At 45.1% G+C, this 230,686-nt stretch carries 190 protein-coding genes, 1 pseudogene and 1 riboswitch (2 of these 192 cut by a window edge); of the genes and pseudogenes, 150 read left to right on the top strand and 41 right to left on the bottom strand.

Annotation, left to right across the window (positions count from 1 at the left end; translation table 11 throughout):
* From ACR8BL_RS04515 to msrB, 7 genes are all read left to right on the top strand, one after another.
* On the top strand, window positions 1-384 hold the 3' end of the coding sequence (locus tag ACR8BL_RS04515; RefSeq protein WP_434751513.1) for a beta-mannosidase. Its footprint begins 2,166 nt before the window's first position; the window shows 384 of its 2,550 coding nt (coding positions 2,167-2,550); its start codon lies off the left edge, out of view; the stop codon is at window positions 382-384.
* A 202-nt stretch (window positions 385-586) separates the two neighbouring features.
* Window positions 587-1,120, top strand: a complete 534-nt coding sequence (locus ACR8BL_RS04510; RefSeq protein WP_434751512.1) for a stalk domain-containing protein — start codon at window positions 587-589, stop codon at window positions 1,118-1,120.
* 99 nt (window positions 1,121-1,219) lie between these two features.
* Window positions 1,220-1,924: a response regulator transcription factor gene (locus ACR8BL_RS04505; RefSeq protein ID WP_434751511.1), complete on the top strand. Its 705-nt coding sequence runs from the start codon at window positions 1,220-1,222 to the stop codon at window positions 1,922-1,924.
* Complete coding sequence (locus ACR8BL_RS04500; protein WP_434751510.1) at window positions 1,921-2,961, top strand: sensor histidine kinase; 1,041 nt, start codon at window positions 1,921-1,923, stop codon at window positions 2,959-2,961. The genes ACR8BL_RS04505 and ACR8BL_RS04500 overlap by 4 nt, the downstream gene beginning before the upstream one ends.
* A gap of 44 nt (window positions 2,962-3,005) precedes the next feature.
* Complete coding sequence (locus tag ACR8BL_RS04495) at window positions 3,006-3,722, top strand: cytochrome c biogenesis CcdA family protein (RefSeq protein WP_434751509.1); 717 nt, start codon at window positions 3,006-3,008, stop codon at window positions 3,720-3,722.
* 18 nt (window positions 3,723-3,740) lie between these two features.
* Window positions 3,741-4,307 carry a redoxin family protein gene (locus tag ACR8BL_RS04490; RefSeq protein ID WP_434751508.1) on the top strand — a complete coding sequence of 189 codons (567 nt, stop codon included), beginning with the start codon at window positions 3,741-3,743 and terminating at the stop codon, window positions 4,305-4,307.
* Window positions 4,308-4,323: 16 nt separating this feature from the next.
* Entirely contained in the window at window positions 4,324-5,406 is a 1,083-nt protein-coding gene (msrB, locus tag ACR8BL_RS04485; protein WP_434751507.1) for a peptide-methionine (R)-S-oxide reductase MsrB, read from the top strand.
* Window positions 5,407-5,558: 152 nt separating this feature from the next.
* Here the strand turns inward: msrB and ACR8BL_RS04480 are convergent, their stop codons facing one another.
* Together ACR8BL_RS04480 and ACR8BL_RS04475 are read right to left on the bottom strand one after the other, a co-directional pair.
* On the bottom strand, window positions 5,559-6,224 hold the full coding sequence (locus ACR8BL_RS04480; RefSeq protein WP_434751506.1) for a hypothetical protein: 666 nt from the start codon (window positions 6,222-6,224) through the stop codon (window positions 5,559-5,561).
* Between the two features lie 56 nt (window positions 6,225-6,280).
* On the bottom strand, window positions 6,281-6,802 hold the full coding sequence (locus ACR8BL_RS04475; RefSeq protein ID WP_434751505.1) for a hypothetical protein: 522 nt from the start codon (window positions 6,800-6,802) through the stop codon (window positions 6,281-6,283).
* Between the two features lie 226 nt (window positions 6,803-7,028).
* Here ACR8BL_RS04475 and ACR8BL_RS04470 point away from each other — a divergent pair, with 226 nt between their 5' ends.
* The 5 genes from ACR8BL_RS04470 (at window position 7,029) to ACR8BL_RS04450 (ending at window position 11,428) form a co-directional block, all read left to right on the top strand.
* The gene (locus ACR8BL_RS04470; RefSeq protein WP_434753013.1) at window positions 7,029-7,706 is read left to right on the top strand and encodes an SOS response-associated peptidase; all 678 of its coding nucleotides are present in this window, start codon (window positions 7,029-7,031) and stop codon (window positions 7,704-7,706) included.
* Window positions 7,707-7,970: 264 nt separating this feature from the next.
* Window positions 7,971-9,101 carry an NADH-dependent flavin oxidoreductase gene (locus ACR8BL_RS04465; protein WP_434751504.1) on the top strand — a complete coding sequence of 377 codons (1,131 nt, stop codon included), beginning with the start codon at window positions 7,971-7,973 and terminating at the stop codon, window positions 9,099-9,101.
* Between the two features lie 171 nt (window positions 9,102-9,272).
* Window positions 9,273-10,040: a DeoR/GlpR family DNA-binding transcription regulator gene (locus ACR8BL_RS04460; RefSeq protein ID WP_434751503.1), complete on the top strand. Its 768-nt coding sequence runs from the start codon at window positions 9,273-9,275 to the stop codon at window positions 10,038-10,040.
* Window positions 10,041-10,313: 273 nt separating this feature from the next.
* Entirely contained in the window at window positions 10,314-10,772 is a 459-nt protein-coding gene (locus ACR8BL_RS04455) for an OsmC family protein (RefSeq protein ID WP_434751502.1), read from the top strand.
* A 59-nt stretch (window positions 10,773-10,831) separates the two neighbouring features.
* On the top strand, window positions 10,832-11,428 hold the full coding sequence (locus ACR8BL_RS04450; RefSeq protein WP_434751501.1) for a DUF2062 domain-containing protein: 597 nt from the start codon (window positions 10,832-10,834) through the stop codon (window positions 11,426-11,428).
* Here ACR8BL_RS04450 and ACR8BL_RS04445 read toward each other — a convergent pair.
* On the bottom strand, window positions 11,406-12,317 hold the full coding sequence (locus tag ACR8BL_RS04445) for an AEC family transporter (protein ID WP_434751500.1): 912 nt from the start codon (window positions 12,315-12,317) through the stop codon (window positions 11,406-11,408). The two genes, ACR8BL_RS04450 and ACR8BL_RS04445, sit on opposite strands and share 23 nt — an antisense overlap.
* A 242-nt stretch (window positions 12,318-12,559) precedes the next feature.
* Between ACR8BL_RS04445 and ACR8BL_RS04440 the strand changes: the two genes are divergently transcribed.
* From ACR8BL_RS04440 to ACR8BL_RS04385, 12 genes are all read left to right on the top strand, one after another.
* Complete coding sequence (locus ACR8BL_RS04440; protein WP_434751499.1) at window positions 12,560-13,642, top strand: lactonase family protein; 1,083 nt, start codon at window positions 12,560-12,562, stop codon at window positions 13,640-13,642.
* Between the two features lie 348 nt (window positions 13,643-13,990).
* A complete protein-coding gene (gene hxlA, locus ACR8BL_RS04435) occupies window positions 13,991-14,623 on the top strand; it encodes a 3-hexulose-6-phosphate synthase (RefSeq protein ID WP_434751498.1) in 633 nt (210 codons plus the stop codon).
* Window positions 14,624-14,627: 4 nt separating this feature from the next.
* Window positions 14,628-15,191, top strand: coding sequence for a 6-phospho-3-hexuloisomerase (hxlB, locus tag ACR8BL_RS04430; protein ID WP_434751497.1), 564 nt, complete (start codon window positions 14,628-14,630; stop codon window positions 15,189-15,191).
* Window positions 15,192-15,488: 297 nt separating this feature from the next.
* The gene (locus tag ACR8BL_RS04425) at window positions 15,489-15,848 is read left to right on the top strand and encodes a winged helix-turn-helix transcriptional regulator (protein ID WP_434751496.1); all 360 of its coding nucleotides are present in this window, start codon (window positions 15,489-15,491) and stop codon (window positions 15,846-15,848) included.
* Between the two features lie 258 nt (window positions 15,849-16,106).
* Window positions 16,107-17,909, top strand: a complete 1,803-nt coding sequence (gene pepF, locus ACR8BL_RS04420; protein ID WP_434751495.1) for an oligoendopeptidase F — start codon at window positions 16,107-16,109, stop codon at window positions 17,907-17,909.
* Window positions 17,910-17,927: 18 nt separating this feature from the next.
* On the top strand, window positions 17,928-18,545 hold the full coding sequence (locus ACR8BL_RS04415; protein ID WP_434751494.1) for a DUF2500 domain-containing protein: 618 nt from the start codon (window positions 17,928-17,930) through the stop codon (window positions 18,543-18,545).
* Between the two features lie 305 nt (window positions 18,546-18,850).
* Window positions 18,851-20,350, top strand: coding sequence for a rhamnulokinase (locus ACR8BL_RS04410; protein WP_434753012.1), 1,500 nt, complete (start codon window positions 18,851-18,853; stop codon window positions 20,348-20,350).
* 2 nt (window positions 20,351-20,352) lie between these two features.
* The gene (locus tag ACR8BL_RS04405) at window positions 20,353-21,114 is read left to right on the top strand and encodes a DeoR/GlpR family DNA-binding transcription regulator (RefSeq protein WP_434751493.1); all 762 of its coding nucleotides are present in this window, start codon (window positions 20,353-20,355) and stop codon (window positions 21,112-21,114) included.
* Between the two features lie 51 nt (window positions 21,115-21,165).
* A complete protein-coding gene (locus ACR8BL_RS04400; RefSeq protein ID WP_434753011.1) occupies window positions 21,166-21,894 on the top strand; it encodes a (Fe-S)-binding protein in 729 nt (242 codons plus the stop codon).
* On the top strand, window positions 21,891-23,408 hold the full coding sequence (locus tag ACR8BL_RS04395) for a LutB/LldF family L-lactate oxidation iron-sulfur protein (protein ID WP_434751492.1): 1,518 nt from the start codon (window positions 21,891-21,893) through the stop codon (window positions 23,406-23,408). The genes ACR8BL_RS04400 and ACR8BL_RS04395 overlap by 4 nt, the downstream gene beginning before the upstream one ends.
* Window positions 23,398-24,123: a LutC/YkgG family protein gene (locus ACR8BL_RS04390; protein ID WP_434751491.1), complete on the top strand. Its 726-nt coding sequence runs from the start codon at window positions 23,398-23,400 to the stop codon at window positions 24,121-24,123. Before ACR8BL_RS04395 ends, ACR8BL_RS04390 begins: the two co-directional genes overlap by 11 nt.
* 351 nt (window positions 24,124-24,474) lie before the next feature.
* A complete protein-coding gene (locus tag ACR8BL_RS04385; RefSeq protein ID WP_434756575.1) occupies window positions 24,475-27,648 on the top strand; it encodes a bifunctional cytochrome P450/NADPH--P450 reductase in 3,174 nt (1,057 codons plus the stop codon).
* A gap of 163 nt (window positions 27,649-27,811) precedes the next feature.
* On the opposite strand, the gene ACR8BL_RS04380 is transcribed toward ACR8BL_RS04385, so the two are convergent.
* Both ACR8BL_RS04380 and ACR8BL_RS04375 read right to left on the bottom strand, forming a co-directional pair.
* A complete protein-coding gene (locus ACR8BL_RS04380; protein WP_434751490.1) occupies window positions 27,812-28,237 on the bottom strand; it encodes a hypothetical protein in 426 nt (141 codons plus the stop codon).
* Between the two features lie 195 nt (window positions 28,238-28,432).
* Entirely contained in the window at window positions 28,433-29,722 is a 1,290-nt protein-coding gene (locus ACR8BL_RS04375; RefSeq protein ID WP_434751489.1) for a Gfo/Idh/MocA family oxidoreductase, read from the bottom strand.
* 124 nt (window positions 29,723-29,846) lie between these two features.
* Here ACR8BL_RS04375 and ACR8BL_RS04370 point away from each other — a divergent pair, with 124 nt between their 5' ends.
* The 12 genes from ACR8BL_RS04370 to infC all read left to right on the top strand — a co-directional run bounded on the left by ACR8BL_RS04370 (window position 29,847) and on the right by infC (window position 46,135).
* Entirely contained in the window at window positions 29,847-30,728 is an 882-nt protein-coding gene (locus ACR8BL_RS04370; RefSeq protein ID WP_434751488.1) for a helix-turn-helix domain-containing protein, read from the top strand.
* 67 nt (window positions 30,729-30,795) lie between these two features.
* Window positions 30,796-31,248: a RidA family protein gene (locus ACR8BL_RS04365; protein ID WP_434751487.1), complete on the top strand. Its 453-nt coding sequence runs from the start codon at window positions 30,796-30,798 to the stop codon at window positions 31,246-31,248.
* Window positions 31,249-31,252: 4 nt separating this feature from the next.
* Window positions 31,253-32,086 carry a phosphotransferase family protein gene (locus tag ACR8BL_RS04360; protein ID WP_434751486.1) on the top strand — a complete coding sequence of 278 codons (834 nt, stop codon included), beginning with the start codon at window positions 31,253-31,255 and terminating at the stop codon, window positions 32,084-32,086.
* Window positions 32,087-32,106: 20 nt separating this feature from the next.
* A complete protein-coding gene (locus ACR8BL_RS04355) occupies window positions 32,107-34,269 on the top strand; it encodes a class I SAM-dependent methyltransferase (RefSeq protein ID WP_434751485.1) in 2,163 nt (720 codons plus the stop codon).
* Window positions 34,244-34,933 (top strand): 3'-5' exonuclease, encoded by a 690-nt coding sequence (locus tag ACR8BL_RS04350; RefSeq protein WP_434751484.1) that lies wholly within the window; start codon window positions 34,244-34,246, stop codon window positions 34,931-34,933. The genes ACR8BL_RS04355 and ACR8BL_RS04350 overlap by 26 nt, the downstream gene beginning before the upstream one ends.
* A gap of 100 nt (window positions 34,934-35,033) precedes the next feature.
* Window positions 35,034-35,315 carry a hypothetical protein gene (locus ACR8BL_RS04345; protein ID WP_434751483.1) on the top strand — a complete coding sequence of 94 codons (282 nt, stop codon included), beginning with the start codon at window positions 35,034-35,036 and terminating at the stop codon, window positions 35,313-35,315.
* Between the two features lie 321 nt (window positions 35,316-35,636).
* Window positions 35,637-38,672, top strand: a complete 3,036-nt coding sequence (locus ACR8BL_RS04340; protein WP_434751482.1) for an HD domain-containing protein — start codon at window positions 35,637-35,639, stop codon at window positions 38,670-38,672.
* 284 nt (window positions 38,673-38,956) lie between these two features.
* Complete coding sequence (locus ACR8BL_RS04335) at window positions 38,957-41,089, top strand: putative PEP-binding protein (protein ID WP_434751481.1); 2,133 nt, start codon at window positions 38,957-38,959, stop codon at window positions 41,087-41,089.
* Window positions 41,090-41,248: 159 nt separating this feature from the next.
* Window positions 41,249-43,180 (top strand): LTA synthase family protein, encoded by a 1,932-nt coding sequence (locus ACR8BL_RS04330; protein WP_434751480.1) that lies wholly within the window; start codon window positions 41,249-41,251, stop codon window positions 43,178-43,180.
* 229 nt (window positions 43,181-43,409) lie between these two features.
* Window positions 43,410-44,429 carry an LLM class flavin-dependent oxidoreductase gene (locus ACR8BL_RS04325; protein WP_434751479.1) on the top strand — a complete coding sequence of 340 codons (1,020 nt, stop codon included), beginning with the start codon at window positions 43,410-43,412 and terminating at the stop codon, window positions 44,427-44,429.
* 100 nt (window positions 44,430-44,529) lie between these two features.
* Window positions 44,530-45,462 (top strand): manganese-dependent inorganic pyrophosphatase, encoded by a 933-nt coding sequence (locus tag ACR8BL_RS04320; RefSeq protein WP_434751478.1) that lies wholly within the window; start codon window positions 44,530-44,532, stop codon window positions 45,460-45,462.
* Window positions 45,463-45,640: 178 nt separating this feature from the next.
* Window positions 45,641-46,135: a translation initiation factor IF-3 gene (gene infC / locus ACR8BL_RS04315; protein WP_434753009.1), complete on the top strand. Its 495-nt coding sequence runs from the start codon at window positions 45,641-45,643 to the stop codon at window positions 46,133-46,135.
* Between the two features lie 202 nt (window positions 46,136-46,337).
* Here infC and ACR8BL_RS04310 read toward each other — a convergent pair whose 3' ends face one another.
* On the bottom strand, window positions 46,338-47,162 hold the full coding sequence (locus ACR8BL_RS04310; protein WP_434751477.1) for a protein-glutamine gamma-glutamyltransferase: 825 nt from the start codon (window positions 47,160-47,162) through the stop codon (window positions 46,338-46,340).
* Window positions 47,163-47,408: 246 nt separating this feature from the next.
* Here ACR8BL_RS04310 and ACR8BL_RS04305 point away from each other — a divergent pair, with 246 nt between their 5' ends.
* Window positions 47,409-50,156: a PAS domain S-box protein gene (locus ACR8BL_RS04305; protein WP_434756574.1), complete on the top strand. Its 2,748-nt coding sequence runs from the start codon at window positions 47,409-47,411 to the stop codon at window positions 50,154-50,156.
* A 142-nt stretch (window positions 50,157-50,298) separates the two neighbouring features.
* Here the strand turns inward: ACR8BL_RS04305 and ACR8BL_RS04300 are convergent, their stop codons facing one another.
* Window positions 50,299-50,511 (bottom strand): hypothetical protein, encoded by a 213-nt coding sequence (locus ACR8BL_RS04300; protein WP_434751474.1) that lies wholly within the window; start codon window positions 50,509-50,511, stop codon window positions 50,299-50,301.
* A 121-nt stretch (window positions 50,512-50,632) separates the two neighbouring features.
* Entirely contained in the window at window positions 50,633-51,388 is a 756-nt protein-coding gene (locus tag ACR8BL_RS04295; RefSeq protein WP_434751473.1) for a hypothetical protein, read from the bottom strand.
* Window positions 51,389-52,056: 668 nt separating this feature from the next.
* On the opposite strand from ACR8BL_RS04295, the gene ACR8BL_RS04290 reads away from it, so the two are divergent.
* From ACR8BL_RS04290 to ACR8BL_RS04270, 5 genes are all read left to right on the top strand, one after another.
* A complete protein-coding gene (locus ACR8BL_RS04290) occupies window positions 52,057-53,751 on the top strand; it encodes a M3 family oligoendopeptidase (RefSeq protein ID WP_434756573.1) in 1,695 nt (564 codons plus the stop codon).
* Window positions 53,752-54,233: 482 nt separating this feature from the next.
* The gene (locus ACR8BL_RS04285; protein WP_434751471.1) at window positions 54,234-55,385 is read left to right on the top strand and encodes an iron-containing alcohol dehydrogenase; all 1,152 of its coding nucleotides are present in this window, start codon (window positions 54,234-54,236) and stop codon (window positions 55,383-55,385) included.
* Between the two features lie 219 nt (window positions 55,386-55,604).
* Window positions 55,605-56,948, top strand: a complete 1,344-nt coding sequence (locus ACR8BL_RS04280) for a glycoside hydrolase family 32 protein (protein WP_434756572.1) — start codon at window positions 55,605-55,607, stop codon at window positions 56,946-56,948.
* Window positions 56,949-57,081: 133 nt separating this feature from the next.
* Window positions 57,082-58,020: a tyrosine-type recombinase/integrase gene (locus tag ACR8BL_RS04275; protein ID WP_434751469.1), complete on the top strand. Its 939-nt coding sequence runs from the start codon at window positions 57,082-57,084 to the stop codon at window positions 58,018-58,020.
* Window positions 58,021-58,061: 41 nt separating this feature from the next.
* Window positions 58,062-60,404: a tetratricopeptide repeat protein gene (locus ACR8BL_RS04270; RefSeq protein ID WP_434751467.1), complete on the top strand. Its 2,343-nt coding sequence runs from the start codon at window positions 58,062-58,064 to the stop codon at window positions 60,402-60,404.
* A gap of 90 nt (window positions 60,405-60,494) precedes the next feature.
* Here the strand turns inward: ACR8BL_RS04270 and ACR8BL_RS04265 are convergent, their stop codons facing one another.
* Window positions 60,495-61,718 (bottom strand): hypothetical protein, encoded by a 1,224-nt coding sequence (locus ACR8BL_RS04265; protein WP_434751468.1) that lies wholly within the window; start codon window positions 61,716-61,718, stop codon window positions 60,495-60,497.
* A gap of 682 nt (window positions 61,719-62,400) precedes the next feature.
* Here ACR8BL_RS04265 and ACR8BL_RS04260 point away from each other — a divergent pair.
* A complete protein-coding gene (locus ACR8BL_RS04260; protein WP_434753008.1) occupies window positions 62,401-63,564 on the top strand; it encodes a glucose-1-phosphate adenylyltransferase in 1,164 nt (387 codons plus the stop codon).
* A gap of 63 nt (window positions 63,565-63,627) precedes the next feature.
* Window positions 63,628-64,731: a glucose-1-phosphate adenylyltransferase subunit GlgD gene (gene glgD, locus ACR8BL_RS04255; protein WP_434751466.1), complete on the top strand. Its 1,104-nt coding sequence runs from the start codon at window positions 63,628-63,630 to the stop codon at window positions 64,729-64,731.
* Between the two features lie 28 nt (window positions 64,732-64,759).
* Here the strand turns inward: glgD and ACR8BL_RS04250 are convergent, their stop codons facing one another.
* Window positions 64,760-65,014 (bottom strand): hypothetical protein, encoded by a 255-nt coding sequence (locus ACR8BL_RS04250; RefSeq protein ID WP_434751465.1) that lies wholly within the window; start codon window positions 65,012-65,014, stop codon window positions 64,760-64,762.
* Between the two features lie 79 nt (window positions 65,015-65,093).
* Here ACR8BL_RS04250 and ACR8BL_RS04245 point away from each other — a divergent pair, with 79 nt between their 5' ends.
* From ACR8BL_RS04245 to ACR8BL_RS04190, 12 genes are all read left to right on the top strand, one after another.
* Complete coding sequence (locus ACR8BL_RS04245; RefSeq protein ID WP_434751464.1) at window positions 65,094-67,526, top strand: glycogen/starch/alpha-glucan phosphorylase; 2,433 nt, start codon at window positions 65,094-65,096, stop codon at window positions 67,524-67,526.
* A 258-nt stretch (window positions 67,527-67,784) separates the two neighbouring features.
* Window positions 67,785-68,654: an AraC family transcriptional regulator gene (locus ACR8BL_RS04240; protein ID WP_434751463.1), complete on the top strand. Its 870-nt coding sequence runs from the start codon at window positions 67,785-67,787 to the stop codon at window positions 68,652-68,654.
* Window positions 68,600-69,157: a VanZ family protein gene (locus tag ACR8BL_RS04235; RefSeq protein WP_434751462.1), complete on the top strand. Its 558-nt coding sequence runs from the start codon at window positions 68,600-68,602 to the stop codon at window positions 69,155-69,157. The genes ACR8BL_RS04240 and ACR8BL_RS04235 overlap by 55 nt, the downstream gene beginning before the upstream one ends.
* Before the next feature lie 131 nt (window positions 69,158-69,288).
* Window positions 69,289-70,992 (top strand): glycoside hydrolase family 13 protein, encoded by a 1,704-nt coding sequence (locus tag ACR8BL_RS04230; protein ID WP_434751461.1) that lies wholly within the window; start codon window positions 69,289-69,291, stop codon window positions 70,990-70,992.
* Window positions 70,993-71,371: 379 nt separating this feature from the next.
* Window positions 71,372-72,064, top strand: a complete 693-nt coding sequence (locus ACR8BL_RS04225; protein ID WP_434751460.1) for a metal-dependent hydrolase — start codon at window positions 71,372-71,374, stop codon at window positions 72,062-72,064.
* A gap of 240 nt (window positions 72,065-72,304) precedes the next feature.
* The gene (gene dctA / locus ACR8BL_RS04220) at window positions 72,305-73,660 is read left to right on the top strand and encodes a C4-dicarboxylate transporter DctA (RefSeq protein WP_434751459.1); all 1,356 of its coding nucleotides are present in this window, start codon (window positions 72,305-72,307) and stop codon (window positions 73,658-73,660) included.
* Window positions 73,661-74,022: 362 nt separating this feature from the next.
* Window positions 74,023-75,201, top strand: coding sequence for an IS110 family transposase (locus tag ACR8BL_RS04215; protein ID WP_434751063.1), 1,179 nt, complete (start codon window positions 74,023-74,025; stop codon window positions 75,199-75,201).
* A 326-nt stretch (window positions 75,202-75,527) separates the two neighbouring features.
* On the top strand, window positions 75,528-77,243 hold the full coding sequence (gene treC / locus ACR8BL_RS04210; protein ID WP_434751458.1) for an alpha,alpha-phosphotrehalase: 1,716 nt from the start codon (window positions 75,528-75,530) through the stop codon (window positions 77,241-77,243).
* A 39-nt stretch (window positions 77,244-77,282) separates the two neighbouring features.
* A complete protein-coding gene (treP, locus tag ACR8BL_RS04205) occupies window positions 77,283-79,277 on the top strand; it encodes a PTS system trehalose-specific EIIBC component (RefSeq protein WP_434751457.1) in 1,995 nt (664 codons plus the stop codon).
* A 241-nt stretch (window positions 79,278-79,518) separates the two neighbouring features.
* A complete protein-coding gene (locus ACR8BL_RS04200) occupies window positions 79,519-80,373 on the top strand; it encodes a chemotaxis protein (RefSeq protein ID WP_434751456.1) in 855 nt (284 codons plus the stop codon).
* Complete coding sequence (locus tag ACR8BL_RS04195) at window positions 80,352-80,591, top strand: hypothetical protein (protein WP_434751455.1); 240 nt, start codon at window positions 80,352-80,354, stop codon at window positions 80,589-80,591. Before ACR8BL_RS04200 ends, ACR8BL_RS04195 begins: the two co-directional genes overlap by 22 nt.
* Before the next feature lie 17 nt (window positions 80,592-80,608).
* The gene (locus tag ACR8BL_RS04190; protein ID WP_434751454.1) at window positions 80,609-80,812 is read left to right on the top strand and encodes a hypothetical protein; all 204 of its coding nucleotides are present in this window, start codon (window positions 80,609-80,611) and stop codon (window positions 80,810-80,812) included.
* An 81-nt stretch (window positions 80,813-80,893) separates the two neighbouring features.
* On the opposite strand, the gene ACR8BL_RS04185 is transcribed toward ACR8BL_RS04190, so the two are convergent.
* A complete protein-coding gene (locus ACR8BL_RS04185; RefSeq protein WP_434751453.1) occupies window positions 80,894-82,228 on the bottom strand; it encodes an MFS transporter in 1,335 nt (444 codons plus the stop codon).
* A gap of 77 nt (window positions 82,229-82,305) precedes the next feature.
* Window positions 82,306-83,022, bottom strand: a complete 717-nt coding sequence (locus tag ACR8BL_RS04180; RefSeq protein ID WP_434751452.1) for an O-methyltransferase — start codon at window positions 83,020-83,022, stop codon at window positions 82,306-82,308.
* A 174-nt stretch (window positions 83,023-83,196) separates the two neighbouring features.
* Between ACR8BL_RS04180 and ACR8BL_RS04175 the strand changes: the two genes are divergently transcribed.
* Window positions 83,197-84,096 (top strand): LysR family transcriptional regulator, encoded by a 900-nt coding sequence (locus tag ACR8BL_RS04175; protein ID WP_434751451.1) that lies wholly within the window; start codon window positions 83,197-83,199, stop codon window positions 84,094-84,096.
* A 56-nt stretch (window positions 84,097-84,152) separates the two neighbouring features.
* On the opposite strand, the gene ACR8BL_RS04170 is transcribed toward ACR8BL_RS04175, so the two are convergent.
* Complete coding sequence (locus ACR8BL_RS04170) at window positions 84,153-84,878, bottom strand: YoaK family protein (RefSeq protein ID WP_434751450.1); 726 nt, start codon at window positions 84,876-84,878, stop codon at window positions 84,153-84,155.
* A gap of 231 nt (window positions 84,879-85,109) precedes the next feature.
* Between ACR8BL_RS04170 and ACR8BL_RS04165 the strand changes: the two genes are divergently transcribed.
* On the top strand, window positions 85,110-85,856 hold the full coding sequence (locus tag ACR8BL_RS04165) for a GTP pyrophosphokinase (RefSeq protein ID WP_434753007.1): 747 nt from the start codon (window positions 85,110-85,112) through the stop codon (window positions 85,854-85,856).
* A gap of 45 nt (window positions 85,857-85,901) precedes the next feature.
* Entirely contained in the window at window positions 85,902-87,137 is a 1,236-nt protein-coding gene (locus tag ACR8BL_RS04160; protein ID WP_434751449.1) for a multidrug effflux MFS transporter, read from the top strand.
* A 102-nt stretch (window positions 87,138-87,239) separates the two neighbouring features.
* On the opposite strand, the gene ACR8BL_RS04155 is transcribed toward ACR8BL_RS04160, so the two are convergent.
* Complete coding sequence (locus tag ACR8BL_RS04155) at window positions 87,240-87,872, bottom strand: hypothetical protein (protein ID WP_434751448.1); 633 nt, start codon at window positions 87,870-87,872, stop codon at window positions 87,240-87,242.
* Window positions 87,873-88,129: 257 nt separating this feature from the next.
* Here ACR8BL_RS04155 and ACR8BL_RS04150 point away from each other — a divergent pair, with 257 nt between their 5' ends.
* The 4 genes from ACR8BL_RS04150 (at window position 88,130) to ACR8BL_RS04135 (ending at window position 93,632) form a co-directional block, all read left to right on the top strand.
* On the top strand, window positions 88,130-88,750 hold the full coding sequence (locus tag ACR8BL_RS04150) for a flavin reductase family protein (protein ID WP_434751447.1): 621 nt from the start codon (window positions 88,130-88,132) through the stop codon (window positions 88,748-88,750).
* A gap of 182 nt (window positions 88,751-88,932) precedes the next feature.
* Complete coding sequence (locus ACR8BL_RS04145) at window positions 88,933-91,092, top strand: MMPL family transporter (protein ID WP_434751446.1); 2,160 nt, start codon at window positions 88,933-88,935, stop codon at window positions 91,090-91,092.
* Window positions 91,093-91,353: 261 nt separating this feature from the next.
* Window positions 91,354-92,373 carry a dienelactone hydrolase family protein gene (locus ACR8BL_RS04140; protein WP_434751445.1) on the top strand — a complete coding sequence of 340 codons (1,020 nt, stop codon included), beginning with the start codon at window positions 91,354-91,356 and terminating at the stop codon, window positions 92,371-92,373.
* A gap of 83 nt (window positions 92,374-92,456) precedes the next feature.
* Window positions 92,457-93,632: a rhamnogalacturonan acetylesterase gene (locus ACR8BL_RS04135; RefSeq protein WP_434751444.1), complete on the top strand. Its 1,176-nt coding sequence runs from the start codon at window positions 92,457-92,459 to the stop codon at window positions 93,630-93,632.
* Window positions 93,633-94,003: 371 nt separating this feature from the next.
* On the opposite strand, the gene mnhG is transcribed toward ACR8BL_RS04135, so the two are convergent.
* From mnhG to ACR8BL_RS04105, 6 genes are read right to left on the bottom strand one after another with little or no spacing between them, the layout of a single operon-like run.
* The gene (gene mnhG / locus ACR8BL_RS04130; RefSeq protein ID WP_434751443.1) at window positions 94,004-94,396 is read right to left on the bottom strand and encodes a monovalent cation/H(+) antiporter subunit G; all 393 of its coding nucleotides are present in this window, start codon (window positions 94,394-94,396) and stop codon (window positions 94,004-94,006) included.
* Window positions 94,380-94,664, bottom strand: a complete 285-nt coding sequence (locus tag ACR8BL_RS04125) for a Na(+)/H(+) antiporter subunit F1 (RefSeq protein WP_434751442.1) — start codon at window positions 94,662-94,664, stop codon at window positions 94,380-94,382. The genes mnhG and ACR8BL_RS04125 overlap by 17 nt, the downstream gene beginning before the upstream one ends.
* A complete protein-coding gene (locus ACR8BL_RS04120) occupies window positions 94,664-95,140 on the bottom strand; it encodes a Na+/H+ antiporter subunit E (RefSeq protein ID WP_434751441.1) in 477 nt (158 codons plus the stop codon). Before ACR8BL_RS04120 ends, ACR8BL_RS04125 begins: the two co-directional genes overlap by 1 nt.
* Before the next feature lie 6 nt (window positions 95,141-95,146).
* Window positions 95,147-96,625 (bottom strand): Na+/H+ antiporter subunit D, encoded by a 1,479-nt coding sequence (locus tag ACR8BL_RS04115; protein WP_434751440.1) that lies wholly within the window; start codon window positions 96,623-96,625, stop codon window positions 95,147-95,149.
* Window positions 96,618-96,956, bottom strand: a complete 339-nt coding sequence (locus ACR8BL_RS04110) for a Na(+)/H(+) antiporter subunit C (RefSeq protein ID WP_342555763.1) — start codon at window positions 96,954-96,956, stop codon at window positions 96,618-96,620. Before ACR8BL_RS04110 ends, ACR8BL_RS04115 begins: the two co-directional genes overlap by 8 nt.
* A 1-nt stretch (window position 96,957) precedes the next feature.
* Window positions 96,958-99,912 carry a Na+/H+ antiporter subunit A gene (locus ACR8BL_RS04105; RefSeq protein WP_434751439.1) on the bottom strand — a complete coding sequence of 985 codons (2,955 nt, stop codon included), beginning with the start codon at window positions 99,910-99,912 and terminating at the stop codon, window positions 96,958-96,960.
* Between the two features lie 308 nt (window positions 99,913-100,220).
* Between ACR8BL_RS04105 and ACR8BL_RS04100 the strand changes: the two genes are divergently transcribed.
* Window positions 100,221-101,864, top strand: coding sequence for a diguanylate cyclase domain-containing protein (locus ACR8BL_RS04100; RefSeq protein WP_434751438.1), 1,644 nt, complete (start codon window positions 100,221-100,223; stop codon window positions 101,862-101,864).
* An 84-nt stretch (window positions 101,865-101,948) separates the two neighbouring features.
* On the top strand, window positions 101,949-102,473 hold the full coding sequence (locus ACR8BL_RS04095) for a hypothetical protein (protein ID WP_434751437.1): 525 nt from the start codon (window positions 101,949-101,951) through the stop codon (window positions 102,471-102,473).
* A 116-nt stretch (window positions 102,474-102,589) separates the two neighbouring features.
* On the opposite strand, the gene ACR8BL_RS04090 is transcribed toward ACR8BL_RS04095, so the two are convergent.
* The gene (locus ACR8BL_RS04090) at window positions 102,590-103,474 is read right to left on the bottom strand and encodes a GGDEF domain-containing protein (RefSeq protein ID WP_434756563.1); all 885 of its coding nucleotides are present in this window, start codon (window positions 103,472-103,474) and stop codon (window positions 102,590-102,592) included.
* 464 nt (window positions 103,475-103,938) lie between these two features.
* On the opposite strand from ACR8BL_RS04090, the gene ACR8BL_RS04085 reads away from it, so the two are divergent.
* From ACR8BL_RS04085 to ACR8BL_RS04050, 8 genes are all read left to right on the top strand, one after another.
* Entirely contained in the window at window positions 103,939-110,652 is a 6,714-nt protein-coding gene (locus ACR8BL_RS04085) for a DUF7507 domain-containing protein (RefSeq protein ID WP_434751435.1), read from the top strand.
* The gene (locus tag ACR8BL_RS04080; protein WP_434751434.1) at window positions 110,649-112,352 is read left to right on the top strand and encodes a hypothetical protein; all 1,704 of its coding nucleotides are present in this window, start codon (window positions 110,649-110,651) and stop codon (window positions 112,350-112,352) included. Before ACR8BL_RS04085 ends, ACR8BL_RS04080 begins: the two co-directional genes overlap by 4 nt.
* Before the next feature lie 166 nt (window positions 112,353-112,518).
* The gene (locus tag ACR8BL_RS04075; protein ID WP_434753006.1) at window positions 112,519-112,776 is read left to right on the top strand and encodes a YolD-like family protein; all 258 of its coding nucleotides are present in this window, start codon (window positions 112,519-112,521) and stop codon (window positions 112,774-112,776) included.
* 104 nt (window positions 112,777-112,880) lie between these two features.
* The gene (locus ACR8BL_RS04070; protein ID WP_017688846.1) at window positions 112,881-113,000 is read left to right on the top strand and encodes a hypothetical protein; all 120 of its coding nucleotides are present in this window, start codon (window positions 112,881-112,883) and stop codon (window positions 112,998-113,000) included.
* Window positions 113,001-113,165: 165 nt separating this feature from the next.
* Complete coding sequence (locus tag ACR8BL_RS04065) at window positions 113,166-113,669, top strand: ferritin (protein ID WP_434751433.1); 504 nt, start codon at window positions 113,166-113,168, stop codon at window positions 113,667-113,669.
* A 439-nt stretch (window positions 113,670-114,108) separates the two neighbouring features.
* Window positions 114,109-114,852 carry a polysaccharide deacetylase family protein gene (locus ACR8BL_RS04060; protein ID WP_434751432.1) on the top strand — a complete coding sequence of 248 codons (744 nt, stop codon included), beginning with the start codon at window positions 114,109-114,111 and terminating at the stop codon, window positions 114,850-114,852.
* A 49-nt stretch (window positions 114,853-114,901) separates the two neighbouring features.
* Complete coding sequence (locus ACR8BL_RS04055) at window positions 114,902-115,324, top strand: hypothetical protein (protein WP_434751431.1); 423 nt, start codon at window positions 114,902-114,904, stop codon at window positions 115,322-115,324.
* On the top strand, window positions 115,317-115,802 hold the full coding sequence (locus ACR8BL_RS04050) for a hypothetical protein (protein ID WP_434756562.1): 486 nt from the start codon (window positions 115,317-115,319) through the stop codon (window positions 115,800-115,802). Before ACR8BL_RS04055 ends, ACR8BL_RS04050 begins: the two co-directional genes overlap by 8 nt.
* A 169-nt stretch (window positions 115,803-115,971) precedes the next feature.
* Here the strand turns inward: ACR8BL_RS04050 and ACR8BL_RS04045 are convergent, their stop codons facing one another.
* From ACR8BL_RS04045 to ACR8BL_RS04035, 3 genes are all read right to left on the bottom strand, one after another.
* Complete coding sequence (locus tag ACR8BL_RS04045) at window positions 115,972-116,571, bottom strand: response regulator (protein WP_434751429.1); 600 nt, start codon at window positions 116,569-116,571, stop codon at window positions 115,972-115,974.
* Window positions 116,568-117,716 carry a histidine kinase gene (locus ACR8BL_RS04040; RefSeq protein WP_434753005.1) on the bottom strand — a complete coding sequence of 383 codons (1,149 nt, stop codon included), beginning with the start codon at window positions 117,714-117,716 and terminating at the stop codon, window positions 116,568-116,570. The genes ACR8BL_RS04045 and ACR8BL_RS04040 overlap by 4 nt, the downstream gene beginning before the upstream one ends.
* A 91-nt stretch (window positions 117,717-117,807) precedes the next feature.
* Window positions 117,808-118,866: a fatty acid desaturase gene (locus ACR8BL_RS04035; protein ID WP_434751428.1), complete on the bottom strand. Its 1,059-nt coding sequence runs from the start codon at window positions 118,864-118,866 to the stop codon at window positions 117,808-117,810.
* 369 nt (window positions 118,867-119,235) lie between these two features.
* Here ACR8BL_RS04035 and ACR8BL_RS04030 point away from each other — a divergent pair, with 369 nt between their 5' ends.
* The 10 genes from ACR8BL_RS04030 to ACR8BL_RS03985 all read left to right on the top strand — a co-directional run bounded on the left by ACR8BL_RS04030 (window position 119,236) and on the right by ACR8BL_RS03985 (window position 132,992).
* The gene (locus ACR8BL_RS04030) at window positions 119,236-120,075 is read left to right on the top strand and encodes a YitT family protein (RefSeq protein WP_434751427.1); all 840 of its coding nucleotides are present in this window, start codon (window positions 119,236-119,238) and stop codon (window positions 120,073-120,075) included.
* A gap of 260 nt (window positions 120,076-120,335) precedes the next feature.
* Entirely contained in the window at window positions 120,336-121,610 is a 1,275-nt protein-coding gene (locus ACR8BL_RS04025; RefSeq protein WP_434751426.1) for an ROK family transcriptional regulator, read from the top strand.
* A gap of 79 nt (window positions 121,611-121,689) precedes the next feature.
* A complete protein-coding gene (locus ACR8BL_RS04020; RefSeq protein ID WP_434751425.1) occupies window positions 121,690-122,691 on the top strand; it encodes an ROK family protein in 1,002 nt (333 codons plus the stop codon).
* A 76-nt stretch (window positions 122,692-122,767) separates the two neighbouring features.
* The gene (locus ACR8BL_RS04015) at window positions 122,768-123,976 is read left to right on the top strand and encodes an MFS transporter (RefSeq protein WP_434758324.1); all 1,209 of its coding nucleotides are present in this window, start codon (window positions 122,768-122,770) and stop codon (window positions 123,974-123,976) included.
* A gap of 22 nt (window positions 123,977-123,998) precedes the next feature.
* Window positions 123,999-126,239: a helix-turn-helix domain-containing protein gene (locus ACR8BL_RS04010; protein ID WP_434756561.1), complete on the top strand. Its 2,241-nt coding sequence runs from the start codon at window positions 123,999-124,001 to the stop codon at window positions 126,237-126,239.
* A gap of 405 nt (window positions 126,240-126,644) precedes the next feature.
* Entirely contained in the window at window positions 126,645-128,249 is a 1,605-nt protein-coding gene (locus ACR8BL_RS04005) for an extracellular solute-binding protein (protein ID WP_434751422.1), read from the top strand.
* A 112-nt stretch (window positions 128,250-128,361) separates the two neighbouring features.
* Window positions 128,362-129,264, top strand: coding sequence for an ABC transporter permease (locus ACR8BL_RS04000; protein WP_434751421.1), 903 nt, complete (start codon window positions 128,362-128,364; stop codon window positions 129,262-129,264).
* A 62-nt stretch (window positions 129,265-129,326) separates the two neighbouring features.
* Window positions 129,327-130,199, top strand: a complete 873-nt coding sequence (locus tag ACR8BL_RS03995; protein ID WP_434751420.1) for a carbohydrate ABC transporter permease — start codon at window positions 129,327-129,329, stop codon at window positions 130,197-130,199.
* 21 nt (window positions 130,200-130,220) lie between these two features.
* Complete coding sequence (locus tag ACR8BL_RS03990) at window positions 130,221-131,915, top strand: hypothetical protein (protein ID WP_434751419.1); 1,695 nt, start codon at window positions 130,221-130,223, stop codon at window positions 131,913-131,915.
* Window positions 131,916-132,014: 99 nt separating this feature from the next.
* On the top strand, window positions 132,015-132,992 hold the full coding sequence (locus ACR8BL_RS03985; protein WP_434751418.1) for a sugar phosphate isomerase/epimerase family protein: 978 nt from the start codon (window positions 132,015-132,017) through the stop codon (window positions 132,990-132,992).
* Between the two features lie 497 nt (window positions 132,993-133,489).
* On the opposite strand, the gene ACR8BL_RS03980 is transcribed toward ACR8BL_RS03985, so the two are convergent.
* Window positions 133,490-134,080, bottom strand: a complete 591-nt coding sequence (locus ACR8BL_RS03980; protein WP_434751417.1) for an AAA family ATPase — start codon at window positions 134,078-134,080, stop codon at window positions 133,490-133,492.
* 217 nt (window positions 134,081-134,297) lie between these two features.
* Here ACR8BL_RS03980 and ACR8BL_RS03975 point away from each other — a divergent pair, with 217 nt between their 5' ends.
* From ACR8BL_RS03975 to yidC, 4 genes are all read left to right on the top strand, one after another.
* On the top strand, window positions 134,298-134,633 hold the full coding sequence (locus ACR8BL_RS03975) for a PadR family transcriptional regulator (RefSeq protein WP_434751416.1): 336 nt from the start codon (window positions 134,298-134,300) through the stop codon (window positions 134,631-134,633).
* Complete coding sequence (locus ACR8BL_RS03970; RefSeq protein ID WP_434751415.1) at window positions 134,633-135,727, top strand: permease prefix domain 1-containing protein; 1,095 nt, start codon at window positions 134,633-134,635, stop codon at window positions 135,725-135,727. Before ACR8BL_RS03975 ends, ACR8BL_RS03970 begins: the two co-directional genes overlap by 1 nt.
* A 192-nt stretch (window positions 135,728-135,919) precedes the next feature.
* Complete coding sequence (locus ACR8BL_RS03965) at window positions 135,920-136,270, top strand: hypothetical protein (protein WP_434751414.1); 351 nt, start codon at window positions 135,920-135,922, stop codon at window positions 136,268-136,270.
* Window positions 136,207-137,139, top strand: coding sequence for a membrane protein insertase YidC (gene yidC / locus ACR8BL_RS03960; protein WP_434751413.1), 933 nt, complete (start codon window positions 136,207-136,209; stop codon window positions 137,137-137,139). The genes ACR8BL_RS03965 and yidC overlap by 64 nt, the downstream gene beginning before the upstream one ends.
* A gap of 156 nt (window positions 137,140-137,295) precedes the next feature.
* Here the strand turns inward: yidC and ACR8BL_RS03955 are convergent, their stop codons facing one another.
* Entirely contained in the window at window positions 137,296-138,450 is a 1,155-nt protein-coding gene (locus ACR8BL_RS03955; protein ID WP_434751412.1) for a helix-turn-helix transcriptional regulator, read from the bottom strand.
* A 132-nt stretch (window positions 138,451-138,582) separates the two neighbouring features.
* Between ACR8BL_RS03955 and ACR8BL_RS03950 the strand changes: the two genes are divergently transcribed.
* The 8 genes from ACR8BL_RS03950 (at window position 138,583) to ACR8BL_RS03915 (ending at window position 149,895) form a co-directional block, all read left to right on the top strand.
* Window positions 138,583-139,350, top strand: coding sequence for a class I SAM-dependent methyltransferase (locus ACR8BL_RS03950; RefSeq protein WP_434758323.1), 768 nt, complete (start codon window positions 138,583-138,585; stop codon window positions 139,348-139,350).
* Window positions 139,334-140,437: a saccharopine dehydrogenase family protein gene (locus ACR8BL_RS03945; RefSeq protein WP_434751410.1), complete on the top strand. Its 1,104-nt coding sequence runs from the start codon at window positions 139,334-139,336 to the stop codon at window positions 140,435-140,437. Before ACR8BL_RS03950 ends, ACR8BL_RS03945 begins: the two co-directional genes overlap by 17 nt.
* Window positions 140,438-140,518: 81 nt before the next feature.
* Entirely contained in the window at window positions 140,519-140,815 is a 297-nt protein-coding gene (locus tag ACR8BL_RS03940; protein ID WP_434751409.1) for a hypothetical protein, read from the top strand.
* Window positions 140,816-140,887: 72 nt separating this feature from the next.
* Window positions 140,888-142,180, top strand: a complete 1,293-nt coding sequence (locus ACR8BL_RS03935; RefSeq protein ID WP_434751408.1) for an amidohydrolase — start codon at window positions 140,888-140,890, stop codon at window positions 142,178-142,180.
* Window positions 142,181-143,243: 1,063 nt separating this feature from the next.
* A complete protein-coding gene (locus ACR8BL_RS03930; RefSeq protein ID WP_434751407.1) occupies window positions 143,244-144,293 on the top strand; it encodes a dockerin type I domain-containing protein in 1,050 nt (349 codons plus the stop codon).
* A 74-nt stretch (window positions 144,294-144,367) separates the two neighbouring features.
* The gene (locus ACR8BL_RS03925) at window positions 144,368-146,332 is read left to right on the top strand and encodes an S-layer homology domain-containing protein (protein WP_434751406.1); all 1,965 of its coding nucleotides are present in this window, start codon (window positions 144,368-144,370) and stop codon (window positions 146,330-146,332) included.
* Window positions 146,333-146,653: 321 nt separating this feature from the next.
* A complete protein-coding gene (locus ACR8BL_RS03920; protein ID WP_434751405.1) occupies window positions 146,654-148,489 on the top strand; it encodes a UbiD family decarboxylase in 1,836 nt (611 codons plus the stop codon).
* A 302-nt stretch (window positions 148,490-148,791) separates the two neighbouring features.
* The gene (locus tag ACR8BL_RS03915) at window positions 148,792-149,895 is read left to right on the top strand and encodes an HD-GYP domain-containing protein (protein ID WP_434751404.1); all 1,104 of its coding nucleotides are present in this window, start codon (window positions 148,792-148,794) and stop codon (window positions 149,893-149,895) included.
* A gap of 83 nt (window positions 149,896-149,978) precedes the next feature.
* Here ACR8BL_RS03915 and ACR8BL_RS03910 read toward each other — a convergent pair whose 3' ends face one another.
* Window positions 149,979-151,211 (bottom strand): MFS transporter, encoded by a 1,233-nt coding sequence (locus ACR8BL_RS03910; protein WP_434751403.1) that lies wholly within the window; start codon window positions 151,209-151,211, stop codon window positions 149,979-149,981.
* Between the two features lie 92 nt (window positions 151,212-151,303).
* Here ACR8BL_RS03910 and ACR8BL_RS03905 point away from each other — a divergent pair, with 92 nt between their 5' ends.
* The 4 genes from ACR8BL_RS03905 to ACR8BL_RS03890 all read left to right on the top strand — a co-directional run bounded on the left by ACR8BL_RS03905 (window position 151,304) and on the right by ACR8BL_RS03890 (window position 152,927).
* On the top strand, window positions 151,304-151,450 hold the full coding sequence (locus tag ACR8BL_RS03905; protein WP_434758322.1) for a hypothetical protein: 147 nt from the start codon (window positions 151,304-151,306) through the stop codon (window positions 151,448-151,450).
* A gap of 44 nt (window positions 151,451-151,494) precedes the next feature.
* On the top strand, window positions 151,495-152,076 hold the full coding sequence (locus ACR8BL_RS03900; RefSeq protein WP_434751401.1) for a TetR/AcrR family transcriptional regulator: 582 nt from the start codon (window positions 151,495-151,497) through the stop codon (window positions 152,074-152,076).
* A 25-nt stretch (window positions 152,077-152,101) separates the two neighbouring features.
* Window positions 152,102-152,566 carry an SRPBCC family protein gene (locus ACR8BL_RS03895; protein ID WP_434751400.1) on the top strand — a complete coding sequence of 155 codons (465 nt, stop codon included), beginning with the start codon at window positions 152,102-152,104 and terminating at the stop codon, window positions 152,564-152,566.
* Window positions 152,567-152,660: 94 nt separating this feature from the next.
* A complete protein-coding gene (locus ACR8BL_RS03890) occupies window positions 152,661-152,927 on the top strand; it encodes a hypothetical protein (RefSeq protein ID WP_434751399.1) in 267 nt (88 codons plus the stop codon).
* A gap of 197 nt (window positions 152,928-153,124) precedes the next feature.
* Here the strand turns inward: ACR8BL_RS03890 and ACR8BL_RS03885 are convergent, their stop codons facing one another.
* Entirely contained in the window at window positions 153,125-154,150 is a 1,026-nt protein-coding gene (locus ACR8BL_RS03885) for a LacI family DNA-binding transcriptional regulator (protein ID WP_434756560.1), read from the bottom strand.
* 371 nt (window positions 154,151-154,521) lie between these two features.
* On the opposite strand from ACR8BL_RS03885, the gene ACR8BL_RS03880 reads away from it, so the two are divergent.
* The 9 genes from ACR8BL_RS03880 (at window position 154,522) to ACR8BL_RS03840 (ending at window position 165,718) form a co-directional block, all read left to right on the top strand.
* Window positions 154,522-155,571 (top strand): 2,3-butanediol dehydrogenase, encoded by a 1,050-nt coding sequence (locus tag ACR8BL_RS03880; protein ID WP_434756559.1) that lies wholly within the window; start codon window positions 154,522-154,524, stop codon window positions 155,569-155,571.
* A gap of 171 nt (window positions 155,572-155,742) precedes the next feature.
* The gene (locus ACR8BL_RS03875) at window positions 155,743-157,056 is read left to right on the top strand and encodes a hypothetical protein (protein WP_434751398.1); all 1,314 of its coding nucleotides are present in this window, start codon (window positions 155,743-155,745) and stop codon (window positions 157,054-157,056) included.
* A 324-nt stretch (window positions 157,057-157,380) separates the two neighbouring features.
* On the top strand, window positions 157,381-158,484 hold the full coding sequence (locus ACR8BL_RS03870; RefSeq protein ID WP_434751397.1) for an NADH:flavin oxidoreductase: 1,104 nt from the start codon (window positions 157,381-157,383) through the stop codon (window positions 158,482-158,484).
* Between the two features lie 479 nt (window positions 158,485-158,963).
* Window positions 158,964-160,286, top strand: coding sequence for a beta-N-acetylhexosaminidase (gene nagZ / locus ACR8BL_RS03865; protein ID WP_434758321.1), 1,323 nt, complete (start codon window positions 158,964-158,966; stop codon window positions 160,284-160,286).
* Window positions 160,287-160,360: 74 nt separating this feature from the next.
* Complete coding sequence (locus ACR8BL_RS03860) at window positions 160,361-161,065, top strand: response regulator (RefSeq protein WP_434751395.1); 705 nt, start codon at window positions 160,361-160,363, stop codon at window positions 161,063-161,065.
* Window positions 161,062-162,045, top strand: a complete 984-nt coding sequence (locus tag ACR8BL_RS03855; protein ID WP_434751394.1) for a sensor histidine kinase — start codon at window positions 161,062-161,064, stop codon at window positions 162,043-162,045. The genes ACR8BL_RS03860 and ACR8BL_RS03855 overlap by 4 nt, the downstream gene beginning before the upstream one ends.
* Window positions 162,046-162,316: 271 nt before the next feature.
* Window positions 162,317-163,087, top strand: a complete 771-nt coding sequence (locus ACR8BL_RS03850) for an ABC transporter ATP-binding protein (RefSeq protein ID WP_434751393.1) — start codon at window positions 162,317-162,319, stop codon at window positions 163,085-163,087.
* Window positions 163,062-165,026: an FtsX-like permease family protein gene (locus ACR8BL_RS03845; protein WP_434758320.1), complete on the top strand. Its 1,965-nt coding sequence runs from the start codon at window positions 163,062-163,064 to the stop codon at window positions 165,024-165,026. The genes ACR8BL_RS03850 and ACR8BL_RS03845 overlap by 26 nt, the downstream gene beginning before the upstream one ends.
* 287 nt (window positions 165,027-165,313) lie before the next feature.
* Window positions 165,314-165,718, top strand: a complete 405-nt coding sequence (locus ACR8BL_RS03840) for an Asp23/Gls24 family envelope stress response protein (protein WP_434751391.1) — start codon at window positions 165,314-165,316, stop codon at window positions 165,716-165,718.
* Between the two features lie 87 nt (window positions 165,719-165,805).
* On the opposite strand, the gene ACR8BL_RS03835 is transcribed toward ACR8BL_RS03840, so the two are convergent.
* Window positions 165,806-166,642, bottom strand: a complete 837-nt coding sequence (locus tag ACR8BL_RS03835; RefSeq protein ID WP_434751390.1) for an AraC family transcriptional regulator — start codon at window positions 166,640-166,642, stop codon at window positions 165,806-165,808.
* Between the two features lie 209 nt (window positions 166,643-166,851).
* Between ACR8BL_RS03835 and ACR8BL_RS03830 the strand changes: the two genes are divergently transcribed.
* The 5 genes from ACR8BL_RS03830 to ACR8BL_RS03810 all read left to right on the top strand — a co-directional run bounded on the left by ACR8BL_RS03830 (window position 166,852) and on the right by ACR8BL_RS03810 (window position 172,889).
* Window positions 166,852-167,856, top strand: coding sequence for an aldo/keto reductase (locus tag ACR8BL_RS03830; protein WP_434751389.1), 1,005 nt, complete (start codon window positions 166,852-166,854; stop codon window positions 167,854-167,856).
* Window positions 167,857-168,195: 339 nt separating this feature from the next.
* A complete protein-coding gene (locus ACR8BL_RS03825; RefSeq protein ID WP_434753004.1) occupies window positions 168,196-169,737 on the top strand; it encodes an acyl-CoA synthetase in 1,542 nt (513 codons plus the stop codon).
* 113 nt (window positions 169,738-169,850) lie between these two features.
* Window positions 169,851-171,095: an aminopeptidase gene (locus ACR8BL_RS03820; protein ID WP_434758319.1), complete on the top strand. Its 1,245-nt coding sequence runs from the start codon at window positions 169,851-169,853 to the stop codon at window positions 171,093-171,095.
* Between the two features lie 239 nt (window positions 171,096-171,334).
* Window positions 171,335-171,793, top strand: a complete 459-nt coding sequence (locus ACR8BL_RS03815; RefSeq protein ID WP_434751388.1) for a phosphotransferase — start codon at window positions 171,335-171,337, stop codon at window positions 171,791-171,793.
* A gap of 196 nt (window positions 171,794-171,989) precedes the next feature.
* On the top strand, window positions 171,990-172,889 hold the full coding sequence (locus ACR8BL_RS03810; protein WP_434751387.1) for a leucine-rich repeat domain-containing protein: 900 nt from the start codon (window positions 171,990-171,992) through the stop codon (window positions 172,887-172,889).
* A 213-nt stretch (window positions 172,890-173,102) separates the two neighbouring features.
* Here ACR8BL_RS03810 and ACR8BL_RS03805 read toward each other — a convergent pair whose 3' ends face one another.
* On the bottom strand, window positions 173,103-173,735 hold the full coding sequence (locus tag ACR8BL_RS03805; protein WP_434751386.1) for a nitroreductase family protein: 633 nt from the start codon (window positions 173,733-173,735) through the stop codon (window positions 173,103-173,105).
* Between the two features lie 137 nt (window positions 173,736-173,872).
* Between ACR8BL_RS03805 and ACR8BL_RS03800 the strand changes: the two genes are divergently transcribed.
* On the top strand, window positions 173,873-174,115 hold the full coding sequence (locus tag ACR8BL_RS03800) for a hypothetical protein (RefSeq protein WP_434751385.1): 243 nt from the start codon (window positions 173,873-173,875) through the stop codon (window positions 174,113-174,115).
* 73 nt (window positions 174,116-174,188) lie between these two features.
* Here ACR8BL_RS03800 and ACR8BL_RS03795 read toward each other — a convergent pair whose 3' ends face one another.
* Complete coding sequence (locus tag ACR8BL_RS03795) at window positions 174,189-174,965, bottom strand: M15 family metallopeptidase (protein WP_434751384.1); 777 nt, start codon at window positions 174,963-174,965, stop codon at window positions 174,189-174,191.
* A 639-nt stretch (window positions 174,966-175,604) separates the two neighbouring features.
* Window positions 175,605-175,967 (bottom strand): iron-sulfur cluster biosynthesis family protein, encoded by a 363-nt coding sequence (locus ACR8BL_RS03790; protein ID WP_434751383.1) that lies wholly within the window; start codon window positions 175,965-175,967, stop codon window positions 175,605-175,607.
* 177 nt (window positions 175,968-176,144) lie between these two features.
* On the opposite strand from ACR8BL_RS03790, the gene ACR8BL_RS03785 reads away from it, so the two are divergent.
* On the top strand, window positions 176,145-176,753 hold the full coding sequence (locus ACR8BL_RS03785; protein ID WP_434751382.1) for a DUF1349 domain-containing protein: 609 nt from the start codon (window positions 176,145-176,147) through the stop codon (window positions 176,751-176,753).
* Window positions 176,754-177,045: 292 nt separating this feature from the next.
* Here the strand turns inward: ACR8BL_RS03785 and ACR8BL_RS03780 are convergent, their stop codons facing one another.
* Window positions 177,046-177,501, bottom strand: a complete 456-nt coding sequence (locus tag ACR8BL_RS03780; RefSeq protein WP_434751381.1) for an SET domain-containing protein — start codon at window positions 177,499-177,501, stop codon at window positions 177,046-177,048.
* A gap of 202 nt (window positions 177,502-177,703) precedes the next feature.
* Between ACR8BL_RS03780 and ACR8BL_RS03775 the strand changes: the two genes are divergently transcribed.
* From ACR8BL_RS03775 to ACR8BL_RS03745, 7 genes are all read left to right on the top strand, one after another.
* Window positions 177,704-179,260: an ABC-F family ATP-binding cassette domain-containing protein gene (locus tag ACR8BL_RS03775; RefSeq protein ID WP_434751380.1), complete on the top strand. Its 1,557-nt coding sequence runs from the start codon at window positions 177,704-177,706 to the stop codon at window positions 179,258-179,260.
* Window positions 179,261-179,615: 355 nt separating this feature from the next.
* Window positions 179,616-184,322, top strand: coding sequence for an S-layer homology domain-containing protein (locus ACR8BL_RS03770; RefSeq protein WP_434751379.1), 4,707 nt, complete (start codon window positions 179,616-179,618; stop codon window positions 184,320-184,322).
* A 333-nt stretch (window positions 184,323-184,655) separates the two neighbouring features.
* Window positions 184,656-186,491, top strand: a complete 1,836-nt coding sequence (locus ACR8BL_RS03765; RefSeq protein WP_434753003.1) for an assimilatory sulfite reductase (NADPH) flavoprotein subunit — start codon at window positions 184,656-184,658, stop codon at window positions 186,489-186,491.
* A 53-nt stretch (window positions 186,492-186,544) separates the two neighbouring features.
* The gene (gene cysI / locus ACR8BL_RS03760; RefSeq protein WP_434751378.1) at window positions 186,545-188,266 is read left to right on the top strand and encodes an assimilatory sulfite reductase (NADPH) hemoprotein subunit; all 1,722 of its coding nucleotides are present in this window, start codon (window positions 186,545-186,547) and stop codon (window positions 188,264-188,266) included.
* Between the two features lie 153 nt (window positions 188,267-188,419).
* Window positions 188,420-189,136 (top strand): YebC/PmpR family DNA-binding transcriptional regulator, encoded by a 717-nt coding sequence (locus ACR8BL_RS03755; RefSeq protein ID WP_434753002.1) that lies wholly within the window; start codon window positions 188,420-188,422, stop codon window positions 189,134-189,136.
* A gap of 250 nt (window positions 189,137-189,386) precedes the next feature.
* On the top strand, window positions 189,387-189,722 hold the full coding sequence (locus ACR8BL_RS03750; RefSeq protein ID WP_434751377.1) for a DUF6979 family protein: 336 nt from the start codon (window positions 189,387-189,389) through the stop codon (window positions 189,720-189,722).
* Window positions 189,712-189,825, top strand: coding sequence for a DUF6979 family protein (locus ACR8BL_RS03745; protein ID WP_434751376.1), 114 nt, complete (start codon window positions 189,712-189,714; stop codon window positions 189,823-189,825). Before ACR8BL_RS03750 ends, ACR8BL_RS03745 begins: the two co-directional genes overlap by 11 nt.
* Window positions 189,826-190,049: 224 nt before the next feature.
* Here the strand turns inward: ACR8BL_RS03745 and ACR8BL_RS03740 are convergent, their stop codons facing one another.
* Window positions 190,050-190,220, bottom strand: coding sequence for a hypothetical protein (locus ACR8BL_RS03740; protein ID WP_434751375.1), 171 nt, complete (start codon window positions 190,218-190,220; stop codon window positions 190,050-190,052).
* Window positions 190,221-190,458: 238 nt separating this feature from the next.
* On the opposite strand from ACR8BL_RS03740, the gene ACR8BL_RS03735 reads away from it, so the two are divergent.
* The 6 genes and pseudogenes from ACR8BL_RS03735 to ACR8BL_RS03710 form a co-directional block, all read left to right on the top strand.
* Window positions 190,459-190,905: a helix-turn-helix domain-containing protein gene (locus ACR8BL_RS03735; RefSeq protein WP_434751374.1), complete on the top strand. Its 447-nt coding sequence runs from the start codon at window positions 190,459-190,461 to the stop codon at window positions 190,903-190,905.
* Between the two features lie 99 nt (window positions 190,906-191,004).
* The gene (locus tag ACR8BL_RS03730; RefSeq protein WP_434751373.1) at window positions 191,005-191,232 is read left to right on the top strand and encodes a DUF1643 domain-containing protein; all 228 of its coding nucleotides are present in this window, start codon (window positions 191,005-191,007) and stop codon (window positions 191,230-191,232) included.
* 44 nt (window positions 191,233-191,276) lie between these two features.
* Window positions 191,277-191,624, top strand: a complete 348-nt coding sequence (locus ACR8BL_RS03725; protein ID WP_434756556.1) for a hypothetical protein — start codon at window positions 191,277-191,279, stop codon at window positions 191,622-191,624.
* A gap of 701 nt (window positions 191,625-192,325) precedes the next feature.
* Entirely contained in the window at window positions 192,326-193,279 is a 954-nt protein-coding gene (locus ACR8BL_RS03720; protein ID WP_434751371.1) for a hypothetical protein, read from the top strand.
* A gap of 64 nt (window positions 193,280-193,343) precedes the next feature.
* Complete coding sequence (locus tag ACR8BL_RS03715) at window positions 193,344-193,841, top strand: SMI1/KNR4 family protein (RefSeq protein ID WP_434751370.1); 498 nt, start codon at window positions 193,344-193,346, stop codon at window positions 193,839-193,841.
* A 731-nt stretch (window positions 193,842-194,572) separates the two neighbouring features.
* Window positions 194,573-194,785: pseudogene (locus tag ACR8BL_RS03710) on the top strand (YebC/PmpR family DNA-binding transcriptional regulator); the annotation flags it as partial.
* A gap of 162 nt (window positions 194,786-194,947) precedes the next feature.
* Here the strand turns inward: ACR8BL_RS03710 and ACR8BL_RS03705 are convergent.
* The 4 genes from ACR8BL_RS03705 to ACR8BL_RS03690 form a co-directional block, all read right to left on the bottom strand.
* The gene (locus tag ACR8BL_RS03705; RefSeq protein ID WP_434753001.1) at window positions 194,948-195,442 is read right to left on the bottom strand and encodes a DMT family transporter; all 495 of its coding nucleotides are present in this window, start codon (window positions 195,440-195,442) and stop codon (window positions 194,948-194,950) included.
* 18 nt (window positions 195,443-195,460) lie between these two features.
* Window positions 195,461-196,159, bottom strand: coding sequence for a Crp/Fnr family transcriptional regulator (locus tag ACR8BL_RS03700; protein WP_434751368.1), 699 nt, complete (start codon window positions 196,157-196,159; stop codon window positions 195,461-195,463).
* A 92-nt stretch (window positions 196,160-196,251) separates the two neighbouring features.
* The gene (locus ACR8BL_RS03695) at window positions 196,252-196,677 is read right to left on the bottom strand and encodes a DMT family transporter (RefSeq protein ID WP_434751367.1); all 426 of its coding nucleotides are present in this window, start codon (window positions 196,675-196,677) and stop codon (window positions 196,252-196,254) included.
* A 399-nt stretch (window positions 196,678-197,076) separates the two neighbouring features.
* Complete coding sequence (locus ACR8BL_RS03690; protein ID WP_434751366.1) at window positions 197,077-197,901, bottom strand: Nif3-like dinuclear metal center hexameric protein; 825 nt, start codon at window positions 197,899-197,901, stop codon at window positions 197,077-197,079.
* 391 nt (window positions 197,902-198,292) lie between these two features.
* Between ACR8BL_RS03690 and ACR8BL_RS03685 the strand changes: the two genes are divergently transcribed.
* The 16 genes from ACR8BL_RS03685 to ACR8BL_RS03610 all read left to right on the top strand — a co-directional run bounded on the left by ACR8BL_RS03685 (window position 198,293) and on the right by ACR8BL_RS03610 (window position 219,719).
* Window positions 198,293-198,889 carry a biliverdin-producing heme oxygenase gene (locus ACR8BL_RS03685; protein ID WP_434751365.1) on the top strand — a complete coding sequence of 199 codons (597 nt, stop codon included), beginning with the start codon at window positions 198,293-198,295 and terminating at the stop codon, window positions 198,887-198,889.
* Window positions 198,890-199,210: 321 nt separating this feature from the next.
* A complete protein-coding gene (locus tag ACR8BL_RS03680) occupies window positions 199,211-200,806 on the top strand; it encodes a TerB N-terminal domain-containing protein (RefSeq protein WP_434756708.1) in 1,596 nt (531 codons plus the stop codon).
* A gap of 5 nt (window positions 200,807-200,811) precedes the next feature.
* A complete protein-coding gene (locus tag ACR8BL_RS03675) occupies window positions 200,812-202,188 on the top strand; it encodes an ATP-binding protein (RefSeq protein ID WP_434751362.1) in 1,377 nt (458 codons plus the stop codon).
* Entirely contained in the window at window positions 202,185-204,392 is a 2,208-nt protein-coding gene (locus tag ACR8BL_RS03670) for a DEAD/DEAH box helicase (RefSeq protein WP_434751361.1), read from the top strand. The genes ACR8BL_RS03675 and ACR8BL_RS03670 overlap by 4 nt, the downstream gene beginning before the upstream one ends.
* A gap of 134 nt (window positions 204,393-204,526) precedes the next feature.
* Window positions 204,527-204,637: riboswitch (purine riboswitch) on the top strand.
* A gap of 102 nt (window positions 204,638-204,739) precedes the next feature.
* Window positions 204,740-205,705 carry an EamA family transporter gene (locus tag ACR8BL_RS03665; RefSeq protein WP_434751360.1) on the top strand — a complete coding sequence of 322 codons (966 nt, stop codon included), beginning with the start codon at window positions 204,740-204,742 and terminating at the stop codon, window positions 205,703-205,705.
* Window positions 205,706-205,807: 102 nt separating this feature from the next.
* Window positions 205,808-206,233, top strand: a complete 426-nt coding sequence (locus tag ACR8BL_RS03660; RefSeq protein WP_434751359.1) for a cupredoxin domain-containing protein — start codon at window positions 205,808-205,810, stop codon at window positions 206,231-206,233.
* A 137-nt stretch (window positions 206,234-206,370) separates the two neighbouring features.
* A complete protein-coding gene (locus tag ACR8BL_RS03655) occupies window positions 206,371-207,393 on the top strand; it encodes an SDR family oxidoreductase (protein ID WP_434751358.1) in 1,023 nt (340 codons plus the stop codon).
* Between the two features lie 164 nt (window positions 207,394-207,557).
* Complete coding sequence (locus ACR8BL_RS03650) at window positions 207,558-207,989, top strand: hypothetical protein (protein WP_434756555.1); 432 nt, start codon at window positions 207,558-207,560, stop codon at window positions 207,987-207,989.
* Window positions 207,953-208,261: an S-layer homology domain-containing protein gene (locus ACR8BL_RS03645; protein WP_434758318.1), complete on the top strand. Its 309-nt coding sequence runs from the start codon at window positions 207,953-207,955 to the stop codon at window positions 208,259-208,261. Before ACR8BL_RS03650 ends, ACR8BL_RS03645 begins: the two co-directional genes overlap by 37 nt.
* Before the next feature lie 67 nt (window positions 208,262-208,328).
* Entirely contained in the window at window positions 208,329-209,039 is a 711-nt protein-coding gene (gene treR / locus ACR8BL_RS03640) for a trehalose operon repressor (RefSeq protein WP_434751355.1), read from the top strand.
* Between the two features lie 348 nt (window positions 209,040-209,387).
* Complete coding sequence (locus ACR8BL_RS03635) at window positions 209,388-211,457, top strand: bifunctional aldolase/short-chain dehydrogenase (protein WP_434751354.1); 2,070 nt, start codon at window positions 209,388-209,390, stop codon at window positions 211,455-211,457.
* A gap of 14 nt (window positions 211,458-211,471) precedes the next feature.
* Window positions 211,472-212,728, top strand: coding sequence for an L-rhamnose isomerase (gene rhaA / locus ACR8BL_RS03630; RefSeq protein WP_434751353.1), 1,257 nt, complete (start codon window positions 211,472-211,474; stop codon window positions 212,726-212,728).
* A 435-nt stretch (window positions 212,729-213,163) separates the two neighbouring features.
* Window positions 213,164-214,837: a ribonuclease J gene (locus ACR8BL_RS03625; protein ID WP_434751352.1), complete on the top strand. Its 1,674-nt coding sequence runs from the start codon at window positions 213,164-213,166 to the stop codon at window positions 214,835-214,837.
* A 224-nt stretch (window positions 214,838-215,061) separates the two neighbouring features.
* Window positions 215,062-216,045, top strand: coding sequence for a LacI family DNA-binding transcriptional regulator (locus ACR8BL_RS03620; protein ID WP_434751351.1), 984 nt, complete (start codon window positions 215,062-215,064; stop codon window positions 216,043-216,045).
* A gap of 177 nt (window positions 216,046-216,222) precedes the next feature.
* Window positions 216,223-217,722 carry a glycoside hydrolase family 32 protein gene (locus ACR8BL_RS03615; RefSeq protein WP_434751350.1) on the top strand — a complete coding sequence of 500 codons (1,500 nt, stop codon included), beginning with the start codon at window positions 216,223-216,225 and terminating at the stop codon, window positions 217,720-217,722.
* 17 nt (window positions 217,723-217,739) lie between these two features.
* Window positions 217,740-219,719 carry a sucrose-specific PTS transporter subunit IIBC gene (locus tag ACR8BL_RS03610; RefSeq protein ID WP_434751349.1) on the top strand — a complete coding sequence of 660 codons (1,980 nt, stop codon included), beginning with the start codon at window positions 217,740-217,742 and terminating at the stop codon, window positions 219,717-219,719.
* Between the two features lie 171 nt (window positions 219,720-219,890).
* On the opposite strand, the gene ACR8BL_RS03605 is transcribed toward ACR8BL_RS03610, so the two are convergent.
* The gene (locus ACR8BL_RS03605; protein ID WP_434751348.1) at window positions 219,891-220,787 is read right to left on the bottom strand and encodes a manganese catalase family protein; all 897 of its coding nucleotides are present in this window, start codon (window positions 220,785-220,787) and stop codon (window positions 219,891-219,893) included.
* Between the two features lie 160 nt (window positions 220,788-220,947).
* Complete coding sequence (locus ACR8BL_RS03600) at window positions 220,948-222,675, bottom strand: cellulase family glycosylhydrolase (RefSeq protein WP_434751347.1); 1,728 nt, start codon at window positions 222,673-222,675, stop codon at window positions 220,948-220,950.
* A 210-nt stretch (window positions 222,676-222,885) separates the two neighbouring features.
* Here ACR8BL_RS03600 and ACR8BL_RS03595 point away from each other — a divergent pair, with 210 nt between their 5' ends.
* From ACR8BL_RS03595 to ACR8BL_RS03580, 4 genes are all read left to right on the top strand, one after another.
* The gene (locus tag ACR8BL_RS03595) at window positions 222,886-223,713 is read left to right on the top strand and encodes an amidohydrolase family protein (RefSeq protein ID WP_434751346.1); all 828 of its coding nucleotides are present in this window, start codon (window positions 222,886-222,888) and stop codon (window positions 223,711-223,713) included.
* 304 nt (window positions 223,714-224,017) lie between these two features.
* Complete coding sequence (locus ACR8BL_RS03590; protein WP_434751345.1) at window positions 224,018-225,460, top strand: 6-phospho-beta-glucosidase; 1,443 nt, start codon at window positions 224,018-224,020, stop codon at window positions 225,458-225,460.
* A gap of 293 nt (window positions 225,461-225,753) precedes the next feature.
* Window positions 225,754-226,584, top strand: a complete 831-nt coding sequence (gene licT / locus ACR8BL_RS03585) for a BglG family transcription antiterminator LicT (RefSeq protein WP_434751344.1) — start codon at window positions 225,754-225,756, stop codon at window positions 226,582-226,584.
* Between the two features lie 210 nt (window positions 226,585-226,794).
* Window positions 226,795-228,714, top strand: a complete 1,920-nt coding sequence (locus ACR8BL_RS03580; protein ID WP_434751343.1) for a beta-glucoside-specific PTS transporter subunit IIABC — start codon at window positions 226,795-226,797, stop codon at window positions 228,712-228,714.
* A gap of 158 nt (window positions 228,715-228,872) precedes the next feature.
* Here ACR8BL_RS03580 and ACR8BL_RS03575 read toward each other — a convergent pair whose 3' ends face one another.
* Window positions 228,873-229,460 (bottom strand): biotin transporter BioY, encoded by a 588-nt coding sequence (locus ACR8BL_RS03575; RefSeq protein WP_434751342.1) that lies wholly within the window; start codon window positions 229,458-229,460, stop codon window positions 228,873-228,875.
* A gap of 113 nt (window positions 229,461-229,573) precedes the next feature.
* On the opposite strand from ACR8BL_RS03575, the gene ACR8BL_RS03570 reads away from it, so the two are divergent.
* The gene (locus tag ACR8BL_RS03570; protein WP_434751341.1) at window positions 229,574-230,428 is read left to right on the top strand and encodes an energy-coupling factor ABC transporter ATP-binding protein; all 855 of its coding nucleotides are present in this window, start codon (window positions 229,574-229,576) and stop codon (window positions 230,426-230,428) included.
* Window positions 230,428-230,686 carry the 5' portion of an ATP-binding cassette domain-containing protein gene (locus ACR8BL_RS03565; RefSeq protein ID WP_434751340.1) on the top strand. The gene runs 1,526 nt beyond the window's last position, so 259 of the gene's 1,785 nt are visible here — the first part of the coding sequence; it begins with the start codon at window positions 230,428-230,430; its stop codon lies off the right edge, out of view. The genes ACR8BL_RS03570 and ACR8BL_RS03565 overlap by 1 nt, the downstream gene beginning before the upstream one ends.

The following is a 230,686-nucleotide window of genomic DNA, read 5'->3' as shown; positions in this document are numbered from 1 at the left end:
AATGCAGAGTGGCTCGCAGGGCATGATGCTGCCAAGACCTTGCTGCGGTTGGAGCTGCATCAAGAGGGCGTAACGGATATTGTGCAGGAGCACTATTTTGTGCCTGCCAAAGAACTTGCATTACAGCCTGCGAACATCAAAGTCAGCGGAGGAACCGATGAGGACGGTGTTCATTTGGTACTGGAAAGTGACGTGCTTGCCAAGCAAGTATGGTTATCTTCGGAAGCCGAAGGTGTATTTTCGGATAACTTCTTTGATCTGATTCCTGGCCTTCCGGTTAAGTTGAAGTTCACCTCCAGACAAGGGTTGCAGCAAGCAGATGTCATCTCTAATCCGGGATCGGTTGAAGTTCGATCTATGGCTGATTTTATTCGTGTGAACTAAATGTAGGCAAGCGGAAAATAAGACGTAGCAAACGAACGACACGGTTGAAGTCTCTCGCGAAGAGGGATTTCAACCGTTTTTTATTACAGGGGGATACAAATATTTACATCGTAATGCTTTCGTAATATTTTGCTTAGAGAATCGTAAGTTATTTTCTTTATTGTAGTCCATGCAAGCAACTAAACCATGGAGAGTGATAACAATGATGAAAACAAGAAAAAGCAAAAAAGCGATGGTAGCAGCAGTTTTGATGATGTCTTTAACTTTTTCAGGATTAGCAAGTGCAGGCGCTGCAGAGATGAAGATGATTAAAAAGGACGGCATGGAACTTGTTCAATTGAGACAGGCGGCCAAAATGTATGGTTACAGCATTATGTGGGACAGCAAAGACCGCTCGGTAACTCTGATGCATATGGACAACATGCACGATAAGATGATGAAAGATGACATGGCGATGGACGACATGATGATGGATGATGAAAAGATGATGAAGGACGGCACAATGGTGGACGATGACATGATGATGAAGGATGACAAGATGAAGGACGATATGATGATGGAAGAAACGATGATGCCTGCGGCTAAAACTATAAAATTGTGGGTTGGTTCTAAAAAAATAATGGTAGACGGCATGCAGGTTAGTCTGAAGTCGATGCCTTCTATACATGAAGGAAATACGTATGTGAGTGATATGGTCGTTTCCAAGTATATGATGCCTATGAAGGCGATGAAGTAACAAAGCTCGGGATAATAAAGAAGAAAACATAATGAAGCGTGACCATCGCCCTGTGATATGATTATGCCAATGAGTGTTTTGGAGTAGGGGGTGGGTTGATTGAACGAACGTATATTGGTTGCCGATGATGATAGCAATATTACAGACGTTTGCCGCAGGTATCTGGAACGGGAAGGTTATACGGTTGTGACAGCTAAGGATGGCGCGGAGGCGATTGAGCAGTGGCGCAATCAGACTCCAGATCTGATTGTGCTGGACCTGATGATGCCATATAAAAATGGCTTGGAAGTCTGTAATGAAATTCGGCAAACCGAGGATGTGCCGATTGTGATGCTGACCGCTCGCGGGGAGGAGCAGGACCGATTGATGGGGCTAACCATGGGAGCGGATGATTATCTGACCAAACCCTTCAGTCCGAGAGAACTGGTTCTGCGTGTCAAAGCCATAATGCGTAGAATGCGAACAGTACAGGTATCAACGGCTAATGACTCCTCACATACAATTAGTTATGAAGGGCTGACCATTAATTTTGTGAAACGAGAGGTAGAGATTGACGGAAAGCTGATTGAGTTAACGGTTACAGAGTTTGAGATGTTATATTTGCTCGCAAGTCATCCGGGGCAAGTGTTTTCACGCAGCCAGATGTTGAGCAAAATTTGGGATTTGAGCTACGAAGGAGATACGACCACGGTAACCGTGCATATTCGGAGATTACGAGAGAAGATCGAGCAAAATGCTTCCGATCCGAAATATATTAAAACCGTTTGGGGCATAGGTTATAAGTTTGCAGGTGGATCATCATGAAATTACGCACGTATTTGGTATTGTCCAGTCTATTGGGTATTGGTGTATTGTTGATCTGTTTGTTCGTCAGTTATTCTAAAATGCTGCTTACTATCGAACAGTTTTATTGGTTGTCGGGGATAACGACAGGCGTGGGTTTACTTTCGTTTGTTCTTCAGTATGTATTGACCAAGCCGTTGGAAAAATCGATATCACGTATTACCGAACACACAATACGAGTGGCCGAAGGGGATTTCCGCACGGAAGTCCCTCTCATCGGTCCGCGGGAATTCAAACTGCTGGCACAGCAATTTAATGAGATGAGCTGTAGGCTGCAGCAAAGCTTTGACCATCTGCACCACTCGGAATCGGCCAGACGAGAACTGATTGCGAATGTGTCTCATGACTTGCGTACACCACTGGCCTCCATTCAGGCCTTTGTCGAAGCGCTGGAGGACGATGTGATCAAGGATGAAGCTACGTTTCAACGTTATCTGAATACGATTCGCCTTGAAACGAAAAGGCTGGGAGGGCTTATACAGGACTTGTTTGATCTATCCAGTCTGGAGGCTCAGGGGGAGCCATTTGATCCGCAGCCCAGCCATGTTGATGAGTTGCTGCTTGGCACGCTCGAAAGTTTTTCGTTCCATCTTGCCGAGAAACAGCTGAACGTTGAGATTGAGCTGCCTGATCGATTGCCAGCTGCCATGATGGTACCTGCACAGATGAAGCGGGTTCTCTCCAATTTACTGCAAAATGCCATTCAATACTCTTCTATAGAAGGCACAATTACCCTTACTGCAACTGAGCAGGGAGCGTTTTTGCGAATTGCGGTAAGGGATGAAGGTGAGGGGATTGAAGCGGAAGAGACCACACGTATATTTGAACGTTTTTATCGTATTGACAAATCTCGCAGTAAAAATAATGGAGGAGCGGGACTCGGGCTGGCTATAGCTCAATCCATTGTGGAACGACATGGAGGTGAAATCGGGGTGAAGAGCACAAAGGGAGCAGGAAGCTGCTTCTGGTTTACACTTCCGATTTATGTCAGTCGTTAGCCTTTGGGATTGAATCGGCAGTATGAATTCAGGTGGTGAACGACATGGTGGGTGAGTGGGTATTTCTTTTCGGAGTTTTTGGTGCGGGGGTGTTATCGTTTTTTTCACCGTGCATCCTTCCGTTGCTTCCGGTATATGTGTCTTATCTGTCAGGTAGCATGGTGGGCGGAAGGAATCAGGGGCATGAAGGCACTCGCTCCGTTCAACCGCGATCTGCGTTTGTGGTAAGAACACTTTTGTTTGTATTTGGACTGTCGGTTGTCTTTGTTTTACTCGGTTTTGGTTCCGGTATTCTAGGCAATGTCATCTCAAGTCCTGGTTTTATCGTAGTATGTGGGGCGATTGTTGTGCTGTTCGGCATATACCAGACCGGGCTAATCCGATTATCCTGGCTGGAGCGAGAGCGAAAGTTATCAAGTAATCATGCCAGACGGGGCGGGTATATTGGAGCGTTCTTGCTTGGCTTGACGTTTAGCTTCGGCTGGACACCCTGTATTGGTCCTGTATTGGCCGCCATTCTAGGTATTGCTGCGGGAGAAGGTTCTCCGGCATATGGCGGTTTTCTGATGTTGTTATATACACTGGGCCTTGCGATTCCATTTCTGCTCTTATCCGTTTTCTCGGATTTTGCTATAAAGCGAATACGTCGTGTAAACAAATACATGGGCGTAATCAAAATAGGGTCCGGCTGTATCTTGATTGTGATGGGACTATTACTCATGACAGATCGGCTAAACAACTTGGTAAGCTGGTTTCAATAAGGTTTGGAGGAGTTGGACATGAAGAACGTACGAAAATACATGATGTATGTATTCCTGTTAGGTGCAGTCCTGTCAATCATGACGGCATGCGGGTCACAGGAACAGGGATCTGTAGCAACTCCAGTGTCTTCATCGGGCATGGATTCGTCCGCCAAGATGAACAAAGGGGAAGCGGCACCGCAATTTGCGCTGCATGATCTGGCAGGTAACTCGGTTGGACTCGCGGATGTTCAGGGCAAGAAGGTATATATAAAATATTGGGCTTCATGGTGTTCCATCTGTCTTGCAGGTTTGGAGGATTTGAATACGTTAGCAGGTCAAAATAATGATTTTCAAGTGATTACAATTGTAACACCGGATTATAAAGGAGAGAAATCTTCTGAAGCGTTTACCGAATGGTTTAACAGGCAGCCCTATAAAAATGTAATGGTTCTTTTGGATGAAAAGGGAGTATGGGCTAAAGAGTTCGGCGTGCGTGCATATCCTAGCTCGTTCTATATTAATTCAGAAGGCATGTTAGTGAAATCTGTGCCTGGCCACGCTTCCAATGAACAGATTACAGAGACGGTACAGGAGATGATGTGAGAAAGGAGGAACCATCATGAAAGGTCCATTATTAGGCCTGTGTCTCCTTACGATAGCTTTGATCGTGTCAGCTTGCGGTTCCAAGATGGAGTCACGTTCAGCATCTGCACCAGCTCAAGCTGTTCAAATATCCAATATTCCAGAAGAAGAGCTGCACGACCTGTATCTGGCTGGTGGCTGTTTCTGGGGTGTCGAGGCTTATATGGCCCGTATCCTGGGAGTTCAGGACGTAACTTCCGGTTATGCCAACGGTGAAGGAGAGAATCCAACGTATGAAGATGTGATCCGCGGTGATGGGGGGTTTGCAGAGACGGTGCATGTGAAGTATGATCCACGGCAGGTTTCTTTGCAGAAGCTGCTTGAAGCTTATTTTCGCGTCATCGACCCAACGAGCTTGAATAAACAGGGCAACGATCAGGGCATTCAATATCGTACAGGAATATATTATTCGGCACCTGGGGATAAGGCAGTTATTCAGCAGGCTGTGACTAAGGAGCAGACCCATTATAAGCAGCCTATCGTAACTGAAGTAATACCACTTCAGAACTATTACTTGGCAGAAGAGTATCATCAGGATTATCTGGAAAAAAACCCAAATGGCTACTGCCACATTGACATGAGTGTGCTTGATGAGCAAGAGATTGTTATAGATCCCGATCAATATCCGCGTCCAACAGACGAACAGCTCCAGAGGCAGCTAACAGATGAACAGTATGCGGTTGCGGTTAACAACGATACAGAGCATGCATTCAGCAACGAATATTGGGACAACGAGCAGCCAGGTCTGTATGTGGATATCGCAACAGGAGAACCGCTGTTTAGCAGCGGGGATAAATATGATTCAGGCTGTGGGTGGCCGAGTTTTACGAAGCCCCTTTTACCTGAGGTCGTGAACTACATGAGTGATACGAGTTACGGGATGGAACGTACAGAAGTACGAAGCCGGGCGGGAGACATTCATCTTGGTCATGTATTTGAAGATGGCCCTTCAGACCGTGGTGGAAAGCGTTATTGTATTAATAGTGCCTCCATCCGTTTCATTCCGTTGGATCGTATGGAAGGGGAGAGATACGGTTATCTGTTATCGTTAATCGAATAAACAGTATTTAGATACAATCAGAGCAATAATAAAAAAACGTGCTACCCGGTTTTCCGAGCGGCACGTTCTTTTATTATATGTAGAGTAACATGTTGGAACGGAACATGAAGCAAGAAAATCAGTTAGTGAATAAACAAGGATGTAAGTCAGCGTTATGGATGTGACTGTTCGTTTTTAATTTGTTGCAGTTCGCTCAGGCTGGGCGTCAGATTATTCTCTGGATTTGCACTGACAATCACCTCAGACTGGCTCTGCTCACTTGCCTGATTTGCTTTCGGAGTGGGTTTGACCACGTAGAGACTCTGAACGCTGTTCAGCAGGCTTGCAGGTGTATCCACATACGTTTCAAGAAAAAGCACGTAGTCTTTGGCTGGCATAAGCTTGAGGCGATCATCATTGATAATCTCAGTGTTACCCAACTGGCCGCCAAGCTGTTTGACTTCAAGCTGATCCCCGGCTGTGTAAACGCCCTTGTAGGATTCAGTCACCTGAATCGTATAGATCGTATAAATTTTGTCAAAAGAAGCCTGTTCATTTGCCGTGCTTCCGGCTGTATTAATAGTATTCTGATCTTGGGAGTCCGCCTGGGTCAAATCATTCAGAGCTTCGACGCGGGTCTGAATAACATTACCTTTCACGATCGTATCAGCCCGATCAGACAAGGCGTCCACACTGCCATAACTGGGATAATCCTCGGAAGCGATGATGGTGACTGGTGCATTGGAGGGTGCAGCTGCAGGTGTTACAGAAGAGCAGCCAATGGCAGACAGGATAAAGATAGACGAGACGAGCAGTGTGATTACTCGATTCTTTTTCATAGATTGGAATCCTCCTTGAAAATAGGCTGTAGAACATATGAACTCATTACAGGAAATTAATATCGGGATTTCACATTATTGATATCGAAAGTTTGCGGTTTGGTCATGGAATTACGATTGCGCGTGTAGGACATAATGGAAGGGCTGCTTGTTGTCGGGTTGTCACCAAGCCAGACGGAGTGACCCAGTTCATGGACAAACACGCTTTGAATAAAGTTGGATAAGTTGGATGCATCAGCAGTAATCGTGGAGACGTTGAGTTCGATGCGGAAGTTGACAACCTGATTGCCGGAGACGGAGGCGTAGTTGACACCATAAGCGGTATTGTTGAAGTTGCCAGCGGTAATCGTGTTCGGAGCATTATTTGTTTTGACGAATTTCACTTTAGCTCCGGCATTGTTCCAGTTGGCAAGAGAAGTATCCATCGGACTCTGCCATGCAGAAGCGTAGTTGTAGGTGCGGATCGGGATGGTGGAGCTCGGGTAGCCGTAATTCAAAAAGGTTGCTGCGTAGATCGTGCTGCCAAACATCGCAAGCGCTGAGAACAACATCAGGCTCATCAAAATCTTCCTTTTCATACTTAAAACCTCCAATAAATGTATATTTTCTCTATTATAGTAACAAGGAAAAGCGAACCTGAAATGAGTCTCAAGTCATTGTTTTTGTCGTGGGAAAAAGGAAAAAGCTTGTGCCACAGGAGAATGATTGTCACAACAAGTCGCTTTCTGTCCGGGGAGTATGCATAAATTTCCTTGACTTACAAACAATACACTCAACCTTACCCGAAAAAAGGAGTGTATGATGATGTGCGAACGTTTTTCACTCGCGGCCGATCTGGACGAAGTTCGAGATCATTTCAAGGTACAACGTGTCATGTATTACTACAAAAATCGGTATAACATTAGCCCAACTCAGCATACACCCATAATTCTTCATCAGGATGGAGAGCGTGTAATGGATGAGTTCCGATGGGGTTTCATACCATTCTGGGGACGAGATGCAGTGAACGCCAATTTGATGACTGTTCATGAAAATCCTGCGTATTACAAACTGGTGGAAACCAAACGCTGTGTTATTCCTTGCAATGGGCTGTATTACTGGAGGCAGGAAGGTAAGAAGCGGTATGCGGTGCGTGTTGTGATGCCGGATCGCGGTCTCTTTGGCATTGCGGGACTGTACGAGATCTGGAAAGACACACGGAAGCAGCCACTCCGCACCTGTACAATGCTCATGGCTGGCGCGAATCTGGCAACTCGTGAGTTTGGCAGCAAGATGCCGGCGATTCTGATGGATGAAGAGATTAACAGCTGGCTTGATCCGGCGAATACAAGAGTGACACAACTGCTGCCGCTGCTTAAAACATACAATCGCACAGAGATGAACCTGTACCCGGTTACGCCAATGGTGGCGAATGATGAACATGATTGTTATGAATGTGTGGAAGAGATGGAACAGAAGCTTGCTTACGTTCGGAGTTACTGAGCATTCAAGAAGGATTTCAGAGTCTGAAAGTGGATCTGTACTTCTGGGTTTCTGAACTCTCGGAATGGTTAAAAGAACAGGATGGGGCGTCCGAGGACACTCTGTCCTTTTATACAATTTTCATCGTTTTCATACAGGTTGACAAGGATTGGAAAAAGGAAAGGTTGCAATTGAAAACAAACGTAACTATAATAATTACAGTAATAAGGAATTATATATCCATATATCTATTTAAAGAGATATAATATCAGGAGGGAACCACGAATGAATCCAAAGTATTCGAAAATGTTTGAACAAGTTTCACTGCCAAGCGGCATTACACTGAAAAACCGGATCGTGCTTGCTCCTATGACTCATATGTCCTCTAATTCAGATGGCACAGTATCTGATGCTGAGCTTGCATACTATGCACGTCGTACAGGCGGAGCGGGTATGTCCGTTACGGCGGTTACGCATGTTACACCAAACGGTATTGGATTCCCAGCCCAATTTGGTTCGTACGATGACAGTTTTGTCCCAGGACTGAAACGTTTGGCTGAAACGATTAAACAGCAAGGCTCTGTTGCTGTACTGCAAATGTTCCATGCGGGCCGTCTAACCCCGGAACAAGCGGTTCCTGCTGGCCAAGTTGTCGCACCTAGTGCAGTCGCAAGTGAACGTCCAGGTTCACCGGAGCCGAGAGAAATGACAGACGAAGAGATCACATCGGTCATCCGTGATTTTGGTGAAGCGACTCGTCGTGCGATAGAAGCTGGTTTTGACGGTATTGAGATTCATGGCGCTAATGGTTATCTTATCCAGCAATTTTTCTCCCCACATTCCAATCGCCGTGAAGACCGTTGGGGTGGCAGTGTAGAGAAACGGTTGGCGTTCCCGCTCGCTGTGGTAGACGAAGTGCAGCGTGTCGTTGCCGAGCATACGAAGCTTCCATTCATTGTGGGTTACCGATTCTCGCCGGAAGAGCCGGAAACACCGGGACTGACGATGGAGGATACGTATGCACTGATTGATGCTTTGAAAGACAAAAATCTCGACTATCTGCATGTTTCCTTGAGTGAGTTCTGGTCGAAGCCAAGACGTGGTGAAGAGGATACACGTGCCAGAATCGAATATATTCTGGATCGTGTCGGTGGTAAAGTGCCTGTGATCGGTGTAGGAGCAATCCATACCGCAGATGAGGCCGCGGAAGCGCTGGAATCTGGTGTTCCACTGCTGGCGATTGGACGTGAACTGATTATCGAGCCGGATTGGGTCGAAAAGATCGAAAGCGGACGGGAAGAGGACATTGAGACCATTCTGACGAAATCGGATCAGGAACGTCTGGTGATCCCTGACGGATTGTGGAGTGCGATTATCCACACACCGGGCTGGTTCCCTATGGCAGACGATAAATAATTCATCGGAATGACTGGACAGAGGGGGCGAAAGCCTCCTTTTTGCATATAAGCCTGAATGTTTATTGAGAGTCATTTCTTGCCAAGGCCTGAAATTCTCCTTCTGACCGCTCTATGATATGATGGGATGACAGGATTCATTGGTATAATAACGGTTTGGAGTGGATGAAGGATGCTCGTTGCAGAACGATATGAGAAAATTGTGGAATGGGTAGATGCGCAGGGAAGCATGCGTGTTACCGAGCTTAGTGAGCGCTGCGGGGTGACAGAGGAGACGATTCGCCGTGACCTGGACAAGCTGGAGCAGGCGGGCAGGCTCAGACGCTCACATGGCGGAGCGGTAAGTGTGAAATACAAGGATGAACTGCAATCCGAGATTCCTTATCCTGAGCGAGCTGTTGCTCATGCAGATGAGAAACGCCGTATTGCTGGTGAAGCGGTGAAGCTGGTGGAACCGGGCGACCGGATTGCTCTGGATGCGAGTACGACGGCGTGGTATATGGCAGCTGGACTGCCCAATATTCCACTTACGGTGCTAACCAACTCGATCAAGGTCGCGGCGGAGCTCAGCACGAAGGAACAGATTCGTGTTATTGCCACAGGTGGGCAGCTTGCTTCCAAATCCTTGTCTTTTGTCGGGCCGCTCGCAGAGCGCTCGCTGGATGCGTATCATGTGGATAAGGTGTTTTTGTCCTGCAAAGGTGTACATCTGACTAAGGGCATCAGCGAGTCGAATGAATTACAAGCTTTGGTGAAGCAGAAGATGATCCAGATTGCGGACGAAGTTATTTTGCTCGCCGATTCGAGCAAGTTTAATATTCAGGCTTTTACAAGAGTGGCCGGCATGGAGGGTGTCGGGAAGGTGATTACGGATCAGGGTGTGCAGGACGAACATGTTGACGCACTGAACGAGCTACAAATTACGTGTATACGTGTGTAACTCCAAATTAAGGTTATGAATTTAGATAAGCAGAATGGGTCTTTTACACGTTAACGGAGAGGATAGAAAAAACCTGGAAAAGCGAAGCCAATAGCTTTCTGAAAGAAAGCTAACATCGGAAGCATATGCTTCGCCTTTATCACCGGATGTTTCCCTTTGGAAAAAGGAATCCAAAAAAATCTGGGGATAACCGCTACTCTCCAGGTTATTCTGTCATCGGAGTGTCTGTGTAAATGTATTTAGTTCAACTTATCATAGAAAGGATCGATGGCAATGAAACATCCGTTTCACTTAAAAGCGGTTTGGAATGGCGGACGTAACAGTGAGGGTACGATTGATGCAGGCGGTTTAAAAACAGTGATTTCGATTCCGCAGGAGATGGGCGGACCGGGAACAGGAACTAACCCGGATGAGATGCTGCTGGGGGCAGCAGCAACCTGTTACCTGATCACTCTGGCCGCGATGTTGGAGCGTTCAGATATCACACCGGATGAGTTGACGCTGGAATCGGAGGCAACGGTAGATGTGACAAATAACGTCTTTACGTATGAACGAATCGTGCATCGACCACGAATTGTGCTTCCACACGATGCGTCCGAGTCCGATCTGAGCAAAGCCGAGAAGCTCGCACATAAAGCGGAAGCTTCCTGTATGATATCTCGTGCGGTAGCAGGAAACGTGGTGATGGAAACCCGTCCCGTAATTGTAACCACTGGAGCTGACGCAGTGTGATATAATCGGACAATAGACGACTTTATCCGTCATTTGTGCAAAATAAGGAGAAATTCAGGATGAACAACCGGAAGCGCAAATCTAATCGAATGGCACGTTTGACTCGTGCGATGAAACTGAATTTTCTCAAACTTTTACGTGCTCCGGGTGGTGCTCATAAGGTATCTACCGGATTTGCCATAGGGTTCGGACTTGAAATGATCGTAATCTCGACCGCATCCCTGATTTATCTTGTATTTTATCCGATTGTACGTCTGGCTGGAGGTTCCATGCCAGCAGCCATTGTAGGTAATGTCGTCGGCAAGCTTACGTTTCTGCCCATTATTCTGATGCCACTTGCGAAGCAGATTGGTTCATGGATTTTGCCATCTCATAGTATGGGGCAGGGACCTATGCATGAGAGTGCATGGAGGGAACTGTTTCATGGAAACTGGTCGGCGGTAAGTGAATTGCTGCTTGGCGGTCTTGATATTTTGGCAGGGATGAGTGTGCTTGGTTTAATTCTGGGCTTCATTTCGTATTTTGTTGTGAAATATTTCTATGTCAGAGCCCTTCATCGGCGGCATGAACGCCGGCAGGAGAAGCGTCGCCAAGCGGCAAACGCCTCTGGTGCCAGTACAGCATCTGTGCTAATCAGGAAGACATCACAATCATAATCGGGAGGATGACCATCGATGCAGCCGTGGTCCACAGAATGCAACGGGATACAAATTGCGGAGATGCACCGAACTGTTCAGCCAAAATAACGGCGTTCACTGCGGTTGGCATCGATGCAAGGATGAACAACACCGGGAATAACGTTCCCTCGACTTGCAGTGCTTTCAGAATGAGCCAAGCCAAGACGGGGGCTGCAGCAAGTCGCACGATAAGCCCTGCCCAGAATGCCTTGCGGACATTAGACTGCCAAGGTGCCTTATCTCCTTTGGATCTGAGCATCTGTGCGCCCAGGATCGCCAGAACTATGGGAGAGTAACCGGCAGCCATCATGGAGATGCCTCCATCCAGTGCTTCAGGCAGATCTATGCCGGAGCTCCGCAAGATGATAGCGATAACAGCTGCATAGATGGTGGGCATGCGGAAAACGGAAAGTAGCGCGTTTTTTACAGTGAATTCTGATCTTGCTGCAAAGAAAATACCCACTGTATTGACAATAATCATCTGTCCAATAACATAAACCGAAGCCTTGTCCAGTCCCAGCTGACCGAAGGCAAGCAGTACAAGCGGGAGCCCGTAGTTCACACAGTTCGTGAATGTGGAGACGAGGGTTAGACCTGCTTTTTCCGGTGCACCCAGACCAAAAATCCGGCTCAGTAACTCGGCAAGGGCCCAGAGGGCAACCAGATTGAGGATGGAGAACCAAAAGGTGCTTGTGACATCAGTCCAGGTAATCTCTGCATGCAGCAAGGTATGGAAGATGAGCGCAGGACTTAAAATATAGAGTGAGAACGTTGATAGTGGCCGAGTATCCCAGTCTCTGAAATGTTTTAACAACACTCCGCCAATTACTGGCAGGGATATGGGCAGAAACACATGGTAGAGCGTCATGAAAAACGAGGTAAACAATCTGTTCAGTCCTTTCTGGATGAAAAACCTATCTTATCATAGCAGGAAATGCTCGACAGTTGAATGTATAAAGACATCATTGTTGTTCGGATGCGCATTACTTTGCGTTAAACATGGCAGGGCTCTCTCGGGAGTGAGCAGGGGCCAGATTGCTATTTTGATATGGCAGATTTATTATAGAAGAGGTGCAACAAGATTACATACACATAGAGGAGGAAACTGTAATGAGTGAATCAAAACGCTTGCTCGTACTAGTCGGCTCTTATGCCGAAGCGGAAAATGAGGGCATTTATGCATACGAATTAAATGAGGATACAGGCAGTCTGGCCAAGCTGGACGGCATTGCGGGTGTGAAAAATCCAACGTTTGTTAATGTGGATGCACAAGCTAACAAACTGTATGCCATTGGTGAAACGGCATCTGCCGAAGGCAATAAAATGTCGGAAGCAGTGGCGCTGAGTGTAGATCCTTCCACAGGTAAATTGACTTTGCTGAATCGCGAGGACTCCATCTCTGCTCCGCCATGTCATATCCAACGTGACTCTTCTGGTAAATATTTGATCTTGTCCAGCTATCACGGTGGATTGGTGGGACTTCAGGCTCTCACAGATCATGGTGAGGTTGGAGCGCTTCTGGACGAGAAGAAACATGAAGGTCACGGGGCACATCCTGAACGTCAGGACAAGCCACATGTGCACTCGGCATTCTTCAGCCCAGATGGTAAATATATGATGGTACAGGATTTGGGCGCAGATAAAATTGCGATCTATTCCATTAACGCAGACACCAATGAACTGGTGCTTCACAGTGAAACGAAAACACATCCGGGCGCTGGCCCACGCCACTTGACGTTCCATCCGAATGGTCAGTTTGCATATGTGATCAATGAAGTGGATTCTTCCATCACCTCTTACAAATATGATGCAGCTGCGGGCACGCTGACTGAAATCTCCAATATTTCAACGCTGCCTGATGGTTATGACGGTGCTGAGAATACCACTGCCGAGATTACGGTTTCCAGCGATGGCCGTTTTGTGTATGGTTCCAACCGTGGACATGACAGTATCGTCGTATACGCTGTAGATGCAGACAAAGGTCATCTGACACTTGTAGAGCATGTCTCCGCAGAAGGACAGCACCCACGTCATTTCGCATTGACACCGAACGGTAAAATGCTGATTGCAGCTAACCGTGATACCAACAACATGGTTACTTTTACAGTTGATCAGGAGAGCGGCCGTTTGAAATACACAGGTCACAGCACAGGTGTATCCAAGCCGGTATGTGTGAAACCTGTATATCTGTAACAGGACTATATAAAAGAAGACAGCAACATACAGCTTACGCTGGTATGAAGATGGAAAGGACCCTGCCTGGGAAGGCGGGGTTTTTCTATTTATAAAGCCAGAAAAGGTATTAAAAAGTATAATTCAAAATTGGGTTCGGATAACAACCATATAGTATCATTAGTTTCTCCGAAGTAACTACCTCACTTGAAAGTGCGTACTTCCTGAATGGACAGTCAGGATCTACAATGAACTAGCAGCCACCGTAAGAGATACTGACAACAGCAACATGAATCGTTGGTGGTAGAAATCATAGCATGTTGATCTAAAACACTTACTTATCTTTCAATAACAAAGGAGACATATAAGATGAAATTACAACTCGCACTTGATTTGGTTAACATCCCGGAAGGTATCGCACTGGTTAAAGAGGTTGAACAATATATTGATATCGTAGAGATCGGCACACCGATTATCATTAACGAAGGTTTGCATGCTGTAAAAGCAATGAAAGAAGCTTACCCTAACCTGCAAGTACTCGCTGACTTGAAAATTATGGACGCTGGCGGTTATGAAATTATGAAAGCGGCAGAAGCTGGCGCGGATCTTATTACCGTTCTGGGTGCAAGCAACGATATGACGATCAAAGGCGCAGTAGAAGAAGCGAAAAAACAAAACAAAGAAGTTCTCGTGGACATGATCAACGTACCTAACCTGGAACAACGTGCGCGTGAAGTGGACGCTTTGGGCGTAGACTACATCTGTGTTCACACTGGTTATGATCTGCAAGCCGTTGGACAAAGTCCGTTCGAAGACCTGCAAACGATCAAAGGTGCAGTGAAAAATGCCAAAACTGCAGTCGCTGGTGGGATCAAGTTGGACACATTGCCAGAAGTAATCAAAGCACAACCTGACCTGGTTATTGTTGGCGGCGGAATCACAGGACAAGCGGATAAAGCAGCTGTGGCATCCGAGATGCAACGTCTTGTAAAACAAGGGTAAGCTCATGAGTAGCAGACAATACACCGCAGAAATCCTGAAGGAATTGGAGCGCACGTTAAGTCAGATTAACGATGCCGAGATGCAGGCGATGGCAGAGAAACTGCTGGCTGCAGAGCATATTTTTGTAGCCGGGGCAGGTCGTTCGGGTCTGATGGGAAAAGCTTTTGCGATGCGATTGATGCAGATGGGACTTACCGTTTACGTGGTGGGTGAGACCGTGACACCAGGGATTAGCTCAGCAGATTTCCTGCTGTTATGTTCTGGTTCTGGAGAGACAGGCAGTCTGGCCACGATGGCACGGAAAGCGAATCAAGCGGGCGCACCTGTAGGCTTAATCACGATTAAGCCGGAGTCCACGATTGCGCAGATGGCCCAAGCGGTTGTGCGTCTGCCTGCCTCTGCGAAAGAGGATACAGCAACAGCTGGAGTGGATGTCACCATCCAGCCTATGGGCTCATTGTTTGAACAAAGTCTGTTGTTGAGTATGGATGCGCTGATCCTCACCATGATGGAGATGAAAGGCATGACCGGTTCAGATATGTTTAGCCGACATGCGAACTTGGAGTAGCTCCATCGAAGTGCATTCGTTCGAATAGGTAAAAAAAGAAGTAGACCGGAGTCCTGTGCTGTTGCATGGATTTCGGTCTTTTCTGCGAAGAAGATGATCGAACTTTGCATTCCTTCTATGCTGTAGTAGAATGAGGCATTAGGGTTGGACCACGTACACGCGTAGGCCAATGTGGAAGCAGGTTTAATATAAAGATGAACTATATAAGTTGAACTGTTTTTACACTTTAACGGAGTGGACTGTGTAAAATCTTTTTGTTCAACTTATATAGTTACGAGATAAAGGGGGCTTGGAGCCATGGCGTCTGAAGTCAAGGAACGTATTAATCTGAAAGAAATTAACTGCGAAAAAGAATTAACGCTGGCGGTGATCGGGGGCAAGTGGAAGCTTATTATATTGTGGCATCTGGGTCTGGAGGGCACCAAACGTTTCAGTGAGTTGAAACGTTTGATCCCGCACATTACGCAAAAGATGCTGACGAACCAGTTGCGTGAGTTGGAGGAAGACAAACTGGTGGAGCGCAAGGTGTATGCCGAGGTTCCGCCCCGAGTTGAATACTCGATGACGGATCATGGTCAGAGTTTAATGCCAGTACTGCATGCGATGTATAACTGGGGTAAAAACTACGGTGAAAATGTTATCTGGAAAGCGGACTGAACGCTGTCTAAATGGACTATTTTATAAGTAACAGAAATGAACATTTGTAACAAACATAAAACTTTAATAAACATAAATAAGATAAAGAAACGTCAAGGGAACTGGATACGTCCGGAGCTTGGCGTTTTTTACTTTTCAAGCCGGATTGATTTTTGCGGAGTTAAACCAAAAGTCTCATAAATAGGACATGTCATGTATGCATTGGCAGATTATGATACGATGAGAGATATTGGAAATGCAAGGAGGAGGACAAACCAGATGGAAAAGATACGTACACGCGCCGAGGTCATGGTGGAAGCGACCTGGGATCTGAGTGATCTGTTTGCAACCGATGCGGAATGGGAACAGGAGCTTACATCCCTGCCAGACGCCGCTGCTGATATCGAAAATTTTAGAGGTACACTGGGTCAACATGCAGAGCAATTGCTCGCTTGTCTGGATGCCCGGGAAGTTTTGCAGGAACGGATTGGCAAGGCGGCGGCTTATGCGCGTTTAAAACAGTCGGAAGACAGCACAAACCCGGTAAATATGGAGAACGCAGCGAAAGCTGGTGATATTCTATCCAACCTGTCGTCAAGCCTCTCCTTTGTTAACTCCGAAATTGTTTCCCTGCCGGAAGGTACGATTGAGCAGTATTTGAATAAGCTTCCGGGTCTGGCACCATACAAGCGTAGCCTGGAAAGGCTGATGGAGGAAAAAGCTCATCGGCTCTCGCCTGAGACGGAGAAAGTACTGGCCTCACTCGGCGAAGTGTTGGATTCACCCTATCGAATCTACCAGCGTGGCAAGCTGACGGATATGACTTTTAATGAAGCATGGGATGGTGATGAACAATCCCGTCCATTATCATGGTCTTTTTACGAAAATAATTACGAGATGTCACCCGATACTGAGCTGCGCCGCTCCGCTTATGCCTCCTTTAATGCAACGTTGAATAATTACAAAAATACGTTTGCTGAAGGATATGCTGCCGAGGTGAAGAAACAGGTGGTGTTATCCCGTCTGCGCGGATATGATGATGTGACGGACATGCTGCTGGCGCCGCAGCAAGTGAGCAAGGAGATGTACACTAACGTCCTGGATATTATTCAAATGGAACTTGCTCCGCACATGCGCAGACTGGCTGCGCTGAAAAAACGGGAGCTTGGACTCGACAAACTGATGTTCTGTGATCTTAAGGCTCCGCTTGATCCGGAATTCAGTCCAGCTATTACATATGATGAAGCTTGTACGCTGATTCGTGAGGCGCTGGATGTACTGGGGCCTGAATACGGGGAGATTGTTGAACGAGCCTTTAATGACCGCTGGGTTGATTATGCGGATAATGCAGGTAAATCCACGGGAGCATTCTGTTCCCCCATCTATGGCGCGCACTCTTATATCTTAATCTCGTGGGCGAATAACATGCGTGGGGCGTTTACGCTGGCTCATGAGGTGGGACATGCAGGTCACTTTATGTTGGCTGGCAAATATCAGCGGATTACCAATACGAAGCCTTCTCTCTATTTTATTGAAGCGCCCTCTACAATGAACGAAATGTTGCTGGCAGATCATCTGCTGAACCGTTCTGAAAATCCGAGAATGCGGCGTTGGGTCATTTTGCAATTACTTAATACGTATTATCACAACTTCGTTACTCATCTGCTGGAGGGAGAATTACAGCGCAGGGTATATACGCTCGGAGCGAACGACAAGCCGATCACCGCAAAAACGTTAAGTGAGCTGAAAGGCGCGATTCTTTCCGAGTTCTGGGGACCTGAGCTGGTGGTGGACGAAGGCGCCAAGCTGACGTGGATGAGACAGCCGCATTATTATATGGGCTTATATCCGTACACGTATGCAGCAGGTTTAACAGCGTCAACAGCAGCTGCGCAGCAGATCAGGGAGGAAGGACGGCCTGCAGTGGATCGCTGGCTTGAAGCGCTTAAATCCGGCGGAAGTCTCCCGCCACAGGAACTGATGAAACTTGCAGGTGTAGACATGTCTGGCCCTGAGCCGATTCGCACGGCAGTTGCTTATGTCGGCAGTCTTGTTGATGAACTTGAACGTCTGTATTCCTAATCTCGCTCATATAGTAGTATGGACAAGGCAGAAGGGGTGTCTGCCAATACACCATTTCCTGAACAGGAAGCGGTGAGGTGTTATTTTGCTTGGGGAAAGGAACGATGTGTTATGGCGGTTACGGGCATATTCTCGTCAGTGGGCCAGTTAAGTGTAGATGGCTTCGGGGGATTCGATGATATGAGCGGCGTGCCGGGGTTTGAGGGCAATCAGAGTGGTTTTTTTTCCGGGTTCAATGAGCTTGGAGTGATGGGTACAATTGTCCCTATTCTAATCGGTATCGTGTTTCTGGTTGTGGCAGGCGGCATCGTATATGCTATCTTCTCAGGTGTACGAACATGGTCTTCCAACAATGCTGCAGCTGTACTCACCTTACATTCCAGAGTCGTTACAAAACGAACGGAGGTTAGTGGTGGAAGTGGGGACAGCAGTGCTACAACGAGTTATTACGCAACCTTTGAGTTTGACAATGGAGAACGCCTGGAACTGAATGTGGGCGGTCAAATGTACGGTATGCTGGTGGAGCAGGATCGAGGCATGTTGACCTATCAGGGTACACGCTTTAAACATTTTGAACGAGATATCCAACCTCAGTCAGGGCAATCTGGCACGAAGAATGAACCTTTTTATATGTAAAAAGGAAGCAGCGGCTCCTCCCGAAAGGGAGTGAGTCGTTTTTGTTGTGGGGTGAGGAAAGCGGATTCATGGGTATTCAAACGCTTACAATGATGATATACTCGTTAAATAAAACTAAACAGTATAAAACAAAAACAAACAAAGAGTGTTCGGGCAGAAAGTAAAGATGAAAGCGCAGCAGAGGGAAAAGAGTTAAGTGAAGATTACGGTATAAGTCATGGTGGTCGGCCAGTGTGATTTGACTTCAGGTTCCAAGATAGATATGAAGGTTGGAAGACGATAACTTGCTGGAAGGTGGGAAAGCAGTGGGTGTACTGGCTTATGATTTGGGTGCGGGAAGCGGCAGAGCTATACTTGGGCAGCTGAATGATCGAGGGATCGAAACCCGGGAAATTCATCGCTTCAAAAATGAACCTGTGAAAGCCGGAGAACGGATGCACTGGGACATTCTAAGACTGCATCATGAAGTGCTTCAGGGGTTAACGCTTGTAAAACAACAAGCTGAAGTACCGGAGAGTCTGGGGATTGACTCCTGGGGTGTGGATTTTGGTTTGCTGGGCAGCAACGGTGAACTGCTCGGTAATCCCTATCATTATCGTGACACACAGTTCAACGGCTTGATGGATATGGTCTGTCAGGAGTTAACGGCAAAGCAGGTTTTCGAACGGACAGGCATCCAGTTTCTTCCGTTTAACACATTGTACCAGCTTGCAGCACTTAAGCGCAGTGCTTCTCCATTGCTGCGTGAAGCTGAGCGTTTTCTGATGATTCCTGATCTGTTACGTTATTTCCTCACTGGAGAAGCGGTGAATGAGTTCACGAATGCGACGACGACACAGTTATACAATCCGGTTCTGAGACAATGGGATCGGGAATTGCTCGCCCATATCGGTGTTTCAGATCAATGGTTCGGAGATGTGGTGTTGCCGGGGACCCCTGTTGGGCAGCTGCGCAATAGCATACGTAATGATATCGGCCTTGCATCCATTCCCGTTCTGGCTGTAGCAGAGCATGATACCGGATCTGCTGTGGTGGCGGTTCCAGCGACGGAACGAAGCTTTGTTTATCTAAGCTGCGGGACATGGTCCCTGATGGGCACCGAGCTGGACCAGCCGGTCATCAGTGCCGAGAGTCTGGCGTTGAACTTTACGAATGAAGGGGGCGCAGGCGGCACATATCGTCTCCTCAAAAACATTATGGGTCTCTGGATTTTGCAAGAATGCATGCGACAGTGGGAACGCGAAGGGCAAGGAATTAGTTATGCATCCTTGCTGGCGAAGGCAGAGACGGCTCCGGCGTTTACCAGCCTGTTCGACCCGGATGATGAACTGTTTCTGCCTGCGGGCAATATGACAGAGCGGATTCGCCAATACTGCCGCAAGACAGGACAGCTTGTTCCAGAGGATCAGGGAAGCATAGCTCGGGCCATTCTGGAGAGTCTTGCTTTGAAATATCGCAGAGTTCTGCAGTGGACAGAGCAGCTGTCAGGTCAGTCATTCGGCGGATTGCATATGGTGGGCGGTGGCATTCAGAATGAGTTGTTGTGCCAGTGGACAGCGAATTCCATCGGCAAGCCCGTCTGGGCGGGGCCAGCGGAGGGAAGTGCGATTGGAAATATGGCTGTGCAATGGATAGCGAGCGGAGCGTTTAAGGATATCTGGGAAGCACGCCGTGTCATTCGAGATTCATTCCCGGTAAAAGAATATGAGCCGGAGGATAACAGGAAGGCATGGGAAGAAGCGTATGAGCTGTTTGTACGAATAACGGCTATAACACCAGAGACAGAAACCGGGAGTGAGGTGTAGACATGCTCGCTGCAGAACGGTACGACCGGATTGTGGAGTTAGTGAACATCAAGGGCAGCATGCGAGTATCCGAGCTTAGTGAACGATGCCGAGTAACCGAAGAAACAATTCGCCGTGATCTGGATCGGCTGGAACAGGCCGGCCGGTTGCGCAGATCACACGGCGGAGCGGTTAGTGTGAAGGAAGATCAGCCGGAGATACCTTACCGAATTCGGGAAACGACACAGACGATAGAGAAAAAACGGATTGCCGATGCGGCTTTGGCTCTGATTCAAGCTGGAGATCGTATTTTGCTGGATGCCAGTACCACTGCTGGGTATATGGCGGCGAATATGCCAGATATGCCCCTGACGGTGTTAACCAACTCGATTCAAGTTGCTACTGAGCTGAGCAATCGAGACAAAATCGAGGTAATCTCCACGGGAGGACAGCTGGCTGCTCGTTCCTTATCCTTTGTTGGACCCCTTGCAGAGCGTTCGCTCGAAACTTATCATGTGGACAAACTTTTTTTATCCTGCAAAGGTGTACATCTGGAAAGCGGCAGCATCAGTGAATCGAATGAACTTCAAGCCAGATTAAAACAGAAGATGGTGGGGATCGCGGATCAGGTGATCCTGCTGGCTGATGCGAGCAAGTTTGGCATTCGGGCTTTTGCTCGTGTGACCGAATTGGATACTGTACACACCATCATTACGGATCAACCCTTGAGTGAAGAGCAGACTTCCCTGTGCAGTGCGTATCATTTACGGGTGCTTACAGTATAACGATGCCTGAATGCTGGCCTTGAAATAAATTGTTAATTGGAGCGTGTAATGATGAAGGTCTCCTTGTTTATAACCTGCCTCAGTGATGCCATCTATCCCCGAGTGGGGGAGGCAATGGTCCGATTGCTTGCCGCTCATGGCATTCGTCTTGAATTTCCGCAAGTGCAGACGTGTTGTGGTCAGCCCTCTTATAACAGCGGATACTGGGATGAGACTCGGGTTGCTGCCAAAACAATATTAGAAGCGTTTGATGACAGCGACTTTGTCGTGTGTCCATCAGGCTCATGTACCTATATGATTCATCATTACCCTGAGCTATTTGCAGATGAGCCGGAATGGTTGGAAAAAGCGAAAAGACTTGAGGCCAAGGCTTACGAGTTCACGCAATTTCTCGTACAGGTGCTGGGTGTGACGGATGTTGGCGCACATTTCCCACATAAGGTAACGTACCACCCTTCCTGTCACGGTAGTCGCCTGCTTGGGGTGAAGGATGAACCGCTGGCTTTACTTTCCAAAGTCAAAGGACTTGAACTGGTTCCACTGCCTCATGCAGAAGATTGCTGCGGGTTCGGGGGTACATTTGCCATTAAAATGTCGGATATCTCCGGGGCGATGGTGAGCGAGAAGGTGGACCATGTGAAAGAAACACAAGCCGAAGTACTTGTTGGGCTGGACATGGCTTGTCTGATGAATATTGCGGGCAACCTTCGGTACAGAAACGAACCTGTACGTGTGATGCATCTGGCAGAACTGTTATATGAGGGGGTGCAGACCGGATGAGCCAACCTGGTGTTATGAATGAAACGGTCAAATCCCGTGCGGGTTTGGCACTGAATGATGATTTTCTTCGCAAAGCCGTGAAGTTTACGACAGAACGTTTGCGTAATGGCAAGAAGGCAGCCTCGGAAGAGCATGGTAACTGGGAAGAATGGCGAGAGCGTGGACGTCAGATCCGTCTGCATACGATTGCGCATCTCGATTATTACTTGAATGAATTCGTGAACAACGCTCGTGCGAACGGTGTGCATATCCATTTTGCAGACACTTCTGCGGAAGCAGCGTCAATCGCACTGGACATTGCGGTTCATAAACAAGCTGTAAGTGTAGTGAAATCCAAATCCATGGTGTCGGAAGAAGTGCATCTGAATCATGTGCTGGAAACGGCAGGGATTGAAGCCATTGAAACCGATCTTGGCGAATACATCATACAGCTTGCGGGTGAGGCGCCATCTCATATCGTCATTCCGGCGATTCACAAAAACAGATACCAAATTGCCGAGCTGCTGTCCAAGGAAGCAGGAGAGGTGCTGGAGCCCGATACGACAGTGCTAGCAGGGTTTGTGCGCAAGAAGCTGCGTGAAAAATTTCTGGAAGCCGACATTGGTTTGACAGGCTGCAATTTTGCTATTGCCGAGACAGGTTCGATGGTGTTATTTGAAAATGAAGGCAATGCTCGCATGGTATCTACCGTTCCAAAAACACAGATTACACTGATGGGTATGGAACGCATCATACCATCTTGGGAAGACCTGGAGGTTATGGCGACCTTGCTGCCTCGTTCTGCCACTGGGCAGAAACTCACGATGTACATGTCGGGTATTACAGGCCCGCGTCGCTCGGCAGATGCTGATGGCCCGGATGAAATGCACATCATTATTGTGGATAATGGCCGATCTCTGCAACTTGGTGATCCTGAGTTCCAGGAATTGCTCAACTGTATTCGCTGCGGAGCATGTCTCAATGCTTGTCCGGTATATCGGCACATTGGCGGTCATGCTTATGGCGGAACCTACAGTGGCCCGATTGGAGCGGTGCTGACTCCTGCATTAAACGGTAACATTGAGGAGTGGAACGATATTGCAAGTGCATCGAGTCTGTGCGGTGCTTGTTATGAAGCTTGCCCCGTCAAGATTCCATTGCATGATATGCTCGTTTATTTACGGAGACGTAAGGTTGAAAACGGACATGGAGATAAGCTGGAGAGCATGGGAATGAGAGGGTTTGCAGCTGTTGTAGCGAATTCCAAACGTTTTGCTGTCGCTATTCGGCTTGGGCAGATCGGGCAGAAGGCTGTTGTTCGTAATGATGGCATCTCGTTAAAGCTTGGTCCGCTTAAAGGTTGGAACTCCTATAGAGTGGCTCCCAGTCTAGCGAAAAAATCCTTCCGGCAGCAATGGGACAATCTGGAGCAAGAGTTGGATCAGCAGCATACTGTTATGGATTCGTCTGTACATGAGCGTATGCAGCAGCTTATTCGTGATCGCGGGGAGGGAGGGTTGAAGCATGGGAAGTGAACATCAGCAATGGCTTGCAGCTATGGAGGAAAAGTCGCGGCGCAGACAGGAGAAATTCATGGACGATATCGCGGCCAAGTTAAAAAGGCCTAGACAGCGCCATGCTCCGACCCATGCTTTTCGAGGTGCCCCGGACTTTTGGAATGAGCTGGAATGGGATGAGGAGCAGCGAATTCAGGCGTTTACGGATAACTTTGTCAGTGTCGGTGCTCATATCGCCCGAATGCAGAATATGGAAGAAGCTGCGGTGTTTATTACCAATAAAGCTCATGAATTAAATGCTAAATATCTCATTCGTCAGAATGAGCAGGCGCTTACGGATCTGGGACTGGAGGAACAGCTTCCAGATAGACAAGTTTCCGTGTGGAACAGTGCTCCGGATGTGGATTGGAAAGCCCGAGCAGCCGAAGCGGATATCGGTGTCGTGATGGCGGATTATGCGACTGCTTATACAGGTTCGGTTACCGTGCTGTCTTCCCCGGAGAAGGGACGCTCCGTCAGTCTTCTGCCAACCGTGCTGATCCTGATTATTCCGGTTGAGCGACTGTATACAAGACTTGGTGAGACACTGAACCGTTTCGACGAAGCAGGAAGAGAGCAGCTGCCGGCAGGCATTCATTTTATTTCGGGTCCCAGCCGTTCATCCGATATTGAGAATGATTTGACCATCGGAGTTCATGGCCCAGGAATTGTATATGGTTTAATTGTTGGTTAGCTCGTTTCCGCGCTTGTCCGTATGAAACTGGGGAGCGACTGTGAATATAACTGTCCTGCTGGTGGGATTTTCTGCCGAGGGCAGTTTTTGTTTTTTTTAGAGATATGAGAATACGGATGTGAGAAACTAAGACTTTAGGACAGTTGAAGATTAGAACTGGAAATGATATGGTAAAGATAGACAAAGAGAAACACCCATTTTTTTTACTTCGAATTGACCATATTACGATTGTGGTCAGTTAGTTTTGGGTATGACATATTCACACACACATGGTCGAAACAGGGGTTCAATTGAAGCCTGATTCAACAGAATTCATCATTTACATTTTAAGAAAAAGAAGGAGTGAGAGCTATGCCACCCATTTCAGTGCCTCAGCCCAAAACGTACGGCCCATTAGGTAACCTGCCGCAGTTGAATTTTGACGAGCCAACACAGTCTTTGGTTAAGCTGGCAGATTCGTACGGCCCTATTTTTCGCATGGATTACCCTGGAAGAAGTGAGCTTTATATTTCGAGTGAGAAATACGTAGCCGAGGTTACGGATGAATCCAAATTTGATAAAAGAGTATGGGCTCCGCTCGCCAAGGTGCGTGCTTTTGCCGGGGATGGACTCTTTACAAGCTGGACGGACGAGCCTAACTGGAAAAAGGCACATAATGTGCTGCTCCCAAGCTTCAGCCAGCGTGCGATGCAAGGGTACCATAACAAAATGGTGGATCTCGCCGTACAGCTGGTTCAGAAATGGTCGAGGCTTAATCCCGATGAAACGGTGAATGTACCGGATGATATGACTCGTCTGACGCTAGACACCATAGGCCTGTGCGGATTTAACTACCGTTTTAACAGCTTCTATCGAGAAGAACCACATCCATTCATTACAAGCATGGTACGTGCATTGGATGAATCTATGAGTTCGTTGCAGCGTCTGCGTTTGCAGGATAAATTGATGATTACCAAAAAGAAACAATTCGAACAGGACATCCGTTCCATGTTCTCGCTGGTGGATCACATCATTGCAGAGCGCAAGGCACAGCCGCAGGAAGGGGCAGATGATCTGCTGTCTCACATGCTTAGCGGTAAAGACCCGGAGACAGGCGAAACACTGGATGATGAGAATATCCGTTATCAGATTATCACATTCCTGATTGCTGGACATGAGACAACAAGCGGTTTGTTATCTTTTGCGGTGTATTATTTGATGAAAAATCCAGATAAACTTGCGAAAGCTCAGGCAGAAGCAGATGAAATTCTGAAAGATCCGGTGCCGACGTATAATCAGGTTCGTCAATTGAAATATATACGTATGGTGCTGAGTGAAGCATTGCGCTTGTGGCCAACCGCGCCAGCATTTTCTTTGTATGCAAAAGAAGATACAGTGCTTGGCGGACGATATCCGCTGCAAAAAGGAGACAGTGTCAGCGTGCTCATACCCAAGTTGCATCGGGACCGTGAGGCGTGGGGAGACGACGTAGAAGAGTTTCGGCCTGAGCGGTTCGAAGATCCAAGCAAAGTGCCTCATAACGCGTACAAACCGTTTGGTAACGGTCAACGCGCCTGTATCGGTCAGCAGTTTGCTCTTCAGGAAGCCACACTCGTGCTCAGCATGGTTTTGAAGCATTTTGACTTCATCGATCATACGAATTATCAGTTAAAGGTCAAGGAAACCCTGACACTTAAACCCGATCATCTCATCATTCGAGTACGTCCACGCGGAGGTCAACCTGTGATGGCGATACCTGGTTTGACTGTGCAAGAGCCTGCTACTGCTGTGAAAAAGAATGAGCAAGATGTCGTGGATGCACATGATACCCCTATGCTTGTCCTGTACGGCTCCAACCTGGGGACGGCGGAAGGCATCGCGCGTGAAATCGCGGATACTGCCAGACACCAAGGTTTTCGCAGTGAAGTCGCTGCGCTGGATGATCGCGTCGGCAATCTCCCTAAAGAAGGAGCTGTCATTATTGTCAGTGCATCCTATAATGGTCAGCCGCCAAGCAACGCCAAAAAGTTCATAGAGTGGATTGAGCAGGCAGATGCAGACGAGTTCAAGGGTGTGAACTATACTGTGCTAGGCTGTGGTGATCACAACTGGACTAGCACATATCAACGCATTCCACGTTTGATTGATGAGCAGTTGTGCTCACGCGGTGCAAAGCGTCTGTCATCTCTTGGTGAGTCGGATGCCAGTGGTGATTTTGAGAAACAGGTGGAGGATTGGACAGAACAACTATGGCCTGACTTGGCGCGGACACTGGAATTGAAGCTGAATACGGACTCCAAGAGTGAGCGAAGCTCACTGTCTGTACAGTTTGTCAGTGGAATGGCGGTTACTCCGCTGGTGGAAACTTATGACGCACATGCTGCTGCCGTACTCGAGAATCGGGAACTTCATGATGCAGGTAGTGAGCGGAGTACAAGACATCTGGAGATTAAACTGCCCGAGGGAATCGCATATAAGGAAGGCGATCATCTGGGCATTCTGCCACAAAATCCGCCGGAGCTGGTAGAGCGAGTTCTTCGTCGCTATGGATTTACCGGAGCCGAGCATCTGGTACTGGATGCATCGGGTCGAAGCGCAGCTCATCTTCCGTTGCAACAGCCAGTGAACTTGTACGACTTGCTCCGCCATAGTGTGGAACTGCAGGAGGCTGCAACACGTGCACAGCTGAGAGAGCTTGCTGCACATACGGTCTGCCCGCCACATAAGAAGGAGCTTGAGGCGTTACTTGATGAGTCGTTATATATGAAGGAAGTGCGTGGCAAACGAGTATCGATGCTGGACTATCTGGAGAAATATGAAGCATGTGAACTGCCGTTTGACCGTTTCCTTGAGTTGCTGCCTTCGTTAAAGGCCAGATATTATTCCATCTCCAGCTCGCCGCGAGTGCAAGCAGCTCAAGCGAGCATTACGGTAAGTGTGGTGGAGGCACCCGCTTGGAGTGGACAAGGGGTATACAAAGGTATTGCTTCCAATTATCTGGCTGGGCTTAAGCCTGGGGATGAGGTTGTGATGTTTGTCCGTACCCCGGAATCTGGATTCCAGCTGCCTGAGCGTCCAGAGGTGCCTGTCATTATGGTTGGGCCGGGAACGGGTGTAGCACCATTCCGTGGTTTCTTGCAGGCGAGACATGTGATGAAGCAGCAAGGTGAGCAAGTTGGTGAAGCCCATCTGTACTTTGGCTGCCGCAATCCCGAGCAAGATTATCTGTATAAAAACGAACTTGAAACCGCACAGCAAGAGGGGCTGGTGCAGCTTCATACGGCATTCTCCCGGATTCAGGGGGAAGCGAAGTGTTATGTTCAGCACCGGATGAAAGAGGATGCACATCTGTTGATTCCTTTGCTGGAAAATGGTGCACATCTGTACATTTGCGGAGATGGCAGTAAAATGGCTCCGGATGTGGAGGCGACGCTGAAACAGGCTTATGTAGACATTCTGGATAAAACGGAACAAGAGGCAGAAACCTGGCTTAATCAGCTTGAAGAGCAAGGCCGTTATGCCAAGGATGTCTGGACAGGCATTTGATTGAATTCGGCTAGAGCGTTTCAGAGATAAAAGGATGCACAGATCATCTGTGTCGTCGATAGGTATCAAACCTCGCGGTGAGAAGCGGAGATAACCGATTCTCACCGCTTTTTCGTTTAAGGAGCTGCTACACAGGGATATAGAATGGGCAGCTCCTTCCGGTTTACCTGCGGCGGATACAGCCACGTTTCCGTTTATAGGTTCGTTTGTGAGGCCGATAGATCGACTCCACGCTGGAAAGCGGAAACAGAATACGCGAAGGGACTCTGCCCCTACCTTGCAGTTCAATATAATTGAGTCCAACGCCAACCAGTCTGATGTTCCTGAATGCGTTGCGCGAAGGAAATGTTGTACGAATGCCAACCCGGATTCCTCGCTGTGTCCGAGGAATGTTGAATACACGAATGGAATTCAGGCTGAGCGGAATAAATAATTGATGATTTATTTTGACAAAATTACGAGGGAATACCCGGCGGATGCGTCCGGGTTCTAAACCGGTACGCGGGGTGTTAAGCTCAGCAAGATGTCCCTGGAATTGGGCCAACCGCTGCTGGAGTGTTTTACCTGTGCGAAGATGCTGCCAGCTCATAAGTCATCCTCCGTTCATTGTTTATACCTAGTATATGAACGGAGCAAGGAGGATGGTGAATACTTGGCAGCCCATGTTCATGCCGGGTGATACGTACTGAGATGTGATGTGCTTGTGGAATGAAAAACAGAAAGGCAAAAGATCAGAGATTCCAGGTCTCTGATCTTTTGCCTTTTCAAGAACAATAGGCCGAATTTAGAATTGAACCAAGGTATCAACCTTAACAGGCAGGCCAGTTGCAATAGCACGATTGGCTGCAATACCTGTCAGAATTGAGCGGGCGCCATCTACATGATTAGCTGCACGGTGGAAAGGATCTTCTGACGGCGCGCCGAACAGATCGTTCAACAGCACAGGGTCGCCGCCACCGTGACCGCCTTCTTTTTCTTCCACTTCCACTTCATAAGGTGCGTCGAACAATGGAACCACACGTAGCGTTTTGCCAATCAAAGCGCCTTCCTTGCTCTTATCGCCCAGTGAATTGACATAGGATTGCTCTGTAATATTCATCTCAATACGACCTTTTGTACCATTGATGGCGATACGATAACCTTCCCACGGTTGATAAGCAACCAGGGAATAGGTCAGAATTGCTTTGTTCCGATATTGGACAAGCACACCCATCGTATCCTCGATATTGATCCCTTCACCAAACACACTTTGGTCGCGTTGGTATCCATCCTCAGTCTCGGCATCGAGATACATTGATTTTAGGTGATCGTCCGAATCCAGATGCAGGGCAAATGGATCATCCTGAGCGAGCGGATTGCCAGTAGCACGGTTGTAAAATTGAGTAACCCCGCGATCCTCGGCATTTTCCCTGCCGTAAAACATCAGATCTCCAAATGCAAATACGGTATCTGGCTGTGAGCCAATCCAGAAGTTCACCAGATCGAAGTGATGCGTCGATTTGTGTACCAGCAATCCGCCGCTATTGCGCTTGTCCCGGTGCCAACGACGGAAATAATCTGCGCCGTGACGGGTATTCAGCAGCCATTCGAAGTGAACGGAAGTCACTTTGCCAATGACATCGTCCAGAATAAGCTCCCGTATTTTCGTATGATGCGGTGCATAACGATAATTGAATGTTACACGTACGTTCTGTCCGGTACGTTTTACAGCATCCAGAATATCCTGACATTTCTCTTCATTGATCGTCATCGGTTTCTCGGTAACGACATCACAGCCAAGCTCCATGGCCCGAATGATGTATTTATCGTGAGTCCGATCCACGCTGGTGACAATAACGTAGTCTGGCTTCTCATTCTCAATCATCTGGTCAAACTGATCTGCCAGGTAAGTGGGCACCTCAGCATAGTTATATTTTTCTCGCAGCAGCTTATTTGCATAATTTAAACGAACCTGATTGATATCACAAAAACCAACAAGCTCGGAAGTTTCACTGAAATCCCGGGTCAAGGCACCATAGAAAAATTCGGCACGACCGCCGGTCCCGACCAATACATAACGTTTTTTGTTGCCCATGCATATCGCCTCCTTGAATGTAAGTTTAGCCTATAACAAAGGAGCACTTCTTTCGCCGCATTTTATGCGTAACCGCTTTCAAACGCCGCGTATTTTGCTATAATTGTGAAAAGGGGAGAACGCTATGACCGAAGCCAATCGTGCGGATTACCATGATGCAACGAATTTACTACATATGGAATATGATCGTCGTATTGGGTATTACTCTATGCCAGACGATCATTTTCACGACCATTATGAGCTGTATTATTTACTTTCTGGTGAGCGTATTTATTTTATCAAGGATCGGTCGTATCGAATCAAAGCAGGGGACTTGGTATTTGTGAACCGCAACACGGTGCATAAAACACTGGAAAGCGGAATGCAAGGCCATGAGCGAATTGTGTTATACCTGCAGCCGGAACTTTTTGCCGCTATGGCGGTCTCAAGTGAGCTTGAAGAGGGGTTAACCGAGCCCTTTCGCTGGGACATACCCATTGTGAGATTCCCTGCTCCTATCGCCAAGGTGACGGAGGGAATCGCGGCAGAGATGGTGAAGGAAATGCGTAAGTCCGACGAGGGAAGTGGAATATTGCTGCGTCACCGGACGCTGGAACTGCTGCTGCATACGTACCGTCACCGTGAGCTAGGACGTATACAAGCGGATGATCATGACCCTGTTCTTCACCCCAAGATTCAAGTGGTTGTTCGTTATCTGAATGAAAATTATCAGAATCCACTGATGCTGCCTGAGGTGGCAGGCAAGTTTCGGATCAGTCCACATTACCTAAGCCGGCTATTCAAACAAACGACGGGTTTTGCCTTTAGCGATTATCTGAATTTATTGCGGGTGAAGGAGGCACAGCGTCTGTTGCGTGAAAGTGAAGAGTCAGTAACGGATATTGCCCTACTGGCGGGATTTGGTAATTTTTCGCATTTTGGCAAGATGTTTAAGCGCGCGGTACAGATGTCGCCAAGAACATACAGGCAGGAGTACAATGGACGGGATGGGATTAAGAAAGCATAAAACACAAAAACATAATCACATTCAGAAGCATTTCATTTTATTATAAAATGAGAGAGGTGTCCTGGTTATGAGCATGATCGAAGCCAGACTGCAAGAAATGGGAATCAAGCTTCCACAATCCAGTGCGCCTGCTGGGAAATATGCAAACGCCGTAATTGTAAATGGCATCATGTATGTATCAGGAAAAGGCCCGGCTACGTATAAGCGCGGCAAGCTTGGTGTGGAATTCACGACCGAACAGGGGTATGACTTTGCCCGTAACGCCGGACTAGAGGTACTTGCTGTTGTTCGGGATGTGCTCGGATCGCTGGATCGCGTCAAACAAGTCGTGAAGGTGCAAGGTTTTATCAATGCCTCGGCTTCCTATCAAGAACATCACAAAGTGCTGAATGGATTTTCGGATCTGATGGTAGAGGTTTTTGAAGAACAGGGAGTGCACGCAAGATCCGTCTTCGGAGCCGTTTCCGTCAGAGATAATCTGCCACTGATTATTGATTCCATTTTTCAAGTGGAGGGATAAGTGCATGAAGCTGATGGGACAAGGAAGAACATCGGAAATCTACCATTATACAGATGGTCTTATTTTAAAATTATACCGGACAGGGTTCTCAGGGGAAGCGGTACAGAATGAATATCATATCAGTCAGTTGGTGTACGATAAGGGGCTGCCGGTTCCTCGTGCTGTAAAACAAATGGATCACGCGACGCGCACGGGCATCGTATTTGAACGCTTCGAGGGTACAACGCTGTTATCGCTGATGATTCAGCAGCCGGAATTGCTGGAACAGCTATCATCCACAATGGCAGAAATTCAGTATAAACTGCATCAGGTACATGATGAGGGCAATACAATGCCTTTTCAAAAAAAGATTCTGGAGCATGCGATTCAGCGAGTATCCAGCTTTTCAGCTATTGAACAGAAGGGCCTGCTGGAGTATTTGTTCGCATTGCCTGAACAGCGGGCGCTCTGCCACGGTGACTATCATCCCGATAATGTAATGTTAGGCAAGGACGAGGGACAACATTGTGTCATCGACTGGATGACAGGAATGACGGGAGATCCTGCGGGTGATGTGGCTCGGACGTGGGTAATATTAATGAGCGGCAAACTGCCAGATGATGCAGAGCCTGCGATTCGGGAAGGATTTGAGCAGGCTCGAAGTTTGATTTTGCAGCGGTATATAGAGCATTATATAGCTTTGTCGGGGATCACTCGTGAACAGATTGAAGCCTGGATGCTGCCTGTAGCTGCAGCACGTCTGGATGAAAGTTTGCCACCCTCGGAGGCGGAATATTTGCTTCAATTTGTGCGGGACAGACTCCGCTTGGTAGATGAAACAGTTCATACAACATCATGAGATAAAGAGGGTGAAGGATCATGCTGCACGCGCTGGAAGCGATCCAACGTTATAAATCAGGAAAGTCACAACAACAACATTTGCAACATGAGCCGGAATGGCTGCAATGGTTAGTAGCAGCGGAGAAGCCGCGTATTAATCTGGAGCGTATTCACTCGATTGCTGAGCTTCAGAAGATCAATGCGGTATTGGATTACACGGAGCATACACTTCAGGTGCTGGACAGACTCCAGCTTTCGTTCTGGATGAAGGAGCTGCTGGAGGAAGTGCTGGCCTGGTCGGAGACGGCAAAAGGAGGTTCGCTGGATCAACGCAGAACGTGGCAGCAGCAGGGGATTAACCTGTTTGTACATAATATTGGCTCAGCTCAGCTCTATAGTTTATATGCAACCGACGGATCGAATGGGCTGGAGCCGGCAACTTCTCCGAAACAGGAGATCATTCGCATTTTAATATCCACGCACGGATTGATTGGGCAATACACAAGGGGTGAAATTCCGTTTGCGGAGAATATACCGTTGCGTTCTTTGATGACCGAAGGCTGGGTTACCGACAGTGAACTGCGTACCCTGCTGATGGCTTTGAACCAATGTATTATTGCAGCCGTTGATCCCGATCTTTGGAATCAGGTTCAGGGTGAAGTAGAGCAGATCGTGAACTGGATCGTAACAGGCACGGAACATACGGACTGGAGCGTGAAAGAACGATTATCCCGCCTGAGAAGTAACTCCATCCGGCAAGGTGAAGCCATCGATGAAACATATGCCAAGCTTGAACAGCAGTTTCCTGTGGAGCAGCAACTGGCTCCGATGGCTTCACGTACATTGTGGTATGTGGAGTCAGCTATGCGGGATTTTTCGCTGGAAGAGATGGTGAAAGTATTTTTGCTGGCGCTCCACAGCGAAGAATGGAACCAGGAAAAAACGAGTCCTTCTAACGCTTCTTCTGTGACCTCTATTCGTCATATCAGCTTTGAACCGTTAATGAACACGATGTATTACGACTACAAAGGTGCCAAAAAGCTGAATATCTACAAGAAACGTATGATTGAAAAATATCTGGAGCAGTATTCATGGGAGCAGATCATTGCTGGAGAGCAATTACCTTATCCGCATCTTGGACATCGGGTCGAACGATATCCTGATCTGCCAGATACGCTATTCGTGACCTTTGAATTCTCGCCTGCGGCCGAGAAACTGATTGCATTTTGCATTGAAGCAGAGAAATCTCCATTGTACGAACAGGCGGTGCTGTTATTATTTGATTTGTTTGGGCTGCGCCGGGATGCGTATGATCGGTTTCACAATGAAGAGACGTACCTTTCGGACATGAACAGTTCGGGGGATTACAAAAAAGTGCTGCTGGACTACATGGTTGGCAAGCGTGTGCTTGACATCGGTCCGGGCGGCGGCGTTCTGCTCGATCTGATTGAGCAGGAGAAGCCGGAGATTGAGGCGATTGGCATTGATATTTCGGCCAACGTGATCGAAGCGCTGGAGCATAAAAAGCAGCGAGAGTCCCGTCACTGGCATGTGATGAAAGGGGATGCATTGCAGCTTGCTCAGTATGTGGAGTCTGGCACAGTGGATACGGTTATCTTTTCCTCCATTCTGCATGAGTTGTATTCCTATATTGAGCGTGACGGACGCAGATTCAATACAGATACGGTGGCGGCGGCGCTGCAAAGTGCTTTTCAGGTGCTCTCCGCAGGCGGAAGAATCCTTATCCGAGACGGTATTATGAGCGAGCCTGAGTCGCAGAAACGACGAATTCGATTCCTGGAGCCAGACGGGTTGCGCTGGCTGGAGCGTTATGCAGCAGATTTCAAGGGGCGCGAGATCATTTTTGAACGTATATCGGATGATGAAGTAATGATGCCGATTAATGATGCGATGGAGTTCCTGTACACCTATACTTGGGGCGAGGAAGCTTATGTACACGAAATTCAGGAGCAGTTTGGCGTATTTACACCCCAAGCCTATGAGAAATGCATACGTGAAACGTTGGGTGAGCAGGCGGAGATCATCAAGCTGCATCATTTCCTGCAAGAGGGTTATACCGAAGCGCTGGCAGAACGAATTGTTTTTATGGATGAAAAGGGGAACCCTGCATCTTTGCCTGACAGCACTTGTCTGATTGTGATCGAGAAGAAGGGGAGTGAACATTGCGAAAATTACATTTGAGCCAGGTATGTACACGGTGGAGGAATTAAACGTGACGTCGCTGCTGGATAGAACATATTGCATATCTGATCTGGAAGGAACAGGCATTGATACGACTGTGGAGAGTATCACTCAGTTTGGCGCAGTGCCTTATAAAAGGGGAGAGGGCCTTGGCGAACCTAGTTTCTCTTCTCTAGTTCAGGCATCCAAACCGATTCCAGCAGCGGTAGAGAAACTTACCGGTATTACAAATGAAGAAATGTTAAAGGCTTCGCGTTTTAATGAGGTATATGAGCAATTCTGTAGCTTTATCGGGAACCAGGTACTTGTCACCCATGCAGGATATGAATATGATCTGCCTATGTTAGAGCGTCATTGTCAAGAATTCGGGTTATCCATTTTTACCAATAAGGTGCTGGATACCAAGGCGATGTTCACATATATTCATCCCGAGGTAACGGACGTTGTCTCTACGGACTTTCTTATCCGGTACTACGACCTGAATACAGAAGGCATTCACAGACATGATGCACTGGCAGATTGCGGTATCATTGCCCGGATCTTCGAATGTGTGCTCGATGAGTACGAGAAACGGGGATTGGATCATTTTACAGCAGATGTTAGCAAGCACATGAAACGTTTTGTTATACCTGAGATGTATTTGAAGAAGGAGAAGAAGGAGTGACAGAATGAGCAAAGGCGATGTAAACACATTGTTGCACGATTTGAAAGAAGGACGCTTGCTAAACGAACGAAATTTCGAAGGGCTTGATGTAGAGGCGTAATTGGATGAACGGGACGAAGCCCCATTTGCAGATGAGTGGATGCAGGCCTATGAACGCTATGCCGGGGACTCCGCCGTTGCCGAAGATGAAGTGCTGCGACAGATCAGGGAGATTGCCTTTAAACGAACGATAAGCTTAACGGGTGAACCGGAGTTAGCCGGTTATGTCAGCGATGATTTTGGGTTGATCGGCAGTTATTGGCTACAGGATGGCGAGCAGGATGCGTTTGTGAATCGGTTGTATGAGGGTTACGCCCAAGAAAAATTGCCCCTGCGCTCTTAGCAGGGTATCCATTTTTAAAAAGAGTTTCCCAATACAAGCGGAAGCTTAAGATCCAAATTATTTTAAGGCTAATTTATATGGTTCTGAACACATTAGATAAAAATTCATCTGTCCTATTAGTGTAGAATTTTGGAAATTTGCATGCTATATTTATCCTAATATTATGTAACTAGATCGAAAGAATCATAGATAATTTATTTAAGGTCAAATTTTCATCCCAATCAAAGAAATAGCGAAAATTAACTGGTAATTTAGTACAAGAGATATTACTTATTTATTCTATAAATCTAATTAATACATACTAAAAAGGGGAAATTTACTTTGAAGGGTTTGAATGTAGAAAATGCAGTGTTATTTAAGCAGCTCTTGTTGGTCGAAGATAGTTCACAAAAATTATCACAATCAGTTTTGAAAATTGTTAGTCATGTAACACCGCTATTGGCTCGTATCCCTGAGAATATGCGTGAATATACACTTCACGATGAGACACATAGTTTAAAAATAATTCGTATAATGGGACGTATTATTCCTCCTGAGACTTTAGTACAACTAAATGATATTGAACTTACTTTTTTAATTTTAGCAGCTTTCTTACATGATATAGGAATGACGTGTTCATTATCAGAAAAAGAGAGAATTATTTTAGGCTCGTCTGAATACCAAAATTTAATGAAAATTGATCCTATATACGAAGATTATTTAGAATTTAAAAAAACTAATAACCATAGAGCAGTTACGAGAATTGAAGATAAGATTTTTACAGAGTATTTAAGAAGAAATCATGTGAAGAGGTCAGCAGAATTTATTGAAACTACGTTGTTGGAAGGTGAATTTAAGCTTGCTATTAACGATATTTTGCTTTTTAAGTACTTAATAAACATATGCGATAGTCATGGAGAACCTGTATCTTGCTTGAAAGATAATCGTAGATACCCCAGAAATACTCTGATTGGAGAAAAATATGTAAATATTCAATATGTATCTTTAATTCTTCGTATGGCTGATATATTGGATCTAGACCCTGAAAGAACTCCTAAAGTTATTTATGATTTTGTTTCTCCTGAAGATCCAACAAGTGTAATAGAGTGGAAAAAGCACAGGTCGATCATCGGTTGGGACATCTCTTCTAATAGAGTGGTATTTGAGGCTGAGTGTACCTCCCCAGAGGTAGAGAGAGCTTTGAGAATTTTTATGGAATGGATTGAGATAGAAAGAAAAGAGAGTATTGATTTGTTGAAAAACTATCACGATGAAATTTCTTCTAAATATCTACTTTTGTTACAAGAACCCATTAATATGGAACGTATAGGATCTGATGGATCTTACATCTATAGTGATGTTAAATTTCATCTACATTACGAGAAAATAATAGAATTATTAATGGGACAACGTCTTTATCGTAGTCCAATTACAGCTCTTAGGGAGCTCCTGCAAAATGCAATTGATGCTATAAAGGCAAGGATGTTTCTTGGTAGTGACAAATTAGAAAGATTCGAACCTAAAGTAACTATCGAGTATAAGAATGATACTCTTATCATTGAAGATAATGGAATTGGTATGGATGATGATGTATTTAATGAATTTTTTTTACAAGTCGGAACGAGTTATTATAAACACCCAAGATTTTTTGATACTGATCTTGATGTAGTAAGTGAATTTGGTATAGGTGTGCTTTCTGCATTTATGGTGGCTGATTCTATGGTAATTGAAAGTAGAATGGAACCTGAAAATCCATTAGTACCTCCTTTACCTATTTATTATGAAATTCCAACAGCTCATAGTTATTGTGTAAAAAGACATTCGGAACGAGTACATGTAGGAACGAAGATATCTCTTAAATTAAAGAAAGGCCATCCTTTTTCTGAATATTCAATTGTACAAGTTATTGAGGAAATAATTCCACATCCAGATTTTCCGATTTTTATCAAAACAACAGATCAAGAGTTTAAACATAGTGGAGTATCAATAGTGGAGAACTCTTTATTCAATGAGCATTTAGATAAAGAGAGTTTTAGTATAGATAGACGCAGAAATTTGGAGTTAACGGATGAATCATTTACGCATTATTTATTTGATGTTGATTTAGGTAATCTGGGCGATATTGAGATTGAAGGTAAATTGCAAGTTGTAAATGGATCAAACGTACGATTAGATGGTGAAGTATCTGGTTGTATAACGCAGAGGTCTTTTAATCTTGGAATTCCACATACATCTGAAGGGAACTTTAAGTTAGAGATTTCAAAATCTTTAACTCAAATGTTTCCTTATTGGTTGAATATATTTGCTGATATTAACATTGTCGGACGTGGGAGTCTAGCCATAACTCCAGACAGAACAGAGGTTATCCAAGACGAAAGGTTTAAAAAAATTAAAATGGCCCTGGAACATGCAATTATATCTGGTTTTCAGAAACATCTTGATGAGTATAAGGAGAATCATTCATTAAACGAGTATCATAACTATGTAGATCTATTATTTGAAGCGGGTTTTATAGAAGTGCGTTCTCATTATAATGAAGCTATTACAGAAGAAGCACAAATTTTCTTTCAAAAATATTTATCATTCCCAGTTATTACTGAGAAAGGTACTTTAGTCAGAAAGTTTGGTGCGGAGTTACTTTCTTATGAGAGGTTGGGTATAATTGAAAGTTATAATGTGGAAGAATTCACTAACGAAATGAATGATTTTGTTACTAAACATAAGGAAATACCAATAATAATCTTAAACGGATTCAATATAAGGCAGTTCTACAATATGGATAATCTAGTATATTCAGTGTTTCTCGATTCTCAAATCAATAATAAACTTAGCATGTGCAGATATTTATTGTCTCCTATACCTGGTATAGAAATTGAAATATTGTGTAAATATGACTTGAAAAAGAAAGATTCTGGAGGGCCAAACAGATTTGAAGTTGCAGAAGAAATACTATTTGATATTGAAAATAAATCTTCACAAGTAATTTGTATTCCTGTTGATTCAGGAGCGTACGAACATATTTTTAACAAATCGCATCCAATTATAACGCCTCTGCTTCAGGGATCTCGTTATAAAAATATTATAGCTGAGCGGATTTTCCATAAACTTAAAAATAGTTTTAAAAATATAATGGTTGAATATATAGATTCAATTGATGATCCTGAAAACGCAAAGCTTCAGTACGCTTTGAGGAATTCATCTCATGCTCTATTATCGACAGGACTGTTTAGTAAGGATTCTGGGGTTTATACAAAAATGAAAGAGGCTATCGATTTACATTGGACAGAAATGACTATGCAAGGTTTTGTTAAGGAACTTGATTATCCAGAAATAGGGTTTTCAGACTTTCCGTGGTATTGGGGTGCTGAGAAATTTTAAGTTTATTTTAACTCACTATACAAAACTATAAAGAGAAGTTATTTCATTTCACCAAATTTTACAGAATGATAGATTTATTACAAAAGCTCCTTCAGCTCATGCTGAGGGGGCTTTTGCTTTGAAAGTGATTCGAATTTAACCAAAAAACAGAATAACGTTTACAAAATGCTGAACGTGTAGTCTTTGATGATGCTCTTGCAACATAACATTAGAGTGAAGGCAGCACGGATTAAGAACGCTGCTCATTCGATCACAGCCATGGACGGCAGATGGGAGTGTTGCAAATGACAAAACGGGTATTGCTATTGGAGGAAGGTACTGCACAGATGAAGGGGCTGACGCATAGTATCGGTGCTGCCCTTGCAGAACTGATGCAAGCTGGATGGTCTGTTCCAGTGGGAATGATCGTCACGACGGAAGGCAGCCGCGCATGTTGTACCCGTCTAGGTCATCTTTCCGATGAGATAAAGGAAGAGTTGGACGGTGCCGTCTGGTGTCTGGAGCAACAAACGGGTGCAGCTTTTGGTGACCCCATCCGTCCACTTCTGCTTAACGTGCAGCCAGATCAGGCTGTTGCATCTTCGTCGGTTGAACAATGCATCATACCATACGTGGGCCTGAATGATCGTACCGTCGAAGGTTTTGCTCGCCAGACTGGTAATCGTTTATATGCACTTCAATGTTATCTGGTAAGCCTGCAGCATTATGGGCGTATGGTGCATGGTATCCCTAATATCACTACTGCACAGCCAGTGGATTCAGAGTCTTATTTTTCGGGAGAGGCGGAGCTTGAAGCGTTAATTGCGGAATGCAAAGCCTCGATTCAGGCGATCGACGGAAGTCCTTTTCCACAGGATGTGTATCTCGAGCTTCAAGCAGCGGTGCGAGCGGTGTTCTGTTCTGCTGAGCAGATGAATAATAGAGATGATGTGCCAGAAGATAGCATAAAAGAACAATCAAAAGTGGAAGAGCCTGTGCTTATACAGGCCGTGGTACAAGGTAATTGTGCTGATTACAAAGGGACAGGGAAAGTATACACCCGTAACCCGGTAACAGGGGAAAAAGGTCTTATGGGGGATTATCTTCCGGCGAGAAGCAAGTCTGGCATGGTGCATGCGCTCTCATATTTAAAAAGAAATAATCCTGTACGCTATACAGAGCTTGAGATGATGTGTACGGAGTTAGAGAAGCGCACAGGAGTTGTGCAGAAACTCACCTATGTGGTGAACCCGTCTTCCATCTGTATACAATTTGTGCAGCCTGCGAGATTAAGTTCAATTGCTGCCATCAGGAGCGCAGTAGATTACGTACATGAGGGGTTGATTTCAAAAGAGGAAGCCATTCTTCGATTGAGATCAGAAGATTTAACGGCGTGTATGCAACAGGAGTCGCCAGAGCTGAAACGTTTGCTGGAATGGGCTGATGAAATAAAAGAGTTATCTATTCTGGCAAAGGTGGAACAGACGGCTGAGGTTAGGCAGGCACGAGCTTGGGGTGCAGAAGGAATTGGGTTATGTAAAACCGAGACCATGTTGTTGGTTCCGTCCAGAAAACCTTATGTGCAGAAGATGGTTATGGCGGGTACGGAAGCAGAGCGCAGGCGTGGATTGGAACGATTGTTGCCGATGCAGCAGTCTGATATCGAATATCTGTTTGAAGTGATGGACGGACGTCCAGTGACCATTCAATTATTTGATTTTCCACTACAGGAGCTATGGCCGGATTCAAATACGGTGGAGCAGCAGGGCATTCATCTGGCTATCGTTTTATCCGAGATCCATGAAATGCAGCTGGAGGCTATCTTTCGGGCAGCGGTCAAGAGTATTCGAGAGGGGTTGTGGGTGCGTCCTGAAATTATGATCCCGCATGTAGAGCATGTTCAAGAAATGCAACAGATGAGGGACTTGGCAGATCATGTGGCAGAACAGGTGCTCGGTGAAGAGCGCCGCCATTGTGTTTATAAGGTGGGAGCCTCGATTACAACACCAAAAGCTGCAATGACCGCGGTACAGCTTGCGAGTTATGCGGACTTTGTCTCGTTTGATGCGGATGAGCTGACACAATCCACATTTGGTTGTACGCGTGAGGAAGTAGCGGAGCGAGAACGGGTGGTTGGTCATGCTTTTCAGCTTGGAAATAATCCTGTTCACATCCGTGATATAGAAAACGTAGGGTGCTTAATAGGGACGGCTGCTGCTCAAGGGCAAATTCGAAAACCATATCTGAAAACGTCGATAACCAGTGAATACATCCAAGATACAGCATCGATTGCGTTTATTCATGATATTAAAATAGGGGCTGTATGTTGCAGACCTGAGCAGATTCCATGGGTTCGGGTTGCGGCAGCACAGGCAGTCATTCGAGCATCACGTGACAAGCAGAGTGTCCAAAATGAAGATATCTCGACTATTGCCTGAGTTATGTCTTTGGAGTGCCCGTGTAAATCATTTTAGTTCTGCTTATATAGCATATCCTCAATGGAACAGTAACACGAAAACTGTTATACTGAAATATGCGTTTTGTAAAACGAACGTAAAAATTTCAGATAAGGGTTGAAAAAGACCATGTTTAGATCAATGAATAGAAGCAGGCAGACATCATCACGGGCCTTATTTGTTGTCTTGTTTATTTTAATGTTGCTGAAGTTGTCCCTTCTACGATATTTCTTTTTCAATGGGTTGTCGGGTGTTGGGCTGTTAACCGATGCACTCGCTGCGCTCACCATAGTGTGCGTGCTGGATCTCATTGTGCCGCTGAGCTGGAAGCGAACGGTATACGGGGCATTTAATGTCCTGTTCTCACTTGTTCTGTTTGCGGCTACGCTGTATAACGCACACTTTAGTTCGGTTCCTACCTACACCGCGTTAAGCGAGCTAGGGCAGGTTGCCCAAGTGAGAGGAAGTATAGGGCCACTGGTTAAGCCACAGCACTTTTTGTTTTTTGCCGATATTATTCTGGGTGTGCCAATCAGGTTTATAGGGCGCAGACGCAGCAGGGGGGCATATCACAGCAATTACCAGGAGAGTAGCCTGACATTTGGCAGAAATCGTAGACGCTATTGGGGCAAACTTGGCGTGGCACTTACAGCGGCGTTCTGCATTGTTTTGTCCGGCAGTTTTATTGTCAAAGGGGAAACGATTGATAACGAACTGGTGCGGGCCGAAAATCTCGGTTTCCTGAACTATCAAGTGTCCTCTGCAATTCTGACGAGCAAGGAGAATGAAGCGATTGCCAATGGCAACATTAATGAAACGATTGCCAAGATCAATGCTTTGGTTAGCCAGTATCCGTACCAGAACAAAGGGGCAGACGGTACGGCGGTGAAGGCAAAATATTTTGGTCAGGCAAAAGGCAGCAACTTGATTGTGCTTCAACTGGAATCCTTTCAAAATTTCCCGATTAACGCTTCGTTGAACGGGCAAGAATTAACACCGGTTTTGAATAATCTTGCAAAAGAAAGCTATTATTTCTCTCATTTCTTCCAACAGATCGGTCAAGGAAATACGTCGGATGCGGAGTTTATGTCGAATACATCCATATATCCTACAGGGGTAGTGCCGATGTCAGCCGGGTATAGTGACCGTGACCTTCCGAGTCTACCCAAACTACTGTCCCAAAATGGATATGAGTCGGAGACATATCACGTTAACGACGTAACGTTCTGGAACCGCAACAAGATGTATCCTGCCCTCGGGTTCACGCGATACTTTGATAAACCGAGCTTCACGAATGACAAATTCAACGATTTTGGGCCATCGGACGAAGAATTGTATCGGGTGGGTGTGGAAAAAATGACTGCGCATCAGGCTGCGAATCAGCCGTTCTATGCTCAGTTCATCACAGCATCGAGCCATTCGCCGTTTACTGTCCCGGCTGATCGTGCACGAATTGAAATTCCCGCAACGATCACAAATAAATTGCTGCATGATTATTTGCAGGCGATCAATTATACCGATTACGCGGTAGGTCAGCTGATTAACGAGTTGAAGGCAAATGGTTTATGGGATAACACCACGCTTGTGCTCTATGGAGATCATTTCGGATTACCAGAGGAAGAGGAAATTACGGAGCAGATTCAGGCAAACCTCGGTATTCCTTACGATGGAAAAGTGAGCCGATTCAATATCCCGCTGATGATTCATACGCCGAAACAAACGAGAGGGCAAGTGGTTGAGCAGCCTGGAGGTCAACTGGACATCCTGCCTACCGTCATGAACCTCATGGGCGTATCGCTGCAGCAGGAGAAGTTCACGGCATTCGGGCATGACTTGCTGAACATGGATCGCAACGCGTTTGGCATTCGTTATTACTTGCCAACAGGTTCATTTGTAAACAATGACATCATGTTCATTCCGGGCGCAGGCTTTGACGACGGAACGGCATACTCGCTCAAAACCTATGAACCGGTGACAAATCTGGAACCGTATCGTTCCGATTATGAACATGTGCTCAGTCTGATGAAATTGTCTGATGAGTACGTGAAGTTATTACCGAAAAGAGCACCTTAATTTAATCGTGTACTGTAATGTTACGTAGTGATATATAAGGTAAGGTTCTGTAACGCAGCCGGCATAGAAGCCGGCTGCGTTTTTTAATATTCTTTTTCCAATGTCAGAAGTAAAAAAGGAAGAAGTAAGGATAAAGTTTAAAACTGTAATTTTTAATGTTACAATGTACAAGTAAGCCAGATAAAATAAAGACAGATCATTACTTCATTAATGAGAGGAATGAACATATATGAAACTGAGTGTACTGGAGCATGGACACATTAGTGAGGGTCGTAATGTCAATAATGCCCTGCAGGAGGCTGTAATATTAGCGAAGCATGCCGAGCAATTAGGGTATTCCCGGTTTTGGATGTCCGAACATCACGGCGGGGGTGCACTGTCCTTTTCAAGCCCAGAGATCATGATTGGCCATGTGGCTGCTCATACGGAACGTATTCGGGTAGGATCGGGAGGGGTTATGTTACCGCATTACAGCGCGTACAAAGTGGCAGAGAACTTCCGACTACTGGAGGCCTTACACCCTGGACGAATCGATCTCGGTATCGGACGTGCGCCAGGAGGCATGCCGATTGCGAGTAGAGCGCTCAACGAGGGCAAATCATCGAATGTACAGTTTTTTCCGCAGCAGATTGCCGATCTTGGGGGATACTTCCACGAGCAGTTGCCCGAAGACCATCGTTTTGCTTCACTTGTAGCTGGCCCCTCCGTTCCAACGGTTCCTGAAGTGTGGTTGCTGGGTTCTAGCTCGGAAGGGGCAAGAATTGCCGCAGCGCAAGGTACAGCGTATGCATTTGCCCAGTTTTTCGGTACGCCAGGCGGTGAGGAAGCGATGAAACATTACCGCCACCACTTCAAACCTTCGATTCTGAACGACAAGCCCCATTCCATGATAGCGGTATCCGCTTTCTGTGCAGATACGGAAGAAGAAGCAGCTGAACTGGCTCGCAGTAACGAATTATTTTTCCTGCGGCTCGGTCGTGGACTCGAACAGAAGTCCTTCCCTTCTCTTGAAACGGTGAATAACTATCCGTATACAGCGATGGAGTTGGAACAGATTCGTCAGCGCCGCTCCTTCTCGATCATCGGCACGCCAGATCAGGTGAAAGACAAAATTATCGCGATGGCTGAACGTCATGAAGCTGATGAAGTGATCATTGCGTCTGCCATCCATTCGTTCGAGGCACGCCTGCGCTCTTTCTCTCTGATTGCAGAAGCTTTTGGCCTGCATCAGGACATTAATTCGCTGTAAAGGGATTGGAATTAAGACGTATAAGCGCTATAATCAGTAGGTATGATTCAAACAAGGCTAGGAATCAACTTAAAACTCGAATTGACGGAGGGCTATGAATATGGAAAAAGCACTAATTTTCGGCCACAAAAACCCGGATACAGACACAATCTGTTCAGCAATCGCTTATGCAGACCTGAAAAGCAAATTAGGCCATGAAGTTGAAGCGGTACGCTTGGGCGAAGTGAATGGCGAAACACAGTTTGCACTGGACCAATTCAAGGTTGCAGCACCACGTTTGATCAAAACAGCGGCGAACGAAGTAAACAAAGTCATACTGGTCGATCACAACGAGCGTCAGCAAAGCGTAAGCGATATTGAAGACGTAACGGTTATTGAAGTTATTGATCATCACCGTATTGCTAATTTTGAGACAAGCCAGCCTTTATATTTCCGTGCGGAGCCTGTTGGCTGTACGGCAACAATTTTGAATAAAATGTACAAAGAAAACGGTATTGAAATCAGCGCACCAATCGCGGGTCTGATGTTATCAGCTATTATCTCGGATTCCTTGTTGTTCAAATCTCCAACTTGCACAGAGCAGGATGTCGCTGCAGCACGTGAGCTGGCTGCCATTGCTGGTGTGGATGCAGACAGCTACGGCCTGGACATGCTGAAAGCTGGTGCGGATTTGAGTCAGAAAACTATTGCTGAGTTGATCTCCCTCGATGCGAAGGAATTTGCAATGGGTACAGCAAAAGTTGAAATCGCACAAGTGAATGCGGTTGACGTGAATGATGTGCTGGTGAAACAGCCTGAGCTTGAAGCGGCGATCGAAGCGATTATTTCCAGCAAAGGCCTCGACCTGTTCTTGTTTGTCGTAACAGACATCCTGAACAATGACTCCGTCGGACTGGCTTATGGTGCATCTACCAAAGCGGTTGAAAAAGCATACAACGTCGCGCTGGTAGACAACAAAGCGCTGCTTAAAGGCGTAGTATCCCGTAAATCACAGATTGTACCCGTACTTACAGAAGCGTTTAACACATTGTAATTTGAGGACACGACTCGATATTGTGAGAACTCATCTGCAATGACAAGTCGTTAATCTTAACGCAACGTATGAATCGTTTGTACCGCCACACATAATGTAATCCATTATTCAAGCCTGCTCTGATCTTCTAGTGATCAGGACAGGCTTTTCATGTCAAGGAGGAAGATAAATGGCTCAGATGATTAAAAATGAAAAAATCAAAGCAGCCGAAGTACAACTCACGGGTCTGAATGGAGAAGATCTAGGGATTATGTCTACACGCGAAGCACTGGCGCTGGCCAAACAGCATAAAGTAGACCTGGTATGTTTGTCCCTGATGACCAGCCCGCCCCCATGCAAATTGATCGGTGCGGGTGCAGTACGCGAGGAAGTACAGCAGACAAAGAAAAAAGCAGGCAAATCCCCGGAGAAACGTAAAGTGAAGGAAATTCGGCTTCACCTGCAAATGGAGGATCATGACCGGGATGTGAAAAAGTCGCAAGCCGAGCGGATACTGAAAAAAGGTGATTCCGTGAAGTTTGTTATCCAGGTACATGGTGCCAAAGAGGGAGACGCGGGTAAAGTGTGGGCAGAAGAACTGTGCAAAGCGTTGAAAGAACACGGTAACAAAACGACGGGAGTACAGGTTAGCGGTAAGCAGGTCGTTGTTCAACTTGATCCGTTAAACGGATGATTGAAAGATTATAAATAGTCACTGTATGCTTAATGAATGATAGCTGGGGTATTGCTAGTTGGAAGACACAAGCGATGATGTTTACAACGAATAACGAAGATAGCCCAAAGTAAAGACAGCCTGACGGCTGCTTTCTATTGGGCTTTTTCAGCGTGTAAAATCCATTTTTCCAAAGACCCGTTAATGACTGTAAGACCGGTATTCAAGTACGCAGATAACGGCTTCCTCCCACTCGAACATACATTTGACCAGGCAATACAGGTGTGGATGCGTCCGGGTTACCATTGGAAGCATTCTTGGCATAACGGGATAAGTAAAGAAAGTCTGGATAAATGACCATATCCATTAAATAGGCTGAGGTTCGGCTGCCGGGAAACCGAAACTGGTTTAAGGTCTGGATAATCTCCGGGCCGCTTGCAATGCCAATGCCGTGTCCGTAGTACCAGTTTTCCCGCAACATAATGGTGTTTTCGCCTTGCCATTCAGGGGTTTTGGGAGAGACATCCGGATTTTTGAAATAGAGCACGTCTCCCGGAAGTGCGGTTTCCTTGCCGTTTTTTTCTGTCAAACGCAGATCGCTGTCATAATGCCAGTCAAATAACAGCAGATTACGAAATAACGAATTAAAGGCATCTTCACGTATGCTCCCAAGCACACCTCCATAAAGCACGATGACGGTAGCGGTTGCGCACTCGAATGCGTATAAACGCCCGTTTCTCCATATATCTCTGATGCCGTCAGCTGGTGTAACATCCGGTCTTAGCTCAAACCCGCCTTGTGCATTCCGATTCCAGAAGGCGGGGTTACACCTTGAATCTTCAAATGAGGCAAAGCTGACCCCACTTCGATTCAATCCTTCGGCTGCGTCCACGAGAGATTCTCTTAAGTTCCATTCAAAGTGCAGATGGTCCATGGATTGATACACATATCGGATTGGGCGGTTCTGAAGCTGCTGTAACCAGTACCATTCAAAAGCAGACCACTCGGAGGGAAATAGTTGAACCGGTTGATTCGCAACAATAATCATGGGGCAATAACCTCCGTTCTTCAATAACGTTGAATATGCTGAGACGCCGAAAATTTGATCATGTCGATTTTTGTCTGAGATTTTTCTTGTGTTTCGTTTAACAATCGTGTCATTTGGGGTACAACACTATAAGATAAAGTTATGTTCAGGTTCATGTGTTCATACGAAGAACATTACATTCTCATTAAAACAACATTCAATTTAGATTAAAGCAACATTTACATTTAAGGTAAGGGAGGATATGTAGTGTCGAACTCCATCACACAGAGCCGGTCTCTGTTCGAACAATTATACACACACGCGCCAATCGGAATTGCGGTCGCTTCTCATGTTAATGGACTATGGGTGCAATTAAATCCCGCTTTTTGCGAGATGCTTGGATCAACGGAGGAAGAACTATTACATACTTCCGTTGTACATATGATTTATGAAGAAGACCTCAGGTACGAAGAGTTTCGGAAAAATTTCTGGGAAATGACCAACGGTGAACAGCCGATGTACGAAACGGAGGTGCGTTTGAAACGAAAAGATGGTACGTTGCTGTGGGCAACGATTAGAGCATGCATTGTCCGGGACGAGGAAACGGAAGAGTCATTGTATTTACTGGTACAAGCTGCAGATATTACGAACCAAAAAGAGGCGGAAGAACGACTCCTTGAACAGCGCAAACAGCTGGAAGAGAGTAGTCGTATTTCACGTATACTGGCTGAATCCTCATTGGATTTGATTGCAATTCATGAGGCGGACGCTGAGCGTACATTTAAATATGTATCTGATGCGAGCAGAAGCATGCTCGGTTACGAGCCCGAGGAAATGATCGGACGATCCGGAATGTTCTGCATTCACCCGGACGATATTCCGGGCGTACAGGCCTATATCCGTGGTCAGATGAATGGACTTGCACCGGAGCGCATTAGTTATCGGCTGCAGCACAAGGACGGATCCATTATATGGGCAGATACACTGACCCATTATGTGTGCGATGAGTCAGGCAAGCTGCAGGAGATGGTGGCAGTCACTCGAGACATTACAGAAAGTAAACAGCAGCAGTTGAATTTACAAGAGTATACGTCTTTGTTTGACTGTAATCCGCTTGGAGTAGCTTCTCTGGATCTGGATGGGAATTTGCTGAAAGCCAACGCGGGGCAGGAGCAATTGACAGGCCATACAAGAGAGGAACTGTTAAGCCGACCTTTCGATCATCTGATTGATCCGGTAGATCTGGATAAGACACGTTATCACTTTGAAGAATCGGTGAAGGGCATAGCGCAGAGCTACGAGATTGGCTTGATTCACAAGAACGGGCAGCGAATTGAGACAAGTGTCATCAATGTTCCTATTTTACTGGAAGACAAAGTCGTTGGTGTCTATGGCATTACGAGTGATGTTACATCTGCCAAACGTTACGTCGAAGAGATTGAAAATTTAAGTTACGAAAGAGCACTGATCTTGAATGGAATGTCCGAAGGGGTCATTGGGCTGGATCTGGATGGGAATGTGAATTTTGCCAATCCTGCAGCGGCGGAGATGATGAGCATCTGTCCAAATGAGATGAATGGCAAACCTCTGGAGAAAATGATGATACAGATGCAGAGTGAAGGCATTCCTTATCCAGCGAAAGGTACGCCTATTTTGCAGGCTGTACGTGAAGGAAGGGCATTGCCGCGGACAGAATCGGTATTCTGGCGACAGGACGGATCGAGCTTTCTCGCGGAGTTCCAACTCAAGCCGATTATGGATCAAGGGAAAACACGTGGTGCCGTGCTGGTGTTCCGTGATATGACATCGGTGAAAGAAATCATTCGTGCGAAGGAAGCGGCAGAGCACGCCGATCGTGCCAAATCCGAGTTTCTCGCTATTATGAGCCACGAGCTTCGTACGCCGCTCAACGGGATTATGGGAATGGCACATCTGTTGATGGAAACAGAGCTGGACGAAGAGCAGCGAGGATTTGCGGAGATTATGATTGATAGCGGGAAGTCGCTGCTGTACATTTTGAATGAAATATTGGACTTCAGTAAAATTGAAGCAGGTAAAATGGATCTGGAACAAGGGCCAGTAGATATTCGGGATATGCTGAACAGTGTAATGGAGCTTTTTTCCATCAAAGCCGCTGAGAAGAAGATTGAACTATATAGTGAGATCTCTTCACAGATTCCTGAACGTGTAAGAGGAGATGAGACAAGGATTCGCCAGATTCTTATTAATTTGGTGGGCAATGCGGTTAAATTTACCGAAAAGGGAAGTGTTACGGTTATTGCGGAGATGGATCACTCGCCAGAATATGGCCCGCATCATCTGCTGCTTTCGTTCAAGATAAAGGATACGGGCATCGGCATTGCACTGGATAAGCAGCATCAATTATTTCAATCCTTCTCCCAACTGGATCCGGCGATTAATCGCAAATTTGGAGGAACGGGCTTGGGCCTTGCGATTAGCAAGAAACTGGTGGAACTCATGGGCGGAGCCATTGGTGTGCAAAGTGAGATTGGTCAGGGGGCAGAATTCCAGTTCACCATTGTATTAGAGAAGTGGAGAGAAGAAATTGTATATGTAGAAGATCACCTTGCAGCAAGGCTGGAACTGCCGGATCGAAACAGTCTTGCCAGCGGTATTCGCATATTAATCGCCGAGGATCAGGCCGTGAACAGCCATCTGCTTGAAGAGATGTTGCGCAAATTCGGCGGTGTATGCGATGTGGTGGGCAATGGAGCGCAGGCTGTGGATCTACTTGCGAAAACGCAGTATGATCTGATCTTCATGGATATTCAAATGCCAGTGATGGATGGAATTGAAGCGACTTGTGAAATTAGGAAAACTCATCCGGGAATCCCCGTGATCGCGGCGATTACAGCCTTTGCAGGAGAACGTGACCGGGAAGCTTGTTTGCAATGCGGAATGCAGGACTTTATAAGCAAGCCTTTCCACTCGGCAGAAATTATCCGGGTTCTCAACACATGGGTGCCCTATATTCATTCACAGAAGGTAAATTGATGGGCAATTGGTGAGCGAGACAAGAGAGGTTCAACCCATGATGAATATAACACACGATGAATACAAAAAAACCTGTATCTCCAATGGAGTGCAGGTTTTTTCATGTTTAAAGTTACATTTTTTTGATGTTTGGAGTTGGTACTCAGGACCATCCGCCGATCAATCCTGAGAGGGTTACACATTCATCATCTTCCAATTCTGCAATCAGCGTGAGTTCTTCATCATCTTGTGGATTTACCGAAAATAATTCACGGCGTCCGTCCTCATGCTTGATGATGACTAACTGATTACCGCCTTTTGTATGAAACTGGTACTTCACCCCGATACCAGGCAGGGCGCATTCCCGGATATTCATGAAACTTGTTCACCTCTTTAGTTTTGCTTAAATCATCTTGTTAACCATTCGTACAGTACGGATGTATTCTACTATCCATAACACCGTTTGGCAAGTCACAAATCCAATAGCCGGGTGAGTGTCATGAATTTCCACGATGTTCCGTCGGATTTTGCTGCAGTCTTACCCGTCTGCGCCGGATAAAGAACCAGATAAGCAGTGACAGGATCAGCACAAGGCCAGTGATGGAGACGAAAAGGATATTCCGAATGTTCGGAATTTGTACGGTCAGATCCAGCGTATTCTTTTGCAGGGGGGAAATGTTCCAGATCAGCGTTTTACCACCATCCTGCACCTGATCTGCATTGGAATCCTCGGCTTGGATCGGGAGAGACAGTTTGAAATCAAATTTCACATCTTTTAACAAAAGTCGTTTGAGAAAACCTGGAACGTTGTTGATCTTGTCTTTAATATCCCCATCTGGCATAGATTCCATAAGGTCAGCTTCGGCAGTAATATGCATTTTTGAAGTAAAGAAACCTGGGGTCGTTGATTTTTCGATCTGAATACCTGGTGGCAGCTTGGAGGAATCGAACCCGGTCATATTACTTTTTTCATAATGGGTCGTTGCTTTTAACACACTTTGATCTGCCTGTTTGGTCACTTCTGCCTTAAAGTTATTACGTTCCAATGCTTCGGCTAGCAAGGGCATCATATTGTCTTGTCCAATTTTGCCAAGAGCTGAGTCCGACACACTTAGATTCAGATCCAGATCTGCCGTTCCGTTTGTATTTACAGTCACATGGGCTTCTCCATCCGCACAGGCGGATAACATGATCAGCATGAAAGCGAGCATAAAAGCAAGTGATAATGAATGTAAAGAAATGCGAGTTGACATGAAGCTCCTGCCTTTCTGTGAAAATAAATTGAGGTTATGTCCATATCCATCCAATCCAGAAGTATAGTATACAACGGAACGTTTGCAGATGCTAACAAGTTGTATAAGACAGGACTTACGGTGAGATAACAAGGATGGGGTTTGGAGGAAAGAATAACAAAAGTGATGTTTTGGGTTGATTAAAATTAAAGATTTCGTATTTTTGTCAATGTTCGGTTAATTCAAACCGTCATTCCGCGTGTACACTAGTATAGAGATGAATATACGGGCAAGGGGGGTACATTCATGACTTATATTATTATTCTGGCTGTGATTATGGTTGTGGGTATGATTGGAATGGGCTGGTTCTATAAGATTGTTGACGAAGATAAACACTAAATTGCGAATCATCTGTAACATTTGAAAAAGACAAGCCTATAAGCTTGCTTCGCTGATGCGGGGCGGGCTTATTTGTATTGATGCGATTCTAGTATCATGAAACATACTTAAACTGAGCTTACAGGTAACTCCCGTAATGATGTAACTGTTCCATTCTTTGCTTGGATAACATTTGACCGATGGATAAATATTTTTCATAAAGTTGGGATTTTTATGCTTCACTTTTGTATAATAGGGGATAGCTCTCGGGTTTTTCCCGAAATTTGCCAAACAGGAAAGGGTGTACATAAATGAAGTTTAGCGAGTATACGTATACACGTCCCGATCTGGAACACATCAAGACTTCTTTCGGTGAACTACTGGAGGGATTTGAAGCGGCGTCTTCAGTGGAAGAGCAAAGTGAATTCATGGACAAGATCAATGCCTTGCGCAGTGATTTCGAAACCCAGGCACAGCTTGTCTATATCAGACATTCCATTGATACCAATGATGAGTTTTATAAGGCAGAGAATGAGTTCGTGGATGAAAGTCAGCCAGTTGTTCAGGAGTATATTACGGATTACTACCGTGCGCTGGTGAATTCCAGGTTCCGTGCGGAACTGGAGCAAAAGTGGGGAACTCAACTGTTTCTGCTCGCCGATCAGGCTTTGAAAACATTCAGCCCGGAGATCATTGAAGATCTCCAGAAGGAAAACAAACTTTCTACGGAATACGATCAGCTGATTGCTTCGGCTAAAATTCCGTTTGAAGGGGAAGAGCGCACACTGCCTCAGTTGCATCCGTTTGAGCTGTCTACAGATCGTTCCATGCGGGAACGTGCATCAGAAGCCCGGTATACGTTTATGGCGGAGAATGAAGCGGAATTCGACCGCATTTATGATGAACTGGTGAAGGTACGTACACAGATTGCGAAAAAGCTGGGTTATCCAAGCTACGTGGAGCTTGGTTATGTCCGTATGAACCGTACGGATTATAACGCGGAGATGGTCGCGAATTTCCGTGCACAAGTTCGAGATTACATCGTACCTGTTGCAACCAAGCTCAGAGAACGTCAGCGCAGCCGGATTGATGTAGATACGCTTTATTTTTACGATCAGGGCTTTAGCTTCAAGACGGGTAATCCAACCCCAAAAGGTGATCCAGATTGGATTGTGGAGAACGGCAAACGGATGTACACGGAACTTTCACCAGAGACCGATAAGTTCTTCCAGATGATGACCGAGAATGAATTAATGGATCTGGTTAGTAAAAAAGGAAAACAGGGCGGAGGATATTGTACGTTCCTGAATGATTACAAAGTACCGTTTATTTTCTCCAACTTCAATGGTACGTCAGGTGACATTGATGTACTGACACATGAAGCGGGACATGCGTTCCAAGTGTACGAAAGCCGTAACTTTGCTGTGCCTGAATATAATTGGCCGACCTATGAGTCTGCAGAGATTCATTCCATGAGCATGGAGTTCTTCACTTGGCCGTGGATGGAGCTGTTCTTCAAGGAAGATACGGACAAGTACAAGTTTGATCATCTGTCCTCAGCACTTCTGTTTATTCCATACGGTGTAGCTGTAGATGAATTCCAGCATTTTGTCTATGCGAACCCAAATGCAACACCGGCTGAACGCAAGCAGGCTTGGCGCGATATCGAGAAGATTTACTTGCCACATATCAATTACAAAGACAACGCGTATTTGGAGCAAGGTGGATTTTGGCATAAACAAGGCCATATCTTCTCATCGCCATTTTATTATATCGACTACACGCTGGCTCAAATCTGTGCATTCCAGTTCTGGAAACGCAGCAATGAAGATATGAAATCGGCATGGGCGGATTATCTGACATTGTGCAAAGCAGGTGGTAGCCTGTCCTTCACTGGTCTGGTAGACCTTGCTGGTTTGAAATCACCGTTTGAAGACGGTTGTGTGTCCTCTGTCATTGGTGATATTGAAGCATGGCTTGATGGTGTGAACGACAAAGCACTGTAAGTTGCTAACGATCCGTAGGAACGCTATTTGCTGGAATATGCCCGTTTAAGCTTCAATTTTGCTCAAAATAGGCTAAATAGCGTCTCTGAGGATCGTAAGGATTTTTATGCGAGAATGAGGGGAAATAAGGCTTCTGGTGATCGTTAGAACTTAGCCGGTGTGTAGCGACTTTCTATGGTTGTACAATTTGCTAGGTGATATATACGCTATGGCTATGCAGCAAGATAAGGTGACTTAGACTCTTTAGGGGTGTAAGTCACCTTTTTTGCGTAAAAATATCATGAAACACAGTATGGGATACATAACATCGAAGAATTAAACAAATAGATACAAAACAAATAGATACAAAAAATTTGAACATCCTTGTAACAAGAAGGGGCAATGTAACATTTATTAAGTGATTGTGATTTATTTCACTATAGCTGGAAACGGATTCAGTTACAATAAAGGTAGTAAATCAGGGTTACAGGAGGCTGATTCAGATGGCAACGCATGCATATTATGTTCCACCCGTGAATTTGATGGGTAGAGGGTGTTTGCAGGATGCAGCTCCAATGATTGGACAGATGGGTATACGCAAAGCTCTGATTGTTACAGATCAGGCACTGGTTACGTCAGGTATCGCTGAGCGTGTATTGTCTACACTGCGGCAAGCAGGGTTAGACTATGTCGTATATGATGAGGTACAGCCCAATCCAACATGCCATCAAGTGTATGAAGGATTACGAGTATTCCAGAACCATGGCTGTGACGCCATTATATCGATAGGCGGAGGTTCACCGCAGGATGCTGCCAAAGCAATTGGTATCGTTGCTGCAAATGGTGGACACATCCGTCAATATGAAGGACTGCATCAATCCAAAACTAAATCAGTTCCGCTTGTAGCTGTGAATACAACAGCTGGCACATCAAGCGAAGTAACAATGAACTATGTGATTACAGATGAGGAGCGAAAAGTGAAAATGGTGATGGTGGATCGAAACTGTCTAGTTGATCTGTCGGTGAATGACCCCGAGCTCATGCTGAATAAACCTGCCAGTCTGACGGCAGCTACGGGAATGGATGCCTTAACCCATGCGGTAGAAGCGATGGTTACACCTGGGGGTTTTACGGTTACAAGTGCAACGGCTGCAGCGGCAGTCAAGTTGATCTTTGAATATTTGCCAAGGGCGGTGAAGGATGGGACTGATCTGGAAGCAAGGGAGTATATGACATACGCGTGTTTCTTGGGAGGCATAGCATTTAATAATGCGGGTCTTGGATATGTGCACGCTATGGCACATCAATTGGGCGGGGTGTATGATCTGCCGCATGGAGTATGCAATGCAATGCTGCTGCCTTATGTCGAGGAGATGAATGCCAAACATGTACCGGACAAATTCCGTCATATCGCCAAGGCAATTGGTATGGACGTGAAGGAGCGTAGCGACGAGGAATGTGCGAACTATGTGATTGCAGCAATTCGAGAACTGGCAAAAGAAGTGGGCATTCCTGAGAAGTTATCCGAACTCGGCGTACAGAACCCGGATGTAGAACTGCTTGCAAGTAATGCGATGAAAGATGCCTGTGCACCAGGCAACCCGTATCAACCATCCAAGGATGAGGTTATCGACCTGTTTCGAAAGATTATTTAACCCCGAATAATGATAAATATAATCTAAGATATATACTCTCAAATATAGACTACAGAGAAAAAAATAATGTTACAATTGAAGTCGCTGAGATCGGCGGCTTTTTTGGCCTGAACAGATATGAACCAGGGGATACCTATACATATGCTGTTGTGAAAAAGTTGAAGAGGGCGGCGTTACATACATGTTAAATCAGGTTTATTGAAATCGTTAATGGAGGCCATGATGAAAGAAGATCAACTACATGTAAAAGCACCAGGTAACTGGATGAATGACCCGAACGGATTTATTTACTACAAGGGAGAATATCACTTATTTTATCAGTATTTCCCGTATGGGCTGCAGTGGGGCACGATGCATTGGGGGCATGCAACCAGTCCGGATCTGGTCACATGGACGCACCATCCTATCGCTCTGTTTCCAAGCAAAGGGTATGACCAGAATGGTTGTTTTTCAGGCACTGCATTAGAGGTTCAGGGACAACTGTTTTTATTTTATACCGCTGTGAAATATGATGTGATAAATGAGGAGAACGTTCATGTGATTGTGGATGATCGATTCGAGTCGAGTCAGGCTGTGATGATCTCGGAGGATGGCTATACGTTTGATAACCTGACCTCTAAGCAGCAGATCATACCGCCGATCATTGATTCTGCTCTGGGGGATCGTACACATACACGTGATCCAAAAGTATGGATGTTTCAGGATCGGTATTACATGATTTTAGGTACAAAGACGAGAGATCAGCAGGGAAAGCTTTTGTTCTATACAAGTGAGGATGTGTTCCATTGGTCGGTCGTTAATAGTTATACCAAGCCAGGGTTGGGTTATATGTGGGAGTGCCCGGATATGTTCAGCTTGCCTGATTCTCTTACTGATGCGCAGCAAACGGTCTTGTTGATGTCTCCAGAAGGTATTCATGATGGGCCGCTGTATACGAGTCATGCCATGTGCAGTCTGGTTTCCTTTCAAGAGGAAAGCTGTGATATTGTCATACCAGATCACCTGTTAATGGTGGATTATGGTCGGGATCTTTATGCCCCTCAGACCAATCTGGATGCCTCCGGGCGCCGGGTCATGGTAGCCTGGATGCGAATGCCATTACCTGTGGAGAAACCGGGGGAGAAGCCGTGGATTGGCATGATGGCATTACCGCGAGTGATTGAGGTGAAAAATGGACATATTTATTTCCGTGTACATCCTGAGGTGGAGGCGTATTTTAAGACCAATATCCCCATCGAGCATATTGATTATACTAAACCATTCCAACTGAAAACCGTGTTGCAGGAACATGAAGTTCTGGACATTGGCGGTTATCGAGTGTGGCTGGAAGGTGGCAGGTTGCATACGGATCGTGCAGGGGTATTTAGAGGCTTGGATCAATACGATCTTCAGTTTCAGACTCCCGTGCTGCAAGGAAAATGTGAACTTAATATCTTTGTGGAGCCTAATTTGATTGAGATTTTTGTGAATCAGGGGCAATATGTGCTGAGCAATGTCGTATATGATCTCAAAGCTTATGTGAGCTATACAGGTGAAATAGAGTGTAAAATAGCTGATGTATAGAGCCGGAGAAATCCGGCTTTTTTTGTCGTGTAATATTGAAGTATGTCTGAAGGCATCTTCACAAATAAAGTCTAATGCGTAATAATGTAGGTCGGACTATTGGCAGCATATGACATGCACATCAGGAGGCATCATGAAACTCAGCATAATTGATTTAAACCATTATTTGAGACAGTATGAGATCTATTTAAGTGTGGAACGCAATCTGTCCCATAAATCCATCAAAGCTTATTTCTCTGATCTAAATAGACTTGTGCAATGGCTGGATTCCAACGGAATAAACGAAGTAACCAGGGAGAATTTGCGCAGGTATCTTGAACAATTAACGAGTGAACAGATACTAAAAGACTCTACGATTAAGAGAAAATACATATGTTTTAAAGCGTTTTTTAATTACCTCGTACAAAACGGAGATCTTAAGGAATCACCCATCGATGGTTACGGGAAGAAATTCAAAACGGCAAGGCGTATTCCCAAGACACTGTCCGTGAATGAGATTGAAAAACTGTTGAATGCCCCGCAAGAGCATATGAAACAGTTACACACGATTTTTCGAAAAAGAATAAACCTGCGAAATGCTGCAATTATTGAGTTGTTGTACGTCATTGGGATTCGAATTGGTGAATTGGTGAGCATAGACCTTGAACATATCGATCTTGAAGAGCGAACGGTGCTGATCTTTGGAAAAGGCCGTAAGGAACGACTGTTATATATATCGAGTGAAGAGGTGATTCAAAAGATCAAGAGCTGGCTTCAAGCTCGTGAACACTTTGAACCTCAGAGTAACGCTCTTTTTCTGAATAAATATGGTCATAGACTCTCTATATATTCCATTGAAGACATTTTTTATAAATTTAGAGATATGTCTAACGTAAGTAAACATTCAACGCCTCATTATCTTCGCCACAGCTTTGCAACACATCTTTTGAACAATGGTGCAGACCTTCGATCTGTCCAAGAAATTCTTGGACATACCAATGTGAGTACAACACAAATATATACTGAAGTATCTGTAGAAAGAAAGAAGGATGTCCTGTCGAGATTTAATCCACGAAATAACTTGAAAGTGTAGAAAAAAACCTCCAAATAACTATAAATTATTTGGAGGTCTATATGTTTACAAGCAGTTTATGGAATTTGGGGTCTTGGGCAAATGCTTTTACAATAATTGGGGTCTGTATCCCCTTAATCACAGCTATAATTGGAGTATCTAAATATATAAAAAAAACAAAGAGGAAAACTATATTTTCTGATTCAAAACCTGACATTGCATACTTTACTGATAGAATAGAAATCACGAAAGATATTTTTGAGGAGTTACAAAGCTCTAATGGGAGACAAATGTTTCAAATTTTTGGTCCTCCAGGCGTAGGGAGAACGGAATTCGCCAAATTAATAAACATGGCAGTCAATTATAATTGTCAGACGCAAGATGAGGAAAATTTTATTAACTCAACCGGATATAAAAAAGAATTAAATGTGCAAGCTTTTTTCATAACATGTGAAGATGAAAGTTCATACCAGATGGCAGTTAAACAAATATTTGAACTCCTACTAATTGATAGGGAACCGGGCCTTAGTTACGCATTGACTGCCCATTTGATTGCTAAAAAAATTCGAAATAAAAAGAGAACCGTCTTTATTTTTGATGATATCAAAAACTATGACGAAAAAGATAAATTCTATAAACTTTGTAATGAAATAATTGGTAAACTGAAAAAAATGAATTTGAACAGTCAATGTATCTTTATGCTATTCTATTCTGGTGCAGTGGAGAGAAAAGAAATAAATAATAGTAATATAAGAACTTCTGATATACTCAATTTTGAGAAGGATTATATGATTGAATATTTGGATAAGAAAAATATTTCACTGAATGATACGGACAATGATAAACTGTTTTCTCTAACAAATGGTAACATTCATACACTTAGTTTGATCGCTGACAAGTATAATGCAGATATTAATAATGAGAAGATGAACTCTATAAATTGGGAACATGTCACTGATATTTTCTACCAAGATATAAATGATGATGAGAAAAGATTGTTTAGATGTATATTATCTTTGTCAATATCTAAAAATGAGGTTTCTAGAAAAATGCTGGAATCACTCAATGATTCTGCCCCAGATACAATAAGAAAGCAACTTGATAAATTAGTAATAGAAGGTTTATTGAGAAAAAACAAAAACTTTTCTTATTCAGTTACAGAAGCTTTGCTATTACCATCAATTAATAAAGAGATTGAATACATTCAATATTTCCAAAATAAAATACTGGATTTAGTTCAGCAGCAAAAACTGTTCGTGGAACATAAAATTGTTCATGAATTCATCCAAAGTATTGAAACAGATGTTAAAGCGAAGCATATAATAAATACACTAAAAATTAATAATGACGCTAAAGATTATACAGCTACTCTGAGAATTCGTTATTTATTTAAAAATGTTTTTGTACTAAAAGAACAGATTGAACATCATAATGAAGTTGATTCTGTTTTGTTCTTTGAAAAATTGAGTTACTATATTGCAGAAGCGTTAACGGGTTACGGCGCATATCAGGATGCAATTGAAGAGATTGAAATGAATACCAATCACAGTATAGTACGACCGGATACTGTTTCGTCGGATAACTTCGATATAGTTTTTCTGTTAGGCAATTTATATCATTTACAAAATGAATATGCAAAAGCTATAGAACATTTTAAAAAGATGATAGATTCGACACATGTAAGGCAATCCTTGAAATATAAATCTAAATGTTATTGGGCGGTAGCCCACTGTTATCGTCATATGGGTCTTTTGGATCTAGCTATAGATTTTTATAAAGAGTCTATAGAGATTTGTAAGATCGACACTGTGCAAACAAGAGACATATACATTAAATGCATGAACGAAATGAATAATATTTTCTTTTATCGGAACGAAAAACAGCCTTTTAGCTTTAACACAATTGATTCTTTTATCAAAGAAGAAAATTCGGTGGCTGATCTTTCAACCAATAAATACAAAGCTATTGAGCATGGTATACAAGGAAACTTTGATAAAGGAATACATTTATTAGAAAAAACGATAAAAATATATGAGAAGAAAAGTGAACGCTTGCAATTCAATTTGTATTTTGAAATGGGAGAGTTGTTAAGACGCAAGAAAGACTTCAAACAATCCATAGATTACTTCAAAAAAAGTTTGGATGCCTCGCTTCTGAATGGAGATAAAAATATTGAACTTTACAGTAGTTTGGGTATACTTTCCGTTGAATTAGAAACCAAGCAACATCACTTTACAAATTCAAAAGATGAACAATATCAATTACTTGAACACTGTTTAGGACTTTGTAAAGATAAAGATGAGAATGTTTGTTTTGAACTTGGTAAACAGCATGTAGGGACAATTCTCAATATCCTAAATAATAAAGAACCTAGCTTGTACGATAAAATGCTACCTTTATTTTAACCATTTGAATTTTTTGTAAAAATAGGAGAATAGTACAACCCATACCACATTAATGAATAATATGGTATGGGTTGTTTTTCATAATTTCATTCAAGAAACACTGAAAGTGAAATTCAAATCTTCCGGTACTTTCAAGTCTTTAATTTGTTTCATTGTATTTTGGTTAGAATATTGCAAACTCTTTACTACTCGTGCTATCTGCACTATAGGATTTTCTTTCCATGCAAGTCTTGCTATCTCTTGAGTCCCTAGCCTTATACCATAATCATTAAACAACTTTTTGTTCTTCTTATTGAGTGTAACATTATTTCTGAAAGCATTACTGAACATAGTATTCATAGTATCTTGGCTCGTTCTTATAAATATTTGATGTGTAAACGTAGGTGTGTTGTTGAAAAAAGGGATATCAAAATCATACTCTTTAAGTGCCATCCCTAAATCTCTTGAGTACTCTATCGTTTTTCTTGCATAATCTACTCCGAATTTTTCCATCTCAAACAAAGTATAAAGTAAACTTACGACTTGATGCATTTGGGTATTCCTAAGATATTTAGGGCTTATGTTTTCGTCCAATTCTTTTGCTATTTCTTCATTATTAGTCATGATTAGACCATTGGCTGGTCCCGGAAGTGTTTTGTGTGTCCCACCAAATAACACGCAGTTTATTGGAGTTTCCAGTGGATTAGCTACTTGTTTCCCTGCAATTAACCCTAGCGTTTGGCTAGCATCATATAAAAATAACGTTTGGGAAGGAAGGTTCAATTTATTGTAATCTGGAGTCTTTATAATATCCGATGGTGCATATAACAAATATTTTATATCTTCTTCAACTAAGGTTTCGTAGATTTTTTCATAATCTAAATCGAATTCTTCATAGTCATAAGGCATGTCAATGATTTCTAAACCTAACCTTTTACATACATGTTCCATTGAAGGGTGTCCGCCTGACGAACTAGTGGAAAGCATGATTTTATCTCCAATATTAGTAAGAGACATTAACAACGATGTAACACAGTTCATACCTGATAATGTTCTAGCATCAGCATACTTTGCGGAAAATAGTTTTAAACATTGTGAATTAATTAGTTTATAAACTTCATATAAATGTTCACTCCCAATAAAGTTATCCTCAATACTAAATGAATTAATTCCATTCATTATGTATCTCTCTTGATAATCTTTTAGTAAAGGTAATTTAGAAAAATCTGACATTCTATTCTCGGCGGCACATAGAGGTAAGGTGAGCCTTTTTTTTGCTAAATAGTCTTCTTCGTTTTTTTTGAAATTTAAATAACCTAAAACTGTTTCCAACACTACAAAACCTCCAAATAATTTATAGTTATTAGTATGTAATTCTCAATCCAATGTTAGATGCAACTTGATCTTACTTTCATACTACTTTTATCATTCGACACAATTCTATTATATTCCTCTAAAAATTTACAAATCAACTGCCTTTTTCTGATTCATAAGACCCTCTTTGTTAGTACCATAGGATAAAAGGTTCAGATTGTCTGCTGTTTACCATATTATTACCAAAAGGATTTTAATTCGTGTTTATCGAATAGATTAAAATAACAGCGGCAGGGCAGGAGCATGTACGGTTCAAACCATCGATGCCCTGAATATTTTTTTATGTCGTTGTTGCTGCAAGATTCCCCGTTCAAATTCCTGTTTAATGGGTAGTAGGTACTTATTTTCTTCATGATTAACACGCGCAACCAAATCTACACCATTTTTGTTGATCGAGACACGGTCTACGTCATCTGCACTAGAAAACCATCGACACCATCATCACTATGTTTGACCACACGATCAGAATCAATTTCAGGTTATCTCAAACGAAAGACGTCCGGTTACATATGAACGATGTCTTATTCCGTTTACACATCTGTACAGCATGCTCTTAATCAAGACAACCGTGTTCTCACAACAGAATATCGATTATGGGCTCTGAAATGAATCAGAATGAATGCACGTGGAGGAGGCTGTAATGATGGCAAAAAAAGAGGTTGTAGCGATGCTGCTCGCCGGAGGGCAGGGCAAACGGTTAAAAGGGTTGACGAAATCACTGGCTAAACCTGCTGTTTATTTTGGAGGAACCTACCGCATTATTGATTTTCCACTGAGCAATTGCTCGAATTCGGGCATTGATACGGTTGGTGTTTTGACACAATACGAACCACTTGTATTGCATTCCTACATTGGTATTGGCAGTGACTGGGATTTGGATCGCAAAAATGGCGGGGTCTATGTGCTTCCTCCCCATGAGCGTGAAGACGGAAGTAACTGGTACCGTGGGACAGCTGACGCGATATACCGTAACCTGAACTTCATTGAACAATTCGATCCCGAACATGTGCTGATTCTATCCGGTGATCATATTTATAAGATGGACTATGACAAGATGATGCAGTACCACAAAGAAAAAAATGCCGATTGCACGATTTCCGTGATTAACGTATCGCTGGAAGAGGCGAGCCGTTTTGGGATTTTGAATACGAATGAAGACTATAGCATCTATGAATTTGAAGAAAAACCTTCCAAGCCCCGAAGTACACTTGCTTCCATGGGCATCTATCTTTTCAAATGGGATGTGCTGAAACGTTTCCTGATCCAGGACGAACAACAGGCATCCACCTCCTACGATTTTGGTAAAGACATCATCCCTTTGTTGCTTGAAAATGAAAAATCTTTATATGCTTACCCGTTCGAAGGGTACTGGAAAGACGTTGGAACGATTCGCAGTCTGTGGGAATCCAATATGGATCTGCTGGACGAAGAGACGCCGCTTAACCTGAATGATCCGAACTGGCGTATTTTTACCCGCAACCCTAATCAGCCTGCTCAATATATATCACCTGCTGCGAAGGTGCGTAACTGCATCATCAGTGAGGGCAGCATTGTGCACGGCGAGGTGAATCATTCCGTCTTGTTCTATGGAACAGAGGTGGGAGAGAACAGTGCAGTCATTGATTCCGTTGTGATGCCGCGGGTCAAAATTGGTCGGAATGTGTCCATTCACAAGGCCATTATTTCTGAAGGTTTAGTGATCCCGGATGGAACTCGGATAGCCCCTGCACCGGGGGATGAGAGTGATATTTTACTGGTGGATCAAGAGGAACTGGAACGACAGTTACGTCAGAGAATCACGAAATAATTCTTTTGTGTGAATGCGAGACTTCATGATTTACCAATATGTTACCTAAGGACGGTGCGCGCGATGAAATCATTGATCGGAGTCATTAACCTTGATCATGAGCTTGAAGAGTTGAAGGAGTTGACGTATTTTCGCTGCGGTGCCGCGGTGCCTTATGCCGGGCGTTATCGTCTGATTGATTTTGTACTGTCCAACATGATGAATGCGGGCATTGAAAGCATTGGCGTGTTTGTTCGCCGCAAATACCGTTCGCTGATGGATCATCTGGGAGATGGTAAACCATGGGATCTGGATCGCAAACATGGTGGTATGTTCATCCTTCCCCCGGACTGGAACGATCCGACAGATACCTCGCAGGGGGACTTGCAACATTTTCACAACAATCTGGATTTCTTCCACAGAGGCGCCGGACAATACGTTGTGCACGCAGGCAGCCGGCATGTGACCAAAGCTGATCTTCAGGACGTCTATCAGTACCATATCCGTAAAGGAGCAGACGTCACGCTTGTTTGTAAAAAGGTAGATCAGCTGTTACCTGAGCATGAATCCTGCGTGAAAGTTGATCATGATGAAGATGGCAATGTGGTGGACATTCACCAATGTGCTGACCATACGAATATATATACGGAGATTTTTATCATGGAAAAAGAACTGTTCCTCAAACAGGTGCAGCGCTGTATTGATCATGGTGAGACTCATTTCTTCCGTGACGCTATCTTGAAAAATCCGAGCGGATTGAAGATTGCAGCTTATGCCTATGAAGGATATCATGCCGTAATTAACTCCATTGACAGCTACTACCGTAATAGCATGGATCTGCTGAATACAGGACAGTATGAACAGTTGTTCAAAGAAGACCCCGTGCAAACCAAGATCAAATACGAAGCACCCGCCAAATATCTGGAATCTGCTGATGTTAAACACTCCCTTCTTGCCAATGGCTGCATCGTGGGCGGTGAAGTGCAGGACAGCATCTTGTTCCGGGGTGTACATGTTGCGAAGGGTGCGAAGATTAAGGGTTCAATCATTATGCAGAAATGTTATATTGGCGAAGGCACCGTGCTGGAGAATGTCATTCTGGATAAAGATGTGAAGTTGACTGGCGGGCAGACGTTGATCGGTGCCCCGTCGAATCCGTATATTTTGGCAAAAAGTACTATTATTTAAAGCTAAGATCTGTCCGTATCATCAATAACTATATAAAAAAATAAAATCCTGCAGGTTGGTTTTCAGGTTCGTGTCTTTTTGAAAGCTTGAAGTGCCGCCGTTTAAAGCTGCTGTATTGGTGCAGGCGCAGTGGAGGGCACGAAATCGATTCTGAAGAAGCGAAGCGCTCGCCTTTGTCTCTCCATTTCAACCATTCAAAAAGTAATTGAAGAAATGGAGAGACAACAGCGATCGAAAGAACGATTCGTGACCAAAACGGGTGCTCGGCTCCAACGTCCAGCATTTAGGCTGCCGCCTCATGTCTGATAAACAAGCCATGAACCGACCTCAACTCGCAGGATTTCACCGGGAGGAACCTACTTTTGTTTGACAACAAAGAAACGTTCAAATCGATCTTTCAACGGAATCTCGTCAGCAAACTGGGCAAACCAATTGAAGAAGCGACAAAGGAAGACGTGTACCATGTGCTGGGGAGTATGATTCGGGAATATGTAGGTCAGGACTGGGCAGCTTCGAATCAGGGATTCAAGCAGCGTCAGGATAAACAGGTGTATTACTTCTCGCTAGAGTTTCTGATTGGGCGTCTGCTTGGCAATAACCTGCTCAATGTAAATGAACTGGAACTGGTTCGTGATAGTTTGGCAGAACTCGGTTTTTCGCTGGAGTGTATTGAGGAACAGGAAGCGGATGCAGGGTTAGGCAATGGAGGGTTAGGAAGACTGGCTGCCTGCTTTCTGGATTCCTTGGCCTCACTCGGTTATGCGGGACATGGATGCGGTATCCGTTACAAATACGGTTTGTTTGAGCAAAAGATTATTAATGGCAATCAGGTCGAGCTGCCTGACAATTGGCTGGATAAGGGCAATGAATGGGAAGTGCGGCGTACCGACAAAAAGGTTGAGGTTCAGTTCTGGGGCCGGGTTGAGGCCTATGAGCAGGATGGACATTACCAATTCGTGACGAAGGATGCTGAAGCGGTGGTGGCTATACCGTATGACGTGCCTGTTATCGGTTATGGTCAGCCACATGTCAACACATTACGGTTATGGAGTGCAGAGCCCAAACGGGAAACATCGATGGATACCCCTTCGAACTATTACGGATACCTGGATTACAGTCGTTCGGTGGAATCCATCTCCGAATTCCTTTACCCGGATGATTCCCAGTATGAAGGTAAGTTGTTACGTTTGAAACAGCAGTACTTTATGTGCTCGGCTGGTGTACAAAGCGCATTGCGCACATTCAGCAAGCTGGGATTGTCTTATGACCGTTTACCAGATAAAGTGGCGTTTCATATCAATGATACCCATCCTACACTGGTAATCCCCGAGCTGATGCGAATACTGATGGATGATAAGGGGTATGGATGGGATGAAGCGTGGGACATTACAACGCGCACCGTATCTTACACGAATCACACGACACTGAGCGAGGCACTGGAAAAGTGGCCTGTGGCCATGATTAGCAAACTGCTTCCGCGTGTTTACATGATCATTGAAGAGATCAACAAACGCTTCTGCGGGTTGCTGCTGGATCGTTATCCGGGTGATAACGATCGCATCGAGCATATGGCGATTATTGCGAACGATCAGGTGCGTATGGCACACCTTGCCATCGCAGGCAGTCACAGCGTAAATGGTGTCGCTGCACTGCATACCGAGATTTTGAAAGAACGGGAGATGGCACCGTTTTACGCCTTGTATCCAGAACGTTTTAACAATAAAACCAATGGCATTACACACCGTCGCTGGTTAATGCATGCCAATCCGAAGCTGTCGAATCTGATTACAGAAACGATCGGCAATACATGGATTACAGAGCCGGGCAAGCTGGAGCAGCTGGCTGATTACGCCAATCAGTCTGCGTTTCAGGAACAGTTCCGTGCGATCAAACGGGATAATAAAAATCGTCTTGCCTCGTACATTTTGGATCATACCGGCACGCCTGTTGATCCGGATTCCGTGTTTGATGTACAGGTGAAGAGATTGCACGGGTACAAAAGACAGCTGCTGAACATTCTGCATGTAATGCATCTGTATAATAGATTGAAAAGCGATGCTTCGTTCGATATGGTGCCACGCACATTCATTTTTGGAGCGAAGGCAGCGCCAAGTTATTATTTTGCCAAGAAAATTATCAAGCTGATCAATACGGTGTCAGACACCGTGAATCGGGATGCAGCGGTAAATGACCGGTTGAAAGTCTTTTTCCTGGAGAACTACTCCGTTTCGCTTGCCGAGAAAATTATCCCTGCGGCAGATGTGAGTGAACAAATCTCAACAGCGGGAAAAGAAGCTTCTGGCACAGGTAATATGAAATTTATGATGAATGGCGCACTGACGATTGGTACGATGGACGGGGCAAACGTGGAGATGGCAGAGCAGGTCGGTGAAGAAAACATGTTCATCTATGGCCTTCGCGCGGACGAAGTGATGGAATATTATCGGAATGGCAATTACCGTCCAAACGAAATCGTGGATCAGGATGAGCGTATCCGCGAAGTCGTGGAGCAACTAGTGCATCCGGGGCCATTCTGTTACCGAGATGGAGAGTTCTGGGATATTTATGACTCGTTGCTCGCGCATGGAGATGAGTATTTTGTATTACGTGATTTTGCAGCGTATGCTGATGCTCATACGGCGATTGATCAAGCGTATTGTGATGTTTCCGGCTGGACTCGCAAGGCTGTCCTGAACACAGCACATTCAGGCATTTTCTCCAGTGACCGTACAATAAGTGAGTATGCCACTGATATCTGGGGCATTCATCCTGTATCGGGACACTGGAATGGGTAACATAGAGAAAAAGTAAGTGTGGAAAGTAGTTCTTATAGATTCGTATTGAAAAAGAAAAAGGAAGTCTAACTTCTCTTGTTCGATGTCTGCGCCCTGCAGTGAGATAAGTCTTTCGCAGGGCTGCGGCTGAGAACAAGAGATTTTTTGTTATTTAAGTTCGCACACAGAATCAAAAAAAGCCCCAGCATTTCCGTCATACTAAGTGAAGAAACAGACTCGTAAAATACATATTTTAATCATGAACAGGAGACGGAATAAATGGATCATTACTCACGTATTCAGCTTGCCATCGAATATCTGGAGCAGCATCTGCAAGAGCCTTTTAACATCAGGGACGCGTCGGCGGCTGCAAGTTTTTCGGCATTTCATTTTCAGCGCTTGTTCCAGGCTATTACTGGTTTTACCGTTCTGGAGTACGTGCGTAGACGTAGACTAACGGAGGCGGCAGCGACCTTACGAAACACAGCTCATGGTGTACTGGAGATAGCACTCAGCTATGGTTATCAATCGCAGGAAGCCTTTACCCGAGCCTTTGATGCTCACTTTGGAATTACACCGGCCCGGTTTCGCAAGCTGGAGAAGGAAGCTTTGAGGGAGAACCGAATGCAGCAGAGCATCGATTTTAACGAATATCGTGCGCAGCTCGGAACAGCCTTTCATATGAACCCGCCGCGTCTTGTGACGCTGGAGCCGATTCAGATCATTGGATATGAATATCAGACGAATCTGAATAATGAGCAGCATTACGCAGAAATTCCCGGGTTCTATCATGATTTCGGACGTCAGCAGAAGTTCATGAACATTCCAGACCGGATTCGCCCCGATATGGCGTACGGCGTTGCCGCTCATTTTCAGGAGGATGGAGCCTTTTCATTTATGGTTGGGGAGGAAAGCGCAGGAATTGGAGGTTCTCTGGAAGCGGGGTATACCTGTCTGGAGATTCCCGGCGGACTGTATGCAGAATTTACGACCGAAGGCTCTGAGCAGGACGTGCGCAAAATGATCTACGGCAGCTGGCTGCTTGCATCCAAGTACGAGCGGCGGGAAGGACCGGACTTTGAAGTGACCGATGTATGGAAGTCAACGCCCGAGCGGCTGGACATGAAGATCTATATCCCGCTAAAATAGACCTTACCGCGCGCTTGGCGGAAAACGAGGTTGGGGGATCAGGCATGAGCAGAAGAGAGTGGCTGTACTCCAAGCGGGTGCGTGCAATCATTACATTTCTAGCGGTGATATATACGTTGATCATGTGCAGTCTACTTTTTTTCAAGGGAAGGACACAGGGGTTGAATTATCAGTATAATTTTATGCCCTTGGAAACGATTCGGCCGCTGCTTTTGGAGAGAGAAAACTACACGACGGATGCCTGGGTCAAAAATCTGTTTGGTAATATCGTTTTATTTATTCCGCTGGGAATCTGGATTCCGTGGCTGTTTCATCGCTATCGTTCTTGGTCTAAATTGACTTTAATTGTTGTTCTCATCCTTTTGCTGGTTGAAACCATTCAGCTTATTACACGTCTAGGATCATTTGATGTCGATGATATTATTCTTAATACGGTTGGCGCCTGGATAGGGTTTGCCGGTTTCCGAATGTTTATAGGTTCACCGAGAAAGATTCGAAGCTGATCGCGTGGGGCGATTGAAATTTCGGGTCTTTTTGTCTTTTGGTATAAAACCCAAGTTCAGGTGTTTATAAGGGTTTCTTTTCGGATAAAACATATTAACGGGTGAATTGCTTCACAAGAGAAGAAAGCGAGGTGGGTGTTATCGTTTGGTGGAAGGAAAGCGTGGTATACCAGATTTATCCGAGTAGCTTCAAGGACAGCGATGGAGACGGATATGGTGATTTGCAGGGAATATATGAAAAGCTTGATTATTTGCAAAAGCTCGGTGTGGATGTTATCTGGCTGTGTCCCATCTATGATTCACCAGGTCATGATAACGGATATGATATCCGTAATTACTACGCGATTTTACGAAAATATGGCACGATGGAGGACTTTGACCGGCTACTTGCTGAAGCACATAATCGTGGACTCAAGATCATGATGGATCTTGTACTGAATCATACTTCGGATGAACATGCCTGGTTTGCGGAATCCCGTTCTTCCAAAACCAATGCAAGGCGTGACTATTACATCTGGCGTTCTGGTAAAAACGGGCAGATGCCGAACAACTGGGAGTCCTATTTTGGCGGCTCGGTGTGGAAGCATGACCCGGAAACGAACGAATATTACATGCATCTATACTCAGAACATCAGCCCGATCTGAACTGGAATAATCCGGAGATGGCGGAGGAAATGTATGAAATGGTGCATTGGTGGCTGGAAAAAGGGGTGGATGGCTTCCGCTTTGACGCAGTAGCCCACATTGCCAAAGCCGATGGATTGCCAAATGCACATAACCCGAACAACCTGCCTGTGGTGCAGGCGTATGAACTGTTTTCCAATCTGGAGCAGGTGCACTCCATCCTCCGTAAGTTAAATCATATGATTTTGAAGCCATACGGCCCGATGACGGTTGGAGAAACCTCGGGGCTTGGTCCCGAGCAAGCTTTAGCCTATGTAGGTACGGAGCGGGATGAATTAAATATGGTCTTTCAGTTTGAGCATATGTTTGTGGATGCCGAGTCCTCCGGTATAGGCAAGTGGAATTATAAACCGTGGAAGCTGACGGAGCTGAAAGAAATTATGAGCCGCTGGCAGACAGTCCTGCATGACCGGGGCTGGAATGCCAATTATATGGGCAATCATGATCAGCCGCGCCCGGTGTCGCGTTTTGGAGATGATGGGAAACACCGTGTGCGCTCAGCTCAGATGCTGGCGACATGGATGTTAACACTGGAAGGTACACCGTACATCTATCAGGGGGAAGAGATTGGCATGACCAATGTGGCATTCCCCAACATAGAGCAATACCGGGATATTGAAACGAAAAATTATTATAATCATTATATCGGGCAAGGGAAATCCAAGCATGAGGTGATGGAGGCAATCTGGCGGAAAAGCCGGGATAATGCACGTACACCGATGCAATGGGATGAATCCGAGCATGCCGGTTTTACGGTAGGTGAACCTTGGATCGAAGTGAACGGCAATTATCCCGATATCAATGTGGCAGATGCGGAGAGCGACCCGAGTTCCATTCTGCATTATTACCGTAAATTAATCACATTGCGCAAGCAAAATCGGGCGTTGATTTATGGAGCATATGAATTGCTTTTGCCAGATGACCCGGAAATTTATGCATATACACGTACACTGGATGATGAGCAGTGGTTAATCGTGATGAATTTTAGTGCAAACGAGCCGGAGATGGCATGGCCAGAAGGCTGGAATGCAGAAGACTGCAAATTAATGATTGGCAACGTGAGCAGACGTTATTCAACCGATGAAGGAGCTATTTTATTGCAACCCTATGAAGCGAGAGTGTATTGCAAAAAGCGCAAGAGCGGCGAGTAAGCAATGCGCAAGCAACGTGTGGAAGTGATTATTCTGTATTGCTGGCTGACGAACGTCGTAACAAGGAATGCAGTTTTGCGCTCACAGATCGTTCTGAATTATAATTAATTAAGAAAATATATTCTTAATATAAGTTGAAATTTTTTGTTCACACAGTCACGGAGAGGACAGAAAAAACCTGAAAAAGCGAAGCTAAAAACTTTCTGGAAGAAAGCTGCATCGGAAGCATAGGCCTCGCCTTTATCACCGGATTTTAACCTTGACTAAAAGGTAATCAAAAAATCTGGGGATAACCGCTACTCTCCAGGTTATTCTGTAATCGTAGTGGAAGTGTGAACAACGTTAATTCAACATATATTAATGTCAGGAGGAATCTGAATTGTTGAATATTACGTACCACGGACACTCCAGTGTACAACTGGGCACAGAAAATAAATCCCTCATGATTGATCCATTTTTGCGTGGCAATGAGTTAGCGGTAACGAAACCAGAGGACATCAAGACGGATGTTATCCTGTTGACACATGCACATATGGATCACATTCTGGATGCTGAACCGATCGCCAAAGCGAATAATGCCAAAGTGGTGGCGATTGTGGAATTGGCTACATATATGTCGTGGAAGGGGCTGGATACCCTCGGCATGAATATGGGCGGTACGGTGGATCTGGAGTTTGCCAAAGCGAAAATGATTCAGGCGTTCCATACGTCCGGTATTGTGCTGGAAGAAGAGCAGCGGATTATGTATGCAGGTTTGCCTGCCGGATTTATAATAGATATTGGTGGCAAAACGGTTCTGCATGCCGGAGACACAAGCCTGTTCGGCGATATGAAGATGATTGGGGATCGGCATCAAATCGATGTTGCCTTCTTGCCTATTGGTGGACATTATACGATGGGGCCCGAAGATGCATTACAGGCAGCGGAATGGTTTAATGCCAAACTGACGATTCCCGTTCATTATGATACCTTCCCTGCGATTCGTCAGGATGCAGAGCATTTTGTACAGCAATTGGCTTCCAAAGGGTTAGAGGGTCGTGTGCTGGCACCTGGTGAGTCCATTTCACTGTAAAAAGGAAGCTGATTTGAGGTCAGATTCATAATCCTAAAAATTATAAAAGGCGAATGATGCGTCAAGAAAGATGATGCGTCATTCGCTTTTTTTGTGCTGAGCATTCAATTTTGAGGGCAATTATTGGTCACCATCACAAAATGAACGAAATGGCATTGTAGCTTGAAAGTCAGCAATGATATAAAAAGTTACACGGAAACCAACCGGATATCCGAAACGATTGCAAACGGGGGAGCGTTCATGACATTTGTGAAATCTTTATTTTTTCAGATCATTGCAGCAGTAATCATCGGTATTGGAGTAGGTATTCTGTGGCCCGATCTAGGAAGTCTGTTGCAACCCTTGGGTACAGGTTTTATCAAATTAATCAAGATGCTGATTGCACCGTTAATTTTTATGGTCATTGTTACAGGTATCGCTAAAATGGGCGATCTGAAGTCTGTTGGTCGAATCGGGCTTAAAGCAATTTTGTGGTTCGAGCTTGCCACAACGGTTGCACTTGTGCTTGGTTTATGTACAGCCAATCTGCTTCGTCCAGGGGCGGGAATGAATGTAGATCCTGCCAGCATTGACGCCAGCGGAATTGAGGCAAAAACAAAGGGGTCCGAGCTTCCGCACACGGTTGATTTTATGTTGAACATTATTCCAACAAGTGTCGTGGATGCCTTTGCCCAGAATGCCCTGCTGCAAGTGCTGCTTGTTGCCTGTCTGTTCGGGGTTGCCTTGGCAGCCACGGAGAGCAAGGCTAAGGAAAATGTACTGAACCTGGTGGAACAGCTGCTTGGGATCGTGTTCCGAATGATCGGTTACATTATGAAGCTGGCTCCGATAGGCGCTTTGGGTGCAATGGCCTACACCATAGGGGCGTACGGCGCTTCCACCCTTTCGTCCTTTGGATTATTAATATTGGCTTGTTACGGCGCTGCTCTGTTATTCCTGTTGCTGTTAGCGCTGGCTGCCTGGTGGATTACAGGGCTGAACTTTATACAGTTTGTTCGATACACTCGTTCGGAAGTGATGCTTGCGATTGGAACAGGCTCTTCAGAAGTTGTGATGCCGCGTATGATGGACAAGCTGACGAAGGCGGGGTGTGATCGAGCAGTGGTTGGACTGGTGGTGCCTACGGGATACTCATTTAATCTGGACGGGGCTTCCATCTATCTATCATTAGCAACGGTTTTTGTTGCTCAGGCTGTCGGTATTGACCTGACCTTGGGTCAAGAGATTACCATTCTGCTGGTGCTGATGCTAAGCTCGAAAGGCATGGCGGGTGTTCCCGGTTCGGCGTTTCTTGCTCTGTCAGCTACGGCGGCGGCAGTGAATGCTTTTCCGGTAGCAGCAGTGGCTCTGCTGCTTGGTGCAGACCGCTTTATGGATACGATGCGTGTTTTCACGAACCTGATGGGGAACTGTGTAGCGGCATTTGTAGTTGCCAGATGGGAAGGATTGCTGGATCAGAAACGGATGCGTGCTGTGCTCTCCGGTGAGATTAGTGCCGCTGAACTGGAAGCAGAAGAAAAGGCTGCGCGATCTGCTTTGAAGCTGAATCTCCGAGAGAATCAGAGCCAATCTCTAGCAACACCTGAGGTACTTTAATTGTAAAATAGTTTGAAGCTATTGAAAAAGTAGTAAAACCCAAAACAATAAAATAAAGAATGAATATCTTTCAACCGTCTGAAAAACCGGGATAAATCCAGGGGAACAGGCGGTTTTTCGTATTATCAGGTTAGCCAGTAATTACTGGTTGGCCTTTTTTTGTGGTCGTTTTACGATGGGGGAAGCCGGGAGAACGTGGCGGTTTTAGGGGCTAGGACCTCGTAACAAAAACAGTTCTCCCACGACCTCCAAAAGACCATGTTTGGGCTGGTAGGGGCAGTTGACCCCGTATAACAAGCGAAGCTATGGGTTTGGAACCATCGTGGAAAGGACCGGCGAAACGAAAGACAAGGAGTGAGGACATGGAACCTGTTGTTGGTGTAGATGTCGCTAAAGGTTCAAGTGTGATACAGGCATTTCAAAAACGAAATGAGCCCGTTGGTAAAGCTATCGTCATTGAGCATGTTGCGAGTGGGTTCGAACGATTCACGGAGATATTAGGCGCCCTTCAAGCCGAAACGGGAGTTGAGCCAGTGGTTGTTTTGGAGGCGACTGGACATTACCATCGTGCCTTAGTGTCCTGTCTGAATCGGAGCGGCTACACCTACTACATTGTGAATCCCTTGCAATCCAAGCGAGCCAAGGGAACACAGTTGCGCAAAGTTAAAACAGATGCTGCAGATGCTTGGCATCTGGCAGAGATGTACTATCGCGGCGACGTGAAACCACATCGAAATTGGGATGAGATGTTTACAGAACTACAGCATTTGACTCGGCAGCATGAGTTTGTCACGGGAATCTTTGTGCAGGCGAAGCTGAACAGCAGAGCCTTGCTGGAGCAAGTCTTTCCGGCGTATGAGCAGATATTTTACAATGTGTTTTCAACAACATCATTGACCGTGCTGTCTCATTGTTTGGAGGGAAGTGTGACGAATTGGAATGAAGTCATTCAGGGTAATTCGGGACGATCCCATTCCAAGCGATGGGCCCATGAAAAAGCGAGAAAACTGGAGGAAGTACTGAATGAATGGAGAGAAATTCGGCGTAGCCCTGCTCAAAGCAAGGCACTGCTTGGAATGGTCTCTTTATTGCTCGCGATGATTCGGCAACTGGAGGAACTCGAAAAACAAATGGAGGAACTCGCAGAAAATCTGCCTGAAGTGGAACTAATGAGAAGTATTCCGGGAATTGGAACGAAACTGGCCGCAGCCATTGTAGCTGAACTAGGTGATGTGAAACAGTTTAGAGATGCGAAGCAACTTGTAGCGTTTGCGGGCCTTGACCCCGGGATTTTCAGTTCAGGAAAGTTCACAGCGACAAGTACACGAATCACGAAACGAGGCTCTAAAAGGCTCAGACGTTCGCTATATTTAGCGGTTCAATGTGGAATGCGAAAGAATGCGAATGCAAGAATCCGCTCGTACTACGAGAAAAAAAGAAACGAGGGCAAGCCCTACAAGGTGGCCGTGATCGCCTGCGCAAACAAGCTGTTGCATCACATTTTCGCCATCTTGCAGAAGGGCCAGCCCTACCAAGTATAATCCATATTTAACCAAAACCTCCATTGCAGTGGAGGTTATTTGCATTGGTCGAAAAAAGTATAACATGAAAAGAAAACTCATCCAAGCTGAAATGCTTGACAAACATTAGCTGGTTTTTGCGATGTAATACACATATCATGGAGTTTGCGAGACGAATTCCTCAAATAAATGTTACAGCCAAAACATTAATGGGGAATGAGTAGGAGAGAAGAAGAATAACCATATTTACGTTTCAACTTGTATATACATGTTTACTTATGTAATATAAATGAAGAAGTTAACAGGTGGGTTAGATAAGAGCAATACAACATATTGGAGGCGTTAACATGAGTTCAAAACATAAGGAGCCGTCCACATGGTGGAAGAAGTCAACGGTATACCAGGTATATCCGAAGAGTTTCAATGATACAACAGGATCGGGCACAGGTGACATTCGTGGCTTAACCGAGAAGCTGGATTACTTGCAGCATTTGGGGATCGACATTGTCTGGTTGCAGCCGGTTTACGTATCTCCACAGCGGGATAACGGGTATGATGTAGCGGATTATTACCGGATTAATCCGGACTTTGGCACGATGGAGGATTTCGATGAATTGCTTGCCGAATTGAAAGCACGTGATATGAAGCTGATGATTGATATCGTGGTGAATCATTCTTCCATCGATCACGAATGGTTCAAGCAGTCTCGTTCATCCAAGGATAATCCATATCGGGATTATTACATCTGGAGAGACCCTGCCCCGGATGGCGGTGTACCGAACAACTGGCAATCCAAATTTGGCGGGCCAGCTTGGCAGTATGATGAGCAGACCGGACAGCATTTTCTAACGTTATTTGATCAAACTCAGGCAGACCTGAACTGGGAGAATGAAGAGGTTCGTCAAGCCGTATGCGATATGATCAAGTTCTGGGCGGAAAAAGGGGTGGATGGCTTCCGTATGGATGTTATTAACCTTATCTCCAAAGACCAACGTTTCCCAAACGATGATGGCAGCGTGTCACCAGGCGATGGACGCAAGTATTACACCGATGGGCCGCGCGTGCACGAGTATATTACGGAAATGTATGATGAAGTATTTGGCCCCTATAACATGGTGACGGTAGGCGAGATGTCCTCGACGACGCTTGCGCACTGTATTCGTTATTCCAATCCGGCTTCAAGAGAATTCTCGATGACCTTTAACTTCCATCACTTGAAGGTAGATTATCCGAATGGACAGAAGTGGGAGTTAATTCCATACGATTTTGAAGCGTTGAAGCAGCTGTTCAGTGAATGGCAGACTGGAATGCAGGCTGGCGGGGGATGGAATGCACTGTTTTTGAACAACCATGATCAGCCACGTGCGTTGTCCCGTTTCGCAGATGATGGAGAATACCGAGCGGAGAGTGCTAAAATGCTGGCGACGACCCTGCATGGATTACAAGGTACGCCTTATGTCTATCAGGGGGAAGAGATTGGTATGCCTAATCCGGTATGGAAGGACATCAGCGAGTTCCGCGATATCGAGTCCACCAATATGTATCGTTTGCTGCAGGAAGAGCGGGGCAAGACGGCCGAGGAAGCTTTCCAGATTGTGAAGGAGCGTTCCCGCGATAATTCTCGGACACCGATGCAGTGGGATGGTACGGCTAACGCCGGATTTACAACCGGAATACCTTGGCTCAAGGTGGATGAGAGATATCCGTCCATTCATGTGCAAGAGCAAATGGCTGATTCTGGTTCCATCTATCACCATTACCGGAAGCTGATTGCTTTGCGTAAAGAGGTGGATGTGTTGACCGACGGATTGTACGAACGATTGGATGATGCACACCCAGAAGTATTTGCATACGCACGTACCAATGGGAACGAGACATTAATTGTAGTGTCCAACTTCCGCAAACAGGATACAGCATTCGAACTGCCGGAAGTAGTCTGGAACCATCATATTGAAGGTAAATCACCTGAACTGCTTCTCAGCAATACCGATGCAACCCCTGAGCTGAAACAGGAAATTTCGCTTAGTCCGTTTGCTTCTTATATGTGGTTGATCAAGCAATAACAGAGAATGAATTCCATTTTATAAATAGGAAGTGACACTATGGCAATCGATAAAAAACAGGTCGAAGAGATCATCCGGGCCGTCGGCGGTAAAGAGAATATTGAAGCGGCGACACATTGTGTAACTAGGCTGCGGTTTGCATTGTATGACGAAGACAAAGTCGACACAGAGTTGCTCGATCAGAATGATCTGGTTAAAGGACAGTTTTCTTCCCAAGGCCAATACCAGGTGGTCATCGGGCCAGGTCTGGTCGATAAAGTATATGAAGAGATGATTCAGATCACGGGAGGCGAACGTGCTTCCAAAGATGAAGTGAAGGCAGCCGCGGGCAAAAAGCAAAATCCGCTGCAGCGTGCGATCAAAACACTCTCGGACATTTTCATTCCCATCTTGCCAGCAATCATTACCGCAGGTTTGTTACTTGGGATCAACAATATTTTGACAGGCCCTGGTATCTTCTTTGATGGAAAATCATTGGTGGATGTATATCCGGCTTGGAAAGACCTCGCGTCCATCATTAATACAATAGCAAGCACTGCGTTTACCTTCCTGCCAGCCCTGATAGGTTGGTCAGCGGTGACACGATTCGGCGGCAGTCCGCTGCTCGGGATTGTGCTGGGTCTGATCCTTGTACATCCCGATCTGCTGAGTGCATATGGATACGCTGATGCGGTGAACAAAGGAACCGTTCCGACCTGGAATCTGTTTGGCTGGGAGATCGAGAAGATTGGTTATCAGGGTCAGGTTCTGCCTGTACTGGTATCGGCGTATCTGCTTGCCAAGATGGAAATTTTCCTGAATAAAAGGGTGCATGATTCTATTAAATTGCTGGTGGTAGCCCCTGTGACATTGCTGGTTACCGGGTTCCTGGCATTTACTATCATCGGACCGGTTACGTTTGCGATTGCAAACGCCATTACCTCTGGACTGATCTATATCTATGATTCATATGCGGCTTTGGGTGGTTTGATCTATGGTGGTTTGTATGCACTGCTCGTTATTACAGGTATGCACCATACATTCCTTGCCGTGGACGTACAGCTGATTGGTAGTCAAGGGGGTACATTCCTGTGGCCGATGCTGGCACTGTCCAATATTGCGCAGGGTTCGGCGGCCCTTGCGATGATGCTGGTGTTGCGTGAGAAGAAAATGAGAGGACTTGCGGCAACCTCATCCGTATCTGCTTTTCTCGGGGTTACCGAGCCAGCGATCTTTGGTGTGAATATCCGTTACCGTTATCCGTTTATCTTCGGTATGGTCGGTTCCGCCATCGGTGGTGTACTGCTTACAATGAATAACGTTCAGGCCACGTCCATTGGTGTAGGCGGGGTGCCTGGATTCCTGTCCATTTTCCCGGATAAATGGGGTGTCTTCTTCATCGGTATGGCGATTGTTCTGGTTGTACCATTCCTGCTGACGGTTGTTTTTGGACGGACAAAGCTGAGAAAAGAAGACCGGCTTGCGGCAACTGGCGAGTCTGGCGAGGTACAAATAAACCGTGCTGCATCGACTGACGCTCATTCCAAGGGCATGGTTACAGGCAGTTCTACCAACAAAAAGTCATCTGCTTCAACACTCGAACTTATGGCGCCATTAACGGGTAAAGCGGTGCTGCTGGAGCAAGTACCTGACCCGGCGTTTGCGGAGAAACAGATGGGTGAAGGCATTGCGATTGAACCTTCGGGTAATCAGGTTGTTGCGCCGTTTGATGCCAAGGTAGCACATGTCATTAAGAGTAAACATGCGGTTATTCTGGAACATGCGAGCGGACTTCAAGTTTTGATTCATGTCGGTATTAATACAGTATCACTCAAAGGTGAAGGTTTCTCTATGTATGTAGAGACGGGGGATCGTGTTAGAGCGGGACAGAAGCTGCTTGAATTTGACCGTAACGTGATTCAGGATGCAGGTTATCCGCTCATCACCCCTGTCATTATTCCGGATGGTCAGGATATGGTTGAACGGGTTGAGCCAGTGACGGGAGATGTGACTTCAAGTCAAAATAGCGTTCTGAGGATTCATCTGAAAGGATAACTTCATATCAGGTTGTAGTCAAAAGAAGCTGTGAAATCTGCAGCTTCTTTTGACATTTACAGGTATTATTTTCCATAAGTTTCATGGTAAAATAGTTATGTTATCAAGTAATTACAATTTTCATAATAATTTAAAATAGGCACGATTAGTGTATAAGTTAATCATCTGCCAAGCGTAAATAAAGTGGTTCATACAGTGGGTGTAAACGGACGTTCCTAGTCAATTAATAAGGGGGAGAGCCATGACACGGGTAGCGGTGATGGTCATTCATGGACTGGGTATGCAAAAGGAAGATTATGCTGACAAGTTGATTGCTTGTTTAAGCAAAGAATTGGATCGTGTCATGGTGCTGCCAGGCGCCGCGCAACAGATGCTGGACATTGAACCCGTCTTCTGGGCCGACGTGTTTGAGGAAAGGGAAGAGGTTTTGTTTCAACAGCTTGTTCGCTCACCCGGATTAAACTATCAGGCATTACGCCGTTTTGTCATTCACTATCTGGCCGATGCCGTTGCCTATCAACCCGTGGAAAACCAGGGACATCACTATGATGCCGTGCATCGAACACTGAACCTGGCAATGCATGCCCTCGCACAGCGTAATGGTACTGAAGCTCCGCTCTGTGTGGTTGCTCATAGTCTGGGTGCGGTCATTGCCAGTAACTTTTTCTATGACTTGCAATACCCCTCATCCAGCCGCATACCCGACATTGTGGATGTGAACTCGGCATTAGAGCGTGGAGATACGCTTACTAATTTCTACTCCTTTGGCACAACGCTGCCGCTATGGAGCTTGCGTTATGACAATTTTAGCCGTCCCATTCAGGTGCCTGCGCCGCAGGTCGCGCATCACTTTCCGAAGCTGGAAGGGGAGTGGGTTAATTTTTATGAAAGCCATGATATTCTGGGTTATCCGCTGCGTCCCATCGACCCGGCCTATGCGGCTGCAGTGAAGGAAGATGTTGAGGTGCATGTCGGCGGTCCAGCCACAAGCTGGAATCCACTGAGTCATGGGGGGTACTTTACGAGTGAAAGCATGAACCGCAGAATTGCACAGGGACTGGCACGAACCTGGACATGGGTAAACCGTTCGATGTAAGTATTTATAGACAGAGGCGGATATCATGGAATACAGGACTGGATGTGCCGCAGGGTGGCAGTGGATTGCAGGCTGAGGAAGAAATGTGCGGCTTTACCGATCAAGCAGTGTTGGGTATGTTGACACAGTTGGAGCGGCAAACCACACGAGGACAAAAGAAAGATGGCTTGTTAGATAGCGGAAGGTTAATTATACTTAATATGGAAGGATATCGGTAAAGGAGGGGAACTTAATAATGGATTGGATAAAACGTCTGGTGAAGGTTGTCGGTCATATGATGAGCGATCTGTGGATGGGGTCTTATCGCCGCAACTCCGATCATTATGATGAACAGGCTCCAAGTCCGGAACATAAACCGAGATATTACACTTTTGTTGTTCTCGCAACGGTAGTCACAGTGGGTATTGTCGTTCTTATTTATAATCCAAAATATTGGTAGGTAATCAAGGGGAAACAATCAAAAAAGAGAGTATCCGGTGAATGCTACGGCATGAGGATACTCTTTTTAAGTTGTTTATTATTATGATCCGTCTGTAAGGACAGCGACAGAGGGCTTAGGCTCTTTGAACATAAAGTAATACATCAGGGAAGAAATTACATAGAGACTCCCTGTAATGCTGAATGTGACAGCATATCCCCAATAGGTTCCATATGTCGTGACCAAATAAGATTGTACTGGCCCCATCGTCGCCCAACCAATCATAAATGAGGTTTGCATCATGGAGTTGGCAATCCCGCGGCGTTTATCCGAGATCCGATCTACTAATATCGCGGAATGAATCGGATTAGCAGCATTCATCAGAGCTTGTCTGAACAAAAAGCTGACGGATGCAATGAAAAGCAGATTCGTAAAGCCTGTGAATAACAGGAAGGGCAGCGATAATACCTGGAAAATAACTACAGCCCGTACACTGCCAACTTTGGCGGCTAACGAGGGGCCAATCAGCATGGATACAATGGTCATAATCTGACCGAGTGCAATAAGGATGCTCATGCCGCTTAAAGATACGGCGAAGCGATTCGTAAAATACAAATTCAGATAAGGCACAACGAGCCCCGATCCTAATCCGATGAGCAACTGCGTCACAATAAACTGACCAATCAGCTTGGTATCTCTTTTTTTAATAAGTGTGTCATCATCTGCGGGTGATGGTGTACTCGCAGCACGAGTATGCTCTGCCTCATCTCCCTTAACAGGTTGTTGTACGGGCTGAGGTTGTTTCGTATTTACAGCTGTCCGTGACTCCTGATTTTCGGTTACAAAAAGCAACGGGATAAATGCAGAAAGAGTCGCCGCTCCGCCCATAAAAAGCACGGTTTGCAGACCAGTCACTTTGGCAAGTCCGGCTGAATGAAGCACATCTGCAAGTACGCCGCCGCCAAGGCTTCCTAGAACCTGTGAAGCTAATACCATAGATGAATAATAACTGAACATTTTAAGGCGCTGGCTTTTTTTGACGTTCTCCGCGAGATAAGGAATGGCGAGTACCTGAAAAATCCCAGCGAACAGGCCGGAAAATACGGCAAACCAGATTAATCCGCTCGCGGCATAATCGAAGGAACGCCCGATTAGAAAAACACCGCTGAATAACGCGCCAATAATTAATAATTTTTTACGGCTGAACTTGTCACCGCTGAATCCAATAGGAATGAACATGATTGCTGTAGCGAGAGATTGGATACTGACAATCTGACCATTCATCGTGTCATTGTAACCGAGACCTTGAATGTAGAGATTGTAAAGAACCGAGAACATCCCGTTTCCGATCTGATACAGCAGACTTGCTAGAAAGAAGAGTTGAATATTGCGAGACCACCCGCGAATTTCAACATGGATCTGTCGTAAAGCTCTCAAGTGACTCCCTCCAGTCAGCCTATGCAGTCATACCAGTGTAACAGGAAAGGCAGATTTTCGGAAGAATTGACCACTGTTTATTTTGTTGCAGGGGCATCTGTGACACGAGCAATCACAAATCCATCGTATCCTTTACTGCCTACGGTTTGCAGGGCCGTGGCTTCAAGATGGGGGTGATTTCCGATGCATTCGAGAAAGGTTCGAACCCCTTGAACTCTTGCGTCTATACTGTCAGAACGAATGACTTCTCCATTCCTGACAATATTATCTCCGATAATCAAGCTTCCTGGTCGTGTCAGACGTAAAGCCCATCTCAGATAATCCGGATTACTCGGTTTATCAGCATCAATGAAAATCAGATCAAAGGGTTCAGGGTACTCTTCCTTTATATCGGGGAGAGAGGTTAGTGCCGGACCTACTCGAAGATCTACTTTGTGCATTAGTCCAGCTCGGGTCAGATTGGATTGTGCAATTTTCGCATGTTTGGGTTCTGACTCCAGCGAAACAATTCGTCCATGATCTGGCAGAGCTCTGGCCATCCAGATGGTGCTGTAAGCACCTAGTGTTCCGATCTCCAGTACGCGCGAAGCACCCTGTATTTTCAGCAATAGCTGAAGGAACTTTCCTTGATTCGGTGTGACATCATGTGACGGTAGCCCTGCTTCTGCATTGGCTTCAAGTGCAGCTTCCAAGTCTTGGTCGGTTGGAACGAGAAGGCTGTTTATATAATGATCGACCTGATTCCAACTGGCGGGCTGGTTAACTTTGCTATTGTTCAAATCATACTTACTCATTACACATCTTCCTCTCTATTTTGCTGAATTAATATTTCTTATAATTCAACTATAGAGGTGATTGAGGTATAAATAAAATATATATTTTGTATGTTAATATATAATTAAGTTATGCAATAGGATGACTAAAATGCTGGATCAATACGTCAGTAAGCAAGGAAGAGGCGAAAATGTATGAACTTACATGGATTACGATTGTTTCACGCCATTGTGAGGTACGGCGGAGTTACCCTGGCTGCGGAAAAATTGAGTATCAGTCAACCTGCGGTATCTTCTCAGGTAAAACGGTTTGAGCGTGAATTAGGCATAGGGCTGTTTGGTTCCGAAGGACGAAAGCTTGTGCTCACAGATGCAGGGAAACATTTAATGGAATATGCCGAGCGTTTGTTCATGCTGGAACAGGAAGTGGAACAATTTGTAGAAGACATGAGGGAGGGAAAAAAAGGACTGATTCGTCTTACCGCGACTTACTTGCCGTCCAATTTTTTGCTGCCGCGTTGGATTGCCACGTTCAAGCAGAGACATGAGGATGTCGAGCTTGTCGTAAGCACAAGCAATACACAGATGGCTTTTGACCAGTTACTGCGTCATGAAGCGGAGATTTCCATATATGGAGGTAGTGGAGTCAGTCATCCGGGTGTGCATTGGGATAAGTTATTCGAGGATGAAATGTGGTTTGTGGTACATCCAGAACATCCGTATGCAGGTCAAAACGTTACACTGCATGAGATGATGGCTGAGCCATTCATTATGCGTGAGAAAGGCAGTGCAACACGAGAACGACTGGCTGCTTTGTGTACGACCAATAACCTGCCCTCCCCACGTATAACACTTCAGTTCAACGGATTGAACGAAACGATTAGTGCAGTAAAGGCAGGATATGGTGCTAATTTCATCTCTTCCCTTGTTGTAAGAGAGGACGTTAATCAAGGCAAACTTGCCCGTGTATATGTGCAGACCGTACAGTTACAGAATACGATTGCCATCTGTACACGGGCAGGAGAACAGCTGTCGCCAGCAGCAAAACAATTGGTTCAATGGATCAGGCAAGAAGCACTTGCGATGCAATTTTAAATAAATCGTTCAGCATTTTGAAAGTGTTTCATTCGCACATATTCGCAAGATGTTCCTCACTCCGGATTACGATGTAGCTCTAGCTCTTTGCTCCAAAACGCGAATCTTGCCTGGAGCGTTACGCCAGCAATGACCAGTACAGGAACCCAGACCGCTACTAGGGGTACATGATGGAAAAGCAGTGCAGCCAAGATGACTCCGCTGAGATATATCACAACTGCCCCTGCCCGCAGATAGGCGTCTGAGGACAGCGATTTAACCAGAGAGCGAATATTTGCGTGCTTTAACCGGTGAAGGATACTTACAGCATCTTCAATGACTGCTGCCAGGTTATTCGTTAGCACCGTGGTCGAAATTCCCGCAATACCGATTCGCCGTGCCGCCGTAGTCTGCATTCCCATGGCAACTGCAAGCAGTACAATTAACAGATAGGATAATGACTCGGAAATAGGGCTGTTCATCAGGAGCGCAAACAGCAGAAGCAGTATGCTTTCGACGGTGAACACAGCGGTGACCCGGGGTGACCAGCCACTTTTGGTTTTGATCTGTCCAATCATGTGTGCTGCTAAGGCATTCCCCGCAATAAAACCGATGAGTGCTATCAAAGCTCGCAGTACGACAAATTCCTGAGCACGGGCAATCGCAATTCCGAGCAGCACGATGTTTCCTGTCATATTGGCTGTGAGTACATGTCCTAGTCCAAGATACCCGATGACATCGACCATACCGGCAGACATGCAGAGCAGTAGCATAGCGTATTTTTGAAGATGGTTCTGTCTCATATTTTCTCGTCCTTTCCATAAACATAACTCTTCCAGTATACAGCGATTTGACTGCCCTCATCAAAATGAAATCTTAAACAGGACGGTATGCTGACATGTCCAAAATTCGTTTATTCGTGTCAGATGTTTTATAATGGGATAGAAGACATGGGGTAACACCGATGTCCTCGCAGATCGATACGTGTTAATTAACAAACCTAAGAGGTGTCAGAAGAAAGGAAGAAACTGATGATGAATGCTCCGCATCCAATAGACCAATTTAAGAAATTCAAATATGAAATTACACGCTTTATGATGATCTATAAATTTGCTCTGGATCAGATGGAAACCAAAATCGAAGTGTTGAAGGAGGAGTTTCAGTCCCTTCATGACTACAGTCCGATTGAACATACCAAGTCGAGATTGAAGTCTCCCGAGAGCATTATGAACAAAATGTTCCGTAAAAACCATGAGCTCACGTTTGAAAGCATCAAGGAGAATATTAAAGATATTGCCGGTGTGCGTATTACATGTTCGTTCATCTCAGATATTTACCGGATTAAAGATATGCTGTGTAATCAAAGTGATTTGCGTGTGCTGGAAGTGAAGGATTACATTCAAAATCCGAAGCCAAACGGCTATCAAAGTTTGCACTTGCTCGTTGAAGTTCCGGTATACATGTCTAATGGCGAGGAACGCGCCTGTGTGGAAATTCAGATTCGTACCATTGCCATGGATTTCTGGGCTAGTCTGGAGCATAAAATCTTTTATAAATACAACAAAGACGTCCCTGAACATCTAACGAGAGAACTGAAAAATGCAGCAGACTCGGCCAACGCACTGGATCATCAGATGGAACGGTTGCACCACGAGATTCAGGAGATCAAAGACGCCGAGAACGAGCGGGATGAAGAGGAACTACGTCGCATTATTATTAATAATCAACAGTTTACTTTACCGAACAACTTGCTAAGATTGCTTGGAGGCGGAGAGGACTAAGGATGGGCACTACAGCACAATCTGAAGGCAAAGGAAACGTTTTGGATGAAAAGTAAACCCGCTTCATTACACATCCCTGCTACGCCGCGAGTGAGAATGGCGCTAATCCTCGGGACGTTATCTGCCTTCGGACCGCTGTCTCTGGATATGTATCTGCCAGCCCTGCCAACGCTGGCGGAAGAATTCGGTTCGTCCACGTCGTATGCTCAACTTAGTCTGACGGCATGTATGATCGGGCTTGCGCTTGGACAGTTACTTGCCGGACCTTTAAGTGACGTGCGAGGTCGCAGAATACCGCTGATTGTTGGACTTGTACTCTATACCATTGCATCCGTATTATGTCTTGTTAGCCCAACGATGGGCTCCTTTGTTGCGTTGCGCTTCATTCAGGGGCTGGCTGGAGCCGCCGGCATTGTCATCTCGCGTGCGGTGGTCAGGGACGTATATGAAGGTCCGGAACTGACCCGTTTTTTCTCTCTGCTGATGCTTGTTAACGGAGTGGCTCCCATCGCAGCACCGATTATAGGCGGACAAATACTGACATATACCTCGTGGAGGGGTGTATTCATTTTGCTCAGTCTGATCGGTGTACTAGCGCTGCTGGCGGTCATTTTTGGCCTGGGCGAGACACTTCCTGCGCAAAAAAGATCAAGTGGAGGACTCAGACAAACATTGCTGACGTTTGGCAGAATAGCCAGGAATCGTCAGTTTATGGGTTACGCTCTAACCCAAGGTTTCGCAGCGGCGGGGATGTTTGCCTACATATCGGGATCCCCATTTGTGCTTCAGAAAATATATGGGGTGTCACCTCAACTTTTCAGTATATGTTTTGCCATCAATGGAGCTGGCATTATTCTCGCTAGCCAGATTGCAGGCCGGCTTGCTGGTAAAGTATCGGAGACTCGTCTGTTAATTGCTGGATTACTTACGGCAGCTGCGGGAGGAACATCCTTGCTTATCGCGATCCTGGCTGGAGGCGGACTAATTACCGTGTTAATTCCATTATTTTTGGTCGTGTCGAGTGTAGGATTAATTAATACGGCATCGTTTGCGCTGGCTATGGCGGATCAGGCAAAATCCGCTGGAAGTGCATCAGCACTAATTGGTGTCATGACCTTTTTATTAGGCGGGCTCGTTGCTCCACTGGTTGGACTTGGAGGAGAACATACAGCTGTGCCAATGGGGATTGTGATCGCATGTGCTGATCTAGCGGCTGTAGTCCTGTATTTCGTCATGATTGGCAAAAAAAATCCGAAGCAAAACGCGTATACATCTGCGTGAGCTTTTGGCATAAAACGTGAAAACTGCCCGCATGGAAGCATAGTCTTCCACTGCGGGCAGTTTTCATTAGGACAGAAAAATCTGGAAAGTGAAACATTTGACCTAGCAAAGAGCAAATAAAATTTGGGTATTCAACAGAATGCCTGGAGTCTGGAATGGATAGAAGTAGCCCACGACAAAGCCAAACAGGTTAATGGCAGGCCACATCAGATAAACATCATTATACGTAAACACCAGGGACCAGCGGTTATAACAGAAGTTTGGAAGTACACGCTGCTCTTGGTCACGCGGTGCGGCTGCACCCGTCTGGGCAAATTGAACGGCTTGTGTCAGGCTTTGCGGTTGTTGCTGAAGAAAGAGTGGCAGAAGACCGGGGCTGCTTTTGATGAGATTGTATAAAAATAACATCTCGGCAGGCGGCTGACCCACCGGGCGAGGATACGCACTGAGCAAGGAAGGCAGATTCCCTTGTGCTAGCTGAGCAGGTACGCCTGGAGCTGAACCCGGGCCGGGTCCAGGGATACCGCCCGGGAAATAGGGGCCTGGAGGTGTTCCTCCGCCGGGAATGAATGGAGGATAGGAGCCCGGGCTTCCAGGAATGCCTGGTGGAGTCTGCCCTCCTGGAAGACTGCCTCCACCCGGGAAGAACGGAGGGAATTGAATCGATCGATCTTCTCCATAACCTGTGTAACGACCATCTCCATAACCTGCATAAGTGCTATAAATATCATTCATGTTCAGAAACATCCTTCCTGCATCTTATTCTGAGAACAGCATATGACGGCTTTTGCCCATGTGTGATTCTGTGAAAATATGTCTTGCTGCTGAACGAAAGCAGCGAAAGTGAAAAATGGAATGTTGAACAAGATTCATGGCTGACATGTTCGCCTAATCATTTTTTGTTTTTATGGACGGTATGCATATATAATAACGATGAAGCAAGTTAAGGGGATGAGGATAAGCCTCATGCAAGCAGGAAGGGGACTTTACATATGTATTCATTAAATCCGGAAGAACTTACGGCTAAAGATAACTATAAACTCATGAGTGGTTCGATCGTGCCACGTCCAATTGCCTTTGTGACTACGCTCTCCGATCATGATGGTGTTATTAACGCAGCACCGTTCAGCTTTTTCAATGTGGTGAGCTCTGATCCGCCTCTGTTATCCATTGCGGTGGGACGTAAAAATGGGGTCATGAAGGATACGGCACGTAATGTACTTGCCCATAAGGAGCTGGTAGTACACATTTGTGATGAGAATATTATTGAAGATGTGAATGAAACTGCAGCTATATTGGAACCCCATGAAAGTGAGCTGGAACGAACCCGTCTCACAACAACTTCGAGTTCGGTCGTTACAGTACCGGGGATTCAGGAAGCGCTTATTCGGATGGAGTGCAAGCTATACCAGCATATTCCGATCTCGAATGATGAAGGCGTACCTGTAAGTGATTTGCTTCTGGTTCGTATCGTGCACTATCACTTCAGCGAACAGGTCTATCTTGCAGACAAAGGGTATATCCTGATGGATCAGTTAAAACCGGTCAGTCGTCTGGCAGGTAACGATTATGCCAAACTTGGTGATCGATTCACCGTCATTAGGCCCGAATAATTGATGTGAAATGAAACAGGAAGGACAAATAACCTCATGCATCACATGCATGAGGTTATTTGTCTTTGTTTCATTACAAACATAATCATGTTTGGTCATGAATAGACTTGTACTACTAAGAGCACATCTTATGGTGTTGGTCATAATTAAGAAATTCAATTTATATGCAGAGGAGCTTGGGTATGGGATATCGGAGCCTGGCTGCCTTCATCAGCCGATATCCGCGGTTTATAATACTTTGTTGGCTGTTTATCATCGGGATGTCAGCCGTATGGGCCTGGAAGCTGCCTGACATGGTTCAGGATCACGGGTTGAAGCTGGTTAAGGGACAAGCTCAAGCCGTGGAACGGATATTGGAGCAGGAGTTTGGCTCCCCGCCTGATCCGGTTGTATTGCTTTTTAATAAACATCCGAATACTTCTGAGATGGCGTTCAGGGCGTGGATACAAGAACGTCTGGCAGTTGTTCGTACCTTGCCAGCCATATCCTCTGTTATCTCTCCTCTGGATACGAGCACACAAGGGAGAATGCTGCGTGAAGATCAGGCTTATGCGCTGCTCCATATGGATATTGCACCTCATCGGATGAAGCTTCCATTGGAGCATCTGCGTGAGCTCCTTGAAGTGAATCAAGAGACTCGTCTCCCCGGAACGGTGCAATTGACAGGGAAAACAGTCGTGCAACAGGATGTCAATCGATTGAGTTTTAGGGATTTGGAACGGGCAGAGATCGTGGGGCTACCGATTGCTCTAATCGTTCTTTGTTTTGCATTCCGGGGGCTATATGCGGCATGTATTGCCGTGATGATGGGGATCAGTGCCGTCATTACAGCGATGGGAATAACGTCTCTGCTCGGTCATTATCTGGAGCTGTCCAACTTTATTATCAACGTGATTCCAATGGTGGGCATGGCGCTTAGCATAGATTTTGCACTTATTATATTGAGCAGGTATAGGGAAGAATTACAACATGTTTATGCAAGTAGAGGCGAGTTTGACTTTGAACGCGGCAGTGTGGTGCAACGTGAGCTTTTACAACGGACATTACGCACAGCGGGGCGTGCTGTTCTGTTCTCGGCAGCATGTGTGTGCTTGGGTTTGCTGGGTCTGCTCTGGATCAGACTGCCTATGTTTTTAAGTGTATCACTAGGGGCTATGATTGTTCTGGTGCTGTCGTTTCTGTTGAACGTAACGTTGTTGCCTGCTATTCTTTCGCTGAATACGAAACGCGTATTTGCACGTCGTTTGGTATCCCAATCCGGTATTTCAGGTCAGAGAGTCAAGGATAAGAGGGTTGATCGCAGTTTCTGGCACCGCTGGTCAACGATGATTATGAAGCGCCCTGTATGGATGGGCCTCGCAGGCACAACACTTCTGTTATGGTGTGTGTTCCCCGTTACACGGATGGATTTGTCTGTTCCCGATGTTTCTTCACTACCTGCACGAATGGAATCCCGTCAAGCGTCAGAACAAATCCAGCGTAATTTTGGTCAGGAACATATTTCGGTGGTTGATATCATGATTGGGGAAAAGGGATCTCCGTTAACAGCCTCTCATTGGGAGATGGTTAACCATAAAGTAACCAAGCTCAAAGAGGATACAAGCGTGATGAGTATCAACTCTTCAAAGGACATGTCGGATTCATTTATCCGGTTAACGGTGGGGGTATACGGAGCATCAGGATCAGATGAGATGGAAGACTGGCTACAGAAGGCAAGAGTGGATGACCTAACGATCGTGTTAGACGACATTCCGATTCGTTATGGCGGCGAAGTGGTTTATGAGGATGAGATTATGCATGAAATTGTTCAGCAGTTGCCCAAAGTGTTGGTATTTGTGGTTGTAAGCAATTATTTGGTGTTGCTCATGGCATTTCGTTCCCTGCTTATCCCCCTGAAAGCTATTCTGATGAACTTACTCAGTCTGGCCTCTTCCTTTGGTATATTGGTATGGGTATTTAACGAGGGACATCTGGGGTTGGAACCGTCAGCCGTCGCGATTATGATCCCTGTGTTCATCGCTGGGCTGGTATTCGGCATATCGATGGACTACGGTGTTTTTATGTTAAGCCGGATACAGGAAGTGTACAGACAAACAGGAGACAGTGACACAGCGGTTCAACAAGGTTTGGCTTCAACAGGTCGTTTAATTACGTCTGCAGCAGGTATTTTGCTGGCTGTAACGGTTCCTTTTGCTTTTGCCGAAGTTGAAGGGGTGAGGCAGCTTGGGATTGGGATAACGGCAGCCGTTTTGATTGATGTTACCGTGATTCGCCTGGTGCTTGTCCCGTCTCTGATGAAACTGATGGGAAAATGGAATTGGTGGCTGCCGGGTCGGATGTAATTCTAACAGGCATCTTCCCTGAGACGATCAGGCTTCGAACACTTGCAAAATAGAAGGGGGTATTTTCTAACCTGATTACAGGTTTGGAATATCCCTTTTGAGATGGATGACTCTATCTGTTTTAAAGTTGAAAAAGTGGTCTGAAGCTGTAAACTAAAGGTAGCGACGATGTTACTTCTAGTACTATAATAGTTAAGGGTTACCAAATATTTCAATTCAACACTAGCATCATTCCAGCACACATAGGAGGTACACTGAATCATGTCCGAAATCGAAGCCTATCTGCAGCAACAAACCAATCTTAGCGGTCGTTCTGCTTATGATGTAGATCAACCCTTGGAGTTATGGCAAACTCAACTGCGTACACGTGTCCAGGAACGGCTGGGGGATTTTCCAACGGTGCCCGTTGCATTGAACCCTGTGGTACTGGAACGTGTTCCATGTGATGGTTACATCCGGGAGCGGATTGAGATCACAACCTACACCGGGTTACGGATGCCCATCTATCTTTTGATTCCTGAACATGTAAGCGCTACCGATATGAAGAGACCTGCTATTGTTGCCTGCCATGGTCATGGGTACGGGAGTCGGGAAATCTGTGGTATGGAACCGGATGGTTCACCGCGGGTAGGGGAGCCGGGATTACACAAAGACTTTGCAGTCGCTCTTGTGAAGCGTGGATATGTTGTTGCTGCTCCAGAGCTGCTTGGGTTTGGGGACAGAAGGCTGGATGAGGATCGAGAGGCACCACCGGGCGTAAGTTCTTGTACCAAGATTGCTGCACATCTGCTTATGGTAGGCCAAACGCTTGCGGGACACCGAGTATATGAAACAATACGTGTACTGGATTATGTATCAACTCGCCCAGAAGTGGATTCAGGGCGAATCGGCAGCATGGGCATCTCCGGCGGGGGACTGGTTACTGCCTTTACGGCAGCACTGGACGAACGTTGTAAAGCGGTCGTGGTCAGTGGTTATGCAAGTACGTTTCATGGCAGTATTCTGGATCGGAATCATTGTCTCGACAACTACATTCCGGGGATTCTGCAGGAAGCAGAGCTGCCGGATATCATCGGTCTGATTGCTCCGCGCCCTCTCTTTTTGGAGATTGGAAGTGAAGATCTGGTTTTTCCGCTTCATTCGGCGCGGGAGGCTCACGAACGATTGAAAATAATCTATGAGCATGCTGGTGCGAAGCCAGCACTGGATGCAGATTATTTCGACGGGGGACATGAGATTAGCGGTGCGAAAGCCTATGATTGGCTTGAACAGGTATTGTAATTGTCATTGTAATATTTCATCATGATCTGCATTCGGATGGATACAAACGGTATCATTTTAAATTCGGGAGGAGCATGGATTGTATGATGAAATGGTCAACTTCTATACGGATGATGTTATGTACTGTACTTGCTACAAGTATGATTGCAGTTGGGCTTGGCAGTAGTGGAGGAGAGGTTGCCGAGGCTGCATCCGATCATTACAAATTTGATTTTGGTTCTGGTGCAGTGGAGAATGGGTATACTGGAGTTTCTGCATCAACCGCCTATACAGCTGCAAGGGGCTACGGGTTTAACACACCTGTTAATATGAAGAATGTCTCCGCATCAGGCAGCGGTGTTCGAAGTGATGCTGTTCAGTTTCTGAAATTTGGTACGAAAAGTGATAATACCTTTAATGTCGATCTTTCGAATGGTCTGTACGAGGTCAAAGTGACTCTGGGTAACACTGCCAGAGCCAGTGTAGCAGCAGAAGGGGTATACCAGATCATGAATATGACAGGTAACGGCGCCACCGATCAATTCCAGATTCCAGTGACGGATGGTCAGCTGAATCTGCTGGTGACAGAAGGCAAGGCAGGTACCACATTCACGCTAAGTGCCCTTGAAATTCGAAAACTGTCCAATCAGCCGGTCACGAATCGGACGATCTATATTGGTGGAGACTCAACGGTATGTAACTATTACCCGCTCGGCAGCAGCGTGCAGGGAGGCTGGGGGCAACTGTTCCCGTCCTATGTAAACAATGCTACCTTCCAGGTTCGTAATATGGCTACTAGCGGGCAGATTGCCAGAGGTTTCCGTGATGATGGTCAGATGGAAGCGATTCTGAAATATATTAAGCCGGGTGATTATTTCATCCTACAGCTCGGAATTAACGATACCAATGCCAAAAACAATACAACCGAGGCACAGTTCAAAGAAATTATGCGAAATATGGTGCAACAGGCGAAAAGTAAAGGGGCGACAGTAATTCTCTCCACACCACAGGGCCGGGCAACGGACTTTAATTCGGCGAATGTGCATCAAGCAGAAAACCGTTGGTATAATGCGTCTACGCGAGCGTTGGCTCAGGAAGAGGGGGTTACTCTCGTCGATCTGAACAAGCTCAGCTCCGCTTACTTCACTTCTATTAGGCAAGCAGCTACACTGGCGCTGTACATGAATGGCGATAGCTTGCATCCGAACCGACAAGGCGCAGCGCAGCTTGCTCGTATCGTAGCTGCGGATCTGAAACGCCAAGGTTTAAACGGCTTTTGATAAGAGAGTAGTTTGATAGGTAAGTTCTATCCGTATAGAAATATCCAAACAATATTTAGGTTCTATCAGAAATCCCCCGGAGGAAAGCCGCTAACAAAGCGACTCATCCACCGGGGGATTTTATTTACTGTATATTCGTTATTCGCCACTATATAAGTTGAATTATTCGCGGAGAGGACAGAAAAAACCTGAATAAGCGAAGCTAAAAGCTTTCTGAAAGAAAGCTAACATCGGAAGCATACGCTTCGCCTTTATCACCGGATTTTCCCCTTTGGAAAAGGGAATCAAAAAAATCCGGGGATAACAGCGATCGGAAGGTTATTCTGTCATCGGAGTGTTCCGTGTAAACCTCTTGATTCAGCTTATATAAGCTACTCCATCATGTCCTTCTCTTCGTGATTCATCTTTTTGCCTTTCAGCAACGGTTCCAGTTCGTCCTGTACACTTTGCTCCCATAGAGGCACATCGGTACGATAGGCGGCACGGCCGTTCAGATGTCCCGCAACAGGAGCGGTGATGAACACAAACAGTATACCCAGTAACAGGCGAGCGCTAATATAGTTGTCGAAATACCAAAAGAAGAAAAAGGCACCGCTTAGCACACAAAACACGCCAAGTGTCATGCTTTTGGTAGCAGCATGGGCTCTTAGATATACATCGGGCAGGCGAAGAAGTCCGAAGGCACTGAGCGCACTGAGCAGGGCACCAAGCAGCACGAGTAGTCCAATCGCCGTTTCAGCGGTGCCGCTAACGATCTCCTTCATTTTTGAACACCGCCCCTCGTTCAATATATCGTGCAAATGCCACCGTGCTTAGAAAAGCAAGGATGCCGATTAACAAAATGATATCCAGATAAGCTTGCGTCTGCAGCATCATGGAGAGTACAGCTACGATGGCGATGACATTGATTCCGATGGTATCAAGTGCCGTAATTCGGTCAGCCATGGAAGGCCCGCGAAGAACGCGGTACAGACAGGTCAGAATTGCCAGTGACAGAATGAGCAGGGAAATAAATAACAGTGAGGATAACATTAACGTGTCACCTCCATGATTGCTTTTTCAAACGTATTCTGGATATCATTTCGCAGTTTCTCTTCATCCTTGATATCCAGTGCATGAATAAAAAGCTTGCGCTGATTGCCCGAGATTTCGAGCGGCAGTGACCCCGGCGTTAAGGAGATCATCAGACAGAGCAGGGTAACTTCCCAATCCGAAGATAGTTGTGTGCGATACGTGAAAATCCCAGGGCGAATATCAAGTCGTGGTTTAACAATCTCACGAATAACCTCGATGCTCGCTCGAACAAGTTCTTTGAACAGCAGCCCAATCAGCTTGAGGATGGCCCAGACCCGAACGATGTAGAAGCGCTGCGGGAAGAAACGCCGCATACCTCCGATCAAGAGCAGTCCGAGCATATATCCAACGAGAAAACCAACACCATTCCAGGTATTATTCAGAAACATCCAGACAAAGGTAATGATAAGATTGAGTACAATTTGAAAGGCCATAGACATCTACTCCTTCAATACGGCATCAATATAAATATGGGGGTGAAGCAGAATATCGCCTGCGCGGGAAGTTAGCTGGAACATGCCTTCAGCACCCAGACCCATGACGATGATGAAAGCAAACAGAATTCCGGCAGGAATCAGTAGTCCGTTCACCGCGTAAGGACGTCTTGCCATCCCCGCAGGAGGTTCACCCCAGAACGCCTGAATGAAGATGCGAAGCACCGAATACAGCATGAGCAGACTAGAGAGCACGGCGATCCCGGTCAGACCATATAATCCGGCCTCCAGGCCGCCCTCAAAGAGCATTAGTTTTCCAGGGAATCCACTGAATGGAGGCAGACCTGCAAGCGCGAGTGCACTGATGAAGAACATCCATCCCAGCATGGGATAACGTTGGATCAATCCACCCATGTTGTCGAGTCTGGATGTGCCAGCCACAGCAATAAGAGCACCGCCGAGCAGGAAAAGCAGTGTTTTGATCAACATGTCATGTAGCATATAAAATAGCAGCCCTTCCAGAGCAGTGCGGCTGGCAGCCGCCATCCCGAAGGCAACGAAACCTACTCCGGCTACAACGTTATAGATCAGAATTTTGTTCACATCACGATACGAGATCGCACCGACAACACCCAGAATCATCGTTGCACCAGCCATCCAGCCAATTAAGGCATTGAAGAAGTCCGGGTCATGATAGAAGATCAACGTGAATGTCCGCACAATGGCATACAAACCAACCTTGGTGAGCAAACCTGCGAACAGTGCCGTAACAATAGCAGGTGGTGCTGCATACGAGCCGGATAACCAGAAGAACAGGAACAAACCGGCCTTAATACTGAATACGATCAGGAAAAGAACCGCAATCAACGTGACTACTCCGCTCTGTCCAATCTCGGCAATACGAACCGACAAGTCGGCCATATTCAGCGTACCCGTAATGGAATACAAGAAACCGATGGAAGCTACAAATAAGGCGGAGGACACAATATTAATGAGTACATATTTGATTGTCTCACGCAATTGTCTTTCTGTGCCTCCAAGCACAATGAGCGCGTATGAAGAGATCAGCATTAATTCAAAGCTGACAAACAGATTAAACAAGTCACCGGTCAGGAAAGAGGCGTTCACGCCTGCGATCAAAAAATGAAAGAAGGGATAAAAGTGATGCTGCTCCCGTTCTTTGTTGATGCTTCGAAAAGCATAGAGCAGACAAGCTAGCGCGATAATTGAAGCCGCTACAACGAGCAGGGCTGCGACCATATCGGCCACAAGCACAATTCCGTAAGGAGCTTTCCATCCACCCATATTAAGGGTTAAGACACCGGAGTGCGCTACATGTGTAATAAGGAACGTAGAGGCCGTAGCTGATGCCAAAAGACCAATAACACTTACAACACGCTGTAAGTTTATGTTACGGAAAAACAACAGCGCGATAACACCTGTGATCAGTGGAAGCAAGATCGGCAGAACGACCAGATTATTCATATGGACGCCTCCTTACTTCTTCCATATCGTCCGTTTTGAGCTTGAGATAAGATCGATACGAAAGCACAAAGAAGAAGGCGGTCAGTCCAAAATTGATAACAATAGACGTTAGAATCAAGGCTTGGGGAAGAGGATCGACGTATTTTTCGGCCATTTCTCCAAGCAGTGGGGGTGCGCCTGTTTTGAGACGTGACATCGTAATTAATAGCAGATGCACCCCATGTGTCAGAATCGACATGCCAAGTACGATACGGAGCAGGCTCCGTGACAAGATTAAAAAGACGGCAACCGCAAACAAAATACCTACGGCCACACACATCAATATTTCCATATCAACGATCCTCCCCGATCTGTAAAATGATAGTCATGGTGACGCCTAGCACAGCGAGGTACACGCCTAGATCAAACAGCATGGCTGTAGCCAGCTCCGTTTCACCCAGCAGTGGCAGTTCGAAATATCCGAACGTCTGGCTGAGGAAGGGTACACCGAACAGGAATGAACCTGCACCGGTGAGCAAGGCTATACCCAAACCGATGGCGGTTAAAGTCCGAAAATCGATCGGCAGTGCTTTACGTATCGTATCGGTGCTGAAGGCCAGAGCGATAAGCACCAGGGCAGCTGCTGTGACGAGGCCACCGATGAAACCACCACCTGGATTATGATGTCCGGCAAAGAACAGATGCATCGAGAAGGTCAGAATGATAAATACAACCACTTTCGTCGTGGTTTGCAGCAAAACGTCATTACTTTGCAAAGGAACCGTGTCCCAGGACAATGTACTACGCTCGCGATTACCATATTTTTTGGTGTTATCCGCCTCATCATCAAGCTCGGGTTCTTCGTCCTGTTTCTCTTCTTTTTTGCGGAATTTCAGTCGGGCTCCGAGATCCTTCGCTTCGAGGTTCAGATTAATCATGGAGTAGATGGACAGAGATGCCACACTAAGAACCATAATCTCTAATAAAGTATCATAGCCACGGAAATCCACCAGCAGCACGTTCACAACATTTTTACCACCCGCTGAACTGTAAGCTTCCTGAAGGAAGTATGTGGAGATGCTGTCCAAGGATGCTGTTCCGCTTGCAGCAAGAGCGACGAATGTCATGACAACCCCTACCGAAATGGCGACAATCATATTGACCGTGAGATAACGGGGACTTGACTTGCCGCGTTGTAACTCAGGCAGATGATAGAAGCAGAGCAGGAACAGTGCAACGGAGACCGTCTCCACAATCATCTGCGTCAGGGCCAGATCCGGTGCCCGGAACAGAACAAACAGCAAGGTAACCAGATAACCGACAGCTCCGGTCATAATGACCGCAGATAAGCGATTTTTGGCAAAAGGTATGGAAACGGCAGCTGCAATCAGAGTCACCAGCAATACAACTTCGTAGAATGAGTAGGGTGCATTATCCTGCACATTCCACGTAATATTTTCTCCGGAGCGGAAGAAAGCGTAGACAAGCAAGGCAACGGTGAATGAGAAAATATAGACCAGATAATTACGGACAGAGCCATTCATATAGGCTTCTGTCCATTTACGTGCAAAGTGCTGTACGTTGTCCAGAACTACATGATACATGTTGTTAATTGTCAGCCCTTGCGGGTAGTGTTCATAAATATTCCTCCATCGTGGCAGCAACTTGTAGAGCATGACCCCGAGAATAACAACACCGATGGTCATGAACAATTCGGGAGTCCAGCCATGCCATAGTGAGAAATGTACATCAAAGCGTTCATTCCCATGGAGTAGGGAAGGGAGAACGGCAGCCATGGCGGGTTCGATTAGTGACCCGGATAATAGATCCGGAAAGAGTCCAAAACCGATGACCAGCACACCCAGAACAAGCGGTGGGATGAGCAACCCGACTGGCGCTTCATGTAATTTCTCGGCAGGCAGCTCACTTCGGCTACGACCGAGGAATGTTTTGAACACGAAAATGAGAGCATAGATCAATGTGAAAACGCTGGCAAGCCATGCGATGACAGGCAGCAGAATACTCCATGAGCCTAATCCAAAGACACGGAGATCGGTAATTTGTACCATCGCTTGAAAGAATAATTCCTTACTGAGGAACCCATTAAACGGCGGGATGCCGGCCATAGCTAGTGAACCGATGAGCGCCAGGCTGAATGTGATGGGCATGAATGCGGCCAGCCCGCCCAGCTTGCGAATATCCCGTGTACCTGTCTCGTGATCGATAATGCCGGCTACCATAAATAGTGCGGCTTTGAACGTACCGTGGTTGAATAGATGGAGCAGTGCAGCGGTAATGGCTACGGTGTACATTGTAGAAGATTCGCCATATCCGAAATAGAGAGCAGCAGATCCAATCCCGAAGAGGGACATAATCAGACCGAGTTGTGAGATTGTCGAATAGGCGAGAATGGCCTTGAGATCATTTTTCTTAACGGCTAGAAATGATCCGTAACCCAAAGTGAGTAATCCTACACCTGTTACAAGCCAGAACCAGAGTCCCTGTCCACCGAAAATCGGTGTGAAACGGGCAACAACATACAATCCGGCTTTGACCATGGTGGCGGAGTGCAGATACGCACTCACTGGTGTTGGAGCTTCCATAGCATCAGGTAGCCAGATGTGGAACGGGAATTGTGCTGATTTCGTGAACGCTCCAATCAGGATCAGAACCAGAGCTGGCAGAAACAATGGACTATCCTGAATATGACCCCAATTGGTAATGGTTGTACGGATGCTGAACGTGCCTGTCATCAGGTACATAAGCATGAATCCGGCAAGCATGGCGAATCCGCCAAAAACCGTAATCAGGAACGATTTTTGTGCGCCAGATGTCGAAGCTTTGCGTTTGTAATGGAAGGCGATCAACAGGAATGATGTAATGCTGGTCAGTTCCCAGAATGCATACAGGACGATCATGTTGTCTGACAATACAACACCAAGCATAGCTCCCATAAACATTAACAGATAGAGATAGAAGCGGTTTAACGCCTCTGTTTTGCTCATATAAAAAATAGAGTAGAAGACAACAAGTACACCAATTCCGCTAATCAACAGTGTTAACAGTAAACTGAGTCCGTCCAAAAATAGATTAAATCCGATATCGAGGGACGGAATCCAGGGAATATGACCGGATACCGGTTGACGCTGAGACACAGCAGAGATCTTGCTTGCAAAATAAACGAATAACGACGTCGGTACAAGCAGTACCGCCCATCCTAAGTGAATTTTACGAAAGAGTCTGTGTAACAAGGCAAGAAGAATGCCAGCTGCAAAAGGCAAAATAACAGCAACGTGAAGCAGGCTCAAATAATTACACCCCCAATGTTTATTTTCTAGTCATTCTCTATGTGGACATACAGGCGCAATCCTCTAAGGATTTGCTTGCTCTCTCTATTACATAACCCAAGTTTGTATATACAGAATCGTGACTATTCTTTGAATAGAAGAAACTCGGTCGGTTTTTGGGTAAATTTTGTATGGACACATATATAAAAAAAGCAATGAATTATGCCGATATAGTTCAAAATAAGTGAGAGCTATTTCTTATCATTAATGCAGCATGGAGCTGTAGACGGGTGAGATTGTATGAGCGGTTCACCGTATGTGCAGGAGGAATGATGTCATTTAAACTTAGAACGGTGCTCACCGTCATTTTTGCTGTGTTATCTCTGTTTGTTATCTTAACCATTGGCTATATTTTCAGCCAAAAATCATTTGATGAGGTGGAAACCGAGATTGGTCATTCCCTTGAAGGGACGGCTGTACAAACCGTGGACAAGTTGGATCGTTTCATGTACTCACGTTCTGGTGAAATGAATCTTTTAGGCAACATGGCATCCATGAATGATCAATTTAACCCCGCAGATATCCAATTGCTGCTGGATCAGTTGCAAAATAGCTTTCCCTCATTTTCCTGGGTTGGATTCATGGATCCACAAGGAGAAGTGTTAGCTGCGACAGACGGAATTCTTATGGGCAAAAATTTATCGGAAAGACCTGTGTTTCAGGAGGGATTGAAGGGCAAGTTTATCGGAGATGTACATAATGCTGTGCTGTTGGCGAAACTGCTACCTAATCCATCGGGAGAGCCATTGCAATTTGTGGATATCAGCTTCCCGCTTAAGGACAGTCAAGGACAGATTCGAGGTGTATTAGCAGCACATCTCAGTTGGGCGTGGGCCAAGGAAATGGAGGCTTCCGTGCTCGTTCCCTTACAACGTGAGGAGAAGGATATTGAATTCTTTATCATTAGCAAAAAAGAGCATACCGTGCTTCTTGGCCCCAAAGATTTGGTGGGTAAGCCACTTGCACTGGAGGGAATAGGAGAACGCCGAAACAGCAAGAGCGGCTGGTCCACTGAAAAGTGGCCGGATGGTAAGGAATATGTCACCGGGCTGGCCTATAGTCAGGGATATAAAGATTATCCAGGGTTGGGCTGGACAATCATCATTCGTCAGGGTAAAGCGGAGGCCTATTCATCTGTTGTTGATCTAAAGTGGTTTAACATATGCGCTGGCATCGTTGTGATGCTGTTGTTTGCACCGATTGGCTGGCTTCTTTCCAGAGTAATCTCGGCTCCTCTCGTTCGACTAACCCGTGTAGCAGATCGTCTTAGTGCAGGAGAGAATATTGACATTCCTGAGACCAAAGGGTTAAAGGAAATTGAGGCATTGTCACGATCACTGCGCAATATGGTATCATCAATTATGAATAAAGACTCTGAACTGGTTGTCATGCAGAATCTGGCACAATATGACCAGCTGACCGGATTGAAAAATCGAACAGCGCTTGAACAATATCTTGAGGAGTCGCTGGAGATGGAAAGTGAAGATCATACGTTGACTTTTCTCTATCTGGATCTGGACGGGTTCAAAAGTGTTAACGATTCGCTGGGACATCAGACGGGTGATATTTTGCTGCAAAAGGTTGCTCAGCGTCTTACAGCACTAAGTCATGAGGACGGTATAACGGTACGGCTTGGCGGTGACGAATTCCTCATTGTACTTCGGTCTATCGGAGATGATCCGAGGCAGGAAGCGATCCAGTATGCGCAAGATATTATTCAAAGTTTGAACAAACCATTTATTATTGAGTATGAGCGAGTTCATATTGGCTGCAGTATTGGCGGAGCGGAATATCCGACGAATAGCAACAATCCAAGTGATATTATTCGAATGGCCGATGAAGCACTGTACCGTTCCAAACGTTCGGGCAAGAACAGAGTGACATTTTATTCCGAGTTGGATGAGAAGGAATAGCATATAATAAATATATGATGGTATGAAGTTATTAAGCATTCAGATGTGGATTGATGATGACAGAAACAGAGAGGAGGGGAGAGTATGTCTGGAAAATACGCTAACGTGCCCTTTGGTTATGAGCCTGTTACACCCAGCCGCAAGGGAACACTGATCTTTTACGACTCGTTCCAGAATGTGACGGACGAACAGCTAGAACGGGCAGCAGGCATTATGAATACGCGAGCCTTTAAACAGCTGGTGCTCTATCCATTACATGAGAGCACGGTGAGGCGAATGAGCCGAGATACGGTTCAGCCGTATCACAAAAGAGCCGACCGCCTTCATGAATGGAGACACGATCACTCGTCTTTACCGATACGGGTAGAGGGACTGGAGGGGAAACGAAAAAAGTATACCCCTATAGACACAGTCCTGCGACATATTCAAGCTGAATATCCAGCTCCTCTTTTTCTGTACATGACCACCGAGATGGCTAATCAGTGGGCATCTTTTGACTCTTTTACAGACTGGATCAAGGAATTGCGGCTAATCATTGACGGTCAGCCCGGAGAAATGCATCCAAGGCTGGAGCAGTATCGCCATCGCTGGGAATGGGCAGAAGCATAGCGAATGAAAGAATGACGTTCGAAAAACAGGCGGGTTCGTATTAAAAAAAGTTGTGTTGTACGCCGGGTTATCGGCGTATAAAACACAACTTTTTTGTATTACTGGCTCGTGAATAGTCAGGCGAGAACCAGTGACGTTACCGTTTTGTTTTTACCCGTACGTTTCGCAGCATACAAGCAAGCATCCACGTCTTCAAACAATTTGTCTTTGCTCACATCAAGGTTGTATCCCTTCAGACCAATGCTTACGGTAATGGATGACCCTTCGAGTTCAAGGTGGCCCATCAGTGAAATTTTTTGCCGGATAAGTTCAACCAGATCATACGCCTGCTCGAAAGATTGTTCAAACATTAACAAAGCAAATTCCTCGCCGCCATACCTTGCAGCAATATCACTTGCCGTAATGCTCTCCTGAATGATTAAAGATACCTTTTCCAAAATAATATCGCCTACACGGTGACCATACGTATCATTGACAACTTTAAAATCATCGATGTCAATTAGCGCCAATTGCAGACTCATTCCTAAATTAGCGTACTCAAATGCCTTTTCGTAATAATCTTTAAACGAACTTTGATTATAAAGGTTGGTTAAGCCGTCTGTTTTGGACTGTTTGGCGATAATGGCATTTCGTACGATAAGGTCTTTCTTGGCGTTCATGCTTGTCTGCAAATCGTCCAGTACTTCGACCCCGCTGGTTACAATAATTTGTGCCACATAGGTGGCCAGGATCAGGAATACCGGAATAGAAACCATGTCGAACGAGCTAAGATATGCGCGATAAGCCGGATCGATTAGAAGCAGACCATAGCCTGCCATTTGTAATGAATAAATGAACCAAACACGCCTGCTGTCAAAAAACAAAACAGAGGCAAAGATCGGCAATAGACATATGGCTGGCATAATCCGAATGTCATAATTTACATGAATGATGGTCCAGGCGATCACTGTACTGGTAACGGACATCGTATAGAACGAACAGGAAGGAAATTTTCGATCCATGTAACTGGTGAGTAAAATGCAAAAAGCAGCTAGAGCTGTGGGCCAAAACAAAACGTTTACGATGAAATCCAGGGGGGCGCGATCATATTTCAAAAAAAGATAACAAGCAATTTGAACAAAGAAATGTACGATAACAACGACCCAATAAGCATGAAGCATTTTACGTAACCAATTGGAATGCTTGATCTCATACTCTCTTGGAATATGGCTGCTATGCTCTGAAGGACTGTTCATATATCACCGCTGACTGCATCAAAATGATACGACAGATTACTCTCGTATATGTTGATTATAAGATACAATCGGCAAAACGCAAGAGATAAAATTTTAAACATGATAATAAACCTTACATAATAATCCAGAGGATATCCAAACTTTCGGAAGTGGACATACAAATTTCCTGATTCTGCCTCATAGACTGATAACAGGCTCTATTAGCGGATTCTTATTTTGCTGAAGGGGAGGTGAAATCCATTCCTCTTGTCGTTCGTTCAACCGTCAACGCTACAGGAGCAATTACGTTTACGGGTAATACTCTGGGACTAAGTCGTTCCGAAACGGCAGGGGTGCCGGGAACACAAGACAGTATCGGAGGATTTACAACGATCAATACAGCTTCTACTTTCGGGACGTATCCTGCAGGGACAACCAGCCTGTTCCAGAGCAGCAGCTCAGCAGCGATTCTGGTGCTGCCAGCAGGAAGTACGGTTCTTTATGCGGAGTTGATCTGGGGCGGAAGTTATATCAATGGTACGGTCAATCTGAGTTCCGCAATCAATAATCCGGTTTCGTTTACCACCCCTGCGGGCACGTTCAGTGTTACGCCAGACCCGGCCACATATAATCAGTTTGACCTTGGCAACAATGCAGCGGGGTATGTTCGCTCGGCTAACGTCACCGCTCTTGTGCAAAATGGGGGAGCAGGTACATATGTCACCGGTGGGGTCGTGGGCACGATTGTGATCACCAATGATGCTACAGCCAACCATGCGGGTTGGACACTGGGCGTCATATTTCAAAATGGCAATTTGCCTTTCCGAAACATGTCCCTACGTGCGGGAGGGGTACTGGTTCAAGCCTCTTCAGCGCCAGTTGTTACCACTCTTACCGGCTTTGCAACGCCAGTTTCTGGAGCCTTAGGAGGTAGGGCGCTGTTCAGTGCGCAGGAGGGGGATGCAAACCGGACAGGAGATCAGGCGTTATTCGGAGCGACTTCCGCAACTTCAGTTGCATTGTCTGGGCCAAACAATCTGGCGGCCAATTTTTTTGCGTCACAGATTAACGGTGATACAGGGGCACTGAATACAACAGGAACGTTTGGAACCCGTAATCAGATCAATGGAGCACCAGGGACGAATATTGTCGGTGGGCGTCAGGGCTGGGATATCACGAATGTGGATGTTTCCGCAAGGCTGATTAACAATCAGTCTTCGGCCGTCTTAACACTAACCACCTCTGGTGATGCGTACATCGTGAATGGAAATGCCATACAAGTCGATATTAACGCACCGCGGATTACCGTCGCGAAGTCATTTACAGCAACGGGGGCCGTAGCAGGGGATACTGTCACGTATACAGCTACCATTACGAATGGTGGATCAGCTAGTGCAGCCAGTGTGGTTCTGTCGGATACGCTACCTGCCGGTTTAACCTTTGTACCTGGTAGCATCACGGTAGGTGGTGTGTCAAGGCCGACACTGGATGTGATATCAGGGATACCTTTAGGATCTTTGGCCCTGAACAGCAGTGTTGTCGTCACTTACCGTGCTCAGATTACAAACGATACAAGCACTTTGCAACTCGTCAATTCCGCGAATGCCGCATTTACTTTTCAGAGTGTTGCCGGAGGTCCCATCATTAGTGGTGTCATACCTTCTAATAATTCAACTCTTCCTGTCTATTCGCCGAACCTGTCGATCGTGAAATCTGCTAATTCAACCAATGCCACGGTGGGCGATCAAGTGACTTACACGTTACAGGTAACCAACGGAGGAAATGTAGGAGCAAATGTTACGATTGCTGATAATATTCCAGCGGGTAGTACTTATGTAGCTGGCAGTTTCCGTGTGAATGGAACGGTTGTTGCAGGAGCGAATCCAGCTGCAGGCGTAAATTTAGGTACACTGGCTGCAGGAAGTGTGACCACGATTACGTTCCAAGTACTGGTGACCAACTTGCCTACACCGCCTACTCTGGTTGACCAGGCAACAGCGACATATTCGTTTAACTCACCAGACGGACGGACCATCACAGGGACGGCTGCATCCAATACTCTCTCCATCCCGGTAACTCTGCCGAATGTTAACGTGTTCAAAACAGCAACGGTCACGGATGTTGCAGTGGGAGAAACGTTCACGTATTCGGTGGTAACAACGAACGGGGGCATACAGCCGATCAGCAATGTGATCCTGGCGGATAGTCTTCCGTCGGGATTGAGTTTTGTTCCCGGAAGTGTGACAGTTCGGGGCACGAGTGTACCGTCGGCTAATCCGGGAAGTGGGATCGCTCTGGGAACATTAAATGCTGCGACTTCCGCAACGGTGACTTTTCAGGTGATTGTGCAATCCGTGCCTACGGGCGGATCACTGCTTAACCGGGCTTCTGTTTCTTACAGTTCAGGTGCATTTACTGGTATTTCGAATTCAAATTCCATAACAACCCCTGTGTATCAACCTGTGATTAACATCATCAAATCGGCCAGTCAAACGAATGCAACGCTGGGGGATCAGCTTGCTTACACACTCGTTGTCAGCAACACAGGAAATATTGCCGCACAAGTTAATGTAACAGATACCATTCCGGCTGGGCTGACATATGTACCCGATTCGGTAACGGTTAACGGCACCGCAAGACCTGGAACAAGTCCGCTGACTGGCATTACATTAGGAACGCTTGCACCTTCAGGAACTGCGACTGTGGTATTTCGTGCCACACTTGTATCATTACCTTCACCGCCTGTTCTGGAGAACCAGGGCACAGCTTCCTATACGTACCATCTGCCAAGCGGGCGTAATCTGTCTGGCAGCTCACTCTCGAATATTGTACGTGTAGCTGCTTCAGCACCCAATATCAGCATATCCAAAACCGTGAATACGACAGATGCTACCGTTGGAGATGCTCTAACCTATACGGTTGTCCTTACGAATACAGGAACAAATGCTGTGCAGAATCTGATCCTTTCGGATACGCCGTCTACAGGTTCAGAATTCATACCAGGCAGTGTCACAGTCAACGGAGCGGTGCAACGTAATGCAAGTCCAGTTGCCGGAATCGCTATTGGAACACTGAATAGTTCCACGAGTGTAACGGTGACGTATCAAACGAGGGTTACTGCTGTTCCTGCATCGGGTGTAGTAACCAACAGAGCAAGTGCTGCTTTTACATCGGGTAGCTTCAATGGTGTGTCTTCATCAGTAACGGTGAACACTCCGATCTATCAACCGGTCATTCAAGTGGTGAAGTCGGCAAGTACAACGAGTCTGACCGTGGGAGACACCTTCAATTACAATGTCCAGATTACGAACACTGGTAACATCCCGGCACTGGTTACACTAACCGATCCGGTTCCTGCCGGAGCAATATTTGTTACAAATAGCGTATTGATTAACGGGAATCCAACTCCAGGTGTTAGCCCTAATACAGGAATCAATCTGGGAACATTGGCTGCCGGAGCATCTGTGACGTTGTCTTTCCTTGCAACTGTCACAAGTCTGCCTGATCCAAGACAGTTGATTAACCAAGCTGTGGCCTCATACAGCTACACCCTACCAAGTGGAAGAGTCATTGCAGGTTTTGTTTCATCCAATACGGTCACCATCCCGGTGTCCTTGCCTAATGTCAGCGTTGTTAAAAGTGACAACGCTGATTACGCGGTGTCAGGGGATGTCATCCGTTATACTTCTGTGATTCGAAATAATGGAACAACTGGTATCAACAATGTTGTGTTTATCGATCCGCTGCCTTCGAACACCCCATTTATACCCGGAAGTGTCCTGGTGAACGGCGTTGCATCACCGCTCTCCAATCCGACCGCCGGCATTCCAATCGGTACTTTGGCTCCAGGAGCTGAAGTAACCGTAACTTTTGAGGTGAGGATAACTATGCCGATCCCTTCGCAGATTAACAATCAGTCGACGGTCAGCTTTACTTCTGGCTCCTTTTCGGGTTCATCATCTTCGAATACAACGCAGACTCCTGTGATACAGCCGCAGATTGCTCTTGTTAAAACGGCAAACACGATAAATGCTACCGTGGGAGATACCGTTGTTTATACCGTCACGGTGAGTAACACGGGTAACCTTCAGGCGAATGTTACTGTCACGGACACCATCCCGGCAGCGACGACCATTGTGCCCAACAGTGTGGTTGTCTCAGGTGTTCCACAGCCGGGAGTTACCCCTGGCACTGGCATTCCAGTAGGTGTTGTAGCGGCGGGTGCAACCGCAATTGTCACATTTGCGGTTGTTGTGGATTCCTTGCCATCCCCGCAGCAACTTAGTAATTTTGCATCATCAACGTTTACTTTTACACCACCCGACGGACGAACGTTGACAGGAACAGCAACGTCCAACACACTTGCTTTCCCTGTCTCATCCCCTAATGTAAGTGTGGTTAAAAGCACGACATCTACAGCCGCTACTGTGGGTGACACGGTCGTTTATTCCGTATTGGTGACGAACAGTGGTATTGCACCCGTGAACAGTGTGCAGTTTTCAGACCCTATTCCATCGGGAGGTTCATTTGTTACGGGCAGTGTAACAGTAAACGGTGTATCAGAACCGGCGGCAAGTCCATCAGGGGGAATACCGCTGGGCACCCTCGCGCCGGGCGCAACAGCAACCGTTACGTTTAGTATTCGTGTGAATGATATTCCTCCAAACAATCAGCTGAGTAATCGATCAACCATCACCTTCACCTCCGGAACATTCTCAGGTACAACGTTTTCGAATACGGTGTTAACACCCGTATTTCAACCTGTATTAACAGCACAGAAAACGGCCAGCACACAGAATGCGACTGTAGGAGATACGGTTAGCTATACCATCAGTGTGAATAATCAAGGGAATTACGGAGCGCAGATTAATCTGACAGACAATTTGCCAGCGGGCACCGTGTTTGTGCCGAATAGTGTTATTGTCAACGGGCAGCCACTGCCAGCCGCCACTCCGGCAACAGGCATTCCAGCAGGGAATGTAGCTGCAGGAGCAACTACAACCATTACATTTTCCGTTGTGGTTGAGACGCTCCCAAGTCCGCAACAACTCGTGAACCAGGCTTCAGTTGTATTGTCATTCACATTGCCAGATGGAAGAAGTATTACCCGAGGAGTGTTGTCTAATGTTCTGATGATTCCGGTGTCTGCACCCGACGTGGCTGTTGTTAAATCAACAACGTCCACAGCCGCATCTGTAGGCGATATCGTAACGTACAGCATTACAGTGACTAACAATGGTATTGCCAATGTCAGCAATGTCATATTTACGGATGCTTTGCCAGCGAGTACAGTCTTCGCGCCAAGTGGTGTCTTTGTGGATGGAGTGTTACGTCCGAATGCAAATCCCTCCACGGGCATTTCCTTGGGTTCCATTGCACCTGGAGTCACCGTAACCGTTGTATTTAGTGTGAGTGTTACAAGTCTGCCGGCGACGGCTGTTTTGAACAATCAATCAACAGTAAGTTTTACGTCAGGAGCTTTTTCTGCTACAACGTTCTCCAATATAGTCTCAACCCCGGTATACCAGCCGATCCTGGCTGCGGTTAAAACGGGAGATCAAGCCATTGCCACGGTAGGTGACACCGTCATCTACAGCATTGCTGTCACGAATACGGGAAACTATGGTGCTACGGTAACACTGACAGATACCATTCCTGCCGGTACAGAATTTGTACCGAATAGTGTCATTATTAACGGAACCTCGGCGCCTGGTGCTGACCCTGCTTCAGGTATTTCTCTTGGTGTGGTATCAACCACGACCATCGTCACCTTTTCAATTGTTATTACAACACTGCCCGTGAGCCAGTCCATCACGAATCAAGCGTCAGCTACCTTTACTTACACGCTACCGGATGGAAGAACGCTTGGCGGAAGCCTTACATCGAACACACTAATTATTCAAGTATCAGCACCCAATGTCACCGTCGTGAAAACAACAACATCAACAGATGCCGTCGTAGGCGACACGATTGTGTATGAGATGGTTGTCACCAACAGCGGCATTGACCCGGTTAACAACATCGTTCTAACGGATCCCATTGACCCGGCGACCACTTTTGTTGCAGGGAGTGTCTTGGTTAATGGTACACCTCGTCCTTTAGCGAACCCTGCACTCGGGATTGCACTAGGTACCTTGGCTCCTGGAGAATCGATTGCGGTATCTTATGCTGTTCGTGTCAACTCACTTCCGACACCGCCGCAAGTCAGCAGTGAATCCTCTGTAAGCTTTACATCAGGTGTGTTCTCTGGAGCGGCGTATTCCAATATCATTGTTACTCCGATCTATCAGCCGATTATCACAGTTTCCAAAACAGCAAGCACCTCGAATGCTACGATTGGTGACGACATCGTGTATTCATTAACAATTAACAACAGCGGTAATCTGGTTGCGAATCTTACATTAACCGATAACATCCCGACGGGGACCGTGCTGCTACCGAACAGTGTTCTGATCGACGGTGTGCCGCAGCCAGGTGCCAACCCTGAAACAGGTATCCTTGTAGGCAACATTCCTCCTGGCGGCTCTGTGAATGTAACGGTCACCCTAGGGGTTACGGTCGATTCACTGCCGCAAAATCAGCAACTGAGCAACCAAGCTGTCGCGAGTTATACATTCAGTCCACCAGACGGACGTGTATTGACTGGAACGGTATCGTCTAATGTACTTATTATTCCTGTATCGGCTCCGAATGTCGTTGTTGTCAAAAGCACCAGTGCTATTGATGCTGTCGTCGGTGATGTAATCACGTATACAGTAGTGGTAACCAATAGCGGTATAGAGACAGTGAACAATGTTGTCATGGTTGACCCTGTACCCGCCGGAACTGTCTTTGTGCCGGGAAGTGTGGTAGTGAATGGGGTGGCGAGACCGACAGGTAATCCGAATACAGGTATCACACTGGGTTCCATTGCTGCCGGAGCGTCTACTACAGTTACATTTAATGTAGAGGTTGTGGTGATATGAGCGAAATTCCAGGTACGTTGTCCCACTGGTTAAAGAATCAGTCCCTGGTTCGATTCAGCTCGGGTATGACTGAACTGGAACAGGTGGCTTATTCCAACACGGTAGTTACGCCATGGATTGGCCCCCGAATCAAAGTAAGCAAAAGTTGCAATGTAACAACAGCTGTTCTGGGCCAGTCGCTGACTTATCAGATTGAAATCATGAATACGGGAAACCGCACGGCAATTGTCCGTGTGGTGGACCCGCTTTCTCCTGAGACTTCACTTCTGCCCAACAGTGTGCTGCGTGATGGCATCCCATTGCCTGGGGTTTCTCTTACGCAAGGACTGCCTCCCGCGGAGGTTGCACCGGGTGCAGTACTGAATTATCACTTTCAGGTAGTCATTGTGCGAGTGCCCCCGGCTCTCCAGTTGCTGAATCAGGCAGAAGTGAACTACGAGTTTGTTACTACAGAAGGAAGAACAGTTGACGGTACGGAGAAGTCTAACGTTGTTGAAATTGGAATTGAAACATCACGGCTCGAAGTGAGTTTGCAAGTCGAACGAAGCCACACCTTTGCTGGAGATATTCTGATGTACACAGTTTTGGTAAATAACCCGGGCTTTGCTGTGGCCACGGATGCTGAATTAACGGTGACGTTGCCGCAAGGTGTCATCTTTATCCCGGCGAGTGTGACGATTAACGATATGTTCGCACCACAGGTCACACCAGATACGGGAATTGATCTTGGGGAGATTGGGCCAGGAAGTGTTATACGTGTGCAATATCGTGTACAGGTAACAGGTGGCCAAGGAGTGAGCCACTTATCGAGTGAAGCCGTTTTGAAATACATCGTTGCAGGCAGACGAGAAACCGTTTATTCCAATGTGGTCACCATCCTGATCGTCGAACCCCAGATATCCATCGTCAAAAGTGTATCACCTGCTACAGCAATACCCGGGGATCGGGTGCGCTATCATATTAAGGTGTCTAACAAGAGCAATTATGCAGTGGATGCCAAACTGCAGGATGTTTTACCAGAAGCGCTGCCCTTTGTTGAAGGAAGTCTCAGTTGGAATGGAGTCAAGCGCCCAGGCACAAACCCTAATAAAGGGGTGGATTTGGGTACATTAACTGCCCGTTCTGAGCTACATATTCAATTTGAAGCTCAAGTTGAAGGGGCAGTGGGAACAACAGATACAGTGATTACAGATCAGCGAAGTTTTGTAAATCGGGCAGTTTTGCTCTACACATTCCGTTTGCCGGATTCTCGTATGGTTCAGCGAAAACTTCTTTCTAATGAAGCTGTTCTGGAGCGCAGGGCACCTGTGATCCAGGTTCATGTCGAGACTTTCCCTGCCATTGTAGAACAAGGAGGTACAGTAACTTTCAAAGTGAGGGTCATGAATACAGGATCGTTGTCTGCTCGTGTACAATTGGGTAATATTCTGCCTCAAGGTGCCAAATGGTTGAGCCAGGAGACCAGTCCGATGCAGGTAAATATATCGGAATATTCAGCACCGAGATATCTCCATATCGGTGAGCTGGGGCCTGACTCCGCAAAAGAATTATCTTACCTTATACAGCTGGCGCCTGAACAAACGGGTATACAGCAGGGGTATTTAACGGCCCTCTACACATATGAGTGGAACGGACAAAAGCGTTCAGGAGAGGTTAGATCAACTGAATACAACATTCTGGTAGAGAATCGGGATGAGTAGTCGGGATGAGTTGGAGAGGGGGAACACAAGTCGAAATATACGGAGTATTTTGCCGGAAAAAAGGTGTCATGACATTACACAAACGTAAATGAATGGTATACTAATTGAATATGCACTCGGCAAACAACCGTGGAATCGGGACGTCGGAGTAGAGGAGGCAGCAGCATTGGCGAAAGCAAAAGTCGCAAAAAGACCCACACGGGATGAGTTTGAACTGGAGGAGTTGGGGAATCAACTCGTGGAGGCTTTTCATGAACGCTCAGAAGTGTTATTGACAGTCTGGGGCAAGGAAGTACAGGTGCAAGGTATTATTGTGAAAATGGATTCCCGCACGCGCCTTGTTCATGTGGAGCATACGGAAGAAGAATTTACGGCGAAAGTACCATTTTTGGATATCATGCAAATACAGTCGCCGCGTTACTGATTTAAAAATAAGAAAACAGCATTTGAGCAATAGGGCATTCGCCCTGTCAAAGTTTCGTTCTCTGCATAAGATAACCCATACCTGTTGCAGAGGAGGTACAATCAATGAGCGAAGTTTTAGGTGGAGAAACAAGAGGTTACGGCTATGGTGGTTTCACTTCTGTAGGCGCAATTCTGGTTCTGTTCATTCTGTTGGTCATCATCTCCAAAGCGTTCTTGGTATAATCATTTTCTTCAAAATGATAAAGGAAGCTCTGTCGTCACGACAGAGCTTCCTTTATTTCGACTCGTATAAATCCACCATTGACGAATAATGTAGAAAAATGGTGTAAGTCGTTTTCGTGTTATGTTAAAATATAATTATTCCACAGCAAGAGAGAGGTGCTTATAATGAGCCAAGAACTGACGGCGTCTTTGAACGAGCAGATGAACTTTGAGTTTTACTCCGCTCATGTATACATGGCGATGGCCGCATATTGTTCCAGCAAGAGTCTGGATGGATTTGCCAACTTCTTTATCGTACAAGCGGAAGAGGAACGTTTCCACGGCATGAAAATTTATAAATTTTTGAATGATCGTGGACACCGGGCTATATTGGCAGCAATGCCTGAGCCGAAGAACGAATACAGCTCTATGCTGGACGTGTTTGAGCACGGTTATGCGCATGAGCAGCAAAATACGAAGAAATTCTATGCTCTAGCGGATATTGCGCTGAACGAGCGTGAACACGCTACAATGTATTTCTTGAAGTGGTTCATTGATGAGCAAGTTGAAGAGGAAGCTTTGTTTGATAACATCATTCAGAAGCTGCGCCGCATTGAAAATGACAGCAATGCTTTCTACATGCTGGATGCAGAGTTCGCTAAACGTTCGTTTACGGCTCCTGCGGAGTAAACGGTAGAACCTCTGAACAAAAATGGAACAAGTACATACCGTACACCATGTTGCAGCATCTTTGCAGGACGGCTTGGCCATGTTATGAAATGATCCATTCCTCCCCAAGTTGTAACATTTACGGAAGAAAGCTTGCATACGTGCAAGCTTTTTTGCTGTCTCCGGATTTATATAATAAAAGAAGCCTATCAAAATACTAAAATAGGGTAATAAAGGTTATGTCAACATTGATCTACCCTTACGGGCATTTATTCAAGGCCAAATCTATCAAAATCGTTTTCATTTTTAAGTTTATCTGACAAAAGTGTAACTCTACCGTAGCCTTTGAAGCGAGAAGAGAGAGTAGTGTCTCTGATACTATTAAAATTAATCGCCATGGGATACGAGTAGAAATGATTTACACACCCGGGGAAAAACACACATAAGGGAGACTTTTATTATGCTAAACATTCGTAAATCATTCGTCGCTACATTTGCTATTTTACTTCTGTTACCACTGATATTCATGCCGCACTCTGCTTCGGCTGCAGCATCATCTACTGAGAAAGCAGCCAGCAAGGCCAGTGCCAAAATTGTATATCTGACATTTGATGATGGTCCCACTGCGCATACCGGTAAACTTCTCGATATTCTGGATCAATACCAAGTCAAAGCTACTTTCTTCATGCTTGGGCCTCATATGGAACAATATCAGAAAGCTACGCAACGTATTGTAAAAGAAGGTCACGGGCTCGGATTACATGGTGTAACCCATGTACCAAGCAAGTTTTATAAATCGGCTTATAGCGGATTAAAAGAAATGCAACAAGCGAATGAAAGTTTGAATAAAGTTGCCGGAGTTAAAACGAGCCTTGTTCGTACGCCATATGGTAGTAAACCTTATATGAAACCAGCTTTCCGCAACGTGCTTCTTGCTCAAGGAGGATTTCATCTGTGGGATTGGAATGTCGATTCACTGGATTGGAAATACAAGAAAGATCATCAGAAAGTGTACAATAATATTATGCAGCAGGTTCACAATGTGAATAAAAATGGCACCAATCCTGTTGTGCTCATGCATGATCAGGAAGCCACTTTGAAAGTACTGCCTCAAGTGTTGAAAACGCTGAAGGCTGAAGGATATCAATTTGAAGTTATAACCAAAAACGTACAACCGTTGAATTTCTGGAATGACAAGCGTTAATTGCAGGGATCCGGAAACGAGTCGGTTTGATCTTTAGGAGGTACACATCATGAAAAAACAAACGTTATGGATGACGATTCCGGTGACGACAGCTGTTCTGCTTGCTCTAACAGGGTGTGGAGGAACCAACTCGAATCAGTCCTCGACGGGTAGCTCATCTTCAACAACCGCGGGAGAACAGACTCAGGCAGGAAGTGGAAACGCCGTATCTAGTGATTCCGGGAATCAAGGCGGATCAGCGAATACAGATTCAGGCAATGCAGGTAGCAGCACAGCGGGAAAAGAAGGCACAGACGCATCAAATACCAAAGGAAGTATTTCGCATTCGAAATTGTCCGATACAAATGAGGTTGTGAAGGCGGTTCGCGGTGAGTTGAAGATGCAAAGTACGGTTCTTCCAACGTCATTCCCATTGTCTAAAGACCAATATTTGGGCGCAGTTATTACATGTGAACTTCTACACAGTGGGTAAAACAGTTGCATTAAATGACTCTTTGTTAACAAGTTCGAATAATAAAGTACCTTTTCTAGCCAGCTACGAAGTAAAAACGTACAAGAATCCGAACCAAACCGATATTTTTCCGGAAACGGATCTGAAGAACATCCCTAAGGATATGATGGTTGATCTTGGGCATGGAATCCAAGGTATGATGGAAGGCGCTGCCGGAAGTCAGTACCTGACCTGGAAGGAAGGTCGATGGACGATGCAGATTCGCTCCATCTCTGAGGATCAGATGAACAACACAGGGATTGCGAAGAAGATGGTCGAATATCTGGAGAAACACATGCTGCCCGCTCCCAAAGACAAAGGATTTGTGAACGTGGAATATGCAAGTGGAGGGAAAACGGTTCGTGTGACCATTACATGGCAGGATGGTAAACAAATTCATCAGTTGAAAACAGAGCAGGTACCGCTCGATGCTCTCGGCATGGTAGTATCGGTAAAATAATATATTTTTTTCTGGAATACAGGCATGGTTAAAAGGAATCAGTCAATTCATAAGTAAAATACAAAAAAAAGCTTGGCTCATGAAGAAATTCTTGAGACAAGCTTTTTGCTATTTGAATTGTATTCAAGGCAAGGGCCACTGTTTTTCCTCAGCGTCCATAACGGTTCTTTCACTTGAACCATCCTTTCTCTTTGGAACGGGTGATTGCCTCAATGCGGTTACTAGCATTTAATTTATTGAGAATAATAGAGATGTAATTCCGAACGGTTCCGGTCGTGATGAACAAATGTCCGGCAATTTCCTTGGTGTTTTTCCCATCAGCCATGAGGCCAAGTACAGCATGTTCACGTTCAGTTAACGGGTTTTCCTCCACATAAGCTTCATCGACCAGATCGGGTGCAAATATACGTCTTCCACTCATGACTTGACGAATGGCTTCGGCTAACTCTTCAATCGGGCTGTCCTTGAGGAGATAGCCGCGTACTCCGCCTTTGAGTGCACGTTCGAAATATCCGGTTCTTGCAAATGTCGTAAGGATAATGACTTTGCAGTTCATGCCTTTAAGTTCCTCGGCAGCTTCCAGCCCGCTCTTCACAGGCATTTCGATGTCCATCAAGCAGATGTCTGGTGCATGTTGCTGCACAAGGGAAAGGGCTTCTTGACCATTGCTGGCTTGTCCAACAACCTCCATATCTTCTTCCAGATTAAGCAGAGAAGATAAGGCGCCAAGCATCATCCGCTGATCTTCAGCAATGACGATTCTAATCATTCTTCATCCTCCTTCATAGGTTTGCGTACCAGCTTGGGCACATGGATGACAAGTACCGTGCCTTCCATTTCCGTGCCTGTTCGAATGTCCATGTAGCCGTTCACAAATTCCAGACGTTCTTTCATACCAAGAATCCCGGTTCCTCGCAGGTTTTGCTTACGTGTACGTTCGATGCCTATCCCGTTATCATGCACAGTTAAAAGATTGTGGGAGGGGGTTTCCTCAATACTAATCGTACATGTGGTTGCCTGACTGTGCTTAACCACATTGGTCACCGCTTCTTTCAAACACATTCCCAGTACATTTTCATTCAATTGAGATGTATCCTGCAGCTTAGGATTTCCGTGTAAAATAAACTCAATGGAGGCGGCTTTTAAAATTTGTTCCGCACGGAATAGTTCATCAACTAGCTGTGTTCCACGCATAGTCGTGACCATCTCACGAACTTCCTTCAGGGCTGTACTTGCCGTCTGTCTGAGCTCATTCAGTTCAACGAGCGCTTGATCAGGATTTTTGCGGAGCAAGCGCTTGGCCAGATCGGTTTTGAGTCCGATCAGAGAAAGCTTCTGACCGAGCGTATCGTGCAAGTCGCGTGCAATCCGCTGCCGTTCTTCCATTTTCACCAGATCATCCAGTCGTTTGTTTGCATTCTCCAGTTCACCTTCCAGTTGTTCACGTTTGTTTTTGTTGTACGTGCTGATCGGAAGGAGGATAGAGGCCATCAGACTAATAAAGATAAATGGGAATTGGCTGAGCAGCATTGAGTTTTGATTGATGAAGCTGTAATTAACCGTCAGGAAGCTTGCACCGAGATTCACCGAGTAGAGGGTGAAAAAGCCGGCTTTATTTTTAATATTGCCAATAAAAAAAGCTAAAAACAATGAGAAATAGGCATAATCATACGCAATGGTCATCGTAATAGATATGGCAATCAGTAATCCCATCCACATATAAATCTGCCAGCCTTTGGTGATGAAGGCCAAGAAGTAACATACAAAAAATACCAGAATAATAATAATGCCAGTTACCAGTGTCCACAATTGCGAATATTGAGAGATGTAATAGAAGGGCAGAATGAAAAAGACGAGCCATACGTACGGATTCAAGCCTGTATTTTTATAAAAAAGCTGCGACCACTTCTGAATAAGATTCTCCTCCTTGAAAAGGTGTTACTCCACTTTAGCCTGACTGTAGCATGACTATCGTCTGAATACAAGAAAACGAATCCGACAGAGCCTAAGGCTTCTCTGTCAGACCCGCTTGATTGGTAACCCGGATCGGGTTCGGAACGTAATTTTTGCGTGATGATTGTCTCAGCTCTCTGAAACTGATAAATTCTTTGTTTTGCTCATCCCACAGACGGAAGCGAAGCGCAACCAGGCTGGAACGTAGCGTAATGGTTGTTGCCTTCTGCAAAGGCGGCGTTGAATTATGTGCTTCTTCCAGATAGTAGTTTGGTACACGTGGGCTTAGATGATGCACATGATGGAATCCGATATTTCCGCTAATCCATTGCAGTAGCTTAGGCAGTTTGTAATAAGAGCTTCCTTCTACGGCTGCTTTGACATAACTCCATTCATCTTCATGTTCAAAATACGTCTCTTCAAACTGGTGCTGTACATAGAACAACCAGATGCCGAAGAAACCGGAGAAGAAAAATACAGGTGCCTGCACCATGACAAAAGCTTGCCATCCAATCAGCCAGCACATAAAGCCATACAGTGCAATGATTAAAACTGTTGTTAAATGGGTATTAATTCTTTCCTTGCGTCTTGCTGCTTTGCGGTTAAAACGATAAGCAATCAAAAATACATAAATGGGTCCAATACAAAACAGGACGACCGGATTGCGATATACACGGTAAAAGAGACGCATCCATGGAGTAGCAGACTTGTATTCATCTACAGTCATCACCCAAATATCACCTACACCGCGTTTGTCGAGGTTACCACTTGTTGCGTGGTGAATGGAATGCTCTGCTTTCCATTGCTGGTAGGGAGTGAGGGTTAATACACCGGTGATGGTGCCCAGAATATCGTTGGCCCGTTTGCTTTTGAAGAATGAACCATGGCAACAGTCATGGAAAATAATAAACGTTCGCAGAACAAATCCCGAAGCTACCAGTGCGATGGGAAATGTGAGCCAGTAGGAGATCGATAAGCTGTAATATGCAGCTGCCCATAATACGAAGAGCGGGAGCAATGTATTGATTAATTGACGAATGCTAAGTTTGAGATCATTTTTTTCATAAGGCGTAACTTCTTTCTTAAGCGCCATTTCTTTGCTTCTACTCATTCTATGTTCCTCCTCAATTGGTACAGCTATGATCGGCTGTAACCTGGCGATTCCCGGTAGGACTTTCCTTATGGGAAGCGTTTTTATCATTGTAAAAGAATACGTGCGTGACCGTAAGTCATAAATGTCAGCCTGTTGTAATGACAAATATCAATAATGAACCATGACATTTGTCATGGTTCATGTTCAGTGACGGGGATAAAAAGTAGCTAAAAAGTGACGTTTTAATGTTCCTTTGCACAAATAGCGCAACAATTTGTATTATGTATACAAATTTTATGAAGAGCGTGGTAAAATCTATCCTGAAGCGTATATGACAGGTTATTAGATAAGTTGAGATTATTTTGGATGGATTGGGTGGAGCGCTGAATGAAAAGAAGAATCACAGATATTTTATTTATTATGGCTGGTGCCTTTCTGTTTGCGCTGGCGGTGAATTTGTTTGTCATCCCTAACGATCTGGCAGAGGGCGGCGTGACAGGTATCACGATTATTTTGTATTATTTGTTTCACTGGTCCCCGGGGCTGATGAACCTGATTCTTAACGGTATTCTATTAATTGCAGGTTATAAGTTCCTGGATCGAACAACGACGGTGTACACCATTATTGCGGTTATCTTTAACTCGCTTTTTCTGCATCTGACGAAAAGTTGGAGCATTGCTTCGGATGAGTTATGGGTTAATACCATTTTTGCAGGTGTGTTTGCCGGTCTCGGGATTGGTTTGATCGTCAAAGTTGGAGGCACAACAGCAGGCACGGTTATTCTTGCGCGATTGGCTAACAAATATTTAGATTGGAATATCAGCTACGGATTGCTGTTCTTTGATCTGATTGTAGCGTTTTCGTCCTACTTTATCATTGGGCCACAGGGTCTGATGTGTACAATCGTACTGTTGTTTGTTGGAACTAAAACGATGGAGTTTATTATTGAAGGACTGAATCCGAAAAAGGCTGTCATGATTATCTCTTCGAAACAGGATGAGATTGCGAAGCAGGTTATTGAAAAAATGGATCGTGGTGTCACCGTCCTGTCGGGTCATGGCTACTATACAAAGAATCCGAAAGAGATTCTGTATATTGTGATCAGCAAGCAAGAGGTTCCGATGCTTAAGAAAATTGTACGGGCTGAGGATGAGATTGCATTTATCACCATTCATGATGTGCGGGACGTATTCGGGGAAGGTTTTATCGAACTTTCGAAGTCATAATATTTTATAGAGCCAAGCTTAAAAGGACGAAGCGGAGAAGTTTTCTGTTTCGTCCTTTTGGCCGTTGTTAGGTGATATCAAATCTGATAAACAATTGAAGTCATTGTTGACTATTGTCTACCCTGCAAATCAGGATTGTGCGGATGTCATTTGGATGACAACTATTAGCGGAAAATATGCTGTACACCGCGCTATATTGGATGCTATATTGAATTTAATTCGTTAAGAAACCTAACTAACTATAAAATGGAGGTGATAAAATGACTGGCACACCGCAATATATCCGGAACCTGAATGAAAACCTGATTATGGATGCCCTGATTAACCAAGGCTCCATGTCCAGAGCAGATATCAGCCGTCACACAGGACTTAGCAAACCAACAGTGTCATCAGCAGTGGAGCATCTGATCGAGCGTAATCTGGTGAAGGAGACAGGCAGGGCTGATAATGCTCAAGGGCGCAAAGCTACACTAATCCAATTTAATGAAACGGCGTATTATGTCTGCGGTGTTGATATTGGAGCTACACAAATTCGGATTGCCTTATCTGATTTGAGTGGGCAGATCATTGCCTATGCTACCTATCCCCCAATGGATCAAGGCATGAAAGGAATGCCAGAGCGGGAACCCGTGCAATCCTATGGAGATACAGAAACCGAGAGTGGGATTGAGACATCAGACTCGTCTGAAATGCCTGTACTACATAAGCTGTACAGTTATGTCGATCAGTTGCTTCAGAAAAACCGACTTCAGTGGAAAGATATTCGTTGTATCGGATTTGGGATTCCCGGTGTTGTCTTGCCCGGATCAGGAAAGATTAGCCGGATTGTAGACCCGCTTGCGGGCATGGAGCAGCAATTCTCTCGCGATGCCTTAGCCAATGCTTTTCCATGTGATGTCCTTCTGGATAATGATGTGAATCTCGCTGCGCTCGGTGAATACAGAAGGGGTGCTGCGATGGAGTCGCCGTTGTTCGTATTTTTCTCGATTGGGGCGGGAACGGGTGCAGGCATCATGGTACATGGGCATTTGCTTCATGGTCTGGGCGGATTAACCGGTGAAGTAGCTGAGATGCTCATGGAAGATGGCCAACGTCTGGAGGATGTGTTGTCGGCTGAGGGGCTGATGCAACTGACGAAGAGACATCATCAGAAGAATGGTGAAGTATCAGGCTTGCATACTAGAACTCTTGATTCTCATACTGCTAATCACTCGCCTAAGACGATCTTTGAGGCAGCACGTAGTGGAGAGGTTTGGGCTATCGATATCATGAAAGAGTACAGTAAGATGATCGCTTCGGCACTTCGGCAGATTAGTACGTTGCTGGCCCCGGAATTAATTGTACTGGGAGGAGGCATAGGTGGGAACGGTGATGTATTGTTACCTTTACTCAGGAAAGCTGCTGCCGAGCAATTCCCGGTGCAGCCACAGCTGACATGTTCGGATCTCGGAGAGCAAGCCGTCGTTACAGGGGCTGTGCAAGTGGCACTGCAACAGACGTTGTTGAACCTCCAACAAGAGGCACTTGAAGAATAGAATCCATAGAAGACAAAATGATTCAGAAGCTTTTTGATAATAAATTATACAGGAATATACCTGCCAAGGAGGAAGTGGAATGACAGAAAGAATGGAAGAGAATGCTTCATGGGTTGCCGGTGTAGACATTGGAGGCACCAAAACGCTGATGATATTATCCACCCGGAAGGATGAGGGGGAAGTTCACGAGCGCAGATTGCCAACGCAAGCAGCTGATCAACCGGAACTGTTTTTCCAGTGGCTGTTTGCCGAATTAAAAACGTTCTGTGAGGAAGTTGGTTGTCCATGGGATCAGCTGGCTGGTGTGGGATTGGGATTCCCAGGCGTCGTGCTGCAAGATGAAGGTGTACTTCGTAACGCTCCTGCGTTTCAGTGGCCTGAAGAAGACATCCGGCCTATAATCTCCAAGTTTTACAACGGAAAGATCGTTTTGGATAACGATGTGAACATGGCAGCGATGGGAGAAGTGGATCAGGGTGCGGCCAAAGGGCATCGTCATAGTGTGATGGTAACTGTGGGCACAGGTATTGGGGCTGCCCTCGTCCTGAATGGAGAGTTATACAGTGGACAGCACGGGGCTGCTGGCGAGATAGGACATTTTATCACAGGTGACGAGGGACTGACTTCCGAATATGTAGCTGATGGCGATGCATTCGGGATATTTGAACAAATTACGTCTGGCACGGGAATTACGGAGCGGGCGAGGCATTATTTTACAGCTGGTAAAGGAAGTGAACTATCCCTGATCTGGAGTCTGGCCGGGGGCGAAGTACAGCAGATTGAAGCAAGGCATGTGTTCAAGGCAGCAGAATCAGGCGATGTAGCTGCACTTGAAATTCTGGAACTGCCTATGCGTTATATGGCAAGAGGACTCGCTAATATTACAGCGTTATTAAATCCCTCCATTATTGTGCTCGGCGGAGGAGTCGCTGCATCCAATCCAACGTATTATCTGAATGAAGTTCAGGCTCGGCTGAAACGTTATGTTGTGCTTCCGATCCAAGTGGTCATTGCAGAGCTTGGCAATAAAGCCGGGGCAATCGGAGCGCTTGCTTCCATTAGACGTTACCTTCTTAAGTAGCGGCCAGTAACAGGAGTAGACCATACACCGAGACTACAGAAATAAAAGGATGGAGATCCGGATGAGAGATAGACATATGACGGCTAATACAAAAAAAACAAAAGCCGAATTGAATGAAGAAAAAGCTGTATTAATTAAATTGCAGGGTTTATATCTGTTTATGGGACTTGCTGGTGGAATATTTAATCCTTACATCAATCCGATTTTGGTTGCACAGGGCTTTTCGAGTAAAGAGACCGGATTTATAATGGCTTTCGGAACATTAATATCCATCATTCTCCAGCCCATCTGGGGGATTATGGTGGATAAATTCAAGAAGACACGCCTTGTACTTGTGATTAGCCTGCTTGTTCCGGCGGCTTTAGCGTACTTTTATAATATTCAGATATACATTATATTAATTTTGATTTATACTTTATGCACTATATTTCAAGTGACACAGATACCTGTAGCTGATTCCTATGCGGTAACGGCAGCAAGAGCGGCGAATACCTCTTACGGTATGATTCGACTGTTCGGAAGCCTGGGGACAGGGCTTGGCGGATTCGCTGCAGGGATGTATCTCTCCCAGTTTTCCATTCATATGTTATGGCTCCCCTTTCTATTTTTTAACATCTTGAGCGCGATACTGGCGGGCACACTCCCCAAGCAGACGAGCATCTCCTCGTCCTCGGTAACCTTCTCCGTAGGTTTGGCAAGATTGCTTCGAAATCGTACATTCCTTCTCTTTCTCACCGGTTGTTTTCTGGTGAATCAGACGCTGACGGCGTTTAACTCCTTTTTTGTTATTTCATTTCAGATGGCTGGCGGATCGGTTGCGTTAACGGGCACAGCTCTTTTGATCGCATCCATCACCAATGTTCCATCCATGCTGGCAGCCGCATATGTACTTCGGAAGTGGGGGCATGAGCGCACCATGCTGCTGGCGGCAGGGGCTTATATGCTACGCTGGGGAATTCAGTGGTTATGGCCCAGTCCGGAAGTGATGATTGGTGTTCAAGTGTTGCACGGATTATCCTTTGGATTCTTTTATATCGCGGCCGTGGAATATGTAGCTTCCGTTACTGGACGTGAGATGCAGGCTACTGGCCAAAGCTTGTTCAACATGGTGTTTGCTGGACTTGGCGGTATTGTGGGTAACATGCTCAACGGTTATTTACTGGATACAGGCGGACCGTCGATGATGTATCTGGCTTGTACAATCAGCGCCGCGATGGGTGCAGTTATTCTGTATATCGTCAGCAGGAAGGCCAAAGAGCAGAGAAGGGCTTACCCGCTAGATTAGTAATGGAAGGAACGTGAGGCCTATGAAGGTGAATCTGAAGCGGAATTGGCACAGCAAGTTAATCTATTCGTATTTCCCCCTATTTCTGCTTACGATTTCCATTCTGATCTTTCTCTCCTTCCTGATTGTTAACGAACTATCACGAAATGAAACCAGAAAAGCGGATTTGATCTCTACACGTTACATTGTGAACACACTGGAGCGTTCTCTAGGCGACATTGAGATGAGACTGCTGGATGATATCGTCTCGAGCAAAATGTACAGCCGATTTCTGGAAGAGGGAGAGGGACAGTTATCCAGTCAGTTTATCTATGATGCAGCGAGCGGTCTGGGCCGGATGATTGATCAACAGGGTATGGTGCAGTCGATTTATCTATATCGGATGTCGGATTCAAGCATCATTACCCCTAGAGGTATGGTGAGTTTGAATGATTTTGAAGATCGAGCTTACATCGAACAGGCTTTAAAAAATAAACTGAATCTGGGCTGGAATCAGCCCAGATCTTATAAAGAACGTTCATTTGATATGCCTACACAAGTTATAAGCATGAATAAGTTGCTGCCACTGCCATGGGGTGGGGAAGGGCTGCTTGTTATTACGGTTCGGTTGTACGCCTTGGAGAGCCAGATTGATACCATGACGGATAAGAATCTCTCATTTTTGCAGGTGAAGGACAACAAGGATCAGCTCGTCTACTCGGCTCATCAGATTGCCCCTACGGAGGGGAATATTTTGAATCGGGTACAGTCTGAGAAGCTGGGGCTTTCCTTTGAAAGCGGGATTCAGACAGGGCATTTGTATTCATGGGTATCACTGGTGTCCTATGTATGGATTGGGATTGGTATTTTAACAATCGTTGGGGCAGTTGCGTGCCTCATCTACATTACTCGGAGAAATGTGAAGCCTATGCAACTGATGATGAATCGTATTCAAGCCTTGCAGCCCCACGTGCATGAAGAGGATGCTGCACCGTCTGTCAAAGACGAACTTGCATTGATAGACCGGGCACTGGAGCATCTCATTGCTCAGACAGTCGATTATGAGAAGCAGCATCATGAGAACCTGCTGATTCATCGCAGGCAGCTGCTCGTGGACTTGATGGAAGGCGAACGCATGGATTCATTCCGTCAGCGCCTTCGTCACCTGCAGCCGCTCGAAGAAAGGTTCCTTGAACCGCAGTGTGCAGCTGTACTCGTGGCGGAGATGAATGGGACAGACCTGTCGGGCCATCAAAATATTATGAAAATGGCGCTGATGAATGTGTTTAAGGAACTGGTACAGAAGGAGAGCAAGTTTGGCGCGTGGGCCGAATGGTTTGGTAAACGTCGTCTGATCGTTGTGGTGGTCTCGAATGAAAAAGAGGGCCTGACCCGTGAGTTGCTAACGGAGTTAGCTAAACAGCTTCACATGTGGATTGCCGAGCATTTCCGCATCCGTTTTACCTTTGGAATCGGACAAACCGTTAGCGGGTGGGAAGAGATTACTCGATCATATACCAGTGCAGACGCGGGTCTTCAGCACCGACTCACACTTGGCCAGGATGCAATCGTGCTCAGTGAACAACTAACCGATCAGACGGAACTGTATTCCTATAAATATTTGCAGATGCTTGCGGACATTATTCGAGAATTCAGATTGACCGGGGATGCATGGCGAACACAGCTTGACCAGATGTTTATTTCGTTCAACGAAGACCAGATGAATGACAAAGATATTCGAATGCTTGTACAATCGCTGATCCAGATGTTAGCACGTGAGTTTGGAGAGCTGTCCGAACGTTTACAACACCAATTTGACGAGCTGGTTTTGGCACGGGTTCGCTTGCAGATTCAGGAAGCTGATACACTCGAAGGTATTCGGGAGGTTTTGCTCGAATGGCTGAAAGAGGTCTATCGCAATTATGTAGCGGTGAATGAAACGAAAAGCCACCGCGCCATGATTAACGAACTGCGCGTTTATATTGAGGAGCATTTCGGTGATCCGGATCTGTCGTTAAAACATCTGAGTGACCGCTTCCAGATCTCTGGAAAATATGCGAGTTATCTGTTCAAGGAAGAGTTTGATATGAAGTTTGTTGACTTTCTGGTGAAACTGAGGGTGGAACAGGCGTGTAAATTGCTTGCCTCATCGGATACGGCCATTCAGAATATCGCCCAGCAAGTAGGTTATGCCAATGCCATTTCTTTTGGTAGAGTGTTTAAGCGTGTTATGGGTGAGACTCCTGGGGATTATCGCAAACGATATGGCAAGCAAGTAGAATAAACTGAAATGGTGAACGTCTTTATAGCTTGTTTATCAATCGACCGCTGATCAGGCGGTCTTTTTTTATTTTCACCAATAGAATGGATCTGGAAAATGGATTAGTTTCGTCGTTTTTTTTGTCGATTTAGAGAGAATTACCACCTGAAAAGAGTGTGAATAGAATGATATTGTGTTAGATTATATAACATTAAAGATATGAAAATGGTTTATTGTCAGGAAAAAGGTTTATAAGTTAGTTTTTTTGACACTTAATTGATGTTTTAATCCTTTTGAAAATAGTTTATTGTCTGTTTTCAGAAAACAATGTAATAATTAGTGACATTCACAGGTGCAGCACAGGGATAACCATAACGGAGTGGCAATCATGTGAATCATTCAGGGTGTAAGCGAAAGGGGAAAGGTCAAATGAGATTATTTCAAAGACGCAAGGCAGGAAAGGCAAGTTCAATTCTCGCAGTGGTAACAGCTTTCACTCTATTATTATCAGCGTGTTCATCCGGGAGTGAATCGGCACCTTCATCATCCGGGGAAGCAGGAGCAGGGAACAGGACAACTTTAAAAGTAGAAATTTTTGACCGGGGAAATACACCGGCAGGTTACACCATCTCGGATAGTTATCTGACTCGCTTCATTCAAAAGGAGTTTGGTGATCCGAACAACATTGATGTTCAATTTGTCCCGGTTCCACGCTCGGAAGAAGTCCAGAAGCTTAACGTTCTTATGGCGAGTGGTTCAGAAGTGCCTGACATTGTGTTTACCTATGATTCGGGTACATTTAATCGTTATGCTTCACAAGGCGGCTTGACAGAATTGACCGATCTGCTGAACAAAGAAGGAACCAATCTGAAAACATTTCTGGGTGATGACACGCTGGCATACGGTCAGTATGACGGGCAACAATTCGCAGTTCCGGGTAAACGTCTGGTGTTAGGGAAGTATGCTTCTTATGTTCGGCAGGACTGGCTGGATTTACTTGGATTGCCTACGCCTCAAACGGCGGAGGAATTGCACACAACCCTGAAAGCATTTAAGGAAAAGGACCCAGGCAAAGTAGGAACAGCACTTATTCCAATGGGAATGTCGATTGCTTCTGCACAGTATGAGCCATTGCTCTGGTCGTTCATTCAGCCATTGACGGAAGAACAAAAATACACGCTGACTCAACAGCTGGGTTCAAATGATTATCCAACGTTGTTGCCAGGCTTCAAAGACGCACTGAAATATATGAACACCTTATATAACGAGGGATTGATGAGTGCAGACTTCGGACTAGATAAAGACAAGAAAAAACTGTGGGAAGATGTATCCAACGGAAAAGTGGGTTTTTATAGCGAAGATGCGGGAGAAATTTACATCTCGGGTACGTATAAGAACTTGCAAACCAATAAATCTGATGCGGTAATGACACCGATTGATGCATTCAAAAACTCGGAAGGTAAGTTTGCAAAGCCAGCATACGCACCCAATGCGATGTATGTCATGATTCCAAAAACAAGTCAAAATGCAGAAGCTGCGATGAAATACCTGGACTGGATGGCTTCCGGCAACAATTTGTTTGACCTCCAATTCGGCGTGAAAGACGAGAACTATGAGTTCGTGGACGATGTACCACAGATTAAAGAAGACGCTTCTCCTGAAATTGCTGGCCGGATCTACAACTCTGGTGACATTGCCATCATTGTAAACGGAAAATATGTTGGTGATGAAAAGAAAAACGAGGAGGCTTATGTCGTTCAGGTTGATTCCAAATATCGGGATGATATGCGCAAATCGGTAGCTATATCCAATACGGATATGATTCAACCCGTGCGTTTCTCCAAACCCATTGAAGCAGAATCTCGTTATGGTAACGGCTTAAAAGACAAGTTCTCGGAGTTTATTGTAAAAGCAACGATCTCCAAACCGGCTGATTTTGAAGCCGTATATAACAGCATGATGAGTGATTATATGGAAAGTGGAGGCCAAGCCATTCTTGATGAGCGTACAGAGGCTTACAAAGCGATGAAGTAATCATCGCAAAGCACAGGTTGGCTGAGCCGGGCAACATAGAACAGGGCACTCATGGGGGGCGATACAACATTCGCCTTCCTTGAGGAATCCTGAATGACTTGGGGGGTATTTTATGAAGACAGGCACTTATTTTCGTAGAAACTGGCAAATGTACGCATTACTTGTCTTGCCTATGTTATACTTCATCATTTTCAAATATGGTCCAATGTATGGCGTACAGATCGCGTTCAAGGATTTTAACTTCTTCCAAGGGATCGGTGGCAGTGAGTGGATTGGATGGGGTGGGTTTAAGGAAGTGTTTCAAAATCAGGGGTTCTACACCGCCCTGCGTAATACAATTGTTCTTAACTTGCTCGACTTGCTTGTCTCCTTTCCAGCACCACTGATTCTCGCTATCCTGCTATTTGAATTACGAGTCGCCTGGTTCAAAAAGATAGCACAAACATTGCTTTACATCCCGCACTTTATTTCCTGGGTCATCATTGGCGGTATCGTATTGCAGGTTTTTGGCACACAATCTGGCTTCATTAACAACATGTTAATGAGCATGGGGCTTGATCCGCTTCCATTCCTATCGAATAAAAACTATTGGATCTTTACGTATCTCGCTGTAGGTGTGTGGCAGAGTGCAGGATGGGGAACGATTTTGTATCTTGCATCCCTTACAGGAATTAACCGTGAGTTATATGAAGCAGCTGAAGTGGATGGAGCCAGCCGTTTGCGCAGAATCTGGCATATCTCACTACCTGGTATCAAAACAACGATTGTTACCTTGCTGATCATCAATGTCGGCAACATGATCTCCATTAGCTTCGACCGTCCGTTCATTATTGGAAATATGGCTGTACGCGAATACTCGGATGTGCTCAGTACATTTGTATATCGTTTGGGTCTGCAATCCGGTCAGGTCACACTGGCAACAGCAGTAGGACTGTTCCAGGCGGTTGTTGGTCTGATTTTCATTCTGGGGGCAAACTATGCATCTAAAAAATTGACAGATGAGAGCATTATGTAACGTGACGGATGGAATGCTGTATCAACCTGGGGTTCATCTACGATCTGTAAGGAGTGAATGAGATGTCGGAAAACAACGCGAATCGAATATTTAATACAGTAAATGTCATTCTGATTGTCATTGCGATGGTGTTATGCCTTGCACCATTTATTCATATTATTGCGATCTCTCTTAGCTCGAACCGAGCAATTGGTTCGGGAGAGGTATCCTTTTTCCCGAAAGAGTTGTCCTGGGAGGCCTATGGCAAAGTGTTTGGTGATGGTTCGATGATTCGATCCCTGATCTATACGATCTGGCTGACCGTTCTGAGTACGGTGCTTAGTATGCTTATGACGATTGCGGCGGCGTATCCTCTTGCCAAAAGCAGTCTGAGAGGGCGCAAGTGGTTCATGCTGGTTATTGTCGTTACGATGTTTTTCAGTGGCGGCATTATTCCCGAGTATATATTGATCAAAAATCTGCACCTGCTTGACAGCACATGGGGATTGATCCTACCTGGACTGATCAGCCCGTTTTATATGATCATTCTGATTACCTTTTTCCGAGGAATTCCGGAGAGTCTGGAGGAAGCCGCCGATATTGATGGGAGTACACAGATTGGAACGTTAATTCGCATCATTTTACCACTGTCTCTCCCGGTTATGGCGACGCTCAGCCTGTTCTATGCCGTAGGCCGCTGGAATGGATTCCAGGATGCGTTAATGTATATAACCAAACCGGAATTATATCCGTTACAATTGAAGTTATATCAGATGATACAGCAAAATCAGATCACCGAACTGATGCAAAATGAAGGCATTGGCGCAGTACAGGTTTTGCCGGAAAGTCTGAAAGCAGCTAGTGTTATATTCTCGACGTTGCCGATCCTGCTTGTATATCCGTGGTTGCAGCGCTTCTTCATCAGCGGTGTTATGGTAGGTGCTGTTAAAGGTTAACGTCTCAGGAGGTCATAGGACATGACACAACCAATGGTAAACATGATGTCAAACCAACAGCAACATTTGGTCAGGCAATCTATGGTGATGATGGATCGTTTTTATGACGATGAAGTCGCACTGCTTCGCAGCTTTGAAGATGATTCATCGCAGTACGGCACACGGGGGAGTGCACATTATGCGCTGGGCTTGCTGATTCGTCAGGAGTCCGGCGATGTGGAAAAGGCTATTCGTGTGCTCCATAAGGTGCTCGACTATCAATATGATGCGCCGGAAGAAATCTATCACGGAACCTTCGCAACCCAGATGAATGACGAGCATCCACCTATGGGGCATTATGCATGGAAATCATTTGCGCCAGGCACAGCTTATTTCCTGGAACGCACCTTTGAGAAGGTGTCTGCGCAGTTTATTCATAATCTGCAGCAAGAGAATGATTTGTTAAAGGAAGGCGCGGACAGCAAACGATTGAGAGAACTGTTTGATGCGTCAGTGAACGCCGTGTTGCCTCCGGTATGGATCAGCTATGATCCAAATTGGCGGGAATTTATCGCATGTGTATGTGCGATAGCCACATCCGAGTTTGCGGAACTTCTGCCATATGAGCTGATACGGCGGATGGATGAAGCGATGGAACGCGCTGTTCAGGGTTCTGTGGAACGCAGATTGTCGGACGTGATTCCGATGAACACCAACATTGAGTTGATGCATATATTTATCACCCATTATTATGGACATCGGTTCCAGCGGACAGACTGGATTCAGCATGCAGATGAACAGGCTGAAGGTCTGTTGCAGGAATTTGACCAGTATGGTGGAACGTTTGCCGAGTTCAATACTACGACTTATTATGGGGTGGATCTCGCCGTACTTGGTATGTTCAGAAAGTATGCCGTAACTGAACGTATGACTGAAATTGCACATCGGATTGAATATGGATTATGGAACAATATTGCGCTGTTTTATAATGCGAATCTTGAAAATCTGTCAGGCCCGTTTGCACGAGCGTATGATATGGAGATGCGTGAGCACAGCTCGATCGGCGTGTTTCTCTATCTTCTACTAGGAGAAGGGTATGAGTATTTAACGGGGATGAATTGTGAATCGGGTCATGATCCAATGATTGCGCTATTGGGTATTGATGTGCCTGCTCAGGCTGTGCCTTATTTCCAAGTGCATCAAGGGGATCGGCTCGTGCGAAAACAGTTCATGGAGCTGTGTGAACGTAATGATCCGAAAGCGAATCGTAATTTGTGTACAGCTTCGGCCTGGATTGGTGAGAAACGTATGATGGGAGCCATGTCCGGTAGCCGCAATACGAATGGCCAGATGCATCCAGTGACGATTCATTGGCAGACAGAGATGGGAGAGCGCTATTACTTGCGTCTCATCCGGCGTGAACTAGGTGGAAACTGGAATAGCCATCTGCGAGGCATTACATTTGAAGCGGAGGTAACCCCGGAATCATTGAATGTGGATGTGCAGCTGGATACTTCGGAAGAGATCGAGGTGTATTTTGAAATCAAAGGGCCGAACCTTCGTTCTCAGGATTTACAGCCAGAGCAGTGGAAGCTTCCGGGGCTAACCTGTACCGTACAGGCGGAGGCACCAGAACCGACGGTGTTGATGTATACCGATTATGCTGAAATAATCTATCGCTATGTCCCTGGAGTGACAGAAAACCGGATGAGGTTTGAACTCGGAATTAATGAATAGATAAATGAGTGAGATTGTTACCAAAAGGCTAGGTGAAAGCTATGATTGGGCATTTTAGATGGCTATGACAGGGTAACAGAACGGAAGGAGGCATACAGAGTGAAGTATATAGACAAGAAAGAATACTCATTCTCGACATGCTGGAATATCAAGCGGCATAAGACGGGACAGGGTATGATCGAAGAGATTCTGTCGCTTGGTTTCAGACAAGTGGAGTTGAACTATAATGTGACAGATGAGTTATTACAGACGATTGAACCGATGATTGAACGTGGGCAAGTTGGTGTATCGAGTGTGCATAACACATTTCCGCATGTAGCCGATCCGGATTATGGAACGGATTCGGTGCTGCTTGGATTCGAGGATGAACCGCGGCGCAAACGGGCCATTGAACTGCTACTGCGTTCTGCCGAATATGCTCATCGCTATGGTGCGAAGGCGGTTGTTGTACATCCAGGCGAAGTACCGTTCGAGTATAACATCGATGAAGCTTTGAAAAAAAACTATCACGACGAAGGCAGAGATTCTCCGGCCTATCAATCGTTGTGGCAGGAGATGCTGGAGAAACGGGAAGCTGGCAGTGAACATTATCTGAGACGTATCCAGGAAAGCCTGGAAGAGGTATGTAATCTGTCAGAGCAACGTGGGTATGGTGTGAACTTCGGAATTGAGACCCGTTCTCGCTGTTACCAGATGCCTACACTACAGGAAGCCGGAAACATTATCGGTCAGATGAAGGGTGCTCCGCTTGGATTATGGTACGATATCGGCCATGGAATGATGATGGATCGGATGGGGCTTTACGATAACGTGCGTGAAGCGAACGCACTGATCGAGCATATCGTTGGTGTTCATATCCATGAGACGGTAGGGTTGTCCGATCATTGGTGTCCTTATATTCATAGTAAAGATATGACTTTTTTTGATTCGTTTCTGGATATAATTGATCGCTCTCCAGTGAAAGTGTATGAACTGAAAGCGGCCTGCACACCTGAGGAGATTGACGAGAGTCATAAAATTATTACGGCTCGTATCGCTGAACGTCGGGAGAAAAAGAAGCAGCCGAATGAAGTGTGATGCAGCAGTGAATATGAGGAAGAGTGGAATGAGAGTAAGTACGCAATGTTAACATAATCAGTAATGTACAAAAGGATCAGTTTCATTAGCCTACACGGTCTAGGTGAAACTGGTCTTTTTTTATATCAGATGTATCCCTCTTCCATATCGATTGAGCGGAACGGTAATAGGAAAAAGTCAACGTATGAGATCATAATAACAAAAGCGAGTTCTCATCCTCACTCCTAAAGTTTTAATGATCACCAGGAACCTTATTTCCTCCATATAGACTGATATGATAACCTAACGATCGCCAGAGAGCTTATTTTGTTATTTCAGAAACTTTTGGGGTGTATTGAGGCCTTTTTTCGGAAAATAGCGTCACCTGAGATCGTTAGAATTTTATAATGACCAAAAGCGGTTCAAACAAGCTCTCTCAGGATCGTTAGAATTGGAGTCGATTTGTACCTGCCTCCCGGCCTTCCCGAATCTCACAATCCTTGCTCCTCAGCATTATTTCACTTATACATCCGTCGTTCCAATTCGGCAAAAGCAATAGCAGGATCATCACTGGAGTTGTCGATATATGCAACAGATTCGGTTGAAAGCGGCCAGGCCACTTGTTTTCGATCAAGAGAAGCACGGAACGTATCCCAGTTAGCTAGTTTCCATTCATCTAATGCAGATTGTCTAGCTGTGATTCGTTGACGGTACAACGCTTCGTTCTGCAAATAAACGTAAGCGACTCGAACGTCTGTGTTATCAAGGGAACGGCCAATGCGTGCGAGTTCCTGCTCAATCCAATTGGGTATCTCCGTTTCTTTGGTAAAAGGCCCAACCACGAGAGTATCTACACCAAGCTGCACGTTGTCCAGAGCGGCGTCCATCGTGATTCGATAACCCAAATCACGGCACAGCCGTTTGTATTCCGGTGAATCCCGATCTGATGGATCAAGCCCTTGTAACGTCATGATTGCCTCAGCTGCTGGACGAAGCAGGATATCCATATCCAGAAAGGCTGCTTTATATTTACGCGAGAGCGCCTTGGCAAGCGTAGTTTTGCCACTTCCGGCTCCGCCGAGAAAGAAAATAAGTTTACTTTTGCTCATGCGAGAATGTCTCCTTTAATTCTTGATATCGGTCTGTCTAAATCTGTGAAGATGGAAAAAATCTATTCATAATTCAAGGCTAGATAGAGGTATTTTAACATAAATAGATTAATTGGGTGCTGGACATATAAGGAATAATAAGGTAATACGACACCTAGATTAACTATGCATAGAATTCCGATGTATTAAGCAATGTACTTAGGAGGGAGAGTTTTGTTTGCAGATCAATAAGCAAATGATCAAAGGAAGTACAGAAACTTTAATTTTAACTTTACTTCATGGACAACCCATGTATGGCTATGAGTTGATTAAGGAACTGCATCGTCAATCGGAGGGAGTGTTTGGTCTCAAAGAAGGCACATTGTATCCTATTCTACATGCCATGGAAATCGAAGGATGGGTTGAGGCTTATTGGGCAGAGGTGGAGGGTAGAAAACGGAAATATTATTCCATTCGAGAACAAGGCATACAGGCATTACAGGAAAAAAAAGCAGAATGGTCCTTATTCCGCGGTGCTGTAGATCGTGTACTTGGTGAAGGAGGTTTAACCTGATGAATCTGAAGGATGCAAAAGAGCAGGGGAAGCAGAAAGAAAAAAAGGATCAGATTCAGATGTATCTGGATCAAATCTGTGGTCAGGTTAAGGCGAGTGAAGTACATAATGATCTTCGTGAAGAACTCGGGAATCATCTCGAAGAGATGATCTATGACAAGGAGCAGGAAGGGTTTACATCGGAGGAAGCTGCCACATATGCTATTGAACAAATGGGTGATCCGGCTGATCTAGGCAAAAGAATGCACAAAATTCATCGTCACCGGATGCACTGGGGATTATTGGCGGGAGTCGTGGGGATGGCTCTTATTGGTATGGTTTTGACCTGGATTTATACGAATAGTTTGTTAGGCTTGGGATATGAATACTCATCTATTGCATTAGTAGCTTTGCCTATGGTACTTATCTATCAAATCTCGGATTGGGTCCGATTATTGTTATTTGGATGCGTATCTTTACTACTGTTCGGATGGATTACAAGAAAGTGGTTGTATACGCTGATTACTGCCTGTTTTTGCGGAGCGGCTGCAAGTTTGTTATTACTTATAACAGATAAATATAGTCGATTCGAAAGGTTGTCTGCTGTATTTAATCTGGATCAAGACTCTAAGGGTATGGGATTTATGAATAACGCTATTATCGATATCGTCAAAACAGCAGGATGGTGGGGGAATGGTACGAGCATCCCGATAGGTTCAACTTTAAAATATCTTTATCTGAGTTATCCAGGAGTTATGCTTATAGATGTGTTCGGGTGGTCTGCCTGTGCGCTGTTTTTTGTTGGCATTGTGTGGTTTGTAAGTACATTATTTAAAATACTGCCGCGTATACAAGACAAGTTTGGTTCGTTCGTTGTACTTTCTGTAACGGTTACACTTGCACTTCAATTGAGTTATTCAGTTGCTATCATCACGGGAATGGTACCCATCATGAGTATCAAATTTCCCTTTATCGGATATGGTTCCCATGTGATACTTGAATACGCGATGATCGGATTGCTTATCGGTGTTTATCGCCGGAAGGATACGGTTTCCTTAAACCGTAACTACAATCGTACCCACACGGGGCAGAGTTTGACTTTACCAGAAAGATGATAAACTGCGTCCAAGGTTCCCCAGACAGGCAATATGAATACTGCCTATCTGGGGATACATCAAGTTCGGCTAGAATTGTCCAAATAAAGAACGGAATAGACCCGAGTTTGGATTTTGTCAGCAGTTCCTTTATGCAAACGTCATATGTAAGTGCTATAATGTAAAAATAAACGTATGAAGGGGGTGAATCTCTTGTTTGAATTACATGAGCTATTGCCGTATATATTCTCCATTGGCCTGATTTTTACGGTGAGTTATGCTTATATTGCACATCTTCATTGTGGCCTGACGGAGTACTGGATGGAAGGCGGCGCCGGGGGCGGAATTGAACCCGTATTTCCGGCGTTAGGCTTAAACAGACAGCACAGAGTGGAAAACTGGAGCCGCATGGTCAGACGAAAAGAAGCACCGGATGAAGATGAACCAGACTGTCATTCCTCGTTGAGAATGGAATCAACCAATCAACGAGGAGGATATATATGGAAAATAACGCAAACAAGAGGTTCACTCTTACATCTGGCAAGGGACGGATCTATGGCCTGATTGCGATTTTGTTCGCGGTCATGCTGCTTGCCGGATGCAGTAATAATGTATCGGAGATTAATTCATCAACACCAGGCTTCTTTAACCATTACATCGTGTTTCCACTCTCGTATCTGATTCAGCATATTGCCAGTGTATTTAATGGGAGTTACGGTGTAGCGATTATCATCATTACACTGGTCATTCGTCTCGCTTTATTACCACTGATGATGCGCCAAGCCAAGTCCCAGCAGGGGACACGTGTAATTATGAATGCGATGAAACCTGAACTGGATGCGCTCAAGAAAAAATATGAAGGTAAGAGTGATGCGGCTGACCGGCAGAAGCAATCTGAAGAGACGATGGCGTTATACAAAAAGCATAAGTTCAATCCGCTTAATATCGGCTGTCTTCCATTGCTTATCCAACTTCCGATTTTATCGGGTATTTACACAGCGATTCGGTTGACGCCTGAACTTTCGTCACATTCGTTTCTGTGGTTTAAGCTTGGAGCACCTGACTATGTACTGGCTGTAGTTGTAGCGGTCATCTATCTGATTCAGGCGAAGGTATCTCAAGCGAATATGGCTCCTGAGCAGCGTAAACAATTTGCGATTATGGGATACATCTCCCCGCTGATGATGGCGTTTTTCTCGTTATCGGCACCAGCGGCTATGCCTCTTTATTGGACCGTTGGGGGTTCGTTCCTGGTATTACAGACCCTTCTGTTCCGCAAATGCTACCCGGTAGAGCATCCGCAGGAGGCTTCAATGACGGAAGAAATAACTACGCAAAAGACGAATCATACTAAAGGCTCTAATAGCAAGAGCGCGAAGAATACAAAAAATTCAGGCGCTGCCAAACGTTCTGCTAAACCAGCCAAGTCGTAGATAAGATAAGAGATCATTGGAATTGCAAGGTATGTGAAGCCGTGATGATCTTCGTTGTGTTTTTAAATCATTAAATGATTCATAATGTTTAAATACACAAAAAAGAAGCGCGTCCATAGGGACACGCTTCTTTTTTTTGTGTGTACATAACTTAACTTATGCCCCTGGTCCTGATATCTCTGGCTCCACCGATAACTGAAAACGGGAAACGAAATGCCAGATTAACTCACGGCGGGAAGAAACTTTTGTTTTGGCAAAGATGGACTTCAGATGATCCTGAACGGTATAGGTTGAAATATGCATGGCTGCTGCAATCTCCTTGGAAGAAAAGCTGCGTAGTACATAGGCGAGTAATTCACGTTCCCTGGCAGATAAGGCATAACTCTCGGACAGGAGCGGAAGTAAATCCTGAGGCATAGCCTGCTCCAGCCAAACGGCGATTTGAAACGGTTTTCCAGCATGCTCGATCAATGCCGAGTACTCTATCTGTTCCATCACACTGGCTTGAAGCATAACATAACGGCCGTCCGTCAATTGCACACATACTTTCGACAGAGGACCTTCCGATGCAGACATTTCTGATGCTGTTTTCATTTGTATGGATTGCAGTAGATGAGAGCTTACAGCGCGAACAGGTCTTGGGAGGACAACAGCTTCAACTTGCTCCAAGCGGCGTAACTCGGATAACCAGTAACGTGCGGCTGTATTTTGCATGACGGGTTCCAGCGAAGTTTGTAAAATAACCATGCCAGGCTCCCGCGGACTTCCACCTTTAAGCTCCTCCATCAGCATCAGACGGGTTGTTCGCAGCATGAATGCAATTGAAGATGTCCAGTGCTGCATAAGCAGTCGTTCTTCTTCTGAAAATGCAGGTTTGTCTTGTTTGCGATATAACGTGAGATAACCCCAGCAAGCATTATTATTCACAAACACTGTCCGAAGCTCATCCCCAAAACCTGCAGGCAGCAGAATATTCGTATAACGCGAACTTATATCAGGTCTGGATTGAATAGCAGCATGCAAAATTGCAGCATACTGACCGGATTGGATCAAATCAGCATATTTATGTAGATCCTCTTCCATATATTCATTGAGAAATAACCGGTCATGAATGGCCTCTATGCCATCTTCGGTCACAGCGCCTGTAGAAAGAAGAGTGGCAGGATCTACGGTAGTGAAACAGTAGGCATCATATGCAATGACCGTTTGAATCTGATTTAAAACAGCCTCCCGATAGGTGCGAGAAGTCCAGCTTTCTTTTTCAAGAGAAGTAATCCGGCGTAAATTCTGTGGAGTGATCAAGCTTGCCAAGTGGATTCGCTCCTTCCTGTGTTTTGCAATATCCCATACTTATGGGATGGTGGTCTGTATGTATCCTTTTATAATGAAAGTAGACGAATACAGAGTCAAGTCTAACTTCAAATTCAGAGGAGTGCAGCAGCGATGACAGATCATATATATGGTACATGCAATGAAAAATGCAATGAAAGCACTGATTATAAACAGTCAGTTGACCGTTCTCCTATGAGCTGGGATACTGCGGACATCCATCGATATGAACAATCTATAACTCTCAAAATTCCGGGTTACGCTCATATGCATGATCTGATGGATAAGCTTCTTACAGCATCGATAGCAGATAACAACGATATTAGTGTGCTAATTACTGGGGCTGGAGGAGGAAAAGAGATCACTTTGCTGGGGAAGGCACATCCCGATTGGCAGTTGACAGGTATGGATACCTCTCAGCGTATGTTGAAGTTGGCAGAAAAAAGAGCAGAGGAAGTCGGTGTGATGAATCAGGTCAAACTTCTGCCTGTGACGATCGAACAATTGCCAGAGGGCCAAGTATATGACGGGGCGACGAGCATGTTGATGCTGCATTTTATTCAGGGACTGGAAGCAAAAAAGTCTTTTCTGATGCATCTTGCCAAAAAGCTCAAACCCGGCGCGCCTCTAATCATCGCGGCTGTCAATGCAGACCTGCATTCCCCGGCTTATCCGGTCATGATGAGGGCGTGGAAGAAACATATGTTGCAAGCGGGTGTACTTGCCGAGGAATGGGAGCGGTTTGCCACATCTCTCAGTCAAACATCCGATCCTGTATCAGCAGAAACCTTGGTGAGTTTACTCACAGAGTGTGGTTTTTCCCGGATAACACGTTATTTCGGAGCATTCTGGGTGGAGGGATATTATGCAATTAGAGACTGATATGCAACAAGGCAACATGAAAGATCAAATCTGGGTTGTTGGTGGATATGGTCAGGTTGGACAGATGATCTGCACTCAGCTCGCGTGTGTATTTCCCGGCAAAGTGTGGGCGGCAGGTACACGCCGGGAACGAGCCGAACAATTCAGCCGTGAGACAGGTGGAACAGTTAAGCCGCTGCAACTGGATATTATGAAGCCCGTAGACCCTGCTGCGTTGCAGCACGTTAAACTTGTCATCATGTGTGTAGATCAGAACGATACCCGTTTCGTTGAAAGTTGTGCCAAGGCCAGAGTGGATTATATCGATATCTCTGCCAAGGTTGATTATTTGAAACAGGTCGAACGGCTCGATTCTGTTATAAAATCTGCTGGTTCGACCGCAATTCTCAGTGTCGGATTGTCGCCCGGCATAACCAATCTGCTTGTTTGTGAAGCGGCGACTGAGCTGCATGAAGTGCTTGAGGTGAATATCACGGTAATGCTCGGTCTTGGGGAGAAACATGGCAAGGCGGCTGTGGAATGGACAGTGGATCAGATGAATACCGCTTACGAAGTCATGCAGCAAGGACAGCTAGCTAGTGTACAGAGTCTGAGCGGTGGTGAATGGATTGATTTTGGTGAGCGACTGGGACGGCGCATTGCGTATCGATTTCCTTTTTCAGACCAACAGGCTGTAGCTCGAACGCTTCGCATCCCCACTGTGTCAACCCGGCTCTGTTTAGATTCCCGTTGGATCACCAGAGTACTTTCGATGTCCAGACGAGCAGGACTATTAAAGCTGTTGCGACTCGGCTGGATTCGTGAGATGGCGGTAAAAGCATTTGCTTTGATCCCGGGTGGCAAACCGATGTTTGCTGTGAAGGTAGATGCGGCAGGGTGGAAAAACGGAGAATGGATCAGTATGCAACAACTTGTTGTTGGCGAGAAGGAAGCTGATGTAACAGCCGATGTTGCTGTCGCTGTGGCAAAAAAAGTGTACACGAAACCTCAACAGCCGGGTGTATATCATGTCGAGCAGTGTTTCTCGCTACACGATATCAGGGAAGAACTTGCCCAGCCGTTGAAGGTAGTAACAAAGATCGTATAAAACGATGTGTATGGCATTTTTGTCCGCCGGCTCCAATCTGCTATGATGGAATTATGGATCTAGTACGATTGGAGGGAAAACATGGACTGTATTGCCGTATTACCATATTACAGAGTACAGCGAGAGGTAACCGCCATTTCGCAGGAGATTGAGATGAATGCCCGTACCATGACCCTCTATCCGGATCGAATCGTGACCAAGTACAGGGAGTTTCTGATTACAGAAGTGTTCGATATGTCTTTTCGCCGAATGGGGGAGGAAGGCGGATTCTTCTATCTGCATACCAGCACGGGTGTGTATCCTTATATGGTGGAGATTGATCCCAAGCCATTTATTCAAACGTTCCACCAAGTGGCGATTGCCCGATTAAATGATTGACCTTGCCGTTGCGTCAAGCCTTACGCTGGATTTGGAGTAGATACGATCCAATCCAGAGGAGATGTGAATACGATGAGTATTTTAATTCAGCAAGCAATGATTCTAACGATGCAAGAAGGCGAAGTCCCTTTTACGGGGGATATTCGAATGGAAGGAAATCAGATTGTGCAGATCGCCAGCCATATCGTGCCTCAACCCGGGGATGATATAATGGATGGCCGAAACAAATTGGCTATGCCTGGGCTTGTAAATGCCCATCAGCATTCGCCGATGAGCTTGCTTCGAGGTTTTTCTGATGATCTGAAGCTGATGGACTGGCTGGAACGTAAGATGTTGCCTGCCGAAGCCCGAATGACACCCGAAGATATTTATTGGGGAGCCCAATTGTCTATCGCGGAGATGATTCGTTCAGGAACGACGGCTTTTGCCGATATGTATATTCATATGAATGAGATTGCGGAAGCGGTCACGGAGACAGGCATACGTGCATCGCTAACACGCGGTATGGTTTTTATGGAGGATGATGGAGGACACAGACTGCAGGAAGCGATTGATTTGGTGCAGCGCTGGTCCGGCAAAGCGAACGGACGAATCACAACGATGTACGGACCACACTCCCCCTATACTTGTCCGATGGAACCACTGCGTGAAGTGGTTGCAATGGCCGTTCAGGATGATATTCCATTGCACATCCATCTGGCGGAAACGAAGGAGGAAGTTGAGAAGATTCGTAGCGGTTATGGTATGACTCCAACCGAATATTTGGAGGAAGCTGGGATGTTTGAGCGGGCGCATGTGCTGCTGGCTCACGCTGTTCATTTAACTCCAAGAGACATTAGCAGATTGAAGGGCATGCGCGGTGGTGTAGCTCATAATCCGGTCAGTAACTTGAAACTGGGATGTGGGATTGCTCCGGTTGAGGCGATGATCGCTGAGGGGATCACAATAGGAATCGGCACGGATGGGGCAGGGAGTGCAACAACGGTGGATATGTTTGAGGAGATTAAGGCCGCATGTTGGCTGCAAAAGCTGGACTACGGCGATCCGACCCGTCTAGCCGCGCATCAGGCACTCCATATGGCATCCCGTGGAAGTGCAAAACTACTGTCGCTACAGAATGAAGTGGGGATGCTTGCACCTGGGTACAAAGCTGATCTCATTCTGATTGACCTTGCAAAACCACACCTCCAGCCCATTCATAATGTAGAGTCGCTTATGGCCTATAGCGTAAATGGAGCGGATGTGCACACCACAATCGTGGATGGACAAGTTCTGATGCGGGATCGGAAACTGCTCACGATAGATGAGGATATGTTATATCGTGAAGTGAGTACTCGCGCGAAGCGGATTGTGGAAGGAATTTAAATCGTAGGACTGTCTTGATTGAATCGATAATTTAAGGGGAAGTTTACAGAGCGGGCATCCGGTAAATGGTTGAGTCATTCATCGGAGGCCTGTTCATATAAATACATTTTACTTGCGAAAGAGGAAAGTTTCTGTAAAATGCTGTTACTTTTTTATTTCAAGTAATCCTGTATTTCACTCGAAACTTGATTAGCAGATGAAGAGTTATTTGCTGGTGCGTAATAGCGAGTGTTATTTTTAGCATGAATCAAATATAATTTTTTGAATTTTGCATCAGTCCATGGAATGATATAAAAATCATCAGATTCAGTTCGGTTTTTATTTGCGACAATTGGAAAGGAAATGTCTCCAATCCATTTTTTCTTGATCTTTGTTAGTATACTGTCTGTTCTGTTAGGTTCAAAAACATCGTACACCTGATTATTGATAAACATATTCCCTATAAAATGGGTAGGTGTGAAAAGATGACGATAACCTTTCAATTTAACTTGAATCTCGATTTTTTCTCCATCTAATGTACTAGCTGTGTATTTTTGCTGAACTTCATAAGGTAATTTATAAAATATGAACAGCGCAAGAAAACTAACGAAGAAAATGATTAATGCAATTCGTTTTCTAATAAGATGACCGCCTTTCTATAAGTCATTAACTTAAAAGACCTATCACAAAAAACAATTTTGTTGATTTCGCTCATAGAAGGAAGTATATCCGGAACTTGAGGTATTCGCTGGAAGTGCAATTTAGTGTATTGAACTGAAGTATAACATGTAATATATTGGATTGAATATTCTGTTGTTGGTATATAAGAGTGGGTACATGTATGTTTATGATGAGCTACATATGGAAACCCGTGGAGCTTTGAAAAATATTTTTTTTCAGAAATCAATAGGAAATGGAAATGATTTGATAGTTGAAACGCTATGGGAGCTTATCCCGTGGCTTTTTTTGTCGATTTTTAACTGGAAATAGTTCAATAGACCTGTTCAGAATCGGTTCAGAATAGGTCGTTATACTTGGTATGTAGCTATACGAAATTACAGATAAACACGAGGAGGAACATGAATTGAAGGGGAAAAATAAACACAACAAATTAAAGCCAATCATGAAAAAAAGCATGTTGGCCGCACTAGGGTTAGGTATTGCTTTACCTTTAGCCGGCTCGCTTCCTCACGCGAATGCAACATTACCAGAATCCAATCTTGTAATTTCAGAACCAGTACTTAACAGCGGCATCTCTTGGTTAAGTATTTCATCCAAGAACCCTATGGAGAATTCTGTACCAATCTTGGTTGGATTAGATAATAGAATAACGATTGATTTGAGCACTCATTTTCCTTGGAGTCACTATGGTAGCATTAGTGCCATTTCGAGTAATGAAAATATCGCTACTGTGGACGTGATTAATGATGATAATGCTAGTTATAAATTGGTCGTTACTCCGCATGCCAGAGGCCTTGTCAATATTGAATTAAAAGCTCATTACAAGTTATCGGAAGAATCAAATTTGGAATCAGAAATCATTACAGACACTATCGAGCTTCACATCAGTAAAAAAGGGGATTTAACTAATGACGGTAAAGTTGATTCTACCGATGCAGTTGAATTACTCAAGTACCTTCGTAACATGCAGTTTGGCAAAGGTTTTTCCAATGTGGATATGAATAAGGCCGATATAGACCGAAATGGTGTGCCTGATAAGAAAAACGACATGGAGGCTTTTCTGGATGGCTATGTCAGGGGGAAACTTGGTGTGAAGGATAACAGCCATGTGCTAACATTCCAACAAGTGGATGATGCTCCATATGCGTTAAATGGAAAGTTAATTGGTACTATGAAAACCCAAGAGACCATTACTGGAACATATACCCACCTGGATGTCGATGGATATCAATCTAAAGTTAAATATCAGTGGTACACAGCAGCGGATCCCGATGGCACTGGAGAAGAATTAATTGAGGGAGAGACTTCCGAGCAATACAAGATTAGAGATATAGATGCAGGTCAGTTTCTCGTTCTCAAAATAACTCCAGTTAACTACTACAATGATCAACTTGAAGGGAAACCATTAGTGATACGTGGAACGGAAGCTATTAAGCCTATGACTCCACCATGATCGAATTTATAACTGTTAATTATATTATTAAATGAATTTGTCAAACAACTGAATTTGAATGTGGAGGTTATTACATGTTTCAACCGAAAAGGAAACGTCCAAGATTGAGAAAGACAATGTCAGGTCTGATTATGTTGACATTATTATCTTCGCTTGTTTTACCAGGCGTGGTAGGGGCTGAACCTGCCCATCCACCACAGATTCAATTCGCTAATGAAAGTGTACAGGCGGGTCAAACGGTTGATGTGCCTGTTGTGCTGAAAGAGACTGATTTGCCAATTAAGGGCTATAACATGCAGATTGACTATGACAATACTGCTTTGGAGATCGTAGGGATCACGCCTAGAGCGATCGACACTAACACTAACACTAACACTAACACTAACACTAACACTAACACCCCATTATCTACCCAAGAAAATAGTTTAGCAGGCTTCCAATCGTACGTTAAAAACGACGAAGGTTGGGTACGAATTATCTGGACAGATCTTTCAGAGATGCAGCAATTGATTGATGGAGAACAGACCTTATTCACAATCAAATTCAAAGCTAAAGCCAATGCAACTTTAGGACAAAAACAGCTTAAAGTAAGTCAGGATGATTCAGAACATTGGCATTTTGTAAACTCAAGCTTTGGAATGCCAGGCCTGTTAACAGGCGGAACAATCACTATTACAGCAGCTAGCTCAGGTGGCAACTCCAGTTCACCTTCAACGGGTTCATCAGGTGGTGGATCGGCAGCACCATCTCCTGCACCTTCCACACCGTCTACTCCAGCAGCGACTAAAGGTGTAGACATTTATGTAAACGGTCAAAAGCAAGAGCAGTCGGCAACGGCCGCTACTTCCACGATTGATAACAAGGTGACCACAACGATTCAAGTGGATAACAACAAAGTGATTAATCAAGTGGGGAACGGACTTCGTACTCTGTTGCTTCCAGTTACAGGCACGGGGACCAACGCAGTTGTCGGTGAATTGAACGGTAGACTCGTGAAGACGATGGAAGGCAGTAATGCACAGGTTGTTATCCAAACGGATACAGGAACGTATACCCTTCCAGCCAGTCAAATCAAGGTAGATCAGGTCGTAAAACAGCTTGGCGGCTCAGCGACTTTGGAAGATGTCAAGTTCCAAATCGCGATTACACCAAGCAATGATACAAAAAAAGCAGCGATTGAGGCGGCAGCAAGCAAAATGAACAATACTACCGTGATTGCCGCTCCGGTAGATTTCGAGGTCAAAGCCGTTTACCAAGGACAACAGGTGGATGTGAATCGCTTCAATTCTTATGTAGAGCGTACGATTGCATTGCCTAAAGACACAGATGGCTCCAAGATTACAACGGGCGTTGTACTTCAAGCGGATGGTACAATGCTGCATGTGCCAACCAAAGTGATCAAAGGAACAACCAATGATGCCGCAGTCATTAACAGTTTGACAAACAGCACGTATGCGTTGATCTATCACCCGGCTACTTTCACTGACATTTCCAGTCACTGGAGTCGCACGGATGTTGAGGATCTGGCTTCCCGTCTGGTGGTAGAGGGTGCAGGAGATAACACATTTGCGCCGGATCGCAGCATCACACGTGCAGAGTTCACTGCTGTGTTGCTCAGAGGCCTGGGTCTGCATTCTCCTGAAAGTACAGTAACGACGACATTTACAGATGTGAACTCAGACAGCTGGTATGAAAATGAAGTTCAAACCGCAGTTTCGTACGGACTGATCTCCGGTTACACGGATAACAGCTTCCGTCCAAACAGCGAAATATCTCGCGCCGAAGCGATGACGATCGTTTCCCGTGCCATGAAACTGGTAGACTTGGCCAAAGCAGATGCATCTGAAACAGCAAATCTACTTGGTTCATACAGTGATGGCAGTACAGTGAAAACGTGGGCTGCAGAGCCGGTAGCATCAGCGATTAAGCAAGGTCTGGTACAAGGTACTGACGGAAAACTGATGACTGACGCAGACATTAGCCGCGCACAGACGGCAGCCATCGTGAAACGTTTGCTGGCGAAAGCCGGATTAATCTAACCTGCTTTTCAATCGTTATTCATTATATTTTACTCATTAAGTAGATGGAGCACCTGCCTTTCGTTTAACGTCATCGTTGAACAGAGGGTGGGTGGTTTTTACATTTTAGAACAACAAGTTGCTGCTTATAATTTGAATTTTAACGAAAGCTTTGTTTAGCAGCAGATCATTTGATAAGATAGAAGGGACGCCCCAGCAAACTTTTTAGTAGAAAAAACGGGTGACACATTTCTGTACCCTTTCTGCGAGTTTTGTCGGACGTCTATGTGAATAGTTGAACATAATCTAGCGATTTTATTATACACAGAATGGAGCCATCCGATGAAATACCGCAATATGGAAGATTGTATTCACGATCTGGAGCAGCACGGTCATCTGATCAGGGTTAAGGAAGAGGTTGATCCGAATCTGGAGATGGCCGCAATTCACATGAAAGTGCATGAGGCCAAGGGCCCGGCGCTGTTATTTGAGAATGTAAAAGGTTCCAGGTTCAAAGCCGTATCGAATCTATTCGGCACCGTTGAACGCAGCAAGTTCATGTTCCGTGAAACACTGGAAGGTGTACAGCGGGTTATGGACGTTCGAGACGACCCGATGAAGGCGCTCAAGACACCACTAAAGCATATCCACACAGGGCTTGCCGCATGGCAGGCATTGCCTAAGCAAAAATCCATCAGTCTACCGGTGACGGCACAGGAGATTCAGATTTCTGATCTGCCACTTATCAAACACTGGCCAATGGATGGAGGCGCTTTTGTAACCTTGCCGCAAGTGTACTCGGAAGATCCGGATAAACCGGGCATTATGAATTCCAATCTCGGTATGTATCGTGTGCAGCTTAGCGGTAACAACTATGAGATGAATAAGGAGATTGGTTTGCACTACCAGATTCATCGCGGAATTGGAATTCATCAGGCCAAAGCGGTGAAAAAAGGAGAACCGCTAAAAGTCAGCATTTTCATTGGCGGTCCTCCAGCACATACGTTATCTGCAGTGATGCCGCTGCCGGAAGGATTAAGTGAGATGACCTTTGCCGGCCTGCTTGCTGGACGTCGTGTCAGATATAGCTACAAGGATGGGTACTGTATCAGCAATGATGCGGATTTTGTCATTACAGGTGAGATCTATCCTGGCGAGACCAAGCCGGAAGGTCCGTTCGGCGACCATTTGGGTTATTACAGTCTGACTCACGAATTCCCGCTCATGCGTGTGCATAAAGTGTATGCCAAACCTAACGCCATCTGGCCGTTTACAGTGGTAGGGCGACCGCCGCAAGAGGACACCGCTTTTGGTGATCTAATTCATGAAATTACGGGTGATGCCATCAAACAGGAGATTCCTGGTGTAAAAGAAGTGCACGCTGTGGATGCTGCCGGGGTTCATCCTTTGTTGTTTGCCATTGGCAGTGAGCGTTACACACCTTACACAGATGTGAAACAACCAACCGAGCTATTGACCATTGCCAATCGTATTTTGGGTACCGGACAACTCAGCTTGGCGAAATACCTGTTCATTACAGCCGAAGATCAGCAGCCACTGGATACACATCAAGAAGTTGAATTTCTGACCTATATTCTGGAGCGTATGGATCTGCAACGGGATATTCATTTTTATACACATACCACCATTGATACACTCGACTACTCTGGTACGGGGCTGAACAGTGGCAGTAAGGTAGTCATGGCAGCATATGGTGACAAGATTCGTGAACTGTGTAAGGAAGTGCCGGAATCGTTGAAGAATATTCGTGGTTATGAGAATCCGCAACTGATCATGCCGGGTATGGTTTCTATTCAGACATCTCCTTTCAACAGTTATGCAGATACAGCAAGCGAGATGAAAGATTTTACGGATGCTCTACAACAGCGCGGGGGGCTTGAAGCTTGTCCGATGATAATTGTGTGTGACGACAGCTCCTTCCTGAGTGCAAATCTCAGCAACTTCTTATGGGCTACGTTTACGCGTAGCAACCCGTCGCATGACATGTACGGAGTGAACAGCAGTTATACTCACAAGCACTGGGGCTGTGATCAGATCATTATCGATGCACGGGTGAAACCGCATCAGGCTCCGCCATTGATCCCTGATGCGTCTGTGGAGAAGGGCATTGAACGTTTTTTCGTTAAGGGTGCAAGTCTGGAATCCATTAAGCTCTAGTTAAAAAATTCTGAGTAAAAGAAAATTATCTGAATATATTAGGATGTATTGAAAGAAGATATTCATGAAGAGTGAGGAGGTCCAGACGTATGTCAGGGCTTCCTTTTTGAATTGAAACCAGGAGGACTTGCGTCTTTTATATGAGGATAAAGTCTTAGATGTTCATTTTTGTCTATACGATTAAGGTCGTTTGGACTATACAAAAAATGTGAGATCCAAACGATATAAGAAGTATAGGTATGTCTTGGCCCCGATTGTCCGGGTGCTGTTAACTATAAACATTTGTTCAGGGGGAGTTCCGATTGAGAATCCATATTATGAACCTGCACGAAGGGGACCGCCTGACAGCGGACACGTTTAGTGATGCAGGACTGCACATTCTCGGAAAGGGGACTGTCATTCGAAGCGAGGATATAACCTTGCTTATGCAGCATCGGGTAGATTACGTAGATATTGAATTGCGTGATGAAGGAATTACCGAAGCAGAATTTTTTGCAGCGTCAATGAAACGTGCTTCGGAGTCGAGTAGCATTAGCAGCACAAACAGTATTGAACAACCTCCTGAAGAAGAAATGAAGTCTCAATTCCTTCAGACTGTACATAATTATCAAAATGCATTTCTGGAAGCACTTACTGTAGGCAAGTTTAATGCTACGATGGTGGATGATGCTTTGCAGCCCATGGTGGATGGACTTGATGAGCAAAAGGATGTTGTACATCTTCTGATGATGCTGGAACGGGATGACGTTAACAACTACACCCATTCGATTCAGGTAGGTCTGTTATCTTTTTATATCGCGAGCTGGCTGGGGTATTCTCAGGAAGAATGTTACAAGATTAGCCGCGGGGGCTACCTGCACGATATCGGAAAATGTAAAGTTCCGCTCCGGATTCGGAACAAAACAGAGCCTTTGACCGCGCAAGAACAGCTCGAACTGCAGCGTCATACCATCTACGGACATGAGATCATTAAAAACTCGATGACAGATGAGGCAACTGCTCTGGTAGCATTACAGCATCATGAACGGGAAGATGGCTCGGGGTATCCAATGCAGCTGGGAAAAGGTGAAATTCATCCATATACTCAAATTGTATCCGTAGCTGACATATACATCGGCATGCGATCCGGAGATCATGGAGTCAGCAACCCGAACCTTATCAACAATCTTAGAGATATCTATGGCATGGGATTTGGTAAATTAAGTGAGAAACCAGTTCAGGCGTTAATGCAGCATCTTTTGCCTAACTTTATTGGAAAACAAGTACTTCTTAGCAATGGTGAAAAGGGTGTTATTGTCATGAACAATACGTCCGATATTTTCAAACCGCTGATTAAAGTGGAATCGGAAGAATACCGCGATCTGTCGAAAGAGCGCACACTCTCCATTCATGAATTGCTAATTTGAGTTACGAAAAAGTAGACAGTTGAAACGAGCCTCTTGTCCTTGGACGAGAAGCTCGTTTTTTTAGTAGGAAATTTGCCAAGAAGTTAAGCTTCGCGCTTGGATGCAGCCAACCGAACAGACAGACGATCCACGACCCATACCAGCAATGCTGTGGTACTGACACCTGCCCCTAAGCAGCATACTCCCTTCCAGCCGGACCAGGCATATACTTGTGTAGAAGTAATAGAACCAACGGCACTGCCAATGGAATAGAAGACCATATATGACGCAGTTAATCGGCTTTGCGCTTCCGGGCGGACGTGATAAATCAAACTTTGGTTGGTCACATGTACAGCCTGCACCGCAAGATCGAGCAGAATTACACCTACAACCAGAAACCATAAAGAAGTATGTAACAATGCAATCGGAATCCAGGATAACACTAAAATACTAAGGGAAATACCGGTTGTTTTCTGTCCAAAACCACGATCGGCTTGTTTACCCGCTTTGGTGGCAGCGAGTGCTCCGGCAATGCCTGCAAAACCAAAGGCGCCAATTAAAGAATGAGATAACGATATTGGGGACGCACTGAGTGGTAATACTACGGCCGTCCACAGAATGCTGAACGCCATAAATATCAACATGGCAAGGATTCCGCGAATTCGAAGCACACGTAACTCTCCATATAGTCGCAGGGTGGAGCCAATCAATTGGAGATAGTTCAGATTTGTTTTTGTGAATGATCGTTGAGGAAGCATACGAATCAAAACAAATACACTTATCAATGTGAGACCGGCAGATAACAAATATACTGACCTCCAACCAAGCCAGTCGTTCATTACACCGGCTACCGTTCGTGCAAGTAAAATGCCAATTACGATACCGCTGGTTACCCGGCCTACGATGCTGCCTCGTTCGGATTCGACGGACAAATGAGCTGCATAAGCAACGAAGGTTTGTGTGATAACAGCTAATAAGCCAACCATCGCAATAGCGAAGAACAGAATCGGTTGGGTAGTAGAATTACCTACAACGATTAATGCCAGTGCCGAAAATAACATCTGAATTATGATCAGTTTTCGGCGGTTGACAAGGTCTCCAAGTGGAACAAGTAGTAACAGACCAAGTGCATAACAAATCTGAGTAACTGTAATCACTAAACCAATAGTTGCATTAGATAGATCAAACTCGAGAGCGATGGAATCCAGCAAAGGCTGCGCATAATAGATGTTCGCTACGGATAGACCGCTACAAATCGCAAACACCCAAGCCAGTGCACTGGTCATGCTCTGGTTTGTTGAAGTGTATACTTTTGGATTTTGTAAAGAACTTTGCATTCATATCGTATTCCTTTCGTATTAGAATTTATTTGTACTGATCAGTATATTATTATCGGAATTAAAGATATATTTTTTTGGCATGAATGTCAATGGGGATTGCAGCTTTAAAAAATGGATCTAAGGTTTATCGGGGAATAGGATATGAGAAATTAGATAATTCAGCTTTAACACGGTTTTCTTCCGGAGAAGAGGAGAGTGATATGAGTTACACTTATTTTGACTTTTTAATCGGTTGAGTTAAAATATTATTGTACTGTTCGATAAATAAAGGGGCGGTGTTATGGTTAGGAAGCGAGAGTTCAATACAGACCAGGCGCTTGATGCGGCCATGCATGTATTCTGGGTTAAAGGGTTCGAGGCGACGTCACTAACGGATTTAACGACAGCAATGGGGATTCAGCGGCCCAGCTTGTATGCGGCTTTTGGAGATAAAAGGGAGTTATTTGAACATGTTCTTCGTAGATATACGACCGCTCATGCTGCACAGATTAGAGCAATGCTTGGTCAGGGAGAGTCCGTTAAAGAAGCTTTTCGCGCTGTTTTTGAGCGTATAGCAACAGAGGGGGGCACAGGTAATGCCAGTCACGGGTGTTTCTGTATTAACACGATGGTTGAACTGGCTCCTCATGATCCGAAATTTGCCGTGTTATCACGAGAGCATCAGATGTATTTAGCGGTTATTTTCAGAGAGGCACTCGAAAAAGGCCAACAAAGTGGAGAAATAAGGGGAGGTATACATACTGGACTTGTAGCACAATCTTTGCTTGTTTCTATGATTGGAATAACGGTGTTAATGAAGTCTGGACCCGAACGTTCGTTTATTGAGCAAAGTATCCAGGCATCGCTAGCTGTGTTGCAATAAATTCCAATAGGACGGAGAGAAGCTGATGATCGAGGTAACCACATTAACCATCATACATGCTCCGATTGAGCGTTGCTTTGATATGGCCCGTGATATTGATATCCATACACAGACGGTGTGGAAACATACGCGAGAACGAGCCATTGCTGGAGTAACCACTGGCCGAATTGGATCTGATGATACGGTAACTTTTGAGGCCACACATTTTGGAATAAGACAAAGGTTGACGTCACGCATCACAGCTTATGAGCGACCTTACTTGTTTGTCGATCAGATGGAGAGAGGTGCATTCAAGAGCATGCGACATGAGCATCATTTCAGCGTGTGTGGAGAACATGAGACTTGCATGAGAGATACACTGCGCTTTGAAGCTCCAATGAGATTTCTCGGATGGGCGGTAGAACGGCTTATTCTACAAAGATACATGCAGGCATTCCTGGAAAGCCGTAATGCTAAACTGAAAGCACTGTTAGAACAAGTAGAAACCTGAAAAGAGAAGTATGTTTTCCTGAAAACTCAAAAAGAGGAATTAATTACAACCCCCCCGTGTTTAGAACGTATGTATTATAAAAGGGGGAGGTTATATGCGGCGGGCTTTTTATCGAATCCAATTGGTAGCATTTTTTTTACTTAGTGTTCTTCTGATGGCAACAGGCAAGCTTCATATTTTTGTATATTTCCTCATCTGTGCTGCAACGGTTACGTTAATTGCGATAGGTGAGTCTCTATTTAGTGTGAACCATTCCAGATTAGACTTATTTGTGAAGAAACTTCGAGCGATTAGCAAGGTGATGGTCATTGCAGTTTTAACGGTTTTCCTGATTAAAGGCATTGTATTTCTGTTCCCCTGAAGTATGGAACGGGCTCCAGAATGAGATCCAAAAAAACGAATGAATGAAATCATTAAACGCAAAAAAAGGTGCCGGCACAGGAGATTAAAGAGTCCTGTTACAGCACCTTTTGCAATGATGAACTATGGAGTGGAGTGCCCTCGTACCGATGAAACATTTAGTATCACTTCGGAATCATGGTGTGTAGTGTGACTTCCCTAGTGTGGTGAAGATCGGATCATAGTTACACTAGACTCGCGAACAATCAAGCGTGGTTCAAACTGGATATGCTCATAATCCGATGTGCTCATCTCACGAATTCGTTTAAGCAGCAGCTCCGTAGCGAGCCGAGCAACCTCCTCACCCATGATGGAAACGGAACTGATCTGAGGTGAAGACACCGTCGTCCATTGATTGTTATCAACGCCTACTACAGCAACATCTTCAGGCACCCGTACACCCAATTCTTTAAAGCGGTTCACAAGTCCAATCGCGACCATATCATTGATTGCATAGACCGCATCCGGCATATGTGTCAACCCGTAGAAATAATCTGCGGCACTGGCCCCCGTACTTAGTGAAAAGTCTTCCCCAAAATAAACAAGGGAAATATCCACATGACCGACAGCTTGCTCGTAAGCACGGTAGCGCTCTTCAATAATATCTTTGGGGGCTCCAGCATAAGCAATTCGGGTTCTTCCGATCTTGAACAGATGATCCATGACGAGCTTTCCCTCAGGTTGTGACAAAGAGACGATATCTGCCTGAATGCCAGGCTCAAGTTTTTTTCCGTAATTAATGATCGAGATTGGAAGAGGAGCCTTGTCGATCAATCCTGGTAGCGTTTTTGGATAGGCCAGTGGCATGAAAATGAGACCATCGACGTGTAACTTTTTAACATTCCGTATGGTTTCGATCTCTGTCCGGGCATTGCCTGCAGTATTAATCTGTACAACATGGTATCCGTGCTGTTTGGCAGTCTGTTCTACCGACCAGGAGATTTCAGGAATGATGGCGTTACGGATGTCAGGAACGACAAGTGCAATCTGATGTGTTTGCCGGATTTTGAGGCTCTGTGCAGAGGTATTTGGCACAAAACCCAGCTCTTCAATCGCGCGCATAACTTTATCCCGCGTTGCACTGCTGATTCCATCCGAATTGTTAATAGCTCGTGATACGGTTGCAATTCCTACACCGGCGTGCTCAGCGACATCTTTAATCGTGATTTTCTGTTCTTTACTCACTATATATTTGACCTCACTTTATCGGAAACGATTCCGAATTTTCGTTTTATGTATGTTTTATATGAGTTACATATAACTTGATTATATCATTAGAGCATCACAGTAGCCTGCCAATAAACTAAAGTAGATGTGATTTTATGCATTTTATGTTTATTTTTCTAATTTATGTTCAGAAATAAACGAAACCTTGAAAGTGGAAGGTAGTTTCTTCTTCATATCCGTACAAAATAGCAGAACAATCGACGGCTTTACTCACGAGATCGACATATTTATGAAGAGATAGGTTTGACAGCGTATCTCAAATGTGACATATTTAATTTACGGAAACGTTTCCGAAATTATACTGAATAATCTTTTGGGAGATGAATGAAATGAAAGCATTGCGTTGGCATGGTGTCAAAGATCTTCGCCTAGAGCATATTTCTGAACCTCAGCCTGAACAAGGCAAAGTGAAAATAAAAGTGGAATGGTGCGGAATTTGCGGCAGCGATCTGCACGAATACACAGCAGGGCCTATTTTTATCCCTTCCCAAGATCCACATCCGTTAACAGGGGAACAAGCACCTGTTGTGATGGGGCATGAATTTTCTGGACAAGTCGTTGAAGTGGGTGAAGGGGTGACTCGTTTTCAGGCGGGCGATCGTGTGGTTGTAGAGCCGATTTATGCATGTGGTCATTGCGAAGCTTGTAAACAGGGGAGATATAATCTGTGTGACAAGATGGGATTTTTGGGTCTGGCCGGAGGCGGGGGCGGTTTTTCCGAGTATGTTACAGCAGCCGAGAACATGGTTCATAGGATTCCGGATTCAATCTCCTATGAGCAGGGCGCCCTGGTTGAACCATCTGCCGTAGCTCTTCATGCTGTACGCCAGAGTAAGCTGAACGTTGGGGATACCGCAGCTGTATTCGGCGCCGGACCGATCGGACTCCTCGTCATTGAGGCGCTCAAGGCATCCGGAGCTTCTGATATTTATGTTGTGGAGCTGTCACCTGAACGTAAGGCAAAAGCAGAAGAGTTGGGTGCCATTGTGATTGACCCAACCGAGGTTCATGTGGTTGAGGAGATTCACGAGCGTACGCAAGGCGGGGTGGATGTGGCCTACGAAGTAACGGGTGTTCCGCGTGTGCTGCAACAAGCCATTGACTCAACACGTATTGGTGGCGAACTGATGATTGTGAGCATTTTTGAACAAGAAGCCCCGATTCAGCCGAACTCTATTGTGATGAAAGAACGTACGGTGAACGGGATCATCGGTTATCGCGATGTGTTCCCGGCTGTCATCCGTTTGATGGAAAAAGGGTTTTTCCCTGCCGATAAGCTGGTGACCAAACGTATTGTACTGGATGAGGTTGTAGAACATGGCTTTGAAGCACTGCTGAAAGAAAAAAATCAGGTGAAAATTTTGGTTAAGGCAGAATAGTCTTTAAATTTCTATAGTAGACCTCATATCTTCGGATATGAAAGTCTACTTTTTTTGTTGAAAAGGGCGAAATTTGTTGCAGTGTAAGCACCATTTACATACTATAAAAGGATACATTTTGTATCGTTTTTGGATGATTGAAAAGTGATCAAGTTGAAGGAGGAAGCGGACATGCAGAGGAAAGTAACATGGACAGCGATCGTGCTGGCTCTTGTAGCCGGAGCAGGCTGGGTGCTTATGGGGAACTCCAAGCCCAAGCCGAACCCCCCGTCAACAAGGCCCGCGGCAACAGAACGAGGGAGTGTTCAGGTGTCAAATGTCCCGATTCAGTCGGTTGACGTGACAAACAAACTCGACTTGCTCGGGAAACCTTTTAAGAAAGCACCTTACGCCAACAATGTCTGGGACATGCAGCTGTACAACGGTAAGATTTATCTGGGTCATGGAAACAGCAGTAATACGGGACCAGCACAAAATGCAGGGCCAATACCTGTCGTATATTATGATGCAGCGAATGCCAAGTTTGAGACGCAGGCCGTGACAAACAATAATCCGAGCGTTGTACCTTCAACGAAAATGTATGTGGATGAAGAGCAAATTGATATCTATAAGGTTTTAAATGGCAAATTGTATATCCCAGGCAATGATTCCGATGGTGAAAGCTGGGACTGGGGTAACTTTTACCGCCTGAATGGAGAGGTATGGACCAAATATCGTAATTTGCCAAAAGGTGTGCATGTTTACGATCTCGCTTATTATAAAGGTAAACTGTTCGCCGCACTTGGTACGGAAACCAAACCAACGGTTTTAATCTCGCACAATGAAGGGGAGAGCTGGCAGCATTTTGCTACAATTAATTCGCTTGGCTTCAGAGCTTATACGCTGTTCGAGATCAAAGGGAAATTGTATGCTGCAGCGATGATGTACCCTGCCAATAAAATCTGGAATGACAAGACGAATATCTTGGAGATTAATGAGCGTTTGGAAAAGAGAGAGGTGGCCATCTATGGCAGTAAAATGCTGCCTGGATTAACCTATCAGCAAGGCACGATTCCGTATAACAAAATCGGAAAAAATATTAATTTTAACAACAAGCTGGTGTATATTGCTGGAGGGGTGTTTAATGACGGTCAGTTGTTGCCCAAATCATTAAATGTGATGACAGATATCAATCAGGTGAGACGTGTCGATCTGCCTGATCCCAATGCGTTGCCTACAGATCTGCTCGTGCGTAATGATAAGGTGTACGTGCTAACGTATACCCGGAAACAGGCGAATCTCTACTTGAGCAGGGTCTATCAATCAACTGATTTGACAACCTGGAGTGAAATTTTGCGATTTACCCAGGATACCTATGCCAAGTCATTTGAAGAGCATGATGGTGATTTTTATTTTGGCTTGGGGACGGATCCGGATGTCATGTCTACTTCTTCTGGAAAGCTGTTGCGAGTGAACCGAGATGATATTCCTGTGAACTCAAATTAAAGAAGAAGGAAGATTATGGATTATATACTATGCCGCATCCACATTATTGGTGACCGGGAAAGGTGCTGATGATGTTCCTTTGTGCGGGACAGTCTGCAGCACTTGAGCTCACTGGACAGCGGGACTTACAAGGCTGTTCTTTTTTTTGCCTAAACTTTATGTGAGAAATTTGTTTGAAAATAAAAATAATAATCTATAAAATGGATAAAGAGAACTATTCATGACAGTCCACAGGCGTATGACCACTGCTTGGTTTATCGAAAGCATGTCACATCTCAAGGTAAGTGCGAAATGTATACTTCCCATTGTAAAGGAGACTAAATCATGAACGTACCTTCATCTTTGTTTGAACCGTTCACGTCCGACAAGCTTACCTTGCGGAACCGAATTGTTATGGCACCCATGACGCGTGGATTCTCACCGAATGGTGTGCCGGGCCCCGATGTGGCTGAATATTACCGTCGCAGAGCAGCTGGCGGCGTAGGACTTATCATTACTGAAGGCACAGGCATAAACCATCCGTCCTCGGTAAGTGGAGAGAACATTCCACTTTTTTATGGTGAGGAAGCGTTGCAAGGATGGGCGAATGTAGTCAAGGCCGTCCATGATGCGGGTGGGAAAATTATGCCTCAGCTCTGGCATGTTGGTACCGCACGGCGCTCTGGAGATTTGCCTAATGCAGATGCTCAGCCGGTAAGTCCATCCGGGATCAGTATGGCTGGTGAAGCAGCTTACGAACCGTTGACTGAAAAAGAGATTCAAGAGCTTGTCCAGGCTTATGCCCAAGCGGCGGCTGATGCGAAACAGATCGGATTTGATGGTATTGAGTTACACGGAGCGCATGGATATTTAATCGACCAATTTTTCTGGGCGCAGACGAATCGCAGATCAGATAAGTACGGCGGAGATCTGGTAAGCAGAACACAGTTTGCGGTAGAAGTGATTGAAGCTTGTCGTGTCGCAGTGGGACCTGATTTTCCGATTATTCTTCGATTTTCGCAGTGGAAAATGGGCAGTTATGAGGCGAGGCTGGTCGAATCGCCAGAGGAGTTGAAACAGTTCCTGGAGCCTCTCAGTGCAGCCGGTGTAGATCTATTTCATTGTTCCACACGTCGCTTCTGGCTGCCGGAATTTGAAGGCTCTGATCTCAACCTTGCTGGCTGGACCCAAAAAATAACGGGCAAACCTGCGATTTCGGTTGGCTCGGTAGGTTTAGAGGCAGAGTTTGTTGAGCGTGGAAGTGAAAAACAAGAAACAGGTGACGCACATCTCGACTTGCTGAACGATAAGATGGAGCGAGGGGAATTCGATCTGATCGCTCTCGGACGTGTACTCTTGAGTGATCCAGAATGGCCGCTCAAAGTGCAGGAGGGTCGTAACTCCGATATTATTCCTTTTACGAGTGAAGTGTTATCTAATTTATACTAAAATTTCATTGTATGAAAAATTCATAATAGTTAATGCGTGAAATCTATGAACATCCATAAGAAAGAAGAGCAATAAGAAAGAAAAACAAAAATCAAAATTGAAGCCGCCGCAAGGCGGTTTTTGTTTTTGAAATAACCAATTGAAATAATAACTTGAAATAAACATTTTAAAATCCCCATCTTCTAAAATAGTTCAAAACGTAACAATTTAATATTCAAAAATCATTTAAAGAGAATATTTCAACATATGAAAAATTCACAATAATTAAAAACAACACTCCGCAGTCACCTTCAGCAAATTCGTTTCGTTCACACTCGCCCTTGGTTAAAAAGGCCATTAGTGCCATATCTCGATACAAAAAGAAAGGAAAAAAATCGCATTGAAGCCCATTTTGAAAATCCTTCATCATATGGTAAGGTTAGCCCTAAACAAACCTCAACATTCTCATAACGAACAAGACATAAGGAGGGTGAACAACCTTGAACAGGAATAGAAAAATGGGCTCAAACCGGTGTTTGAAAATCTTACATATGTTTTCTCTGCTTGCGGTGACCATCTTGTTATTAGCGGCATGTGGACAGGCACCAAAGCCCTCTACCGCCTCAGGCAATAGTGGTGGGGCATCAACTAGTTTGGATAAAAACAATATGCCTTCCAGCAATAATGGAGGTTCCTCACAAGATGAAATGCAAGAAGAGACTGACCCGATCAAAGAACAGCTTCAACAACTAACGCTGGAAGAAAAAGTGGGGCAGATGATCCTGGCTGGTGTGCAAGGAACAACGTTGGATGATCTCGCGAAAAAGATGATTGCGGACCAGAAGGTCGGTGGCATTATTTTTTATGCCAACAATGTGACAACGCTTCAGGGAACGGCCAGTTTTGTGCAATCGATCAAACAGGCGAATCAGAAAAACCCGGTTCCCATCCTGATGAGTGTCGATCAGGAGGGTGGCAAGGTGAGCCGGATGCCAGACGCGGTTGAGTCCATTCCTTCCAGTCGGAAAGTAGGCAAAACGAACGACACTGCGCTTGCAGAGCAGATGGGCGCATTGCTGGCCAGACAGATTAAACTTGCCGGTTTTAATGTTGATTTTGCTCCAGTGCTGGATGTTAACAGTAATCCGAAAAATCCGGTCATTGGGGATCGATCCTTCGGCACTACTGCTGACCTTGTTACACGTATGGGGATCGCCGAGATGAAAGGGCTGCGTAGTGAAGGGGTTATCCCGGTGGTCAAACATTTTCCTGGTCACGGCGATACTTCTGTGGACTCTCACCTGGATTTGCCGGTGGTGAACAAATCGGAGAAACAGCTTGCAGAGCTGGAGTGGATCCCATTTCAGGCTGCTGTGAAAGAACAGGCCGAGGCGGTCATGGTTGCCCATATTTTGTTTCCCAAGCTGGACCCGAATTATCCGGCATCCCTGTCGAAAGTAATCATTGGGGATCATCTGCGCGGAAAGTTCAAGTATGACGGTGTGGTGATCACAGATGATTTGAGTATGGGAGCCATTTCGAAGAACTATCCGTTACACGAAGCTACTATCGCTACCGTTCAGGCAGGAAGTGACATTTTGCTGGTGGCTCATAGTTATGAGAGTGCAAAAACGATTTTTGATACATTAATTAGTGCAGTGAAATCAGGCAAAATCAAGGAATCCCGTATTGATGAAAGTGTGTATCGTATTCTGGCATTGAAGCAGCATTATAAGTTATCAGACAAACAACAGGCCACAGGAGATGTGAAACAGCTAAACGCAGATATTCGGAGCTGGCGCAAGCAAGTCGATGCCCGCTGATCTATCCTGTGTTATGATTTGGCTATGTATAGAGGGAAGTATGCCATCATAACAGGTTAGAGGAGAGGCTTTTCATGTATACCATTATGATTATCGAAGATGATCCCAAGATTGCGGGACTGTTAAAATCACATATCGAGCGTTATGGTGACCTAGCTGTATTGGTTGAGGACTTTGAGCAGGTGACGGAACAGTTCAAGCGGATACAACCCCATGTTGTATTACTGGATATCAACTTGCCGAGCTACGACGGGTTCTACTGGTGCAGACAGATTCGTACGATATCGACTTGTCCGATTTTGTTTATTTCTGCGAGAAGCGGCAAAATGGATCAGGTTATGGCACTGGAGAATGGAGCCGATGATTATATCACCAAACCGTTTGAACACGAGATTGTTATAGCCAAAATACGCAGTCAGCTCCGCAGGGTGTATGGGGACTACGCTGCCCGGGAAGAAGAACGCAAAGTGGAGCTGAACGGACTCGTGGTTTACTTGGAAAGGCTGGAGATTGAACTCGGCGATCTGAAAGTACAGCTCACCAAGAAGGAAACGATTTTACTGGAAACGTTAATGCGTCGTAGTCCAAAGCTGGTCAGTCGGGAAACGATTTTGGAAAAGCTCTGGGATGATTCGTTTGTAGATGATAACACGCTTAGTGTAAATATTACGCGCGTACGTAAACGTCTTGCAGAACTCGGCATTACAGATGCACTGGAAACGGTGAGGGGATCTGGTTACAGGCTAATTAATAACTGGAAAGCGGCATCAGCGTTATGAAGCTGTTTATCCGTGAACATCTTGCTCTGACGTGCTGGGTGATAGCAATGATGCTGACCGTGGTGGCGGTGTTCTGGTACGATGGATACGATCATTGGAAGACGGCTCTCTACGCTGTGGGACTGGGCTTGTTCCTGTATACGGGCTATCTGGTATATCGTTACATGTCACACCGAGCCTTTTATAGTCGCATGACCCGGCCTGTGAATTCATTAAATGAATTGGTGGCTCTTCATGAAACCACACCGCTCTCAATCGCACTGGAGAAGCTGCTGGATTCGCAATATGCGCAGTATCACACTCACCTGAGCCGCCTGGAACAAAAGCAGCAGGAATATCTGACGTTTATGAACCAGTGGGTACATCAGATGAAGACACCGTTATCAGTCATTGAGCTGACGGTGGAAGAGCAGGAGGACGATGATGCTCGTTTTCGCAGCATCCGTGAGGAAGCAGATCAGATGCGCCGGGGATTGGAAACCGTGCTTTATGTAGCTCGGCTGGATACCTTCGAACAGGATTTCATTGTCGAACCGGTTGGGCTCAGAGGGGTAGGAGAAGAAGCAATTCATGAATTGAAACGATTTTTCATTCAGAATCATGTCTATCCTGAAATGCAGATCGATGATTCCCTGGTTGTGCAATCCGATGCGAAGTGGATTCGATTTGTACTGGTACAGCTGTTATCCAATGCGATCAAATATGCAGTAGGCAGCGGACAGAAAGTGCATCTTCGCGCCTATGAAGCGGAGCGTCAGGTTATACTGGAAGTTCAGGATCATGGGATCGGCATACCCAAATCAGACCTGAACCGGGTGTTCAGACCATTTTTCACCGGGGAAAACGGAAGGCATTTCAAGGAATCTACAGGCATGGGGCTTTACATCGCTAAAGAAGTGCTGACACGCATGAATCATCAGATTGAGCTTGAATCGGTATATGGGGAAGGAACCACCGTGCGAATTACATTTCCGGTTTGAATGGTAACAAATCACGAATTAAAGTTGGGATATTACAGAACTAAACATGAATTAAACACAAATTATAATGACGCCCTTTGCCATGCTGTGAGGAAGGCGTCTTTTTTGCGATTTATGAATTGGAACATAACGTGACGGAACCTTACAATATTGTCATGTTGGTGAAAGGTTAACCCATAGGAGAATGAGTGAAGTTTCGGGTAGACTGATATCATAAGTTAGCCTGGATAAAAAGTTAAAATACAAATGAAGAGATAAAGGAGTTGTACGTATGGAGATATGCTCCGTTAAACAAATCAGCAAAATTTATAAAGGTGTTGTTTCATACGAGGCCTTGTCAGGTATTGACCTTAGTATTCATGAAGGAGAGTTTGTGGGTATCATGGGGCCGTCCGGTAGTGGAAAAACAACGCTGCTGAACATGATTTCAACGATTGATCATCCCACATCAGGGGAATTGCAAATCTCAGGTCAGAATCCATTTGAGCTGGATTCGGATAAGCTGGCTTTATTCCGGCGGAGAGAATTGGGCTTTGTCTTCCAATCGTTCAACCTGCTCAACACCTTGACAGTGAAAGAGAATATCGTACTTCCATTAACTCTGGATGGTGTTTCCGTTCAGGAGATGAATGCAAGAGTAGCAGAACTGGCAAGCAAACTTGGTATTGAAGACATTTTGAACAAACGAACGTATGAAATTTCGGGCGGGCAGGCGCAGCGTACAGCTATAGCCAGAGCCTTAATCCATTCTCCCAAACTGATTCTGGCGGATGAGCCGACAGGTAATCTGGATTCCAAGGCAGCCAAGGATGTGATGGAGATTCTTGAAAGGCGTAATCGAGAAGACCAGGCAACCATGCTGTTGGTTACTCATGATGCTGTTGCAGCCAGTTACTGTAGCCGAGTCGTCTTCATTAAGGATGGTCAGTTATATAACGAGATTCATTACGGTGATAATCGGGCGGCCTTCTATCAGAAGATTATTAATGTATTATCACTGATGGGAGGCTCTGGACATGAATTTTCGCCAGTTCGCCATTAATAACGTTGTTCGAAACAAACGGATTTATTTAGCTCATTTTCTGAGCAGCACATTCTCGGTTATGATCTTTTTTATCTATGCATTGTTGCTGTTTCACCCGGATTTAAAAGATGGTTTGAAAGGTTCATCACAGACGGTTACGGTGCTTGCTAACCAGGGTCTGATGATTGCCGAAGTCATTATTTTCATATTCTCCTTCCTGTTTCTGCTGTATTCGGTCGGTTCATTTCTGAAGACTCGGAAGAAGGAATTTGGTATCTTCCTGATCATCGGAATGACGAACAAGCAGATGAACCGGCTTCTGTTTATGGAAAATATGTGTATCGGTATAGCTTCCATTGTGGCTGGTATTGGACTTGGACTGATCTTTGGTAAATTAGTTTTGCTTATTTGTGGTTCCATGCTTGCTGTGGAGAACAGTCTGAGATTTTATTTTCCACTCAAAGGAATTCTGTTAACAGCTGGAGCATTTCTGTTGCTTTTTGTGGTCATTGCTCTATCGTCGTCATTGTTGATCCGTAAGGGAACGCTGATTGATCTCGTGAAATCGGAGGAGAAACCGAAGCCGGAACCTAAGGCATCACGTATGCTTGCACTACTCTCGGTTGTATTGATTGTTGGAGGATATACTGGCGTATTTATCTTTGCGTGGGGGTTGCTTCTGTTCCCGTTACTGTTTGGCAGTGTGCTCAGTGTCATTGCAGGCACATATCTATTGTTTACGCAGCTTAGCGTGTATGTTATTCGGGCACTGAAAAAGAATGAACGGTTATTTTTACGTAAAACCAATCTGCTCTTTCTGTCCGAGCTTACCTATCGTATGAAAGATAACGCCGTGATGTTTTTTATGGTCAGTGTCATCTCTGCTTCCGCATTTACAGGTATTGGAAGCATGCTGACGATAGGTGATCCAAGGCTGTCTTCCATGACGAATCCATATGCTTTTACTTATACGAATTCAGGCTTTACGGATTCAGCGGTCGTTGATCGTCATATCCGAAAAATTGAAGAGACCCTGGTTAATCAAGAAGTTCCTTATGTGAAAGGTAGTTACCGCGTACTCTATGAGAATAATAACAACTACCTCATAAAACTGAGTGAATATAACCGTCTTGCCAAAGCACTTGGTTATGAAGAACGGGTGCTGGATCGCAATGATCTGGCGTTTAATACCGCACCCAATATTACAGCTCGCAATAAGCTATTAGATACGACAAAGGAAAGTTATCCATACTCCGCTGACTTGTATGTTGGTGAAAAGCAGCATGTACAAGTGCAGATGTTGCCGCCGGCAACCGATATCGTGATTCCGATGGAGGGTGAGGCTGGCATCTACATTGTTTCTGATGACCTATATTCCAAAATTCGAGAAACATATATTGCTGAGATCCAGATGGAAGTTGATTTTTACTCCGATCAGACCACATTTTTTGTGGTAAAAGACTGGATGGCAACGCGCAGCTTTGCTCCGGAATTGCTGGATTCGATTCAGGAAGACCGCCCGGAGAAGGGATATATCAACTTCAGTTCTCTTGTCGTAGACTGGTTAAATAATAAACAAACCAACGGAATTATTCTTATTGTAAGTGGCTTGATTGGTATTGTGTTCTTCACCTTTGCGGCGAGCTTCACGTATTTCAGGTTGTATGCAGATTTAGAGCGGGATGAAGCACAATATCGCATGATTGGTAAAATGGGTCTTAGTCGCCCGGAGCTTCGCAAAATTGTAACAAGACAGCTCGTGTTGATGTTTTTCCTACCACTTCTGGTGGCTTTGATTCACAGCTCGGTGGCATTTGCGGCACTCTATCAGCTGGTTCAGTTTTCTGTTCTGGAACACAGCCTTCAAATCTTCATGGTATTTGTTTCGATGCAGGTCGTATTCTTTGCACTCGTACGCTGGCGTTATCTGCGTCATATGTATTCGAAGCTGGTGTGAATTAGAAGTGCACCTTATACATTTCACTCCTTTTTATCAGCCTTGGCCGGATTGCAGGAGCCTTAATTTTGGTTAATATCTAATTATTATCACAGTGTATATGATTGTGAAAATATTGCTGGTTCGAATCTATCAGATGTTCTTCAGAGAGAAGTGGCAGAATGGCTGACCGCTTTCACTGACCTGCTCAGAGAGCAGAAATGTAACTGTTCGCAAACCATGGTAGAATAGAAGGGACAACACCCATACTTAGAACATCAAAAAAAAGATCATAAGGAGAGGAACTTATGTCTGAAATGATTGAAAACAATGTACCGGAAGCGGAATATATTGCACCTCCAGCGATTCAGTTAGGGACGATCCATATTTCCAATGATGTTGTATCCAAAATTGTAGGCATGGCTGCACAAACAACACCAGGTGTGTCGTCCATGTCGGTCGGGCTGACGGAAGGGCTTGCCAAAAGCATCAGCGGCAAAAGTCTGCAAAAAGGAATCGACGTTCATATTCAAAATGATGAAGCATCGATTCAATTGCGCATTAATGTGCAGTATGGGCGCAAGATGCATGAGGTTTGCCAGGATCTGCAACATAATGTTCAACAAGCGGTGGAGCAGATGGCAGGCGTAATTGTGAAAGAAGTTAAAGTGCAAGTTATTGGCATTGCCATGCCTGAAAACGTACAGGGCTAATTTACTGCAAGTAGCAACATTCCTGTAGAGGGTTTCAGGGCAAGCAGTCATTTATATTTCATCTAAGCAGCACCTTGGTGTAGATCGTTACATCGAAGGTGCTGTTTTTTGTCTGCGATAATAAGTGGGGGCTTCGCCCATCACTTTTTTGAACATCTTGGAGAACAGAAGTTGATCATTATATCCGACAGAACGGGCAATATCACCGATGCTCAGGTTAAGGTTAAGCGTCAGCTCGGCTGCTCTGCGCATACGATAATGGACAAGGTAAGATTGGATGCTGCTTCCGATTTGATCTTTGAAGAGTGAGCATAGATAACTTCGCTGTAAGCCGATATGGGAGGCAATAGACTGTACCGTGATGGCGTTGGCATAGTTCATCTCAATAAAATCGATCACCTGTGACACATAAGTTTCTTTGCCAAAATCAGCGGAAGGCTCCAAGTTCTCGTTGTGGGCATGATCAATGAGGATCGCAAAAAACTGATACAGCCATCCTGTCATGCTAATCTCCCAGCCTTTGTGTGTTGTACGAGAATGAATGATTCGGTGCAGACAGGAGCGCATCTCATCGTCTTCATTACCGAGATCGAAGATAGGGTGTTGCTCTGATAAACAGGCTTGTTGTAGAAAGGAAGAACTCTGCGAGCCTTGGAACGCCACCCAGCTATACTCCCATGGATCATCCAAGTCAGCCTTATAATGCACTACGGAGTGAGGCACGATGAGGAAGCCCTGACCTTTGTGCAGATGATACGTCTTTCCCGAAACTTCAAACGTGCCCTTGCCATTCAATATATAGTGAATTTTATAGTAGTCTCTCATCGCTGGGCCAAAATGGTGTCCAGGTGTACAGGCTTCCGTACCATAATGAAGGAGCTGTAGCTCCTGGAAATGACTGTTTTTAAACATATACGTAATCACAGCGTTCACTCCTGTTGTGAGTCGGTTTGTTCTTGCATTTTAACATATTCAACGAATTTTTTCTCATTTGAAATAAAGCAATTATAGTTAGATACCGATCATTTTTCTATATCAATGTAGTGATAAGCCATATCGTTCCTGTTGGGAAATGACTAAGATAAAGGGGTAGCAACGACCTTGACCAACCTTACAGAAAAGAGTGAATAACGATGCCTTATATTGCAAATGAACAACGATATGACGAGATGAACTATGTGCGCTCTGGTAAATCGGGCATTAAACTGCCGCAGATTGCACTTGGATTATGGAAAAATTTTGGCAGTAATCGCACGCTGGATGTTCAGGAAGAAATGATTTTGCGTGCATTTGACCTCGGGATTAACCATTTTGATCTCGCAAATAACTATGGCCCGCCTCCGGGATCAGCTGAAGAGAATTTTGGCTTGATCTATCATAAACATCTGCGTCCGTACAGAGATGAACTGCTGATCTCGTCAAAGGCAGGATATCACATGTGGAGCGGCCCTTACGGTGAATGGGGTTCCCGTAAAAATCTGATTGCCAGTCTCGACCAGAGCTTGCGCCGTATGGGACTGGATTATGTGGATATTTTCTATCATCATCGCCCAGATCCGGAAACACCACTGGAAGAAACGATGACAGCGCTTGATCACATCGTAAGGCAAGGAAAGGCGCTTTATGTGGGCTTGTCCAACTATAATGCACAGCAGACACAAGAAGCAGTAACGATTCTGCGCCGTCTCGGAACATCTTGCCTCGTTCATCAGCCGAATTACTCGATGTTAAACCGCTGGATTGAAGACGTTTTGCAAGATGTGCTGGATGAGCAAGGTGTAGGTTCCATCGCCTTTTGCCCGCTCGGTCGCGGTCAGTTAACGAACAAATACGTGGACAAGATCAAGGAAGAACGAGCGAATCCAACCGGAACGTTAAAAAAAGAATCGTATACGGACGAACGTATTGCAAAATTTGAAGCATTGCAGGCGGTGGCAGAGCGGAGAGGCCAGACAATCTCCCAGCTTGCACTCAACTGGGTATTACGTGGTAATCGCGTTACGTCTGCATTAATCGGAGCCAGCCGGGTATCCCAGATTGAAGAGAATGTTGCTGCGCTCAAAGCTCCTGAACTCACAGATGCAGAGCTGAGTGAGGTGGAGTCCATTTTGGAGGGAATCGGCAATTACCCTTGGTAAATGCTTGAATGCGGAATCTGTTACAATGAGTACCTTTTCTCTAATAGAGGAGAGGTGCTTTTTGTGTTGCAGGAAAGGAGAAAACTGGTATATCGGATGGTATAAGGTTTATACTGGAATGATTCGTTATTAGGTTTTTAGATGAGCGAGTTGAACTTTAAATAATCAAGTAGGAATAAGACGGTCACTGGTTATTATAAAAAGGTTGCTGTTCATAGTACCTGGTCTTAGGATTTAATGTATAATATAAAGAAGCTATATATTTGAATGATAAAGGAGAGGCTCCATTTGAATTTTGAACAGTGGATTTCGCCTGAAACCTATAACCTGACATCCGAGATGGAGAATCACCCGCCAGACCGGATTGCACTTAGATGGCTCAGCGATCAACAAGAAGTAGAAGAGATTACGTATGGTGACTTGTTAAAGCAGGCTAACCGTCTGGCCGGAGGTCTACGTGAGCTTGGTTTGGAGAAAGGGGATCGGGTGCTGGTCATGGTACCACGCCGGATTATTGCCTATGTAATCTACATTGCATGTCTGAAACTCGGTATTGCCGTCATTCCATCTTCCGAGATGTTACGAGCAAAAGATCTGGAATATCGTCTGCGGCATTCATCGGCGCGAGCAGTAATTGTATGGTCTGAAACAACATCGGAAGTGGAAAAAATGGATTCTGATCTGCCGACACTTGCCCACCGCATCGTTGCATCACCTAATGGTGATCATGCTGTTCCTGGAGAAGGCTGGGTTAACGTACACCAGTTGATGCAGAATCAGCCGGATGATATGGCTGCTGTTCAGACGCACCGTGATGATATGGCGATTCTGGCATATACCTCCGGTACAACGGGGAATCCGAAAGGGGTTATGCATAGCCACGGCTGGGGTTACGCGCATCTGCGAATCGCATCGTCGTTATGGCTGGATATTCAACCATCGGATACCGTGTGGGCAACAGCTGCACCTGGATGGCAAAAATGGATCTGGAGTCCGTTCCTGTCGGTACTCGGAAGAGGAGCAACAGGTTTGGTATACAACGGCTCATTCAAGCCGAGACGTTATCTGGAATTGATGCAGGAGCATCAGATTAACGTGCTCTGCTGTACGCCAACCGAATACCGCCTGATGGCGAAAACGGATGATCTGGGACATTATGACTTATCCCATCTGCGCAGTGCTGTATCAGCGGGCGAACCACTCAATCAGGAAGTGATTGAAATCTTCCAGCGCCATTTCGATCTCACGATTCGGGATGGTTACGGCCAGACGGAAAGCACGCTGTTAATTGGCAGTCTGAAGGATGCACCCGTGCGGATCGGTTCCATGGGTCAGTCGATTACCCCTGGATTGATTGAAATCATCGGTGAAGATGGTCAACCTCTGCCAGCGGGCGAGGTGGGAGATATTGCTGTGCACAAGGACATGCCGGCGCTATTCCGTGCTTATTATCAGGACGAGGGTCGCAAGGAAGCGAACCAGCGCGGAGAATATTTTGTTACAGGTGACCGGGCGAGCAAAGATGAAGAAGGTTACTTCTGGTTTGAGGGCCGAAGTGATGATATCATCATCAGTTCGGGATACACGATTGGTCCGTTTGAGGTAGAGGAAGCGCTCATGAAACATGCAAGCGTGAAAGAATGTGCTGTCGTTGCAAGTCCGGATGAAATTCGCGGCAATGTCGTCAAAGCATTTGTTGTGCTGAGAGATGAAGCACTGGCTTCAACGGAACTCGCGCACGAGCTGCAAAGACATGTGAAGGAATGGACGGCACCTTATAAATATCCACGCAAAATTGAGTTTGTGACAGATCTGCCGAAGACTAACTCCGGTAAAATTCGCCGGATTGAACTACGTGAGCAGGAAAAACGTAACGGTTAGTTTGCAGAATATGTATAGCGTAATGTAGAGGCCAAAAGATGAAACGGCATCTTTGATGATATGTAATAGAATACCGGAATTTGAATCTTAACCGAAGCAGGAGTGAATTTAACATGAGTTCGTTTGATCAGTCTTTTGCAACATTATTGGAACAATATGCTGAGCTGGTGGTCAGGGTTGGTGTGAACATTCAGAAGGGACAGGATCTGCTGGTGACGGCACCGATTGAAACATTGGAATTCACCCGTCTTATCGTTGAAAAAGCATACGCAGCCGGAGCCAATTATGTACAAGTTGATTTCGAGGACGACAAAATTACACGCAGCCGTTTTGAGCAAGGTTCGGACGACAGCTTTGACTATTATCCGGCGTGGAAAGGCGATATGATGGAACGATTCGCTGAAGCCGGAGGAGCGACGCTGACGATCAAAGTACCTGATCCGGATCTGTACAACGGAATTGAAGCGAGTAAAGTATCCCGTGCAACAAAGGCAGCAGCGAAAGCGCGCAAAGGATACTCCAAATATACACGTAACCATGAGATCAGCTGGTGTCTGATCAAAGCGCCTACCAAAGCTTGGGCGAATAAAGTGTTTGCCGACATTCCTGAGCAAGATCGCATCAACGTGATGTGGGATACGATCTTCAAGATGAATCGTGTGGACGGCGGAGATGCCGTACAGAACTGGAGAGAGCATCTCCAGACGTTGAGCAAGATGAGTGATTTGCTGAATGAGAAAAATTACAAGAGCCTGCACTATCGTGCACCAGGTACAGATCTGAAGATTGAGCTGGTCAAAAACCATATCTGGGGCGGGGGCGGCAATGAAAACAAACAAGGTATCTACACTGTACCAAACATGCCAACAGAAGAGGTATTTACAATGCCAAAGCGCAGTGGGGTTAACGGTTATGTTAGCAGCACGATGCCGCTGAACCTGAACGGACAGTTGGTGGATCAGATACGAATTACATTTAAAGATGGTCAGGTTGTTGCTTATACAGCAGCTTCTGGCGAAGAACACTTGAAGAATCTTTTTGCTACAGACGAAGGTGCTCGTTATTTGGGAGAAGTCGCGCTTGTACCGCATAATTCCCCAATTTCGAATCTGAACCGTATTTTCTACAATACGGGTATTGATGAGAACGCATCCTGCCATCTGGCTGTTGGAAGTGCATATCCGTTCAATATGAAGGACGGCACAACGATGTCGAATGAAGAACTGCTGAAACATGAATGTAATGTAAGTCTCACACATGTTGATTTCATGATTGGTTCTGCGGAGCTGGACATCGACGGTGAGCTGCAGGATGGCACAATTGAGCCGGTATTCCGCAAAGGAAACTGGGCATTTTAAAGATGTTGTATGTGTAAGGACATTCTTTGGTGTACAGGTTGTTAAACCGATTGTCAAAGAAGATTAGTGAAGTTAAGGTCAGCCAGATATCTGGTTGGCCTTTCTTTATATTCTGATGGAGAAAAGAAGGTGCTGCATGGACTGAACTGGAATAAAAGGTAAAATAATATGATGACGTAACATAGCTATAATGTTAATTTTAGCATCATGCCACCAAGGGGTATCAAGAAAGTAATCCGGTGTTAAAACGTCAAGCATGGGAGAACATCGTTCAATTAAAGGTAGAGAACTACCTGCCACCAGATGATGTAATGGTTTCAATAATCAATCAATTATTAACTAAACTTACTGCTCTGCCCAAGTCCAAAGATCATTACGGCTTAACACATACTGATTTTCATCAAAGCAACTTTTATTTGCATAACGGTGAGATTCAGTTGTTTGATTTTGATGACGCCAGTTATACATATTTCATAAACGATATTGGGACTACACTGTACTTTGCGCTTTTTTATCCGTTTAAGGAATTTGAGAATAAAACGGAATATCAGAGATTGTTTTTCCATCATTTTATCAAAGGATATCTGAAAGAAAATACCATCGAAGAAGAAGATATCGTCTATTTACAAAATTCGATTAAACTTCGTCATGCATTGTTATATGTATATTTTCAAATACTTATTAGTGAATTTTTGTGATCAACGAGGTTATATTCATGCACAAGATGTAAGTGGAATCGAAACATTAGAGCTTCCCAAAGTCGGTATGAAAAACCTTCAAGGGATAGAATATTTTACGGAGCTTAAGCTGCTCGATTGCTCATATAATGCGTTGACCAGTCTCAATGTTGAACATAATCTTAAATTGGAAACATTGTTATGCAGAGAAAATCAAATGGTTGAGTTGTTTCTTCACTCCAATACAGAGCTGGAAACATTGGATTGCAGCTTTAATCGATTACGTAAACTGGATTTGTCGCGGAATCAGAAACTTAGGTCAGTGGAGTGTCATTGGAACCTGCTTTCTGAGCTGAAAGTAAGTCATCTTATACAATTGGAGAGACTGGCTTGCAGCTACAATACACTTTTCTCACTGGATACCACAAATAACGATCAGCTAATACATCTGGATTGTGCGAACAATGATCTCACCGAGCTTGATGTTACAGGATGTCCCGCTTTAATTGAGCTTCGCTGTCATCATAACCATCTCAAAAATTTGAACCTCCGTTCCAATCATCGGCTTGAAAGTGTGCGGTGTTTCCATAATCATATCCGTGAGTTGGAACTGATTCATAATTTGGAGTTAGTAGAACTATATTGTTCTGAAAATAAACTGAAATCGCTCGATATAAGCCATAACTCCAAGCTGGAGCACATCCAATATGGCGATAATCTGATCGTTGAACCGGATCATGAAGTTCCGGGTATGGGTACATTTCAATATGATAATGAAACGACCGTTTATTATTTGAATATGCAAGACGAAGGAAGAGAACTGCGAGTGACCGCACAAATTTTAACGAAGGCCGGTATGGATGCGTTGTCTGCTTCCTTCGAAGCTGCATGGGGAGAATGGGCTGTTCTGCGGGAACGGGCGTTGCATATCATTGGCAAAGCTCATCCCGACGAGGACATAAGCACCCTGGTGCTGGCGGATGCAGAATTTCAAGCAGACGGTAGCTTAAAACTGGGATTTGATGCCGGGGATACGCCAGCCGGACAGCTCTACATCTATGCCGAATTTGATAGCGGTCTTCAAATCTCGAATGAGTTGATTTACGAAACGTATTGAAGTGAATAGAATGTTATAAGTTACAAAAATAAAAAGCCACGATTTCGTGGCTTTTTAAATACCTTTTTACAGAAAAGATGGCTATGGAGAAATATTGCATGATAAGTCTTAAATCAAAAGATAAACCGGATAAATTATAGCTGATAGAATAATTATCATGTTGCCGTATAGTCTAATTGATAGTTAATGAGTTGATGTAGATGCGGATTATGTTTATTCAGCGTTCATTTTATTAAAGCTGACATATTCATGGATCGGCTTGCGATATCCACGAGGGCGCTGTTTAGATTCGTTCTTTTTGCCAATCGTGATCATCATTGCAGGTACGTAGTGATCTGGAATGCCGAGGCTCTGCTGCAGTTCCTCGGCATCAAAGCCAATCATCGGACAAGTGTCCCAGCCGCGATCCTGAGCGATCAGCATGAATTGCATCGCTGACAAGCTGGCATTACGGATTGCATCCTCACGTTGAAAGAATCTGCCACGAGTTTCATAAAATTCAATAACACTTTGGGATTCCTGTTCGTATTGAAACTGCGTCAGTGCCCCCAGATTAAGTAGTCCTTCGTTAATCGTACGAATATGATGATGAGCGTTAACATCACCTAATACCACGATGACCGCAGAAGCTGTTTTCACTTTATATTGCTGAGAAGCCTCATAGACTTTTTCTTTCTGAGCTTCATGGGTCAATACAAGATAGTGAGTGTGTTGCAGGTTAAATGCGGATGGTGCGAATTTGTTCAAAGCAAATATTTCCTGTAGTTCCGATTCCGAAATTGCAATTCCTTCTTCGAAAATAACAGCTGATCTGCGGTTTTTAATTAATTCGTTCAATTCGCTCATGTTGTTTACCTCGCTTATGTATAATTTGCTTGCTTTTAAAGTGAATATAACACACTTAATTACTTTATGTAAGTATTATTTTTGAATAAGACAAGATGTACTCGCCATACGCTAATAGAAAACAGCAGAGGTGAGTCATGATATCGATTATCCACAGATTAAAATCAGCACGGCTGCACCACCATGAGTTCCGGGTGTATGTCGTCAAATCCTCTACCCTTAAAAAGTTTGTGGTGGTGGAGCTCATACTGGGTTATCTGGTGTACAATGTAGCCCTGTATCTGTGCCATAATGATTTGCTGGCAGGTGCAAGCACATGGGCGGGAACGGAAGGCGTGAAACGGTTACCACCGTTGTTCAGGCGTATTGTCGGAGTTTGAACCGTTTTAAAGTTTGGTTTCTAGAGCCTACACTCTAATGGGAGAAGGGGCACCTTTGCCCCGTTCTCTGGGTTTATTTCGTCTGTCCCAGATATTGTTCAAGTGTAAGTTTTTGGCTAGTAATCTCGCCAGCAATATAAACTCCGACATAACGGATATGCCACGGTTCATAAGAGTACCCGGTCAGTTTCTCTTGATCCTTGCCGTAACGGATGATAAAACCGTATTTGTGGGCATTGGCTTTGAGCCACTTGCCTTCTTTGGTGTTGCCAAAACTTTGTTGCAGATCATAACCTGCGGAAGCGCTGGAAATATCCATGGCTAATCCAGTTTGATGCTCGCTCTGTCCTGGGCGGGCGCTAGTTTTGTTGGCGACAGCTTCGCCTTTAACGCTGACATTGCGGTCAAAGATTGATTTTTGTGTGGCGTAAGAACGATAACCGGAAACGGCTTTGATATCGATACCGTCTTTTTTGGCTGCAGCAAATAATTTCTCAATGGCCGTTGCAGCGACTTTGCGCATTTGTTTTTTCGGACTGGAGCCGGAGAAGCTGAATGGAATATTAGGAACAACCAGATCCTTCGGTTCATAGGTGGATGGCAGGTTTCTTTTTTTATTCACAAGCACAACGGTGCTAGAAAGATTCGTCACGGTGGCAATACCTTTGCTACTGGTCGTAATGGTGCGGCTTGGCGCGTTCTCATGCAAGAATTGGGAAAAGCTGGAGCTTGCGGCTGAAGCAGACGGATTAAACATTTGGTTGATTGGAAGTGTAGTAAAAGCCGTGCCTGCAAGTACTGAGCCAATTAGAAGTGTCGATATGATGGATTTGCGAGTAAATGATGACATGATGGGAGTTCCTCCTTGAAATATATTAATCTATAAACCAAGTATACTGGAGGATTATATCCAGAGGTTCTCCAAATGTTTCCGACTTGTAAACAAAGTTTGCTAGAATCTATTTTTTTATCACGATGTGCTGTTCAAAGGGGAGGCGACAGGAGCGAAAAAAGTGTAGATGTGAAAGAAGATGAAATAGAAGTATAACTAGTAGTAGAAATAGAACACAGAAGTAGAAGTAGAAGTAGAAGTAGAAGTGAGGAATAAAGTGAGGATCAGAGTGAGTTGGAAAGTGAGAATAAGAAACTGGAGAGCAGAGTTTAGTTCGGGATAATAGACAGAGAAGATGATGATGAATGGGCAGCGAGTGTGAGTGGTGAAAACAGTAGTACGGACATATCCAAAAAAATCTAACGATCATCAGAGACGTTATTTGCCGCTTTTTTCGAGTTTTGGAATTGTAACGATCACCAGAGAGCTTATTTTGGGAAAATAGTCCGTTTTTCTGCCTCATAGGCTGTTTTTTGAACAAATAACGTTACTGGTGATCGTTAGATTTCCAATCCATCGATTTTGGGCGAAATAAGGTTCCTCATGATCGTTAGAAATCGAGTCAAGTATGAAGTTTTTCTACTTACCTGCTGTTCATCACAGCGTACATGCATTAACAGCAGCAGGGGTCCCCACAGCGGCAGCGCGTGCATCACGAAGGCGAAGATTACTGCTGATTACACCAGAGTCACTGCTGAGCGTAAAGGCAGGATAGTTTTCTTGTGCATTCAGTTTCATACTGGATTCCAGATTAAGCTGGTGTTTGGGATCGACATAAAATGGCACCAGATTCGTTTCAATCTGCTCATCCAGTGCAGCTGGTTCATCCACAATTAGCATAACAACAACGCCATTACATCCGCAGCCTTCCATGTCATAAAATACTTTGAAATATCCGGGCTGGTCATTCAGGCTTTCGGTTAAACGTTTTGCTGCCAGATCTGTAATTTGAATATGCATGGTCATTGCACTCCTTATTATATAACATCGTTCTAAATGAAAAAAGATTCACTGTGCTCCTTATGCCATTATACCACCTTGTCGAAAAATAAATCACACGAGGTAAATTTACAGGAGATGTCGAATAGGAAATAAACGAAATATAAATTCATTATTGAAGAAAGGATGAAATTGACGATGTCATCGAACTTTGTTCAGATTAACGAAGGCAAATGGACAACCGAGCCTGCTCATACTCAACATGACGGGGAGAGATTGATTGTACAGGCGCAGGAGGGCAGTGATTTTTGGGAAGAGACATTCTATGGCTTCTGCCATCGGAATGGACATGCATTGCTTGCACCGTGGGATGGTGTGGAGGCTGTTGAAGTTTCGTTTGATCTAAGTTCCTTTACAGAATTATATGATCAGGCGGGACTCATGTTGTGGCACGGAGAGCATCAGTGGATTAAAGCCGGGGTGGAAGTCAACGATGGTATTGTACATGTGGGTGCTGTTGTCACAGATCAATTCTCGGATTGGTCGCTGTCACCCGTGCCTGAGTGGGGTGGTCGAGTCGTTACTATTCGTGCATCATACCATCAGGAATCCGTTGTCATTCGTGCGCGTACAGACGAACATCCATGGCGCACCATCCGGGTAGCCAGATTTGCTTACCCTGCGGACAAGCAGGCAGGGCCGTTCCTTTGCTCGCCCAAACGGGCAGGGTTTGAGGTTGCTTTTACAAGATGGGCCTACACAGCACCAGACGAAGACTTGCATACCAATCCACCAATTAACGATTAAACGCGTGAGATTTACTGGAATACACTCCTTAGAGGGAAGCCGTGCATATAAAATGAAAGAAGGATATGAGTCGCAGGCTGAACAATAGATCCTATTGCATTCAAAATATCTATAGATCAAAAGAAGCAGGTATCCTCTACAGGAAACCTGCTTTTTATAATTGCTTGATCGTGTTGCACTCAATTCGTGTTGAATTCAATGAATGCTCCGGTTCGTTCATACGATGTCTGAATGAGTGTGTACAGTTGGCGTATTACTTTTTAGAAAAACTTTTGCCTAGATGTTGGTTGGGTCACTTCTTTTCGATTTCCTGAGTGGGCTCAACCTCTTGTTCTTCCTTGTCCTGCATTTCACGCATGCGTTCTTCGTAATCATCCAGGAACCATAGCGGGTCCATATTGTCTTCCTCACCGTTATAGTTAATGAGGATTTCCTCGCCAGCTTTGATGTCTTTATAGGCGTAGAAATCAAAGGTGTGATTTTCGAAGTTAATATCATACGTGGCGTTCGGTTCGTAGGAGTGATTAATCAGACTGCCGTATCCAAGCAGAATCGCGGTATGATTAGCTCCATATTCGAAGACGTAATCTTCGAGAATCGTTTTTTCAATATGTTCGTGATCTTCATTTGGATAAGGCACAACGGGTGCCTGATGGATCAATTGACCTTTGGCGATATCCACTGTAGCAAATACCCCGCGATTAAACTCGCCGCCTTCACCCAATCTGGACTGTTTTACTTCAATCATGACATTCACCTGATGCTCTCGCTGAGAGCTCCGTTCTATAATATGGTTGTAGTTCGTTTAAGGCAAAATTTTACCGCATACGCTGGGATAAGGCAAATGGAACATCATTTTAGGACCAATTTTTAAATAGGGCGTTGAGTTGTGCGGGAGATAACGCTTATAATATACAAAGAATTAAGTCTATATAGAAAAGGTGTCATGAATGAGCATATTAAATGTAGAAAAATTAAGTCACGGTTTTGGTGACCGTGCTATCTTTAACAACGTTTCATTCCGCCTGCTTAAGGGTGAGCACATTGGGCTGATCGGGGCGAATGGAGAAGGTAAATCAACCTTCATGAATATCATTACAGGTAAACTTCAGCCGGATGAGGGCAAAGTGGAATGGTCAAAGCGTATGCGTGTAGGTTATCTAGACCAACATGCGGTGCTGAGCAAAGGACAGTCGATTCGCGATGTGCTGCGCAGTGCATTCCAGTACCTGTTTGACATGGAACAGGAAATGAACGAGATGTACGGCAAGATGGGTGACGTTACACCTGAGGAACTGGAGCAGTTATTGGAGGATGTAGGTACAATTCAGGATACACTGACGAACCAGGACTTTTACATGATCGATGCCAAAGTGGACGAAACCGCGCGTGGTCTGGGTTTGACCGATATCGGTCTGGACAAAGACGTTAACGACCTGAGCGGGGGACAACGGACCAAAGTGCTGTTAGCCAAACTGTTGCTGGAAAAACCGGATATTCTGCTACTCGATGAGCCGACAAACTATCTGGACGAACAGCATATTGAATGGCTGAAACGTTATCTGCAGGAATATGAGAATGCATTTATTCTCATCTCGCATGATATTCCGTTCCTGAACAGCGTAATCAACCTTATTTACCACATGGAAAATCAGGATCTGACTCGTTATGTGGGCGATTACAACCACTTCCAGGAAGTCTACGAGATGAAGAAGCAGCAACTGGAGTCGGCGTACAAGCGTCAGCAGCAAGAGATTGCCGATCTGAAAGACTTTGTAGCACGTAACAAAGCCAGCGTGGCAACACGTAACATGGCGATGTCCAGACAGAAAAAGCTCGACAAGATGGACGTGATTGAACTCGCTAAGGACAAACCGAAACCACAGTTCAACTTCCGTGATGCAAGAACGTCTGGCAAGCTTATTTTTGAAACGAAAGGCCTGGTTATTGGATATAACGAACCATTGTCCAGACCGCTTGATCTTCGTATGGAGCGTGGACAGAAAATTGCTCTGGTAGGTGCGAACGGTATTGGTAAAACAACACTGATGCGCAGCATCTTGGGTGAAATTCAGCCTCTGGAAGGTACTGTCCAGCGGGGAGAGCACTTGGAAATTGGATACTTCCAGCAAGAAATGAAGGAAGCCAACTATAACACGTGTATCGAAGAGATCTGGCAGGAGTTCCCTTCCTACACTCAGTTTGAAGTGCGTGCCGCACTTGCCAAATGCGGACTGACAACCAAACACATTGAGAGCAAGGTCGCAGTTCTCAGCGGTGGAGAGAAAGCGAAAGTACGTCTCTGCAAGCTGATCAACAATGAAACCAACCTGCTGGTGCTCGATGAGCCGACGAACCACTTGGACGTGGATGCGAAGGAAGAGTTGAAACGTGCGCTTCAAGCGTACAAAGGCAGCATTTTGCTAATCTCGCATGAACCGGAATTTTACCGTGATGTCGTGACAGATACATGGAACTGTGAATCCTGGACGACAAAAGTATTCTAAAAGGGCAGGCTGTTTTGAACAAACGGTAAGAATAGCCCGATTCGTGATAAAGGTGAAGACGCGTATTTTACTTGCATACTGCGGGTGGAATGCGCGTTTTTTGTCATATCAGCGGGAAGGCGGAAATAGGACAAAAGGATGGTTGACAGTAGGAAATGCAAACGATATTCTAGTTTTAGAAAGCGGTTACATAATAGGGCTGGGGAAACCTGTTTTATGGCATGGCAAGAAAGATACGTTACTGCTTTGTAACGTTCGATATTGCACTTGGCAGAGGAAACGGGTCTTTTTTTTGCGCTTGAATGAAACCGGTTTCATCAGCTTGTGTTTTCTAATGCAAAGGAGCGAATCGATATTGGATAAACTCAGAAAACCGATTGTAATTATGTTATCTGCAGCAATGGTATTATCTTCAGGGCCTTTGATGTACCCGAACAAGGTTCATGCAGATGAACCTCTTATTCCTGGATTGTGGGTACAAGACGATTTTTCCGATGGAGACTATACCTCTTCACCTGAATGGCAGGTCATCTCTGGCAACTGGCAAGTAACATCAGATCCCCAGTATGCATCTAACCAGGTTCTTTTTCAAAACGGTACCGATGAAGGCTTCATTATGACTGGAGATTCCATAGCGGATAAGACGGTGTCGATGCGTTTTTATACTGGAGCACGTGAGGGTTTTCCCGGCATTTTGCCACGGTTCCAAGACAAGAACAACTACTACTATTTTCAAATGCATGAGCCCAGTAATAAACTGGTTTTTAGCAAAAAAGTAAACGGTACAGATACCACGCTCAAGTCAGTAGATTATACGTTCAGTAAAAATACGTGGTACACACTTAAAGTGGTGCTTTCAGGCACCTCAATACGCGGTTACATTGTCGAAAATGGAATGGATCGTGTGGTCTTTGATCTGAACGATACGTCGATTACAACAGGCACAGTTGGCATTCGAAACAAGTGGCAGACCGTACATATTGATGATGTAATGATTGCGGAGCCACCACGAGTGAACGAAACGGTGCTGACAAGTGATAGAGAGACGGCATCATCAGTTTCATTACATTGGTCTGAGATTGAAGGGGCATCAGGATATCGTTTGTATCGCTCGAACACGCAGGATGGCGGCTACTCCCTTGTAAATCAGGTGACATCAACAAGTTATGTCGACGAAGGGTTAAGCTCGGACACGCCTTATTACTACAGACTTGCTTATGACTATGGAGGGTTAACCGAGTCGCAGTGGTCTTCTCCACTTGAAGTTAAAACGGCTGCTGAGGCTCCGCAGTCTCCCGGTGATCTCAAGGCATCTGCATTGTCAGCGACAGGCATCCAATTGACCTGGAGTGCTGTGAATAAGGCAAGTGGTTATCGTATCGTTCGCGCCGAGCAAGGAACACCGTTATATGAACAGGTATACGACGGTAAGGCATTAACGTTCACCGATCAGGGGCTAGAGGCTGGCAAAGGCTACATTTATCGTGTGACCGCGTATAATGCTGCTGGCGAATCGGCTTATCGTGAGATAGAATCCCAAACGTATGCAACAGACTCTCCTTCAGGATTTACCATTGCTGCTGTAACGGCTACGTCGGTCTCTTTGCAGTGGAATGCACCGCCTGGATCAGATGCATCTGACGTTTCTTACACCGTATCGAGGGCAACGAGTGCTGCGGGCACATACCAGCCAGTCTATACAGGGAGTGCAACTACGTTGAATGATGAAGGTTTAACGATGGGCACCGGTTACTTCTACACAATCCAAGCCAAAGTAGATGGGAAGGTTACACCTGTGTCTGCACCGCTGGGTGTATCCACGGTTCGCACCAGTTTTACGCCAGGCCAGTTATGGCCGGATCAGAACGGGAAGCCGATTGATGCCCATGGCGCGGGGTTCTTTTACGATGAAAAGACAGAAAAGTATTATTGGTACGGAGAGTACCATACGGGCGGCTGGCCCGCTGTGGGGGTGCGTGTGTACGCCTCCAAAGATCTGTTGAACTGGACGGATGAAGGCATGGCACTAACGATGCTGCAATCGATGGATGATTTTGATACGAACCCGCTCATTAAACAATTGTATGCTGGACGCGAGGATCGTGTGGACATCTGGGCAGATATTCGCAAAGGACGGATCATCGAGCGCCCGAAGGTGATTTACAATGATAAAACGAAGAAATATGTGATGTGGGCACATATGGACGGAGATAAAGATCCCTATAACGACAATGCGAATTACGGTAAAGCAAAGGCTGGATATGCCATCAGTGACTCCCCGACAGGACCTTTTGTATATCAGAAAAGTTACCGCATGGATTTGGCCCCTGAAGGGGAGAAAGATTACTTCCCGAATGATCGGGGTATGGCTCGTGATATGACGTTGTTCAAAGATGATGATGGCACCGGTTATCTCATTTATTCCAGTGAGGAAAATCTGACATTGTACATCTCCAAACTGACTGAGGATTACAGTGACGTCACAGGCTGGCATAAGGAAGGGCGCAAAGATGATAAAGGCAATCCGGTTCGGGATACGACGTATCAGGCCGAATACGGTGTAGACTATGTCCGGGTATTCCCGGGTGGACAACGAGAGGCACCAGCGATGTTCAAGTACCAAGGGAAGTATTATATATTAACCTCAGGTGCTTCGGGCTGGGCTCCCAACGAAAATAAAGTCACGGTTGCAGATCATATCTTTGGACCTTGGTCGGCGATGACGAATCCGTTTGTGCGCACGTTGCCGAGTGATCCTGATCCTGGAAAGGCATTTGGCACACAGACGACTTCAGTCATCCCGGTTGACCCGGAAAAGGGCAAGTTTATTTATGTGGGAGACACCTGGAACGGAGGAAACTTTGCGAATGATGGAGCCAAGTATGTATTTTTGCCAATTGAGTTTGGCATAGGTTCAGACATTTCCATCAAGTGGTATAACAGTTGGACACCTGGTTTACTTGATTCGATGGGTAAGGTAGATATCGCAGACAATTTGCCAGAAACCGTGAAGCTTGGAGAGATACCAGTCCTGCCGTCCACAGTGAAGGTGCGTGATGGTAGTAATCTGGTGTCAACGCCAGCCGTGTGGACGATTAATCATCGGGCGATGACAAAAGAAGATTTTGCCAAGCCAGGGCCTCTTACGTTACAGATCACGACACCGGAATTTAACAATAAAACACAGGTGGTTCGTGTATATGTCATTCCCGAAAATACGTTATATTTTGTGAACGGCGGAGGTTATGAGACGTCAGATTACAAGCTGATGAGTAATTATATGAAAGACACGCTTTTGCATCCGGGAATTGTAGATCAGATGTATGCTCCGGGCGAAGGACATTCATGGGGATATGTCAGTGCCGATGCATTAGCTTCCGGTTCGAACGGTGGAGATATATTCTCGACGGTGCGCTATCTGAATGGCGGTAATGTCAGCAACTCTCCCAAAGGCAAGGATCTGACCTATAGCTTTGATGTGCTGAACGGTAAATATGACGTCTATGCGGGATTCAATGATCCGTGGACAAATACTTCACGCCGGGCAGATTTCCTTATTAACGGTACAAATACCGGTGCAGTCACGTTTACACCTGCGAGTGTTCGAGCTCATAAAAGTATAGAAGTGTCCAATGGTAAGCTGGATCTCACGGTGCGTAATACGGCATCGCAGGATCCGATGATCAGCTGGATCATGATTGTAAAGCCTGTTGAAACACCTGATCCAGGTGGTAATTCCGGCGGAGAGCCAGGGAACAGCTCAGGCGGGAATAACGGAAATGGTTCAAACTCAGGCAGCAGCGGAGGTCAAGCAGGCAACAGCAATAGTAACTCAGGAACAGAACCATCGCAGTCTTCGGCTCAACCTCAAACGGAAAAGGACCGCGCTGTTGTGGAACTGCAGACTTCGTCAGATTCCAAGGGGAATGCACAGTCCAAGGCAGACGCTTCCGTGGTTGAAGCTGCAGTGAAAGCTGCACCAATTACGGAGAAAGATCAACGTCTGGTTGAATTTCGGTTGAAATCCGTTCCAGAGGCGACTGCTTATGAACTTACGTTGCCAGTTTCTTCGTTGCTGAAGCAGAAGTCTTCCGATGTGTTCCGTATCGTGTCGCCGTTTGGAACCGTTGAACTTCCTGTTAACTCGCTCGTTACGGATGGAGCCAAAGAAGGTACAACAGCCGTACGTATAACTCGCACACAGCTTCCACAAGATACGGCAGATCGTTTAGGTGCAGCACACGGTGTTCAGCTTGAATTCAGCCTGAATGGTCAAACCTTCATACCTGTTAGCCGGATTTCAGTACAATTACCGTATGTTGCCTCAAAAGATATCATGGCAGAGAAAGTCGTGGGCGTGCAGATCAGGCCAAGTGGGGAGATTACTCCCCTGGCGCAAAGTTATTACGACAAGGAACACGGTGAGCTTCTATTTTCTGCAAAATCGCCATCTTTAACGGATCCATATGCTGTCGTATCTATGGAAGATCGTTTTACTGATCTTGGTGATGTACCGTGGGCGCAGAAAGCGATGGAAGCACTCGCGATCCGGGGCGTGGTGGATGTGGCAGAGATTGAAGATACCAAGCAATTACATCCAAAACAGGAGATGACACGCGGGCATTATATACAGTGGCTTGTAGCTTCGCTGGGACTAAATGCTGCACCCGTTGACCCATTTAAGGATGTGGATGAACAATCTTCCTATTATGAGGCCGTTAACATAGCCCGATCGCTTGGCATTACGGATGGAACCGGAGATGGGCATTTTTTGCCTGAATCAACGATAACTCGTCAGGAGATGATGACCTTAACGGTGAGGGCACTCGCTGCGGGAGGCCTCATGGATGATGAAGTACAGCAAGCTTCTGAAATGGATCTTGCTGGTTTCAAAGACGCAGGTAAAATCAGCTCATATGCAAGAGATAGTGTGGCTGTACTTGCGAAACTACGCATCGTAGGTGGTTATCATGGAGAAGTGAAGCCTGCAGCTAAAGCCAGCCGGGCCGAATCCGCCGCGCTGATTTATGCAATGATGAGCAAGCTTGTCTGGAAAAAGTGATGAATCATTCGTCTGTTCTTTTTCATATGAAAGCTTATCGTTCATACTGCTGTCTTCCTAGTTATTCGTGTATTTCATAAAATAGAAGAAAGCTTGCTTTAACCTGAGATTCAGGTTGGAGCAAGCTTTTTTGCTGAATTTTGTTGATTTTTGCTAACGTATTTACAAACAGGAGATTCGCACGTTTTGTTCCTTTATCAGAGAAACTGATAAATGGTATAAAATCATTGAAATTGACCCTCAACACCCGGTGTGTTAGGTTCTAGAGAGAAGAAATTAATATGATCATTTTAGTAGGAATTAAAATTGAAGCAATGCGTGAGGTGGCAGATGGTGGAACTTCAAGTGACAAATAGTCCTTTTAATCAAGAGCAAGTAGAATTGCTCAATCGACTTATTCCTACATTGACGGACGGACAAAGACTTTGGCTTGGTGGATATATTGCAGCTTTTCAAGCCGGTGCGGCAACATCACAGATAAATCTGGTTGGGCAAGCTGAACCAAGTACGACAGCTGCACCGATTAGTGCTCCAGCCCTTTCCCGTGAGGTTACGGTACTTTACGGTTCGCAGACAGGAAATTCAATAGGACTGTCGAAAAAACTCGGGAAGAAGCTGGAAGAGCAAGGACTTCAGGTGACATTGTCATCCATGGGTGATTTCAAACCGAACGGACTGAAGAAAATTGAAAATCTCCTGATTGTAGTCAGCACACATGGAGAAGGCGAACCGCCGGATAATGCGATTCCGTTTCATGAATTTTTAAATAGCAAACGTGCTCCAAAGCTGGACGGACTTCGTTATTCCGTACTGGCACTGGGAGATACCTCTTATGAATTCTTTTGCCAAACTGGCAAAGATTTTGACAAACGACTGCAGGAACTGGGCGGCACAACGCTGGTTCCACGCGTGGACTGTGATGTTGATTTTGATGAGCCAGCAGCAGCGTGGATGAATGATGTAATTGCTTCGCTCAGCAGCACACCAGCAGTTGCCGGTACGGTAACTAGCGAAGCGATTACAGCTGCGGTAAGCAGTGGTGAATCTGAATTTAATCGCACGAATCCGTTCAAGGCAGAGGTACTTGAAAATCTTAACCTGAATGGCCGAGGATCGGATCGTGAGACACGCCATATTGAGCTGTCCTTGGAAGGCTCCAATCTGGATTATGAGCCGGGCGACAGTCTCGGTGTTTTCCCGGAGAATCACCCGCGTCTCGTAGATGAATTGATTGCAGCTATGGGGTGGAATGCAGACGAACGTGTTACGGTGAACAAGAACGGAGATCAGGTATCTGTCCATGAAGCATTACTGCGTCATTATGAAATTACATCTGTAACCAAGCCGGTGGCGGAGCAACTTGCCAAGCTGAGTCCAGAAAGCGAGTTAGCGGCACTGCTAGCCAATGACTCCGAATTCCGTAAAGTCATGAACACCTGTGATCTGCTCGATGTGGTTCAGGATTATGCGCTGAAAGGTATTCCAGCCGGACAATTTCTGGCGGTTCTTCGTAAAATACCGGCGCGCCTGTACTCCATTGCGAGCAGCTCAAAGTCCTTCCCGGACGAGGTTCATCTGACGGTTCGCACTGTAAGGTATGAATCACGTGGAAGAGAACGTTACGGCGTATGCTCGGTACATCTCGCTGAACGAATCGAGGCAGGTGATACCTTGCCGGTATATATTCAGCATAATCCAAACTTCAAATTACCTGAAAACCCGGACACACCAATCATTATGGTTGGACCTGGGACAGGGGTGGCCCCATTCCGATCTTTCCTTGGCGAACGGGAAGAAACGGGTGCCGAAGGCAAAACATGGCTCTTCTATGGGGATCAGCATTTCTCTACAGACTTCCTTTACCAGACCGAGTGGCAGCGTTGGCTCAGAGATGGAGTGCTTACCAAGATGGATGTTGCCTTCTCCCGTGATACGGCACAGAAAGTATATGTACAGCACCGTATGCTGGAACATAGTAAGGAATTGTACCAATGGCTCCAGGAGGGAGGGAGCGTCTACATCTGTGGTGATGAGAAAAAAATGGCTCATGATGTTCATGCGGCGCTGATTACCATTCTACAGCAGGAAGGCGGCTTGTCGCCTGAGCAGGCTGCGGAATACATGACACGGTTGCAACAGGAGAAACGTTATCAGCGGGATGTGTATTAATCTGAGGCTGAGCCGAAGGGTTATATTCCGCAGAGACGAGAGGAGAAAGCGGCATGGCTTATAATAACTTACTTAATCCGCAGCGTACCAACAGCGATGTGGAAGATATAAAGATCAAGAGCAATTATTTGCGCGGAAGTCTCACGGAGACACTGGCTGACCGCATTACTGGCGCGATTCCTGAAGACGACAACCGTCTGATGAAACATCATGGTAGCTACATGCAGGATGACCGTGATCTGCGCAACGAGCGCAACAAATCCAAGCTGGAGCCTGCATACCAGTTCATGCTGCGCGTTCGTGCTTCCGGTGGTATCGTAACGCCGGAGCAGTGGCTGATGATGGATCGTGTTGCTCATAAATATGCGAATCAGACGATCCGTCTGACCACTCGCCAATCGTTTCAACTGCACGGGGTATTGAAATGGGACCTTAAAAATACGATTCGTGAGGTCAACGACTCTTTGCTCAGTACCCTGGCTGCATGTGGAGACGTTAACCGTAACGTGATGTGCAACCCGAATCCGAATCAGTCTGATGTTCATGCTGAAGTGTATGAGTGGGCATGTCAGGTGAGTAATCATCTGGACCCACGCACTCGTGCTTATCATGAGCTGTGGCTTGATGGGGAGAAAGTGATTGACTCCCAAGATTCGGATGAAGAAGTAGAACCGATCTATGGCAAGGTGTACTTGCCACGTAAGTTCAAAATTGGTATCGCGGTACCTCCATCCAACGATGTAGATGTATTTTCACAGGATCTCGGTTTAATTGCGATTGTAGAGAACGGTAAATTGCAAGGTTTCAACGTGTCTGTTGGTGGAGGTATGGGGATGTCTCACGGGGATTCGAAGACGTACCCTCAGGTGTCCAAGGTCATTGGCTTCTGCACGCCGGAGCAGATGATTGATGTTGCAGAGAAGACGGTTATGATTCAGCGTGACTACGGAGATCGTGCGGTTCGTAAACATGCACGTTTCAAATATACAATTGATGATCGCGGGTTGGAATGGTTTGTTGATGAGTTAACGAGCCGTCTTGGCTGGAGTCTGGAAGCAGCGCGGCCATATCATTTTGACCATAATGGAGATCGTTATGGCTGGGTGAAGGGCAGTAATGGCAAATGGCACTACACGCTGTTTATTCAGAATGGACGTGTAAAAGATGTAGATGGTTATCCGCTCATGACGGGGTTACGTGAAATTGCTAAAGTACACACTGGAGATTTCCGTCTGACGGCAAACCAAAATCTGATTATCGGTAACATCAGCAGTCAGAAAAAGAAAAAGATAGAATCGTTAATGCAGCAATATAATCTGACGGAAGGTGCTCATTATTCAGCACTCCGCAGAAGTTCCATGGCTTGTGTTGCACTCCCCACCTGTGGTCTTGCTATGGCTGAATCCGAGCGTTATCTGCCATCCTTAATTGATAAACTCGAGCCTGTGCTGGATGAAGCGGGTCTGAGGGATGAGGAGATTGTCATTCGTATGACAGGTTGTCCGAATGGGTGCGCGAGACCGATGTTGGCAGAGATTGCTTTTATCGGCAAAGCACCAGGCAAGTATAATTTCTATCTTGGCGGCAGCTTTACAGGCCATCGTCTGAACAAACTTTATCGCGAAAATATCGGAGAAAATGAGATTCTGGATATACTGACACCGATGATTAATCAATATGCCAAAGAGCGCAATGAGGGCGAACATTTCGGAGATTTCGTGATCCGTGCGGGTTATGTACCTGAAGTGTTGGACGGAAGACAGTTCCACGCTTAACTTGCGGCTTATCCAAGAAGCATTCCTTGACGGAGTGCTTTTTGTTTCTTGGGTGCAGATCAGATTGAGGCGATGAACTTGTTGAACTAGACGCAACAAGATATAATGACAAAGTAGAAAGCAGATTACATGTTGAAAGTGAGCGGAAACGATATGGGTCGTAAGTGGAATAATATTAAGGAAAAGAAAGCTTCAAAAGACGCAAACACAAGTCGGGTCTACGCCAAATTCGGCGTTGAGATCTATGTAGCAGCTAAGAAGGGCGAACCAGACCCAGAAGCGAACCGTGCCCTCAAGGTCGTTCTGGAACGTGCCAAAACGTATAATGTACCTAAAGCGATCATTGACCGTGCAATGGAAAAAGCAAAAGGTAGCGGCGATGAGAACTATGAAGAGCTACGTTACGAAGGCTTCGGACCAAACGGGGCAATGGTTATCGTGGATGCGCTCACGAATAATGTAAACCGGACAGCGCCTGAAGTGCGCTCGGCGTTTAACAAAAACGGGGGCAACATGGGTGTGAGTGGTTCCGTGGCTTACATGTTTGATCCTACAGCAGTGATCGGCGTTGAAGGCAAAAATGCTGATGAAGTGCTGGAGATTATGCTGGAAGCGGATGTAGACGTACGTGATATTGTAGATGAAGATGAAGCGGTTATCGTATACGCAGAACCGGATCAATTCCACGCGGTACAAGAAGCATTCAAAGCTGCGGGTGTTACTGAGTTCACGGTAGCCGAGCTGACGATGCTGGCGCAAAACCACATTGAACTGCCTGCGGATGCCCAAGTTCAGTTCGAGAAGTTGATCGATGCGCTTGAAGACCTGGAAGATGTGCAACAGGTGTATCATAACGTGGAGTTTGTGTGAGCGGGCAAGCGACTGCGGTGATAGTGGCGGTTTAGAGTCTTTCTAACCCAGTTAAGGATTTGAAAATGTTCTGGAATCATCCATTTTGTCACTCAGCGAGGGTATACATGCTAACTCCAAGTGATCCTTGTGATGATGTACGTTTTCCTAATTTGTATTGTATTTAACTCACTTTTTGTATGGGAAATATCCATATGAGGAGTGAGTTTTTTATGTTGTTTGAAGATGTTTACAAAGAGTTCTTTTTGATTTGGAGATCAAGAACTACAGTATTCGCACTATAAAAGGATATCGTAACAACAATAGGGCATTTCTAAATTACTTATGTAATGAATTTTCAGTTGTTGAAATAAAAGAAATCAACACCGAGGGAACATGGGCGCAGCGAAAAGGTTGCCCCAAAAATGCTTTTCTTGGTTTGTGTGAAGAGGGGCTGGTTCATAACATTGTTAGTGGTAGATACACTGAGAGAAGCGGGTCACAGAAGAACAAGAACTATGCTGTTAAAGCAGTTCGAATATGGATAGAAAAGCTTGATTTGGAAGTTAATAAGCTTGGGTTATGGAAAAACGGTTATGAATGGTGAACAGATGTCACATAACTCCCAAATGGATGTTGTGTTATCACTATGGAACAACAATTTGATTGTATCAGAGTATGTGGTAAAAGAAAGAATACGACAAAACTGAGTCAGATTTGACATCATTTTGTGTAATAATACTGAAAAATGAGTCAAATTTAACTGGATTCTGAAAATGAAATCTCAAAATGAAGTGAAATTTGACTCGTTATTGCTAAGTATAAACATAAAAACAGATAAAAAGAAAAACTTACTAAACAGAAAAGTAGTAAGTGGGTAGCTCTCGCTTAGCTCTAAAAGTTCAAGAACTATTAAAGCACCAACGCTCTATGGTTAGCTAATCTTCTCAAACCTCATATCTACTACATCGAAATCTTCTCCATCCCACTCACGAAGTTCTTTCCATATGTATATTCCGTCTTGGCAGATTACATATTTGTCTTTGGGTATCTCATCACTAACCTCCGCCCACCAGTTGATATCTTTACCAGTAGCGAGTCTCACATCCTCCTGTAGAAGTGGTAGTATGTCTTTTTCATCAAAAGTAATGATAAGTAAACGACCAACAACAGTTTTTTCACCTTGTTATATCGAGCGTGTTGAGCCTTCATAAGCATATGCTGATACTGAGTTGTTGTGGTTAAGAGTTTCAATGGTTTTCATGTATTAGTTCCCCCTAGTAGTGAGTAAAGCTTAGTTTCGAGACAAAATCGTGTTGTTAACACTGTATATATCTAAATACATGAGTTGTAAACATATTTTATGTGATTTTATTGTGTTGACTACATTTTTTTGTGTTGTGATGTTGATTCATCATATGAAGTCTCAAAATAAAAAAAGGTGGGATGAAACTTTGCATAACAGAATAAAAGCTATTCGAAAATACTTTGGTCTATCGCAAAGTACTTTTGGTGAAAAGTTAGGTGTGAGTAGAGATGTAATAAGCAATTTAGAATACAATCGTGTTCAGCCCAAAGAACCTCTTATAAAACATATATGTGAGCGTTACTCTGTTGATGAAAAGTGGCTGTTATCAGGTGAAGGTGAAATGATATCAAAAGGAAAATCTAGCAATAAGCTTATTGAAGAAGTTATCACGTTATTTAATCAGTTAGAGCCTGATTTTCAAGAATATTTCTTGGAATATATGAAGGGATTATCAGAGTTACAGTCCAAAGTAAGAAACTAACTGAAATTTCTTTCATAAGAGCTCTCCTTTGTTATTTACAGTGATAATCTAGAGTAATTTCAAAAATTTAAAATAACATTAAAAATAAGAAGGTGTTTTATGAAATATCCAAAGTTTGTTACTAACGTCGATTGCGAATTTGAGTCTTTTGCAAATCAAATTGATGCCAGATATAGCTTGACTGTGACTATAAATAAAAATCATGAAAATATAATGACTTATATCATGATGAATCCAAGTAAAGCGGATAAGACTGATGCGGACACAACAGTTAATAAAGTACTCTGCCTTGAAGCTGAAAATTTGCAAAAAAAATTGGAAAGGTAATTATAGTGAATTTATACTGCTTATATGAACCTAACTCAACGAAATTGAGTAACCTTTTAAGTGAAATTAGCGATAATGAGAGAGAGCAGAGTTCTAAAAGAAATAAAACGAGCATTGATGAGGCAATTTCAAATTCAAATTATATTGTTTTTGCTTGGGGAAATGTCCCTAAAGGAATAGCAGCGGCTGCTCACAATGGGGAAGTAAGTTTTGTCTATGAATGTATAAAGAAGAACAAGATGTTAAAGTCTGTTTACATATTGAAATCAAAAAAACACAATAACATATTGACTGTTGCAAAGCGCCCAAGACATCCAGGTCGAATGAAAATTAAAAAATATGTAAGATGCTTAAACTTGTCGATGAAAGGTTCATTTCTTGTAATTGAATAGAACGAATAGATTTCCATTTGAAATTATACTTTCAGTGTACAATAGATCGCAAAGTCTTTTGAAACTACGTTTAACTAATTTAAGGATAATCTTAGCATTTTACTTATAAGTATTAAGGCGTATACCTGTCAGTAGATTAGGCTAATTACTTGTCGGTTTTCCGCGTTAATGCTTTATTTGTGGTTACCAAATGAAATCTAGATTTCATTTGAGTGGGGGGATAGTTACAACTTTTCATGTGATGTCTGAGCTGTCTGGAGTACGGGGCACACCAACAGATCGATCTTAAAGGTAACATGACTATTCTCCAAACATAAAACAGAGCTGAGGTTATCCTGCGGCTCTGTTTTATGTTAATTATTAGATTCATATTCCATTTCAACCATACGTATAAGTTCTGAAGGCTTGATTTGAAATAAACAAAAAACAAGTATATAATTGAAAGATTTTTATTTATTAACTGTAATGTAAGTATATTTTTTCTATTTTACTATATTTTCCAAGTTGAGTATTCAAGGATTATATGTATTGACAGATATATAAAGCACGTCTTCGTTTTGTTGAGATATAAAGTAAAATAGAATATCTATATCTTTATATTTTATTATATGGTAAAATATACAATATTATGTAAATAGGAGGTGGAAAAACGCTTTCATTGTTAGTCATCAATGTAAATTGAATGAAGGAGCCATAATAATATGAAAAAGTTCAAAAATTATCTATTAAGTTTTCTCACTGCAACACTAGTTGCAACGTTACTGCCTTTATCCGTTAATGCTGAACAGGATTTAAACAATGAAGTTGTAGTGTTAGACGTACAGGGGAATAATGAAATTTCTTTTGTGGAACCAGCCGTTGTCAATAATGTCCAAAGTGAAAATCCGAATGAGATTGAAGAGGTTCAATACTTATTGAGCTATGACAAAGTTACAGGAGCACAGTCCACTCGTATGCTTGAGCCAAACGAAACCATTGAATCACTTAATCGAGTAACCCCTATGGCTCAAGGTGGTGTAGTATATGGTGTCTTGCTGACTCCAATCGAAGGTGCATCAGAAGCTGATCTCTTATTTCGCATCAATGGATTTATAGGTTCAAAGCCAAATAGGATTGATTTAACCTACACTCTCTATCGGGGCATCCAGCGTGGAACAACTGGAACAAGTGTTGGGGCATGTACTGCAATAATACAAGGCATCTTAAATGTTAAGGAAGGTAAAACGGTTACTTGCACGAAGAAGTTATCCCAAACAGGATTTTATTTTGGTGAAGCTAAATTAACCATAAAAAATATTCTTGGTGTCGTCATGGGGACAGATAGCGCACAAACAAGACAAATTCTAACCAACAAACACGCTGCTGTTTATCCTTTCCACTATGATCCTTACTCTAACAGAACTATGGAAGAGCCAGCAAGAGCAGATTGGGCAAGAACAACTTCAGTTCCTTGGACTTCTGATGATCGTTATAAATATATTAAAGAATATAGCGAAAAATTTCCAAATAACGGATGGAACTGGAGCGGAAATGTTACACATACACACCATGTAAGGCCACGTAATCTTGGTGGCACTAATGCATTTGGTAATATTATCCCTATTCCAGCAAGAGTCCATGAATCAATTGTAAGTCCTTGGTTCGTAGGGTATTAATATGATAAACTGGCTTTATAGGGACAATACCTATAAAGCCAGTTTTTTAAGAAGGAGTGATGAAATGTCAGTAATCAAAGCATTCAGAGAAATGTCTATTCAGAATGATGGGCGAATTGATATAATTACATATTCTGGGAAAATTACTGTTATTAACAAATTTAAACCAAGTGCTACTGAAGATAAAATTAAAGAGCTTACCAATTATTTTTCAACTTCACTACCTTCAGATTACATAAGTTTCTTACGCGAAAGCAACGGAGCGTCCTTATTTGAACATCTTGAATATGGTGGGGAAAACTTTTTATATTCCGTACAAGATGTCATGTATTATAATGAAGCTTCAGATAGGAGAATTGTCATAGCGAACATCTTAGAAGATCGTATTTTAATTGACTTAGACCGCTGGAGCACTCAGAATCAAGAATATTTACTGCTTTGCGAAAGTTCAAATCCTGTAGAGTACTCTGGCGATTTTCATAGCAACTTTGAAACATGGCTAGAGCGGTTTATCATCGCTCAAGGATCAAAGTTTTGGTACTGGAGAACGGATCGTATATGAATTAAACAAACTATAAGAACACCAGTCGTTATGAAAAAAAGACTGGTGTTTTTTTATAAGTATTTAACGAAATTGTCAAACCAATGACAGGCAACAATGTTACACCGATAGTGGAATTATTCTTTGGATTTGATCGTGTTCGTAGACTGGAAAAGGAAATATTAAAATTGAAAGAGGCATTAGAACAATATCTATTCATCAAGCTTGATGCTGATGGGTCCTTATTAATTAATGAAAAAGTATCAATTATACTACTAATCAAGTGACTATTGCTGAAGATTTAACCTATTGGGTAAATTGTAACAACCCTGATGTGTACAAAGATCCTAACTCAGAACAAGTAGTGAACCAGATTACTGGAATAAGAAAAATAGCAGTGTTGAAGGTCGACAAAGACTGGATTTTAATCAAATTCAAATTGAATGATAATGATGTTTCTTTTGGATGGATGAAAAAGGATGTTTTAACAAGAAACAAATTTAATTAAGAATTACGATGAAAACTAAGTACATTAAATTGAAGATTTTGTATGGAAATGCTTTAGTAGTATCTAAGTTTAGTTTTTAATTTGTCCACTTTTGTTTCACTTTTGTCATTTAATCCCAACTCTCAAACAATCGTTTAAATAATAAAGATGGATATACATACTAACTATGATGGTAAAATCATTCATAATTGGGTGTGATAAACGTATTAAATTCCATACAAAAAGTGAGCGTAACAAACTATAGATCGTAAACGCAGAACCGGATCAATTCCACGCGGTACAAGAAGCATTCAAAGCTGCGGGTGTTACTGAGTTCACAGTAGCCGAGCTAACGATGCTTGCGCAAAACCACATTGAACTGCCTGCGGATGCCCAAGTTCAGTTCGAGAAGTTGATCGATGCGCTTGAAGACCTAGAAGATGTGCAGCAGGTGTATCATAACGTGGAGTTTGTGTGAGCGGGCAAGCGACTGCGATTAACTCCTTCAGATATTTTGATTGGGTTACCCATTTTTTCGAGCAATATACTTAACTTATTTATTTATGCTCTACAATGTATGAATTGAAAAAGAGTGTCTATCCAATCCAGTCCGATTGGGAGACACTCTTTTTCGCTATATTTAAGACTTGCTTGCTACAGGGTGAGCTGACTTATCCGATGAATCGGATGTTTCTTTGTGTAGTCCGCCAAACTTGAATAGTACAATGCCACCTACAATAACAAGTACACCAATGAGTTGATTCCATGAGAACGGAATTTTCTCCAGGCCGAGCCAGCCCATAGCATCAAAAAGTAAAGCAAAGCTTAACTGAGAGGTTAACACGATGGAAATCGCATAGGTTGGACCGAGCAACTTCATGCCTTGAACGAGACAGAAGACTACCCCAACGCCAATTACACCGCTCAGCCAGTACCATGATTGCATATGCTGAAAGCTAAATGTATTTTTACCTTCAACAAGTAAAGAAATCAGAAAAGAAGCGATAAATCCAGTAAACAGCACCAGTGTTGTAGTAGACCATGAACCAGTGCGTTCATTGACTTTACTATTAAATATCGTTTGCAGACTGACCAGTGAACCGGCCAGCAGTGCAAGCAAAATACCTGTGATGATCATGCGTATCCTAACTCCTTATTCATAAATGTTATGCCCGGCGATGTTCCGCAGGCCTGCCCGATTTTTGATTCGGATTAATCCCTGATGCCGTTCAATATAACCGTCCGCACATAACTTCTGGATAACCCGATTCAAATGGCGATAACTGGTGCCGATCAGGTTGGCGATATCCGTCAGGTTGAAGGCGTCAAGTTCCTCGTGTAATACAGTGTTGCCTTCATCGGTCGAGATGGAAAGCAAATAACTGGCTAAACGAATCTCCACCGGATACATCAGATTAAAATTGGAAAAGTTTGAATCTATGTAAAACTTGTGCGAGATGATTTTTAGCAAAAATTGTAATAAAGGTGCGTAATCACTGGCAAGCTCAGTGAGCCACCGATAATGAATACGCAGCATCACAACAGGGGACACCGCCTGAACGGTGTTCACGATGTTACTTTCACGCACATATTCGATGTCACCGACGACTTCAAGCGGGGTTTTGAAACAGAGCACCAGTGTTTTGTCTTGCGGAGAGGTGGTGAAAATTTTAATTTTCCCCTCAACCAGTACATATAAGTATTCGGAAGCCTCGCCTTCACGGCAGATCAGCTCACATGTTTCAAAATGACATAAGGTCATATGTGCACGCAGGTGCTCGTGAAAAACCGCCTCCAATTGATACTGCTTCAAATATTGCATCATTTGCTGCGGATGTTGAATCTCTTCCATGCGGTTCACACCTCTGCGTTCATTCGGATTTTGGGAAAAGCTATTATATCTAGGTGTCTATCTTAGCTTATGTGCCATATAGTCAGTACAGGTTACAGCTTCATAATGATGACACCGGCGATCATTAGAGCAATGCCCAAAAATTGTGGCAGCTTCATTTTTTGTTTGATCACGCCAAACCAACCGTTACTGTCGATTAAAAAGGTCAGAAACAATTGTGCAATCAGCAGAGCCGAGATCGTAAAGGTCACACCCATCTGCTGAATCGCGGTGACCTCGCTGAATATAATAACGGCACCAAATGCGCCTCCGGCAAGATACATCGGTTTAACTTGTTTAATTCCCTGAAGATTGGCGTCACGCGTAAACATCAGAATGATCGCCGCGAGTATAAATCCCGTCAATTGGGTAATCGTGGCGGCTTGCCATGTGCCCATATCTGTACTGATTCGGGTGTTAGCAACCCCTTGCAGCGTAATGCAGGCTCCGCCCAGAAGGGCAAAAATAATTCCTCTCATCTTTCTTCGTACGCTCCTTCAATACATGTCTTTGACCTCTATTAAATGATAAATGAGTTACACTCGCCAAGGACAAATGTCCTGAGCCTGAAATTTACAGCATTTAGCGTACACTAAAGCCTTGGTAAAATCCAGGAAGGGTGAGAATTATGAGGATGCAACAGCTGAAAAAAAATGAGTTAGTTGAGGAGGTGCCGCAAGAAAGGTGCGGTTAGGTGACAGATGCGAATAGGGGAGATTGAAGCAAATGAGCAAACAGGCACGAAGGCAGAAGGGATAACATTCATATGTGGGGTAACGATCACCAGGGATGCTATTCTACCGAAAATGGGTTCAAAACCTTGGTTCTGCGGCAAAATCGAAGAAATAAGTTCTCTGATGATCGTTAGCAGTAAAAACCTATAACACCTTAAACACAGGCTCTTCCTTCACAAAAGTAACTTTGACCCCTGGGATAGACTTATCCAGACTTTCTGCCAAAATTCTCATTCCGGGTGCCTCACTTTCGGCATGTCCAACCATAATGAGCGCCTTCGATTTACCTTGCTGCACAGCATCACGAATATACTCTGGCGTTTCCCATTCAAACCCCTCGCCTGCGATAATCAAATCCACTTGTTCGTTCTGAAACAGGGGGATTGTGACGTGTCCGTTTCCGCGAAAGCCGACCAGAACCGCAGCGCGTCTGCAAACGATTTCAGGATTACCCGCAATGCGAACATAGTCGATCCCTAAACAATTCTTCAATTGCTGGGCAATTGCATGCACTGTAATCCCCTCTGTAAATGTTACGAGATCCGATTCAGTTGTGCGCTGGCTCAGGTAAGTAGTCCACCCGAGTTCCTGGATGAGTCCATCGGTAATGCCATCCGGCTCGAAACAGTGAATAATATCATGACAGCGAAAGATGGCAATGCCTGCTTGATCAATTAAGTTTCTTTTATACGTATAAACGGAGTCGTTCTTCAGCCAATCAGTAGCGCTGTGATGATTATAAAACGGGGATTCATGGGCGATAATCAGATTGGCTCCTAGCTGAATAGCTTGTTCAATGACATGTTGTGTGGGCATAAAAGCAACAACTATTCCTGATACAACTTGATCCGGTGAACCCGTGATCAGTTGATCCACAGTATTGTCCGGCAAAGTGATCCCCTCTGTGAGGTGGAGCATGATCTCTTGCACCGTAAGTTCCTTTGGTTCCGTCATATCTTTCATTTTCATCAGATTCATTCCTCCAAAATAAGGATATAGTGTTAGTGTATCATCTTTAATACTAAAAACCAGCTATACAGACGATACTTCTTTACCCTGAAAATGATGGGTCTTTTTCGGCAGTGATGATGGCTTATGAATGACTAACTCATGCCGAAGCTAACAACGAGTACAGAACAAATACAAACCTTCAATAAAATGAGCGAATGCCCCTAAGTTACCCTAACAACGAAGGCGTACACTTACCTGATAAGCCATTGAATTCATGTAGTTTTCTAGTACGAGAAAAAGTATACTTACATAGAGTCTTTTTGAATCAATTTAATTTTCTATAATTAATATAGATTTGGACATTACTCTGCTACTGGATTTACGTCACTATACGAAAGGGGACAACTACATGACGTCCTTAAATATTATGGAACGTTTGAAGACTGAGACAGCACATTACCATAGACAAGTAGAGCAGAACCCGTATGCAAAAGCGATTATGGATTCGACTATAACGATTGAACAATATAGAGCGTATTTGGAGAAATTCTACGGTTTCCTGAAACCGCTGGAGGATCAAGCGGTAACGCTGCCTTTTTGGGCAGAAACAGGATTGGATATCGGTATAAGAGGAAAGGCTGGTTTATTAGAGCAGGATCTAATGAATCTTGGCGCAAGTGAGGAGCAAATCAAGCAAATTCCACGGTGCAACGACAACAATTTACCCGATATTTCCACACCTGAAGGACTTTTCGGATATCTGTACGTTATCGAAGGTTCGACCAATGGGGGTCAGATTATGACCAAACGTTTGTCGCAATTTTTGCCTATAGAAGCAGATCATGGACTACAATATTTCAACGCATACGGAGTGGAGACGCGCACCAGATGGAGCGAGTTTATACAACTATTACAACAGTCCATTCATACACCCGAAGAACAAGACATCACCGTGTTCACGGCTTCGGAGACATTCCGGCTGCTGGATCAGTGGATTAATACGTAAAACGATTAGCGAATAAGCCTTGCCGATCAATAAAGCTTTTGACGCACAACAGGCGTTGTACCGGGCAAAGGATGAAGGCAAAAATCGTACGCGAGTTGTTTGAGTGTAGTTGATAAGTCCGCACGGAATATCAAAAATAATGGTTAGATGGTATGCAAAATAAAGGGCAAATACTTGATGGAAAAGAGGGCAGTCATGCCTTCTTTTTTGTGTTACAAAAATGTGTGAGTTTGCCACCCGCAAAAGCTGGACAAGTGTTATAATGATGCGTATGGATACACGTGTTCGTATTTTGTGGTGAAAGAGGTGAATTTCATTTTGATGAGGGATCATTCGGAACAGCTGGAATTTATGGAGATTGATCTGAGTGAAGAAGCAGAAACGGCCTCGATTCGGATACCGGATCGTTCATCTCTAGTGAACCAGAGTCGTCAACCACACAGGCCGCAGGGAGCTATATTGTCTTCGGAGAAGCGATTTGTGGAGGAGGCCAGTCGGCTTGAGGAAGTTACGGGTGAAGAAACTGCATCTGTTCCGTTTATGAGCTACTGGCCAACGTATGGGGTGATGAATGATGCACAGCTGAAGTGGTATTTGTATTGGAGAACAGAGGTGCGCCAGGGAATATACCTGGATGTCGACCTCTCATATCTGTTTGTTCATGTTTATGAGTTGATTAATGGGATCGGCTGGTTGCAACCAGAGGATGGTTATCATCAATTAAAACGATTATGGTTGAATTACCGAGAGCGGCTTCCTCAGTTTCATGTTTATATGCAGGAGTGGGTGGTTGACTACGTTTTGGTTCACGATCTACATGCATTTCTTCGTGATGTGATGATGCTTTCGGATGGTTATTTGCCATCACCATTGATGGACAAGGAATTACAACAGGTGTTACAGGAGAATGTCGCTGAGGTAACGCTGGATATGTTGAAATGGTATTATGACTATGATGTCACGCTAAATACCTTTTATCGGGATGGCGGCAAAGAATGGATGGAACGATATGTGCCCAAAGTGATGGCTGTGATGGATTCGTATTTGAAGCGGACGCAACAAAGAGGGCTGTTGCCTGAGCTTGAACCGAAAGCCGAGCAGACGGTAAAGCGTACGCTGTTTCAGAAAGCGGTGTATGACGAGTCCATTTACGGCAGAATAGTTACGTTCACTCATTTTCCTCTCATATTGGAACGAGAATTTGTGGAGAGGTTAACCCGGATATACCGCTGTACGGAAAATAAGATACGTGAAATGAGAGGCTTTCGGGGCCGTCTGCGAGGTAAAACGCTGGAACCTGAGCTTGCCGGTGTAATTGAACGTTATCTGGATAGAGCTTTGGCGATGGAACAAGCGGAAACCGTAACTGCGCCGGTTATTCAGATTGATACGGCAAAACTGGCTTCTTTGCAGGAGGATAGCGAATATGTGCGTAAGGCGCTGACCATCGAAGAGAATGAAGCTCCTGCATCAGTTGATGTTGAACTGAAGCCGACTGAGGTTCCAGATGAAGCTGAATCTCCTCATCCAAGGCAAATGACTCATGCTGAGTCACTATCCTCAGAACAGCTAGAAGGTTCACGGGTGATAAGGGACAACACAGTTATGCCATCTGAGAATTCAGCTCCAAGAAATGAGCTGCTTCTATGGGACGAAACTGCAGAACTAGATATACCGGAAGAATGGCAAGAGTTTGCCGAACGACTGGAGTCCCGGCATGTGAGAGCCATCCACGTCTTGCTTGGTGATCATCCGGATCACGATGTGATGCGACTTGCAGAAGAACTGGGAACGATGCCTGCGCTTTTGCTGGATGAAATTAATGATGTGGCGATGGAAACCATCGGAGATTTGCTGGTTGATGGTGACCGAATCGTCCCTGATTATATCGAACTATTTGAACATGTGAAGAGGTGATTGATATGACCGAGCATAAATCAACCGAAACTAGGCCCAATCAGCTTAAAATCCCGAAGCGTTTGACCACCGCACTTGTGAATTCATTAACGGCAGGTGTTGTGCCGCGTATTGGTCTCGAACAGATTGCTGTAGGACGAAAGCCGGAAGTGGAGGCGATCCTACACGATTTGGATAACATTGCTGAAGGCGGTGCGGCGTTTAAGCTGATTACAGGCCGGTATGGCAGCGGTAAAAGCTTTCTTTTGCAGATGATTCGCAACTATGCGATGGATCGGGAATTTGTGGTTGCGGACGCGGATCTATCTCCAGAGCGCAGACTTGTCGGCACGAAGGGTCAGGGCCTTGCAACGTATCGTGAGCTGATGACACGATTGTCTACACGCACACGGCCGGATGGCGGGGCGTTAGAGCCTATTTTGCAAAAATGGATCGCAGGTTTGCAGCAGGCAACGATGAACAATTTTAATTTACGCCCGGATGATCCTGCGCTGCCGCTGGAGGTAGAGAAGCAGATTTACCTGGTGACGGGGGAGATGCAGAACCTGGTTCACGGTTTTGATTTTGCCAAGGTGCTGGCGTCTTATTGGAACGGGTACAAGCTTGCTGATGATGACCAGAAACAGTCGGCATTGCGCTGGCTTCGAGGTGAATATGCAACGAAAACGGAGGCAAAGAAAGAGCTGTCCGTGGGCGTTATTATTGATGATGACAACTGGTATGACTATTTTAAATTGTGGTCTGAATTTACGGCACGTATCGGTTACAAAGGACTGTTGCTTTTTATTGATGAAGCGGTGAACCTGTATAAAATTACAAATAGCGTCTCACGCCAAAGCAATTACGAGAAGCTATTAACGATGTTTAATGATACGATGCAGGGTAAGGCGGAGCATCTGGGTATTTTTGTCGGGGGAACCCCTCAGTTTGTGGAGGATGAGCGTCGTGGTTTGTACAGTTATGAAGCACTTCGCTCCAGACTTATTGATGGTCGTTATGCAACAAGTGCGTATGCGAATTATACGGGGCCTATCATTAAGCTGGCCATGCTGTCGCATGAAGAGATTTTGATTTTACTGCAGAAACTGCGCCAGATTCATGCACTTCATTTTGCCTACACGGCAAGTTTGAGTGACGAACAATTAATTGATTTTATGCAAATAGCTGTGAACCGTTTGGGTGCAGATGAACTTCTGACAACACGAGAAGTGGTACGCGACTTTATGGATGTGCTGCATACGCTGCATCAGAATCCCGAAGTTACTTACGAGCAGTTGCTTGGTGAGCGTGTAGCACAGACAAACAGTTCGGGTCGGGGAACGTCCGGTTCGGCGCATGAGTCGGATGAGCTGGATGATTTTCTGGCGGAGTTTGAGTTATGAGTGAAAACCCAAATCCATTCTATAGATTGGCTCCGTTTGTGCAGGAATTTATTTATAAAAAAAGATGGGAATCCTTGCGACCTGCCCAGATTGAGGCATGTAACATTTGTTTTCATACTCCGCATCACATGCTTATTGCAGCGGGTACAGCTTCCGGCAAGACGGAGGCTGCGTTTTTCCCTGCATTAACTGAACTGTATGACGAGCCCTCCAAGTCGGTGGGTATTCTGTATATTGGGCCGTTGAAAGCACTGATTAATGACCAGTTCGAACGACTGAAAGATTTGCTCACTGAAGGTAATATTCCTGTCTGGCATTGGCATGGAGATGTGTCCCAGGCAGAGAAAACCAAACTGATGAAGAATCCATCAGGGGTACTGCAGATTACGCCTGAATCGCTGGAAGGACTGCTGATGAATCGTCCCAATGCGATTCCTGCGCTTTTTCACGATCTGCGCTATGTCATTATTGATGAGGTACATGCGTTCATGGGGGCGGATCGGGGCATTCAGGTATTAAGCCAACTGGCTCGAATCGAACGTATGGCTGGTTGTGTTCCTCGAAGAGTCGGACTGTCGGCTACGCTCAGCGATTATGATGCAGCGACAGCTTGGCTTGCGGCAGGAACACGGCAAGGAGTGAATGTGGTATCTTCCCCGGGCGGGCGCAAGCTGAGGCTGCGGGTAGAGCATTTTTCCTTCCCGGATGCACAGAACGAGGAGCAGGCAGAGCAGCTTCATCATGCGCGTAAATCCTACTACGACTTTATTTATGAGAGTACACATCGTAAAAAAGCACTCATCTTCACCAACAGTCGCACAGATGCGGAAGTTACGATTCTGGAGATGCGGCGCGTTGCGGCACGCAGAGAAGAACGGGATGTGTTCCATGTGCATCATGGAAGCATTTCGGCCATGCTGAGAGAAGAGACGGAAGCCGCATTGCGGACAGGTGCTGGCCCGGCTGTAGCTGCCGCGACCGTTACGCTCGAACTGGGCATTGACCTGGGTGAACTGGAGCGGGTTGTGCAACTCGGTGCACCCTACAGTGCTTCAAGTTTCGTTCAGCGTCTTGGTCGTTCGGGCAGGCGTGATGCCATGGCTTCGGAGATGCTTTTTGTATGCCCGGAGGAAGAGGATGAGGAAGCGCAGATACCTGCCCGGATGCCATGGACACTTATGCGCGCCATCGCCGTTATTGAGCTGTATGTTAAAACCAAATGGGTAGAGCCGCTAGAGGCTCGTAAAATGCCCATTGGAGTCCTCTATCACCAGACAATGAGCATGCTGAAAAGTATGGGGGAGGCCGAGCCAAGAGAGCTTGCAGTCGCGATCCTCTCCCTGGCGCCTTTTTCAGAGATTACACCGGATCACTATCAAACCTTCCTGAATTATCTGATCGACACAGATCATCTGCAATGGACGGAGGAACAGACGTTAATTATCGGACTCACGGGTGAAAAGATCGTGAATAACTATCGCTTCTACGCCGTGTTTAAGGACGATGAAGAGCATAAAGTACTGAACGGATCGGAAGAGATTGGATCGATCACGACCGTGCCTCCGCCGGGTTATTGTTTCTCGCTTGCAGGTAAACTGTGGAAGGTGGAAGAGGTGGATCACAAGCATAAGGCCGTGTACGTGAAGTCTGCGAAAGGAAAAGTGGATACACTTTGGCTTGGTGCAGGTGGGGATATTCATACTGAGGTTGTACAAAAAATGCGTGAGGTGCTGTCCGATTCGGTGATTTATCCGTATTTGTCACCACAAGCCGTCAACCGGCTGGAGCGTGCACGTCGCCTTGCTCGAGAGAGTGGGCTGCTCAAGCAGGTTGTCATTCCGGCAGGCGGTGATGCAATGTATGTGTTGCCTTGGGTGGGCAGCAAAGCATTTCGTACGCTGGAGCGGTTGATGAAACATAATTTGTCTGGAAGGCTGGCTTTGCGTTCCGTCGTGCCGATGGAGCCATATTATTTTGTGGTATCAGGCAAAGTGGACGAACGAACCTTGTTAGCCGAGATGATGAGCGAGTGTCGAATGGCTCAGGACGCATCTGACCTGCTTGCTGAGGATGAAGCGCCTTATCTTGGCAAATACGATGAGTTTATCGCACCGCCTTTGATTCGGGAAGCTTTTGCAATCGATGGATTGGATCTGGAAGGATTAAAATCGGGGTTGCAGAAAACACTGGAATGGGAAAGTTAGAGCAGACGTGGAACGGGAAAATTAGAATGGAAAGTTTGAATTTTTAAAGTTTAATTTGTAAATAAATTAGAAATGGGTTGACACCACCTTACCCCCCCATGTAATATATGAAAAGTCGTCACACATGAGCGATATTTAAATTGCATACTTCATTTCGTATAACCTCGCAGGCCGAAAGTGTACACAGGGCGAGGGTCTCTACGGGAAGCCTATACTTCCTAACTACGATGCCAAGGAATCAATACATTCCTTGCTCGGAGTTAGGATTTTTTGCATTTTAATACGTGGTTGTGACCTTACATGGACCCGAATCAGGGGCGTATTTTTCATCAGGAGGTTTATTGAACATGAAATATTATTTGTCTGTCCTGGCAGGAGCAATGAGTTATGGTATTCTGTCGACGATTGTTGTGCTGGCGTATGGTCAAGGATATCAACTTGGGGAGGTTGTGGGAACACAGCTGATTACCGGTTTTATCCTGTCATGGATGCTGGCCTTATACACGCGGTTCAGAGCTAAACGCAAAACACAGAAGAGTGGAAATGCAAAGGTAAATTCTGCGAGCCCAGCTAAGGTCTTTACACGTCTAACCTGGAAGCAGCGTTTGATGCTGATGGCGGCTGGAACACCCACCGTTATTACGGGTCTTGTCTATTATCAATCGTTACGATACATTCCGGCATCGCTTGCCATTATCCTGCTCTTTCAATTTACTTGGATCAGTGTATTGATTCAGGCGATAAGCAAACGTCAGCGTCCAGATAAAGTTACGTTCCTGACCTTGCTCATCCTCTTTGGAGGTACCTTGCTGGCTGCGGGTTTCTTGGAACAGGGCATTAGTAATTTAAGTGGGATCGGTATTGCTCTCGGTTTAATGGCAGCGGTAAGTTATTCCTTGTTTGTATTGTTCAGCGGTAAAGCGGTTCCTTCCGCACATCCGGCATTTCGCAGTGCGTGGATGGTTACAGGCGGATTGATTCTGCTCTGCATTCTGTTCCCGCCGACGTTTCTCTTTAACGGTCTGATCTGGAGTCAATTGCTCGTGTTTGGACTGTTACTTGGATTCTTTGGAGCGTTTATCCCACCAGTTCTGTTTGCGATCGGAGTACCTCATATCGGTGGAGATATGGCAGGTATCTTGGGTGCGATTGAGCTTCCAGTTGCGGTGCTGTTATCTGCAATTGTCCTGCACGAACATGTCAGTTTGTTACAATGGTTTGGTGTCGTCATTGTGCTGATCGGTGTAGCCTTGCCTGAATTGTACAAACTGCGAGTGCGGCGAAGTCAGAACACGCCTGTGTATTCCGGATAGCCCAGAGGGGTCATTTTCATTAATCTGAGAATCGGGTATGCTTGTAGAGTACATCCATCCACTCACAAATGAAGATGGGACAACGGAATAAGGAGTGTTCACATGAATAGCTGGTTTAAAAAAGTCTGGCCTTTCTTAACTCTAGGTGTGGCTGTGGTCGCACTACTTGGAGGATTTTTTGTATATTTCATGGGTAAAGACGTATCCCCGGGATCGGGCAAGGCAGTAACTGCCCAAGCAGAAACACCTGAGGATTTGAAAGGATACGAAGTCATTGACGTGAACGTGAGCAACGATGGATTTGAGCCCAATGTCATTGAGGTGAAATCCGGAGTGCCTACGAAAATCAATTTTATCTTGACCCGAAGTGTGACACACGTTAAATCTGTCGCAGCAGAGAAGTTAGGCATGGATCTGTATATGCAAAAGGGAGACAACTACTACACGGTGGATAAGAATGTTGCCCCGGGTGAATATGAGCTTCACTGCGGGATGTACATGATCTACGGTACGATTAAGGTTATCTAATGGTTTGACCAAGTATACGGTTAATATGTTTAGTTCAACTTATACGGAGGAGCAAGGTTCGGTAAAACGAACTTTGCTCCTTTTTCGGCTGCGTGATATCATGAACGGGATAGCATAATCGATCTGGAGGTGCAGCAATGAAAGCGCTATTTATCGGAGGGACAGGCACAATAAGTACTGCAATCACCGAGATGCTTGCCAAGCAAGGTTGTGAATTGTACTTGATCAATCGAGGTAACCATAACGATGATTTACCTGTAGAAGTTCGAGTTCTTCAAGCCGACATCAATGACGAAAAGCGGGTAGCCGAGTTAATTGCCGATTTGCAATTTGATGTGGTGGCAGACTTTATTGCTTTTGTGCCGGCTCAACTGGAGAGAGATTATCGTCTGTTCAAAGGCAAAACCAAACAGTTCATTTTTATAAGCTCGGCATCAGCATATCAGACGCCACTGGCGGATTACAGGATCACCGAAGGAACACCTTTATCGAATCCATTCTGGGAATACTCCCGTAACAAAATTGCGTGTGAAGACTACCTTATGAAATTATATCGGGACGAAGGTTTTCCTGTGACCATTGTTCGTCCAAGCCATACTTATGGCGATAAATCCGTACCACTGGGTGTGCATGGTGAACAAGGAAGTTGGCAAGTTCTTAAGCGTATGATTGAAAATAAACCGGTAATCATTCACGGTGACGGCACCTCGTTATGGACGATTACACACAACACCGATTTTGCCAAAGGTTTTATCGGCTTAATGGGTAATATTCACGCCATCGGTGAGGCCGTTCATATCACCTCGGATGAGTCTGTCACATGGAACCAGATTCATGAAATCATTGCTGATGTGCTTGGGGTCAAGTTACATGCAGTTCATGTGCCCTCAGACTTTTTGGCGGCCAGTAGTGATCTGGATCTGCGGTGCGGTTTGCTTGGAGATAAAGCGAATACGGTTGTTTTTGACAACAGCAAGTTGAAACGGCTGGTTCCGGATTTTGTCGCAACGACAAGAGCGGATCAGGGAATTCGTAGCACGATTGAGCACATTTTGGAGCATCCCGAATTACAGACAGCCGATCCTGAATTTGATCAATGGTGCGACAGAGTCGTACGCTCATTGGATGCAGCGTTAATCAAAATCAGAGACGGGAAGTAAGTCGCGGAAAAGGATTGTATTTTATAAGCCTTCTCATTCCAGGTATTTACATTCGGTATCCGAATCGTTATAATCATTTAAAATAAAACACTTTAGGGGAGGCACCCTAACTCAGGACATTGTTCCTTGGTTGGGGTGCCTCCTTTTTTTGTGCCAATACAGTAATGGTGGCAGATGTAGAAAATATCGGTGTAGTGTCTGATACATCCACATTAAAAGCGGTACAATCCTCCAAAGTAAAAGTCGAGATGAATAGTGATGGAAGATACCGAATAGTATTGTTACCGAGTAAGAATGTTTTCTACGGGGGAGATACGGGCAACGTATCTACGATTATTGACCATCACGGAACCGCTATAAATTTCAAATCATTGCCGCTGAATTATTACCGTGTCAACAACAATGTGATCGAAATGTCCAGACAAAAGGATAATGTGGAGTACATTTTGCGAGTATCTATTGTGAATGCAACATCCCAAGGTGGTTACATGAAGGTGGAACTGGAGACGATCAATCGAAGTGGATCAGCACAGCAGCTGAGCATGATGTTGTACAAGGCATGGGGAACGGAAAATTTGCTCCACATGCTCCGGTAACACGTGAGCAGGCATGCAAAATTATTGCCAATGTGGTTCGTCAGATCAGAAGTGAGCCGATGACCTCACACAATACATTTACCGACCAAGTCGATGTATCTGACTGGGGCAAAGAGGAGGTCGAGGAACTTGCGGGAATCTACATGATTAACGGATACGAGGACGGCAGCTTCCGCCCACTTCAAGCTTTGAGCAGAGCTGAAGCTGCTGCGTTAATTTTTCGTTTGAATAAAATGATGCAGGTCATTGCCAGCAGTTCAGATTCCCTTTGAATTAGTTTTAATGTTATAATAAGTTGCCAATAAGACAAAAAAGGGTAATGAACTATGGTGATGAAAAATGAATAATAAATTTATCCGAATATATGAAGATATTGCTGAGCGTATTCGGAGTGGAGACATTGAGGCGGGCACACTGCTTCAATCAGAACTGGATTTGTCGGAACGGTATCAAACATCCAGAGAAACCATACGTAAAGCACTGAAAATGCTGTATGAAGAAGGGTACATCCAGAAGATTCAGGGCAAGGGCTCCATTGTGCTGGACATACGCAAAATAGATTTTCCCGTCTCAGGTCTGGTTAGCTTCAAGGAACTGGCCCAAAAGATGGGACAGCGTGCACAAACTGTTGTGAAGCTGTTTGAGAAACAAGTGGTGGATCAGGCGTTAAGTCAAAAGACCAGCTTTGCTCTGAATGAACAAGTCTGGCAGATCAATCGTGTTCGCAAAGTGGATGGAGAACATGTCATTCTGGATAAGGATTACATCAGTCAGAGGTTTATTCCGGGGCTGAATAAAGACATCTGTAGTGACTCCATCTATGAGTACATTGAGCAGAAACTTGGGCTCACCATATCGTATGCCAAGAAGGAAATTCTGGTGGAGGAGCCTACAGCTGAGGATCGCGAACTGTTAGATCTGGAAGGGTTCCACAATGTTGTTGTTGTGAGAAGCCAAGTATACCTGGAAGATACAAGCCAGTTTGAGTTTACTGAATCACGGCATCGACCGGACAAGTTTGTATTTGTTGATTTTGCCAGACGCAAATAAGCGGAGTATAAGGTCAGTCAATAAGTAATGAGCAAGGTGTAACAAAGTGAATACATGCTGAATATCAACAAGAAAAGAGTATCAGGTCACTGTAATCAGAGGTGATCGGGTACTCTTTTTGTCATGCGGTATCCTGTTCACAAACCGAACGAGGCAAGGAGTGAACGAATTTGGCATTGAAACAGTCCGCCAAAGCTTTCATAAATGGAATGCAGTAAAAGTTGAAGTTGAAGTCAGTTTCATTCTTTGTATGTTTTTGTTTTATTTGATTAAGTTTTTGTTTTCAAAACAAAACAAAGGTGGTAAACTCGAATAAGGAAGAAAACAAACATTATCGGAGGGGAACAAATGGTACAGAGTATATGGAATGCGGCGCAGGCATCAGAGAAAACAACAGGGCTTGAACAATTAGTTTACCGCTCCAATCTGATCGGGACGGATCGTCGGGTCTGCAATATTTATGGCGGAAATACTTCTGCGAAAACAACGATAAAGGATTTCCGTGGTCGTGACGTCGAAGTGATGTATGTGAAGGGGAGCGGTTCGGATCTCGGCTCCATGGAAGCGAAGCATTTTACCGGACTGGCACTTGAAGATATCGGTCCACTTATGGAACGTGAGTCCATGTCAGATGAAGAGATGGTGGAGTACCTTGGCCACTGTATGATTGATGCGAAACATCCGCGTGCGTCGATTGAAACTCTGCTACATGCGTTCCTTCCGTACAAACATGTCGATCATACTCACCCCGATGCAATCATCAGTCTCTGTTGTGCGGATAACGGGAAAGAGCTGGCACGTGAAATATATGGGGATCGTTTTGTGTGGGTTCCTTATGTGCGTCCAGGTTTTACACTATCCAAAATGATTGCTGAAAGCGTATTCGCTAATCCGAATGCCGAACTTGTGCTTATGGAGAAACATGGTCTGGTGACTTGGGGAGAAACCTCGGAGGAATGTTACGCTCAGACGATCAAAATTATTAATGAAGCGGAAGCATTCATCGAGGCACGTGTAAACGAAGCTGATCTGTTTGGCGGCGTAAAACATCCTGCACTCCCTGCTGAAATTCGTGGTCAGATTGCGGCTAGGGTGATGCCTGTTATTCGCGGAGCAGTGTCGGATAGCCAAAAAATGATTTTGTCTTTTGACGATCAGGATGATGTACTTGCTTTTGCAGGTGGAGCGGATTCTCCTCAGTTGTCTCAGGTTGGCGCGGCATGTCCAGATCATCTGGTACATACCAAAGTGGTGCCGCTGTTCATTGACTGGATGCCGAATGCGGATGATATTGACGGGTTGAAGGCGAAGCTAGCAGAAGGCGTTGCTGCGTACAAAGAGCAATACAAGCAGTATTTCGAGGACAACAAAAATGAAGGCGACGTGATGTTCGAAGCGGCACCTCGCGTTATTCTTATTCCGGGCGTTGGCATGATTAATACCGGCAAAAGCTGGGCGCTGTCACAGGTAAGCGGTGCACTGTATCATCGTGCGATTGCAGTTATGCGCGGAGCGACAAGCCTCGGTAAGTTTGTTTCACTCAGTGCCAATGAATCTTATAATGTGGAATACTGGCCGCTGGAATTGTACAAATTGTCGCTGGCTCCTGCAGAAACAGAGTTTTCTCGCAAAGTGGCGTTTATAACTGGTGGTGCAGGCGGAATCGGCAGCGAGACGGCGCGCAGACTGGTGTCAGAGGGCGCACATGTTGTGCTTGCAGATCTGAACTTGGAAGGTGCACAGAAGGTTGCACAGGAAATTAATGATCAATATGGTACCAATCGTGCATACGCGCTCAAGATGGATGTGACGGACGAGGAAGCCGTGCAGTCGGCATATGCTGAAACAGCTCTGCAATATGGCGGAGTGGATATCATCGTTAACAATGCGGGTCTGGCGACATCCAGCCCATTTGACGAAACATCATTGAAGGAATGGAATCTGAATATCAGCGTGCTGGGCACCGGTTATTTCCTGGTCGCTCGCGAAGCATTCAAATTAATGAAAGAACAGAGCATCGGTGGAAGTATGGTCTTCATCGGATCGAAAAACTCGGTATACGCGGGTAAAAGTGCTACTGCTTACAGCTCGGCGAAGGCACTCGAAGCCCATCTGGCTCGCTGCATAGCAGCGGAAGGTGGCGAATATGGTATTCGTGTCAACACCATTTTGCCTGATGCTATTCTGCAAGGTTCAGCCATTTGGAACGGGTCATGGAGAAACGAACGTGCGGCAGCATATGGTATTGAGCCGGATCAGCTGGAGGAATATTACCGTAAACGTACAACACTGCTTGTGAATATCTATCCGAGAGATATCGCGGAAGGCATCGCCTTCTTTGCTTCATCCAAATCAGAGAAAACGACAGGTTGTATGCTAACCATCGATGGCGGTATACCGGCAGCATTCACACGTTAAAGGAGGTTTGACGGATGCAAAATCAGATAGAACAAGCATATGAAGCGGCGAAGGCTTTATATGCACAACATGGCATCAATACAGATGATGTGCTGAGCAAGCTGGCGAACATTAAAGTATCCGTGCATTGCTGGCAAGGAGACGATGTCAAAGGATTTTTGAATCAGGAAGGTGAGCTGACGGGCGGCATATCTGTTACGGGTCAATATCCTGGAGCAGCAACGACTCCTGCCGAGCTTCGGGCCGACTTGGAGCAGGCTTTTGCACTTATTCCCGGTAAACATAAAGTCAACCTGCACGCGATCTATGCTGACACTGACGAACAGGTGGAGCTGGATCAGATCGAACCGAGGCATTACGAGAATTGGGTGACTTGGGCGAAAGAGCACGGACTGGGGCTGGACTTTAATCCGACTTGTTTTTCTCATGAAAAATCAAGCGACGGTTTCACACTCAGTCATTCAGATCCGGAGATACGCAAATTCTGGATCAATCACTGTAAAGCTTCACGGCGAATCGGCGCTTACTTTGGCGAGCAGCTGGGGCAGACCTGTGTAACTAATGTATGGGTACCCGACGGATTTAAGGATAACCCTGTAGACCGGATGTCTCCCCGTAAACGTCTGAAGGAATCACTGGACGAAGTGTTTGCGGAACCGCTGAATCCAAAGCATAATCTGGATGCAGTCGAGAGTAAGCTGTTTGGCCTTGGCTCAGAAGCATACGTTGTAGGCTCACATGAGTTTTATATGGGATATGGTTTGCAAAATGATACTTTAATTTGCCTGGATGCCGGCCATTTTCATCCAACTGAAGTGATTTCGGGCAAACTGTCCTCCCTGGCATTATTCACAAGCGGTATTCTGCTTCACGTCAGCCGTCCGATGCGCTGGGACAGCGACCATGTCGTTATTATGGACGATGAGTTGCTTGAAATCGCTCGTGAATTGGTGCGGCATGAGCTGCTGGACACGACACACATCGGGCTGGACTTCTTTGACGCCAGTATTAACCGTGTAGCGGCATGGGTTGTTGGTACTCGCAATACAATCAAAGCCCTGCTGCGAGCTATGCTTGAACCAGTGGATACGTTAAAGCAAGCGGAGTTGGAGGGAGATTATACAACACGTCTGGCATTGACGGAAGAGTTCAAATCCTATCCGTTTGGGGCAATATGGGACTACTATTGTGCCCAGCAGGGTGTGCCTGTTCGTGAACAGTGGATCAAGGCAGTTAAATCCTATGAGAAGAATATAATTCAATCAAGATAAAATATTGCGAAAACCCTGTTATTAGAGGGTTTTCGTTTGCTTTATAATAGTGGAAAATCACAAAGCATACTATATTTATATTACAAATAAAGGGAAGGGGTTTTGGAAATTACTGATATTGATAATACAGTGATATTTGGTATATCGCTTGGGGTCCTTTTGTTAATTGTGGTAGTAGGTCTTATAACGAGAGTAATTTTAAAAAGCAAAAGAAATGACGATAAACGAATTTAGAATGTTTATGTAGAAGCCTTTTATTCCTCCAAAGGCTTTTTTCTTATAGGGTATAACCATGTTGATTGATTACCAGAGTGAACTTTTTCGGATCTTATAATAATGTATATCCGCCCTTATGCATAACCAAGGGGATTCCTTCCATACTAGGGATACACAAGAAATACAGAGAATCGCTATGTAAAGGAGGATGAAGGCATTTTGAAGTTTGCTCATAACAGACTATATATTGCTGCACTTGGCGGCGTGAATGAAATCGGCAAAAACATGTATTTGATTCAGTACAATCAAGACATCATTGTGATTGACTGTGGTTCTAAGTTTCCTGATGAAACGATGCCAGGAATTGATCTTATCGTGCCGGATGTAACATATCTGCTCGAAAATCTGGATAAAGTGAAGGCACTTGTTGTCACTCATGGACATGAAGATCATATTGGCGGAATTCCGTATCTTCTAAAACAAATTAACATTCCCGTCTACGCATCCAGGCTGACTCGTGGTCTGATCGAGCTAAAATTGAGAGAGCATAACTTGCTGCGCCAGTCAGATCTGCATACGATTGACGCAAACTCTCAGATCACGCTGGGAAGTATAGACGTTTCTTTTTTTGCAACGAGTCACAGCATCCCGGACTGTCTGGGTATTTTCTTTCAAACGCCGGCAGGCAATGTGGTGCATACGGGAGACTTTAAATTTGACATGTCCCCTGTAAATGGCCCTTTCCCTGACTTACATCGCATGGCCGAAATCGGAAAACAGGGGGTGCATGTGCTGCTTTCGGAAAGTACGAATGCTGAAAGACCAGGGTTCACACCTTCGGAACGTGTTGTCGGGGATCATATTCTGGACGCATTTATTCGTGCCAAGCAAAAAGTGTTTATCTCTACTTTCGCATCCAATATCAGCAGAGTACAACAGATCGTAAACGCAGCTTTTCAGACCGGACGTAAGCTTGCACTGCTTGGAAGAAGCATGATTAACGTTGTGAATGTGGCAAGTGAACTCGGATATCTCGACGTGCCCGATGGGCTATTGATCGAGGCAGCAGATTCGGGTCAGTTTCCACGCGAGCAGGTCGTTGTGTTATGTACCGGAAGTCAGGGGGAGGCAATGGCTGCCTTGTCCCGCCTAGCTGCAGGCAAACATCCTCAAGTTAGTATTGAATCTGGAGATACAGTCATTATTGCAGCAGGAGCCATACCCGGTAACGAAAGAAACCTTGCCCATGTCATCGACAACCTGTATGTTCTGGGTGCGCGGGTCATCTATGGCTCCAGCGGTGCAGCAGGTATGCACGTATCGGGGCACGGCAGTCAGGAAGAACTGAAACTGATGCTTACCCTCATGAAGCCGGATTATCTCGTTCCGATTCATGGTGAATTCCGGATGTTGTATCAGCATAGACAACTTGCCGAATCGGTCGGAATTGAGCCAAGTCATGTGTTTATCGTTAATAACGGGGATATGGTGGAGTACAAAGAAGGCGTCGCTTCACTAGGCCCCAAAATCGCTTCGGGCAACAGCTTGGTTGACGGATTGATTATCGGTGACGTAGGCAATATTGTTCTTCGGGATCGCAGACAGCTGTCGTCGGATGGTATGCTGGTCATTGTAACAACGCTTAGCAAAACTGAAAAACAAATGGTCGCCTCCCCGGAGATTATTTCCAGAGGTTTTGTCTTTGTGAAGGATTCGGAACAATTCATGAAAGAAATTCATGAGCGGGTAGTAAATCGGATGGATGAGTTAACGGGTGCGGGTGTCAATCAGTGGAATGTGATGAAGCGTAAACTGAGGGATGAAATCGGTCATTATATTTATGCGCAAACTAAGCGCAGACCGATGATTTTGCCGATTATTATTGAGGTTTGAGTTAGATACTTGAGGGCAATGATGGATCATTTGTACCTATTGCTTCAAGATTTATCTGTTGAAAAATAACTTTGCCAAGCTCGGTTCGTAGGGAGCACACTTCGTGTGAGCTTCTGTGTGAATCGGGCTTCTCTGGTGTGTGACTTTTTCCGTATTCGCTGAGCTTTACGATTCGAGTTATAATACATAAATGAACGATTTTATCGATACCAGAGGAGTTTCTTATGAACAAAAACATTTCAGATATCGCTCAAATGGCAGGCGTGGCGAAGAGTACCGTGTCCCGTTATCTGAATGGCGGCTCGGTTAGCGAGGATACCCGTCAGAAGATTGAGCGTATTATTAAACAATATAATTATGTTCCAAATACCTTTGCACAGAGTCTCAAAGCGAAAAAGACGAGCATTATTGGCACGGTTGTTCCACGGCTGGATTCTTATGCGACATCCCAAACGTTGATCGGTATTGACGAGGAGTTACGAGGGCTTCAATATCAGATGCTCATTGCAAATACGAGCCAGGATATGCAACGTGAGATCGATGCGATTTATGATTTTGCCAGACAAAAGGTGTCCGGAATCATTCTGCTCGCTGCTGAAATCACGGAGGCACACTTGAAAGCTATTGAGGACATCCGGATTCCGGTATTACTGGTGGGACAGCAACATGAGTCGCTGCATTGTCTGATTCATAATGACGATCAGGCTGGTTATATCATGGGGAAATATGTGGTTGAACAGGGGCACCGAGATATCGTGTTCATGGGTGTGGGCGAGAAGGATCAGGCTGTAGGTATTCATCGTAAACAAGGGTTTAAACGCGCGATTGACGAGTGTAGCGATTGTAATGTCAGATACTACGAAACAAGCTTCAAAATGTCTGAAGCCGTGATCACAGCCGAGAAGATTCTGCAAGAAAACAGACCAACCCTGATTGTTGCAGCGACAGATAATATTGCGATGGGTGTGATGAAAACAGCTTCCTCCCAAAAAATTCGAATTCCTAAGCAATTATCAGTGACAGGGTTTGGCGGGTACGATATTACGGAGATGATTCATCCAACGTTGACCACGGTAAAATATGATTATTTACAGGCAGGCAAGCTTGCGGCGAGCCACATTAGCCAGCTGGTAGAAGGGGAGAGTGTAAGGAAACAGACCATCCTCGATGTTGAACTTATTCTCCGAGAAAGCGTTGACAAAATATAAATTGATCCCTTATGATAATTCCATCGAACCGGTTCCATAGATCTGGCTACTTCAGACACGAGAATGAGGGCGAGCAACAGTAGTTGCATGGAATTATTTTTTTTGTTTGATTTGGAACCGGTTCCTCTACCATAAGACTTCTGATTTTTGCATCATGATTGGAGATTGATATGACGTATGAAAATGACAAGAGAGCAGCTCTACCGACGGATTGAGCAAGCTGAGCCTGGAGAGATTGCCAAGCTGGAAGCTCAGATCGCTACATGCTCCTGGAGACAAAGTTATCATATTCAGCCTGTAACCGGTCTGCTTAACGATCCTAACGGCTTTTCCTATTATCAAGGTTATTATCATCTGTTCTATCAGTGGTTTCCTCTTGGAACAGAGCATGGCATGAAATACTGGTATCATACCCGCTCGAACAATTTGGTGAACTGGGAGAATGTTGGCATCGCCATTGAACCGGGAGGTCCTCATGATTCCCATGGAGCGTATTCGGGAAGTGCGATTGAAAAAGACGGTAAATTAAACCTGATCTACACAGGAAATACACGGGATGAGAACTGGATCAGACATCCCTATCAGTGCTTGGCGATCATGGATGAGGAGAATGTAGTCACAAAATTCATACATCCTGTTATTTCTGATGTACCGGACGGATATACCGAGCATTTCCGAGATCCCAAGGTGTGGCAGCACGATGATGTTTGTTATTGTGTCATTGGAGCACAGCGAACGGATGAGACAGGATGCACGGTGCTGTATCGCTCGGCAGATCTGAAACATTGGAAGTTTCTTGGTGAGATCATTACAACACTGCCTTCATTCGGTTACATGTGGGAATGCCCAGACTATCTGGAGATGGAGGGTCAGGGTGTATTGATCTTCTCACCACAAGGCATTCAGGCGGAAGCAGAACGATACCACAACATTTATCAGTCCGGTTATCTCATCGGCGAGCCTCTGAATCTGGAGACGAGAGAATTCAAACACGGCGAGTTTCACGAATTGGATCGGGGTTTTGATTTTTATGCGCCGCAGACGATGCATTCACCGGACGGAAGACGCATTTTAGTTGCGTGGATGGGACTTCCTGATCTGGCGTACCCCACAGATGACAGCGGATGGGCTCATTGTTTAACGATTCCGCGTCAATTGTCGATTCAAGGTGACAAGCTTGTTCAGCAGCCGGTTCCGGAAATGGCACAGCTGCGCGGGGAGCAACAAGGTATCCAGGCTCAGAGTACGATTAACAATGAAAGCCGATCCTTTGCAGGATTTTATGGTATCGCTTACGAACTCGAATGTGAGATAAGCCAGAACGATGCCAACCTTGTGGGCATTGAGTTTCGGGCGAGTGATACGGAGAAAACGATCATTCAGTATGATCGACTGGAGCGCAAATTAATACTGGATCGCAGTAAGTCTGGTGCAGCACTTTCCGAAGTTAATGGTACGATTCGCTCCTGTACGTTGGATGTAGATTCAGAAGTGCACAATGTAATCCAACTGCGTATGTTCGTGGATTCATCCTCGGTTGAGATATTTATCAACGATGGGCAGGAAGTCTTCACCAGCCGGATCTTCCCAAGCAGGGAAAGTGCAGATATTCGATTTTTTGCACACGGGGGCAAGGCGGACTTCAAAATGGTCATGTGGAAGTATGAGATTGAATAAGAGAGGAATGAGACAACATGTCGGATAATCAACGTATCGCCCAAGAAGTCATCCAGGCCGTTGGGGGAAAAGACAATATCGCCTCCTTTGCACACTGTGCAACACGGCTTCGCATAATGGTGAAGGATAAGCAGCAGATTGATCAGAAGCAAGTCGAAAACATCGACAAGGTGAAAGGTGCCTTTTTTAACTCGGGTCAGTATCAGATCATCTTCGGCACAGGTACGGTCAACCGAATCTTTGAAGAAGTTGAGAAGTTAGGGATTGAAGGATCATCGAAGGAAGACGTGAAGAGTAAGGGGAAAAAGGAAGGCAACGCATTCCAGCGAGCGGTTCGTACATTTGGTGATGTCTTTGTTCCGATCATTCCTGTGCTCGTGGCAACAGGTTTGTTTATGGGTCTGCGTGGCCTGCTTACTCAAAATGAAATTCTGGCATGGTTCGGTGCAACGCCTGATGATATTTCACCAAACTTCTTGTTGTTCACACAGATTCTAACGGATACGGCTTTTGCATTCCTGCCTGCGCTTGTTGCCTGGTCTGCATTCCGCGTATTTGGCGGAAGTCCGGTTCTCGGAATTGTGCTCGGCCTGATGCTGGTGAATCCAGCGCTGCCGAATGCTTATGCAGTAGCCGATGGTTCGGCGCAACCCTTGTATATGTTCGGATTTATCCCCGTTGTAGGGTATCAGGGCTCGGTATTACCTGCGTTTTTTGTAGGTTTACTCGGTGCCAAGTTTGAAAAGGTATTGCGGAGACGTGTGCCTGAGGCACTGGATCTGATTCTGACTCCATTCATTACGTTAACGGTTATGATTACGCTAGGACTGTTCGCCATTGGCCCTGTATTTCACTCACTTGAAGAGTGGGTACTGCATGGCACAACGGCTGTGCTCGATCTGCCTTATGGAATCGCAGGTATTATTATTGGTTTCTTCCATCAGATCATCGTTGTTACGGGTGTACATCATATTTTCAACTTTCTGGAGATTCAATTACTGGAGAAAACCGGATTTAATCCGTTTAACGCAATCATTACGTGTGCTATGGCTGCACAGGGAGCGGCATGTCTTGCCGTTGGTTTGAAAACCAAAAATAAGAAGCTCAAAGCACTCGCGCTTCCTTCATCTTTATCCGCATTCCTTGGGATCACGGAACCAGCGATCTTTGGTGTGAATCTGCGTTATATGAAACCGTTTGTGATGGGTCTGGTTGGGGGTGCAGTTGGTGGTTTCATCGCATCGCTCTTCCATTTGCAAGGTACGGGTATGGCTGTTACGGTCATTCCGGGAACACTTCTGTATCTGAATAGTCAATTGCCTTTGTACATCTTGTCAAACGTCACGGCTATGGCCATTGCCTTCGCACTGACCTGGTTCTTCGGATATAAAGATCAACCTGTTGAACCAGCTTCCGACAGCGCTTCATCTACTGATACAACGATCGTGTCATCAGCATCGGGAGCAGCATCGACACAGGCAACAGCGGTATCGGTTATCACGACATCTCGCTCGAAAGTGAAAATGCTGGAGATTGCTTCTCCGATCCATGGTAGAGTCGTTGAACTGGAGCAGGTACCTGATCCGGCATTTTCAGAAAAACATATGGGCGAAGGTATTGCGATTGAACCTTCCGAAGGAAAAGTATTTGCTCCATTCGATGGCGTCGTTGCGCATGTGATGGATAAGAGCAAACATGCTGTCATTTTGGAGCATGAAACAGGAGTTCAACTTCTAGTTCATATTGGTATCAATACGGTTGGATTGAAAGGCAAAGGTTTTGTAACCCATGTGAAAAGCGGGGATGCTGTAGTTGCCGGGCAACTACTCATTGAATTTGATATGAATACCATCGAGGAGGCCGGACTACCGCTGATTACTCCTGTACTAATCCCAAGCGGTAACGAAGCGATTGCTTCTGTGAGAACGATATCAAATGGTATTGTACAAGCAAACGGGAAAAAAGTGCTGACGGTAGAGTTTACAGAGTCACAATAAGTAAATGCCCGTAAAACAATGTAACCGTTACATCAGCATGAGAACAATCTCAGCTGAATATAAAATAACAATTTCAATCTGTTCAATATAAGAAAAAATAAGATGAAAACTACAAAAACAAGGGGAACCCGGTGGAGGCATACGCCACGGGTTTCCCTTTTTCTTTGACTATTATAGTCCAGCGTTTCGTTTAAGCCTTTCTGCAATCTGTAGAAAGTCCTCTGGGGATATACCTGGAGCGAATTCCTCTGGCAGGTCGGGAAGTTCGGGAATAGGCCCTCCATATCCCGGCAAGCCCGCAAAAGCCTCCAGTTTGCCGCCATCGGGGTGTACACCTTTCCAAATCTGGGCAATCTGCTGATAATCCTTGTCACTGAACGTGTACAATCGGCGTTGCTCACCCATCGCTTCCCATTTGCGTGTGGTCTCAAACGCTTTGTTATCCAGAGAGGGGATCGGGATCAGCTTGGTTACATCTACACCTGTTGCAATCTCCAGTGCTTTGGCATAAGCCAGAATATGCACACCGCCCCGTACAAGCAGGTAACCTGTCATCTCACGAGCCGTATTGTTGTCGGTCATTTCATACACTCTCATCTTATGTGTTCTTGCTCCACATTCCAGAAAGAAGTTATGCAGCAAATCCAAAATCAAGTTACCGCTGCTAAAGACATATGAGCCGTTCCAAGGTCTTCCCATGGAATCATAGGGCAGTGCTGTCTGCGCGGATTCAATAAAATGTGAAGTCATACGTGCATCCTTGCCTATACGGAGGGGAGTGGAGTCTGGAGCGCCAGGAGAGGTCGAGCCTTCAAGCATCAGATTAATCGTGTTCGCGACAAGTTCGACATGACCGAACTCCTCTGCCGTAATACTGGCGACAATGTCATAGAAGGGACGTAGCTTGGATCTGCCTCTGAAGTTAAATGACTGATACATGTAATTGTTCAGCGTTGACATCTCGCCATATTTTCCACCAAGCAATTCCTGTACGGCACTGGCTCCGTTGGGGTCGGGATTATTCGATATAGGCAGTTCAATAGCAAGACGATCTACACGTTTAAACATGTCAATTCCTCCTCAATCCTCATTACCGTAAAGGTATGAAGGTTGACTTGTACGTTATGCAATCTTTTGTCGTATCTAAGAGACTGAGAAGAAAGACAAATAAAAAAACGTTCTGTCAGAGCACAGGCACTGGACAGAACGTTGTGGGATAAAGGGCAGATCAGGAAGAGCTACCTGTAACCTGAGTTCCATTCTTTGTAATGGTATAGTCAATCACATCACCACTCCAGAAGTGGAACTTGAGATGGATTTTGCCATCCTGCGTATCGTTGAAAAAGTTAGGCTTCAGCTCAATAACGTTGCGTTCATAATCCGGGCTGAACGTATAAGCGAATTCCTTAAAAGATGTCCAGTTCTGAGGGCCGGCGTTTTCTCCATTCGCATAGGTTGCTTCCATAGTCGCGAGTTGATCGCCGCCAAATGTGGCAGGAATAGCAAAAGCACTGGTTTCACCCTTGGTATCATTCAACACAGGTGTGTTGTATTGAATAATATTCAGCTTCCAGTCTGCACCTTCACTGAAGCTGGCTGTCAGTGTAGCATTTACGCCAAGCTTATCTTGGACAGTTAACCGGGAGAGAAGACCGGATTTTAACGTTAGTACACCTTTTCGAATCGTGTAATCTTTCCCTCTAACAAGGGGAGTCGTGCCGTTTTTCAACGAATAGAACCGATTTCCATTATAATGGAGAGCAATTTTTACATCCTGAACGGGATCATGTTGTTTCAAATAAATCTGATCGGTTTCTGCCGTGGAGGAACGACCGCTCCAGCTAGCCCGGATCATATCAAACAGCTGTTGATCCGACCAGGTAAAGCTGGTACGTCCAAAGTGTTGTCCATTGTCCCAGAGCATGGTTGTCATTTCTTTTTGACGAGAATAATATCCAACGAATTCAAAAAACTTCAATTTTTCACCTTGTTCAATCACACCTGTATGTTGGTCAAACCCGAGCAAACCATACTCACCGATGAGGACTGGAATGCCTTTGGCTGTGAAGGCGTTATATACGCGGTCGAACGTATCGCTAACATCCTTTTGCACTTCGGCGTTGAATTTGGTGAATCCCGCGATGTTCACGCTGAAAGGCCAGAAGCCGTAATAATGTACGGTAGCAATGAGATTGGGATCATCTAGTTTCTGGATCGTCTGATTCAACGCATCCAGGTCGGGTTGAGCTGATGAAGTATGCATGGTAGGCAGTACAAGTGGGCGAGTCTCGTTGTTTCCGCCAGACGATCTTACGATATGATGAAAAGAAGTGTTTAATGTATCCAACATGCGGTATCCAGTAGCTGCATTGGTTGTGCCGCCTTCGGTGAAGCGGGGTTCATTGACACTCTCAAACATAAGCTTATCGGGAGCATCTTTGAACTTGTTTGCAATCTGAGTCCATATGGCATTGTAGCGTGCAAGAACATGATCATAGTCCTTCTCCATGGTGCTGATCCAGCGCCAGGAATCATGATGCAGATTGATCATGACATAGAGATCGGCATCAAGTGCCCAGCCGACCACTTCTTGAACCCGATTTATGTAAGCGGTATCAATGGTGTACTCAGGTTTGTCACCAATGTGTGCTTCCCAAGTAACAGGTATACGAATGCTTTTGTACCCTTGATCGGCAATGGATTGTATCAGTTCTTTCGTAATGCGTGGGTTACCCCAAGCGGTCTCATCATCCCCGACAGCATCCAGCGAGTTGCCCAAGTTCCATCCAGGTTGCATCGCGTTAACATAGGTTTGCATTGCACTTACAGGGGCTTCTTTACTGGCGGAGTCGAGGTTGTCTGTGGCTGCAGAAGCCATAGCGGCGGAGAACAATGACAGAACCAAGGCGGCCGCCACGGTGAATGAGAGGATGGACTTTCGTTTTTTTCGCATCAATAACATCTCCTTTTGAATTGGATTCGTTGTGCTCAAATACTGAAAGCGTTTTCTGAACAGTAAATATATCACAGTTAACAGGAAGGAAATACCGTCACAATTAGAATGAAATTCATTCGGAAATTAGTGCTTATCTGCTGTATTTGATTTATATTTAATTGAATGGTATTACACTTGAATTAACGTGGACAACATAGGAGGGCACATCACATGAAACTCGATGCACATCAACATTTCTGGAATTATAACATCCGTGATTATGGATGGATCGGTGAAGAGATGAGCGTGATTCAGCGTTCTTTTCTGCCAGAAGACTTGCAGCCAATCCTCACGGACTCCGGCGTATCAGGCTGTGTAGCTGTGCAGGCCCGGCAAAGTCTTGAAGAAACCAATTGGCTACTCGAACTTGCGGACAAGCACGAATTTATTAAAGGCGTTGTGGGCTGGGTGGATCTGCGCTCTGAGGAAGCTTCATCTCAACTGCAAAAGTTTGCGGCTAACCCGTGGCTGAAGGGAGTACGTCATGTCATACAAGATGAGCCGGATGTAAAGTTTGTGTTACGTAAAGACTTCCAACAAGGCATTGCCCTGCTGGAACAGTATAATCTGGCTTATGATTTGCTTGTATCGAAGGAGCAGCTACCTTATGCCGTGGAGTTGGTTCAAAAGTTTCCACAGCAGCGTTTTGTCATTGATCATCTGGCTAAACCTGATATTAAGGCGGGTGTTGTATCTCCTTGGAAGGAAGCAATGGAAGCGATGGCATCCTGTTCTAATGTCTACTGTAAATTGTCTGGTATGGTCACTGAAGCGGATTGGAACAGTTGGACACAGGATGATTTTACCCCTTATCTGGATACAGTACTTCGAGCGTTTGGATCAGAGCGAGTGATGTATGGCTCGGACTGGCCTGTATGCACCGTAGCGGGTACATATGCTGAGGTGTTTAATCTGTTGCAAACGCATGTTCAGAGCTTGCCAGAAGCAGAGCAGCAGCTGATTTTTGGAGATAACTGTGCCGCATTTTATAACTTGTGATGATCTGTGAATTAGTGTTTGTATAATTTAAGAAATGACCTGTAAAATGCCCGTAAATGAACCATAAAGCATATGTTAATGACTCGTGTTCGTTGACATATTTCCTGTTTCTTGGTAATGTTTTACCTAATCCGCATAATGTTTTCTGGGAATGTTACCGAATAAGGGCATAACCTGAGCTGGCTTGTGACACACACTAGGTGTGTACAGGCTGGTTCGGGTTTTTTCTATTTTCTTAGGGGCAAGCCTGGAAGGCAGTATAGGGGCGGATCATTTGAACTACATATTTGAAAGGAGAATACAAATGACAACATTTAAATTTCCTGAAAACTTTCTGTGGGGTGGAGCGATTGCAGCCAATCAGGCAGAGGGAGCATACCTTGAAGGTGGCAAAGGCCTGAGCATTGTTGACCTGCTACCAACAGGAGAAAACCGGAGGAGCATTATGAAAGGGAACGTTCCGGCGTTCACACCACTAGCCAGTGAGTTTTATCCATCACATGAAGCAATTGACTTCTATCATAGATACCCGCAAGATATCGCTCTTTTTGCCGAAATGGGGTTCAAAGCATTACGTGTGTCCATCGCTTGGGCACGTATTTTCCCGACAGGTGAGGACGCAGAGCCGAATGAAGCGGGCTTACAATTTTACGATGACCTGTTCGATGAACTCTTGAAACATGGCATCGAGCCGGTGGTTACGCTGGCTCACTTTGATGTACCTGTACATCTGATCGAGCAATATGGCAGCTGGAGAAGCCGCAAGTTGGTGGATTTGTTTGAGACATACGCCAAAACGGTATTTACGCGTTACCAAGACAAGGTGAAATACTGGATGACGTTCAACGAGATTAATATGCTTCTTCATCTACCTTTCCTTGGAGCCGGACTGGCGTTTAACGAAGGCGACAATATCAAAGAAATTCAATATCAAGCGGCACACCACCAGCTCGTTGCAAGTGCACTTGCCGTTAAAGCTTGTCATAAAATCATTCCTGATGCGATGATTGGCTGTATGCTTGCAGCAGGCAGTTTCTACCCGTACACATGTAATCCGGAAGATGTATTCCAGGGCATGGAGAAGGACAGAGAATCCTACTTCTTCATCGATGTACAGTCACGCGGCGAGTATCCAGGTTACGCTAAACGTTTCTTCAAGGACCACAACCTGAACATTGTGATGGAGCCGCAGGATGCAGACATTTTGCGTAACCATACAGTGGATTACATCGGCTTCAGTTATTATTCCAGTCGGACAACCAGTACAGACCCTGAAGTGAACAAAAATATGACAAGCGGCAACGTGTTCGGCTCCATAGCCAATCCATACCTGGCCAAATCGGAGTGGGGATGGACGGTTGATCCCAAAGGTTTCCGGATTACGGCGAACCAGCTACATGACCGTTATCAGAAACCGCTGTTTGTGGTGGAAAATGGCTTTGGTGCACATGATGAGGTTACTCCTGAGGGTGAAGTTGATGATTCGTACCGAATTGATTATCTGAAACGCCATGTGGCGGAGATGGGCGAAGCCATTCAGGATGGTTGCAACATCATTGGTTATACCAGCTGGGGGCCGATCGACATCGTTAGTGCATCTTCGGGCGAGATGAGAAAGCGTTACGGTTATATCTATGTGGATCGTGACAATGAAGGTAAGGGTGAATTGACTCGTATCAAAAAGAAAAGCTTCGAATGGTATAAAAATGTGATCGCATCCGGCGGAACAGATCTGGGAGACAAGTAGTTTCAGGAGTTATTGGAAAACACTTGCTTCCAAACATCGGAAGTTGCATGAATTCATGTAACTTCCTGATGTCTGCTCCTTGAAAGCGTTGACATCTAACGCAGTTCACGCTATACTTGACGCAAATATATCATTTCTGGGATTGTTACTACATCACAAGTAGGCAAAACCTGAGCACTCAAAAAGCAGACTGCCACGTCTCGTTTATTTTGTGATGCTCCAGGTTTTTTTTGTATGCCCATAATTGGATATATCACTGCGACTAGAGAGTGGAACGTGACGGGGGGATTGAAGTGAAAATAGCAAAGGTTATCAACAATAACGTCATTAGCATCTATCAGGCCGACGGAGCAGAGCTTGTGGTGATGGGACGTGGGATTGCCTTTAAGAAAAAGCCGGGAGATAAAGTAGACGAGACCCGGATTCAGAAAGTGTTTGCTTTGAAAAACAAACAGACCTCCGATAATTTCAAAACATTGCTGCGTGAAGTTCCGATGGAACTTGTTGAAATTGTGGAGGAAATGATCACCCATGCCCGCGATAATCTGGGGCGTAAATTGAACGAGAACATTTATGTTTCGCTTACAGATCATATTCATTTTGCCATCGAGCGTTACCATGAGGGGATTGAGATTAAAAACGCATTGATGTGGGAGATCAAGCAACTATACAAAGTTGAATTCGGGCTTGGGCTACGTACGCTGGAGCAGATCAACAGCCGGATGAACATTGAGCTTCCACCGGATGAAGCGGCGTTTATTGCGCTACATATCGTGAATGCCGAGATGAACGAAGAAGTCATTACAACGATGAATATTACGAAGTTTATCCAGCAGATTATTAATATCGCCAAGTATCATTTTAAAATGGAGTTTGACGAAGAGTCTCTCAGCTACTTCCGTTTTATCACACATCTCAAGTTTTTCTCCCAGCGAGTGCTTAGCGGGACGCATTACGATAATAATTATGATCATTTTTACGACATGATTAAGGAGAAACATCCTGAAGCGGCGGCGTGTGTAGAGAAGATTGCATTGTTTGTCAAAAAAGAATACGATCATGAGCTAACAAACGAGGAAAAGTTATATCTTACGGTGCACATTGAACGAGTTGTTAACCGTTAAAATTAAATGATTGACATAAATGGTTAAATTATAATATTATGTTTGTAACAGGAATTGAATACGATTTAACTGGGATTGTTACTGGTTATGCAGGCAAAACCTAAGTCATGAGAAGTGGAACCCGTGTGTTCACTTACTCAAGGCTTAGGTTTTTTGTGTGCAAAAAAATCGGTAAAAAGCCTGTTAGACAACACGTAGGAGGGGCATATCATGAGTCAAGAGAAATTGGCTAGAGAGATTGTTGAACGGGTTGGCGGTGAGAAAAACGTACAATCACTGGTACACTGTGCAACTCGGTTGCGGTTTGTTTTGAAGGATGATTCCAAGGCCGACAAAGCAGGTTTGGAGAAAACGGAAGGTGTCATTGCCGTTAAGGAAAACGGTGGCCAATTCCAGGTTGTCGTGGGTAATAAGGTTCCCGAGGTCTATCAAGCGATTGGTCAGATCAGCAATATTCTGGATGATTCATCCGGTAAAGAAAAAAGCAGCAAAAAGGTCAAAGGGCTAGGCGGCATTATAGACGTCATCTCCAGTATTTTCGCGCCACTACTTGGTGTTATGGCAGGAGCCGGTATTTTAAAAGGGTTGTTGCTGATTGCCAACAATGTCGGTTGGTTGGAGAAGACAGACACGACCTATATCATTCTGTATGCAGCAGCAGATAGTTTGTTCCACTTCTTGCCGTTGCTGTTAGCGGTTACAACAGCACGTAAGTTCCAAGGAAATGCATTTGTCGCATTGACCATAGCAGGAGCACTGATCTATCCAACGATTATTCAGTTGAAAACGGAAGGAACGCCAACAGACTTTTTCGGTATTCCTGTAGTCCTGATGAGTTATGCTTCGACCGTCATTCCAATCATTCTTGCCGTTATTGTGATGAGCAAGCTGGAGAAATTCTTCAATAAGGTACTTCACGATAGTATTAAAAACTTTGTTACACCGCTATTTTTGCTTGTTATTATGGTTCCGCTCACATTACTTGTCTTTGGACCATTTGGTGTATATGTTGGTGACGGCATTGCATCGGCGATGGTGGCTGCATTTGGATTCAGCCCGTTGCTTGCTGGTGCAGTGATGGGTGCAAGCTGGCAGTTGCTCGTTATCTTCGGTGTACACTGGGGTCTGGTGCCTGTATTCATTAATAACATTGCCGTACACGGTCAGGATGGTGTAAAACCGGCAGCGACAGCTTCGGTTTTTGCTCAAACGGGTGCAGCGTTCGGAGTCATGCTCAAAACGAAAAATAAAAAATTAAAAACACTCGCTGGATCATCAACACTTACAGCGCTGTTCGGAATTACTGAGCCAGCCATTTACGGTGTAACGTTGCCGCTGAAACGTCCATTTATTGCAGGGGTTATCGGGGGTGCGGTCGGTGGTGCTATTATCGGTCAGGCAGGTACGCAAGCTTTTGCTTCCGGTGCACCTGGATTGCTGACTTTGCCGATCTTCTACGGACCGGGTGGTCAAGGTTTCCCAGGCTTGATTATCGGTATCACCGCTTCTTTCATTGTGTCCGCAGTATTAACGTATATCATGGGCTTCAAAGACCCTGTCGATGATGAAGAAACAAAGGCAGAATCGGGACAGTCTGCTGGTAATGGTGCTGGACATAGCCAAAATACTTCTTCGAAGTCTTCTGTTCAGGTCAAGACTACTTCGGATCAAGCAGTATTAAGCCCGATCCAAGGCAGAATTGTTGATTTATCCGAGGTTCCTGATCCAGCATTTGCTTCAGGCGCGATGGGTAAAGGGATCGCGATTGAGCCATCAACAGGCCGGGTTGTTGCTCCTTTTGACGGTACAGTAACTGTGGCTTTCAAAAAGAAACATGCACTGGCTGTCGTTTCGGATTCAGGCGCTGAGATCTTGGTACATGTGGGTGTGGATACCGTTAAACTTGATGGACAGCATTTTATCTCTTACATCGAAGAAGGCGACAGAGTGAAGGCAGGTGATCTGCTGTTGGAATTTGATATTGAACAAATTAAAGCGGCTGGTTATCATACTGTAACACCAATTATTGTAACGAATTCAGCAGATTACAGTGACGTAGTTCCGCAAGCTACAGGCCAGGTAAACAACAAGGATATGCTCTTAAAAATTGTTGGTACAGAGGCTGGGTGAGCTTAAGTAGATTGCTGGCATAATGTATGGCTCCAAATGAAGTGGATAGAACTGAATAGAACAAGATAGGACAAGATAGAACAAACAACCGCCAAGAAAGATTTGGCGGTTGTTTGTCATGAGATCATAATGATTTAGTTATTTGAAGTGGTTTACGATTAATTCGCTTTTATTACACCGGAATGTATATGGTTTGTCAGACGCTGAGGCGGATAGACCGTGCGCACAGGGGCGATGATGATGGTGGCAAATACAGCCTTGATCAGATCACCGATAATATAAGGATAGAAGCCCTGGATCATCGCATTGGATAGTGTCATATTGTATCGATAAGCCAGCCAAGGAACACCTGTGACATAGATTAACAAGGACCCGAACAGTTCAATGATGATAAACGCAAGAAAATAACCTGTAAAGCCCCGAATCTGGACTTTGGAGAGTAGCAAACCAATCAGCAATGCGGCAAATGGCCATATGACTACGTATCCCCCTGTAGGGCCAAGCAGAACGGCAAGTCCTCCTGTACCGTGCAGAAGAGGAAAACCAAGGGCGGTAAGCACAACGACAAGAGCAATACTTAGAAAGCCATAGAGTGGGCCAAGTAACCCGCCAGCTAACATAATCGCTAATGTTTGCAACGTAATGGGCACTGGGGAGAAGCCAATGGGAATGCTTATGTATCCGAAAAGAACAAGAATGGCAGCCATTAGTGCGCTGAATACGATGCCTCGCAAAGATAATTTCATGTTTGTACAATCCTTTCGATTTTGGTAAAATAATTGTTAACCATATTTGTTTATTTGGTTGACGATTAGCATATTATCATATAAAAGCAGAATACGAAAGGACTAATTTTGAAATGCAAGACAAGTTACCTATCATTTCATTGCAAGATGTACGTGTGCACTATGCTGCTGAAGGCGGAGAAGTAAAAAAGGCGCTGGATGGCGTCACGCTTACGCTCAAATCCGGGGAATGGTTGAGTATCGTAGGGGCGAATGGCAGTGGGAAAAGCACGCTTGCCGGATTACTGCTCGGTTATATTCCTTTATCTGGTGGCGAACGAGAAGTCCCGGACAATCTCATCATTCGCGGTGTATTACAGCAGCCCGATGCGCAGGTACTGGGAGATACCATTGAAGAGGAGTTTCATTTTGCGTTATCGCATTTACATATATCGGATGTTGAGAAAATGATGCGCAGACAGGATGCTTTGCAGACCGTGGGACTCCATCTCTCAGCAGATGCAACGATTGCTCCACTGTCAGGCGGACAAAAGCAGTTGCTAAACATCGCAACAGCTCTTGCAGCCAAGCCGGATGTATTCATTATGGATGAGCCTACGGCCATGCTTGATCCGGATGCTAGAGATCGAATAGAACATATTGTTCAGACCATGACAAGTCAAGGTACAGCGGTGATCTGGATTACTCATCATCTGGAGGAAGCGACCTTATGTGACCGTATTATTGCGATGCATAAGGGGGAGTGTGTGTATGACGGTGTACCGGAATCTTTTTTCTATCCGGCGGCATCAGCAATGGAGTCTGTAGCAGGTACGAAGCCGTGTGAAGAGGTTCAATCGCCTTGTGAGAAGTTGGGACTGGAACCGCCTTTTACAGTCAAGACTTCTCTAATATTGAAAAAGAAGGGAGAATTGCCAGATTCCATGCCACTTAGGCCCGAGCAACTTGCCAAGGAGGTTGCACGCTGATGATTGAATTACAAGATGTTTGCATTCGTGCCTCAGATGTGAGTAAACGGGTTTTGCTGGATCAGGTTAATATGACACTGCAACCTGGTGAGATTACGTTGCTACTCGGCTGCACCGGATCTGGTAAAACAACGCTACTGCAGAGCATTGCGGGTCTTAAACCGCCGGATTCTGGTGATGTGAAGCTTGCAGGAGAGTCGATGTGGGTGCAAGGTAAAGTTCCTGGATCTATGCTACTGCAAACAGGACTGGTATTTC

Source organism: Paenibacillus amylolyticus, from assembly GCF_051136285.1.
Classification (GTDB): domain Bacteria; phylum Bacillota; class Bacilli; order Paenibacillales; family Paenibacillaceae; genus Paenibacillus; species Paenibacillus amylolyticus_F.
Note: the sequence above shows the minus strand (reverse complement) of the source record. Positions and strands in the feature narration are given on the sequence as shown.

What these genes read in the sequence shown, in the direction of transcription:
- ACR8BL_RS04510 (WP_434751512.1), top strand. Translation starts at nt 587, where the DNA reads ATGATGAAAACAAGAAAAAGCAAAAAAGCGATGGTAGCAGCAGTTTTG.
- ACR8BL_RS04500 (WP_434751510.1), top strand. Translation starts at nt 1,921, where the DNA reads ATGAAATTACGCACGTATTTGGTATTGTCCAGTCTATTGGGTATTGGT.
- ACR8BL_RS04495 (WP_434751509.1), top strand. Translation starts at nt 3,006, where the DNA reads ATGGTGGGTGAGTGGGTATTTCTTTTCGGAGTTTTTGGTGCGGGGGTG.
- ACR8BL_RS04490 (WP_434751508.1), top strand. Translation starts at nt 3,741, where the DNA reads ATGAAGAACGTACGAAAATACATGATGTATGTATTCCTGTTAGGTGCA.
- msrB (WP_434751507.1), top strand. Translation starts at nt 4,324, where the DNA reads ATGAAAGGTCCATTATTAGGCCTGTGTCTCCTTACGATAGCTTTGATC.
- ACR8BL_RS04480 (WP_434751506.1), bottom strand. Translation starts at nt 6,224, where the DNA reads ATGAAAAAGAATCGAGTAATCACACTGCTCGTCTCGTCTATCTTTATC.
- ACR8BL_RS04475 (WP_434751505.1), bottom strand. Translation starts at nt 6,802, where the DNA reads ATGAAAAGGAAGATTTTGATGAGCCTGATGTTGTTCTCAGCGCTTGCG.
- ACR8BL_RS04470 (WP_434753013.1), top strand. Translation starts at nt 7,029, where the DNA reads ATGTGCGAACGTTTTTCACTCGCGGCCGATCTGGACGAAGTTCGAGAT.
- ACR8BL_RS04465 (WP_434751504.1), top strand. Translation starts at nt 7,971, where the DNA reads ATGAATCCAAAGTATTCGAAAATGTTTGAACAAGTTTCACTGCCAAGC.
- ACR8BL_RS04460 (WP_434751503.1), top strand. Translation starts at nt 9,273, where the DNA reads ATGCTCGTTGCAGAACGATATGAGAAAATTGTGGAATGGGTAGATGCG.
- ACR8BL_RS04455 (WP_434751502.1), top strand. Translation starts at nt 10,314, where the DNA reads ATGAAACATCCGTTTCACTTAAAAGCGGTTTGGAATGGCGGACGTAAC.
- ACR8BL_RS04450 (WP_434751501.1), top strand. Translation starts at nt 10,832, where the DNA reads ATGAACAACCGGAAGCGCAAATCTAATCGAATGGCACGTTTGACTCGT.
- ACR8BL_RS04445 (WP_434751500.1), bottom strand. Translation starts at nt 12,317, where the DNA reads ATGACGCTCTACCATGTGTTTCTGCCCATATCCCTGCCAGTAATTGGC.
- ACR8BL_RS04440 (WP_434751499.1), top strand. Translation starts at nt 12,560, where the DNA reads ATGAGTGAATCAAAACGCTTGCTCGTACTAGTCGGCTCTTATGCCGAA.
- hxlA (WP_434751498.1), top strand. Translation starts at nt 13,991, where the DNA reads ATGAAATTACAACTCGCACTTGATTTGGTTAACATCCCGGAAGGTATC.
- hxlB (WP_434751497.1), top strand. Translation starts at nt 14,628, where the DNA reads ATGAGTAGCAGACAATACACCGCAGAAATCCTGAAGGAATTGGAGCGC.
- ACR8BL_RS04425 (WP_434751496.1), top strand. Translation starts at nt 15,489, where the DNA reads ATGGCGTCTGAAGTCAAGGAACGTATTAATCTGAAAGAAATTAACTGC.
- pepF (WP_434751495.1), top strand. Translation starts at nt 16,107, where the DNA reads ATGGAAAAGATACGTACACGCGCCGAGGTCATGGTGGAAGCGACCTGG.
- ACR8BL_RS04415 (WP_434751494.1), top strand. Translation starts at nt 17,928, where the DNA reads ATGGACAAGGCAGAAGGGGTGTCTGCCAATACACCATTTCCTGAACAG.
- ACR8BL_RS04405 (WP_434751493.1), top strand. Translation starts at nt 20,353, where the DNA reads ATGCTCGCTGCAGAACGGTACGACCGGATTGTGGAGTTAGTGAACATC.
- ACR8BL_RS04400 (WP_434753011.1), top strand. Translation starts at nt 21,166, where the DNA reads ATGAAGGTCTCCTTGTTTATAACCTGCCTCAGTGATGCCATCTATCCC.
- ACR8BL_RS04395 (WP_434751492.1), top strand. Translation starts at nt 21,891, where the DNA reads ATGAGCCAACCTGGTGTTATGAATGAAACGGTCAAATCCCGTGCGGGT.
- ACR8BL_RS04390 (WP_434751491.1), top strand. Translation starts at nt 23,398, where the DNA reads ATGGGAAGTGAACATCAGCAATGGCTTGCAGCTATGGAGGAAAAGTCG.
- ACR8BL_RS04385 (WP_434756575.1), top strand. Translation starts at nt 24,475, where the DNA reads ATGCCACCCATTTCAGTGCCTCAGCCCAAAACGTACGGCCCATTAGGT.
- ACR8BL_RS04380 (WP_434751490.1), bottom strand. Translation starts at nt 28,237, where the DNA reads ATGAGCTGGCAGCATCTTCGCACAGGTAAAACACTCCAGCAGCGGTTG.
- ACR8BL_RS04375 (WP_434751489.1), bottom strand. Translation starts at nt 29,722, where the DNA reads ATGGGCAACAAAAAACGTTATGTATTGGTCGGGACCGGCGGTCGTGCC.
- ACR8BL_RS04370 (WP_434751488.1), top strand. Translation starts at nt 29,847, where the DNA reads ATGACCGAAGCCAATCGTGCGGATTACCATGATGCAACGAATTTACTA.
- ACR8BL_RS04365 (WP_434751487.1), top strand. Translation starts at nt 30,796, where the DNA reads ATGAGCATGATCGAAGCCAGACTGCAAGAAATGGGAATCAAGCTTCCA.
- ACR8BL_RS04360 (WP_434751486.1), top strand. Translation starts at nt 31,253, where the DNA reads ATGAAGCTGATGGGACAAGGAAGAACATCGGAAATCTACCATTATACA.
- ACR8BL_RS04355 (WP_434751485.1), top strand. Translation starts at nt 32,107, where the DNA reads ATGCTGCACGCGCTGGAAGCGATCCAACGTTATAAATCAGGAAAGTCA.
- ACR8BL_RS04335 (WP_434751481.1), top strand. Translation starts at nt 38,957, where the DNA reads ATGACAAAACGGGTATTGCTATTGGAGGAAGGTACTGCACAGATGAAG.
- ACR8BL_RS04330 (WP_434751480.1), top strand. Translation starts at nt 41,249, where the DNA reads ATGAATAGAAGCAGGCAGACATCATCACGGGCCTTATTTGTTGTCTTG.
- ACR8BL_RS04325 (WP_434751479.1), top strand. Translation starts at nt 43,410, where the DNA reads ATGAAACTGAGTGTACTGGAGCATGGACACATTAGTGAGGGTCGTAAT.
- ACR8BL_RS04320 (WP_434751478.1), top strand. Translation starts at nt 44,530, where the DNA reads ATGGAAAAAGCACTAATTTTCGGCCACAAAAACCCGGATACAGACACA.
- infC (WP_434753009.1), top strand. Translation starts at nt 45,641, where the DNA reads ATGATTAAAAATGAAAAAATCAAAGCAGCCGAAGTACAACTCACGGGT.
- ACR8BL_RS04310 (WP_434751477.1), bottom strand. Translation starts at nt 47,162, where the DNA reads ATGATTATTGTTGCGAATCAACCGGTTCAACTATTTCCCTCCGAGTGG.
- ACR8BL_RS04300 (WP_434751474.1), bottom strand. Translation starts at nt 50,511, where the DNA reads ATGAATATCCGGGAATGCGCCCTGCCTGGTATCGGGGTGAAGTACCAG.
- ACR8BL_RS04295 (WP_434751473.1), bottom strand. Translation starts at nt 51,388, where the DNA reads ATGTCAACTCGCATTTCTTTACATTCATTATCACTTGCTTTTATGCTC.
- ACR8BL_RS04290 (WP_434756573.1), top strand. Translation starts at nt 52,057, where the DNA reads ATGAAGTTTAGCGAGTATACGTATACACGTCCCGATCTGGAACACATC.
- ACR8BL_RS04285 (WP_434751471.1), top strand. Translation starts at nt 54,234, where the DNA reads ATGGCAACGCATGCATATTATGTTCCACCCGTGAATTTGATGGGTAGA.
- ACR8BL_RS04280 (WP_434756572.1), top strand. Translation starts at nt 55,605, where the DNA reads ATGATGAAAGAAGATCAACTACATGTAAAAGCACCAGGTAACTGGATG.
- ACR8BL_RS04275 (WP_434751469.1), top strand. Translation starts at nt 57,082, where the DNA reads ATGAAACTCAGCATAATTGATTTAAACCATTATTTGAGACAGTATGAG.
- ACR8BL_RS04270 (WP_434751467.1), top strand. Translation starts at nt 58,062, where the DNA reads ATGTTTACAAGCAGTTTATGGAATTTGGGGTCTTGGGCAAATGCTTTT.
- ACR8BL_RS04260 (WP_434753008.1), top strand. Translation starts at nt 62,401, where the DNA reads ATGGCAAAAAAAGAGGTTGTAGCGATGCTGCTCGCCGGAGGGCAGGGC.
- glgD (WP_434751466.1), top strand. Translation starts at nt 63,628, where the DNA reads ATGAAATCATTGATCGGAGTCATTAACCTTGATCATGAGCTTGAAGAG.
- ACR8BL_RS04250 (WP_434751465.1), bottom strand. Translation starts at nt 65,014, where the DNA reads ATGCTGGACGTTGGAGCCGAGCACCCGTTTTGGTCACGAATCGTTCTT.
- ACR8BL_RS04240 (WP_434751463.1), top strand. Translation starts at nt 67,785, where the DNA reads ATGGATCATTACTCACGTATTCAGCTTGCCATCGAATATCTGGAGCAG.
- ACR8BL_RS04235 (WP_434751462.1), top strand. Translation starts at nt 68,600, where the DNA reads ATGGAAGTCAACGCCCGAGCGGCTGGACATGAAGATCTATATCCCGCT.
- dctA (WP_434751459.1), top strand. Translation starts at nt 72,305, where the DNA reads ATGACATTTGTGAAATCTTTATTTTTTCAGATCATTGCAGCAGTAATC.
- ACR8BL_RS04215 (WP_434751063.1), top strand. Translation starts at nt 74,023, where the DNA reads ATGGAACCTGTTGTTGGTGTAGATGTCGCTAAAGGTTCAAGTGTGATA.
- treC (WP_434751458.1), top strand. Translation starts at nt 75,528, where the DNA reads ATGAGTTCAAAACATAAGGAGCCGTCCACATGGTGGAAGAAGTCAACG.
- treP (WP_434751457.1), top strand. Translation starts at nt 77,283, where the DNA reads ATGGCAATCGATAAAAAACAGGTCGAAGAGATCATCCGGGCCGTCGGC.
- ACR8BL_RS04200 (WP_434751456.1), top strand. Translation starts at nt 79,519, where the DNA reads ATGACACGGGTAGCGGTGATGGTCATTCATGGACTGGGTATGCAAAAG.
- ACR8BL_RS04195 (WP_434751455.1), top strand. Translation starts at nt 80,352, where the DNA reads ATGGGTAAACCGTTCGATGTAAGTATTTATAGACAGAGGCGGATATCA.
- ACR8BL_RS04190 (WP_434751454.1), top strand. Translation starts at nt 80,609, where the DNA reads ATGGATTGGATAAAACGTCTGGTGAAGGTTGTCGGTCATATGATGAGC.
- ACR8BL_RS04180 (WP_434751452.1), bottom strand. Translation starts at nt 83,022, where the DNA reads ATGAGTAAGTATGATTTGAACAATAGCAAAGTTAACCAGCCCGCCAGT.
- ACR8BL_RS04175 (WP_434751451.1), top strand. Translation starts at nt 83,197, where the DNA reads ATGAACTTACATGGATTACGATTGTTTCACGCCATTGTGAGGTACGGC.
- ACR8BL_RS04170 (WP_434751450.1), bottom strand. Translation starts at nt 84,878, where the DNA reads ATGAGACAGAACCATCTTCAAAAATACGCTATGCTACTGCTCTGCATG.
- ACR8BL_RS04165 (WP_434753007.1), top strand. Translation starts at nt 85,110, where the DNA reads ATGAATGCTCCGCATCCAATAGACCAATTTAAGAAATTCAAATATGAA.
- ACR8BL_RS04160 (WP_434751449.1), top strand. Translation starts at nt 85,902, where the DNA reads ATGAAAAGTAAACCCGCTTCATTACACATCCCTGCTACGCCGCGAGTG.
- ACR8BL_RS04155 (WP_434751448.1), bottom strand. Translation starts at nt 87,872, where the DNA reads ATGAATGATATTTATAGCACTTATGCAGGTTATGGAGATGGTCGTTAC.
- ACR8BL_RS04150 (WP_434751447.1), top strand. Translation starts at nt 88,130, where the DNA reads ATGTATTCATTAAATCCGGAAGAACTTACGGCTAAAGATAACTATAAA.
- ACR8BL_RS04145 (WP_434751446.1), top strand. Translation starts at nt 88,933, where the DNA reads ATGGGATATCGGAGCCTGGCTGCCTTCATCAGCCGATATCCGCGGTTT.
- ACR8BL_RS04140 (WP_434751445.1), top strand. Translation starts at nt 91,354, where the DNA reads ATGTCCGAAATCGAAGCCTATCTGCAGCAACAAACCAATCTTAGCGGT.
- ACR8BL_RS04135 (WP_434751444.1), top strand. Translation starts at nt 92,457, where the DNA reads ATGATGAAATGGTCAACTTCTATACGGATGATGTTATGTACTGTACTT.
- mnhG (WP_434751443.1), bottom strand. Translation starts at nt 94,396, where the DNA reads ATGAAGGAGATCGTTAGCGGCACCGCTGAAACGGCGATTGGACTACTC.
- ACR8BL_RS04125 (WP_434751442.1), bottom strand. Translation starts at nt 94,664, where the DNA reads ATGTTATCCTCACTGTTATTTATTTCCCTGCTCATTCTGTCACTGGCA.
- ACR8BL_RS04120 (WP_434751441.1), bottom strand. Translation starts at nt 95,140, where the DNA reads ATGGCCTTTCAAATTGTACTCAATCTTATCATTACCTTTGTCTGGATG.
- ACR8BL_RS04115 (WP_434751440.1), bottom strand. Translation starts at nt 96,625, where the DNA reads ATGAATAATCTGGTCGTTCTGCCGATCTTGCTTCCACTGATCACAGGT.
- ACR8BL_RS04110 (WP_342555763.1), bottom strand. Translation starts at nt 96,956, where the DNA reads ATGGAAATATTGATGTGTGTGGCCGTAGGTATTTTGTTTGCGGTTGCC.
- ACR8BL_RS04100 (WP_434751438.1), top strand. Translation starts at nt 100,221, where the DNA reads ATGATGTCATTTAAACTTAGAACGGTGCTCACCGTCATTTTTGCTGTG.
- ACR8BL_RS04095 (WP_434751437.1), top strand. Translation starts at nt 101,949, where the DNA reads ATGTCTGGAAAATACGCTAACGTGCCCTTTGGTTATGAGCCTGTTACA.
- ACR8BL_RS04090 (WP_434756563.1), bottom strand. Translation starts at nt 103,474, where the DNA reads ATGGATCGAAAATTTCCTTCCTGTTCGTTCTATACGATGTCCGTTACC.
- ACR8BL_RS04080 (WP_434751434.1), top strand. Translation starts at nt 110,649, where the DNA reads ATGAGCGAAATTCCAGGTACGTTGTCCCACTGGTTAAAGAATCAGTCC.
- ACR8BL_RS04070 (WP_017688846.1), top strand. Translation starts at nt 112,881, where the DNA reads ATGAGCGAAGTTTTAGGTGGAGAAACAAGAGGTTACGGCTATGGTGGT.
- ACR8BL_RS04065 (WP_434751433.1), top strand. Translation starts at nt 113,166, where the DNA reads ATGAGCCAAGAACTGACGGCGTCTTTGAACGAGCAGATGAACTTTGAG.
- ACR8BL_RS04060 (WP_434751432.1), top strand. Translation starts at nt 114,109, where the DNA reads ATGCTAAACATTCGTAAATCATTCGTCGCTACATTTGCTATTTTACTT.
- ACR8BL_RS04055 (WP_434751431.1), top strand. Translation starts at nt 114,902, where the DNA reads ATGAAAAAACAAACGTTATGGATGACGATTCCGGTGACGACAGCTGTT.
- ACR8BL_RS04045 (WP_434751429.1), bottom strand. Translation starts at nt 116,571, where the DNA reads ATGATTAGAATCGTCATTGCTGAAGATCAGCGGATGATGCTTGGCGCC.
- ACR8BL_RS04035 (WP_434751428.1), bottom strand. Translation starts at nt 118,866, where the DNA reads ATGAGTAGAAGCAAAGAAATGGCGCTTAAGAAAGAAGTTACGCCTTAT.
- ACR8BL_RS04030 (WP_434751427.1), top strand. Translation starts at nt 119,236, where the DNA reads ATGAAAAGAAGAATCACAGATATTTTATTTATTATGGCTGGTGCCTTT.
- ACR8BL_RS04025 (WP_434751426.1), top strand. Translation starts at nt 120,336, where the DNA reads ATGACTGGCACACCGCAATATATCCGGAACCTGAATGAAAACCTGATT.
- ACR8BL_RS04020 (WP_434751425.1), top strand. Translation starts at nt 121,690, where the DNA reads ATGACAGAAAGAATGGAAGAGAATGCTTCATGGGTTGCCGGTGTAGAC.
- ACR8BL_RS04015 (WP_434758324.1), top strand. Translation starts at nt 122,768, where the DNA reads ATGACGGCTAATACAAAAAAAACAAAAGCCGAATTGAATGAAGAAAAA.
- ACR8BL_RS04010 (WP_434756561.1), top strand. Translation starts at nt 123,999, where the DNA reads ATGAAGGTGAATCTGAAGCGGAATTGGCACAGCAAGTTAATCTATTCG.
- ACR8BL_RS04005 (WP_434751422.1), top strand. Translation starts at nt 126,645, where the DNA reads ATGAGATTATTTCAAAGACGCAAGGCAGGAAAGGCAAGTTCAATTCTC.
- ACR8BL_RS04000 (WP_434751421.1), top strand. Translation starts at nt 128,362, where the DNA reads ATGAAGACAGGCACTTATTTTCGTAGAAACTGGCAAATGTACGCATTA.
- ACR8BL_RS03995 (WP_434751420.1), top strand. Translation starts at nt 129,327, where the DNA reads ATGTCGGAAAACAACGCGAATCGAATATTTAATACAGTAAATGTCATT.
- ACR8BL_RS03990 (WP_434751419.1), top strand. Translation starts at nt 130,221, where the DNA reads ATGACACAACCAATGGTAAACATGATGTCAAACCAACAGCAACATTTG.
- ACR8BL_RS03980 (WP_434751417.1), bottom strand. Translation starts at nt 134,080, where the DNA reads ATGAGCAAAAGTAAACTTATTTTCTTTCTCGGCGGAGCCGGAAGTGGC.
- ACR8BL_RS03970 (WP_434751415.1), top strand. Translation starts at nt 134,633, where the DNA reads ATGAATCTGAAGGATGCAAAAGAGCAGGGGAAGCAGAAAGAAAAAAAG.
- yidC (WP_434751413.1), top strand. Translation starts at nt 136,207, where the DNA reads ATGGAAAATAACGCAAACAAGAGGTTCACTCTTACATCTGGCAAGGGA.
- ACR8BL_RS03950 (WP_434758323.1), top strand. Translation starts at nt 138,583, where the DNA reads ATGACAGATCATATATATGGTACATGCAATGAAAAATGCAATGAAAGC.
- ACR8BL_RS03945 (WP_434751410.1), top strand. Translation starts at nt 139,334, where the DNA reads ATGCAATTAGAGACTGATATGCAACAAGGCAACATGAAAGATCAAATC.
- ACR8BL_RS03940 (WP_434751409.1), top strand. Translation starts at nt 140,519, where the DNA reads ATGGACTGTATTGCCGTATTACCATATTACAGAGTACAGCGAGAGGTA.
- ACR8BL_RS03935 (WP_434751408.1), top strand. Translation starts at nt 140,888, where the DNA reads ATGAGTATTTTAATTCAGCAAGCAATGATTCTAACGATGCAAGAAGGC.
- ACR8BL_RS03925 (WP_434751406.1), top strand. Translation starts at nt 144,368, where the DNA reads ATGTTTCAACCGAAAAGGAAACGTCCAAGATTGAGAAAGACAATGTCA.
- ACR8BL_RS03920 (WP_434751405.1), top strand. Translation starts at nt 146,654, where the DNA reads ATGAAATACCGCAATATGGAAGATTGTATTCACGATCTGGAGCAGCAC.
- ACR8BL_RS03910 (WP_434751403.1), bottom strand. Translation starts at nt 151,211, where the DNA reads ATGCAAAGTTCTTTACAAAATCCAAAAGTATACACTTCAACAAACCAG.
- ACR8BL_RS03905 (WP_434758322.1), top strand. Translation starts at nt 151,304, where the DNA reads ATGGGGATTGCAGCTTTAAAAAATGGATCTAAGGTTTATCGGGGAATA.
- ACR8BL_RS03900 (WP_434751401.1), top strand. Translation starts at nt 151,495, where the DNA reads ATGGTTAGGAAGCGAGAGTTCAATACAGACCAGGCGCTTGATGCGGCC.
- ACR8BL_RS03895 (WP_434751400.1), top strand. Translation starts at nt 152,102, where the DNA reads ATGATCGAGGTAACCACATTAACCATCATACATGCTCCGATTGAGCGT.
- ACR8BL_RS03890 (WP_434751399.1), top strand. Translation starts at nt 152,661, where the DNA reads ATGCGGCGGGCTTTTTATCGAATCCAATTGGTAGCATTTTTTTTACTT.
- ACR8BL_RS03880 (WP_434756559.1), top strand. Translation starts at nt 154,522, where the DNA reads ATGAAAGCATTGCGTTGGCATGGTGTCAAAGATCTTCGCCTAGAGCAT.
- ACR8BL_RS03875 (WP_434751398.1), top strand. Translation starts at nt 155,743, where the DNA reads ATGCAGAGGAAAGTAACATGGACAGCGATCGTGCTGGCTCTTGTAGCC.
- ACR8BL_RS03870 (WP_434751397.1), top strand. Translation starts at nt 157,381, where the DNA reads ATGAACGTACCTTCATCTTTGTTTGAACCGTTCACGTCCGACAAGCTT.
- ACR8BL_RS03860 (WP_434751395.1), top strand. Translation starts at nt 160,361, where the DNA reads ATGTATACCATTATGATTATCGAAGATGATCCCAAGATTGCGGGACTG.
- ACR8BL_RS03855 (WP_434751394.1), top strand. Translation starts at nt 161,062, where the DNA reads ATGAAGCTGTTTATCCGTGAACATCTTGCTCTGACGTGCTGGGTGATA.
- ACR8BL_RS03850 (WP_434751393.1), top strand. Translation starts at nt 162,317, where the DNA reads ATGGAGATATGCTCCGTTAAACAAATCAGCAAAATTTATAAAGGTGTT.
- ACR8BL_RS03845 (WP_434758320.1), top strand. Translation starts at nt 163,062, where the DNA reads ATGAATTTTCGCCAGTTCGCCATTAATAACGTTGTTCGAAACAAACGG.
- ACR8BL_RS03840 (WP_434751391.1), top strand. Translation starts at nt 165,314, where the DNA reads ATGTCTGAAATGATTGAAAACAATGTACCGGAAGCGGAATATATTGCA.
- ACR8BL_RS03830 (WP_434751389.1), top strand. Translation starts at nt 166,852, where the DNA reads ATGCCTTATATTGCAAATGAACAACGATATGACGAGATGAACTATGTG.
- ACR8BL_RS03825 (WP_434753004.1), top strand. Translation starts at nt 168,196, where the DNA reads ATGGAGAATCACCCGCCAGACCGGATTGCACTTAGATGGCTCAGCGAT.
- ACR8BL_RS03820 (WP_434758319.1), top strand. Translation starts at nt 169,851, where the DNA reads ATGAGTTCGTTTGATCAGTCTTTTGCAACATTATTGGAACAATATGCT.
- ACR8BL_RS03810 (WP_434751387.1), top strand. Translation starts at nt 171,990, where the DNA reads ATGGTTGAGTTGTTTCTTCACTCCAATACAGAGCTGGAAACATTGGAT.
- ACR8BL_RS03805 (WP_434751386.1), bottom strand. Translation starts at nt 173,735, where the DNA reads ATGAGCGAATTGAACGAATTAATTAAAAACCGCAGATCAGCTGTTATT.
- ACR8BL_RS03800 (WP_434751385.1), top strand. Translation starts at nt 173,873, where the DNA reads ATGATATCGATTATCCACAGATTAAAATCAGCACGGCTGCACCACCAT.
- ACR8BL_RS03795 (WP_434751384.1), bottom strand. Translation starts at nt 174,965, where the DNA reads ATGTCATCATTTACTCGCAAATCCATCATATCGACACTTCTAATTGGC.
- ACR8BL_RS03790 (WP_434751383.1), bottom strand. Translation starts at nt 175,967, where the DNA reads ATGCATATTCAAATTACAGATCTGGCAGCAAAACGTTTAACCGAAAGC.
- ACR8BL_RS03785 (WP_434751382.1), top strand. Translation starts at nt 176,145, where the DNA reads ATGTCATCGAACTTTGTTCAGATTAACGAAGGCAAATGGACAACCGAG.
- ACR8BL_RS03780 (WP_434751381.1), bottom strand. Translation starts at nt 177,501, where the DNA reads ATGATTGAAGTAAAACAGTCCAGATTGGGTGAAGGCGGCGAGTTTAAT.
- ACR8BL_RS03775 (WP_434751380.1), top strand. Translation starts at nt 177,704, where the DNA reads ATGAGCATATTAAATGTAGAAAAATTAAGTCACGGTTTTGGTGACCGT.
- cysI (WP_434751378.1), top strand. Translation starts at nt 186,545, where the DNA reads ATGGCTTATAATAACTTACTTAATCCGCAGCGTACCAACAGCGATGTG.
- ACR8BL_RS03755 (WP_434753002.1), top strand. Translation starts at nt 188,420, where the DNA reads ATGGGTCGTAAGTGGAATAATATTAAGGAAAAGAAAGCTTCAAAAGAC.
- ACR8BL_RS03745 (WP_434751376.1), top strand. Translation starts at nt 189,712, where the DNA reads ATGAATGGTGAACAGATGTCACATAACTCCCAAATGGATGTTGTGTTA.
- ACR8BL_RS03735 (WP_434751374.1), top strand. Translation starts at nt 190,459, where the DNA reads ATGAGTTGTAAACATATTTTATGTGATTTTATTGTGTTGACTACATTT.
- ACR8BL_RS03730 (WP_434751373.1), top strand. Translation starts at nt 191,005, where the DNA reads ATGAAATATCCAAAGTTTGTTACTAACGTCGATTGCGAATTTGAGTCT.
- ACR8BL_RS03720 (WP_434751371.1), top strand. Translation starts at nt 192,326, where the DNA reads ATGAAAAAGTTCAAAAATTATCTATTAAGTTTTCTCACTGCAACACTA.
- ACR8BL_RS03715 (WP_434751370.1), top strand. Translation starts at nt 193,344, where the DNA reads ATGTCAGTAATCAAAGCATTCAGAGAAATGTCTATTCAGAATGATGGG.
- ACR8BL_RS03700 (WP_434751368.1), bottom strand. Translation starts at nt 196,159, where the DNA reads ATGGAAGAGATTCAACATCCGCAGCAAATGATGCAATATTTGAAGCAG.
- ACR8BL_RS03695 (WP_434751367.1), bottom strand. Translation starts at nt 196,677, where the DNA reads ATGAGAGGAATTATTTTTGCCCTTCTGGGCGGAGCCTGCATTACGCTG.
- ACR8BL_RS03690 (WP_434751366.1), bottom strand. Translation starts at nt 197,901, where the DNA reads ATGAAAATGAAAGATATGACGGAACCAAAGGAACTTACGGTGCAAGAG.
- ACR8BL_RS03685 (WP_434751365.1), top strand. Translation starts at nt 198,293, where the DNA reads ATGACGTCCTTAAATATTATGGAACGTTTGAAGACTGAGACAGCACAT.
- ACR8BL_RS03680 (WP_434756708.1), top strand. Translation starts at nt 199,211, where the DNA reads ATGAGGGATCATTCGGAACAGCTGGAATTTATGGAGATTGATCTGAGT.
- ACR8BL_RS03675 (WP_434751362.1), top strand. Translation starts at nt 200,812, where the DNA reads ATGACCGAGCATAAATCAACCGAAACTAGGCCCAATCAGCTTAAAATC.
- ACR8BL_RS03670 (WP_434751361.1), top strand. Translation starts at nt 202,185, where the DNA reads ATGAGTGAAAACCCAAATCCATTCTATAGATTGGCTCCGTTTGTGCAG.
- ACR8BL_RS03665 (WP_434751360.1), top strand. Translation starts at nt 204,740, where the DNA reads ATGAAATATTATTTGTCTGTCCTGGCAGGAGCAATGAGTTATGGTATT.
- ACR8BL_RS03660 (WP_434751359.1), top strand. Translation starts at nt 205,808, where the DNA reads ATGAATAGCTGGTTTAAAAAAGTCTGGCCTTTCTTAACTCTAGGTGTG.
- ACR8BL_RS03655 (WP_434751358.1), top strand. Translation starts at nt 206,371, where the DNA reads ATGAAAGCGCTATTTATCGGAGGGACAGGCACAATAAGTACTGCAATC.
- ACR8BL_RS03650 (WP_434756555.1), top strand. Translation starts at nt 207,558, where the DNA reads ATGGTGGCAGATGTAGAAAATATCGGTGTAGTGTCTGATACATCCACA.
- ACR8BL_RS03645 (WP_434758318.1), top strand. Translation starts at nt 207,953, where the DNA reads ATGGGGAACGGAAAATTTGCTCCACATGCTCCGGTAACACGTGAGCAG.
- treR (WP_434751355.1), top strand. Translation starts at nt 208,329, where the DNA reads ATGAATAATAAATTTATCCGAATATATGAAGATATTGCTGAGCGTATT.
- ACR8BL_RS03635 (WP_434751354.1), top strand. Translation starts at nt 209,388, where the DNA reads ATGGTACAGAGTATATGGAATGCGGCGCAGGCATCAGAGAAAACAACA.
- rhaA (WP_434751353.1), top strand. Translation starts at nt 211,472, where the DNA reads ATGCAAAATCAGATAGAACAAGCATATGAAGCGGCGAAGGCTTTATAT.
- ACR8BL_RS03620 (WP_434751351.1), top strand. Translation starts at nt 215,062, where the DNA reads ATGAACAAAAACATTTCAGATATCGCTCAAATGGCAGGCGTGGCGAAG.
- ACR8BL_RS03615 (WP_434751350.1), top strand. Translation starts at nt 216,223, where the DNA reads ATGAAAATGACAAGAGAGCAGCTCTACCGACGGATTGAGCAAGCTGAG.
- ACR8BL_RS03610 (WP_434751349.1), top strand. Translation starts at nt 217,740, where the DNA reads ATGTCGGATAATCAACGTATCGCCCAAGAAGTCATCCAGGCCGTTGGG.
- ACR8BL_RS03605 (WP_434751348.1), bottom strand. Translation starts at nt 220,787, where the DNA reads ATGTTTAAACGTGTAGATCGTCTTGCTATTGAACTGCCTATATCGAAT.
- ACR8BL_RS03595 (WP_434751346.1), top strand. Translation starts at nt 222,886, where the DNA reads ATGAAACTCGATGCACATCAACATTTCTGGAATTATAACATCCGTGAT.
- ACR8BL_RS03590 (WP_434751345.1), top strand. Translation starts at nt 224,018, where the DNA reads ATGACAACATTTAAATTTCCTGAAAACTTTCTGTGGGGTGGAGCGATT.
- ACR8BL_RS03580 (WP_434751343.1), top strand. Translation starts at nt 226,795, where the DNA reads ATGAGTCAAGAGAAATTGGCTAGAGAGATTGTTGAACGGGTTGGCGGT.
- ACR8BL_RS03575 (WP_434751342.1), bottom strand. Translation starts at nt 229,460, where the DNA reads ATGAAATTATCTTTGCGAGGCATCGTATTCAGCGCACTAATGGCTGCC.
- ACR8BL_RS03570 (WP_434751341.1), top strand. Translation starts at nt 229,574, where the DNA reads ATGCAAGACAAGTTACCTATCATTTCATTGCAAGATGTACGTGTGCAC.